General features: G+C 67.7%; 171 protein-coding genes, 1 tRNA gene and 3 pseudogenes (1 of these 175 running past the window's edge). 77 read left to right on the plus strand and 98 right to left on the minus strand.

The genetic code is table 11. From position 1 onward, the window contains the following. A protein-coding gene (locus ACSFA5_RS13770) for an NAD(P)-dependent oxidoreductase (protein WP_435444596.1) crosses the window boundary here: on the plus strand, window positions 1–667 show its 3' portion. It extends 227 nt beyond the left edge of the window; only the last 667 of its 894 coding nucleotides appear in the window; its start codon lies off the left edge, out of view; its stop codon occupies window positions 665–667. 46 nt (window positions 668–713) lie between these two features. Next, complete coding sequence (locus ACSFA5_RS13775) at window positions 714–1,061, plus strand: putative antibiotic biosynthesis monooxygenase (RefSeq protein ID WP_435444597.1); 348 nt, start codon at window positions 714–716, stop codon at window positions 1,059–1,061. Here the strand turns inward: ACSFA5_RS13775 and ACSFA5_RS13780 are convergent. Next, entirely contained in the window at window positions 1,018–2,961 is a 1,944-nt protein-coding gene (locus tag ACSFA5_RS13780) for a glycoside hydrolase family 15 protein (protein WP_435444598.1), read from the minus strand. The genes ACSFA5_RS13775 and ACSFA5_RS13780 overlap by 44 nt on opposite strands. 210 nt (window positions 2,962–3,171) lie before the next feature. On the opposite strand from ACSFA5_RS13780, the gene ACSFA5_RS13785 reads away from it, so the two are divergent. Further along, the gene (locus ACSFA5_RS13785) at window positions 3,172–5,157 is read left to right on the plus strand and encodes a type VI immunity family protein (RefSeq protein WP_435444599.1); all 1,986 of its coding nucleotides are present in this window, start codon (window positions 3,172–3,174) and stop codon (window positions 5,155–5,157) included. Here the strand turns inward: ACSFA5_RS13785 and ACSFA5_RS13790 are convergent. From ACSFA5_RS13790 to fliE, 24 genes are all read right to left on the minus strand, one after another. After that, window positions 5,120–5,854: an RNA polymerase sigma factor FliA gene (locus ACSFA5_RS13790; RefSeq protein ID WP_435444600.1), complete on the minus strand. Its 735-nt coding sequence runs from the start codon at window positions 5,852–5,854 to the stop codon at window positions 5,120–5,122. The genes ACSFA5_RS13785 and ACSFA5_RS13790 overlap by 38 nt on opposite strands. A gap of 36 nt (window positions 5,855–5,890) precedes the next feature. Continuing rightward, the gene (locus ACSFA5_RS13795) at window positions 5,891–6,685 is read right to left on the minus strand and encodes a MinD/ParA family ATP-binding protein (RefSeq protein WP_435444601.1); all 795 of its coding nucleotides are present in this window, start codon (window positions 6,683–6,685) and stop codon (window positions 5,891–5,893) included. A 10-nt stretch (window positions 6,686–6,695) separates the two neighbouring features. Then, complete coding sequence (gene flhF / locus ACSFA5_RS13800) at window positions 6,696–9,242, minus strand: flagellar biosynthesis GTPase FlhF (protein WP_435444602.1); 2,547 nt, start codon at window positions 9,240–9,242, stop codon at window positions 6,696–6,698. Continuing rightward, complete coding sequence (gene flhA, locus ACSFA5_RS13805) at window positions 9,239–11,338, minus strand: flagellar biosynthesis protein FlhA (RefSeq protein WP_435444603.1); 2,100 nt, start codon at window positions 11,336–11,338, stop codon at window positions 9,239–9,241. Before flhA ends, flhF begins: the two co-directional genes overlap by 4 nt. After that, complete coding sequence (gene flhB / locus ACSFA5_RS13810) at window positions 11,335–12,498, minus strand: flagellar biosynthesis protein FlhB (RefSeq protein ID WP_435444604.1); 1,164 nt, start codon at window positions 12,496–12,498, stop codon at window positions 11,335–11,337. The genes flhA and flhB overlap by 4 nt, the downstream gene beginning before the upstream one ends. Window positions 12,499–12,661: 163 nt before the next feature. Further along, entirely contained in the window at window positions 12,662–13,303 is a 642-nt protein-coding gene (gene cheZ / locus ACSFA5_RS13815; protein ID WP_435444605.1) for a protein phosphatase CheZ, read from the minus strand. A gap of 1 nt (window position 13,304) precedes the next feature. Beyond that, entirely contained in the window at window positions 13,305–13,700 is a 396-nt protein-coding gene (gene cheY, locus ACSFA5_RS13820; protein WP_172839779.1) for a chemotaxis response regulator CheY, read from the minus strand. 31 nt (window positions 13,701–13,731) lie between these two features. Continuing rightward, a complete protein-coding gene (locus ACSFA5_RS13825; protein ID WP_435444762.1) occupies window positions 13,732–14,757 on the minus strand; it encodes a protein-glutamate methylesterase/protein-glutamine glutaminase in 1,026 nt (341 codons plus the stop codon). Window positions 14,758–14,813: 56 nt separating this feature from the next. Further along, window positions 14,814–15,500: a chemoreceptor glutamine deamidase CheD gene (cheD, locus tag ACSFA5_RS13830; RefSeq protein ID WP_435444606.1), complete on the minus strand. Its 687-nt coding sequence runs from the start codon at window positions 15,498–15,500 to the stop codon at window positions 14,814–14,816. Then, the gene (locus ACSFA5_RS13835) at window positions 15,497–16,363 is read right to left on the minus strand and encodes a CheR family methyltransferase (protein ID WP_435444607.1); all 867 of its coding nucleotides are present in this window, start codon (window positions 16,361–16,363) and stop codon (window positions 15,497–15,499) included. The genes cheD and ACSFA5_RS13835 overlap by 4 nt, the downstream gene beginning before the upstream one ends. 92 nt (window positions 16,364–16,455) lie before the next feature. After that, window positions 16,456–17,775 carry an EAL and HDOD domain-containing protein gene (locus ACSFA5_RS13840; RefSeq protein ID WP_435444608.1) on the minus strand — a complete coding sequence of 440 codons (1,320 nt, stop codon included), beginning with the start codon at window positions 17,773–17,775 and terminating at the stop codon, window positions 16,456–16,458. Window positions 17,776–17,801: 26 nt separating this feature from the next. Beyond that, the gene (cheA, locus tag ACSFA5_RS13845; RefSeq protein WP_435444609.1) at window positions 17,802–19,883 is read right to left on the minus strand and encodes a chemotaxis protein CheA; all 2,082 of its coding nucleotides are present in this window, start codon (window positions 19,881–19,883) and stop codon (window positions 17,802–17,804) included. 57 nt (window positions 19,884–19,940) lie between these two features. After that, complete coding sequence (gene motB / locus ACSFA5_RS13850) at window positions 19,941–20,840, minus strand: flagellar motor protein MotB (RefSeq protein ID WP_435444610.1); 900 nt, start codon at window positions 20,838–20,840, stop codon at window positions 19,941–19,943. A 57-nt stretch (window positions 20,841–20,897) separates the two neighbouring features. Further along, window positions 20,898–21,758, minus strand: a complete 861-nt coding sequence (gene motA, locus ACSFA5_RS13855) for a flagellar motor stator protein MotA (RefSeq protein ID WP_435444611.1) — start codon at window positions 21,756–21,758, stop codon at window positions 20,898–20,900. A gap of 77 nt (window positions 21,759–21,835) precedes the next feature. After that, window positions 21,836–22,435 (minus strand): flagellar transcriptional regulator FlhC, encoded by a 600-nt coding sequence (gene flhC / locus ACSFA5_RS13860; protein ID WP_435444612.1) that lies wholly within the window; start codon window positions 22,433–22,435, stop codon window positions 21,836–21,838. After that, entirely contained in the window at window positions 22,432–22,794 is a 363-nt protein-coding gene (gene flhD / locus ACSFA5_RS13865) for a flagellar transcriptional regulator FlhD (RefSeq protein ID WP_435444613.1), read from the minus strand. Before flhD ends, flhC begins: the two co-directional genes overlap by 4 nt. A 356-nt stretch (window positions 22,795–23,150) precedes the next feature. Then, complete coding sequence (locus tag ACSFA5_RS13870; RefSeq protein ID WP_435444614.1) at window positions 23,151–23,438, minus strand: EscU/YscU/HrcU family type III secretion system export apparatus switch protein; 288 nt, start codon at window positions 23,436–23,438, stop codon at window positions 23,151–23,153. Next, the gene (fliK, locus tag ACSFA5_RS13875) at window positions 23,435–24,769 is read right to left on the minus strand and encodes a flagellar hook-length control protein FliK (RefSeq protein WP_435444615.1); all 1,335 of its coding nucleotides are present in this window, start codon (window positions 24,767–24,769) and stop codon (window positions 23,435–23,437) included. Before fliK ends, ACSFA5_RS13870 begins: the two co-directional genes overlap by 4 nt. A gap of 44 nt (window positions 24,770–24,813) precedes the next feature. Continuing rightward, the gene (locus ACSFA5_RS13880; RefSeq protein WP_435444616.1) at window positions 24,814–25,146 is read right to left on the minus strand and encodes a flagellar protein FliT; all 333 of its coding nucleotides are present in this window, start codon (window positions 25,144–25,146) and stop codon (window positions 24,814–24,816) included. 41 nt (window positions 25,147–25,187) lie between these two features. After that, the gene (fliS, locus tag ACSFA5_RS13885; protein ID WP_435444617.1) at window positions 25,188–25,607 is read right to left on the minus strand and encodes a flagellar export chaperone FliS; all 420 of its coding nucleotides are present in this window, start codon (window positions 25,605–25,607) and stop codon (window positions 25,188–25,190) included. 30 nt (window positions 25,608–25,637) lie between these two features. Continuing rightward, window positions 25,638–27,080: a flagellar filament capping protein FliD gene (gene fliD, locus ACSFA5_RS13890; protein WP_435444618.1), complete on the minus strand. Its 1,443-nt coding sequence runs from the start codon at window positions 27,078–27,080 to the stop codon at window positions 25,638–25,640. A gap of 52 nt (window positions 27,081–27,132) precedes the next feature. Further along, window positions 27,133–27,486, minus strand: a complete 354-nt coding sequence (locus tag ACSFA5_RS13895; RefSeq protein WP_435444619.1) for a flagellar protein FlaG — start codon at window positions 27,484–27,486, stop codon at window positions 27,133–27,135. A 175-nt stretch (window positions 27,487–27,661) separates the two neighbouring features. Beyond that, window positions 27,662–29,326 carry a flagellin N-terminal helical domain-containing protein gene (locus tag ACSFA5_RS13900; RefSeq protein ID WP_435444620.1) on the minus strand — a complete coding sequence of 555 codons (1,665 nt, stop codon included), beginning with the start codon at window positions 29,324–29,326 and terminating at the stop codon, window positions 27,662–27,664. Between the two features lie 176 nt (window positions 29,327–29,502). Next, window positions 29,503–29,826: a flagellar hook-basal body complex protein FliE gene (fliE, locus tag ACSFA5_RS13905; RefSeq protein WP_435444621.1), complete on the minus strand. Its 324-nt coding sequence runs from the start codon at window positions 29,824–29,826 to the stop codon at window positions 29,503–29,505. Window positions 29,827–30,118: 292 nt separating this feature from the next. Here fliE and fliF point away from each other — a divergent pair, with 292 nt between their 5' ends. From fliF to fliR, 13 genes are all read left to right on the plus strand, one after another. Continuing rightward, complete coding sequence (gene fliF / locus ACSFA5_RS13910; RefSeq protein WP_435444622.1) at window positions 30,119–31,888, plus strand: flagellar basal-body MS-ring/collar protein FliF; 1,770 nt, start codon at window positions 30,119–30,121, stop codon at window positions 31,886–31,888. Beyond that, window positions 31,881–32,879 (plus strand): flagellar motor switch protein FliG, encoded by a 999-nt coding sequence (fliG, locus tag ACSFA5_RS13915; RefSeq protein ID WP_435444623.1) that lies wholly within the window; start codon window positions 31,881–31,883, stop codon window positions 32,877–32,879. Before fliF ends, fliG begins: the two co-directional genes overlap by 8 nt. Next, window positions 32,866–33,729 (plus strand): flagellar assembly protein FliH, encoded by an 864-nt coding sequence (gene fliH / locus ACSFA5_RS13920; protein ID WP_435444624.1) that lies wholly within the window; start codon window positions 32,866–32,868, stop codon window positions 33,727–33,729. Before fliG ends, fliH begins: the two co-directional genes overlap by 14 nt. Window positions 33,730–33,734: 5 nt before the next feature. Then, the gene (gene fliI / locus ACSFA5_RS13925) at window positions 33,735–35,192 is read left to right on the plus strand and encodes a flagellar protein export ATPase FliI (protein WP_435444625.1); all 1,458 of its coding nucleotides are present in this window, start codon (window positions 33,735–33,737) and stop codon (window positions 35,190–35,192) included. Between the two features lie 50 nt (window positions 35,193–35,242). After that, on the plus strand, window positions 35,243–35,698 hold the full coding sequence (gene fliJ, locus ACSFA5_RS13930) for a flagellar export protein FliJ (RefSeq protein ID WP_435444626.1): 456 nt from the start codon (window positions 35,243–35,245) through the stop codon (window positions 35,696–35,698). Window positions 35,699–35,714: 16 nt separating this feature from the next. Beyond that, the gene (locus ACSFA5_RS13935; protein WP_435444627.1) at window positions 35,715–37,181 is read left to right on the plus strand and encodes a flagellar hook-length control protein FliK; all 1,467 of its coding nucleotides are present in this window, start codon (window positions 35,715–35,717) and stop codon (window positions 37,179–37,181) included. 135 nt (window positions 37,182–37,316) lie between these two features. Further along, a complete protein-coding gene (gene fliL / locus ACSFA5_RS13940; protein ID WP_435444628.1) occupies window positions 37,317–37,823 on the plus strand; it encodes a flagellar basal body-associated protein FliL in 507 nt (168 codons plus the stop codon). A 24-nt stretch (window positions 37,824–37,847) separates the two neighbouring features. Further along, window positions 37,848–38,846 carry a flagellar motor switch protein FliM gene (fliM, locus tag ACSFA5_RS13945; protein ID WP_435444629.1) on the plus strand — a complete coding sequence of 333 codons (999 nt, stop codon included), beginning with the start codon at window positions 37,848–37,850 and terminating at the stop codon, window positions 38,844–38,846. Then, complete coding sequence (gene fliN / locus ACSFA5_RS13950; protein WP_435444630.1) at window positions 38,839–39,285, plus strand: flagellar motor switch protein FliN; 447 nt, start codon at window positions 38,839–38,841, stop codon at window positions 39,283–39,285. The genes fliM and fliN overlap by 8 nt, the downstream gene beginning before the upstream one ends. Continuing rightward, window positions 39,282–39,791, plus strand: coding sequence for a flagellar biosynthetic protein FliO (gene fliO, locus ACSFA5_RS13955; protein WP_435444631.1), 510 nt, complete (start codon window positions 39,282–39,284; stop codon window positions 39,789–39,791). The genes fliN and fliO overlap by 4 nt, the downstream gene beginning before the upstream one ends. Window positions 39,792–39,814: 23 nt before the next feature. Next, window positions 39,815–40,546 carry a flagellar type III secretion system pore protein FliP gene (gene fliP / locus ACSFA5_RS13960; protein WP_435444763.1) on the plus strand — a complete coding sequence of 244 codons (732 nt, stop codon included), beginning with the start codon at window positions 39,815–39,817 and terminating at the stop codon, window positions 40,544–40,546. 10 nt (window positions 40,547–40,556) lie between these two features. Beyond that, window positions 40,557–40,826, plus strand: coding sequence for a flagellar biosynthesis protein FliQ (gene fliQ, locus ACSFA5_RS13965; RefSeq protein WP_435436180.1), 270 nt, complete (start codon window positions 40,557–40,559; stop codon window positions 40,824–40,826). Between the two features lie 8 nt (window positions 40,827–40,834). Continuing rightward, complete coding sequence (fliR, locus tag ACSFA5_RS13970; RefSeq protein ID WP_435444764.1) at window positions 40,835–41,620, plus strand: flagellar biosynthetic protein FliR; 786 nt, start codon at window positions 40,835–40,837, stop codon at window positions 41,618–41,620. 120 nt (window positions 41,621–41,740) lie between these two features. Here fliR and flgL read toward each other — a convergent pair whose 3' ends face one another. The 23 genes from flgL to flgB all read right to left on the minus strand — a co-directional run bounded on the left by flgL (window position 41,741) and on the right by flgB (window position 69,715). After that, the gene (gene flgL, locus ACSFA5_RS13975; protein WP_435444632.1) at window positions 41,741–42,952 is read right to left on the minus strand and encodes a flagellar hook-associated protein FlgL; all 1,212 of its coding nucleotides are present in this window, start codon (window positions 42,950–42,952) and stop codon (window positions 41,741–41,743) included. Window positions 42,953–42,984: 32 nt separating this feature from the next. Then, on the minus strand, window positions 42,985–44,949 hold the full coding sequence (gene flgK, locus ACSFA5_RS13980; RefSeq protein ID WP_435444633.1) for a flagellar hook-associated protein FlgK: 1,965 nt from the start codon (window positions 44,947–44,949) through the stop codon (window positions 42,985–42,987). A 98-nt stretch (window positions 44,950–45,047) separates the two neighbouring features. Next, the gene (locus ACSFA5_RS13985) at window positions 45,048–46,769 is read right to left on the minus strand and encodes a methyl-accepting chemotaxis protein (RefSeq protein WP_435444634.1); all 1,722 of its coding nucleotides are present in this window, start codon (window positions 46,767–46,769) and stop codon (window positions 45,048–45,050) included. Between the two features lie 110 nt (window positions 46,770–46,879). Beyond that, window positions 46,880–48,619, minus strand: coding sequence for a methyl-accepting chemotaxis protein (locus ACSFA5_RS13990; protein ID WP_435444765.1), 1,740 nt, complete (start codon window positions 48,617–48,619; stop codon window positions 46,880–46,882). Between the two features lie 63 nt (window positions 48,620–48,682). Further along, a complete protein-coding gene (locus ACSFA5_RS13995; protein ID WP_435444635.1) occupies window positions 48,683–50,416 on the minus strand; it encodes a methyl-accepting chemotaxis protein in 1,734 nt (577 codons plus the stop codon). A gap of 32 nt (window positions 50,417–50,448) precedes the next feature. Next, the gene (locus tag ACSFA5_RS14000) at window positions 50,449–50,970 is read right to left on the minus strand and encodes a chemotaxis protein CheW (RefSeq protein ID WP_435444636.1); all 522 of its coding nucleotides are present in this window, start codon (window positions 50,968–50,970) and stop codon (window positions 50,449–50,451) included. 53 nt (window positions 50,971–51,023) lie between these two features. Continuing rightward, a complete protein-coding gene (locus ACSFA5_RS14005; RefSeq protein WP_435444637.1) occupies window positions 51,024–52,646 on the minus strand; it encodes a methyl-accepting chemotaxis protein in 1,623 nt (540 codons plus the stop codon). Window positions 52,647–52,662: 16 nt separating this feature from the next. Next, window positions 52,663–54,258 (minus strand): methyl-accepting chemotaxis protein, encoded by a 1,596-nt coding sequence (locus ACSFA5_RS14010; protein WP_435444638.1) that lies wholly within the window; start codon window positions 54,256–54,258, stop codon window positions 52,663–52,665. 16 nt (window positions 54,259–54,274) lie between these two features. Next, window positions 54,275–55,873, minus strand: a complete 1,599-nt coding sequence (locus tag ACSFA5_RS14015) for a methyl-accepting chemotaxis protein (protein ID WP_435444639.1) — start codon at window positions 55,871–55,873, stop codon at window positions 54,275–54,277. A gap of 48 nt (window positions 55,874–55,921) precedes the next feature. Then, on the minus strand, window positions 55,922–58,015 hold the full coding sequence (locus ACSFA5_RS14020; protein WP_435444640.1) for a methyl-accepting chemotaxis protein: 2,094 nt from the start codon (window positions 58,013–58,015) through the stop codon (window positions 55,922–55,924). Between the two features lie 108 nt (window positions 58,016–58,123). After that, window positions 58,124–59,866 (minus strand): methyl-accepting chemotaxis protein, encoded by a 1,743-nt coding sequence (locus ACSFA5_RS14025; protein ID WP_435444641.1) that lies wholly within the window; start codon window positions 59,864–59,866, stop codon window positions 58,124–58,126. Window positions 59,867–59,873: 7 nt separating this feature from the next. Beyond that, window positions 59,874–60,155, minus strand: a complete 282-nt coding sequence (locus ACSFA5_RS14030) for a hypothetical protein (protein WP_435444642.1) — start codon at window positions 60,153–60,155, stop codon at window positions 59,874–59,876. Between the two features lie 7 nt (window positions 60,156–60,162). Then, entirely contained in the window at window positions 60,163–61,728 is a 1,566-nt protein-coding gene (locus ACSFA5_RS14035; protein WP_435444643.1) for a methyl-accepting chemotaxis protein, read from the minus strand. A gap of 58 nt (window positions 61,729–61,786) precedes the next feature. Then, complete coding sequence (locus ACSFA5_RS14040; RefSeq protein WP_435444644.1) at window positions 61,787–62,296, minus strand: chemotaxis protein CheW; 510 nt, start codon at window positions 62,294–62,296, stop codon at window positions 61,787–61,789. 64 nt (window positions 62,297–62,360) lie between these two features. Next, window positions 62,361–63,362 carry a flagellar assembly peptidoglycan hydrolase FlgJ gene (flgJ, locus tag ACSFA5_RS14045; RefSeq protein WP_435444645.1) on the minus strand — a complete coding sequence of 334 codons (1,002 nt, stop codon included), beginning with the start codon at window positions 63,360–63,362 and terminating at the stop codon, window positions 62,361–62,363. 10 nt (window positions 63,363–63,372) lie between these two features. Continuing rightward, entirely contained in the window at window positions 63,373–64,509 is a 1,137-nt protein-coding gene (locus ACSFA5_RS14050; protein WP_435444646.1) for a flagellar basal body P-ring protein FlgI, read from the minus strand. 2 nt (window positions 64,510–64,511) lie between these two features. Beyond that, window positions 64,512–65,234, minus strand: coding sequence for a flagellar basal body L-ring protein FlgH (locus tag ACSFA5_RS14055; RefSeq protein WP_435444647.1), 723 nt, complete (start codon window positions 65,232–65,234; stop codon window positions 64,512–64,514). Further along, on the minus strand, window positions 65,234–66,016 hold the full coding sequence (flgG, locus tag ACSFA5_RS14060) for a flagellar basal-body rod protein FlgG (protein WP_435444648.1): 783 nt from the start codon (window positions 66,014–66,016) through the stop codon (window positions 65,234–65,236). Before flgG ends, ACSFA5_RS14055 begins: the two co-directional genes overlap by 1 nt. 70 nt (window positions 66,017–66,086) lie before the next feature. Beyond that, window positions 66,087–66,833, minus strand: coding sequence for a flagellar basal-body rod protein FlgF (gene flgF, locus ACSFA5_RS14065; protein ID WP_435444649.1), 747 nt, complete (start codon window positions 66,831–66,833; stop codon window positions 66,087–66,089). Window positions 66,834–66,870: 37 nt separating this feature from the next. Further along, window positions 66,871–68,085 (minus strand): flagellar hook protein FlgE, encoded by a 1,215-nt coding sequence (gene flgE, locus ACSFA5_RS14070; protein ID WP_435444650.1) that lies wholly within the window; start codon window positions 68,083–68,085, stop codon window positions 66,871–66,873. Between the two features lie 41 nt (window positions 68,086–68,126). Continuing rightward, window positions 68,127–68,816, minus strand: coding sequence for a flagellar hook assembly protein FlgD (locus ACSFA5_RS14075; RefSeq protein ID WP_435444651.1), 690 nt, complete (start codon window positions 68,814–68,816; stop codon window positions 68,127–68,129). Window positions 68,817–68,875: 59 nt separating this feature from the next. After that, a complete protein-coding gene (gene flgC, locus ACSFA5_RS14080; protein ID WP_435444652.1) occupies window positions 68,876–69,292 on the minus strand; it encodes a flagellar basal body rod protein FlgC in 417 nt (138 codons plus the stop codon). A 15-nt stretch (window positions 69,293–69,307) separates the two neighbouring features. After that, window positions 69,308–69,715: a flagellar basal body rod protein FlgB gene (flgB, locus tag ACSFA5_RS14085; protein ID WP_435444653.1), complete on the minus strand. Its 408-nt coding sequence runs from the start codon at window positions 69,713–69,715 to the stop codon at window positions 69,308–69,310. 220 nt (window positions 69,716–69,935) lie between these two features. Between flgB and flgA the strand changes: the two genes are divergently transcribed. From flgA to ACSFA5_RS14105, 4 genes are all read left to right on the plus strand, one after another. Continuing rightward, a complete protein-coding gene (gene flgA / locus ACSFA5_RS14090; protein ID WP_435444654.1) occupies window positions 69,936–70,670 on the plus strand; it encodes a flagellar basal body P-ring formation chaperone FlgA in 735 nt (244 codons plus the stop codon). A 101-nt stretch (window positions 70,671–70,771) separates the two neighbouring features. Then, the gene (flgM, locus tag ACSFA5_RS14095) at window positions 70,772–71,107 is read left to right on the plus strand and encodes a flagellar biosynthesis anti-sigma factor FlgM (protein ID WP_435444655.1); all 336 of its coding nucleotides are present in this window, start codon (window positions 70,772–70,774) and stop codon (window positions 71,105–71,107) included. After that, complete coding sequence (locus tag ACSFA5_RS14100; protein ID WP_435444656.1) at window positions 71,104–71,562, plus strand: flagella synthesis protein FlgN; 459 nt, start codon at window positions 71,104–71,106, stop codon at window positions 71,560–71,562. Before flgM ends, ACSFA5_RS14100 begins: the two co-directional genes overlap by 4 nt. A 28-nt stretch (window positions 71,563–71,590) precedes the next feature. Further along, window positions 71,591–72,436: a winged helix-turn-helix domain-containing protein gene (locus tag ACSFA5_RS14105; protein WP_435444657.1), complete on the plus strand. Its 846-nt coding sequence runs from the start codon at window positions 71,591–71,593 to the stop codon at window positions 72,434–72,436. Window positions 72,437–72,778: 342 nt separating this feature from the next. Here ACSFA5_RS14105 and ACSFA5_RS14110 read toward each other — a convergent pair whose 3' ends face one another. Further along, window positions 72,779–73,099: an STN domain-containing protein gene (locus ACSFA5_RS14110; RefSeq protein WP_435444658.1), complete on the minus strand. Its 321-nt coding sequence runs from the start codon at window positions 73,097–73,099 to the stop codon at window positions 72,779–72,781. A 246-nt stretch (window positions 73,100–73,345) separates the two neighbouring features. Between ACSFA5_RS14110 and ACSFA5_RS14115 the strand changes: the two genes are divergently transcribed. The 12 genes and pseudogenes from ACSFA5_RS14115 to ACSFA5_RS14170 all read left to right on the plus strand — a co-directional run bounded on the left by ACSFA5_RS14115 (window position 73,346) and on the right by ACSFA5_RS14170 (window position 86,846). Continuing rightward, window positions 73,346–73,903 (plus strand): RNA polymerase sigma factor, encoded by a 558-nt coding sequence (locus tag ACSFA5_RS14115; protein WP_435444659.1) that lies wholly within the window; start codon window positions 73,346–73,348, stop codon window positions 73,901–73,903. Then, complete coding sequence (locus ACSFA5_RS14120; RefSeq protein ID WP_435444660.1) at window positions 73,900–75,018, plus strand: FecR family protein; 1,119 nt, start codon at window positions 73,900–73,902, stop codon at window positions 75,016–75,018. The genes ACSFA5_RS14115 and ACSFA5_RS14120 overlap by 4 nt, the downstream gene beginning before the upstream one ends. 112 nt (window positions 75,019–75,130) lie before the next feature. Then, window positions 75,131–77,611, plus strand: coding sequence for a TonB-dependent receptor (locus tag ACSFA5_RS14125; RefSeq protein ID WP_435444661.1), 2,481 nt, complete (start codon window positions 75,131–75,133; stop codon window positions 77,609–77,611). 1 nt (window position 77,612) lies between these two features. Beyond that, window positions 77,613–79,064: an MFS transporter gene (locus tag ACSFA5_RS14130; RefSeq protein ID WP_435444662.1), complete on the plus strand. Its 1,452-nt coding sequence runs from the start codon at window positions 77,613–77,615 to the stop codon at window positions 79,062–79,064. Window positions 79,065–79,123: 59 nt separating this feature from the next. Beyond that, window positions 79,124–80,818: a serine hydrolase domain-containing protein gene (locus ACSFA5_RS14135; RefSeq protein WP_435444663.1), complete on the plus strand. Its 1,695-nt coding sequence runs from the start codon at window positions 79,124–79,126 to the stop codon at window positions 80,816–80,818. After that, window positions 80,815–82,263 (plus strand): annotated as a pseudogene (locus ACSFA5_RS14140) (M81 family metallopeptidase); the annotation flags it as partial. The gene ACSFA5_RS14135 and the pseudogene ACSFA5_RS14140, both read left to right, overlap by 4 nt. A gap of 147 nt (window positions 82,264–82,410) precedes the next feature. Beyond that, window positions 82,411–83,199, plus strand: a pseudogene (locus tag ACSFA5_RS14145) (alpha/beta fold hydrolase); the annotation flags it as partial. After that, the gene (locus ACSFA5_RS14150; protein WP_435444664.1) at window positions 83,196–84,389 is read left to right on the plus strand and encodes an alanine racemase; all 1,194 of its coding nucleotides are present in this window, start codon (window positions 83,196–83,198) and stop codon (window positions 84,387–84,389) included. The pseudogene ACSFA5_RS14145 and the gene ACSFA5_RS14150, both read left to right, overlap by 4 nt. A gap of 33 nt (window positions 84,390–84,422) precedes the next feature. Further along, window positions 84,423–85,280 carry a MotA/TolQ/ExbB proton channel family protein gene (locus tag ACSFA5_RS14155; protein WP_435444665.1) on the plus strand — a complete coding sequence of 286 codons (858 nt, stop codon included), beginning with the start codon at window positions 84,423–84,425 and terminating at the stop codon, window positions 85,278–85,280. Window positions 85,281–85,317: 37 nt separating this feature from the next. Next, window positions 85,318–85,746 carry an ExbD/TolR family protein gene (locus ACSFA5_RS14160; RefSeq protein ID WP_435444666.1) on the plus strand — a complete coding sequence of 143 codons (429 nt, stop codon included), beginning with the start codon at window positions 85,318–85,320 and terminating at the stop codon, window positions 85,744–85,746. Window positions 85,747–85,758: 12 nt separating this feature from the next. Further along, a complete protein-coding gene (locus ACSFA5_RS14165; protein ID WP_435444667.1) occupies window positions 85,759–86,193 on the plus strand; it encodes an ExbD/TolR family protein in 435 nt (144 codons plus the stop codon). Continuing rightward, complete coding sequence (locus ACSFA5_RS14170; protein ID WP_435444668.1) at window positions 86,190–86,846, plus strand: energy transducer TonB; 657 nt, start codon at window positions 86,190–86,192, stop codon at window positions 86,844–86,846. Before ACSFA5_RS14165 ends, ACSFA5_RS14170 begins: the two co-directional genes overlap by 4 nt. Here ACSFA5_RS14170 and ACSFA5_RS14175 read toward each other — a convergent pair. Next, entirely contained in the window at window positions 86,833–87,819 is a 987-nt protein-coding gene (locus ACSFA5_RS14175) for a GlxA family transcriptional regulator (RefSeq protein ID WP_435444766.1), read from the minus strand. The two genes, ACSFA5_RS14170 and ACSFA5_RS14175, sit on opposite strands and share 14 nt — an antisense overlap. 196 nt (window positions 87,820–88,015) lie before the next feature. On the opposite strand from ACSFA5_RS14175, the gene ACSFA5_RS14180 reads away from it, so the two are divergent. Then, complete coding sequence (locus tag ACSFA5_RS14180) at window positions 88,016–88,561, plus strand: cysteine hydrolase family protein (protein ID WP_435444669.1); 546 nt, start codon at window positions 88,016–88,018, stop codon at window positions 88,559–88,561. A gap of 203 nt (window positions 88,562–88,764) precedes the next feature. Here the strand turns inward: ACSFA5_RS14180 and ACSFA5_RS14185 are convergent. The 5 genes from ACSFA5_RS14185 to ACSFA5_RS14205 form a co-directional block, all read right to left on the minus strand. Then, window positions 88,765–88,854 (minus strand) — tRNA-Ser (locus tag ACSFA5_RS14185). Window positions 88,855–88,910: 56 nt separating this feature from the next. Next, complete coding sequence (gene serS, locus ACSFA5_RS14190; protein WP_435444670.1) at window positions 88,911–90,242, minus strand: serine--tRNA ligase; 1,332 nt, start codon at window positions 90,240–90,242, stop codon at window positions 88,911–88,913. A 41-nt stretch (window positions 90,243–90,283) separates the two neighbouring features. After that, window positions 90,284–91,249, minus strand: a complete 966-nt coding sequence (locus tag ACSFA5_RS14195; protein WP_435444671.1) for a threonine/serine dehydratase — start codon at window positions 91,247–91,249, stop codon at window positions 90,284–90,286. Beyond that, the gene (ispH, locus tag ACSFA5_RS14200) at window positions 91,246–92,214 is read right to left on the minus strand and encodes a 4-hydroxy-3-methylbut-2-enyl diphosphate reductase (protein WP_435444672.1); all 969 of its coding nucleotides are present in this window, start codon (window positions 92,212–92,214) and stop codon (window positions 91,246–91,248) included. Before ispH ends, ACSFA5_RS14195 begins: the two co-directional genes overlap by 4 nt. After that, window positions 92,211–92,654 carry an FKBP-type peptidyl-prolyl cis-trans isomerase gene (locus ACSFA5_RS14205; RefSeq protein ID WP_435444673.1) on the minus strand — a complete coding sequence of 148 codons (444 nt, stop codon included), beginning with the start codon at window positions 92,652–92,654 and terminating at the stop codon, window positions 92,211–92,213. Before ACSFA5_RS14205 ends, ispH begins: the two co-directional genes overlap by 4 nt. A gap of 96 nt (window positions 92,655–92,750) precedes the next feature. On the opposite strand from ACSFA5_RS14205, the gene radC reads away from it, so the two are divergent. Beyond that, window positions 92,751–93,428 carry a RadC family protein gene (gene radC / locus ACSFA5_RS14210; protein WP_435444674.1) on the plus strand — a complete coding sequence of 226 codons (678 nt, stop codon included), beginning with the start codon at window positions 92,751–92,753 and terminating at the stop codon, window positions 93,426–93,428. Further along, on the plus strand, window positions 93,428–94,084 hold the full coding sequence (locus ACSFA5_RS14215; RefSeq protein WP_435444675.1) for a Smr/MutS family protein: 657 nt from the start codon (window positions 93,428–93,430) through the stop codon (window positions 94,082–94,084). The genes radC and ACSFA5_RS14215 overlap by 1 nt, the downstream gene beginning before the upstream one ends. A 59-nt stretch (window positions 94,085–94,143) precedes the next feature. On the opposite strand, the gene ACSFA5_RS14220 is transcribed toward ACSFA5_RS14215, so the two are convergent. From ACSFA5_RS14220 to fabV, 3 genes are all read right to left on the minus strand, one after another. After that, window positions 94,144–95,364, minus strand: coding sequence for an NAD(P)/FAD-dependent oxidoreductase (locus ACSFA5_RS14220; protein WP_435444676.1), 1,221 nt, complete (start codon window positions 95,362–95,364; stop codon window positions 94,144–94,146). Between the two features lie 153 nt (window positions 95,365–95,517). Beyond that, complete coding sequence (locus ACSFA5_RS14225) at window positions 95,518–95,928, minus strand: group II truncated hemoglobin (protein ID WP_435444677.1); 411 nt, start codon at window positions 95,926–95,928, stop codon at window positions 95,518–95,520. A gap of 37 nt (window positions 95,929–95,965) precedes the next feature. Continuing rightward, complete coding sequence (gene fabV, locus ACSFA5_RS14230; RefSeq protein ID WP_435444678.1) at window positions 95,966–97,162, minus strand: enoyl-ACP reductase FabV; 1,197 nt, start codon at window positions 97,160–97,162, stop codon at window positions 95,966–95,968. A 247-nt stretch (window positions 97,163–97,409) separates the two neighbouring features. Between fabV and ACSFA5_RS14235 the strand changes: the two genes are divergently transcribed. The 5 genes from ACSFA5_RS14235 (at window position 97,410) to ACSFA5_RS14255 (ending at window position 101,675) form a co-directional block, all read left to right on the plus strand. Beyond that, entirely contained in the window at window positions 97,410–98,237 is an 828-nt protein-coding gene (locus ACSFA5_RS14235; protein ID WP_435444679.1) for an ABC transporter substrate-binding protein, read from the plus strand. Between the two features lie 163 nt (window positions 98,238–98,400). Further along, entirely contained in the window at window positions 98,401–99,096 is a 696-nt protein-coding gene (locus ACSFA5_RS14240) for an amino acid ABC transporter permease (RefSeq protein ID WP_435444680.1), read from the plus strand. 94 nt (window positions 99,097–99,190) lie between these two features. Then, window positions 99,191–99,919 (plus strand): amino acid ABC transporter permease, encoded by a 729-nt coding sequence (locus ACSFA5_RS14245; RefSeq protein WP_435444681.1) that lies wholly within the window; start codon window positions 99,191–99,193, stop codon window positions 99,917–99,919. After that, window positions 99,916–100,659, plus strand: coding sequence for an amino acid ABC transporter ATP-binding protein (locus ACSFA5_RS14250; RefSeq protein ID WP_435444682.1), 744 nt, complete (start codon window positions 99,916–99,918; stop codon window positions 100,657–100,659). The genes ACSFA5_RS14245 and ACSFA5_RS14250 overlap by 4 nt, the downstream gene beginning before the upstream one ends. Next, window positions 100,656–101,675 (plus strand): isopenicillin N synthase family dioxygenase, encoded by a 1,020-nt coding sequence (locus tag ACSFA5_RS14255; RefSeq protein WP_435444683.1) that lies wholly within the window; start codon window positions 100,656–100,658, stop codon window positions 101,673–101,675. Before ACSFA5_RS14250 ends, ACSFA5_RS14255 begins: the two co-directional genes overlap by 4 nt. Before the next feature lies 1 nt (window position 101,676). Here ACSFA5_RS14255 and ACSFA5_RS14260 read toward each other — a convergent pair whose 3' ends face one another. Both ACSFA5_RS14260 and ACSFA5_RS14265 read right to left on the minus strand, forming a co-directional pair. Beyond that, window positions 101,677–102,363, minus strand: a complete 687-nt coding sequence (locus tag ACSFA5_RS14260; RefSeq protein WP_435444684.1) for an HAD family hydrolase — start codon at window positions 102,361–102,363, stop codon at window positions 101,677–101,679. A 69-nt stretch (window positions 102,364–102,432) separates the two neighbouring features. Further along, the gene (locus ACSFA5_RS14265) at window positions 102,433–103,770 is read right to left on the minus strand and encodes an MFS transporter (protein ID WP_435444685.1); all 1,338 of its coding nucleotides are present in this window, start codon (window positions 103,768–103,770) and stop codon (window positions 102,433–102,435) included. A 179-nt stretch (window positions 103,771–103,949) separates the two neighbouring features. On the opposite strand from ACSFA5_RS14265, the gene cyoA reads away from it, so the two are divergent. The 8 genes from cyoA to trhA are packed head-to-tail and all read left to right on the plus strand — an operon-like array spanning window position 103,950 to window position 111,516. Further along, entirely contained in the window at window positions 103,950–104,975 is a 1,026-nt protein-coding gene (gene cyoA / locus ACSFA5_RS14270) for a ubiquinol oxidase subunit II (RefSeq protein WP_435444686.1), read from the plus strand. A gap of 2 nt (window positions 104,976–104,977) precedes the next feature. Beyond that, window positions 104,978–106,981, plus strand: coding sequence for a cytochrome o ubiquinol oxidase subunit I (gene cyoB, locus ACSFA5_RS14275; protein WP_435444687.1), 2,004 nt, complete (start codon window positions 104,978–104,980; stop codon window positions 106,979–106,981). Beyond that, a complete protein-coding gene (gene cyoC / locus ACSFA5_RS14280) occupies window positions 106,974–107,615 on the plus strand; it encodes a cytochrome o ubiquinol oxidase subunit III (protein WP_435444688.1) in 642 nt (213 codons plus the stop codon). Before cyoB ends, cyoC begins: the two co-directional genes overlap by 8 nt. After that, window positions 107,612–108,016 carry a cytochrome o ubiquinol oxidase subunit IV gene (gene cyoD, locus ACSFA5_RS14285; protein ID WP_435444689.1) on the plus strand — a complete coding sequence of 135 codons (405 nt, stop codon included), beginning with the start codon at window positions 107,612–107,614 and terminating at the stop codon, window positions 108,014–108,016. The genes cyoC and cyoD overlap by 4 nt, the downstream gene beginning before the upstream one ends. Further along, window positions 108,013–108,780, plus strand: coding sequence for an SURF1 family protein (locus tag ACSFA5_RS14290; RefSeq protein WP_435444690.1), 768 nt, complete (start codon window positions 108,013–108,015; stop codon window positions 108,778–108,780). Before cyoD ends, ACSFA5_RS14290 begins: the two co-directional genes overlap by 4 nt. 53 nt (window positions 108,781–108,833) lie before the next feature. Continuing rightward, entirely contained in the window at window positions 108,834–110,264 is a 1,431-nt protein-coding gene (locus tag ACSFA5_RS14295; RefSeq protein ID WP_435444767.1) for an ATP-binding protein, read from the plus strand. Further along, window positions 110,245–110,790: a response regulator transcription factor gene (locus tag ACSFA5_RS14300; RefSeq protein ID WP_435444691.1), complete on the plus strand. Its 546-nt coding sequence runs from the start codon at window positions 110,245–110,247 to the stop codon at window positions 110,788–110,790. Before ACSFA5_RS14295 ends, ACSFA5_RS14300 begins: the two co-directional genes overlap by 20 nt. 39 nt (window positions 110,791–110,829) lie before the next feature. Beyond that, complete coding sequence (trhA, locus tag ACSFA5_RS14305; protein ID WP_435444692.1) at window positions 110,830–111,516, plus strand: PAQR family membrane homeostasis protein TrhA; 687 nt, start codon at window positions 110,830–110,832, stop codon at window positions 111,514–111,516. A gap of 9 nt (window positions 111,517–111,525) precedes the next feature. On the opposite strand, the gene ACSFA5_RS14310 is transcribed toward trhA, so the two are convergent. Together ACSFA5_RS14310 and ACSFA5_RS14315 are read right to left on the minus strand one after the other, a co-directional pair. Beyond that, complete coding sequence (locus ACSFA5_RS14310) at window positions 111,526–111,750, minus strand: SlyX family protein (RefSeq protein WP_435444693.1); 225 nt, start codon at window positions 111,748–111,750, stop codon at window positions 111,526–111,528. Window positions 111,751–111,927: 177 nt separating this feature from the next. Further along, on the minus strand, window positions 111,928–113,436 hold the full coding sequence (locus ACSFA5_RS14315; protein ID WP_435444694.1) for an MFS transporter: 1,509 nt from the start codon (window positions 113,434–113,436) through the stop codon (window positions 111,928–111,930). 111 nt (window positions 113,437–113,547) lie between these two features. Here ACSFA5_RS14315 and ACSFA5_RS14320 point away from each other — a divergent pair, with 111 nt between their 5' ends. From ACSFA5_RS14320 to ACSFA5_RS14330, 3 genes are all read left to right on the plus strand, one after another. Beyond that, window positions 113,548–114,453 (plus strand): LysR family transcriptional regulator, encoded by a 906-nt coding sequence (locus ACSFA5_RS14320; RefSeq protein WP_435444695.1) that lies wholly within the window; start codon window positions 113,548–113,550, stop codon window positions 114,451–114,453. A 38-nt stretch (window positions 114,454–114,491) separates the two neighbouring features. Then, the gene (locus tag ACSFA5_RS14325) at window positions 114,492–115,856 is read left to right on the plus strand and encodes an HD-GYP domain-containing protein (protein WP_435444696.1); all 1,365 of its coding nucleotides are present in this window, start codon (window positions 114,492–114,494) and stop codon (window positions 115,854–115,856) included. Between the two features lie 101 nt (window positions 115,857–115,957). Next, complete coding sequence (locus tag ACSFA5_RS14330; RefSeq protein WP_435444697.1) at window positions 115,958–117,295, plus strand: methyl-accepting chemotaxis protein; 1,338 nt, start codon at window positions 115,958–115,960, stop codon at window positions 117,293–117,295. Window positions 117,296–117,319: 24 nt separating this feature from the next. Here the strand turns inward: ACSFA5_RS14330 and ACSFA5_RS14335 are convergent, their stop codons facing one another. From ACSFA5_RS14335 to selD, 3 genes are all read right to left on the minus strand, one after another. Further along, window positions 117,320–118,747: an ATP-dependent nuclease gene (locus ACSFA5_RS14335; protein ID WP_435444698.1), complete on the minus strand. Its 1,428-nt coding sequence runs from the start codon at window positions 118,745–118,747 to the stop codon at window positions 117,320–117,322. Between the two features lie 117 nt (window positions 118,748–118,864). After that, complete coding sequence (locus tag ACSFA5_RS14340; RefSeq protein ID WP_435444699.1) at window positions 118,865–121,381, minus strand: ABC transporter permease; 2,517 nt, start codon at window positions 121,379–121,381, stop codon at window positions 118,865–118,867. A 273-nt stretch (window positions 121,382–121,654) separates the two neighbouring features. Next, entirely contained in the window at window positions 121,655–122,722 is a 1,068-nt protein-coding gene (gene selD, locus ACSFA5_RS14345; protein WP_435444700.1) for a selenide, water dikinase SelD, read from the minus strand. A 74-nt stretch (window positions 122,723–122,796) separates the two neighbouring features. On the opposite strand from selD, the gene ACSFA5_RS14350 reads away from it, so the two are divergent. The 5 genes from ACSFA5_RS14350 to mnmH all read left to right on the plus strand — a co-directional run bounded on the left by ACSFA5_RS14350 (window position 122,797) and on the right by mnmH (window position 127,319). Further along, window positions 122,797–123,654, plus strand: coding sequence for a putative selenate ABC transporter substrate-binding protein (locus tag ACSFA5_RS14350; protein ID WP_435444701.1), 858 nt, complete (start codon window positions 122,797–122,799; stop codon window positions 123,652–123,654). Window positions 123,655–123,802: 148 nt separating this feature from the next. After that, window positions 123,803–124,618 (plus strand): phosphonate ABC transporter ATP-binding protein, encoded by an 816-nt coding sequence (locus tag ACSFA5_RS14355; RefSeq protein ID WP_435444702.1) that lies wholly within the window; start codon window positions 123,803–123,805, stop codon window positions 124,616–124,618. After that, entirely contained in the window at window positions 124,615–125,442 is an 828-nt protein-coding gene (locus tag ACSFA5_RS14360) for a PhnE/PtxC family ABC transporter permease (RefSeq protein WP_435444703.1), read from the plus strand. The genes ACSFA5_RS14355 and ACSFA5_RS14360 overlap by 4 nt, the downstream gene beginning before the upstream one ends. Beyond that, window positions 125,439–126,245 carry a phosphonate ABC transporter, permease protein PhnE gene (gene phnE, locus ACSFA5_RS14365; RefSeq protein WP_435444704.1) on the plus strand — a complete coding sequence of 269 codons (807 nt, stop codon included), beginning with the start codon at window positions 125,439–125,441 and terminating at the stop codon, window positions 126,243–126,245. Before ACSFA5_RS14360 ends, phnE begins: the two co-directional genes overlap by 4 nt. A 24-nt stretch (window positions 126,246–126,269) precedes the next feature. After that, window positions 126,270–127,319 (plus strand): tRNA 2-selenouridine(34) synthase MnmH, encoded by a 1,050-nt coding sequence (mnmH, locus tag ACSFA5_RS14370; RefSeq protein ID WP_435444705.1) that lies wholly within the window; start codon window positions 126,270–126,272, stop codon window positions 127,317–127,319. 166 nt (window positions 127,320–127,485) lie between these two features. Here the strand turns inward: mnmH and ACSFA5_RS14375 are convergent, their stop codons facing one another. From ACSFA5_RS14375 to modB, 14 genes are all read right to left on the minus strand, one after another. Next, entirely contained in the window at window positions 127,486–127,956 is a 471-nt protein-coding gene (locus ACSFA5_RS14375) for a DUF805 domain-containing protein (protein ID WP_435444706.1), read from the minus strand. 10 nt (window positions 127,957–127,966) lie between these two features. Beyond that, window positions 127,967–128,368 carry a hypothetical protein gene (locus tag ACSFA5_RS14380; protein WP_435444707.1) on the minus strand — a complete coding sequence of 134 codons (402 nt, stop codon included), beginning with the start codon at window positions 128,366–128,368 and terminating at the stop codon, window positions 127,967–127,969. Between the two features lie 454 nt (window positions 128,369–128,822). After that, window positions 128,823–129,032: a hemagglutinin repeat-containing protein gene (locus ACSFA5_RS14385; RefSeq protein ID WP_435444768.1), complete on the minus strand. Its 210-nt coding sequence runs from the start codon at window positions 129,030–129,032 to the stop codon at window positions 128,823–128,825. A gap of 63 nt (window positions 129,033–129,095) precedes the next feature. After that, window positions 129,096–129,461, minus strand: coding sequence for an immunity 8 family protein (locus tag ACSFA5_RS14390; protein WP_435444708.1), 366 nt, complete (start codon window positions 129,459–129,461; stop codon window positions 129,096–129,098). Then, window positions 129,451–138,663 carry a hemagglutinin repeat-containing protein gene (locus tag ACSFA5_RS14395; protein WP_435444709.1) on the minus strand — a complete coding sequence of 3,071 codons (9,213 nt, stop codon included), beginning with the start codon at window positions 138,661–138,663 and terminating at the stop codon, window positions 129,451–129,453. Before ACSFA5_RS14395 ends, ACSFA5_RS14390 begins: the two co-directional genes overlap by 11 nt. Window positions 138,664–138,681: 18 nt before the next feature. Beyond that, on the minus strand, window positions 138,682–140,448 hold the full coding sequence (locus ACSFA5_RS14400) for a ShlB/FhaC/HecB family hemolysin secretion/activation protein (protein WP_435444710.1): 1,767 nt from the start codon (window positions 140,446–140,448) through the stop codon (window positions 138,682–138,684). Between the two features lie 245 nt (window positions 140,449–140,693). Continuing rightward, complete coding sequence (gene fdhD, locus ACSFA5_RS14405) at window positions 140,694–141,566, minus strand: formate dehydrogenase accessory sulfurtransferase FdhD (protein ID WP_435444711.1); 873 nt, start codon at window positions 141,564–141,566, stop codon at window positions 140,694–140,696. A gap of 19 nt (window positions 141,567–141,585) precedes the next feature. Further along, window positions 141,586–141,876: a hypothetical protein gene (locus tag ACSFA5_RS14410; RefSeq protein ID WP_435444712.1), complete on the minus strand. Its 291-nt coding sequence runs from the start codon at window positions 141,874–141,876 to the stop codon at window positions 141,586–141,588. Next, entirely contained in the window at window positions 141,873–144,221 is a 2,349-nt protein-coding gene (locus tag ACSFA5_RS14415) for an FdhF/YdeP family oxidoreductase (RefSeq protein WP_435444713.1), read from the minus strand. Before ACSFA5_RS14415 ends, ACSFA5_RS14410 begins: the two co-directional genes overlap by 4 nt. A 103-nt stretch (window positions 144,222–144,324) precedes the next feature. Next, the gene (locus ACSFA5_RS14420; RefSeq protein ID WP_435444714.1) at window positions 144,325–144,639 is read right to left on the minus strand and encodes a type II toxin-antitoxin system RelE/ParE family toxin; all 315 of its coding nucleotides are present in this window, start codon (window positions 144,637–144,639) and stop codon (window positions 144,325–144,327) included. Continuing rightward, window positions 144,636–144,917 carry a YlcI/YnfO family protein gene (locus ACSFA5_RS14425; RefSeq protein WP_435444715.1) on the minus strand — a complete coding sequence of 94 codons (282 nt, stop codon included), beginning with the start codon at window positions 144,915–144,917 and terminating at the stop codon, window positions 144,636–144,638. Before ACSFA5_RS14425 ends, ACSFA5_RS14420 begins: the two co-directional genes overlap by 4 nt. A gap of 34 nt (window positions 144,918–144,951) precedes the next feature. Continuing rightward, a complete protein-coding gene (locus ACSFA5_RS14430) occupies window positions 144,952–145,740 on the minus strand; it encodes an ABC transporter ATP-binding protein (RefSeq protein ID WP_435444716.1) in 789 nt (262 codons plus the stop codon). After that, a complete protein-coding gene (gene modA / locus ACSFA5_RS14435; protein ID WP_435444717.1) occupies window positions 145,737–146,495 on the minus strand; it encodes a molybdate ABC transporter substrate-binding protein in 759 nt (252 codons plus the stop codon). Before modA ends, ACSFA5_RS14430 begins: the two co-directional genes overlap by 4 nt. Before the next feature lie 24 nt (window positions 146,496–146,519). Then, window positions 146,520–147,203 carry a molybdate ABC transporter permease subunit gene (gene modB, locus ACSFA5_RS14440; protein WP_435444718.1) on the minus strand — a complete coding sequence of 228 codons (684 nt, stop codon included), beginning with the start codon at window positions 147,201–147,203 and terminating at the stop codon, window positions 146,520–146,522. A gap of 106 nt (window positions 147,204–147,309) precedes the next feature. Here modB and ACSFA5_RS14445 point away from each other — a divergent pair, with 106 nt between their 5' ends. After that, the gene (locus ACSFA5_RS14445; RefSeq protein WP_435444719.1) at window positions 147,310–147,549 is read left to right on the plus strand and encodes a hypothetical protein; all 240 of its coding nucleotides are present in this window, start codon (window positions 147,310–147,312) and stop codon (window positions 147,547–147,549) included. A gap of 68 nt (window positions 147,550–147,617) precedes the next feature. On the opposite strand, the gene tsaA is transcribed toward ACSFA5_RS14445, so the two are convergent. Both tsaA and ACSFA5_RS14455 read right to left on the minus strand, forming a co-directional pair. Then, a complete protein-coding gene (gene tsaA / locus ACSFA5_RS14450) occupies window positions 147,618–148,112 on the minus strand; it encodes a tRNA (N6-threonylcarbamoyladenosine(37)-N6)-methyltransferase TrmO (RefSeq protein ID WP_435444720.1) in 495 nt (164 codons plus the stop codon). Next, on the minus strand, window positions 148,109–148,456 hold the full coding sequence (locus ACSFA5_RS14455; RefSeq protein ID WP_435444721.1) for a winged helix-turn-helix domain-containing protein: 348 nt from the start codon (window positions 148,454–148,456) through the stop codon (window positions 148,109–148,111). The genes tsaA and ACSFA5_RS14455 overlap by 4 nt, the downstream gene beginning before the upstream one ends. Window positions 148,457–148,581: 125 nt before the next feature. Here ACSFA5_RS14455 and ACSFA5_RS14460 point away from each other — a divergent pair, with 125 nt between their 5' ends. Then, entirely contained in the window at window positions 148,582–149,151 is a 570-nt protein-coding gene (locus ACSFA5_RS14460) for a molybdopterin-dependent oxidoreductase (RefSeq protein WP_435444722.1), read from the plus strand. Between the two features lie 34 nt (window positions 149,152–149,185). Here ACSFA5_RS14460 and ACSFA5_RS14465 read toward each other — a convergent pair whose 3' ends face one another. The 3 genes from ACSFA5_RS14465 to apbC all read right to left on the minus strand — a co-directional run bounded on the left by ACSFA5_RS14465 (window position 149,186) and on the right by apbC (window position 153,060). After that, window positions 149,186–150,883 (minus strand): OFA family MFS transporter, encoded by a 1,698-nt coding sequence (locus tag ACSFA5_RS14465; protein ID WP_435444723.1) that lies wholly within the window; start codon window positions 150,881–150,883, stop codon window positions 149,186–149,188. 128 nt (window positions 150,884–151,011) lie between these two features. Continuing rightward, window positions 151,012–151,956: a LysR substrate-binding domain-containing protein gene (locus tag ACSFA5_RS14470; protein ID WP_435444724.1), complete on the minus strand. Its 945-nt coding sequence runs from the start codon at window positions 151,954–151,956 to the stop codon at window positions 151,012–151,014. A 12-nt stretch (window positions 151,957–151,968) separates the two neighbouring features. Continuing rightward, window positions 151,969–153,060 carry an iron-sulfur cluster carrier protein ApbC gene (gene apbC, locus ACSFA5_RS14475; RefSeq protein WP_435444725.1) on the minus strand — a complete coding sequence of 364 codons (1,092 nt, stop codon included), beginning with the start codon at window positions 153,058–153,060 and terminating at the stop codon, window positions 151,969–151,971. Between the two features lie 84 nt (window positions 153,061–153,144). Between apbC and ACSFA5_RS14480 the strand changes: the two genes are divergently transcribed. Then, window positions 153,145–154,344: a patatin-like phospholipase family protein gene (locus ACSFA5_RS14480; protein WP_435444726.1), complete on the plus strand. Its 1,200-nt coding sequence runs from the start codon at window positions 153,145–153,147 to the stop codon at window positions 154,342–154,344. 98 nt (window positions 154,345–154,442) lie between these two features. Here ACSFA5_RS14480 and ACSFA5_RS14485 read toward each other — a convergent pair whose 3' ends face one another. From ACSFA5_RS14485 to ACSFA5_RS14505, 5 genes are all read right to left on the minus strand, one after another. After that, window positions 154,443–154,802: a hypothetical protein gene (locus ACSFA5_RS14485; protein ID WP_435444727.1), complete on the minus strand. Its 360-nt coding sequence runs from the start codon at window positions 154,800–154,802 to the stop codon at window positions 154,443–154,445. Between the two features lie 49 nt (window positions 154,803–154,851). Further along, window positions 154,852–155,532: a YceH family protein gene (locus tag ACSFA5_RS14490; RefSeq protein WP_435444728.1), complete on the minus strand. Its 681-nt coding sequence runs from the start codon at window positions 155,530–155,532 to the stop codon at window positions 154,852–154,854. 94 nt (window positions 155,533–155,626) lie between these two features. After that, on the minus strand, window positions 155,627–156,073 hold the full coding sequence (locus ACSFA5_RS14495) for a DUF2846 domain-containing protein (RefSeq protein WP_435444729.1): 447 nt from the start codon (window positions 156,071–156,073) through the stop codon (window positions 155,627–155,629). A 146-nt stretch (window positions 156,074–156,219) separates the two neighbouring features. Next, window positions 156,220–157,251, minus strand: coding sequence for an isocitrate/isopropylmalate dehydrogenase family protein (locus ACSFA5_RS14500; RefSeq protein WP_435444730.1), 1,032 nt, complete (start codon window positions 157,249–157,251; stop codon window positions 156,220–156,222). Between the two features lie 72 nt (window positions 157,252–157,323). Further along, entirely contained in the window at window positions 157,324–157,962 is a 639-nt protein-coding gene (locus tag ACSFA5_RS14505; protein WP_435444731.1) for an LbetaH domain-containing protein, read from the minus strand. Window positions 157,963–158,060: 98 nt separating this feature from the next. Here ACSFA5_RS14505 and metG point away from each other — a divergent pair, with 98 nt between their 5' ends. Further along, window positions 158,061–160,178: a methionine--tRNA ligase gene (gene metG / locus ACSFA5_RS14510; RefSeq protein ID WP_435444732.1), complete on the plus strand. Its 2,118-nt coding sequence runs from the start codon at window positions 158,061–158,063 to the stop codon at window positions 160,176–160,178. A gap of 74 nt (window positions 160,179–160,252) precedes the next feature. Further along, window positions 160,253–160,420: a hypothetical protein gene (locus tag ACSFA5_RS14515; RefSeq protein WP_435444733.1), complete on the plus strand. Its 168-nt coding sequence runs from the start codon at window positions 160,253–160,255 to the stop codon at window positions 160,418–160,420. A 14-nt stretch (window positions 160,421–160,434) separates the two neighbouring features. On the opposite strand, the gene ACSFA5_RS14520 is transcribed toward ACSFA5_RS14515, so the two are convergent. Then, the gene (locus ACSFA5_RS14520) at window positions 160,435–160,920 is read right to left on the minus strand and encodes an outer membrane protein assembly factor BamE (protein ID WP_435444734.1); all 486 of its coding nucleotides are present in this window, start codon (window positions 160,918–160,920) and stop codon (window positions 160,435–160,437) included. 69 nt (window positions 160,921–160,989) lie between these two features. Between ACSFA5_RS14520 and ACSFA5_RS14525 the strand changes: the two genes are divergently transcribed. The 6 genes from ACSFA5_RS14525 (at window position 160,990) to ACSFA5_RS14550 (ending at window position 165,673) form a co-directional block, all read left to right on the plus strand. Further along, window positions 160,990–161,196, plus strand: coding sequence for a DUF3460 family protein (locus ACSFA5_RS14525; protein ID WP_435444735.1), 207 nt, complete (start codon window positions 160,990–160,992; stop codon window positions 161,194–161,196). A 75-nt stretch (window positions 161,197–161,271) separates the two neighbouring features. Continuing rightward, window positions 161,272–162,108, plus strand: a complete 837-nt coding sequence (locus ACSFA5_RS14530) for a segregation and condensation protein A (RefSeq protein ID WP_435444736.1) — start codon at window positions 161,272–161,274, stop codon at window positions 162,106–162,108. 34 nt (window positions 162,109–162,142) lie between these two features. Next, window positions 162,143–163,714 carry an L-aspartate oxidase gene (gene nadB, locus ACSFA5_RS14535; RefSeq protein ID WP_435444737.1) on the plus strand — a complete coding sequence of 524 codons (1,572 nt, stop codon included), beginning with the start codon at window positions 162,143–162,145 and terminating at the stop codon, window positions 163,712–163,714. A 74-nt stretch (window positions 163,715–163,788) separates the two neighbouring features. Then, entirely contained in the window at window positions 163,789–164,640 is an 852-nt protein-coding gene (gene panC / locus ACSFA5_RS14540) for a pantoate--beta-alanine ligase (protein ID WP_435444738.1), read from the plus strand. Then, window positions 164,637–165,275 carry a 7-carboxy-7-deazaguanine synthase gene (gene queE / locus ACSFA5_RS14545; protein WP_435444739.1) on the plus strand — a complete coding sequence of 213 codons (639 nt, stop codon included), beginning with the start codon at window positions 164,637–164,639 and terminating at the stop codon, window positions 165,273–165,275. Before panC ends, queE begins: the two co-directional genes overlap by 4 nt. Before the next feature lie 35 nt (window positions 165,276–165,310). After that, window positions 165,311–165,673, plus strand: coding sequence for a 6-pyruvoyl trahydropterin synthase family protein (locus ACSFA5_RS14550; RefSeq protein WP_435444740.1), 363 nt, complete (start codon window positions 165,311–165,313; stop codon window positions 165,671–165,673). A gap of 132 nt (window positions 165,674–165,805) precedes the next feature. Here ACSFA5_RS14550 and nadA read toward each other — a convergent pair whose 3' ends face one another. The 6 genes from nadA to ACSFA5_RS14580 all read right to left on the minus strand — a co-directional run bounded on the left by nadA (window position 165,806) and on the right by ACSFA5_RS14580 (window position 170,177). Further along, the gene (nadA, locus tag ACSFA5_RS14555) at window positions 165,806–166,933 is read right to left on the minus strand and encodes a quinolinate synthase NadA (RefSeq protein WP_435444741.1); all 1,128 of its coding nucleotides are present in this window, start codon (window positions 166,931–166,933) and stop codon (window positions 165,806–165,808) included. Between the two features lie 14 nt (window positions 166,934–166,947). Continuing rightward, window positions 166,948–167,820, minus strand: a complete 873-nt coding sequence (gene nadC / locus ACSFA5_RS14560) for a carboxylating nicotinate-nucleotide diphosphorylase (protein ID WP_435444742.1) — start codon at window positions 167,818–167,820, stop codon at window positions 166,948–166,950. A 22-nt stretch (window positions 167,821–167,842) separates the two neighbouring features. Continuing rightward, window positions 167,843–168,892: an NAD(P)H-dependent glycerol-3-phosphate dehydrogenase gene (locus tag ACSFA5_RS14565; RefSeq protein ID WP_435444769.1), complete on the minus strand. Its 1,050-nt coding sequence runs from the start codon at window positions 168,890–168,892 to the stop codon at window positions 167,843–167,845. A gap of 25 nt (window positions 168,893–168,917) precedes the next feature. Beyond that, a complete protein-coding gene (gene secB / locus ACSFA5_RS14570; protein WP_409169529.1) occupies window positions 168,918–169,385 on the minus strand; it encodes a protein-export chaperone SecB in 468 nt (155 codons plus the stop codon). Between the two features lie 127 nt (window positions 169,386–169,512). Next, window positions 169,513–169,773, minus strand: coding sequence for a glutaredoxin 3 (gene grxC, locus ACSFA5_RS14575; RefSeq protein WP_093133229.1), 261 nt, complete (start codon window positions 169,771–169,773; stop codon window positions 169,513–169,515). Window positions 169,774–169,793: 20 nt separating this feature from the next. Next, a complete protein-coding gene (locus ACSFA5_RS14580; protein WP_435444770.1) occupies window positions 169,794–170,177 on the minus strand; it encodes a rhodanese-like domain-containing protein in 384 nt (127 codons plus the stop codon). Window positions 170,178–170,282: 105 nt separating this feature from the next. Here ACSFA5_RS14580 and gpmA point away from each other — a divergent pair, with 105 nt between their 5' ends. The 3 genes from gpmA to ACSFA5_RS14595 all read left to right on the plus strand — a co-directional run bounded on the left by gpmA (window position 170,283) and on the right by ACSFA5_RS14595 (window position 173,360). Continuing rightward, window positions 170,283–171,026 (plus strand): 2,3-diphosphoglycerate-dependent phosphoglycerate mutase, encoded by a 744-nt coding sequence (gene gpmA / locus ACSFA5_RS14585; RefSeq protein WP_435444743.1) that lies wholly within the window; start codon window positions 170,283–170,285, stop codon window positions 171,024–171,026. Between the two features lie 106 nt (window positions 171,027–171,132). After that, window positions 171,133–172,575 carry a S41 family peptidase gene (locus ACSFA5_RS14590; protein WP_435444771.1) on the plus strand — a complete coding sequence of 481 codons (1,443 nt, stop codon included), beginning with the start codon at window positions 171,133–171,135 and terminating at the stop codon, window positions 172,573–172,575. Window positions 172,576–172,586: 11 nt separating this feature from the next. Next, window positions 172,587–173,360, plus strand: a complete 774-nt coding sequence (locus ACSFA5_RS14595) for a HesA/MoeB/ThiF family protein (RefSeq protein ID WP_435444744.1) — start codon at window positions 172,587–172,589, stop codon at window positions 173,358–173,360. Here ACSFA5_RS14595 and ACSFA5_RS14600 read toward each other — a convergent pair. Continuing rightward, a complete protein-coding gene (locus ACSFA5_RS14600; protein ID WP_435444745.1) occupies window positions 173,357–175,366 on the minus strand; it encodes an AsmA family protein in 2,010 nt (669 codons plus the stop codon). The genes ACSFA5_RS14595 and ACSFA5_RS14600 overlap by 4 nt on opposite strands. Window positions 175,367–175,612: 246 nt before the next feature. Here ACSFA5_RS14600 and ACSFA5_RS14605 point away from each other — a divergent pair, with 246 nt between their 5' ends. Then, window positions 175,613–176,017 (plus strand): response regulator, encoded by a 405-nt coding sequence (locus tag ACSFA5_RS14605; protein WP_435444746.1) that lies wholly within the window; start codon window positions 175,613–175,615, stop codon window positions 176,015–176,017. A gap of 43 nt (window positions 176,018–176,060) precedes the next feature. Here ACSFA5_RS14605 and ACSFA5_RS14610 read toward each other — a convergent pair whose 3' ends face one another. After that, window positions 176,061–176,693, minus strand: coding sequence for a response regulator (locus tag ACSFA5_RS14610; protein WP_007837167.1), 633 nt, complete (start codon window positions 176,691–176,693; stop codon window positions 176,061–176,063). Window positions 176,694–176,824: 131 nt separating this feature from the next. Here ACSFA5_RS14610 and ACSFA5_RS14615 point away from each other — a divergent pair, with 131 nt between their 5' ends. From ACSFA5_RS14615 to ACSFA5_RS14640, 6 genes and pseudogenes are all read left to right on the plus strand, one after another. After that, window positions 176,825–178,153, plus strand: coding sequence for a sensor histidine kinase (locus tag ACSFA5_RS14615; RefSeq protein ID WP_435444747.1), 1,329 nt, complete (start codon window positions 176,825–176,827; stop codon window positions 178,151–178,153). Window positions 178,154–178,350: 197 nt separating this feature from the next. Next, on the plus strand, window positions 178,351–178,515 hold the full coding sequence (locus ACSFA5_RS14620) for a DUF1328 domain-containing protein (protein WP_435444748.1): 165 nt from the start codon (window positions 178,351–178,353) through the stop codon (window positions 178,513–178,515). 53 nt (window positions 178,516–178,568) lie between these two features. Continuing rightward, window positions 178,569–178,943 (plus strand): hypothetical protein, encoded by a 375-nt coding sequence (locus ACSFA5_RS14625; protein ID WP_371086375.1) that lies wholly within the window; start codon window positions 178,569–178,571, stop codon window positions 178,941–178,943. Window positions 178,944–178,981: 38 nt separating this feature from the next. Further along, window positions 178,982–179,365 (plus strand): hypothetical protein, encoded by a 384-nt coding sequence (locus ACSFA5_RS14630; RefSeq protein WP_435444749.1) that lies wholly within the window; start codon window positions 178,982–178,984, stop codon window positions 179,363–179,365. A 240-nt stretch (window positions 179,366–179,605) separates the two neighbouring features. Continuing rightward, window positions 179,606–179,872 carry a hypothetical protein gene (locus ACSFA5_RS14635; RefSeq protein ID WP_435444750.1) on the plus strand — a complete coding sequence of 89 codons (267 nt, stop codon included), beginning with the start codon at window positions 179,606–179,608 and terminating at the stop codon, window positions 179,870–179,872. 44 nt (window positions 179,873–179,916) lie between these two features. After that, window positions 179,917–180,144, plus strand: a pseudogene (locus tag ACSFA5_RS14640) (ferritin-like domain-containing protein); the annotation flags it as partial. Window positions 180,145–180,339: the final 195 nt, after the last annotated feature.

Below are 180,339 nucleotides of genomic sequence, written 5' to 3' on the forward strand. Positions count from 1 at the left end.
GCGCGCGATCTTCGGCGAGGCCGGCATCGCCTCGGCGCCCGCCGATGCGCAGCGCCTGCTGATCGACATGTCGTCGATCGACCCGCCCGCCACGCGCCGGCTGGCGCAGGCGCTGCGCGAGCGCACGGGCATGGGCTTCGTCGACGCGCCGCTGTCGGGCGGCGCGCCCAAGGCGCTGCTCGGTCAGCTCACGGTGATGGCCGGCGGCAGCGAACACGACGTGGGCCGCGCACGCGCCGTCATGGACAGCCTGTGCCCCAACTACACCCGCATGGGCGACAACGGCGCGGGGCAGACCACCAAGCTGGTCAACCAGCTGCTGTGCGCCATCGGCTTCCAGGCGGTGGCCGAGGCGGTGCGGTTGGCGGAGGCCGGCGGCGTCGATGCCTCGAAGCTGCCCGCCGCATTGGCCGGCGGTCGCGCCGACAGCCATATCCTGCGCGAGTTCGGCCCCAAGATGGCCGCGCGCGACTGCACGCCCACCGGCCGCATCGACAACATGCTCAAGGACCTGGAGGCGGTGCAGGCCTTCTCTCAGGGCGAACGCCTGCCGTTGCCGCTGGCGGGTGCCGTCGCGGAACTGCACCGCACCTTCGTCGCCGCCGGGCTCGGCGCGCAAGACACGGCCGCGATGATGCGGCAGTTCAGCGGCTACGAACGCGGCTGACGCGCGGCGGGCCACCTCCCGGTTTCACAACAGAAAAGAGACACCCATGTTCATCCGCTGCGCGTTCTTCAAGGGCCGGGTCAAGCCCGGCATGGAAGAGGCCTTCAACCGGCATGTGCACCAGAAGCTGGTGCCGCTGTGGACCGGCTTTCCCGGCGCGCTCGAAGTGCGCGTGCTGCGCCAGCTCGAAAGCGACGTGAGCGACCCCGAGCTGGCGATGGTGCTGTCCATCCGCTACGCGAGCCGCGAAAACATCGCCATCGCGCTCGACTCCCCCGTGCGCTACGAAAGCCGCGAGGTCTCCAAGACGCTGTTCGAGATGTTCGACGGCAGCGTCTTCCACACCGTGTTCAGCGCCGAGGAGTTCGCGCTCGCGGCGTCAGCTTCTTCCTAGGCTTCTTTTCAGGCATCTTCTCAGGCTTGGCCGTGGGCTCCGAAGACTCGGGGCGCGCCTTGCCGTCCAAGTCGGCCAGCTGCCACACGCCGCCCTGCGCCGACACCAGCGCGTGCGCGCTGTTGACCAGCCCGATGTGCGAGAACGCCTGCGGAAAATTGCCCAGCTGGCGCTTGGCCACCGGGTCGTATTCCTCGGCGAACAGGCCCAGGTCGTTGCCAAGCGCCAGCAGCCGCTTGAACAGAGCGCGCGCCTTGCGCAGCTTGCCCATGGCCACGTACACGTTCGACAGCCAGAAGCTGCACGCCAGAAAGGCGCCCTCCCCGCCGTGCAGGCCGTCCACGCCCTCCTCGGTGCGGTAGCGGTACACCAGCCCGTGGAAAACAAGCTCTTTCTCGATACGCGCGACGGTGCCCTGCACGCGCGGGTCGTGGATCGGCAGGAAGCCGATCAGCGGCATCCACAGCAACGCCGCGTCGACCGTGTCGGCGCCGTAGTACTGCAAGAAGGAATTGCTCACGGCGTCGTAGCCGCGCGCGCACACCTCGGCATGAATTTCGTCGCGCACCGCGCGCCACTGGTCGACGGGGCCTTCCAGCCCGAACTCGGTCGCGCTCGCGATCATGCGGTCGAAGGCCAGCCAGCACATGATCTTGGAATGCACGAAGTGGCGCGGCTCGCCGCGCACCTCCCACAGGCTGCAGTCGGGTTGCTTCCACAGCACCATCAGCTGTTTGGCGATGGCGCGCTCCAGCGGCCACACCTTGTCCATGTCCGCAAGCCCGGCCTTGCGCGCCGCATGAAAGGCCGCGATGACCGAGCCGAACACGTCGAGCTGCAGCTGCCCGTGCGCGCCGTTGCCGATGCGCACCGGCCGGCTGCCTTCATAGCCCGGCAGCCAGTCGAGCTCCTGCTCGGTGAGCGAGCGCTCGCCGTGCAGGCCGTACATCACCTGCAGCTCTTCGGGTGAGCCGCCCACCGCGCGCATCAGCCACCAGCGCCAGGCGCTGGCCTCTTCCACGTAGCCGGAGCCGATCAGCGCGTACAGCGTGAGCGCGGCGTCGCGCAGCCAGCAGAAGCGGTAGTCCCAGTTGCGCTCGCCACCCGGCTGCTCGGGCAGCGAGGTGGTGGGTGCGGCGACGATGCCGCCGGTGGGTTCGTAGGTCAGCGCCTTGAGCGTGAGCAGCGAGCGCATCACCGGCTCCTGAAACTCGCCCCGGTAGCCGCAGCGTTCGGTCCACGCGTTCCACTCGGCGACGGTGCGCGCCAGCAAGGCGCTGGCGTCGCGCGTCACCGGGGGCTTCAGGTGCGAGGGAAACCAGTCGAGGCAGAACGCGATGGATTGACCGGCGGACACGCTGAAGTCGGCAAAGCTCGCGAAGTTCTCGTTGGTCAGCGGCACGCCGGAGGTGATGCGCACGGCGTCGGGACCGGCCATGGCGAACACCGCGCCGTCATGCCGGTCCACCCAGGGAATCCACTGGCCGTAGTTGAAGCGGATGCGAAATTCCGTGTGCATGGCCACCGTGCCGCGCACGCCCTGCACGATGCGCACCACCTCCTGCGTGCCGTCGTCGGCGGGGCGCGGCATGAAGTCGGTGACGGTGGCGGTGCCCTTCGCCGTGTGAACGGTGGTCTCGAGCACCACGGTGCCGGGCAGGTAGCGCCGCGTGACGCGCGCCTTGGCGTCCCTGGCGCGCATCGTCCAGTGGCCGTTGCGCTCGTCGCCCAGCAGGCTGGCGAACATGGCGGCCGAATCGAAGCGCGGCAGGCAGAGCCATTCGATGTCGCCGCCGCGGTGCACCAGCGCCGCGCTGTGGGTCGAGCCGATGAGCGCGTAGTCGCTGATGGGGCGCGCCGCGCGGCGCTTGGGGATAGTTTTTTTGGCGGGCTTTGACAAGTCGCCGATGCTGGCGCGGCCCGCCCCGGCGGCGCGCCGGAAAGCAGCGCGAACCGTTGCCGGACAAAGCCTGACCTGCCACGGTGCCAACTTGTTCGCGGTCCGAGCGGGATTCTTCTGGTTTCCAAACCGGCTTAACCATTGTTGGCATTGCCGGCGCGGCACGACTTGCAAACTGCGCCGTCCTTTTTTTCGCGACGCGAGTCCCCGATGGCGCACACACTCCCGCCCCACCCCCTTGAGATCTCCTGTGACCCGCACCTGGCCAAGGCCCTGGCCGTGCTCGACGCGCTCGGCCCCGACGGCATCGAGCGCCTGCGCCGCCCCATGGGCGTGCTCGTGTACCGGCTGGGCAAGCTGCTGTGCGCCGCCGAAGCGCCCACCCTGCCCGTCGGCGCGCTGCTCGCGCAGGACCTCGAAGCCAGCCTGCACACCTTCCCCACGCTGAAATGGCAGGAGCCCGGCTTGCGCGAAGCCATGGCGGCGCTCACGCAGGTGCTTGCCGACCTGGGCCGCTACTGCAACGACGCCGCCCATGCTCCAGGGCCGACCGACACACGCAACACCTGGGGCAGTCCGCTGCCCTTCCTGCCGCTGTATCGCGCGCTCGGCGCCTTCGCCGTGGCCTTTCCGGTGCGCCCCGACTCGCGCTGCTACGAAACGCAGCCCGGCGAGGAATCCGTGGTGCATGCCGGCGGCGACGACAAGCCGAAGGTGCGCGGGGACGCACAGCGCAGCTTCGCCACGCTGCTCGATGCCTGCGACTACCAGGTGGGCTTCTGGCAGGCGCCCTTCAAATCGGAGCTCGCCCATGCCGCCAACGGCATGCCCTTCATCGGCACGCCGGCGCCGCGGCCCGCGCGCAAGGGCAACTGCCACTGGCGCAAGCCGAAGGGCAGCCTCTCGGCCGACCTGGTGGTCGTGCCGCCGGGGCACCCGTCGCCCAGCGCCACCCAGGTGACGCACGCGGTCGAACTGAAGCTCACCCCCGACTCCCTGGGACTCAACCAGAGCCAGGCCCTCGTCGACATGTTCGGCCGGGACCGGTTCCACGTTCTCCACGTTCTCCATGTGCCCTGCATGGGCGAAAGCGACCCCCTGCCCGCACCCGAGCTCCAGCGCTGGACCGATGCCCTGCGCAGCGACGCCGGCGCCACGGCGACGGTGCCTGCGAGCGACGCGTCGGGCGCGCCGCAACCGCCCGCCACCTGGCGGCTGGCCATGTTCGCCTCGGCCTACTTCCACATCCGCTCCAAGGCCGACGCGGGCCGGCTGGCCCTGCTCATCCCGCAGCTGCACGAGGAGTTCCAGGCGCTCACCGGCCACGCGCTGACCCGCTACATGGGGCTGCGCAGCGGCGCGGTCTCGCGCAGGGCACTCACGCAGGCGGACATCGAGACCCACTTCCTCAGGCATGCCGACGACATCGTCTCGCTCGAAGCCTTCGATGCGCCGACGAAGGAAAGCTCGTCGCAGTTCGAGTTCCAGGCGCTCGCACAGTGCCGCCGCGCGCGCCTTGCCGTGGCTGCGCCCGGCCTGGACTACCTCACGCTGCACTTTCCGCTGGCGTTCTGGAACGCACGCAAGGACGAACTGCGCGCCTGGTGGCTGGGCGCATTGCAACGGCTGCAGCCGGTTCAGGCCTATATGGGCCTGGGCATCGGACGCCCGCCGGTGCTGGAGCGCCATGCGTTCCAGCAGGCGGCCGAGTTCGCCCTGGCCCGGCGGTTTCTCGGGCTCGACGTGGACAAGCCCTTCTTCATGCGCTCCGGCAGGCCCGACGGCATGAGCCTGGAGCACGGCATGCGCACACCGAGCTTCGGTGTGCTGGTGTGCGGAGACTTCGCCACGAAGCTGGGGGGTGTGGATGCGTTGCGGGGCCGGCTGCGCAAAGTGCCGGGCCTGCGCGTGCAGCCGTGCATGGACGGCCGCGGGCTGTGGATCGAGGCCGGCGAGGCTCCCGCGCTGTACCCGGTCGAAGAAGGGGTTCCCAAGGCCCTGCGCGCACTGGCCGACACCTTGAAGCCCGTGCGCCTGCAAAGGCTGTGGATGGTGAGCTACCCGCCCAACGTGGCGCGCGACGACATGTTCACCCCCGACACCTCCGCGCGCTGGCTGCGGCGCTTCGATGCCGACAGCGACTGGCCCGGCACCGGGCCTACAGCAGGTCCTTCAGCTTCGCCCGCAGCCGGCTGATCGCCTGGCTGTGCAGCTGGCACACGCGCGATTGGCTCACTTCGAGAATCGCGCCGATTTCCCGCAGGTTCAGCTCTTCGTCGTAGTACAGGTTCAACAGCAGCTGGTCGCGTTCGGGCAAGGTCGCGATCGCGTCGACCAGCTGGTGCCTGAAGCCGCTTTCCAGCAGTTGCTCCAGCGGGTCGTTGCTGGCGCGCCCGTCCTTGCGCGATTCCTGCGAATGGGCGTCCAGGAAGGGGTTGTCGGCGTCGTCCTTGGTGAAGTCCTCCACGTACAGCAGCTGGCAGCCCTGGATCTCCTGCAGCAGCGACTGGTAGGCCTCCAGCTCCATCTTCAGCTCCTTGGCGATCTCCCCTTCGGTGGGCGAGCGCCCGAGCCTGTGGCCCAGTGCGTGAATGGCTTTCTCCACGCCGCGCGCCGACTGGCGCAGGCCGCGCGAGCCCCAGTCGTTGGCACGCAGCTCGTCGAGCATGGCGCCGCGGATGCGCTGGCTGACGAAGGTCTCGAACTGCGCGCCGCGGTTGTCCTGGTAGCGGCTGGACGCGTCCAGCAGGCCCAGCATGCCGGCCTGGATCAGGTCGTCCAGCTCCACGCTGGCGGGCAGCTTGGACATCATCTGCAGCGCGATGCGGCGCACCAGCGGTTGATGCTGCGCCAGCAGGTGCGATTTCTCGATGTTTCCCTGTGCGGTGTACACGGCCGTCCTTGTTCCGTTGATGGGGTGGTCCGCGCGTCAGGCGGCCTGCAGCGGCACGGCCGCACGCCACGGCCAGCGGCCCATGTCGTCGGCCAGGCGCCGGAAGTCCACCGCGGCCGCGCTGGCGGGAAAGGCCTCGGCAATGGTCTGCTTCAGCCGCCACGCATCGGGAATGCGCGCATCGAAGCGCACCAGGCCGGCGGGCAGCAGCGACAGCGCGAGGTAGCGGCTGCCGGCATTGGCAAGGTTGTTCATGATCTGCTGCGCGGCGTCGACATCGACCACGCCGTTGATGAGAAAGCGCAGCTGCTTCAGCCCGTGCGCGTAGTGCAGGTTCTTGATGCCCGCATAGGCCGAGGTGATCGACGCCGGATGCGGCTTGAGCACCAGCAGCAGGTCGTCCGCGGCCCGCGCGAGCGGCGACAGGCGCCCCTCGCTGTCGAAGGCCGCGTCGACGATGACCACGCCGTCGGGCCACAGCGCGCGCGGGTCGGTTCCCTCGGGCGCCACGCCGGGCGGCGCCGGCAGCACGTGCACGCCGCAGCCGGCCTGCACGTCGGCCCCGTCCAGCGTCAGCCGCTGGCTCGCCACGTCGGCCAGGCTGCCCAGCGGATCGATGGCCCAGACCTCGCAGGCCGAGCCTTCCTTCGGGCAGTGTTCGTCCAGCAGCAGCACGCTCCTGCCCTGCTGGACCAGGGCCACGCCCAGGTTCATGGCGGCGGTGGTGCCGCCGGCGCCCTGCCCCATGCCCGCCACGGCCACCACGCGCGTGGGCTTCGGCGCCAGCAGGCGCCGCAGTCCGTCCGCCTGGTCGGCGACCAGCTTGCTCATTCGGTTCTCCTCATCGGCCCAGTTGCTCCAGCGCACGCGGCGCCTGCGTGGGCGCCGTCGATTCGGTGCCCAGTGCCTCCAGCAGCAAAAAGAGCTTGCCCACGCCCGCATACAGCGCGCTGCCGCTCATGAGCCGTCCGTTGCGCGCGGGGCGGGCCGTCAGCTGGCCCAGCAGTGCGCGCGTGCGGTCGGCCCATTCGCCCTCGGCGTGCAGCAGGCGCCACACGGTGGTGGTCACTTGCCCGGCGATGAGCAGGCGCTTCATGTTGTCGGGGTCGCCCAGCTCGCCGATGCCGCCCGCCAGCTGCACGCCGTCGCGCAGCAGGCGGAAGCAAGGCTCTGCCTCGTTGGCCCAGCCTTGCCATTGCGCGAGCTGGCGCGCCGTCACTTCGGTGCCGACGTTCGACAGCGCGAAGCCCAGCGCCAGCACGTTGCCGGTGCGCGCGTCGAGCGTGCGGGTGGCCACGCAGCGCAGCGCGGGCATGGCGTCCCGCTCGATGCCCGCCGCCGCGGCGGCGGCGTTGAAGCGCAGCACCACGTCGACGTGCGCTTCGCATTGCAGCGCCGGCTTGCCGCGGAAACGCACCGGCCGGGCTTCGCCGAATTCGAGGTCCAGGTCCAGGCGGGCGAGCGTGTCGGGCGCACCGGTGCGCGAATCGATCACGGCGGTGGAGCCCGGCGCGCGCGCCAGCCAGCGCTGGCCGGCGGCCTGCCACTGCACCATGGCCTCGATGCCGGGCAGACGCGTGAGCACATGCACCATCGTGCGATGGCCGAAGTCCTGCTGGCGCAGCCAGGGCGCCTGGCGCGCGCCCGGCTTGCGTGCCGGGTCTTTCATGCCGCGCGTGGCGGCGGTGGCGAGCCACTGGTTGGGCGCGGCGAGCGGCAGGCCCGTGCGGTCCGACAGCAGCAGGCTGCCGTGGCATTCGTAGGCGTCGCCGCCTTCGTTGGAGCGCAGGCCGATCTGGCCCGACAGCGCGAGCACGTAGGTCTCGCAACCCGCGGCCACTTCGCCGCGCGCATGCACCGCGAGGTCTTGCAGCACGGCCTTCTGGCCGGTCTCGGCGTCGCCCGCCTGGCGCCAGAGGCCGCGCGCGCGCTCGAAGCCGATCTGCGCGCCGGACAGCGCGCTCGCGGCGGTGGCCAGCTCCTGCGCGTCGTGCGCCATGGCGCGGATCAGGTTCTGGTACTTCAGCCGCAGGCGGTCGGTCTCGCCCTGCGCCTGCACCACCTGTGCCGACGGGCCGGCGCCCGCGGGTTCTTCCTGCAGGTCGCTCTCGGCCGGCACGAACAGCGCGTTGTGCTGGCGCGGCTGGAACACGCTGTCCACCAGCTGCGCGCGGTCGGCCTGCAACAGGTTCTCGGGCACCTTCTGGCCGCTGGAGATGTAGTGCACCGGCAGGCGGTGGCGAATGACGGTGTCGATCAGCGCGCCCGGGTGCGTGGACTCGTCGACCTTGGTGAAGATGCAGCCGGTCAGCTCGTTGCCCTGGCGGTACGCGTGCACCACCTCGTTGAGCGTGTCGCCGTGGCTGGTGGCGTTCAGCAGCAGCAGGCGCTTCACCGGGCGCGGGCTCTGTCCCAGCATGGCGATCTGCTCGGGCACCGCGCGGTCGCGCTGGCTCATGCCGACGGTGTCGATCAGCACCATGTGCTTGTCACGCAGGTCCTGCAGCACCAGGTGCAGGTCGGCCGCGTCCTTCACGGCGTACACCGGCACGTTGAGGATCTGGCCGTAGATGCGCAGCTGCTCGTAGGCGCCGATCCGGTAGCTGTCGGTGGTGACCAGCGCGAGCTTGTCGGCGCCGAAGCGCATCACGCAGCGCGCGGCCAGCTTGGCGGTGGTGGTGGTCTTGCCGACGCCGGTCGGGCCCATCAGCGCATACACGCCGCCCTGCGCGAACAGGGCGTCTTCGTCTTCATGCACGGGCACGGCGCGAATCAGCTCGGCGCGCACGTAGGCCATGCCTTCGGCGTAGCTCTGGCCGGTGGGCAGCTTCTCGAGCATGGCCTTGGACAGCTTGGCGCTGAAGCCGGCGCCGAGCAGCGTGCGCAGCAGGCGGCCGCGCACGGGGTCGCGGCGCTGCTTGTCGTTCCACACCACGCTGGCGAGCTGCTCTTCGATCATGCCGCGCATGGAGTGCAGCTCGTTCATCACCGTGTCGGCCGGCGCGGCCGGGACCACCGGCGTCACTGGCGCCACTGGCGTCAACGGCACGGGGCGCGCCGCGAGCGGGACTGCTGCAACAGGTGCAACAGGTGCAACGGGCGCGGCCGGCGCGGCAACCGCAACGGGCGCGACTGCGGCCACAGGAGCGACCACGGGCATGACGGGGACGGCGGGCGGCGCAGGCTTCACGGGCGAGGCATCGCCCACCACCTGCTGCATGTCGCCTTCCACCATGGCGACGATCTCGACGCCCTCCGGCGCCACGCGGTGGCTGAGCACGATGGCGTCGGCGCCCAGCGCCTCGCGCACGAGTCTCAGGGCTTCGCGGCTGGTGGCCGCGACGAATTTGCGTGCGGTGGTGCGCACGTCGGTCTGCTGGGAATTCAAACGCGTCCTCCAATGGCGGCAGTGATCTTGATGGTGCGGGAGTCAGGAATCTCCGCATGCGAAAGCACCTTGAGCTGCGGCAGGCTGCGCCGCAGGAAACGCGACAGCAGCACGCGCAGCGCGTGCTGCACGACCAGCACGGGCGCCAAGCCCAGCTGTTCCTGTCGAACGATGGCGGCCTGCGCCTGGCGCAGCAGGTTGTCGGCAATGCCGGGCTCGATGCCGCTGCTGCTGGTCAGCGCCTGCTGCAGCACGCCGTCGAGCGAGCCGTCCAGGCCGATGACCTGCATTTCGGTCTCGCCCGGGAACAGCTGCTGCGTGATGGCGCGGCCCAGGGCCAGGCGGGTGAGCGTGGTCAGTTCGGTCGGGTCCTTGATGGTCGGCGCGTGCTCGGCCATCACGTCCAGGATGGTGCGCATGTCGCGGATCGGCACCTCTTCGTCCAGCAGGTTCTGCAGCACCTTGTGCAGCGTGCTGAGCGACAGCACCTTGGGCACCAGGTCCTCGGTGAGCTTGGGCGCGGTCTTGGCGATCTGGTCGAGCAGCTGCTGCACTTCCTGGCGCCCGAGCAGCTCGGCGGCGTGCGTCTGGATCAGGTGGTTCAGGTGCGTGGCCATCACGGTGCAGGCATCGACCACCGTGTAGCCGTACACCTGCGCCTGCTGGCGCAGGCTGGCGTCGATCCACACCGCCGCCAGGCCGAAGGCCGGGTCGCGCGTGGGCGTGCCGGGCAGCGAGCCGGTCACCTGGCCGGGGTTGATGGCCATCCACTGGTTCGGGTAGGCCTCGCCGCGGCCGATCTCCACGTCCTTCAGGCTGATGATGTAAGTGTTGGGGTTGATCTCGAGGTTGTCGCGGATGTGCACCACCGGCACCAGGAAGCCCACCTCCTGCGCGATCTTCTTGCGAATGCTCTTGATGCGGCCCAGCAGCTCGCCCTGCTGCGACTGGTCCACCAGCGGAATGAGCCGGTAGCCGACCTGCATGCCCAGCGGGTCGACCATGGCCACGTCGTCCCAGGTGGCCTCGGCCAGCTCGGACGTGGGCGAGACGCTCGCGGCCTGCGCTGCGGCGGCGGCCTGCTTCGCGGCCTCCTTCGGCTTGCGCAGCAGCAGGCGGCGGCCCAGCCACACCAGGCCGCCCGCGATCAGCAGGAAAGCCAGGTTCGGCATGCCGGGAATCATGCCCAGCAGGCCGACGATGCCGGCCGTGAGGAACAGCACCTGCGGGTTGGAGAAGAGCTGGCCGGTCAGTTGGCTGCCGACGTCCTCGTCGGTGGTCACGCGCGAGACGATCACGCCGGCCGCGGTGGAGATCACCAGCGCCGGAATCTGCGCCACCAGGCCGTCGCCGATGGCCAGCAGCGTGTAGGTCTTGCCGGCGGTCGAGAAGTCCAGCCCGTGCTGCAGCATGCCGACCACCAGCCCGCCGATGATGTTGATCACCATGATCAGGAGGCCCGCGATGGCGTCGCCGCGCACGAACTTGCTGGCACCGTCCATGGAGCCGTAGAAGTCGGCTTCCTGCGCCACCTCGGCGCGGCGCTTGCGGGCCACTTCCTCGCCGATCAGGCCGGCGTTCAGGTCGGCGTCGATGGCCATCTGCTTGCCGGGCATGGCGTCGAGCATGAAGCGCGCGCCCACCTCGGCGATGCGGCCCGCGCCCTTGGTGATCACCATGAAGTTGATCAGCACGAGGATGATGAACACCATCACGCCCACGGCGAAGTTGCCGCCCACCAGGAAGTGGCCGAAGGCCTCGATCACCTTGCCCGCGGCGTCGGGGCCGGTGTGGCCGTGCATGAGCACCACGCGCGTGGACGCCACGTTCAGCGACAGGCGCAGCAGCGTGGAGAACAGCAGCACCGCCGGGAAGGCGGCGAAGTCCAGCGCCTTCATGGTGTACATGCTCACCAGCAGCACCATCACAGACACCGCGATGTTGAAGGTGAACAGCAGGTCGAGCAGGAAGGGCGGCAGCGGCAGCACCATCATGCTCAGGATGAGGATGATGAGCACCGGGCCGGCCATGCCCTTGAACTGCGAGCCGGAGAACGTGTTCGGCGGCAGCCGCAGGAAAGATGTCAACGCGTTCATGCGGCTTGGGGTTCCACGGGTTGGGCTGTGTCGGTGTATTGAAGGTCTGCGGGCACCTGCAGGTCGGTCGGCGTGCGGGGCGCCTCACCGCCGTCGCTCTTCCAGCGCTTGAGCTGGTAGACCCAGGCCAGCACCTCGGCCACGGCCGTGTACAGGCCCGCCGGAATTTCCTGCCCCAGCTTGGTGTGCTTGTAGAGCGAACGCGCCAGCGGCGCCGCCTCCAGGATGGGCACGTTGTGCTCGCGGGCCATCTCGCGGATGCGCGCGGCCACCAGCTCGGTGCCCTTGGCCACCACGCGCGGCGCGCGCATGCCGCTGTCCATGTACTTCAGCGCCACCGCGTAGTGCGTGGGGTTGGTCAGCACGATGTCGGCCTTGGGCACCTCGGCCATCATCCGGCGGCGCGCCATCTGCTGCTGCTGGCGGCGGATCTGCGCCTTGATGTGCGGGTCGCCTTCGCTTTCCTTGTGCTCCTGGCGCAGGTCTTCGCGCGACATGCGCAGCTTGCGGAAGTAGCTCCACAGCTGGAAGGGCACGTCGATGGCGGCCACCAGGAAGAGCGTGGCCGCGATCAGCGCGCAGTGCTTGGCCACCAGCGCCATGGCGCGCGGCAGCGCGTAGTGCGCGGGCTGCGCCATCAGCGCCATCAGGGCCTCGATGTCGCCCGAAACCACCCACCATGCCACCCAGCCGATCAGCGCCGACTTGGCCAGCGCCTTGATCAGCTCGGCCAGCGACTGCGCGGAAAACATGCGAGCAATGCCGGCGAACGGATTGAGCTTGCCGGGGTTGAAGGCCACCGCCTTGCCCGAGAACATCCAGCCGCCCAGCATCAGCGGCGCCACCACGGCGGCCACCACCATCATGGCCAGCCAGGGGCCCACGGCCATCAGCGCCTGCAGCGCCATGAGCCCGGTCTGGGCCAGCATGTGCTGCGGGTCGAAGGCGCTGGCGCGGTCGAACTGCAGGCCCAGGCGCAGCGCGCCGTCCAGGCTGCGGCTGAGCGACTCGCCGGCCAGCCACAGCCCGGCGCTGGCGGTCGCCAGCATCACGAACGTGGTGAGTTCGCGTGAACGGGCAACGTTGCCTTCCTCGCGCGCCTTTTCCAGGCGCCGCTCGGAGGCGGGTTCCGTTTTTTCGAGATCGCTTTCCTCAGACATTCATGCTCCGGATGGCGGTGGCGGAATACGCCTTGCCTAGAACCAAATTATTGAATTTGGTGGTCCGGAACAATCTGCCGATCAGGGCCCTGATCGCCCTGCTCTTCGCTTAATCAGCACCGTCGGCGCGGACCGGCCGGGGCGGGCCGGGCCGCGCGGGCGCTCAGAAGCCCAGGCTCTCCAGCAGGTCGTCGACCTGTGCCTGGTCGGTCACCGCGTCGGGGTTGCCGGGCTTCACCTGGGGGCCGTTCTGCAGGCTGTGCGCGGCTTCGACGCGCTTCTCGGCCGGCGAGTTGTCGATGAGCACCTGGAGCAGCTGCGTCTCCACGTCGTTGACCACTTCCATCATCTTCTTGATGACCTGGCCGGTCAGGTCCTGGAAGTCCTGCGCCATGAGGATTTCCATCAGCTGCGAGTTGATCTCGCTCGCGCGCTGCGGCACCTGGTTGAGGTAGCCGCGCGTGTCCAGCACCAGCTCCCGCGCATGGTCGAGCTCGATCGGGTTCTCGAACCACTTGTCCCAGCGCTGGCTCAGGCCCTTGGCGTCGGCGGCCAGCGCTTCCTGCAGCGGCTGCGCCACGTCGATGGCGTTGAGCGCCCGGTGCGCCGCGCGCTCGGTGGTCTCGGCCACGTAGCTCAGGCGGTCGCGCGCGTCCGGAATCGCCTGGGCGGCCTTGGCCACTTCCTTGTCCAGGCCCAGCTCGCGCAGGCCCTCGCGCAGCTGGCGCGTCAGCTGGCCGATGCGGCCCAGCAGTTGTTCGGCGGTGTTGGTGGAGTCCGCGGCCTCCGTGGAGATCTGGCTCATGTCACGCCGCTTCCTTGGCAAGTTTCTCGAAGATCTTGGTGATCTTTTCTTCCAGCGTGGCGGCGGTGAAGGGCTTCACCACATAGCCGTTGGCGCCCGCCTGCGCGGCCGCCACGATGTTTTCCTTCTTGGCCTCGGCCGTGACCATCAGCACCGGCAGCTTCTTCAGCTCGGGGTCGGCGCGAATGGTCTGCAGCATGGTCAGGCCGTCCATGTTCGGCATGTTCCAGTCGGACACCACGAAGCCGAAGTTGCCCCCGCGAAGCTTCTCGATGCCGGCCGCGCCGTCCTCGGCCTCGTCGACGTTGAGGAACTCCAGCTCCTTCAGCAGGTTGCGCACGATGCGCCGCATGGTCGGGAAGTCGTCCACAACCAGGATTTTGATGCTCTTGTCGATCACGATATTTCCAGCTCCAACAGGTCTTTTTTCAAACTCGGTTCGCACGTTCACCGAACGTGCGCAGATGCGCCAGTACACGGCGGCTCACTTCACTCAGGGGAGACACGTCGTCCACCGCGCCCAGCGCGATGGCTTCGCGCGGCATGCCGAAGACCACGCAGCTCGCCTCGTCCTGCGCCAGCGTGTGGGCACCGGCGCGCTTCATGCGCAGCAGGCCCTCGGCGCCGTCCTTGCCCATGCCGGTCAGGATGATCCCGATGGCGTTCTTGCCCGCATGCTTGGCCGCGGAGTCGAACAGCACGTCGATGGACGGACGGTGACGGTTCACCGGCGGTTCCTGGTCCAGGTGGGCCACGTAGTTGGCGCCGCTTCGCGCCAGCGACAGGTGGAAGCCGCCCGGTGCGATGTAGGCATGGCCCGGCAGCACGCGCTCGCCGTGCTCGGCCTCCTTCACGTTGATGCGGGACAGCCCGTCCAGGCGCTGCGCGAAGGATCGCGTGAACCCGGCCGGCATGTGCTGCGCGATCATGACCGCGGGCGAATCCGGCGGCAGCGGCTGCAGCACTTCGCGAATGGCTTCGGTGCCGCCGGTGGACGCGCCGATGATGATGAGCTTCTCTGTGCTCAGCAGCGGGCTGCGCAACAGCGACTCCTGCGGCGCGTCGGTCGTGGCGCGCGCGGCGGTGGCGTGGCGGCTCGGCAGCAGCCGCGCGCTGGCGGCCGTGCGGATCTTGCCGGCGATGAGTTCGGTGTAGTTGAGCAGCCCGTCGCGCACGCCCAGGCGCGGCTTGGTCACGAAGTCGATGGCGCCCAGCTCGAGCGCGCGCAACGCGATTTCCGAGCCGCGCTCGGTCAGCGACGACACCATCACCACCGGCATGGGGCGCAGGCGCATGAGTTTTTCAAGAAACTCCAGCCCGTCCATGCGCGGCATTTCGACGTCGAGCGTGAGCACGTCGGGGTTGGTGACCTTGATGAGGTCGCGCGCCACCAGCGGGTCGGCCGCGGTGCCGACCACCGTCATGTCGCTCTGGCTGTTGATGATCTCTGTCATCACGCTGCGGATCAGTGCCGAGTCGTCGACGCACAGCACCTTGATTTTCTTGACGCTCACCGGTTTCCTTTGATTGCGGCCGCCGGCGCCACACGGGCGACCGGCACGGAGGCCGTTCGTTGCGAATCGGGCGCGGTGCGCAGGCCGGTGAGCCCGCGCAGCAGTTCGCCTTCCACGTTCTGTACCTGCTGCACTTCGGTCTGCGCGCGCAGCTTGCGCACGATGGCCTTGCCGGTCGAGGGCAGGAAGCACACGCGGCGCGCATGCGGTCCGCGCAGGTCCTGCGCGGCGACCTCGATGCGTTCGTCGCGCAGGTAGCGCAGCACGAAGTCCGCATTGCGGTCGCCGATGTTCAGCGTCGTCATGTTGGCCAGCACCGCGCCGCCGCCGAACACCTTGGCCTGCAGCCGGTCGCGACGCGCGCCCACGCGCACCAGCTCGCGAATGAGCACGTCCATGGCGTAGGCGCCGTAGCGCATCGATTCGGTGGCGTCGCGTTTGGTGGCCCCGGCGCCCGCGTCGCCCTCGTCGGGCAGCATGAAATGGTTCATTCCCGCCACGCCCGCTTCGCGGTCGTGCAGGCAGGCGGCCACGCACGAGCCGAGCACCGTGCTCAGCACGGTGTCGCTCGAGGTCACGTAGTACTCGGACGGCAGCAGCTTCACGGCCATCAGGCCGACGTCGCGGTCGAAGTAGTGATGGCTCGCCACCGCTCCCGGCGCGCCCACGTGGGTGGCACTCATGGCAGGCCCGCGGCCCGCGCGCGCGCCAGCTCGTACACGGTCTGCCCCAGCGGGCGGAACGCCGGGTTGACGAGCGACGCATTCTCCGAATGCCCGGCGAACAGCAGGCCGCCCGGCTTGAGCAGCGGCGCGAAGCGGTCGAGCACCTTCTTTTGCGTCGGCTTGTCGAAATAGATCATCACGTTGCGGCAGAAGATCGCGTCGACCGGCTCTTTCACCGGCCACGAGCTGTCGAGCAGGTTGAGCCGCGAGAACTTCACCAGCGCCGCCACCTCGGGGCGAATGCGCACCTTGCCGGCGTTCGCGCCCGTGCCCTTGTTGAAGAAGCGGCGCAACCGCTCCGGCGCCAGGGCGCGCACCTGCTCGGTGGTGAACACGCCGGTGGCGGCCTTGGCCAGCACCGCGGTGTCGATGTCGGTGGCGATGATCCGTGCGGAAGCCGCCTTGTCGCCCAGCGCCTCCATCAACGTGATCGCCAGCGAATAGGGCTCCTCCCCGGTCGATGCCGCCGCGCACCACACCGTGACCGGCTGCTGCGCGCGGCGCACGTGGTCGGCCAGCGTCGGAAAGTGATGCGCCTCGCGAAAGAACGAGGTGAGGTTGGTGGTGAGCGAGTTGATGAACAACTGCCACTCGTCCCCGTCCTGGCGCTCCTCGAGCCAGTCGAGGTAGGTGGAGAACTCGGGCACCTGCAGCTCGCGCAGCCGGCGCGAAATCCGGCTGTACACCATCTGGCGCTTCTGCTCGCCCAGGGCGATGCCGGCGCGGCGATGGATGAGCGTGCGAATGCGTGAGAAATCGCTGTCGGTAAAAAGAAACTCGGAGTTCACGGCAGCCTTGGAAATGTGGCTTTCAATGTACATAGCACTCGCCGTTTCCAATGCGCCGATCAGACGCACCAAAGCCCTGCACTTTCAGGGGCCTGGAGGCCGTCACGGTCATGGTCATGGTCATCTCACGGTCCCGTCGCGGCCGGGCCTGCGTCCTGCGACCACACCATGGCCGACAGTTGCGCCGCGTTGACCTGCGCCGCGCTCACGAACAGCGCTTCGGACAGGCGCGAGGCCTCGCCGTTGTCCAGCTCGCAGGCCTCGGCCAGCGCCACGAAGGGGCCGTAGAGGCCGCCCCGCGACAGGATGGCCTGCTGCACCGCCTCGGTGAGCTGCACCTTGCGCAGCACGCCTTCCATCGACACCCCCAGCAACTGGTCGAGCAGCGAGAACATGCCGGCCACGAACAGGTTGTCGGACTCGCTGGGCGGCAGCATGCCAAGGCCCATGAGCTCGACGAAACGCCCGCGCAGGATGGCCTTCTTCATCATGAAAGGCGAGCCCGACTTGTTGCTGGTGGCCAGCAGCAGCGACAGCCAGCGGTACAGCGGCGAGTAGCCCAGCATGGTCACCGCGTGGCGCAGCGAATGGATCTCCACCGCCACGCCGACCGACGGCGAGTTGATGTAGCGCAGCAACCGGTAGGTCAGCGCGGCGTCGTGCTTGAGCGCGGCCTCGATGGCACGCACGTCCTCGTTGCGCTGGATCATCTGCATCAGCTGCACGATGAGCAGCGATTCGGGCTGCAGCGCGTCCTCGGCCTCGCGCACCGGCGGGTTGCCGAACGTGCCGTCGATGAACACATTCACCCGGCGCGCGATGCAGGCCTCGTACTCGTGCCAGGTGCGCACGCGCGACGCGATGAGCTCGACCGCGGGATGGCCCAGCAGCATTTCCTGGCGCATGCGCGACACGATGGCCACGTCGGCGGCATCCACCTCGAAGTGCGTGACGATGGCGCGCAGCTCCGGGTCTTCGGGCAAGGCCTGCGCGCCGCACAGCATGAAGCCGAAGCCCTGCTCGCGCAGGAACAGCAGGATGGAGCGCATGTCCGCGTCCAGCAGGTCGTCCGGGCCCATGCACAGCACCACGTTGTTCGCGGGCAGCGACTGAAGTTCGCTCTGGAACAGCGCGTCGACGGCCACGTCGACGAACACCACCTGCGGGCCCAGCAGCCATCCCGCGTTCTCGGGGTTGAGGTGCACGGCGAGCGTGTCCATCAGCGCCTTGACGCCGACGGCCGCAGATGCAGAGCGCGACCCGGGCATGTCACCCGGCGCGCGCCACGCCATGCGATAGCCGATGACGCGGCGGTGCGCGTCGAGCAGCATTTCATAGGCCACGTGGCCGTTGGCGCCGGGCTCGTTGGAGACCGGCGAAGCACCCGGGGCGCCGTTGCCGTTGGCGTCCCCGGAACCGGAACGTCGGAAGAAATCGAAACGCATTCAGCTGTCTCCGTCTTGTGTGGGCGTCAGAGAGCGATGGCGTCGGTCCTCCGGGCAGCCCCCGCCAGCGCGACCGCGCTCGCGGCCTGCGCGCGCTGGATGCGCGGCATGGCGCCTACGTCGATGATGAAAGCCACGCTGCCGTCGCCCAGGATGGTGGCGGCAGAGATGCCCGGCACCTTGCGGTAGTTGGTCTCCAGGTTCTTCACCACCACCTGGTGCTGGCCGAGCAGCTCGTCCACCATCAGCGCGAAGCGGTTGTCGTCGGCCTGCACGATCACCAGGATGCCCTGCGTAGGCTGGGTCTGCGCGCCGCTCACGTCGAACACGCGGTGCAGCTCGATGAGCGGCAGGTACTCGCCGCGCACACGGATCACATGGCCGTCGGCGGTGATGGAATGCAGGTGCTCGGGCAGCGGCTGCAGCGACTCGATGACGTAGCTCAGCGGAAGAATGTAGGCCTCGGTGCCCACCTTCACCGACATGCCGTTCAGGATGGCCAGCGTGAGCGGCAGGATGATTCGCGTGGTGGTGCCCTGCCCGCCGCGCGAGTGGATTTCCACATGGCCGCCCATTTCCTGGATGTTGCGCTTGACCACGTCCATGCCCACGCCGCGCCCCGAGATGTCGGTGACCTGCTCGGCGGTGGAGAAGCCGGGCGCGAAGATCAGTTGCCACACCTCCTCGTCGGGCATGGTCTCGCTCACGGCCATTCCCTGCTGCAGGGCCTTGGCCAGGATGCGTTCGCGGTTGAGGCCGGCACCGTCGTCGCTCACCTCGATCACGATGTTGCCCCCGTGGTGCTGCGCCGACAGCAGCAGCTGGCCGGTGGCGTCCTTGCCCTTGGCCAGGCGCACTTCGGGCGTCTCGATGCCGTGGTCCAGGCTGTTGCGCACCAGGTGCGTGAGCGGATCGACGATGCGCTCGATCAGGCCCTTGTCGAGCTCGGTTTCCTTGCCGTAGGTGTCCAGGCGCACCTGCTTGCCCAGCTTGGCGCTGACGTCGCGGATCACGCGCGGGAAGCGGCTGAACACATAGTCCATCGGCATCATGCGGATGGACATGACCGACTCCTGCAGGTCGCGCGCATTGCGTTCCAGGTGGCCCAGGCCGCTCAGGAAGCGTTCGTAGGCCACGGGGTCGAGCATGGTGGCGGCCTGCGTGAGCATCGACTGCGTGATGACGAGTTCGCCCACCAGGTTGATGAGCTGGTCGACCTTCTCGACGTCCACGCGGATGGAGCTCGACTCCTTGGCGACGGCCACGGCGGGTGCCGCGGCGGCCGTCTGCTTCACGGTCGCCTCGGCGATCACGAGCGGCTCGGGTTCGGGCTCGGGCTGCGCCACGGCAGCGGGTGCCTCGGCGGCGGCCACGGCTTCGGCAGCGCCTGCCGTGTCGCCTGTATCGCGCGAGATGTCGATCTGCGATTCATCGATGACGAAGCAGCACACCGCCACGATGTCGTCCGGGTCGCAGGTGGTTTCCAGCAGGATGGTCAGCTGGTCGGCGCTGCGCGTGCGCGAGCGCACGGTGCCCAGGTTGGTGAGCTCGCCGGCCAGCAGGTCGCCCTCGCTGTCGGACAGGCGGGCGAAGCGGATGCGCAGCACGCCGTCTCCGGCGGCCGCGTCCACGGGTGCGGGTGCGGCGGCAACCGGTGCGGGCGCCGGTGCAGGCGCGGGCGTGCGCGCGGCCAGCGGCTTGGGCGCCGCGGTGCCGTCGCCGCCGTTTTCCTGCGCGAGCTGCTTGAGCACGCCGCAGATGTGCGCGACCATGTCGGGATCCGGCTCCTTGCCGGCCTGGTAGGCGGTGAGTTGTTCTTGCAAGGCGTCCTTCGTTTCCAGAAAGGCATCGATCATCGAAGCGCTCAGGACCAGTTGCCCGTGGCGGGCGCGGTCCAGCAGCGTCTCGAGCACGTGCGTGGTGTTGGTCAGGGCTGTGAAACCGAACGTCGCGGCGCCGCCCTTGATGGAGTGCGCCGCGCGAAAGATGGCGTTGAGCTGTTCGCTGTCCGGCGACTCGACATCGAGCGCCAGGAGCAGTTGCTCCATCTCCGCGAGAAGCTCGATCGCTTCGACGAAGAATGCCTGGGTGAATTGACTGAGGTCCATCTCTTGGTGCTCCGGGCCTGCGCTCTCACGCGGGCCGCATGTGGTTTCTTGGCGTTGTCATCGCGACGCGAGCGTCGCCTTGGGAGCAGGCGCGGCCGACACGTTGCCCACGCGTGTGCCCACGGGTTCGGTGCTGTTCTCGTGCTCGATGCGTTCCTGCGTGCGGCGGTTCAGCAGGATGATGCTGATGCGCCGGTTGATCGGGTTGCGCGGGTCGGCCTTGTCCAGGTGCATGCTGTCGGCCAGGCCGATCACGCGCAGCACCTTGCCGTCGGTCATGCCGCCGACGACGAGCTCGCGGCGCGAGGCGTTGGCGCGGTCGGCCGACAGCTCCCAGTTGCCGTACGAGCGGTCGTTGGTGTAGACGATGGCGTCGGTGTGGCCCGACAGCGTGATCTTGTTGGGCAGCACGTTCAGCGCCGGCGCCAGCTCGCGAAGAATGGCGCGCATGTGCGGCACCACGCGGGCGCTGGACAGCTCGAACATCGGGCGGTTCTCGGTGTCCACGATCTGCAGGCGAAGGCCTTCGGTGGTGATGTCGATCAGGATCTGCGAGCGGAACTGCTGGAACACCGGGCTCTTGGCGATGAGCTCGTCGAGCTGCTTCTTCATCTCGTACAGGCGGCTGGCGTCGGCCTCGTCTTCGCTCGTGTTCTCGGTGTTCCTGACCTCGCCCTCGACGTGCATCGGATCGGGGCCGCCGCCGGAGATCATGCTGGAGCTCAGGCTGGCCTTGTCGCCGCCGTTCATCGCCACGCGAAGCGGCATGCGGAAGTGCTCGGCAATGCCGTCGCGCTGCTTCGGGCTGGAGATGGACAGCAGCCACATCACCAGGAAGAACGCCATCATGGCCGTCATGAAGTCGGCATACGCGATCTTCCAGCCACCGCCATGGTGGCCGCCGCCGTGCGCCTTGTGCACGTGCTTGATGATGATCTTCGGCTTGCCTTCGCTCATGGTGGCTCTGTCGTTCGCTAGCTTGCTGGGGGTTGCGGTGTCGGGCTGGGCCGGGCGTCAGCGCGCCTTGACCTCGCGAACGTGGTCGTCCAGCTCGGAGAAGGACGGGCGCTCGGTCGAGAACAGCACCTTGCGGCCGAACTCCACCGCGAGCTGCGGCGCGTAGCCGTTGAGGTTGGCCAGCAGCGTGACCTTGGCACACTGGTAGATCTTCATGCTCTCTTCCACCTTCTGCTCGATCAGCGAGGCCAGCGGCGACACGAAGCCGTAGGCCAGCAGCACGCCCAGGAAGGTGCCCACCATGGCGTGGGCGATCAGCGCGCCCATCTCCGAAGGCGGCAGGTTGGCCGAGGCCAGCGCGTGCACCACGCCCATCACGGCCGCAACGATGCCCAGCGCCGGCAGCGCGTCGCCCACGCGGGCCAGGCTGTGGCCGGGCACCATGGCCTCGTGGCGGATGGTCTCGATCTCGTGGTCCATCAGGGCCTCGATCTCGTGGGCGTCGGTGTTGCCGCTGATGACCAGGCGCAGGTAGTCGCTCAGGAACACGGTGATGCCCTCGTGCCCCAGGATGTTCGGGTAGCGCGAGAAGATCTCGCTCTGGGCCGGGTTCTCCACGTCGGACTCCAGCTTCATCATCCCTTCCTTGCGGGCCTTGGCGAGCAGCTCGTACAAGAGCGCCATCAGGTCCATGTAGAGCTGGCGGTTGTGCTTGGAGCCGCGCAGCAGCAGCGGCAGTTCCTTCAGGGTCGCCTTGATGGTCTTGCCGTTGTTGCCCGCGATGAACGCGCCCAACGCCGAGCCGCCGATCATGAGCAGCTCGATCGGCTGGAACAGGACGCCGAAGTGCCCGCCCATGAGGGCGTAGCCCCCGAACACGCAACCGATCACCACGATGTATCCAACCAGAACCAGCACGGGCTACCCCTATCGCCCTGAGGCGTCAATTCATCCAATCCCCGAACGTCCGCAAGACGGGCGCGGGGGTACTTTTTCTAGCCAGCGCCGCCGAGGTCCAACGCCGGCCCTGCGGCCACCAACCCACCGAAACCGCTCAGTCGCACGTCGGCGAGCTTGGGCTTGCGTGCCTTGCCGGCGCGCGAAGGCGGACGGCACAGCACACACACATATCCGTTCTTGTGATCGTGCGCATGCGCCACGAAGTGGCCGCCGCAGCGGCTGCAGGGGCTCAGTTGCAGCATGTCGCTGTCGAAGAAGCGCACCATCGTCTCGGCGCGGGTGAAGTCGAGCACCACCTCGCCGCCTTGCGACGAAACCTGCTCCACATAGAGCCGGTAGGCCTTGATGAGCGCGGGCAGTTCGTTCTCGTCCGCCTCGTCCAGCATGAAGCGGTAGATGTTGTAGAACATCGACGAGTGAATGTTGGCGAGCCACGTCATGTACCAGTCGGTAGAGAACGGCAGCAGGCCCTTGGGCGGCGAAACGCCCTTGAGTTCCTTGTACAGGCGGATCAGTCGCTCACGGCTCAGCGACACCGCCGCCTCGAGAAACTGCAGGCGCGCGCCGAGCCCGATCAGCTCGACGGCGAGCTGGACTTCACGGACCTCGCCAAGGACGCTCTTGCGGGTGGTCATGCAGCCGCCACGCCCGCGTCGCGCATCTGGCCCTGGGCCTGGATCTGGCGCGCCGCCATCAGGATCGACATGTGAGCCTGCTGCAATGCGGGCTCCTTGCCTTCTCCCACCACAGCGAACATCGGCCGGTCGTCCAGCCTGAAGCTGCACAGCAGGAAGTTGGAAGCCGCCAGCTTCACGATCTGGCTGAGCGACATGTTCGCCAGCAGATCCGCGAGCTCGCGCCCCACGCCAAGCCGGAACATGGCTTCCGCCCTGTCCTGCTTGACCAGCTTCTGCGCGAGCAGCATATAGGCCAGGTTTATTTCGCCGATTTCCTTGGAAATCACGCCGCCTGCATTGAAATTACTGTTTTCCACGTCTTGTTCCATTTCCAGTTTTCAGTCCAACAAAGGTTCTAATCAACCGTGTATACATTCTATACACAAAGTTTTACACTTTGAAGTACTTTGTAAGAGATGGCGACAAAAAAAGTAGGAAGCGTCCGACAAAACCCCTGCTCTCTCCCTGTGAGAGAGCTTGCCCGGGGCAGAAAATGGGGTACCCAAAAACCTGCAACCAGTGGTTACAAACATACATATTCGGGAATAATTTATTCATTTCAATTTGCGAATTAATAAAGACTATGGGCATTCGGCCATTCAATGAACCACTGAATTTTTTATTCAGATTCTGTTCATCCGAAGGTCCATGACTTTGCATTGATTTCGCCTGTCTAATTCTGTTCACGGCCTTCCAGGCCGTAGATCCACGCCATGACCTCGGCCACCGCCAGGTACAAATCGGGGGGGACGTGCTGGTCGAGGTCGACCTGCATCAAGAGCTTCACGAGGTCTGCCGACGAGTGCACGTACAGGCCGTGCGCGCGCGCCTCGCGCATGATCGATTCGGCCGCCACGCCGTAGCCCTTGGCCACGACGACCGGCGCCTTGGTCTTGTCGGCGTACGACAGCGCGATCGCGCTGGGCCGGTTCTCCATGGCGTCGTTCAGGGCACCGCTCATGCGGCCTCCGCCATGGCTTTTTCCGTGACCTGCAACTGCTGCAGCTGCAGGCCCGCGGCCTCGAAGCGTTTCGCGAGCTGGCCCGCGTCCCCGCGCAGCCGATCGGTGGTGGTGGCTTCGCGCGCCGACAGGTGCGCCTGCACCGCCGCGCCCGCAAGGCTCAGACGCAGCTCGACTTCGCCCAGCCGCGGCAGCGCCAGCGACACGGTGGTCGACCAGCGGCGCTCGGCCTGCGGCGCCGAGTCCGCGCCTTCACGGGCATCGTGCGTGTCCTGCTCCTGCTCGATGGACCAGCGCATCGGCACCTCGGGCCAGGCCTGGCCGCTCCAGCGGAAGGCGGCGCTGGCCAGCAGGTCGAGCTGCTGGTGCACGAGCGTGACCGCCTGCGGATGAATGACTTCGGTGCCGCGCGAGGCTTGCGCCACGGCGGCGTTCTCCGACGAACGGGCGATCTCGCCGGCGCGGTGCGCGGGCATGTCGCCGTCCAGGGACGCGCGGGCCGGTGCGCCATCGCTCTGGCCGTAGGCGGCCTGCAGGCGCGAGGCATCGACCGATGCGGCCGTGGCAGCCGATGCGGCGGGTACGGCCGCGTCCGGCGCCTGCGCCGTGCCGGGCTGGGCCGCGGCATGGGTCGACGGCGCATTCGCCGGTGTGTGTGTGCCGGGGGAGGCCGCGCGCGCCAACTCGCCTTGCGGCATGGCGGCAGAAGCCTGCGACGCACCGGCGGGCAGCAGCACATCGACGGCATCTGCCGCTGCGGCCGCCGCGGTCGTCGTCGCTGCTGTCGCCGCCACGGCATTCGCCGAGGCGGCGGCCGTTTCGGGACGCGCGACCAGGGGCCCCGCCCAGCGCGCCTGCGGCTCGCGTGCCATCTGCGCCAGCGTGCGGGTGCCGGTGGCGAACTCCGCCAGGTGCGCTTCGTAGAAGAGCCCGCTGTCCGACACCGTGCGCGCCAACGCGCCTGCCAGTGCCGCGGCGCTGGCAGGTTGCTGGCCCGAAGCCAGCAGCGGCGCCGCGCCGTGCACCGGCCCCGGCTGCGCCTGCAGGTCGGCCAGCACAGCGCCGATGACGCGTGCCGCCACCGACAGCCGCGTGGCCACCGACGACGGCGCACCGCCGCCGGCATGCACTGCGCCGCCGGTCAGCGCACCCGGTAGCTGCCGGTCGAGCGCGGCATTGGAAGGCAGCCGCACATCGTTGTCGACCTTGGCGACGCCCACGGCCGGGCCCGGCGCGCCGATGGTCGTCTCGCCCTTGATGCCCAGCACGTCGAGGCGCGGCGCGAGCCGGGCGGCCAGCAGCGCGTCGATCAGTCCGGCAAGTCCAGTCATGGTCGTGGCATCTCGGGTGGGGGTTCAGGCGGGTGCAGGCAGGCTCAGTGCGTCTGCCCGTAGGCGCGCCCCAGGCTCTTCTGCTTGTGGAGATGACCCATGCGGTCGATCAGGTCGTCGAGCTGCGGCTTGATCAGGCCGGAGACTTCGGCCTGGTCCGTGCGGATGCAGTCCAGCAGGCCGAGCACGCGCTCGATCTGTATCGCGTCCAGCATTTCCAGCGGCTCGATGGCGCGCAGGCGCTCGACCAGCGCCGAGCAGCGGGCCTCGAGCTCGGGCAGCTTGCCCCATTCCTTGACCCGTGCCAGCACCAGCATCTGCGCGACGCTGGCTGCTAGCTCCTCATAGCAATGAACGACCTCACTCCGGACTGCCATCTTGTTACCTATCCCTGTTGTCTTGTAGTTACGGCCGCGTCTCAGCCGCGGCTTCGGTCGTCGATCTCGCGCCAGGCGGAAGCGACGTTTTCGAGCAGTTGCCCCGCTTCGTCCAGCGCCTGCACGTCGTTGTGCAGGTTGGCCTGGAACAGCCGCCGCACGACGTAGTCGTACAGCGCGGACAGGTTGCCCACGAGTGCGGCACCGGCCTCGCCGGCTGCCTGCGCATCGAGTCCGGCCTTCAGGCCGTTGTCCACGATGCCGATCGCCTTGGAGATCGCGTGGCCCTTGGCCTCGATCTCCCCGGCCACCATGTGGTGCCTCGCCATGCCGATGGCGGTCTTGGCGCCGTCGAACAACATGACGATGAGCTGGTGCGGCGACGCGCTCATCACGCTGGTTTCCACGCCGACGCGCGCATAGGCGCCGGCGCCGGTGCGGAGGTTGTGAGGGGTGTACATCGCTGCGGCTCCAGGTCTTCGTTGTCTGTCTTACTTGCTGCTGCTCGACATCGCGTCGAACTGCTGCGTGAGATAGGTCTTCGTGTTGTTCATGCTGGCGATCATCACGTCGAGCTGGGTGAACTGGGCCTTGTAGCGAGCGACCGCGGCATCCACGCGCACCTGCATCGCGTCGTACTGGGTGTCGAGCTGCTTGATGGTCGAGGTCACGCCGTCGCTGGCCACCTTCAGGGCGCCGGTGTTCAGGTCGGTCACCAGCGCATCGATCTGCTTGCCGTAGCCGCCGGTGCTGCCGGTGGCGCTGGAGAACAGGTTGGCCACGCCCTTCAGGTTGCCGGCCAGGGCCTTGTCGAGCTTGGTGGCGTCGATGGCGATCGTGCCGTCCTTCTGGAAGGCCACGCCGATCTCGGTGAGCACCTTCATGTCGTTGGTGCCGCCGTCCTGCGGCGTGGTGAGCGCCTGGCGAATGCGCGTCTGCAGGTTGCGCAGCGTGGTGTCGCCGACCAGCGCGGCAGCCGTCTTGGTGTCGGCGTCGTACGTCGTGAGCGTCTTGGACGTGCTTTGCAGCGCGTTGTAGGCATTCACGAAATCGGTGATCGCCGACTTCACGCCCGCCGTGTTTTCCTTCATCGACAGGCCGGTCTTGCCGGTGTTCACCAGCGTGAGCGTGGCGCCCTGGATGGCTTCCTTCACGGTGTTGGTGGCGCTGGTGACGTCGATGCCGTTCACGTTGAGCTTGGCGTTCTGCGCCGCGCTCGTCTGCTTCAGGTTCTGCGTGCCGGCCGGGTCGTTGTTCAGCAGGTTCTGCAGCGGCGCGTCGCCGGACACCGAGATGCGCATGCTCGACTTCTCGCCGGTCGTCGCGGACGTCAGCACCAGGCGGTTGGGCGTGCCGCTGCCGTCGTTCACGATGCTGGCCGTCACGCCGGCGTTGGCGCCGTTGATGGCGTTGCGGATGCCTTCCAGCGTGTTGTTGTTGGGGTCGATGGTGATCGTCTTGGCGGCCTGGGTCGCGTCGGCGGTGAACGTGGCGCCGCTGTACTGGCCGGTGGCGGCGTTGAGCGTGCCGCCCGTGACCTGGCCGAAGCCGATGGTGATCGTGCCGTTGCCGATGGGCGTCTTGGTGTCGGCCTGGCCCGGGGCGATGACCGTCTGCGCCTGCGCGAGCTGCGTCACCTCAATGGAGTAGTTGCCCGCGGCGCTCGAGTCCGTGGCCGAAGCCGCCAGGATGCCGCTGACCGTGGGCGTGCCGGTCACGCTCTGGAACAGCGCCGGGTCACCCAGCTTCTTGGCGGCGGTCTGCAGCGTGCTGAGCGCGCTCTGGATCGTGCCGTAGGCCGAGAGCTTGCTCGTGTAGCTCTTGGCCTTGGCCTGCAGCGCCACGAGCGGCTGGCTCTCGGCGGTCTGGAGTTGCGTGAGCAAGGTGCTGAGGTCGAGGTTGGAGCCCACGCCCAGGCTGCTGATCGTTGCCATTTGAATTTTTTTCCTGATTGCTGCGGTTGCAGATGAAGATTCGGACGCGGGCTCAGGCCGCGTGGTCCACCAGCAGGCCCTTGCCGTCGCTCATGAGCTTGGCGATGCGCACGACTTCCTCGTTCGGAATCTGGCGAATCACTTCGCCGCTGGCGCGGTCGATGACCTTGACGATGAGCTTGTCGGTGTCCTTGTCGACCTCGAACTGCACGCCGACCTCGCGCAGCGCGAGCGCCGTGTTCACCTGGTGAACCGCCTGCTCGACCTGCACCGGCGTCGCCTCTTCCTTCGCGTCGGCCCTGGCACCCGAGGCCGCACCGCGCTGGCTCGCGCCCGTGGCGCCACCCAGGAGCATCTGCGTCCACGGGCTGTCCTTCACGGGGTTTGCTGGCACGGGGTTCGACATCTTTTGCACCTTGTTCTTTGCTGGGTTCGCTGTCCTCTGCGGCCTCGCCTTCGGGCATGGCCGCAGAGGACAGCGCAGGCGCTCCCGGCTTGCGTCCGGGTACCTGCACCGGCCGGACCCCACCCTTGCGGGCGGGGAACGGCGTTTCTTCTGGCTTCTAGCTAGCCTGCGTCGATCAACGCAGCAGCGACAGCACGCCTTGGGTGGTCTGGTTGGCTTGCGACAGCACCGAGGTACCGGCTTGTTGCAGGATCTGCGCGCGCGTCATGTTCGACACTTCCGTGGCGTAGTTGGCGTCTTCGATGCGCGAACGCGACGACGACAGGTTGGTCACCGTGGTGCCCAGGTTGGCGATCACCGAGTCGAAACGGTTCTGCACCGCACCCAGCGAGGAGCGCAGCTTGTCGACCTTCGACAGGGCGGCGTCCAGTGCCTTCAGCGGGTCCACGGTGGACTTGGCGTCGCTCACGGCGTTGGTCGTCAGCTTGCCGGCCTTGGCGGAGTCGGCGTACACCGTGCTGCCTTGCGCGTCGGTCACCACGCCGTTGGCGTTCAGGTTGATCGATTCGGCGGCGGTCGTCGTCAGGCCGCTCACACCCATGTAGGCACCGGTCACGGCGCCACCGGCTGCTGCCACTGCGTAGGCAGCGGTAGCACCTGCACCGTCGATGTCGATGGAACCAGCGCCGGCGTTGATCTTGGCCTTGACGGCATCGGCCGACGTCGCTTCGTTCGTCACGGCGAAGGCGTTGGCACCAGCTGCAGCGCCGGTCGCGTTGACGGTGTACTTGGCACCGGTCGAAGCGATCGTGATCGAGTCGCCAGCGGTGGTCATGCCGTTCGTGGAGTCGACCAAGGCGGTCAGCGTGGCGCCCACCGTGGTGCCCGAGCCGGTCTTCGTCAGGTTGTTGGTGCTGTCGAGGTACAGCGCCGAGCCGTCGGCAGCGTCGGTCAGGGTGCCGTTGCTGTCGATCTTGACGTCCATCGAGTGGGTGCCGAGCTTGACCGTGGCGGTCACGCTGGTGCCGGCCGGCGGGGTCAGGGTCGAGAGCGTGTTGGTCTGGCTGCGAGCAGCTTCAGCCGCCGTGTAGCTCTTGGTCGCCGCGCTGTAGGTGTACGTTGCGGCGCCGGTCGAGGTGACCGTACCGCCGTCTTGCATCTTGGCCAGCACGTCGTTGGCCGTGGCGCCGTTGGCGGCTGCGGTCAGGGTGCGGGTGTAAGGCGTGACGCCGTTGGTGGTCGTGCCTGCGGCGAAGCCGGCGACCAGCAGGTCGGAAGCGCCTGCAGCCTTGTTCTTCGAACCGGTGTTGTTGACGTTGAAGCCGTCCAGACCCAGGGTCTTGGCACTGACTTCCTGCAGGTCGATGTCGATGGTTTCGCCATCGTTCGCGCCGACTTGAACGGTCAGCTTGCCGGCGTTGGCCGACAGGACCTTCACGCCGTTGAACTGGGTCTGGTCCGACACGCGGTTGATTTCGTCCAGGCGCTGGCCGATTTCCGACTGGATCGAGTCCAGGTCGGTCGACGAGTTGGTGCCCGTGGCGGCCTGCACCGACAGTTCACGAACGCGTTGCAGGTTGTTGTTGACTTCGGTCAGGGCGCCTTCGGTCGTTTGAGCGATCGAGATGCCGTCGTTGGCGTTGCGCGTTGCTTGCGTCAGGCCCTTGATGTTGGCCGTGAAGCGGTTGGCAATGGCTTGGCCGGCAGCGTCATCCTTGGCGCTGTTGATGCGCATGCCCGAAGACAGGCGCTCGATGGCGGTGTTCAACGCCGACTGCGACTTGTTGAGGTTGTTCTGCGTGACCAGCGAGAGGCTGTTCGTATTGATGACTTGCGCCATGATGGACTCCTGATTAACAAAGGTTGTGTGACTCCGGCCATCGGCCGTAACGCTGGACCCGCTTCCGCTGTGAGACTCAAGCCATCGTTGATTTGGATATCGGCCAGCCCTTGCAAACCTTTAGGGCCGCGCACAAAAAAGTTGCACAGGGCCGTCCAAGCCACCCAACCGGGCACTCAAGCCTGCAGGTTCATCACTTCCTGGTAGGCCGTCACCAGGCGGTTTCGCACCTGCAGGCCGGTCTGGAACGCCACGTTGGCCTTCTGCAGGTCGACCATCACGTCGTTGAGCGCCACGCCGGGCTTGCCCAGTTCGAACGACTCGGCCTGCGCATAGGCGCTTTGCTGCGCGCCGCTGATGTTGGCGAGCGAGCGCTTCAGCTCGGCGGCAAAGCCGCCGGCCTCCCCGGCGGCGGCCGCGCCCGAGGACGGGCCGATGCCGGTGTTGAGCGCGGTGACGCGCATCTGCTGCAAGACGGATTCGATGGCGCTGATCGACATGGGATCTCTTCTTCCTGTGTGAACACTTCTGCGTGACTTGACAAGGAGGACGCAAGTCCTCCGGCTGGCCCGCAGCGTATCAAGGGAAGACCCCGATTCAAGCGCGCAACTGAGGGCGAAAACCCCGGCTGTTCGGCCATTCGAATTCCCATGCTCTGTTGACAATCGTCGCGAAACGAACATGCCGTGGACGACTTCACCGGCGCTCCGGAATGAACTCTCAACACCGAAATCTCTCTCCAAACATGGCACAGGACCGCAGCGGCCACCCCGGCGCCACCAAGGTGCGCGCATGAGTACAGCCGTGCCCACGGGTGACGTGCCCACTGCCGGGAATGGTTCCGGCAACGGCCTCCCCCCGATCCTGGAACGCCTGCGCGCCCAGCCCAAGCTCCCGCTGATCGTGGGCGGCGCGGCCCTCGTGGCCGCGGCCGCCGCGTTCATGCTGTGGAGCCGCGCGCCCGACTACAAGGTGCTGTACACCAACGTGTCGGACCGCGACGGCGGCGCGATCATCGCGTCGCTCCAGCAGATGAACGTGCCCTACAAGTTCGCCGAAGGCGGCGGCGCGATCCTGATCGCGGGCGACAAGGTGGCGGAAACGCGCCTGAAGCTCGCGGCGCAGGGTCTGCCCAAGGCCGGCGGCGTGGGCTTCGAGCTGATGGACAACCAGAAGTTCGGCACCAGCCAGTTCGCCGAGCAGGTCAACTACCAGCGCGGGCTGGAAGGCGAGCTGGCGCGCTCCATCGAGTCGATCGGCACCATCGAGGCGGCCCGCGTGCACCTGGCGCTGCCCAAGCCCTCGCTGTTCGTGCGCGACCAGAAGAAGCCCTCGGCCTCGGTGGTGCTCACGCTCATGCGCGGGCGCAGCATCGACGAAGGCCAGGTCAGCGCCATCGTGCACATGGTGTCCAGCAGCGTGCCCGACCTGGACGCCAAGAGCGTCACCGTGGTCGACCAGCGCGGCAACCTGCTGTCTTCCGCGCGCGGCTCCGACCGAGGGCTGGACGTGAGCCAGATCAAATATGCGCAGGAAATCGAGCAGGGCTACATCCGCCGCATCGAAGCCATCCTGCAGCCCCTGGTCGGCGCGAGCAACGTGCGCGCCCAGGTGGCGGCCGACATCGACTTCACGGTGGTGGAGCACACCGACGAGAAGTACAAGCCCAACCAGGACCCGTCGCAGGCCGCCATGCGCAGCCAGCAGAGCAGCGAGTCGGCGCAGCACGGCAACGGACCGCCGGGCGGCGTGCCGGGCGCGCTGTCGAACCAGCCGCCGGTGAACCCGACCGCGCCGATCGTCGGCCCGCGCGCACCGAATGCGCCGGGCACGCCGCCGCCCGGGACGCCGGGTGCACCGGGCACGCCCGGCGCGCCGGGTGCCAACGGCGCCACCACCGCGACCACCGCCGCCGCCACCACCGGCCCGAGCAGCACGCGCAAGGACACCACCACCAACTACGAGCTCGACCGCACCATCCGCCATGTGCAGCAATCCGCCGGCGGCGTGAAGCGCCTGTCGGTGGCCGTGGTGGTGAACAACCGCGACAGCACGGACGCGGCCGGCAAGACCACCAGCCGCGCGCTGACGCCGGCCGAGGTGGAACAGATCCGCAACCTCGCCAAGGAAGCCATGGGCTTCAGCCAGGACCGCGGCGACTCGCTCAACGTGGTGAACAGCGCCTTCGCCCGCGACGCCGACAGCGGCCCCGCAGCCGAGGTGCCGTTCTGGCGCGACCGCGAGAACATCGAGATCGGCAAGACGCTGGGCCAGTACCTGCTGTATGCGCTGATCGCCCTGTTCGCCTGGTTCGCCGTGCTGCGTCCGCTGGTGCGCCGCCACACGCCGCCGCCGCCGGCACCCGTGCCGGTCGCCGAAACGGCCGACTTCATCATCCCGAGCGCCGCGCCGGACGCCGCCGCGCCCTCGCCGGAAGACAGCCTGCGCGAACGCGAGGCCAACCGCAAGAAAGCCGACATGGACTATGCGCACGCCATCGCCGACAAGGACCCCAAGCTGGTCGCCACCCTGATCCAGCACTGGATGAACACCCATGAGTAACGAACTGGGAACCCGAAAAGGCGCCATCCTGCTGATGGCGCTGGGCGAAGACCGCGCCGCCGCCGCGCTGCACCAGCTGCCCACCTCCGAGGTGCAGACGCTGGGCCTCGCGATGTCCAAGCTGACCTCGGTCTCCAAGGAAGAGCTGGCCGAAGTGCTGGCCGAGTTCCGCCAGGAAACCGAGCAGCTGTCGGCGCTGCACCTGGGCTCGACCAGCTACATCCGCGCGGTGCTGAAGAAGGCCCTGGGCGAGGACCGCGCCAGCAACCTGCTGGAAGACATCCTGCAGCCCGACGAGCCGCACGGCGGCATCGAGCGGCTCAACGAGCTGGAGGCCGGCGAAGTGGCCGAGCTCATCCGCGACGAGCATCCGCAGATCCTGGCCACGCTGGTGGTGCACCTGGACCGCATGAAGGCCTCCGAGGTGCTGGAGAAGCTGCCCGCGCGCCTGCGCCACGACGTGATCATGCGCGTGGCCACCTTCGGCGGCGTGCAGCCCTCGGCGCTGACCGAGCTGACCGACGTGCTCACCGAGATGCTCGCGGGCCAGGGCCTGCGTCGCAGCCGACTGGGCGGCGTGCGCACCGCGGCCGAGATCGTCAACCTGATGAGCACCGCGGTGGAAGAAGAAGCCATCGCCCATGTGCGCGAACACGACGAGGCGCTGGCCCAGCGCATCGTCGACGAGATGTTCGTGTTCGAGAACCTGCTGGGTCTGGAAGACCGCAGCATCCAGCGCCTGCTCAAGGACATCGAGAGCGACTCGCTCATCATCGCGCTCAAGGGCGCGCCGATGGAGCTGCGCGACAAGTTCCTCAACAACATGTCGCAACGCGCCGCCGAGACCCTGCGCGAGGACATGGAACTGCGCGGTCCCGTGCGTGTGTCGCAGGTCGAGGCCGAGCAGAAGACGATCCTGCAGGTGGCCCGCCGCCTGGCGGAATCCGGCGAAATCGTGATTTCGGCGCCTGGCACCGATGACTTCGTCTGACCGCAGCGCCTCGGGCGCATTCACCCACGGCGCGAGCGAACGGCTCGCCGCCATCCACGCTGCCGCGCGGCAGGCCGCCGCGGGTCCCCTGCCCAGCATGACCAGCCGGCCGGCCCCGCCCGCGCTCTCCGCCTGGGAGCGCTGGGAAATGGGCACGCTCGACGGCAAGCCCTCGGTGCCCGCGAGCCGCAAGGCCGCCGCCGCCGCCGAGTTCAACCGCAACGGCAACCGCAGCGCCGCGCCGCTTTCCCCGGTTCCTCCTCCCGCGCCCCCGGCGCCCCGGGTCGACCTGGCCGAGCTGGCCCGCATCCGCAAGGACGCGCGCACCGCCGCCGAAGCCGAAGGCCGTGCCGACGGCCTGGCCGAAGGCCGCAAGGCCGGCCACACCGAAGGCCTGGCCGCCGGGCTGGCCGCCGCCAGCGCGCATGCGGAGCGCCTGCGCGCGCTCACGCTGTCGCTGCCCGACGCACTGCGCCGCGCCGAGGGCGAACTGACCGACACCGTGCTGGCGCTCGCGCTCGACGTGGCGCGCCAGGTGGTGCACCGCACGCTGAAGGCCGAGCCCGAATGGGTGCTGCCGCTGGTGCGCGACCTGCTGAACACCGAACCCGCCCTGCGCGGCGAGCCGCGCCTGCTGCTGCATCCCGACGACGTGGCGCTGGTGAAGAACAGCCTGGGCCACGAGATCGAGGCCGCCGGCTGGCTGGTGCGCAGCGACGACACCCTGGCGCGCGGCGGCTGCCGCGTGCAGTCCGCCAACGGCGAACTCGACGGCACGCTGGAGACCCGCTGGAAGCGCGTGGCCTCGGTGCTGCGCGAGAACGCCTCCGACGGCGGCGAACCCTCCTGAACGCCATGCGCGAGACCTCCACGATGCAGACCGCCACCGCCACCTCTGCCGCCAACCCCCACCTGCACAAGGTGCGCGCCGCGCTGGACAAGGCGCGCGAGGGCGTCGCCCAGTGCACCACCACCACCGCGTCGGGCCGCCTCACGCGCGCCGTCGGGCTGGTGCTCGAGGCCGTGGGCCTGCAGCTGCCGGTGGGCAGCGACTGCCTGATCGAGCTGCCGCCGGGCAATGCGCAGCGCTACGCCGAAGCCGAAGTGGTCGGCTTCGCGGGCGATCGCCTGTTTTTGATGTCGCAGACCGAAGTGGCCGGCCTGGTGCCGGGCGCGCGCGTGTTCGCGCGGCCCGTCACGGTGGAGCCCGGCATGACCGGCTCCAGCGGCAACGCCCACACCAAGCGCCTGCCCGTGGGCGAAGGCATGCTCGGGCGCGTGGTCGACGCGGCCGGCCGTCCGCTCGACGGGCTGGGCCCGCTCGACTTCGCGCGCAAGGTGCCGCTGAGCTCGCCACCGGTCAACCCGCTGAGCCGCGCACCCATCGATTCGGTGCTCGACGTGGGCGTGCGCGCCATCAACGCGATGCTCACCGTCGGCCGCGGCCAGCGCATGGGCCTGTTCGCCGGCTCCGGCGTGGGCAAGAGCGTGCTGCTGGGCATGATGGCGCGCTACACCAGCGCCGAGGTCATCGTCGTCGGCCTGATCGGCGAACGCGGGCGCGAGGTGAAAGACTTCATCGAGAACACGCTGGGCGAAGAGGGCCTGGCCCGCGCCGTGGTGGTGGCCGCGCCGGCCGACAACTCGCCGCTGCTGCGCCTGCAGGGCGCGGCCTACGCCACCTGCCTGGCCGAATATTTTCGCGACCTGGGCAAGGACGTGCTGCTCATCATGGACTCGCTCACCCGCTACGCCATGGCGCAGCGCGAAATTGCGCTGGCCGTGGGCGAGCCGCCGGCCACCAAGGGCTACCCGCCGTCGGTGTTCGCCAAGCTGCCCGCGCTGGTGGAACGCGCCGGCAACGGCGCGCGCGACGCGCAGGGGCGCGGCGGCTCCATCACCGCCTTCTACACGGTGCTGTCCGAGGGCGACGACCAGCAGGACCCGATCGCCGACTCGGCGCGCGCCATCCTGGACGGGCACGTGGTGCTCTCGCGCACGCTGGCCGAAGCCGGGCACTACCCCGCCATCGACATCGAGGCCTCCATCAGCCGCGCCATGACGGCGCTGATTCCGCAGACGCAGTTCGAGAGCGTGCGCCGCTTCAAGCAGATGCTGTCGCGCTACCAGCGCAACCGCGACCTGATCAGCGTGGGCGCCTACGCGCCCGGCCACGACCTGCAGCTGGACCAGGCCATCGCGATGTACCCGCGCATCGAGTCCTTCCTGCAGCAGTCGATGCACGAGCGCACCGGCTACGAGGACTCCATCGCCCACCTGGACGGCCTGTTCACGCCCGAGCGGCGCGCCTGAGCCCGTTCCGGCAAGCCACGCACACCCGACACCACGCAAGGACTTCTTTCATGACCCGCAAGCTTCCCCTCGGCATGCTGATCGACCTGGCCCACACGCAGACCGACGACGCCGCGCGGCGCCTGGGCACGCTGCAGAGCGCGCACCTCAGCGCCAACCAGAAACTCGAGCTGCTGCTGCAGTACCGCCAGGACTATCACAACCAGCTCGACGCGCTGATGCGCGACGGCCTGCCCTCCTCGCAGTGGCGCAACTACCGCAACTTCCTCGGCACGCTGGACGGCGCCATCGAGCAGCAGCGCGCCATCGCCACGCAGACCGAGACGCGCCTGGACAACGGCCGCGTCGACTGGCAGCAGCAAAAGCGCCGCCTGAGCTCGTTCGACACCCTGGCCGAGCGCGTGCGCGCCCAGGAAATGATGGCCGAGAACAAGCGCGAGCAGCGCGACAGCGACGAACGCGCGGCGCGCAAGTTCTTCGACCGCGCCTCGCACCCGACCCTTTGAATCCCCAGGAGCCGACATGTCACCCATGATCTCGCCCCCCGTCTCGCCCAACAGCGGCAGCCCGTCCGTGTCGCAGGCCGGTTCGCGCAGCCGCGGCGCGGACGAAGCGCAGGGCCAGGGCTTCGGCGCCGCGCTGGAGCGCTCGCGCGCCAGCAACGGCAACCCGCGCGCCAGGACCGCGGACGATGCGTCGGGCGCCACCGCCACGGCCGCCGAGCGCAAGCCGGTGCGCAAGCCCGGCGCCGACGAAGACACCCAGGACGCGCTGCCCGCCGACCCGAACCTCGCCTTCCTGGCGCCGGCCCACTCGCCGCTGCATGCGCTGACCCTCGCGGGACGCGCGGCGGTCAAGGGTGCCGGCGATGCGGCCGACGCAGCCAAGGCGCTCGATGCGGCCCAGGGCACCGTCGCGGCGGCGGACATTCACGCCGACGCTGCCGCGGCCACGGCCGACACGCTCGCCAAGGCCCAGGCGCCCCTGTCGGATGCGGCCACGCTGGCCGCGAACGCCAAGGCCACGCCCGAAGCGGAAGCGGCAGCCAAGGACGCCGCCAGGCCCGCCGCGGCGACCGCGGCAGCCAGCGCCGCCAACGCCGCGCGCGATGCCGACGCCGCGCCGACCGCTTCGCTGCAGGACATCGTGCGCGCCGCCGTGGCGGCACAGACCATGGGGGCAGGCACTGCAAAGCCCGCGTCGGCCTCCTCAGGCCCGGCCGCCGGCGCCGCCGCGGCCGGCCGCGCCGGTCCGCGCACCGCCGTGAGCGCCACCACCGCCGATCAGCTGGCGAGCGCCGCGCAACCGAAGGCCGCCGAGGGCGCCACGGCGGCCATCGCCGCCGCAGCAGCAGCCGTGCCGGGCGCCGCGAACGCCCCCGGCGCGGACGCCGACGCCAACGCGGACACCCAGGCGGGCGTCGCGCCCTTCTCGCTGCAGCAGCCCGCCGCCACCGCGGCCTCGGCCGGACGCAGCGACGAAACCGCCGCCGCGCGCCCCGCGGTGCACACCGTCGCCCCCGAGGTCGGCAGCGACAAATGGGGCCCTGCCCTCGGCCAGCAGCTGGCGCGCATGAGCACCACCGGCCACCACACGGCCGAGCTCAATCTCAACCCCGCCGGGCTCGGCCCGCTCAAGGTCACGCTGTCGCTGGGCGACAACCAGGCGCAGGCCATGTTCGTGTCGGCCCATGAAAGCGTGCGCAAGGCCGTCGAGGCCGCGCTGCCGCAACTTCGCAGCGCGATGTCGGAACAGGGCATCACACTGGGCCAGGCCTCGGTCGGCGCCGACACCCGCCAGGCCGGCGGCCAGGACGCCGCGTTCGCGCAGCAGCAGCAACAGCAACAGCAGCAGAACGCCGCACGGCAACAGGCCGCCAGCTACCCCGGCGCCGGCCGTGCCGCTGCCGCCACGCCCGCCGCGCCTGTGACGGCTGCGCGTGCCGCGCCGGCCACCCACGCGAGCGCGGGGGTCGACACCTTCGCCTGACGCCCGCCCTCCCCTCGGCGGCGCCTGCCCGGCGCCCGCAATGAACGGATATGAAACGCCTTTGTGCGCTTGTTCGACCGTTCGTTGCCGAGGGACTTCGCAAAGAATAGACCGGACCCGCAACCCCGCATCACCATGGCTACCTCCACTCCCGCCGCAACCGCTCTCCCGAATCAACAGGCCCCGCGCCGCTCTTCCAAGCTGGTGATCGGGCTGGTGATCGCCGTCGGCCTCGCGGCCGTCGCCGCCGCCGCGTACACCTTCATTCCCAGGTTCATGAACGCGGCGCCCGCGGCCGCGGAGCCGGCGAAGGCCGCCGCGCCGGAAAAGCCGATCTTCCTGATGCTGGAGCCGCTGACGGTCAACCTGCAGTCCGAAGGCCGCAGCCGCTTCCTGCAGATCGGCATGGCGCTGCGCGTGCCCGACGAAAAGACCAAGGCGCAGATCGTGGAGTACATGCCCGAACTGCGCAGCCGCCTGCTGATGCTGCTGTCCAACCGCACGCCCGACACGCTGGTCACGCCCGAGGGCAAGGCCAAGCTGGCAGAAGAAATTCGCACCGCGCTGAACACGCCGCTGTCCGCCGGGCAGCCCCCGCTGGGCATCTCCAACGTGTCCTTCAACACCTTCGTGGTGCAGTGACCCCCCTCTTCGGACAAGCGACCCATGGCGTATGAACAGGTGCTTTCGCAGGACGAGGTCGATGCGCTCTTGCAAGGCGTCACCGGCGAAGTCGACCAGCCGGCGGCCCCGCCGCCGCCCAGGGACGGCCTGCCGGCCTACGACCTCGGCGCGCCCGACCGCGTGGTGCGCAACCGCATGCACACGCTGGAGGTCATCAACGACCGCTTCGCGCGCGGCCTGCGCAGCGCGCTGCTGAACTTCATGCGCCGCAGCCCCGACATCTCGGTGGGGCCCATACAGATCCAGCAGTACGGCGAGTTCGTGCGGCACCTGCCGGTGCCCGCGAACATCAACATGATCCACCTGAAGCCGCTGCGCGGCACGGCGCTGTTCGTGTTCGACCCGAAGCTGGTGTTCCTGGTGGTGGACAACCTCTTCGGCAGCGACGGGCGCTACCACGTGCGCGTGGAAGGCCGCGACTTCACGCGCACCGAGCAGCGCATCATCAAGCGCCTGCTCGACCTGTCGCTGCAGTGCTACGGCGACGCCTGGCAGCCGGTGTTCCCGCTGGACTTCGACTACGTGCGCGCCGAAATGCACGGCAAGCTCGCCAACATCGTGGCGCCCAACGAGGTGGTGATCAACACCACGCTGCAGATCGAGTTCGGCCCGGTGGGCGGCTTTCTGCACGTGTGCATTCCCTACTCGATGATCGAGCCCATCAAGGACCTGCTGTCCAACCCGATCCAGGACGAGGTCGAGGTCGACAAGCGCTGGGTCAAGCAGATGTCGCGCCAGATGCAGGCGGCCGACGTCGAGCTCATTGCCGACTTCGTGACCATGCCCTCCACGCTGGGCGAAGTGATGAAGCTGCAGACCGGCGACGTGATTCCCATCGAGCTGCCGACCACGGTGCTCGCCAAGGTCGGCGGCGTGCCGGTGATGGAGTGCGGCTACGGCACCTCGAACGAGCGCTACGCCTTGCGCGTGCAACACATGATCTCCCACCAAGACAGCGATTTGAAGAACGACCATGACTGACAACACCTCTTCCGCCAGCAGCGACGCGGACGACTGGGCCAGCGCGCTGGCCGAACAGACCGCGGCCACCCCGGCCCCGGCAGCGGCCGTGCCCGAACCCGCCGTGGCCCCCGCCACCGCGCAGGTCTTCCAGCAGATCCACGACGCGCCGTCGGTGCCGTCCAGCGCCACCGCCGTGGACATCGCGCGCGTGCTCGACGTGCCCGTGCAGCTCACCGCCGAGATCGGCCGCACCCGCATCACCATCAAGAACCTGCTGCAGCTGTCGCAGGGCTCGGTGGTGGAGCTGGACGGCCTGGCCGGCCAGCCGCTGGACGTGCTGATCAACGGCTACCTCATCGCGCAGGGCGAAGTGGTGGTGGTGAACGAGAAATACGGCATTCGCCTGACCGACATCGTCACCCCGTCCGAGCGCATGCAGAAGCTCGCCCGTTCATGAACCTGCGCCCCCACCTGCATGCGCTGCGTGCGCTGCCCGCGTGGGCGGCGGCGCTGTGCGCCCTGTGCGCGCAGGCCGTGCACACGGCCCACGCCGCGCTGCCCACCGTGCCCACGCCCGTGCATGAAGCGCAACCGGCCGCGGTCGGCGCGTCGGGCCTGTTGCAGGCCGGCTTCGGCATGGCGGTGGTGGTCGGCCTGATTTTTCTGTGCGCCTGGCTGGCGCGCCGCTTCGGCCTTCAGCGCCTGGGCGGCGGCCACCTGGTGAAGGTGGTCTCCAGCGCAGCGCTCGGCCAGCGCGAACGCGTGGTCGTGGTGGAAGTGGGCGGCCAGTGGCTGGTGCTGGGCGTCACGTCCAGCCAGGTCAACATGCTGCACACGCTGCCGGCGCAGGCGCAGCCGGCCTCCGGCACGGCGGGCATGCCCGCCGCCATGAACAACCCTGTCGAACTCTTTGCCCGGAAACTGCGCGAATCCCTCTCGGGCAAGACGCACACCGCTCCATGACGCATTCCGCATTGCGCCGCGGCCTGCGTGCCGCGCTGCTGCTTGCCGCCGCCGCGCTGCCCGCCGTGGCCTGGACCCAGGGCCTGCCCGGCATCACCAGCACGCCGGGCCCCGGCGGCAGCCAGACCTGGTCGCTGAGCGTGCAGACCATGGTGCTGCTGACCTCGCTCACCTTCCTGCCCGCGCTGCTGCTGTCGATGACCAGCTTCACGCGCATCCTGATCGTGATGGGCCTGCTGCGCACCGCCATCGGCACGCAGACCTCGCCACCCAACCAGGTGCTGGTGGGGCTGTCGCTGTTCCTGACCTTCTTCGTGATGGCGCCGGTGCTCGACAAGGCCTATACCGACGCCTACGTGCCCTTCTCCGAGAACAAGATCAGCGCCGACAAGGCGCTGGAGCGCGGCATCGCGCCCTTCAAGACCTTCATGCTCAAGCAGACCCGCGAGAGCGACCTGGCCCTGTTCGCGCGCCTGGCCAAGGTGCCCGACATGCAGGGCCCGGAAGAGGTGCCACTGCGCATTTTGTTGCCGTCTTTCGTCATCAGCGAGCTGAAGACCGCCTTCCAGATCGGCTTCACCATCTTCATTCCGTTCCTCATCATCGACCTGGTGGTGGCCAGCGTGCTGATGTCGATGGGCATGATGATGGTGCCGCCCGCTTCCATTGCACTGCCCTTCAAGCTGATGCTCTTCGTGCTGGCCGACGGCTGGCAGTTGTTGATCGGCGCATTGGCGCAGAGCTTCTACCTTTAGGTACGCCCAGATGACCCCCGAATCCGTCATGACCATGGGCCACCGGGCCATGGAGATCTCGCTGCTGCTGGGCGCCCCGCTGCTGCTGGTGGCGCTGGTCATCGGCCTGATCGTGAGCATCTTCCAGGCCGCCACGCAGATCAACGAAGCCACGCTGTCGTTCATTCCCAAGCTGCTCGCGGTGTTCGCGACGCTGGTGATCGCCGGCCCCTGGATGCTCGACCGCATGCTCGACTACATGCGCGCGCTGTTCGCCGGCATTCCGCAGCTGGTGGCGTGACGCCGTCGATTCTTTCCGTCACCTCGGCCCAGCTCGAGGGCTGGATGGTGGCCTTCCTGTGGCCGTTCGTGCGCATGCTCGCGCTGGTGAGCACGGCGCCGATCTTCGGCGAGGCGTGGGTGCCGCGCCCGGTGAAGGTGGCGGTCGCCGTCATGCTGACCTTCGTGATCGCGCCCACGCTGGGCACGCTGCCGTCCGTGCCGGTGGTGTCCGCGGGCGGCCTGTGGATCATCGTGCAGCAGGTGCTGGTCGGCGCGGCCATGGGCTTCTCGATGAAGCTGGTGTTCACCGCCGTGCTGGCCGCGGGCGAGTACATCGGCCTGCAGATGGGCCTGTCGTTCGCCTCTTTCTTCGACCCCATGAGCCACGGCAGCACCATGGTGGTGTCGCGCCTGCTGAACATGCTGGCGATGCTGATCTTTCTTGCGCTCGACGGCCACCTGCTGATGGTGAACGCGCTGGCCGACAGCTTCGCCACCCTGCCGATCGCCGACGGGCCCATGGCTTCGGGCGGCTGGCTGTTCCTGGTGCTGGCCGGCGGCGACATCTTTGCCAGCGGGCTGATGCTGGCGCTGCCGCTCATCACCGCGCTGCTCACGCTGAACCTGGCCATGGGCATCCTGAACCGCGCCTCGCCGCAGTTCAGCATCTTCGCCGTGGGCTTTCCGCTCACGCTGCTGGCGGGCATCTTCATGCTGCAGCTGCTGATGCCGAACATGGCGGCGTTCCTGGAGCCGCGCTTCGCGGAATCCATCTCGAACATGTTGCGGTTCACGCAGGGCCTGCGTCCGTAATTCGGCGCGGTACCCGCCTCTTTCGAGGAACACCGAGGAACCGGCTTTGCCGGGCCTCTGGTGTCGCCCCCGGCAGGGGGTTGGAGAAGCGACACGAAGTGCGCGAAGCCTGGGGGCGAGTCAAAGATAGTTGAAGAGCGAAATGCTGTTCAGCTTCGCGAACGTCATCTGCGTGGCCTGCAGCGACGACTGGCGCTGGTAGAACTCCGCGATGGCGCTGTACGGGTCCAGGTCCTCGATGCTGGAGCGGTAGCTTTCTTCCTGCAGCTTGCTGGCCGCGCCGGCGGTGTCGAGCGCGTCGATCTCGGTCTGGCGCGAGCCCACCGACGACAGCACCGTCAGCACGTTGTCGTGCGCGTTCGTGACCTTCACGTTGGCCGTGCTCAAGGCGTTCTGCAGCTTGGCCTGGGCCGCCGCGCCGCCGCCGGTCAGCGGGGTGCGCAGCGCCGACACCAGCTCGCCGATGCTCGCGAAGATGTCGGTGCCGGCGTTCTTCGCGGTCGACACGTCGAAGCTGTCGCCGTTGGCCGGCGTGCCCTTGATGTTCAACTGCACGCCGCCGAACGAGATCGGCTGGCCTTCGCTATACAGCCCGCCCGCCACCACCACGGGCGGTGTGTCCTTGGTCGACACGGCGTAGTTGCCACCCGTGAAGCTGATGCTGAAGTCCTTGCCGTAGTTCGCATCGGTGGCGTCCTTCACGCCCACCGCGCCGAACACGCCGGTGCCGGTGTTGCCGGCCGCGCCCACGGTCACGTAGCCCGCGCCGCCCTGCACCGTCTGGAAGATGCTGCGGCCGTCGTCCGAGGTGGACAGCTGGCGCGCCACGTCGACCTGCATCAGCCGCTGGCCCTGGTCGCCCACGTACTGCACGCCGCCGCCGGACGCCGCCACGAACGGCGGCGAGCCGCTCTTGAAGCCGGCGAACAGGAACTGGCCGTTGCCGTCGTCCGAGTTGGCCACGCCCACCAGCTGGTCGAGCGCGCTCTGGATGGTGGTGGCGAGCGAGGCGCGGTCGGCGTCCGCCAGCGTGCCGTTGCCCGCCGCCACTGTCAGGGTCTTGATGTTCTGCAGGATCGACGTCACCGAGTTCAGTGCGTTCTCTTCGGTCGACAGCGACAGCGACGCGCGCTGGCGGCTGGTGGCGTACTGCGCGTTTTCCGACAGCGTCTGGGTGACGCCCAGGGCGCGCGCCGCGCCGACCGGGTCGTCGCCGGCCGTGAGGAACTTGGAGTTCGTGGCCAGTTGCTGCTGCACACGGAACAGCTTCTGCTGCTGCTGCCCCATGGCGCTGACGTTCTGGTCGTAGAAGGATTGGGTGCTGATGCGCATCGCGGTTTCCTGGATCGGTACGAAATGGAGGCTCAGTTGCTGATGCCGAGGATCGCGTCGAAGATGGTCGAAGCGGTCTGGATCACCTTCGCATTGGCCTGGTACATCTGCTGGAACATCAGCAGGTTGGCGGTTTCCTCGTCCTGGTTCACGCCGGAGATCGACTGCTGGCTGGCCTTGATCTGGCCCGTCACGCTGTCTTGCGTGGTGGCCGCCACCTTCACGGCCATGGCGCGGTTGCCCACCTCGCTCACCAGCTGCGAGTAGGCGCCGTTGAAGGTCGCCGTGCCGCCGGACATGAGGGTCTTGCGCTGCAGCGCGCCCAGCGCCAGGGCGTTGGTGTTGTCGGACACGCCCGAGGTGTTCTTGCCGATGGTGAAGGTGTCGCCCTGCGCGGGCGCGCCGGTCATGCCGACGGTGATGCCGTCGAAGCTCATCTTGGCGCCGGCCGTGTAAGGCACGGGCGCACCGGCCGCATAGCTGGTGCTGGTGCCGTCGGCCAGCGTCACGGTGACGGCCGAGGTGGCCGGGAAGCCCGAGAAGCTGCTGGTGGCGGCGTCGTAGCTCAGCGTCACCGGGCCGGCCAGCGGCGTGCCCGGGTAGCTGGCGTTCACGGTGGCGGGGCTCAGCGCGCCGCTGCCTTTGTTGCCGGCGGTGTTGCCGGTGACGATCGGCGACGCGGCGGCCACCTTGGCCGGGTCGAGCGTGAGCACGTCGAGGTCGCGCGCGCCGGTGCGCGTGGGCTGCACCAGGAACGAGTCGCCGGCCTGCGCGGTGCCGCTGGCGGCCGTGAGGCTGACGCCGTCGAAGGTGATGGGGAATGTGGTGAAAGTGCCCATCGACGTTTTGTCCGAAAGCCGGGTGACCGAGTAGTTGAGCGTGCCGGCCACGTCGGTGACGCTCACGTTGTAGTCGCTGGTCGTGAGCTGCGAGGCGTTCGACACCGTGGCGCCGAACTCCAGGTTGCCCGTGTTCTTGGCATTGGGCAGCGCGAGCGGCACCGACTGCGTGAAGAAGTCCTTGCCCAGCGCGCCGCTCAGGTCCACGCCCAGCTTGTGCTGCGCGTTCACCGCGTCGGACACCGAGATCGCGAGACGGCCGATGGCGTTCTGCGACGGAATGAGCGTGTCGCGGCGAAAGCTCATGAGCCCGCCCAGCACGCCGCCGGTGATGGCGGTGTCCGACAGCTCGGAGGTGTTGCCGGCAAAGCCCTGCAGCGCCACCGCCTTGCGCGACGGGTCCGCGGCGGAATTCACCGCCACCATCTGCGAAGCGTAGTCGCCCACCACCAGCGACTGGCCGGTGGCGATGAACACGTTGTACTTGCCGTTGTCCTGCTGCAGCACCTTCACGTCGACCACCTGGCTCAGGTTGCTCACGAGCTGGTCGCGCTGGTCGAGCAGGTCGTTGGGCGGCTGGCCGCCGGCCATGGCGCTGATCTGGCTGATCTGCTGGTTGAGGCTGGCGATCTTGCTGGCGTAGGTGTTGATCTGGTCCACGCTGCCCACGATCTGCTCGTTCACCGAGGAGTTCAGGTCCGACAGGTACTGGTCGGTCGTGCGGAACTTGCTGGCCAGCGCCTGGGCCGAGCTGATCATCTGCTGGCGCGCGGCCGGGTCGGCCGGCGTGTTGGCCACGCCCTGGATGCTGGTGAAGAAGCTCTGCATCAGCGGCGCGATGCCCGAGGTCTTGTCGGCCAGCAGGGTGTCGATGCGGTTGATCTGAACGCTGTTGGTGGCCAGCGCGGCCGAGGCCGACTGCGCCGTTCCCAGCTGCGCCGTCAGGTAGCGGTCGTAGCTGCGCGAGACGGTCGTCACGTTGGCACCCGAGCCGATGAAGCCCGAGCCGCTGGAGATGGCGCTGCCGGTGGCGATTTCCGCCACTTGCCGGCTGTAGCCGGCGGTGTACACGTTGGCGGTGTTGTGGGCCGTGGTCATCAGCGCGGTGCGAGCGACGCTCAGACCGCTCAGACCTGTGTAGAACAAACTTCCGGACATAAGGCGTTACCTGTCGATGGTGTGTAGGGGTGGCATCGGTTCACTGTCTTTTCGATGCCTTGTTCTCTTTATCGGCAGCTTGCGCCGAAAGTTGAGGGTCAGAACTCGGTCCAGTCGCCCTTGGCGTCGCCGGTCATTGACAACTGGGGTGCGGGTGCGGCGCCGGGCGTGCGCCGCGGGGGCAGCGGCGTGGCCGCACGCCGGGGCGCTGCCCTAGCCACCTTCGGGATCGGGGTGATGGGCGTGAACGCCGCGCGGGGCGAGGCCACCGCATTGCGGTCGAGCTTGAAGATGCTCACGGCCTGCACGAGGCTGCCGGCCTGCTCCTGCAGCGACTGGGCCGCGGCCGAAGCCTCCTCCACCAGCGCGGCGTTCTGTTGCGTGACCTGGTCCATCTGGCTGATGGCCTGGTTGATCTGCTCGATGCCGGAGGTCTGCTCCTGGCTGGCCGAGGTGATCTCGCCCATGATGTCGGTCACGCGCTTCACGCTGCCCACGATCTCGTCCATGGTGCGGCCCGCTTCGGCCACCTGCTTGCTGCCCTCTTCGACCTTTTCCACCGAGTCGCCGATCAGCGTCTTGATTTCCTTGGCCGCTGCCGCAGAGCGCTGCGCCAGGCTGCGGACTTCCGAGGCCACCACTGCGAAGCCACGGCCCTGTTCACCTGCGCGTGCTGCTTCCACGGCCGCGTTCAGCGCCAGGATGTTCGTCTGGAACGCGATGCCGTCGATGACACCGATGATGTCCACGATCTTCTTCGACGACGCATTGATCGAGCCCATCGTGCCCACCACTTGCGACACGACGCTTCCGCCCTTGACCGCCACTTCCGATGCCGACACGGCCAGCTGGTTGGCTTGACGCGCGTTGTCGGCGTTCTGCTTCACGGTGCTCGTGAGTTCTTCCATCGAAGCGGCTGTTTCCTCGAGCGAGCTGGCCTGCTCTTCGGTGCGCGACGACAGGTCCTGGTTGCCCGAGGCGATCTGCCCCGACGCCGTGGCGATGGTCTCGGTGCCGGAGCGCACTTCGCCCACCACCTTGGCCAGGCTGGCGTTCATCTCGCGCAGCGCATGCATCAGCTGGCCGGTCTCGTCGCGGCTTTGGACCACGATGTCGGCACTCAGGTCACCGGCGGCCACCGTCTCGGCGACCGTGACCGCATGGCCCAGCGGACGCACGATGCCCAGCGTCAGGCGCCAGGCGAACAGCGCACCCAGCACCAGCGCAATGGCCGACAGCGCCAGCAGCAGGGTCTGGCCGCTTTCGTGGTCGGCCAGGATGCCCTTGGACAGCACGTCGATCCTGTCGCGCTGGTAGGCCGCGAGCTTGGCCACGGCTTCTTCGTAGACGACAAGGCCCGACGCGAACTGGTTGTCCGCCATGGTGGAGGCCTCGTCGCTCTGGCCCGCGGCCTTGAGCTTGTTGATCTTCTCGATGACCTCCAGCACCACGGCGCGCGCATCGGCCACGCCGGCGTAGAGCTTCTTTTCTTCCGGCGAGGTCAGCAGCTCCTCGAGCTTCTTCTGCACCGGGTTGATCAGCGCCGAGCTGTCGGCGCGGGCCTTGGCGAAGTACGCGACCACGGCCGGGTCGGTGGCCTTCACCATGGCGAAGGAACGCACGATGGTGGGCCCCAGCAGGTTGGACCACTGGTTGGCCAGGCGCTCCTTCACCAGGGCGTGCGCGATCATCTCGTCCGTGGACTGGCCCACGCTGGCAAGGCGCAGGAAGCCGGTGCCGGCAATCACGCCCATCAACAGCAGCATGGCCGCGAAACCCAGGCCCAGGCGGGTGCCGATTTTCAGGTTCTTCAAACTCATTTGATTTCTTCTCTTTCAGAACTGGAGCGAATCCCGCCGCGGAATGCGGCGTTGTCGGTTCGTTATCGGCACGGGCCCGCCGGTGTTGAGCCCCCTGCGTCTCTTGTTTCTTAAAACTCCGTCCAGTCGCCCTTGGCGTCCGCGGCCACGGCCAGGCGCGGCGCGGGGCCCGTGCCGGGTTCGCGGCGCGCAGGCAGCGCCTGGGCCGGGCGCTTGAGCGCCGACTGGGAACCCGCAACCGCCTTGGCCGGCCGGGCGATGGGCGTGACGCGTGTGAAGCCGGTGCGCGCGACCACGGCGTTGTGGTCGAGCTTGAAGATGCTCACGGCCTGCACGAGGCTGCCGGCCTGTTCCTGCAGCGACTGGGCGGCGGCCGAGGCCTCCTCCACCAGCGCGGCGTTCTGTTGCGTGACCTGGTCCATCTGGCTGATGGCCTGGTTGATCTGCTCGATGCCGGAGGTCTGCTCCTGGCTGGCGGCAGTGATTTCTCCCATGATGTCCGTCACACGGCGCACGCTGCCGACGATCTCGTCCATGGTGCGGCCGGCTTCGGCCACCTGCTTGCTGCCCTCTTCGACCTTCTCCACCGAGTCGCCGATCAGCGTCTTGATTTCCTTCGCCGCTGCCGCCGAGCGCTGCGCCAGGCTGCGAACTTCCGAGGCCACCACTGCGAAGCCGCGGCCCTGTTCGCCGGCTCGCGCCGCCTCCACTGCGGCATTCAGCGCCAGGATGTTCGTCTGGAACGCGATGCCGTCGATGACGCCGATGATGTCGACGATCTTCTTGGACGACGCATTGATCGAGCCCATCGTGCCCACCACCTGCGACACGACACTGCCGCCCTTCACCGCCACTTCCGATGCCGACACGGCCAGCTGGTTCGCTTGGCGCGCGTTGTCGGCGTTCTGCTTCACCGTAGAGGTCAGCTCTTCCATCGAAGCCGCCGTCTCCTCGAGCGAGCTGGCCTGCTCTTCGGTGCGCGACGACAGGTCCTGGTTGCCCGCAGCAATCTGGCCCGACGCCGTCGCGATCGTGTCCGTGCCCGTGCGCACTTCACCCACGATCTTCACGAGGCTGTTGTTCATGCCCCTCAGTGCTTCCAGCAGCAGGCCGGTCTCGTCCGTCGTCTTGGCCTCGATGCGGCTGGTCAGGTCGCCCGCGGCCACCGACTGCGCCACCTTCACGGCCTCGGCCAGCGGCCGCGCGACGATGCGCGCAATCCACAGCGCCAGCGCCAGTCCGAGCGCAATGGCGCCCAGCAGCAGGCCCACCACCCACAGACGGGCTTGCGCGTACACCGTGTCGGCCGTCTCGCCCGCGCGAAGGGCGCCGGCTACATTCACTTCGGTCAGCTTGTCCAGCGCCGTGTTCATGTCGCGGTTCAGCTGCAGCGACTTGCCGCGGCTCAGCGCGGTCGCCTGCTCGGTGTTCTGCGTGTGCGAGATGGCGATGACCTTGTTGTGCTCCAGCGCGTACTCGGCAAGCAGCTTCTCGAAGACGGGGTAGACCTCGCGCTCCTCGGGTTCGGAAATGAGTGTCTGGTATTCGGCGCGGCCTTTTTGCAGCGCGGCCCAGGTCGTGTCCATCGACTTTTCGTAGACGGCCATCTCGTCGGTCGAGCCGGACAGGATGTGCTGCAGTTCCTGGGTGCGGTAGCGCGACACCAGGTTCTTCATTTCGAGCAGGGAGCGTGTCGCCGGCATCCAGTTGGTGGCCAGGTCGGTGGACATGTCGTGCACCTTCCCGAGTTGCAGCACCGAGATGGCACCGACACCCGCCGTCAGCAAGAGAACGGCGAGAAACGACACAAGCAGCTTGGTCGCGATTTTGAGGTTGTAGAAAGCGTTGATGATTTTTCCTTCAGGGGCCGTGGGCCCCGTTCGACTGTTATGTGTTGTTCTTGCGCGGGCGACTCAGAATTCCGTCCAGTCGCCGGTGCCGGCCGCAGCCAGTTGCGGCGCTGCACCCTTGCCGGGTGCGCTGCGCGCAGGCAGCGCCTGGGCCGGGCGCTTGAGCGCGGACGGGGAACCCGCAACCGCCTTGGCCGGCCGAGCGATCGGCGTGATACGTGTGAAGCCGGTGCGCGCGACCACGGCGTTGTGGTCGAGCCTGAAGATGCTCACGGCCTGCACGAGGCTGCCGGCCTGCTCCTGCAGCGACTGGGCGGCGGCCGAGGCCTCCTCCACCAGCGCGGCGTTCTGTTGCGTGACCTGGTCCATCTGCGAGATGGCCTGGTTGATCTGCTCGATGCCCGAGGTCTGCTCCTGGCTGGCCGAGGTGATCTCGCCCATGATGTCGGTCACCCGCTTCACGCTGCCCACGATCTCGTCCATGGTGCGGCCCGCTTCGGCCACCTGCTTGCTGCCCTGTTCGACCTTTTCGACCGAATCGCCGATCAGCGTCTTGATTTCCTTGGCCGCTGAGGCCGAGCGTTGCGCCAGGCTGCGAACTTCCGAGGCCACGACGGCGAAGCCACGGCCCTGTTCACCTGCGCGTGCAGCTTCCACCGCAGCGTTCAGTGCCAGGATGTTGGTCTGGAACGCGATGCCGTCGATGACACCGATGATGTCCACGATCTTCTTGGACGACGCATTGATCGAGCCCATCGTGTCGACCACTTGCGACACCACGCTGCCGCCCTTCACCGCCACTTCGGAGGCGGAAACCGCGAGCTGGTTGGCCTGGCGCGCGTTGTCCGCGTTCTGCTTCACCGTAGAGGTCAGCTCTTCCATCGAAGCGGCTGTTTCCTCGAGCGAACTGGCCTGCTCTTCGGTGCGCGACGACAGGTCCTGGTTGCCCGCCGCAATCTGCCCCGACGCCGTGGCGATGGTCTCGGTGCCGGAGCGCACTTCGCCCACCACCTTGGCCAGGCTGGTGTTCATGTTCTTCAGCGCCTGCATCAGCTGGCCCACCTCGTCGCGGCTGTCCACGCGAATGTCCGCGCTCAGGTCGCCCTGCGCCACCGTCTCGGCCACCACCACCGCCCTGGCCAGCGGACGCACGATGCTGCGCGAGATGAAGAACGCGAAGATGCCCCCGCTCACCACCGTCAGCAAGGTCAGCAGCAGCTGCAGGTTGAAGCTCTTCAGGTTGGCCGCGTCGATGTCGTGGCTCATGCGGTCGATGTCGCGGCGCTCGATCGACAGCAGGTCCAGCACCCGGTTCTCGTAGGCCTTGGCGGCCGGCTGGAACACGTCCTTGAACGCGCGTGCAGCTTCCCCCGCATTGCCGCTCGCCTTGGCCTTGTTCACTTCTTCCTTGCCGGCCTGGTATTTCGCACGCAGCTCGATGATGGATTTGTAGGTCGCCTTTTCCTCGTCGGTGAACAGCAGCGGCTCCACCTTCGCGATGGTCTCGCTGCCCTTCTTCACGCTGTCGGCAATCACGTCGGCGAAGGTCACGGGCAGGGTGTCGTCCGTGGTGCGCGCGATCATCGAGGTGCGGGCGATGGCCGAATAGGTCAGCACGTACCAGTCGGAAATGAGCCTTTCCTTGGCGAGCGGGCTCTGCATCATCAGCCGCGTGGCCTCCGCGTTGTTGCGCGCGGACACCAGCGCGATGGCGGTCGAGATCACGGTCAGGCCGAGCACGATGGCGAATGCCAGCGTGAGGCGTCTGGCGATGCGAAGGTTGGCGAGGAAGTTCATGGGGTGCCTTCAGGCGAATGTGCAGGCGGGAATCAGGCGGTGGCCGCAGCCTCGACCAGGCCCATCTCGTCGCTGGACATCAGGCGGTCGATGTCCACCAGGATCAGCATCCGCTCGTCCAGCGTGCCCAGCCCGATCAGGTAGTCCGCGTCCAGCACCGAGCCCATCTCCGGCGCCGGCTTGATCTGATCGCCCGTGAGCGTGATCACGTCCGACACGCTGTCCACCACCATCCCCACCACCCGGCCACCGATGTTCAGCACGATCACCACCGTGAACTGGTCGTACGTCGGGTCGCCCAGCTTGAACTTGATCCGCATGTCGATGATCGGAACAATGATCCCGCGCAGGTTCACCACCCCCTTGATGTAGTCCGGTGCATTGGCAATGCGCGTCACCGCGTCGTACCCGCGCAGCTCCTGCACCTTCTGGATGTCGATGCCGTATTCCTCTTCGCCCAGCTTGAAGGTCACGACCTCCAGGCGGGCGGCGACGGCGGCGGCGGACGATGCCGAGCCGGCTTGTTTCAATGGGTCTTTTGCCTTGTTGAGCATGGGGTTCTTCTCCGGGTTGAATCTGGTTGGGGTTGGTTGGGGGTGCGCGAGCTTCAGGCGGTCTCGGCGACTTCGGCCATCTGGCCGGTGCCGCCACTGAAAACGCGCACGGCCTTCACGAGGCCGTCGGCCTGTTCCTGCAGCAACTCGGCTGTGGCCGTGGCCTCTTCGACCAGCGCGGCGTTCTGTTGCGTGACCTGGTCCATCTGCGAGATGGCCTGGTTGATCTGCTCGATGCCGGAGGTCTGCTCCTGGCTGGCGGTGGTGATCTCGCCCATGATGTCGGTCACGCGGCGCACGCTGCCCACGATCTCCTGCATCGTGCGGCCGGCTTCCGCCACCTGCTTGCTGCCGGCCTCGACCTTGTCGACCGAGTCGCCGATCAGCGTCTTGATTTCCTTGGCGGCCGACGCCGAGCGTTGCGCCAAGCTGCGCACTTCCGACGCGACCACGGCAAAGCCCTTGCCCTGCTCGCCGGCGCGCGCCGCTTCCACAGCCGCGTTCAGCGCCAGGATGTTGGTCTGGAACGCGATGCCGTCGATGACGCCGATGATGTCCACGATCTTTTTCGACGACGCATTGATCGAGCCCATGGTGTCGACCACCTGCGAGACCACGTTGCCGCCCTTCACCGCCACTTCCGACGCCGACACGGCCAGCTGGTTGGCCTGGCGTGCGTTGTCGGCGTTCTGCTTCACCGTCGAGGTCAGCTCTTCCATCGAGGCCGCCGTCTCTTCCAGCGAGCTGGCCTGCTGCTCCGTGCGCGAAGACAGGTCCTGGTTGCCCGAGGCGATCTGGCTGGACGCCGACATCACGCCGGCCACGTTCTCGCCCACGTCCGAGACGATGGCAAAGAGGTTGGCGCTCATCTGGTTCAGCGCACGCAGCAGCCCGGTGATTTCGTCGCCGCGCCGCACCTCGAAGCGCGCGAGGTCGCCGCCTGCAATGGAACGTGCCACGTGCACCGCCTCGTCCAGCGGGCGGAACACCGTGCGGCCCAGGAAGCGGCCCAGGCCCAGCCAGGCGAGCGTGGAGGCCGCGCCGCTGGCCGCGATCAGCCCAGGCAGGCTGCCGTGCGCACCGGCGGAAGCCACCAGCCGCGACGCGGCCATCCAGCCCGCGGCACCCAGGCCCAGCGAGAGCACGGCGGCCACGGCCGTGGCGCCGGCCACGCGGGTGCGCACGGGAATGCGGCGCAGCCGCGCCAGCGGGTTGCGCCAGCCGCGCTGCACCACTTCGCCCTGCAGGATCTCGACGTCCTTGGCGCGGCCTTCGCGGATGCGGGCGTACAGCGCGTCGGCTTCGGCCACTTCGCCGCGCCCGGGCTTGCTGCGCACCGACATGTAGCCCTGCACGCGGCCGTTGCGCCGGATGGGCGTGACATTGGCCAGCACCCAGTAGAAGTCGCCGTTCTGGCGCCGGTTCTTGATGAGGCCGGTCCAGGGCAGGCCCTGCCCCAGCGAGGCCCACATGTCCGCGAAGGCCTCGGCCGGCACGTCGGGGTGGCGCACGATGTTGTGCGCCTTGCCCATGAGGTCGGCCACCGCGAAGCCGCTGGCCTCCACGAAGGCCGGGTTGACGTAGGTGATGCGACCCTTCAGGTCGGTGCGGGACACCAGGGCGGCGCCCGGCGGGAGTTCGTATTCGACGCCGGTGATCGGCAGATTGACGCGCATGTCGGTCTCTTCTTTGTCAGGTCAGGGCCAGTTGCGGGTTGCCGAGGCGGAACACGCCGACGACTTCCGAAAGGCTGCCCGCCTGCTCCTGCAGCGACTGGGCGGCGGCCGAAGCCTCTTCCACCAGCGCGGCGTTCTGTTGCGTGACCTGGTCCATCTGGCTGATGGCCTGGTTGATCTGTTCGATGCCCGATGTCTGCTCCTGGCTGGCCGAGGTGATCTCGCCCATGATGTCCGTCACCCGCTTCACGCTGCCCACGATCTCGTCCATGGTGCGGCCGGCCTCGGCCACCTGCTTGCTGCCTTCGGCGACCTTGTCGACCGAGTCGCCGATGAGCGTCTTGATTTCCTTCGCCGCCGCGGCCGAGCGTTGCGCCAGGCTGCGGACTTCCGAGGCCACCACTGCGAAGCCGCGGCCCTGTTCACCGGCACGCGCCGCTTCCACAGCCGCGTTCAGCGCCAGGATGTTGGTCTGGAACGCGATGCCATCGATCACGCCGATGATGTCGACGATCTTTTTCGACGACGCATTGATCGAGCCCATGGTGTCGACCACCTGCGACACGACATGGCCGCCCTTCACCGCCACTTCCGATGCCGAAACGGCCAGCTGGTTGGCCTGGCGCGCGTTGTCGGCGTTCTGCTTCACGGTGCTCGTGAGTTCTTCCATCGACGCCGCCGTCTCTTCCAGCGAACTGGCCTGCTGCTCGGTGCGCGACGACAGGTCCTGGTTGCCCGCAGCGATCTGGCCCGAGGCGGTGGCAATGGTGTCGCTGGACTCCTTGATCTTTCCGACGATCGAGGTCAGCTGCGCCTGCATCTGCTTGATGGAGTGCAGCAGGCTGCCGTCGCGCGCGGTGTCGGCGTCGACGGCCATCGACAGGTCGCCGGCGGCGATGCGGCTGACCACGTCGGCCGCATACACCGGCTCGCCGCCCAGCTGGCGGCTCAGCAGGCGCGCGACCAGCACGCCCAGGCCCACGCTCGCCGCAATGCCGGCCAGCGCCATCACCACCATCATCAGCCGCGATGTCCTGTAGGTTTCGCCGGCGTGCTCTGCACTGGCCCTGGCCAGGTCCTTGCTGTGCGCGACCATGCCCTTGAGCACTTCCTCCACGCCGCGCGATTCCTTCAGCAGGCGGGTGCTGTCCTCGGTCACCTGGTTGTCGAACTGCGAGCTGTCCAGCGGCTGCTTGAACACCAGCGCCACGAAGTCGGCCATGCGCTTGGTCAGCGGACCGACCAGGGCCTCGTACTGGCCGTAGAGCTTCTTGCCTTCGTCGGTCTCCTCGAAGAAGGGCTTCACCTCGCCGGCGCGCGCCGCCAGGCTTTCCATCGACGCCTTGAGTTCGGTCGCTCCGGTATTGCGCTCGCCGCGCGTGCCGGCGGACAGCAGCGTGACCTGCGCGCGGCTCGCGTACAGCAGGTGGATGTTGGCTTCCTGCACGGCCTGGAGCGCCTGCAGCTCATTCGCGTAGAGCCGCTGGGTCGCATCGCTGATGCGCCCCATGTGATAGATGCCGAGCGCGCTGACGGCCGCGCCGATGGCCGCGACCACGAGAAAGCTGAGGATCAGCCGGACGGTGACGCGGAGATTCTGGAACCATTGCATTTCTTTTTTTCCTTGTTTACGGAGCGAGTGCGGTGAACTGCGGGTGCTGCGCCGAGCCGGCCGCACGGCGGCCGTCAAGGCGGAACACGCCCACCACTTGCGACAGGTTCCCAGCCTGTTCCTGCATCGATTGCGCGGCGGCCGAGGCTTGCTCGACCAATGCGGCGTTCTGTTGCGTCGCCTGGTCCATCTGCGAAATGGCCTGGTTGATCTGCTCGATGCCCGAGGTCTGCTCCTGGCTCGCCGCCGTGATCTCGCCCATGATGTCCGTCACGCGGCGCACGCTGCTCACGATCTCGTCCATCGTGCGACCTGCTTCCGCCACCTGCTTGCTGCCCTCCTCGACCTTCTCCACCGAGTCGCCGATCAGCGTCTTGATTTCCTTGGCTGCTGCCGCCGAGCGTTGGGCCAGGCTGCGAACCTCGGAAGCCACGACTGCGAAACCGCGGCCTTGCTCGCCCGCACGCGCGGCTTCCACCGCGGCGTTCAGCGCCAGGATGTTGGTCTGGAACGCAATGCCGTCGATCACGCCGATGATGTCCACGATCTTTTTCGACGACGCATTGATCGAACCCATGGTGTCGACCACCTGCGAGACCACGTTGCCGCCCTTCACCGCCACTTCCGACGCCGACACGGCCAACTGGTTGGCCTGGCGCGCGTTGTCGGCGTTCTGCTTCACGGTGCTCGTGAGCTCTTCCATCGAGGCCGCCGTCTCTTCCAGCGAACTGGCCTGCTGCTCCGTGCGCGAAGAAAGATCCTGGTTGCCCGAGGCGATCTGGTTCGATGCGGTCGCGATCGTGTCCGTGCCCGTGCGCACTTCGCCCACCACCTTGGCCAGGCTGGCGTTCATCTCGCGCAGCGCATGCATCAGCTGGCCCGCCTCGTCGCGGCTGTCCACGCGGATGTCGGCGCTCAGGTCGCCGGCGGCCACCGTCTCGGCGACCGTCACCGCATGGCCCAGCGGGCGCACGATGCCCAGCGTCAGGCGCCAGGCGAACAACGCGCCCAGCACCAGCGCGATGGCGGCCAGCGACAGCAGCATGGTGCGGCCGCTCTTGAAGTCGGTGTCGATGCCCTGGGCCGCCGCGTCGATGTTCTCGCGCTGGTGGTTGGCCAGCGCCTCCACGGCGCCGCTGTAGACGGCCAGCGCCTCGGTGAACTTGGTGTCGACCAACGTGTTGGCGGCTTCCTGCTGACCGCTTTCCTTGAGCTTGTTGAGCACGCCGACCGCCTCGAGCACCAGGGCGCGCGACGCCGCCACCTTGGCGTAGAGCGCCTTCTCCTCGGGCGTGCTCAGCATCGATTCGAGCTTCTTCTGCACCGGACCGATGCGCGCGGAGCCCGCGGCCTGGATCTTGCCGAAGTAGCTGGCCATCTGCGGATCGGTGGTCTTGACCATGGCGAAATTGGCCACGGTGTTCGAGCGCAGGTTGGCGAGCCATTCGGTCGCGAGCCGCTCCTTGACCATCGCCTGCCCCACCATCTCGTCGGTGGCGTTGCCCACGTGGGTCAGGCGCAGCACACCCGTGCCTGCAATGAGCGCCATCAACAGCAGCATCGCCGTGAAGCCGAAGCCCAGGCGGGTGCCGATTTTCAGATCCTTCAAACTCACAGCTCTATTCCTTCCGTCACAGCGCGACAGGCCACCGCGGCAATGCCGTCATCCTGTTATCGGCACCGGGACGCCAGAGTTGAAGCCTTTATTCTCAAAAGGCGCAAAGATCGGCGTGGCGCGTGCCACGGCGGCGGAATGCGAGTGCACGGGCGCGTCTTCCAGCGTGAAGACGCTCACCGATTGCACGAGGCTGCCGGCCTGCTCCTGCAGCGACTGGGCGGCGGCCGAGGCCTCCTCCACCAGCGCGGCGTTCTGTTGCGTGACCTGGTCCATCTGGCTGATGGCCTGGTTGATCTGCTCGATGCCCGAGGTCTGCTCCTGGCTGGCCGAGGTGATCTCGCCCATGATGTCGGTCACCCGCTTCACGCTGCCCACGATCTCGTCCATGGTGCGGCCCGCTTCGGCCACCTGCTTGCTGCCCTGTTCGACCTTTTCGACCGAATCGCCGATCAGCGTCTTGATTTCCTTGGCCGCTGAGGCCGAGCGTTGCGCCAGGCTGCGAACTTCCGAGGCCACGACGGCGAAGCCACGGCCCTGTTCACCGGCACGTGCCGCTTCGACAGCCGCGTTCAAAGCCAGGATGTTGGTCTGGAACGCGATGCCGTCGATGACACCGATGATGTCCACGATCTTCTTCGACGACGCATTGATCGAGCCCATCGTGCCGACCACTTGCGACACGACGCTGCCGCCCTTCACCGCGACTTCGGACGCCGAAACGGCCAGCTGGTTGGCCTGGCGCGCGTTGTCTGCGTTCTGCTTCACGGTGCTCGTGAGTTCTTCCATCGAAGCCGCTGTCTCTTCCAGCGAGCTGGCCTGCTCTTCGGTGCGCGACGACAGGTCCTGGTTGCCTGCAGCAATCTGCCCCGACGCCGTGGCGATGGTCTCGGTGCCCGTGCGCACTTCGCCCACGATGCGCACCAGGCTGGCGCGCATGGTTTCCACGGCGCGGGTGATCACGCCGATCTCGTCGCGCCGCTGCGAGGCCAGCCGGCCCGACAGGTCGCCGCCGCCGATGGCCGCGACATGCGCGCTCAGCGCGCTGATGGGGCGCACCGTGCGCCGGATGAACGCCACCAGCCCGAAGCCCAGCACCAGCGCCGCGATCGCGATGCAGCCGCCCAGCCATGCCAGCTGGCGGCGCAGGCCGGCCATCACTTCGTCGGCCGACACCTCGGCCACCACCAGCCAGCCGGTGGCTTCGCTGCGGGCCACCGACGCATGGTGCGCACCCGCCGCGCCCGGGGCCAGCACCGCGGGTGCGTCGTCGATCCAGAAGGCATCGTCGCGCTTCAGGCGCTCCAGCCATGCATTGGCATCGCCCTTCAATACGTCCGACAGCGGCTTGCCGGCGGCGCTCGGGTGGAACGCCAGCGTGGGCTCGGGTGCCGCGCCTGGGGCACCCGCACCCGAAGGGTTGACGATGTACAGCCCGCCCTGCGTGTAGATGCGCGTGCCCTTCACCGCCTCGGCAAAGGCGGCCTGCTGCTGCGAGATGTCCAGCCCGATGTACAGCACCGCCACCACGCGGCCGGCCGCGTCGCGCACCGGCTCGTACACCGTGATGTAGGGGCGCCCGAAAAGCGTGGCCCGCCCGACGAAGCGCTTGCCTTCGCGCAGCAGCGCATAGGCCGCGCTCTTGCGGTCGAGCAGAGTGCCCACGGCACGCTCGCCGTTTTCTTTCTTCACCGAGGTCGTCACGCGGCGGAAGTCTTCGCCCTGCGCCACGAACACGGTGGCGTTGGCACCGGGGAAGTCGCTCGCGAAGCGGTCGACCTCGCTCGTGCTGGCCGCGTCGATGGGCGTGCCGTCGCTGGAAAGAGCGCCCGTGCCCGAGGCATCGAGCGCCAGCGTCGTTGCGAACTGGCGCCGGAACACGCCGAAGGCGTTGCCGGCGGTCGACTGCATGGTCTGGTCGAAGATGTCCAGCGACCGCGCGATGGCTTCGGCCTTCGCGTTGGCGTACTGGGCGGCGCCGCGCTGCTGCTGCTGCGACGCCATCGCGTAGAAGACGCACAAGATCAGCCCCGTGACCCCCAGGATCGCCACGCCGGCCCGCATGCTGAGCGTGCGCGCGAGCGACACGAAGGCGGGCGGTGGTGCGTGGCGTGGTTCCGCGCGGGGTGGATCGAGGCTCATCGGTGGGTCTTTCAGGTCAAGTCGACGGCCCCTGCCTGGCGGCCGGACGCCGCGGCATCGCCGTGTTCCTGTATCGGCATCCTGGCGCCAGACTTGAGGTCTTTCTTGTCAAAACTCGGTCCAGTCGCCCTTGGCGTCGCCGGCCATGGCCAGGCGCGGTGCCGAAACGGCCTTGCGATGCGCGGGCAGCGCCTTCACCGGTCCCTTGGGCGACGGGCGGGTGTTCGCCGACCCAGGCGCCACAGGCCGGATGGGGGTAATGCGCGTGAAACTCGCGCGCGCGGGCGAGCGCCGGGCCTCGTCACCGCCCAGCTTGAAGACACTCACGGCCTGCACCAGGCTGCCGGCCTGTTCCTGCAGCGACTGGGCGGCTGCCGAGGCCTCTTCCACCAGCGCGGCGTTCTGTTGCGTGACCTGGTCCATCTGGCTGATGGCCTGGTTGATCTGCTCGATGCCGGAGGTCTGCTCCTGGCTGGCGGCAGTGATTTCTCCCATGATGTCCGTCACACGGCGCACGCTGCCGACGATCTCGTCCATGGTGCGGCCCGCTTCGGCCACCTGCTTGCTACCCTCTTCGACCTTCTCGACCGAGTCGCCGATCAGCGTCTTGATTTCCTTGGCTGCCGCCGCCGAGCGCTGCGCCAGGCTGCGAACTTCCGAAGCCACGACGGCGAAGCCGCGGCCCTGTTCGCCGGCACGCGCAGCTTCCACCGCGGCGTTCAGTGCCAGGATGTTGGTCTGGAACGCAATGCCGTCGATCACGCCGATGATGTCGACGATCTTCTTGGACGATGCATTGATCGAGCCCATCGTGCCGACCACTTGCGAGACGACGCTGCCGCCCTTCACCGCCACTTCCGATGCCGACACGGCGAGTTGATTGGCCTGGCGCGCGTTGTCCGCGTTCTGCTTCACGGTGCTCGTGAGTTCTTCCATCGAAGCGGCCGTCTGCTCCAGCGAGCTCGCTTGCTCCTCGGTGCGTGAGGACAGGTCCTGGTTGCCCGCCGCAATCTGGCCCGACGCCGTGGCGATCGTGTCCGTGCCCGTACGCACTTCACCCACGATCTTCACGAGACTCTCGTTCATGGCCTTGAGCGCGGCCATCAGCCGGCCGGTTTCGTCCTTCGAATGCACGTCGATGCGCGAGCTGATGTCGCCCGCGGCCACCTTCTCGGCCACCTGCACGGCCTCGCCGATGGGGCGCGTGATGGTGCGCGTGATGAACCACGCGATGGCGGCGCCCGCCAAGATGGCCAGCGCGCCCAGCGACAGCATCAGGTTGCGCGCCCATGCGTAGCCGGCACCGGCTTCCTCGTTGGCCGCGCGGGACAACCGGCTCTCGTGTGCGTCCAGGTTGTCGAGTTCCGTGAGCACGGCCTTCACGGCCGGCTGGAACCTGGTGATGAACAGCATCGTCGCTTCGTCGTTCTTGTTCTGCAGCGCGAGCTCGGACAGGGCGGCGTTCAACGGCACGAGCACGGCCACCTTCTCGTCGATGCCGGCGAGCAGCGCCTTGCCCGCGGGCGTGACGAGCAGCTTGGACAGGCCTCCACGGGCTTCGGAGAAGCGGTCGCGCGCGCCGGTGATCTTCCTGGCCTCCTCGCGCATGGCCGCGTCTTCGCTCAGCAGGATCAGGTTGCTGTCGAGGATGGCGATGTCGCGGATCGCGTCCGCCATCGTGTTGACGTAGGCCACTTTCGCGTTGTTGCCGGTGACGATGCCGTTCAGCCGCGACTGGATGCTGGCCATCGAGTCGAGGCCGAGGCCGACCAGGCCGGCCAGCAGCAGGAGCACCGCGGCAAAGCCGAGGCCGAGGCGGGTGCCGATCTTGAGATTGAGGATGGAGTTCATGGTGGTGTCAGGAGTCGCTTGCTTTGAAATTCTTGAAAACGCGGTCCAGGCGCTGGGACACCAGTTCGGCGTCGCGCGACGAGCGGGCGATGGAACGTGTGACGCACCAGGCGACGAGCACGCCGGCCAGCAGCGCGCTCACGCCCAGCGCCACCATGGCGTGGCGCGCCCATTCGAGGCCGGCGCCGGCCTTGAAGCCGAGGCTGAGCACCGCGGCCAGCACGAACAACGACACGGCGAAACCGGCGCCCAGGCGAAGGGCGAGCTTGGGACTGAGACGGGTGCGCACGAATTTCTCAGGCCGTCCGCAAGGCGGGTTCGTCGGCGTCGAGCTTGAACGTGCTCACGGCCCGCATCAGGTCGTCGGCCTGTTCCTGCAGCGACTGGGCGGCGGCCGAGGCCTGCTCCACCAGCGCGGCGTTCTGCTGCGTGACCTGGTCCATCTGGCTGATGGCCTGGTTGATCTGCTCGATGCCCGAGGTCTGCTCCTGGCTGGCCGAAGTGATCTCGCCCATGATGTCGGTCACCCGCTTCACGCTGCCCACGATCTCGTCCATCGTGCGGCCGGCCTCGGCCACCTGCTTGCTGCCTTCGGCGACCTTGTCGACCGAGTCGCCGATGAGCGTCTTGATTTCCTTGGCGGCCGACGCCGAGCGCTGCGCGAGGTTGCGTACTTCGGCAGCGACCACGGCAAAGCCCTTGCCCTGCTCGCCCGCGCGTGCGGCTTCCACAGCCGCGTTCAACGCCAGGATGTTGGTCTGGAACGCGATGCCGTCGATCACGCCGATGATGTCCACGATCTTCTTCGACGACGCATTGATCGAGCCCATGGTGCCCACCACCTGCGAGACCACGTGGCCACCCTTCACGGCGACTTCCGACGCGGAAACCGCGAGCTGGTTGGCCTGTCGTGCGTTGTCGGCGTTCTGCTTCACGGTGCTCGTGAGTTCTTCCATCGAGGCCGCCGTTTCTTCCAGCGAACTGGCCTGCTGCTCGGTGCGCGACGACAGGTCCTGGTTGCCCGCCGCAATCTGGCGCGAAGCCACCGCGATGGAATCGGTCGAGGCCTTGATGCGCGTCACCAGGTCGGTGAGCGTGTCTTCCATCTCGCCCATGCCGCGCAGCAGCCGGCCGAAGTCGCCGCCGCGTTCGGTTTCGAAGTCCTTGCTCAGGTCGCCGGAGGCCACGGTCTCGGCAATCAGCAGCGCCTCGCCGATCGGGCCGACGATGCTGCGGGTGAGCACCCATGCGACCACCGTGCCCACCACCAGCGAGAACATGGTCAGCGTCAGCACGTAGATGCGGCCCGAACGGTATTGCGTGTCGATGTCGGCGGCGGTGGCGTCGATGTCCTGCTGCTGTTGGGCCACCATGGCGCGGATGCTCGCGTCGTAGGCGTCGAGCGCCGGCATCAACTGGGTGTCGGTCAACGTGGCGGCCTCGTCGGCGCGGCCGTCGGCCTTGAGCTTGAGGACGCGGTTGCGCAGCTCGACGTAGTCGCCGCGCTTCTTCTTGATGTCGGCGCTCAGCGCCAGCTCGGCCGGCGTCTCGAGCATGTCCTCGAGCTTTTTTTGCGTCTCGCTGATGACGGCGCTGGTGGCGGTGATGTTCTTCTGCAGGTACGCCTGCACGGCCGGGTCGTTGCTCTTGAGCAGCGAGAAGGTGCGAACGCTGTTGGTGCTGGTGCCCAGTTGCCAGGCAGCGGCCAGGCGCTCCTTGGCCAGCGAGCGCTTCGCCATCGACTCCGTGGCCTCGCCCACACTTTGCAGGCGCAGCACGGCGATGCCCGAGGTGATGAGCGTCAGCGCCAGCACCAGTGCGAATCCGGCGCCCATGCGCCGTCCGATCTTCCAGTTTTTCATGTGTTGCTCCTCCCAGGCCCTTGCGTGGCTGTCGTTGTCGTTGTGTCTTGTTGCGCTGTCAGGCGGCGATCTTCTCGACCAGGCCCATCTCGTCGCTGGACATGAGCCGGTCGATGTCCACCAGGATCAGCATCCGCTCGTCCAGCGTGCCCAGCCCGATCAGGTAGTCCGCGTCCAGCACCGAGCCCATCTCCGGCGCAGGCTTGATCTGATCGCCCGTGAGCGTGATCACGTCCGACACGCTGTCCACCACCATCCCCACCACCCGGCCACCGATGTTCAGCACGATCACCACCGTGAACTGGTCGTACGTCGGGTCTCCCAGCTTGAACTTGATCCGCATGTCGATGATCGGAACAATGATCCCGCGCAGGTTCACCACCCCCTTGATGTAGTCCGGTGCATTGGCAATGCGCGTCACCGCGTCGTACCCGCGCAGCTCCTGCACCTTCTGGATGTCGATGCCGTATTCCTCTTCGCCCAGCTTGAAGGTCACGACCTCCAGCCGCGCGGCGTCGATGTGCTGCGACTGCTGCTGTTTGTGGGCGATGCCCGCGATCTCTGTCATGGAATTTCTCGGTAGGGTGTGACCCGCCATGAAGCCGCGGGCGTGGGGTCGGGCCGCGGGCGGCTCAACCGAACTTCTGCATGATGCGAACCAGCTTCTCGCCGTACTTCGGATCGGTGGCGTAGCCCGCGCGCTGCAGGCCGTGCGCCGCCGCAGCCGGGTCGTCGGTGGCCAGCACGTTGGCGTAGCGCGGGTTGCGCGTGATGAACTGCGCGTAGTCGGTGAAGGCCTCTTCGTACGAGCCGTACGCCCTGAACTTGGCGCGCACCTTCTGCGGTTCGCCGTCGACGTACTCGGTGGTGGTGGTTTCCACCGTGGCGCCCTTCCAGCTCTTGTCGGCCTTGATGCCGAACAGGTTGAAGCTCTGCGTGCCGTCGTCGGCGCGAATCTCGCGCTTGCCCCAGCCCGACTCCAGCGCAGCCTGCGCCAGGATCAGCGGCGCGGGCACGCCGCTGGCCGTGCTGGCCGCCTGCGCGGACGGGCCCATGCGGCCCACGAACTCGTCGACCTGGCCTTGCAGCGACGCATTCGCGCCGTTCGCGCGGCGGTCGCTGTTGAACTGGTACACGCTCAGGTCGGCCGGTGTCGCCACGCGGCTGCTGGGCGCCGAGCCGAGCGGAATGCCCGCGTTCGGCGCATAGGGGAAACCGCCGCGCGGCTCCAGCGACATGGGCTTGGTGCCGATGGCCGCGTCGGCCTCGAAATCGACAGGGCCCGAGGGCAGCTGGCGGCGCAGCTGCGCGAGCATCGACTCGGCCAGCCCCACGCCGCGCCCCGAAAGGTTCTGCGTGAGCTGCTGGTCGAACATCGACAGGTAGACCTTCTGGTCCTGGCTGTCGAGCAGGCCGCTGGAGGGCGTGGCCTCGCGCATGCTCTTGAGCACCATGTTCATGAACAGCGCCTCGAACTGCCGCGAGACCTGCTTCAGGCCTTCTTCCGGCGAAGTGCGCACGGTGTGGCGCAGGGCGTCGACGCCCTGCACGTCGAGCGCGAAGCGCTGGTCGAGCGCGCCGGTGCGGCTGGCCGCGTCGGCGCCGCTCCAGGCGCTGGAGGTGGATACCGTCATCGCATCGTCCTCAGATGATCTCGAGCTCGGCGCTCAGGGCGCCGGCCGACTTCATGGCCTGCAGGATCGACACCAAATCTTGCGGGTTGGCGCCCAGGGCGTTCAGGCCCTTCACCACGTCCGCCAGCGAGGCACCGCCGCGCACCATCTGGATCGCGCCGCCGCCCTGGTTCACTGAAATCTGCGAGGTCTGCGCCACCACCGTGCTGCCGCCCGAAAGCGCGCCCGGCTGGCTGATGACCGGCTCGGTGTTGATCACCACCGACAGGCTGCCGTGCGCGATGGCGCAGTCGCGCACGCGAACCGCCTGGTTCATGACCACCGACCCGGTGCGTGCGTTGACCACCACGCGGGCCGCGGCTTGCGTGGGCGTGACCTCCAGGTCTTCCAGCTTCGCGAGAAAGCCCACGCGCTGCTGCGGCTCGGGCGCCCGCACACGAATGGCGCGGGCGTCGATGGCCTCGGCCGTGCCCGGACCGAACTGCCGGTTGATGGCGTCCACCGCGCGCTGCGTGGTGCCGAAGTCGGAGCGGTTGAGCTCGATGGCGAAGGTGCCTTCGGCGCCCACGGGTGCTTCCACCGTGCGCTCCACCAGCGCGCCGGCCGGAATGCGGCCCGAGCTCAGCTGGTTGATCTGCACTTTGCTGCCGTTGGCCGCGGCGCCGGCGCCGCCGATCACCATGTTGCCCTGCGCCACCGCATAGGTCGCGCCGTCCACGCCCTTGAGCGGCGTCATCAGCAGCGTGCCGCCGCGCAGGCTCTTGGCGTTGCCCATGGAGGACACGGTGACGTCGATGTTCTGACCCGGCCGCGCGAACGAAGGCAGCGTGGCCGTGACCATCACCGCCGCCACGTTCTTCAGCTGCATGTTCACGCCCTGCGGGATCGTGATGCCCAGCTGCTGCAGCATGTTGTTCAGGCTCTGCGTGGTGAACGGCGTCTGCATGGTCTGGTCGCCCGTGCCGTCCAGGCCCACCATCAGGCCGTAGCCGATCAGCGGGTTGTCGCGCACGCCCTGGATGCTGGCCAGCTCCTTGAGCCGCTCCGCATGCACGGGCGCGATGAACAAGGCAGCAGCCAGGCCGAGCAAGGCGATGCGCCAGCGGGCCGAAATATTCGCGGGATGCCGCGCAAGGAAGTAGGTCATTTTTAGAAGGGCATCACGTTGAGGAAGATGCGCTGCATCCAGCCCATCGTTTGCGCCTCGTCGATGTAGCCCTTGGCCGAGTACTCGATGCGCGCATCGGCCACCAGCGTGGAGGGCACGGTGTTGTTGCCCGACACGGTGCGCGGGTTCACCACGCCGGAGAAGCGGATGTACTCCGTGCCCTGGTTGATGCCCATCTGCTTCTCGCCGCTCACGAGCAGGTTGCCGTTGCCCATCACGTCCGTCACCGTGACCGTGATCACGCCGTTGAAGGTGTTGTTGGCATTGGCCCCGCCCTTGGCGTTGAGCGTGTTGGCGCCGCTGAGCTTGGCGTCCTGCCCGTCGAGCAGGCCGCCGATGAGCTTGGGAATGGCCGCGAACACGCTCGAGGTGCTGCCCGTGCGGCTGGCGTTGGCGCCCGAATTCTTGGTGGCATTGACCTTCTCGCTGATGAGAATGGTCAGGATGTCGCCGATGTTGCGCGGACGGCGGTCCTCGAACAGCGCGTTGGCGCCGGGGCCGTCCTGGAAGATGGCGCCGGGGGTGCGGCGCGGCTGCAGGGCCGCGTAGTTGTCGGCGCGCGCCGTCATCGGCTGGTGCACCAGCGGCTCGCGCGGCAGTTGCGCGCAGCCGGCGGCCAGCGCGGCGAGGGCCGCGAGCAGCACGGCGCGACACCACGCACCGCCGCTGCGACCGCCCCCATGAAGAAGACGCACGCCGCGCATCACATCTGCGCCAGGCGCTGCAGCATCTGGTCGGAGGTCTGCACGGCCTTGCTGTTGATTTCGTACGAGCGCTGTGTGGCGATCATGTTGACCAGCTCTTCCACCACGTTGACGTTCGACGCTTCCACATAGCCCTGGCTCAGCGTGCCCGCGCCGTCGACGCCGGGGTTCACCTGGTTGGGCGCGCCCGAGGCGTCGGTTTCGGCGTACAGGTTCTCGCCCTTGCTTTCCAGGCCGGTGGGGTTCATGAAGGTCGCGAGCTGGAGCTGGCCGACCTGCACGGTGTTGGTGCTGCCCGCCTGCACGACCGAGACGATGCCGTCGCGGCCCACGGTGATGCTGGTGGCGGTGGCCGGAATGGTGATGGCGGGTTGCACCGGAAAGCCGCTGGCCGTGACGAGCTGGCCGTCGCGGTCTTTCTGGAACGAACCGTCGCGCGTGTACGAGGTGGTGCCGTCGGGCATCAGCACCTGGAAGAAGCCGCCGCCGTTGATGGCCACGTCGGTGGGCTTGTCGGTCTTGGTGAGGTTGCCTTGCGAGTGGATGCGCTCGGTGGCGACCACGTGCACGCCGGTACCGACCTGCAGGCCCGAAGGCAGGCGGGTCTGGTCGGACGACTGGCCGCCGCTCTGGCGCAGGTTTTGATAGACCAGGTCTTCGAACACGGCGCGGCTGCGCTTGAAGCCGGTGGTGCCGACGTTGGCCAGGTTGTTGGAGACCACGTCGAGCTGCGTCTGCTGCGCGTCGAGGCCGGTCTTGGCGATGTAGAGGGAGCGAATCATTTTCTGGGAGTCCTGCGTGTGTGGCGGGGCGGGTGGCGGCTGGTGCGAAAGCGTGGGCGCGGGCTGCGGATCAGCCGTACGACAGCAGCTTGTTGGCCGACTGCGCGTTGATGTCGGCGCTTTGCAGCGACTTCATCTGCATCTCGAAGCTGCGCGCGTTGGCGATCATGGCCACCATGGCCTCGACCGGGTTGACGTTGCTGCCTTCGATGGCGCCGCTGACCAGCGTGACGGCCTCGTCGGCCTGCGCCGGCTGCTGGCCCGCGCGCATGCGAAAGAGACCGTCGTCGCCGCGCTCGAGGTCGGCGTTCGGCGGGTTCACCAGCTTCAGGCGGCCCACCTCGGCAATGCCGGTGAGGGTGCCCGAGGCCGGGTCGCGCGCGGCCACCAGCCCGTTGGAGGCGATGGTCAGCGCGGAGCCGGGCGGCACGGTCATCGCGCCGTTGTCGCCCATCACCGGGCGCCCGCCCATGGTGGTGAGCTGGCCGTCGGCGCCGATCTGCAGGTTGCCCACACGCGTGTAGGCCTCGCCGCCGTCGGGCGTCTGCACCACCAGCCAGCCGGGGCCGCTCACGGCCACGTCGAGCGGGCGGCCGGTCTCTGTGAGCGGGCCGTGGGAAAAGTCGGCGCCGGGCGTGGTGGCGGCGACGAAGGCGCGCGTGGGCGCTTCGGCGCCGACCACCGGCACTGCGCGGAAGCTGGCAATCTGCGCACGGAAGCCCGGCGTCGAGACGTTCGCCATGTTGTTGGCGACCGAGGCCTGCTGTTCCATGATTTGCTTGGCGCCGCTCATGGCGACATACAACATGCGATCCACTGGGTGTTCCTGGTGTGAGACGGTGAGGGTCGGCGCGTCAGCGGATGTTCATCAGCGTCTGCATGACCTGGTCCTGCGTCTTCACGGTCTGCGCATTGGCCTGGTAGTTGCGCTGCGCGACGATCAGGTTGACCAGCTCGGACGTGAGGTCGACGTTGGACGACTCCAGCGCGCCGGACTGCAGCGCGCCGAGCTTGGTGCCCTCGCCCGGCGTGCCGGTGAGCGCGGAGCCCGAGGCGGCCGTCTCGGCCCACACGTTGTCGCCCTTGGGCTCCAGCCCGTTGGGGTTGGAGAACGACGACAGCACGATCTGGCCCAGCAGCTTGGTCTGCTCGTTGGAGAACTTGCCCGTGAGGGTGCCGTCGGCGTTGATAGAGAACGAGGTGAGCTCGCCCGAACGGTAGCCGTCCTGGCTGAGCTTGCTCATGGCGTTGACCGCGCCGAACTGCGTGGTGCCCGACAGGTCGACCTTGGCCGTGAGCGCAGCGGAGCCGTTGGCGAAGTTGAGCGGGCCGATGTTCACCGAACCGCCGACGGGCGCGGTCATGACGCCCTTGGTGTCGAAGGTCATGCCGGTGAGGATGGGGCCGGTGCCGATGGCCGCGCCGTCGGAGGAGCCGTACACGTCCCAGGTGTTGGCGGCGGTCTTCACGAAGTACACGGCCACGTCGTGCGGATTGCCCAGCGAGTCGTAGATGGGGCCGACGGCGTTGGAGTAGTTGAAGGTGTCGGAGTCGGCCGCGTTGAACGGCGTCTTCGTGGGGGCGGCGAGGCGCGCGTCGATGTTGAACTCGGCCTTGATGTTGCTGGTCGGGTTGGGCGTCATGGCCGCGGTCGGGATCTGGATGGCCGTGGGCGTGCCGCCGCTGATGCCGCCGCTGGCGTTCACGCCGTAGCCCGTGAGCCGCAGGCCCTGGGCGTTGGTGATGAAGCCGTCCTTGTCCTTGGTGAACTGGCCGTTGCGCGAGTACATGATTTCGCCGCTGGCGCTGGCCAGGCGGAAGAAGCCTTCACCGTTCAGGATGGCCACGTCCAGCGGGCGGCTGCTCGACTGCGTGGTGCCTTGCGTGAAGTTCTGCGACACGCCCGACACCGAGGCGCCCAGGCCGACGCGCGAGCCCGCGTACACGTCCTGGAAGGTGGCGGCGGCCGACTTGAAGCCGACGGTGCCCGAGTTGGCAATGTTGTTGCCGATGACGTCGAGGTTGGCCGCGGCCACGCCGAGTCCGCTGATGCCCTGGGAAAAAGCCATGATGGTTCCTTAATTCGTTTGCGTTGGATGCGGGGGATGACTCAGAGGAACAGGCGCACGTCGGCCAGGCCGATGTTGTTGCCCGAGGACAGTTCGAGCGTGACGCCGTCGGTGCCCTGCTTCACCGCGGCCACCTGCGTGAAGGTGAGCGCGGTGGCTTTCACGGCGGTGCTGCCGTTGGTGGCGTCCACGGTGAAGCGGTAGGCGCCCGCGGCCACCGCGTTGCCCGCGTCGTCCTTGCCGTCCCAGGTGACGGCGTTGACGCCTTCCTTCATGGCGCCGGCATCGATGGTGCGCACCACGTTGCCCGAGGCGTCGAGGATCTTGATTTCCACGTCGGCGGCCGTGCCCGGCAGCTCCACGGCGAAGGCCTGGCTGGCCGGGTCCTTGCCGTCTTCGGGCTTCTTGGTGGTGAGCACGTCGCCCGGCGACAGCACGTTGTAGCCAATGAGCGAGGCCGCCTGCAGCACCTGGTTGGAGCCGGTCTGGTTCACCAGGCCCGACAGGGTGGTGTTGAGCTTCTCGATGCCGGTGACCGTGCTCATCTGCGCCAGCTGCGAGGTGAGCTCGGCGTTCTGCATCGGGTTGAGCGGGTCCTGGTTGTTGAGCTGCGTGACCAGCAGCTTCAGGAAGCGCTGTTCGCTGTCGGCGTTGGAAACGCTGCTGTTGCTGCCGGCTGCGGCGCTGGTGGCGTTCTGCCCGGTGATGGACGAGGTGTCGGAGATGGCCATGGCGTTGTGTGTCTGTGTTGCTTGAAGAGGGGTGGGCGAGCCGGACGGGACGTACGGATTTACTGGCCGAGCGTGAGCGTCTTGACCATCAGCGTCTTGGCGGTGTTGAGCACTTCGACGTTGGCCTGGTAGCTGCGCGAGGCGGAAATCATGTTGGTCATTTCCTCGACCACGTTGACGTTGGGCATGGCCACGTAGCCTTGTGCGTTGGCGTTCGGGCTCTTGGGGTCGAACACCAGCCGGGGCGGCGACGGGTCTTCGATGACGCCCGCGACGCGCACGCCGCCGATGTCCTGCATGCCCGAAGGTGCGACCTCGAACACCACCTGCTTGGCGCGGTACGGCATGCCGTCGGGGCCGGCCACGCTCTCGGCGTTGGCCATGTTGCTGGCGGTCACGTTCATGCGCTGCGACTGCGCGGTCATGGCGGAACCCGCCACGTTGAAGATGTTCATGGATGTGCTGGGAAACGGCATGCGTGGCTCCTGGGCTTAGGGCGCGACCGCCGACAGCATCGACTTGATCTTGGCGTTGAGCACCGTGAGGTTCGACTCGTAGCGCAGCGCGTTGTCCGCGAAGGCGATGCGCTCGACGTCCATCTCGACGGTGTTGCCGTCGATGCTCGACTGGTTGGGGGTGCGGTAGAGCAGGTCCTTGTCGCTCGCCGCCTGCGCCTGGCCTTCGATGTGGCGCGCGGACGTGGTGGCCATCGACATCGACTGCGACGAGCGGCCGCGTTCCACGGCCTCGTTCAGGCGGGCGCTGAAGTCGAAGTCGCGCGCCTTGTAGTTGGGCGTGTCGGCATGGGCGATGTTGGCCGCAATCACCTCCTGGCGTTCCGCCCGGAGGTTGAGGGCCTCGCGGTTGAAGCGAAACGCCGCGTCCAGCTTGTCGATCATGTGTGTTCCATCCGTTGAAGCGTCGCGAATGCGCAAGGCGCGGCGACAGATGGAAAGCGAGTCTATGCATGAGCCGCGTTTGCAATCGTTCGAACAAAGGGGGTTTTCGCCTGCTGCTCGCACCTTCGATCGCCCCGGGAATTTCTAGAATTTCGGGGCGGTGGCTTGTGCTCCCTGTACAGGACGCACCGCATTCCAAGCCCCTATCCAGACGCCTCCGATGACCCTCTTCAAGCTGCGCACCCGCCTGCTGCACACCGTGCTGGCCACACTGCCGGTGGCCTGCTGCCCGGTGTTCGCACTGGCGGCGGAGCCCGCGCAGCAGTCCGCTCAGGATGCGCCGAACCCGGCCGCGGAAGCCGCCATCGCCAGGTACCTGCAGGTGCAGACCGCCGGCCTGCCGGGCAAGGTGACGGTGCGCCTGGAGGGCCACGGCACCGCCGCCCTGCCCGCCTGCGACGCGCCCGAGGTCTTCCTGCCGCCGGGCGCGACGCCCTGGGGCCGGGTGTCGGTGGGCGTGCGCTGCCAGACCGAAAGGCCCTGGACGCGCTTCGTGCAGGCGCACGTGGCGGTGGAAGGCAGTTATTTCGTGGCCGCGCGCGCCATCGAGGCGGGCCGGCCGCTGGGCGCGGGCGACTTCACCGAACGCACGGGCGACCTGTCGCGGCTGCCGCGCTCGGTGATCACCAGTGCCGGCGAACTGAACGGCGTGGTCGCGTCGAACCGCATCGCGCCGGGCGCGCCGCTTCGCAAGGAGCTGGTGCGCGGCGTCACCGTGATCCAGCAGGGCCAGTCGGTCAAGGTGGTGGCGCAGGGCCAGGGTTTCGTGGTCAGCACCGACGCCCGGGCCATGAGCGGCGCGGCAGTGGGCGCCGTGGTGCAGGCCAAGACGCTCGACGGGCGGCTGGTCAGCGGCGTGGCGGACCTGCAGGGGCAGATCCAGCTGGCCCAGTGAGCCGAGCGGCCCCTGAACACTTGCCGTACGCTTTGTTGCAAGCCGCTTCTAAAGTTCTTGCCCGTGCTGCCGATATATGGGTCAGCCCCTGAGGAATCACCTTGAAAATCGATCAACCCGCCCCTTCGGCCACGCCCCTTCCCCGACCGACCGCCACCGGCGCGGCCGGCACGGCTGCCGCCGCAGCCGCCACCGCGGCCACCGCCGCCGCACGCCCCAAGGAAGCGGCGCAGCCCTCCGCGCACGTCCACGCCATGCCCAGCGCCGTGGGCGGCAGCGATTTCGACGCCGCCCGGGTGGCCGCGATCCGCGAGGACATCCGGGCCGGGCGCTACCAGATCCGTCCCGAGCGCATCGCCGACGGCCTGCTGGCCAGCGTGCGCGACCTGCTCGACGCCCCGGTCGAGGGCAAAACCGATCCGAAAGGCCGCGAATGACCGCCTCCCTGCTGACGCACCTGCGCACCGAAGCCGCCAGCATCCAGGAATTCCTGGCCCTGCTCGACCGCGAGGCCAAGGCGATGTCGGACAACGTGTTCGGCGACCTGGCGGAGATCGCCGCACAGAAAACCCGCCTGCTGGACCGCATGGCGGTGCTGGACATCGAGCGCGAGGCGCTGCAGGTGGCACTGGGCTTCGGGCCCGGCCGTGCCGGGGGCGATGCCGCCGCGGCGGCCGACGGCAAGCCCGTGCAGCAGGCCTGGGCCGAGCTGCTGGTGCTGGCCGTGCAGGCCCGCAGCCACAACCTGCGCAACGGCTCGATGGTGTATGCGCACCTCGACTTCACGCAGCAGGCCCTGCATTTCCTGCAGGCCAGCGCGCAACTCTTCTACGGCCCGGACGGCGTTCGCAAGACGCAGCCGGGCGCCGGCACACGCCTCGCGGCGGGCTGAACACCCCGACCCCCAACTCTCACACCCGATGGAAGCTATCGACACGAAGAACGCGCAGGGCTCGCGCCATGTGGCCATGGTGGGCTGCGACGAAGCCCAGACCCAGTGCTGGGGCCACAGGCTGCGCCTGATGGGCTGCACGCCGGTGCGCTTCGACAGCAGCGCCGAGTTCCTGCTGGCCGTGACCCGCGGCAGCCAGTTCGGCCTGCTGCTGGTGGTGCTGAAGGACGAAGGCGCCTGGCCGGTGCTGACCTCGATGTGCAAGGCGCTGCGCCTGCCGATCTTCCTGGTGGCCAATGCGCTGCAGCGCGAGCTGCTGGCCGCGGTGCTGGCGTCGGCCGACCGCGAGCCGAACGGCGCATCCATCGACTTCGCGGTGCTGCCGGTCGACGATTTCGAGGTGGAACTGCGCGTGCGCGAGGCGCTGCGCCGCAACCAGACACTGCTGCATCCGCAGTCGGTGAGCGCGAGCTTCGGCGACTACCAGTTCCTCGGCAGCCGCAAGGTGGTGGTGCACAAGGGCGAGGACATCCGCCTGAAGCCGCGCGAGTTCGAGCTGGCGCTGCTGCTGTTCCGCAACGCGGGACGCCTGCTGGAGCGCGACTGGCTGCTGGCCTCGCTGTGGATGGACGCGCGCATCGAACGCAAGAGCCGCGTGCTCGACTGCTGCGTGGCGAACATCCGGCGCAAGCTGGCGCTGCACAAGCAGAGCGAGTTCATGCTGCATTCGGTGTACGGAAGGGGCTACGAGCTGCGCCACCTGCCGCCGGTGGTGTCGGTGCCGGCCGCCGCCGCGGTGAACGATTCGGGCTTTCCGGCCACGTCGAACGAGCCGAACTGGCGCGTGGAAGAGCCGGCGCTCGCCTGGGCCTGAACGGGGTCGAACCGGCCCGAACCGGCCCGAACCGGCCCGAACCGGATGAAGGAAGGTTGTCCCCGCCGATGGGGGACAACACTGGGGACAACCGTGCGAGGTTCGCGCGGGATCGTTGCCTGGCGTGGCCTGCAACACGGTGCCTGCGAAACGGGCAGCGAGGAAAACCTTCGCCGCCATCGCGCACCGATTTCGAAGAGGGGACGATCGCCGGCTTCGGGGAACCACCCCTGAGGGGCGGGTGCCTGAGCGACCCCTACCAGCGCCAGCTGACCGTCACGGCCAGTATCGGCCGCCAACCTTAAGCCGGGCTGAAGCGCGCCGGCAGGGGAGAGCGGGCTTTCAGGGCTGCTTCCGGTCCGCCGGCGCAATGAGCACCATGGCGCCGTCCTGGCCGCGGCGGATGCGCAGGCGGGTGCCCTCCAGCAGGCGGTCCAGCGCCGCCTCGGGCGCGATCTTTCCCTTGACGCCGCGCGTGGACAGGTCCTTGACATCCTCCACCTTGTAGATGAGCTGCACGCCCGACTGGGCGATGAAAGTGTCGAGCGCGGGCTTGAGCGCGCCGCCGACCACGTCAAACTCGCGGGCCGGCACCGAAGCCGTCCCCGTGGCGGACGACGGCAAGGCCAGCAGGACGCCGCTCAGCGCAAGGGCCATGGCCATGTGCCGCCGGGCTCCGGCGGGGGGGGTGACGCTCTGCCTCCCGATTCGATTCATTTGGATGTGCTTCCCGCGATGTGATTTTTCTTGTGACCCTTGTGAGACGAGCCAGCCCGCGGTTTCCGGTATTTCCGTCGCGCGTTACCGGAAATCCCGTCGGCGTTCGTCTCACTGTCTGTCGCCAATCCCGGCGGCCCGTCGTCATCCCATCCGGCCATTCCCAGGAGCGCTCTTTTGGTTCTCAGTGACTTGGACACCTGGTTCGTCAGCGAAGTGCTGCCGATGGAGGCCGCGCTCACGCGGTTCCTTCGCCGAAACTGGCGGGACGACGCCGAAATACCCGACCTGCGCCAGGACGTTTACGTGCGTATCTATGAATCGGCTGCCAAAGCCCTCCCCGAACTGGTCAAGCCCTTTGTCTTCACCACCGCCCGCAACCTGCTGATCGACCGCGCGCGGCGTGCCCAGATCGTGTCCATCGAAATCATTGCCGACCTGGACGCGCTCGACTTCTCGGCCGACGAACTCACGCCCGAGCGCCACGCCGCGGGCCGCGGCGAGCTGCGGCTGCTGCAGACGGCGCTCGACGCCCTGCCCTCCAAGTGCCGCCGCGTGGTGGAGATGCGCAAGATCGACGGTCTCTCGCAACGCGAGGTGGCCACGCAGCTGGGCATCACCGAAGACACGGTCGAGCGCCAGGTGTCGCGCGGCGTGCGGGCGCTGGCCGACGCCATGCTCGCCAGCGGCGTGCAGCTCGACACCAAGGCCTTCGGCCGGGCACAGAACGACAAGAGGCTCTCGCCATGACCGACGCCGAACGCATCGAATCCGCCGCCGCCGACTGGCTGGCACGCCGCGACGCCGGCCGCTGGGGCGACACCGACCAGCAGCAGCTGGACGCCTGGATCGCCGAGTCGGTCGCGCACCGCATCGCGTGGCTGCGGCTGGCCAGCGCCTGGCAGCGCGCCGACCGGTTGAGCGCCCTGCGCGCGCCGCCGGCCCCGGCGGCGGCGCCAACACCAAGGCCGGCCCCGGCGGCGGCGCCAACGCCAAGGCCGGCCCCGACAGCAGCGCCAACGCCTGCGCCTGCACCTTCGGCCGCGACGATCGCCATTCCGCTGCCCGTGCGCACCCCCGCGTCCGGCCCCTCGCCGCGGCAGGCAGGCGCACGCTGGCTGCCGCGCTTTTCCACGCAGCGCATCGCCGCCGGCATGCTGCTCGCGGCCTGCGCCTGCAGCTGGCTGGGCTGGCGCTATTCGCAAGATTGGCAAGACTGGCAAAGCGAGCACTACGCCACCGCCGTGGGCGCGCGCCAGCAGGTGGCGCTGGCCGACGGCTCGGTGCTCACGCTGAACACCGCCACGCAGCTGCGCACGCTCGTGAACGACAGCGGGCGCAAGGTGTGGCTGGAAGACGGCGAGGCCTACTTCGACATCGCGCACGACAAGAAGCGCCCGTTCGTGGTGATCGCGGGCGAACGCCGCATCACCGTGCTGGGCACGCGCTTCGTGGTCAGGCGCCAGGGCGACCAGGTGAACGTGGTGGTGGAGGAAGGCCGCGTGCAGATCGCGTCCGCACAGGCTGCAGAGGGTGTCGCGCCCACGGTGCTCGTGCGCAACCAGGCGGCCGTGGCCAGCGCGGGCAACGTGCTGGTGATGCCCAAGGCCCCCAAGCAGATCGACGACGAGCTCAGCTGGCGCCAGGGCAAGCTGGTGTTCGACCAGACCACGCTGGGCGACGCGGCCATCCAGTTCAACCGCTACAACACGCGCAAGCTCGTCATCGCCGATGCGGCCGTCGCGCGCATCCGCATCGGCGGCAGTTTCGATGCGAACAACATGGGCGGCTTCGTGGCGTTGCTCAAGCAGGGCTTCGGCCTGGCGGTACAGGACAGCGGCAACGAAACAAGAATTTCGAACTAGCTTATTACCGGAATGTGACGGGGCATTCGTCTCAGTGGGTACCCCAACAAATACCACGCTGTAGATCATGAATCGAATCGAGCAAAGCGCTACCCTGCCTTCCGTGCCGTCCGTGAAGAAAAGCAAACGGGTGGCCCTGCGCCCCTGGGTCATCGCGGGGTCATGCGCGCTGATCGGCGGGCTGTCCGCGCAGGCCCAGGCGCAGGGCCCGGGCCAGGTGCAGGCACAGCAGGCCTTCGACATCGCCGGTGGCGACCTGAAGAGCGCACTGGACACCTATGTCGCCCAGGGCGGCGTGCAGCTGATCTACAAGGTGGACGACGTGAAGGGCCTGGCCACGCGCGGCGTGAAGGGCGCGCTGTCGCCGCAGGAGGCGCTCGCGCGCATCCTCGACGGCACGCCGCTCGTCACGCGCCGCGGCGACGACGGTGCCGTCGTGGTCTACACGGCCGCGCCCGCGGTGGCCGCGAGGCAAACGACCGAAGAGCCGCAATCGCTCGACAGCGTCACCGTGACGGCCACGCGCCGCCGCGAGCCGGTGCGCGAAATTCCGATGCAGGTCAACGTGATGAAGGCCGAGACGCTGGAGCGCGCGGGTGCGAAGAACCTGGCCGACTACATCGCCGAGCAGCCGGGCGTGAACCTCACGAGCAGCGGCAGCGTGGGCGGCGTGCTCACCATGCGCGGGCTCACCACAGGTCCGGTGCAGGGCATCGCGACCGTGGGCGTGTATGTGGACGACGTGGCCACCGGCCTGAGCTCGGCCGGCGCGCTGGGCGGCTTCACGCCGCTGGACATGGGCATGCTCGACCTGAACCACATCGAGGTGCTGCGCGGGCCGCAGGGCACGCTGTACGGCGCGGGCGCCATGAGCGGCGTGCTCAAGTACGTGACCAACCAGCCCGACACCATGGAGTTCGCGGGCTCGGTGAAGTTCGGCACCTCGTGGACCCAGGGCGGCGGCCCGGGCTTCACGACCGGCGCGGTGCTCAACGTGCCGATCAAGGAGGACGTGGCGGCCGTGCGCATCGCCGCCTTCACCGATCAGCTCGGCGGCAGCTACGACGCCTCGGGTCCGGGCTGGGGCAAGAACATCGACCGCGGCCACACCGACGGCGGCCGGGTGTCGCTGCTGCTGACGCCCACGCGCGAACTCACGGTGCGCCTCACGGGCACCGTGCAGGACGTGAAACGCAAGGGCCTGGGCTACGAGGACATCGACAGGCGCACGCTGCGCCCGTGGGGACTCGAGCGCACGCGCCAGCTGTCGCAGGGCGAGCCGTACAGCAACAAGACGCAGCTGTTCGGCCTGGACGTGGAATACGACTTCGGCTGGGCGCGGCTGAACTCGATCACCTCCGCGCAGGACACCAAGATCGCCAGCACCGTCGACCTCACCGGCCTCTACGGGCCGGCGCTGAGCGCGATGCGCCTGTCGGCGGCCTCGGTGCCGTTGAGCAGCACCGTGGAGCAGCACCGCGTCAGCCAGGAGTTTCGCCTGACCTCGCGCTCGGGCACCACCGTGGAATGGCTGGCCGGCATCTACCTGAACCGCGAACGCGGCAGCAACGACGGAAACCTCAGCGCCAACCTGAACGGCGGACTGGGCAACAGGAGCTTCCTGACGTCGACCCAGTTCTCACGCTATCGCGAGGAGGCCGCCTATGGCGACGTCACCTGGAACGTGACGCCCGCGCTGTCGTTCACCGGCGGCGTGCGGCTGGCGCGCAACAACCAGAGCTACGGCAGCCGCCAGAGCGGCAGCCTGATCGGCCCGGTCGATGCCAACGCCAGCGGCACCTCGTCGGAAAGCCCGACCACCTACCTTGCCGCGGCCAAGTACACGCTGACGGACACCAGCACCATGTACTTCCGCGCGGCCAGCGGCTACCGCCCCGGCGGCCCCAACGTGCTGAAGGCCGACACCGACCGCCGGATCGTGCAGCCGATGTACAGGTCCGACTCGCTGTGGAGCTACGAGCTCGGCTACAAGGCCGACCTGCTGGACCGCACGCTGTCGCTGGAGGCCGCGCTCTACGACATCGAATGGCGCGACGTGCAGCAGCCCACACGCAGCGGCGGCTTTGTCTTCGTCACCAACGCGGGCGCCGCGCGCATCAAGGGCGGCGAACTCACGCTCAACTGGAAGCCCAGCAAGGAATGGCGCTTCACCGGCAACGCCGCGCTCATCGATGCGCGCCTGACCGAAGACGCGAAGGGCCTGGACGCCAGGGCCGGCACGCGGCTGCCGCAGACGCCGCGCTTCGCGACCACGCTGGGGGTGACGCGCAATTTCAGCATTGCCGAGCACCCGGCCTACTTCGGCGTGAGCGCGCGCTACACCGGCAAGCGCGATGCGGGCTACGCCGGCAGCGCGGTCATTCCGAGCATCAAGATGCCGGCCTACACGGTGGTCGACCTGCAGGCGGGCATCGAGTTCAAGCGCTTCAGCCTGGCGGCCTATGTGCGCAACCTGGCCAACAAGCGCGGCATCGTGTCGATCGACACCGGCCTGTCGGCGAACCCGAACCTGGTGCAGGCGGCGCTCGCGCCTTCGCGCACCGTCGGCATGACCGTCAACGTGCCGTTCTGAGATGTCCAGCCTCACTCCGCTGGCGGCCGCAGTGCCGCCGGACGCGACGCGGCCCGCAGCACACGACACGACACGAAAAGCACCGCCCAGCGCCTGGTACGCGCTGGCGGTGCTGGTCATCGCGACGGTGCTGGGCTCCATCGACAAGGTCATTCTCACGTTGCTGACGGAGCCGATGCGCATCACGCTGTCGCTCTCCGACACGCAGCTCGGGCTGCTGCAGGGCGCGGGCATCGTGCTGTTCACCGGCATCGCCACGCTGCCCCTGGGCTGGCTGAGCGACCGCTACGACCGGCGCGTGGTGCTGGCGGCCTGCGTGCTGCTGTGGAGCGCCGCCACTGCCATGCGCGGCACCGCCATGGACTACGGCGTGCTGTTCATCGCCTCCATCGGCCTGGGCGTGGGCGAAGCCGGCCTCACGCCCATCACCAACAGCATGATCCCCGACCTGTTCCCGCGCGCGCAGCGGGTGCTGGCCAATGCGGTGTTCGCGCTGTCGGCCATCTTCGGCAGTGCGCTGGGCGCCTTGCTGGGCGGCACCGTGGTGCACCTGACGGACGACCTGCGGCACTGGCTGCCGGCGTCGATGCAGCAGCTGGAGGCATGGCGGCTGACCTTCTTCGTGATGGCGTCCGCGGGCATTCCCGTGGCGTTGCTGGTGCTGTCGATACGGCGCACGCGGCGAACCGGGATGCCGCCGGCCGCGGCGCGCGCGAAGGCAGCCGCCGATGTGCACGCCGGCGACACGCCCTCGGGTTTCGCACCGCTCGCGACGCTGTCCGGCATGCCCGACTCGCCCGACAGCATCAGCTTTCGCGATCACCTGCGCCAGCACTGGCGCACCTTCGCGGGCCTGGTGACCGGCGTGGGCCTGGCGAGCGTCGGCATGAGCTCGATCGGCACCTGGCTGCCGATCATGGCGGCGCGCCAGTACGGCGTCACGCCGGCACAGATGGGGCAAGGCATGGGCATTGCCTTTCTGTGCGGCACGGTGGCCGGCGGGCTGCTGGGCGTGCTGGCGATGCGCTTCGCGCAGCCCCGCATGGGACCGGCCGCCGCGCTGCGCATCATCATGCTGGGCAACCTCACGGCGGCACTGTTGTCCACGCTGCTGCTCTTCACGCGCTCGGCGACCGACGCCTTCACGTTGCTGGCCCTGCTGGTGGTGCCGCTCATCGGGGGCGCGGTGCTGCTGCCCAACGTGCTGCAGGACGCCGCGCCGCCGCACCTGCGCGCCCGCACCATCGCATTGCTCTCCGTGGCCGGCCTGCCGTTCGGCGTGCTGGGGCCGCTGGTGGTCGGCATGCTGTCAGACACGCTCAAGTCCATGCCCAACGGGCTGGCGATGGCCATCGTTGCCACGACGCTCATCGGCGGCGTCATGGGCGCCATGGTGCTGCGCGCCACCGAGGGGCCGTTCGTGCGCCTGATGCGCGCGGCACGGCCGACCTGAGCCCGCAATGATTCTTCCCCGCTTCCTTCACACCTCACACCCTGTCGTTGTCCTGTTCAATGTCACAACCAACCTCGCCTTCCCTTTCCGACACCCCCGAGTCGCCCGCTGCCGCACAGGCCGCCGCGCTGGCCGCCATCGACGCACTGGTGGCGCCCTTCAACCGCGGCGACGCACCCGGCATGGTGATGGGCATCGCGCGCCACGGCCGCCTGCTGTACCGGCGCGCCGTCGGCATGGCGAGCCTGGAGATGGGCGTGGCCAACACGCCCGCCACGCGCATGCGCATCGCCTCCACCAGCAAGCACTTCACGGCCATGGCCGTGCTGCTGCTGGCCGAGGACGGCCTGCTCGGCGTGGACGACGCGGTGCGCAAGCACCTGCCCGAGCTGCCGCAGCTGAGCGCCGACGGACCCACGCTGCGCCACCTGCTGACGCACACCAGCGGCTGGCGCGGCCATGACGAGCTGTGGGCCATTGCGCACGGCCTCACCTTCACCCGGCCGGGCCCGGGGCTGCCGGCCATGGCGCGCCAGAGCGAGCTGAACTTCGAGCCCGGCACGCACATGGTCTACAGCAACGGCGGCTACTTCCTGCTGGCGAAGATCGTCGAGCGCGTGAGCGGCCTGAGCTACGACGATTTCCTGAAGACGCGCCTGTTCGGGCCGCTGGGCATGCCCGACACCGCCTCGGTGGCGACCGACCTCGACGTGGTGCCCGGCCTGGCCGGCCTGTACATGCCCGCGCCCGGCGGTGGCTGGCAACGCGGCGTGTACCCGTGCGAGCTCGACGGCGGCGGCTCGCTGGTGTCGACGGTGGACGACATGCTGCGCTGGCAGGCGCACATGCGCGCCGGCGAGAAGACCGTGGGCAGCGCGACAAGCTGGGCCCTGCTGTCCGAGCCCACCACGCTGTCTTCGGGCTCGACGGTGCGCTACGGCTTCGGGCTGGCGCGCCACCCGTACCGCGGCGTGGAGATCGTCCATCACGCGGGTGCGGTGCTCGGCGCGCAGTCGCAGATGCTCAGCGTGCCAGCCCACGGGCTGGACATCATCGTGATGGTGAACGGCGCCGCGGTGGCCCCGTCGACGCTGGCGCTCAAGGTGGTCGAGCTGCTGCTGGGCGATGCGCTGCAGCCGCCCGAGGTGCGCCCCCTGGCCAGCGCCTTCCCCGCGCTGGTCGGGCAGAACTACCACGACCGCTCGACCGGCAGCGTGCTCGGCTTCGCCGACGTGGCGGGCAAGCTGGGCATGTCGTGGCAGGCCGGCGGCGCCAGGGCGATGCACCAGGGCGACGGCAAGCTGTGGCTGGGCCTGCAGGACCTGCCGGTGAACGACCTTGTGCTGGACGCCGGCGACATCGATCCACAGCGCGCGCCCGACACGCTGGTGCTGCACGAAGGCGGCCAGCCGCGCCGCTTCGAGCGCCTGGGCGAAGCGGTGCCCGACGCCGCGTCGCTGGCCGCGCAGCTGTGCGGCGACTACACCAGCGCCGACCTCGACGCCACCGCGCAGGTGGCGCTGGCCGACGGCACGCTGCTGCTCACGGTGCAGGGCCGCCACGGCCAGCACGTGTGCGCGCTGACCGCGCTGTCGGCCGACCTGATGACGCTCGCCTCCACCGATCCGGTGCTGGCGCAGATGGGCGCATCGGTCCTCAACGTGGAGCGCGAGGCGGGCCGGGTCGTGGGACTGCGGCTGAGCACCCTGCGCACCCGAAACATCTACCTTGCCCGCCAGGAGCCACGCGCATGAAGTTCTTCACCGCCCTTTTCGCCACCGAAACCAACACCTTCGTCTCGGCCCCCACCGGCCTGGGCTGCTACGACGCGTACGGCATCTTCCGCGGCGACGCCAGCACGCGCGACGCGACCGGCTACGGCATGTTCGCGGTCGAAGTGCGCAAGCAACTGGCCGCCGAGGGCCACGAGACGGTCGAGAGCCTGCTGGCCTTCGCGCAGCCGCTGGGGCGCACCGTGCGCTCGGTGTACGAGAGCCTGCGCGACGAGATCCTGGCCGACCTGCGCAAGGCCGGCCCGGTGGACGGGGTGATCCTCGTGCTGCACGGCGCGATGGTGGCCGAGGGCCTGGACGACTGCGAGGGCGACTTGATTGCCCGCGTGCGCGCCATCGTCGGGCCGAAGGTGACCATCGGCGTGTCGCTCGACCTGCACTGCCACTTCACGCAGAAGATGCTGACCGAGTCGGACGTGATCATTTGCTACAAGGAATATCCGCACACCGACGCACTGATCCGCCTGCGCGAGTTGATTCGCATCGTGGTCGACACCGCGCAAGGCCGCGTGCAGCCGGTAACGGCCGTGCACGACTGCCGCATGGTCGGCAAGTGGCACACCACGCGCGAACCCATGGCCGGCTTCGTGCGCCGCATGGAAGCCTGCGAGAAGCTGCCCGGCGTGCTGTCGGTGTCGCTGGGACACGGCTTTCCGTGGGCCGACGTGCCCGAGTCCGGCGCCAAGCTGTGGGTGGTGACGGACAACGACCCCGCGCTGGCCGCGAAGCTGGCCGACGAACTGGGCCGCGAGTTCTGGGACCTGCGCCACCAGACCGGCGTGCCCTCGCTGTCGATCGACGACATGCTGGCGCAGGCCATGGCCACGCCCGGCGGCCCGGTGGTGGTTGCCGACACGGCCGACAACGCCGGCGGCGGCGCCACCAGCGACAGCACCTTCGTGCTGCGCGCCATCGTCGAGCGCGGCATCGCCGACGTGGCCTTCGGCGGCGTCTGGGACCTGGGCGCGGTGCAGCTGTGCCGCGACGCGGGCGTGGGCGCCAGTTTCGACCTGCGCCTGGGCGGCAAGTGCGGCCCGGCCTCGGGCGACCCGATCGACCTGCACGTGACCGTCAGGGGCGTGCACGACGCGCATTCGCAAGGCGGCCTGGAGGCCGGCCTGCGCACATCCATGGGCCCGTGCGTGTGGGTGCAGGCAGCCCACGGCGTGGACATCGTGCTCATCAGCAAGCGCAACCAGGTGATGTCGCCCGACCTGTTCACCGGCCTGGGCATCGACCTGGCAGGCAAGAAGCTGATCGTGGTGAAGTCGGCACAGCACTTCCATGCGCAGTTCGGGCCCATCGCCAGGTCGGTGCTCTATGTGTCGACCCCGGCGGCGCTGAGCACCGACTTCGCCAACCTGCCCTACCGCGTGCGTGACCTGGACTACTGGCCGCGCGTGGAGGAACCGAAGCGCCGCGCGGCGCAGGTGGGCAAGCCCTGGAAGATCGCCGTACCGGGCGAGCTGTACGACATCGGCGGACTCGCCATGCACCTGCAGCGCAGCGGCCCCGCGCCTGGCGGGCCGCTGCAGCCCACGCTGGTGATCGAGGCCGGCGGCGGTTGCGCGTCGCCGATCTACGGACGGCTGCAACAACTGCTGTCGGCGAAGTACCCGGTGGTCAGCTACGACCGCGCCGGCATGGGCTGGAGCGAGGCCGACCCCGCGCCCTTCGACGGACACCGCAATGCGCAGCGCCTGCACGCGCTGCTGACGGCGGCCGGCGTGACGGGGCCGATCGTGCTCTTGGGCCACTCGCTCGGCGGCCTGCTGAACCGCATCTACACGGGCCTGTACCCCGAGCAGGTGGTGGGGCTGGTGATGCTCGATGCCAGCCACCCGGACCAGTGCGAACTGTTCAGGCAGCCGCTACCGCAGGCGCACCTGGATGCGGAGCGCGCGAAGCGCAGCGCCTTCCAGGCCGGCGGTTCGCCGCCGCCGGAGATGGCGCCGATCGAGGCGATGTTCGCGGACATGCCCGAGGTCGTGCGGCAGCTGAAGGCAAGCTACACGCCCGAGTCCATCGACACGATGGTGTCGGAGCACGCGGGCCTGCCGCTCGTCGCGCAGCAGGCCGCGGCATCGCCCGACCTGGGCGCACGCCCGGTCGCGGTGCTGTGGGCGGCGCAGGACAAGTTGCCGGCCGGTGCCGAAGACGCCACCGAGGTCCAGCGGCGCTGGCCGGAGTACCAGCAAGACCATGCGGCGCTGTCGACGCGCGGCCGCGTGCAGCTGGTGGAGGGCTCCGCGCACATGACGCTGGTGCTGTTGCCGCCCTTCGTGCAGCAGATCGCGCAAGCGGTCGACCTGATGATGGCGGAGCTCGGATGGGCGCGATGACGCAACTCGGCCGCACGGCGCTGGCCGAACTCGCCACCCCCGCGCTGCTGCTCGACGCCACGGTGCTCGAGCGCAACTGCGAGGCGATGGCGCAGCGCGCGGCGCGCCACGGCGTGGCGCTGCGCCCGCACCTGAAGACCTCCAAGTCGGCGGACGTGGCGCGCCTGGCCACCCGCGGGCACAGCGGCGCCATCACGGTGTCGACCGTGGCCGAGGCGGACTACTTCGCCAGCCACGGCTTCCTGGACATCACCTACGCGGTGGGCATCTGCGCGGACAAGATCGATGCGCTGCACCGAGTGCAGCGCACGCACGGCGCGCGTGTGACCTTGCTGGCCGACCGCGTCGAGGCGGTGCGGGACACGGCCGCGCGTGCGCGCGCGCTGGGCGCGAAGTTCGCGCTGCTGATCGAGATCGACACCGGCGGCGGGCGCGGCGGCGTCGCGCCCGGCGACGAGGCACTGCTGGCCGTCGCGCGCGAAGTGCAAGGCAGCGGCTCGCTGCAACTGGCCGGCGTGCTCACGCATGCGGGCCACAGCTACCACGCCGCCGGGCTGGCCGCGATCCGCGGCATTGCCGAGGCCGAGCGGGCCGGCGCGGTGCATGCGGCAGCGCGCCTGCGCGCGGCCGGCTTCGAGGTGAACGTGGTCAGCGTGGGCGCCACGCCGACGGCGGTGTGCGCCGAGCGGCTCGACGGCGTCACCGAGATGCGCCCCGGCGTCTACACCTTCTTCGACCTCGACCAGGCCGCGCGCGGCATCTGCCGCATCGAGGACATCGCGCTGTCGGTGCTGGCCACGGTGATCGGCCACAACCCGCGCTCACGCCGGGTGCTGATCGACGCGGGTGCGCTCGCGCTGTCGAAGGACGCATCGGGCGCGGAGTTTCGCGAAGGCCTGGGCTTCGGGCTGGTGTGCCATGTCGAAGGCACCACGCCGCTGGCCGGACTGCGCGTGGCCGAGCTGCACCAGGAGCACGGCCTGGTGGCCTGCGAAGGCGATGGCGAGGCGGCCGTGCAGGCCCTGTTCGACGCACTGCCGCTGGGCAGCCGCGTGCGCATCCTGCCGCACCACGCCTGCATGACGGCCGCGCCCTACGACCGCTACCACGTGGTGCGCGGCGACGGTGCCGGCGTGCATGCGGTGTGGGGCAAGGCCCAGGGTTGGCATGCGGCCAAGCCCGCGGCCTGAACCGAGTCACGTATTGTTTTTTTGGAGTCACTCATGATGAAAACCTTCTGCGCAAGGCTGATGGCCGCGGCCGCCCCGTTCGTTCTGGCACTCACCCTGGCCGCCACGCCGCACGCTGCCGACGCACAGGCCGCCGCAGCCCCTGCGGCGGCGGTCGAACCCGCGCCTGCTGCCCCGGCAGCCGCAACGCCGACCGCGGCACCCGCCGTGGCAGCCCCCGCCGCAGCCAAGGTCGACAACCCCTACGGCGTGGGCGCGCTCTGGGCGCAGAGCGACCTGGTGGCCAAGACCGTGCTGCTGATCCTGGCGATCATGTCGATGGGCAGCTGGTACGTGATCGTCACCAAGCTGCTCGAGCAGATGCGCATGGGCCGCCAGGCGAAGGAGGTCGACAACGCCTTCTGGAACGAAGGCACCGTGCAGGCCGGCACCGAGCGGCTGGCGCAGGGCAGCCCCTTCCGCTTCATCGCCGACGCGGGCGTGCACGCCACGCGCAAGCACGACGGCCTGCGCGGCAAGGTCGACTTCGCAGACTTCGTCGACCTGTGCATCCACCGCGCGACGGAGCGCGTGCAGCGCCGTCTGAGCAACGGCATGTCGCTGCTGGCCACGGTGGGCTCCACCGCGCCTTTCGTCGGCCTGTTCGGCACGGTCTGGGGCATCTACCACGCGCTGACGGCCATCGGCATCGCGGGGCAGGCGTCGATCGACAAGGTGGCCGGGCCGGTGGGCGAGTCGCTCATCATGACCGCCATCGGCCTGGCCGTGGCCGTGCCCGCGGTGCTGGGCTACAACTGGCTCCTGCGCCGCAACATCACCGTGATGGACGACGTGCGCGAGTTCAGCGGCGAGCTGCACTCGGTGATCCTGGCCGGCAGCGCCCCGGCCTGAGCGCCGCCGCACCGCACGCAAGCGAGCGACCCACACCATGGCGATGAACATCCCATCCGGCGGCGGCGACGAGGAACAGGCCATTGCCGCCATCAACACCACGCCGCTGGTCGACGTGATGCTGGTGCTGCTGATCATCTTCCTCATCACCATTCCGGTGGTCAATTACTCGGTGCCGGTGGACGTGCCGAAGCAGCGCAACGAGGTGCGCGAAAGCAAGCCCGAGACCGTCGTGCTGTCGGTGGACGCCGCGGGGCGCATCTACTGGTACGACACCCCCGTGCGCGACGCGCGCAGCCTGGCCGAGCGGCTGAAGAAGGTGGCCGCGATGACGCCGCAGCCCGAGGTGCACATTCGCGGCGACTGGCATTCCGACTACGAGCCGGTGGGCAAGATCATCTTCGCGTGCCAGTCGGCCGGCATCGTCAAGGTCGGCTTCATCACCGAGCCCCCCGCGCGCAACTGAGAAGGCACTGCCATGCGAAAAGAAAAACAGGGGCGCCGTAGCGGCGCGCCGTCCGACGAGCCCATGATGGACATCAACACCACCCCGCTGATCGACGTGATGCTGGTGCTGCTGATCATGCTGATCATCACCATCCCGATCCAGCTGCACGCGGTGAACCTGAACATGCCCAACGGCAACCCGCCGCCGAGCGACATCAAGCCCGAGGTGCTGCGCATCGACATCGACGAACGCAGCGCCGTGCTGTGGAACGGGGAGGCCGTGGGCGAGCTGGCCGAGGTGGAGCGGCGCTTCGAGCAGGTCGCCGCGCAGCCGGTGCAGCCCGAGGTGCACCTGCGGCCCGACAAGGCGGCCAAGTACAACGTGGTGGCCGGCGTGATGGCCTCGGCGCAGCGCTCGGGCCTGACCAAGCTGGGCATCATGGGTTCGGAGCAGTTCATTCCATGAGCCGCGCCAACGACTTCGACCCCAAGTCCCGCTTCGGCCCCGTGGGCATCGGCGTGATGGTGCTGTTCCATGTGCTGGTCGGCTATGCGCTGGTGTCGGGCCTGGCCCGCCAGGCGGTGGAGATGATCAAGAAGCCGATGGACGCGACGATCATCGCGGAGGTCAAGCTGCCCCCGCCGCCTCCTCCTCCCCCACCGCCGCCGAAGAAGGTCATCAAGCTGGAGACGCCCAAGGCCCCGCCGCCACCGAAGCCGGCCTACGTGCCGCCGCCGGCCGTGACACCGCCGCCGAGCACCGCGCCGGCGATCACGGCGGTGCAAAGCCATGAGCCGGTTGCGCCGCCCCCGGCCGCACCGCCTGCGCCCCCCGCGCCGCCGGCTCCCCCGGCCCAGTCGACTTCGACGGACATTGCGGTCGCATGCCCGAGGCAGGTGAAGCCCGAGATGCCGCGCAAGGCGCTGGACGAAGGCACGAGCGGCGTGGTGAAGGCGGAGGTGCGCATCAAGGGCGGGCGCGTGACGGAGGTGCGCTTCGTGTCGGGGCCGAAGGTGTACCAGTCGGCCGTGCGCTCGGCCATGATGCGCTACGAATGCCAGACGACGGGGGACGCGGAGATCCTGGCGACGCAGGAGTTCGTGTTCAAGATCGAATAGACAGGGCGGGCCGAACTTCGGCGACGCGAAAGGCGCGTCTGTAGGAGGACGGTGACGTGCGCACCTGATGCGCAAAGTGCTGGCGCAACGACAGCGATGTTCCGAAGCCTGCTTCTGCTGCGACCCGCTCGATGGGCAGGTCGGTGGTTTCCAGCAGTTGCTGCGCCTTGCCGATGCGCTCGGCCGCGAGCCACTTGTTCACGGTCGTGCCCGTGGCTTCGCGAAAGCGCCGTGTGAAGGTTCGTCGGCTCATTCGCGCCACGTCCGCCAGCGAATCCAGCGACAGAGGCTCCGACAGATGCGCGCGCGCCCACGCCAGCACACCGGGCAAACGCGCCTCGCTCGGCAGTGCAGGAACGGGCTGTTCGATGTACTGCGCCTGGCCGCCCTGGCGGTGAGGCGGCGTCACCAGCAACCGTGCCACGCGGTTGGCGACATCGGCGCCGTGGCGCAGGCGCAGGATGTGCAGGCAGCAGTCGATGGCAGCCACGGTTCCGGCCGAAGTGACGACATTGCCGTCATCGACATACAGCACATCGGGATGAAAGTGCGTCTTTGGAAAACGCTGGGCGAAGAGTTCTCGGCAAGCCCAGTGGGTGGTTGAACGCCGTCCGTCTAGCAGGCCCGCATCGCCCAACACGAAAGCGCCCAGACAGAGGCCGACGACCTGGGCGCCGCGCGCATGGGCCTGGCGCAGTGCCTGCGTCAGCGCTGCCGGAGCGGCGATTTCAGGGTGGTTCCAGGCGGGCACCACCACGATGTCGGCGCCGACCATCGCCTCCAGACCGCGGTGCACCTCCACCTCCATTCCCTGATCACATCGCACGCGGCCGGGTGCGGGGGCGCAGTACTCGACTTGGTAGGGTGGCAGGCCACTGGGCGCCGGCCTGACGTCGAACACGATGCCGGGCACGGAAAGATGGAACAGGCTGACGCCCTCGAAGGCAAGGACGGTGACACGAACGGGCGGCATACGGCGCATTTTGGCCCGATTCCTTTGAATACAGTCACTCAGGCCAATGGTGCGTTGTTTGGCGTTTACTGAAAATTCAGCCTGCACGGCGCCGAAACCAGATCCAAGGTTCCAGATCCCGGTTCGCGCGCAACGGCATCGGCGCCGGCAGACATCCATTCCCCAGCATCCACTGACCTGAAAGAAAGAGCTCACCATGAACAAGCGCGCCATCGTCGTCGTCGATCTTCAAAACGAATACCTGTCGACCGGCAAGCTGCCGCTGGTCGGCCTCGATGCCGCCGTGGCCAACGCTGCCCGCGTCGTCTCGGCGGCACGTGCCAAGGGCGAGTTGCTCATCCATGTCCGGCATGAAGGCGCCCAACCTGACGCCCCGTTCTTCACGCCCGGCACTGCCGGCGTGCAGATCATCCCCGCCGTGGCGCCGCTGGAGGGTGAGCCGGTCATCGTGAAGAACTACCCCAACTCGTTCCGCGGGACCCAACTGAAAGAGGTGCTGGACGCACAAGGCGTCAAGGAACTGGTGGTGATCGGGGCGATGAGCCACATGTGCATCGAGGCGACCAGCCGTGCCGCCGCCGACTTCGGCTACGCCGTGACCGTGGCGCACGATGCGTGCGCGACCATGAACCTGGAATTCGAGGGCACCGCAGTGCCTGCCGCCCAAGTACATGCCGCATCGATGGCTGCGCTGGGTTTTGGCTACGCGTCGATCACCACCACGGACAAGTACCTGGCCTGAGGTATTTCGGAGGGCGCATCGAAGTCCGTCCACTGTCGGGATGCGCTGCGTCTGGCAGCAACTCAGCGCACGATCCGTGGGGCCGCGGACCCCTTCGAGGAGCGTCAGGAACAGCGCAAGGCCACGAGAGCAACCAACGGCGTGATCCTGAGAAGACTTGCGCGGGCTACAGGCAAAAAAATAGCCCCTTGCGGGGCCATTTCTGGAGGAGAGGGAGGGATTCGAACCCTCGGTACTATCGCTAGTACGCCTGATTTCGAGTCAGGTACATTCGACCACTCTGCCACCTCTCCGGTGTCTGTCGAGCCCTCGATTATACGGGTAATTCGAGTCGTTTCTATAAAAAGACTCAGGCGCGCAAGATTTCAACGCCGCCGATGTACGGGCGCAACGCAGCCGGAACGTTGATCGAGCCGTCTTCGTTCTGGTGGTTCTCCAGCACCGCCACCAGCGCGCGGCCCACGGCCAGGCCGGAACCGTTGAGCGTGTGCACGAGTTCGTTCTTGCCGTTGGCATTCTTGAGGCGGGCCTGCAGGCGGCGCGCCTGGAAAGCCTCGCAATTCGACACCGAGCTGATCTCGCGGTAGGTGTCCTGCGCCGGCAGCCACACTTCCAGGTCGTAGGTCTTGGCGGCGGTGAAACCCATGTCGCCGGTGCACAGCAGCACCACGCGGTAAGGCAACTCCAGCGCCTGCAGCACGGCTTCGGCGTGGCCGGTCATCTGCTCGAGCGCGTCGTAGCTGGTGTCGGGGTGCACCACCTGCACCATTTCTACCTTGTCGAACTGGTGCTGGCGGATCATGCCGCGCGTGTCGCGGCCCGCGCTGCCCGCTTCGGAGCGGAAGCACGGCGTGTGGGCCGTGAGCTTGATGGGCAATTGCGACTCGGCCACCACCTCGTCGCGCACGAAGTTGGTCAGCGGCACTTCGCTGGTCGGAATGAGGTACAGCGCCGAATGGTCGGGCGCGGGCTCGCCGTCCTGGCCGCCCTTCTTCGCGGCGAACAGGTCGCCCTCGAACTTGGGCAGCTGGCCGGTGCCGCTGAGCGTGGCGGCGTTGACGATGTAGGGCACGTAGCACTCGGTGTAGCCGTGCTTCTCGGTCTGCGTGTCGATCATGAACTGCGCCAGCGCGCGGTGCAGCCGGGCGATCGGCCCCTTCATGACGGTGAAGCGCGAGCCGGCGAGCTTGGCGCCCATCTCGAAGTCCAGGCCCAGCGGCGCGCCCAGGTCGACGTGGTCCTTCGGCGCGAAGGCCAGCGGCACGGCGTTGGCGCCGGCGCCGCCTTGCGGGGCCCAGCGGCGCACTTCGACGTTGCCGGTCTCGTCTTCGCCGAGCGGCACACTGGCGTGCGGCAGGTTGGGCACGGCGAGCAGCAAGGCGTGCAGCTCGGGCTGAATCTCGTCGAGGCGCTTCGATTGCGACTCCTGCTCGGCCTTGAGCGCGTTGACTTCGGCCATCAGCGCATCGGTGGACTCGCCCTTGGCCTTGAGCGGGCCGATCTGCTTGTTCAGCGTGTTGCGGCGCGCCTGGATTTCCTCGCTGCGGGTCTGTACGGTCTTGCGCTCGGCCTCGAGCGCGGTGAACGCCGACACGTCGAGGTAAGGCTGGTTCTTCTTGCGTTTTTCGAGGCCGGCCACAGCGGAGGCCAGGTCTTTGCGGAGCAGGGTGATGTCGAGCATCGGTCGATTCCAGGGTTCGGGTTTTCAGGGCTGCGAGGCTGTCAGGCAACGGTGGCGGGGTCGACGTTGGCGCCGCAGACGATCAGGCACACCTTCTCGCCCGCGCGCGGCACGTAGGCGCCGGTCTGCAGCGCCGCCAGCGGCAGCGCGGCGGCCGGCTCCACGGCGAGCTTGAGTTCCTTCCACAGCCACTGCTGGGCGGTGCGGATGGCTTCGTCGGACAGCAGCAGCGCGTGTTCCACCTGCTGCTGCGTGATCTCCCAGGCGATGTTGCCGATGCGGCGCGCGCCCAGCGAATCGGCGGCGATGCCGCTCACGTCCACGTCGACCGGCTCGCCGGCTTCGCGGGCACGGTACAGCGTGGGTGCCTTCTCGGGTTCGAGCGCCACCACGCGGGCGCGCTTCTCGAACCAGCCGGCCAGCCCGCCGATGAGACCGCCGCCGCCCACGCTCACGAGCACCGCGTCGGGCAGGCCGCCCTGCGCTTCGATTTCGCGGCCCAGCGTGCCGGCACCGGCCACCACTTCGGGCTGGTCGTAGGCGTGGGTGAGCAAGGCGCCCGACTCCTTCTGGCGCGTGAGGCAGGCGGCCAGCGCGTCGGGGTACAGCTGGCCGACCACCACCACTTCGGCGCCCAGCGCACGCAGGCGCGCGCGCTTGGCTTCGGGCGACACGCCCGGCAGGAACACCTGGCACGGTACGCCCAGCGCCTGCGCCGCGGCGGCGGTGGCAATGCCGGCGTTGCCGCCCGAGGCCACGACCACGCCGCTGGCGGGAATGTCGTTGGCCAGCAGCCGGTTCATCATGCCGCGCGCCTTGAAGCTGCCGCTGACCTGCAGGTGCTCCAGCTTGAGCCAGACCTCGGCGCCCGGCGCGGTGACGCCGAAGGCGGCGGCCGGCAGCTTCCACAACGGGGTTTGGCGCAAGAAGTGGCTGCCACGGTCGTCCAGCCTGGTTGTGGCGCTATCGATTTCAGAGCGCCAGTTGCGGGTTGTCGTTTCGGTCAAGAGATGTGTCCGGGAGGGGGAATGTCGTCGAGCTTGAGGCCCTTGGGGAGCGGAAACTTGATGGTTTCCTCGATGCCGTCCATCTTGCGCACGGACACCGCGCCGAACGCGCGCACGCGGTCGATCACCTCGCGCACCAGCACTTCGGGCGCCGACGCACCGGCCGTGAGGCCGATGCGGGTCTTGCCTTCGAACCACTCGGCCTGGAGCTCTTCGGCCGAATCGACCATGTAGCTCTCGGTGCCCAGGCGCTCGGCCAGCTCGCGCAGGCGGTTGCTGTTGGAGCTGGTGGGGCTGCCGACCACGATCACCAGGTCGACCTGCGGGCTCATGATCTTGACCGCGTCCTGGCGGTTCTGGGTGGCGTAGCAAATGTCCTGTTGCTTGGGCTCGCGCACCTTCGGAAAGCGCGCGCGCACGGCGGCGGCGATCTCGGCGGCGTCGTCCACGCTGAGCGTGGTCTGCGTGACCACGGCGAGCTTTTCGGTCTGGCCCGGCGAAACCGTCGCCACGTCGGCCACGTCTTCCACCAGGTGGATGCCGCTCGTGAGCTGGCCCATCGTGCCCTCGACCTCGGGGTGGCCCTTGTGGCCGATCATGATGAACTCGTAGCCCTCCTTGGCGAGCTTGGCCACCTCGACGTGCACCTTGGTCACCAGCGGGCAGGTGGCGTCGAAGATCTCGAAGCCGCGGTCGCGCGCCTCCTGCTCCACCGCCTTGCTCACGCCGTGCGCGCTGAACACCAGCGTGGCGCCGGGCGGCACGTCGGACAGCTCCTCGATGAAGATCGCGCCCTTGGCCTTGAGCTCGTTCACCACGTAGGTGTTGTGCACGATCTCGTGGCGCACGTAGATCGGCGCGCCGAACTTGGCGATGGCGCGCTCCACGATCTCGATGGCGCGGTCGACGCCAGCGCAGAAGCCGCGCGGCTCGGCCAGGAGGACTTCCGAAATGACCGGGTTCATAGCACGCCGATCAGCTTCACTTCGAAGGTGACGGGCTGGCCGGCCAGCGGGTGGTTGAAGTCGAAGCGCACCGCGGTGTCGCTGGCGTCCACCACCGCGCCGGCGTAGCTGCCGGCGCCGTCGGGCGTGGGGAACTGCACGACGTCGCCCGTGGCGTATTTCTCGTCGGGGTCGCCCATCTTCGCGAGCAGCGTGCGGGCCACCCATTGCTGCATGTCGGGGTTGCGCTCGCCGAAGGCCTCGCCGGCGGGCAGCTCGAAGGTGGCGTGCGTGCCCTCTTCCAGGCCCATCAGGCGCTGCTCCATGGCCGGAGAAAGCTCGCCGGTGCCCAGCGACAGGGTCGCGGGCTTGTCGGCGAAGGTGTTGATGATGTCGCCCGCGGGGCCGGCCAGCCGGTAGTGCAGGGTCAGGAAGGAGCCGGAAGTCACAACTTGGGACATGGGGGCATCAGAGGTGGGCAAAGACAAGGTGGGTGTCCCGATAAACTGGCCCTCATTTTAAGGATCGGGACTTCCACCCGGCTCCGCCAAGGTTTCATGGCATTCAAGGATCTCCCTCTCGCCGCCCGTCCCCGCGAAAAACTCATCTCGCGCGGGGCCGCCGCGCTCGCGGACGCCGAGCTGCTGGCCCTGCTGCTGCGCACCGGCGTGGCGGGCAAGAACGTGCTGCAGATGGCGCAGGAACTGCTCGAACGCTTCGGCGGCCTGTCGGGCCTGCTGCACACCGGCGCCGACGACCTCAAGACCGTGAAGGGCATGGGCGGCAGCGCCAAGCGCTCCGAGCTGATTGCCGTGCTCGAGCTGGCCCGCCGCGCCATGGGCCAACAGCTGCAGGAACGCGCGGTGTTCGACTCGCCCGATGCCGTCAAGCAGTACCTGCAGCTGCACATCGGCGCGCGCCCCCACGAAGTGTTCGCGGTGATGTTCCTCGACGTGCAGCACCGCCTGATCGCGCTCGAAGAACTGTTCCGCGGCACGCTCACGCAGACCAGCGTGTACCCGCGCGAAGTGGTCACGCGCGCCATTCACCACCAGGCCGCGGCCGTGGTGCTGTCGCACAACCACCCGAGCGGCAGCATCGAGCCCTCGCGCGCCGACGAGTCGCTCACGCAGACGCTGCGCGCCGCGCTGGCCCTGGTGGACGTGCGGGTGCTCGACCACGTCATCGTGAGCCCCGGGCAGAGTTTCTCGATGGCCGAGAAAGGACTGCTCTGATGGCGTCGCGTCCCCCCTCCCTCAAGAACCTGGCCGACCTCAAGCAGGTGCAGCGCCTGATCGCCGAGACCCGCGAGCGCGAAGCCGCCGAAGCGGCTGCCAAGGCCGCGGCCGAACGCAGGCGCGCCGCCGAAAAAGACCTGTTCGCCCGTGCCATCGGTGCCACCGAGCCGCTGCGCCGCAAGGCGTCGGTGCCGCTCGCGCCCGATCCGCCTCCGCCGATCCCGGTGCAGCACCAGCTCGACGAGCAGCGCGTGCTGCGCGAGTCGCTGTCCGACGAGTTCGACGTGACCACGCTGCTCGACGTGGACGACGCCATGAGTTTTCGCCGTCCGGGCATCGGCACCGGCGTGACGGCGCGGCTGCGCAAGGGCGAATGGTCCATCCAGGCCCAGCTCGACCTGCACGGCCTGCGCAGCGACGAGGCGCGCGAGGCGCTCGGCGGCTTCATTCGCACCGCCCACAAGCAGGGGCTGCGCTGCGTGCGCGTGGTGCACGGCAAGGGGCTGGGGTCGCCTGGCAAGCAGCCGGTGCTGAAGACCAAGGCGCAGCGCTGGCTGATCCAGAAGAACGAGGTGATCGCGTTCGTGCAGGCCAAGCCGGCGGAAGGCGGGGCCGGGGCGCTGGTGGTGCTGCTGGCGCCCGTGCGGCGCTGAGTCGATTTACTCCCTCTCCCCGAGGGGAGAGGGGAAAAAAGACCAGGCGGCCTTGCGTACTACAAGTGGTTTTTCAACGGCACCGACACATCCCCCACCGCCGCCGCATCCGGGCTGCGCCCCGCTTCGAGCAGCTTGCGGCTCATCATGTGATCGACCGGCGCGTTCACCGACTCCACGCACACCAGCTGTCCGTCGACGTAGTGAAACAGCGAGAACGCCTCGGGCTTGGGGCCCGGGCGGCGCACGCCGGTCAGGCCCGGCGTGCCTTCGGCCGGCATCAGACCCGCCATCTGCAGGCGCATGCCGCCCTGGTCGGACCAGAACCACGCCACCGCATCGTGATCGCGCGCCGCGCCGGTCAGCGTGGCCACGGCCGTGCGGGCCTGGTCGTTGGCGTTCTGCACCGATTCGAGCCGCAGCGCGCGGCCCGCGCGGCGGTCGGGAAAGCGCGTGCAGTCGCCCACCGCCAGCACACCGGCCGCACTGGTCTGCATCTGCGCGTCGACCACGATGCCGTCGGCGCATTCGATGCCGGCCGCCTGCGCGAGCGCGGTCTCGGGCACCGCGCCGACGCTCAGCAGCAGCAGGTCGACCGGCTGCTTCACGCCGTTGACCTGCACCGACAGCAGCCGGTCGCCCTCGACCTCGAACGCGCCGGTCTGCGCGCCGAGCACGATGTCGATGCCCGACGCGCGGTGCGTGGCGAGCACGTGCGCCGACAGCTCGGGCGACACGGCGCGGCCCAGCAGGCGCCGCGCGCTTTCGATCACCTGCACCGACTTGCCGAGCGCCTTGGCGGTGGCCGCCACTTCGAGCCCGATGAAGCCGCCGCCGAGCACGGTGACGCGTTCGGCCGAGGCGAGCCGCGTGCGCAGGCGGTGCGCCTCGTCGGCGGCGCGCAGGCTGGCGACGTTCTCCAGCCCCGGCTTCAGGTCGGGCATCTGGCGCGCGCGCGTGCCGGTGGCCAGCACCAGGCGCTCCCACGGCAGCACCGCGCCGGAGCGCAGCGTGACGGTGTGCGCCTCGCGGTCGATGGCCACGGCCGCATCGCCCAGGTGCAGCGTGATGCCCGCTTCGCGGTACCAGTCGGCGGCCTTGTGCGGCTGCGCGACCTCTTCGGCGCTCTTGAGGAAGGCCTTGGACAGCGGCGGGCGGTGGTACGGCTCGCAGGCCTCTTCGCAGACCAGGTGCACGCGCGCGCCCTGCCCCGCTTCCGCAAGGCCGGCACACAACTGGGCCGCGGCGTGGCCGCCGCCGATGATGACGATGGAATTCATGAAAAAGATCTTTCGAGTCGTTGTCTATTCAATTCAACAGCAGTTTTGCACCTTCGCGAAACACCGCGGAACCGGCTTTGCCGGGCCGCAGGTGTTGCCCCCGGTAGGGCGTTGGAGAAGCGACACGAAGTGCGCGAAGCCTGGGGGCGAGCCCTATGACCGCATCCAGTCGGCGGTCTTGAAAAAGGAGTCGCGCAGGCGTTCGCGCAGGTCTTCCGGCACGCCCGTCTCGCCCATCGCCTGGTCCATGCACGCCAGCCACTGGTCGCGCTCCTTGATGCCGATGGAGTGCCCGCCGATGCTCTGCGGCAAGTGGCGCGCACGCAGCATCGGATGGCCGAATCGGTCGGTGTAGTGCTGCGGGCCGCCGAGCCAGCCGCACAGGAACCAGAACAGGCGCTGGCGCGCGTTGTCCAGGCTGGTGCCGTGCACGGCGCGCAGCTGCGCATAGCCGGGCTCGAGCTCCATCAGGTCGTAGAAGCGCTCGACCAGCGCCTCCACTTTGGGTTCGCCGCCGATCCACTCGAAGGGCGTGCCGGCGGGCGGCTTGTCTTGAATCTGCATGGGCGGGAGTATCTCTGCGGGCCGCTTCGTTTGCTTTTCAGACCTGAACGAGGCCGGGAATGTCCACGTCGGTGTTCACGTCGGCCGCGTAGTCGACACCTTCCACCGCGAAGCCGAAGAGCCGCAAGAATTCTGTCTTGTAGCTTGCGAAATCGGTGAGTTCGTAGAGGTTGTCGTTGGTCACCTGCGGCCAGAGCTCCTGCACCAGAGACTGCACCTGCGGTGCCAGTTCCTTGTAGTCCGCGCGCAGGCGGCCTTCGCCGTCGATGCGCGGTGCGCTGCCGTAGAGGCTTTCGGCATACAGGCCGTGCACCTGCTCGATGCAGCCCTCGTGCGTGCCCTGTGCCTTCATCACCTTGAACAGCAGCGACAGGTACAGCGGCATCATCGGAATGGCCGAGCTGGCCTGCGTGACCACCGCCTTCAGCACCGACACGCGCGCATCGCCGCCGGTGGCGGCGAGCTGTTCGCGGATGCCCAGCACCTTGTGGTCGAGGTCTTTCTTGGCCGCGCCGATGGAGCCGTTCCAGTAGATGTCGTGCGTGATCTGCTCGCCCAGGTAGGTGAAGGCCGTGGTCTTCGCGCCGTCGGCCAGCACGCCGGCGGCCTGCAGCGCGTCGATCCACATCTGCCAGTCTTCGCCACCCATCACGGCCACGGTGTTGGCTATTTCCTCCTGCGTGGCGGCTTCGAGCACGGTCTCTTTCACGGTCTCGTTGTCGGTGTCCAGGCCGCGCAGGTTCACCGACTGGCCGATGGGCTTGAGCACCGAGTTGAAGACCTGGCCGGTCTTCGGGTGCGTGCGGCGCGGCGCGGCCAGGCTGTAGACGACCAAGTCGACCTGGCCGAGGTCTGCGCGGATGGTGTCGATGGTCTGCTGCTTCACCGCGTCGGAGAAGCCGTCGCCGTTGATGCTCTTCGCATAGCGGCCTTCAGCGGCGGCCGCGCGGTGGAAAGCGGCGGTGTTGTACCAGCCGGGCGAGCCGGGCCGCGTCTCGCTGCCGGCGCGCTCGAAGAACACGCCCAGCGTGTCGGCCCCGCAGCCGAAGGCCGAGGTGATGCGCGCGGCCAGGCCGTAGCCCGTCGATGCGCCGATCACCAGCACCTTCTTCGGCCCGCCCGCGATGGGCGCCCGGGCCTTCACGTAGGCGATCTGCTGGTTGACGTTGGCCTCGCAGCCGGTGGGATGGGTCGTGACGCAGATGAAGCCGCGCACGCGGGGTTTGATGATCATGGGGAGCTCGCTGGATGGGGCGCGGGACGCAGGCCGCAGGACAGCGGCAGGAGCGCCGCAGCGCGTGGGGCGCCGCGAATTTAACCCAGGCAGGCAGCGGCGCCTTCAGCAGCCACACAGGCAGTAGGCAGCCGCAGCCCGCGTCGGGCTCATAGCAGCCCACACATGTCGATATATGAATTGACCATTTAATGATCTGAGGTTTTATTGATATGGTCTCGCCCTGCCATCCCTCAAGGAGAAGAACATGCGCTTGAATCTGATTGCCGCGGCCGTCGCCGCTTCCACCCTGCTGCTCGGCACCCTCGCCCACGCAGACCAGCTCGCCGACATCAAGAAGAAAGGCGAGCTGGTCGTCGGCGTGCTCGGCACGGACGAGCCCGCGACCTTCGTCGACCCGAAGACGCGCCAGATCGTCGGCTACGAGGTCGACCTGGTGAACGCCATCGCCAGGAAGATCGGCGTGAAGCCGGTGTTGAAGCAAATTGCCGTGGCCGCGCGGATTCCCGAGCTGCAGCAGGGCCACGTGGACCTGGTGGCCGCGGGCCTCACGCACAACAAGGAACGCGAGGCGCAGATCGACTTTTCGCTCACCACCTTCGTCACCGGCCAGAAGGCCATCGTGAAGAAGGACAGCGGCATTGCCGACATCCCGCAACTGGCCGGCAAGAAGGTGCTGACCATCCGCGGCGGCACGCAGGAACCCAACATCCGCAAGGCCGTGCCCACTGCCGAGGTCGTGACCTTCGACACCAGCCAGCAGGCCTTCCAGGCGCTGCAGCAGGGCAAGGGCGTGGGCTATGTGGACGACGAGGCCGCGCTGCTGCGCAGCTACGCCAAGCTGGGCCCGCAGAAGGCGCAGTACGTGGTGCTCAAGCAGAACCTGAGCACCGAGGCGCTGGCCATCGGCATCAAGAAGGGCGAGAGCGGGCTGAAGGCGGTGGTGGACGACACGCTGCGCGAACTCGAAAAGTCGGGCGAGGCGCAGAAGATCTTCGTGAAGTGGTACGGGCCGACGACGGCATCGGGCTTCGAGACACGCGACTTCAAGCTGGACAGCGACAAGATCGACTGACCCCGGTGTTTCTCCTTCCCCCGCTGGGGGAAGGCCGGGATGGGGGCTCGCGGTCTCCATACAGGCGCCGCGCCTTGACAAGCGCCGTCATGCCCCCACCCCAACCCTCCCCCAGCGGGGGAGGGAGCGAATCCCCCACGCGGCAGTGATACTGTCGCCCCCCATGCCTCTGTTCGACTACTCCTTGCTGCTCACCGGCAAGTACCACGACATGCTGGTCGCGGGCCTGCTGCTGTCGCTGCAACTGCTCGTGGCCGCGCTGGTGCTGGCGCTGCCCATCGCCATGGCGGTGGCGCTGCTGCGGCTGTCGCCGTTCGCGCCGCTGCGCTGGCTGGGCTTTGCGTACGTCGAAGCTGTCCGCAACATCCCGCTGCTGGCGCACATGCTGTTCTGGTACTTCGGTGCGCCCGAGCTGCTGCCCGAAGGCATCAAGCAATGGCTCTACGCGGGGCACATCGAGGCCTACAGCGCCATCGTCGCGCTCGCGCTCTATACGGCCGCCTTCATGGCGGAAGACATCCGCAGCGGCATCCGCGCGATTCCCACCGTGCAGTTCGAGGCCGGCCGCGCGATGGGCTTCAGCTACCTGGCCACTATGCGCCGCGTGGTGCTGCCGCAGGCGCTGCGCGTGACGGTGCCGCCGCTCATCTCGCAGACGCTGAGCCTGTGGAAGAACACCTCCATCGCCACAGTGATCGGCGTGGCCGAGCTGATGTACCAGGCCGGCCAGGTCGAGAGCGCGACCTTTCGCAGCTTCGAGTCCTTCGCATTCGCGAGCGCTGCTTACCTGACGGTGTCGCTGGTCATCACGGGGCTGGCCACCTGGTACCACCACCGCTTTCCGGTGAGGACGATATGACGACGTTCGAGCGACGCCGGGCCGCCCCAAGGCGCGAGCGGGCCCCTCGGGGGGCAGCGAGGACACGCAGTGCCGAGCGTGGGGGCCACTGCCGATGATTGAAATCATCAACGACTACTGGGTGTACTTCCTCATCGGGCAGTACCCCAACGGCCCGCTCGGCGGGCTGGCGCTCACGCTGCTGCTGGCCTCCTGCGGCCTGTTGCTCGCGCTGCCGCTGGGCATCGTGCTGGGCCTGGCGCGGGTGAGCCCGTGGCGCTGGCTGCGCTGGCCGGTCACGGGCTTCGTGTTCGTGGTGCGCGGGGTGCCGCTGCTGATGGTGATCTTCTGGGCCTACTTCTTCCTGCCCAGCGTCACCGGCGTGAAGACCGACCAGTTCACCACCATGCTGATCGCGCTCGTCATCTTCGATGCGGCCTACCTCGCGGAGATCGTGCGCGCCGGCATCCTGGGCCTGCCGCGCGGGCAGATGGAAACGGCGCGCGCGCTGGGCCTGGGCTACTTCCGCGCGATGCGCCTGGTGGTGCTGCCGCAGGCGCTGCGCAGCATGCTGCCTTCGCTGGTGAACCAGTTCGTCTCGACCATCAAGGAGACCTCGCTGGGCTACATCATCGGGCTGGCCGAGGTGTCGTTCATCGCCACGCAGATCAACACGCAGGTGTTCACCAAGCCCGCGCAGATCTACCTGATATTGGGCGGAACGTACTTCATTCTTTGCTTCGGCCTGTCGCGCTTCGCCTACTGGCTGGAACGCCGGCTCGCACGGCGCGGCACTGCCATCGCTACCGCCACAGCCACAGCCACCCCCAAGGTGTCCGCATGATCGAACTCGACAAAGTCAACAAGTGGTACGGCAGCTACCACGCCCTGGTCGACGTGACCGAGACCATCCACAAGGGCGAGGTGGTGGTCGTGTGCGGGCCCTCGGGCTCGGGCAAGTCGACGCTGATTCGAACGCTCAACCGGCTGGAGCCGATCCGGTCGGGCCGCATCGTGGTCGACGGCCAGGACATCCATGCGAGCGGGCTGGACGTGAACGCCTTGCGCTCGCGCATCGGCTTCGTGTTCCAGCAGTTCAACCTGTTCCCGCACCTCACCGTGCTGCAGAACTGCACCATGGCGCCGATGCAGCTGCGCGGCCTGTCGCGCACGGAGGCCGACGAGCGCGCGATGGCGCTGCTGCACCGCGTGGGCCTGTCGAACAAGGCCCATGCGTGGCCGAGCGAGCTGTCGGGCGGCCAGCAGCAGCGCGTGGCCATTGCGCGCGCGCTGGCCATGCAGCCGCCGCTGATGCTGTTCGACGAGCCCACGAGCGCGCTCGACCCCGAGATGGTCGGCGAGGTGCTGCTGGTGATGCGCGACCTCACGCGCGACGGCATGACCATGGTCTGCGTCACGCACGAGATGGGCTTCGCGCGCGAGGTGGCCGACCGCGTGCTGTTCATGGACGAAGGCAAGGTGCTGGAGCGCGCCACGCCCGACGACTTCTTCAACCGCCCGCAGCATCCGCGCGCGCAGCAGTTCCTGTCCGACATCCGCTCCCCTTTTTCACGCGACGCATGAACCACACCGCACTCCCTCTCATCGACGTGGCGCCGCTCGTGGCCGGCACGGCCGGGCGCGATGCCGTCGCGGCGCAGATCGGCGCGGCCTGCCGCGCGCACGGCTTCTTCTACGTGACGGGCCACGGCGTCGATGCGGCGCTGGTGAAACGGCTCGAAGACCTGAGCCACCGCTTTTTCGCTCTGCCTGAGGACACCAAGATGCGGTGGCGCATGGCGCTGGGCGGGCGGGCGTGGCGCGGCTACTTTCCGCTGGGGGGCGAGCTGACCTCGGGCCGGCCCGACTGGAAGGAAGGCCTGTACCTGGGCACCGAGCTGCCCGCCACCCACCCGCGGGTGCAGGCGAAGACGCCGGTGCACGGCTCGAACCTGTTCCCCGACGCGCCCGACGTGCAGGGCTTTCGCGAAGCCATCCTCGACTACATGGGCGCGGTCACGCAGCTGGGCCACCGGCTGATGGAGGGCATCGCACTGAGCCTCGGCTTGCCCGCAGGCTACTTCGCCGAGCGCTACACGGCCGATCCGCTCATCCTGTTCCGCCTGTTCAACTACCCGACGCAGCCCGTGCCCGCAGGCCTCGACGTGCAATGGGGCGTGGGCGAGCACACCGACTACGGACTGCTGACCGTGCTGCACCAGGACCACATCGGCGGCCTCGCGGTGCACACGCCGGGCGGCTGGATCGACGCGCCGCCCGTGCCCGGCTCGTTCGTCTGCAACATCGGCGACATGCTCGACCGCATGACGGGCGGGCTGTACAAGTCGACGCCGCACCGGGTGAAGCGCAACACCTCGGGCCACGACCGGCTGTCGTTCCCGCTGTTCTTCGACCCGGATTTCGACGCGCGCGTGCAGCGCATCGAAGGCCTCGCGGGCATCAACGGGGCCGAGGCGCGCGACGACAGCGCCGAGCGCTGGGACCGCGCCAACGTGCACGCCTTCAACGGGCGCTACGGCGACTACCTGCTGGCGAAGGTGTCGAAGGTGTTCCCGCAGTTGCGCGACGAGGTGCTCTGAATCACACGGGTTGCAGGCGCTTCGTTGCGGGAAACCAGCGCGGCAGGTGCGGCACCGCGTCGTGCAGCGAACCCAGCACATGGAAGGCCCGCTCGACGATCGCCGCGGGCGGGTGCTTGAGGTCGGGCACCACCACCACGCGCAGGCCCGCGGCCAGCGCGGCCTTGGCGCCGTTCTCGCTGTCTTCGAAGGCGATGCATTCCGCCGGGTCCACGCCCAGGCGCTCGGCCGCGAGCAGGTAGAGCGCCGGATCGGGCTTGGCGCGCGCCACTTCGTCGCCGCCCGCGAAGGCCGAGAAGTGGTGCAGCACGCCGAGGCTGCCCAGGCAGGCCTCGATCTGCCCGCGGGTGGACGACGAGGCCACGGCGCAGCGCGTGCCGCGCTCGCGCAACGCGCCCAGCAGTTCTGCCGCGCCGGACTTGATCGGAAACATGGGCGTGCCGTCCGAGCGCTCCAGTTGCAGGCGCGCCCGGACATGGGCGATGGCATGGGTGTAGGCCTCGGTGCCGCCCAGCAGCCCGGCCAGGATGGGCTGCGACTCCGAAGTGGCCAGCCCCACCACCTGCAGGTACTGGCTGTGCGAAAGCTCGATGTCGAGCGTGCGGGCGGCCTCGATCCAGGCGGCCATGATGGGGCGCTCCGAATCGATCAGCAGCCCGTCCATGTCGAAAATTGCAGCGGCGAACATCCGGTCATCCTCATGAAAAAGGGGCCGAAAGGCCCCTTCTGAAAGAAACGTGGCGGCAGTGCCGGCGGGTCAGTCGCGCACCAGCGCCCGGTTCAGCCCCAGCGCGGCCAGCGTGGCCACCGCGCCCGACAGCAGGTAGATGCTGACGTAGGCCAGACCGAAGTGCGCCGACAGGCCCAGCGCGACCAGCGGCGCGAACGCGGCACCGATCAGCCAGGCCAGGTCGGCCGTGAGGGCCGCGCCCACGTAGCGGTACTTGGGGGCGAAATTGGAGGTCACGGCACCCGACGCCTGACCGTACGACAGGCCCAGCAGCACGAAGCCCAGCAGGATGAAGATGTCCTGGCCGACCCGGCCGCCGTCGAGCAGCGTGGGCGCGAAGCCGCTGAACGCCGCGATCACCGCAGCCAGGCCGCCCAGCGTGAAGCGGCGGCCGATGCGGTCGGCCAGCAGGCCCGAGGCCACGATGCCGGCGGCGCACAGCACCGCGCCGATCATCTGCACCACGAGGAATTCGGAAACCGACTGGTCGGAGTACAGCGTGATCCACGACAGCGGGAACACGGTGATCAGGTGGAACAGCGCATAGCTGGCCAGCGCGGCGAAGGCACCGATCAGCAGGTTGCTGCCCTGCGTGCGCACCAGCTCGACCACGCTGGTGGGCTGCAGCTCGCGCTCTTCGAGCAGGCGCGAATACTCTTCGGTGGCCACCAGGCGCAGGCGGGCGAACAGCGCCACCACGTTGATCGCGAAGGCCACGTAGAAGCTGTAGCGCCAGCCCCAGTCGAGAAAGTCCTCGCGCGGCAGGCTCGAATACAGGTAGGCGAACAGTGCGCTGGCAATGAAGAAGCCGATGGGCGCGCCCAGCTGGCCCAGCATGGCGTACCAGCCGCGGCGGTTGGCAGGCGCGTTCAGCGCCAGCAGCGACGGCAGGCCGTCCCACGAACCGCCCAGGGCCAGGCCCTGGCCGAAGCGGAACACCGACAGCAGCACGATGGCCGTGAAGCCCAGGCTGGCATAGCCCGGCAGGAACGCGATGCCGGCGGTGGACGTGCCCAGCACGAAAAGTGCCAGCGTCAGCTTGGCTTCCCGCCCGAAACGTCGCTGGATGGCCATCGAGATGACAGTTCCGAACGGACGTGCGATGAACGCGAACGAGAAGATCAGGAAGGAGTACAGAACGCCTTCGAGGTGCTGCTCGAACGGAAAGAAAACCGCCGGGAACACCAGCACAGAGGCAATGCCGTAGACGAAGAAGTCGAAATATTCGGAGGCGCGGCCGATGATCACGCCGACGGCGATTTCGCCGGGGGCGATGTGCGAGTGGTCGTCACCCGGGCGGGCGTCGCGTTCGGGCGAGCTCGGCTGCGGGTGGGCGCCTGGCGGAGTGGTGCTGGACGTCGTCATTGCTTGCTGTATTTCGAATGCCGCCGGGGGCGCGACACATAAGGATCATGGACAGTGTGTAGCGTCTCACCGAAACATGATTACCGCCATAGGACAAAACGTCCAATAGGCAAAACCCGTCTCAGGGCGTAGATTGTGGGCTCATTTTGCGCCGACCCTGCACCTCTTTTCCCCACGGCATGCACATCCTAAAGAACCTTCGCCGATCGCTCCTGCTGCTTCCAGTCGCCCTCCTGGCCGGCTGTAACACGGTGTTGATGAACCCCTCCGGCGACATCGCCCATCAGCAGGGACGCCTCATCGTCGTCTCCACCGTGCTGATGCTGATCATCATCATCCCGGTGGTCGCCCTGACCATTCTTTTCGCCTGGCGATACCGCCAGTCGAACAAGGACGCGGTCTACAGCCCCGACTGGGACCACTCGACCCAGCTCGAGCTGGCGATCTGGGCGGCGCCGCTGCTGATCATCATCGCGCTCGGCGCGATCACCTGGATCAGCACCCACACGCTCGACCCGTACCAGCCGCTGCGCCGCATCGACGCCCAGCGCGCCATTCCCGCGGACACCAAGCCGCTGGTGGTCGAAGTGGTGGCGCTCGACTGGAAGTGGCTCTTCATCTACCCCGAGCAGGGCATTGCCACGGTGAACGAGCTGGCCGCCCCGGTGGACCGCCCGATCGAGTTCAGGATCACGGCCTCCTCGGTGATGAACTCCTTCTTCATTCCCGCGCTGGCCGGCCAGATCTATGCCATGCCGGGCATGCAGACCAAGCTGAACGCGGTGATCAACAAGCCGGGCGAGTTCGACGGCTTCTCCGCCAACTACAGCGGCGCGGGCTTCTCGGGCATGCGCTTCAAGTTCCATGGCTTGAGCCACGGCGACTTCGACCAGTGGATCGAGAAGGTCAAGAGCAACAAGGAAGGCGGTCTCGACCGCGCCCTGTACCAGAAGCTCGAGGCGCCCAGCGAGCGCGAGCCGGTGCGCCACTACGCCACCGTGGCCCCCGACCTGTACGACGCCATCCTGAACCGCTGCGTCGACAGCGGCAAGATGTGCATGAAGCAGATGATGGCCATCGATGCCGAAGGCGGACTGGGCAAGCCCGGCGCCTTCAACGTGGCCACCATGCAACCCTGGCAGCCCGACAACATCAATTCGCCGAAGCGTAAGTACGTCACGGCCATGTGCACTACCGAAGAATGACGATGCTCGAACACCTCGACCTCACGAAGCTGGTCTTCGGCCGCCTCTCCTGGGAGGCGATTCCCCTCCATGAGCCCATCCTGCTCGCGACCTTCGGCGGCGTGGTGCTGGGCGGCATCGCCGTCCTCATCGCCCTGACGTATTTCAAGCTGTGGGGCCCCTTGTGGCGTGACTGGATCACCAGCATCGACCACAAGAAGATCGGCATCATGTACATCATCCTGGGCCTGGTGATGCTGCTGCGCGGCTTTGCCGACGCGCTGATGATGCGCGCCCAGCAGGCCATGGCCTTCGGCGACAACGCCGGCTTTTTGCCGCCGCACCACTACGACCAGGTCTTCACAGCCCACGGCGTGATCATGATCTTCTTCGTGGCGATGCCGCTGGTCACGGGCCTCATGAACTTCGTGGTGCCGCTGCAGATCGGTGCGCGCGACGTGGCCTTCCCGTTCCTGAACAACTTCAGCTTCTGGATGACCACCTTCGGCGCCGGCCTCGTGATGGCGTCGCTGTTCGTGGGCGAGTTCGCCAAGACCGGCTGGCTGGCGTACCCGCCGCTGTCGGGCATCATCTTCAGCCCCGACGTGGGGGTCGACTACTACATATGGTCGTTGCAGATAGCGGGGGTAGGCACATTGCTCTCGGGCGTGAACCTGCTGGCGACCATCGTGAAGATGCGCGCGCCCGGCATGACCATGATGAAGATGCCCGTCTTCACCTGGACCGCCCTGTGCACCAACGTGCTGATCGTCGCCGCCTTCCCGGTGCTGACCGCCGTGCTGGCCCTGCTGTCGCTGGACCGCTACGTCGGCACCAACTTCTTCACGAACGACATGGGCGGCAACGCCATGATGTACGTGAACCTGATCTGGATCTGGGGCCACCCCGAGGTGTACATCCTGATCCTGCCGGCCTTCGGCATCTTCTCGGAAGTGGTCTCCACCTTCTCCGGCAAGCGCCTGTTCGGCTACGCCTCGATGGTGTACGCCACGGTGGTGATCACCATCCTGTCGTACCTCGTGTGGCTGCACCACTTCTTCACCATGGGCTCCGGCGCCAGCGTGAACTCGTTCTTCGGCATCACGACGATGATCATCTCGATCCCGACCGGGGCGAAGATCTTCAACTGGCTCTTCACCATGTACCGCGGCCGCATCCGTTTCGAGCTGCCCATGATGTGGACCATCGGCTTCATGATCACCTTCGTGTTCGGCGGCATGACCGGCGTGCTGCTGGCGGTGCCCCCGGCCGACTTCGTGCTGCACAACAGCCTGTTCCTGATCGCCCACTTCCACAACGTGATCATCGGCGGCGTGCTGTTCGGCATGCTGGCGGGCATCACCTACTGGTTCCCGAAGGCCTTCGGCTACAAGCTCGACACGTTCTGGGGCAAGTGCTCGTTCTGGTTCTGGATCGTCGGCTTCTGGACCGCCTTCATGCCGCTGTACGTGCTCGGCCTGATGGGCGTCACCCGCCGCATGAGCCACTTCCAGGACATGTCGCTGCAGATCTGGTTCCAGGTCGCCGCCTTCGGCGCCGTGCTGATCGCGCTGGGCATTGCCTGCTTCATCATCCAGCTGGTGGTGAGCTACATTCGCCGAGAATCGCTGCGCGACACCACGGGCGACCCGTGGGACGGCCGCACGCTGGAGTGGTCGACCTCGTCGCCGCCGCCGGCCTACAACTTCGCGTTCACCCCGCGCATTCATGACAACGACGCCTGGTCGGACATGAAGGCCCGCGGCTACCAGCGTCCGCTGGACGGCTACAGCCCGATCCACATGCCCAAGAACACGGCCGCCGGCTTCGTCATCGCGGCGCTGAGCGCGGGGCTGGGTTTCGGCATGATCTGGCAGATGTGGCTGCTGGCCGGCGTGAGCTTCGTCGCCATGCTGGTCGCCATCATCGTCCACACCTTCAACTACAAGCGCGACTACCACATCCCCACGGATGAAGTCGTTCGCACCGAAGACGCGCGCACGCGCCTCCTGGCTGCCCATGTCTAACAGCACCACCCTCCCCTCCAGCCCCGCGAACGTGCCTCCCTTCGAGCTGTTCAGCGTTCGCAACGAAGACCACCATCCGGAGAACGGAACCTTGCTGGGGTTCTGGCTCTACCTGATGAGCGACTGCCTGATCTTCGCGTGCCTGTTCGCGGTGTACGGCGTGCTCGGGCGCAGCTACGCGGCGGGCCCCTCGGGCGCCGACCTGTTCGACCTGCCGCTGGTGGCGATGAACACCTCGCTGCTGCTGCTGTCGTCGATCACGTACGGCTTTGCCATGCTCCAGATGCAGAAGCGCCGCATGGGCGGCGTGCTGGTCTGGCTGGCCATCACCGGCCTGCTGGGCGCGGGCTTCATCGGCCTGGAACTGTATGAGTTCGCGCACCTGATCCACGAAGGCGCCGGCCCGCAGCGCAGCGCCTTCCTGTCGTCGTTCTTCGCGCTGGTGGGCACCCACGGCCTGCACGTGACCTTCGGCATCGTCTGGCTCATCGTGCTGATGGTGCAGCTGCCCAAGCACGGCTTCACCGCCGCCAACCGCCGCCGCCTGATGTGCCTGTCGATGTTCTGGCACTTTCTGGACGTGGTCTGGATCGGCGTCTTCACCTTCGTGTACCTGATGGGATCGCTGCAATGAGCGCGCATATCGACAACGCCGGCCACGGCGCACATGGCCACGACGACCACGGCGACCACGACGACGGCCCCGCGAGCCACAGCACCTTCAAGGGCTACATGACCGGCTTCGTGCTGGCCGTGATCCTGACCGCCATTCCGTTCTGGCTGGTGATGGCCAAGGTGTTCGACAAGCCCAACACCACCGCCCTCGTGATCCTGGCTTTCGCCGTGGTGCAGATCGTGGTGCACATGGTGTACTTCCTGCACATGGACGCCAAGTCCGAAGGCGGCTGGAACCTGCTGGCGCTCATCTTCACCATTGTGGTCGTGGTCATCACGCTGGCCGGCTCGCTGTGGGTCATGTATCACATGAACACCAACATGATGCCGTCCATGCACGACATGAAGAACATGCCTTGACGGCGAGCGCAGTCCGTCAGCGTTCCGCCGCCGCGCGGGTGGCGCTGGCGGCCTGTGCCGTCATCGCCTTCGCCGGGTTCTTCGCGCTCGGCACCTGGCAAGTCGAGCGCCGCGCCTGGAAGCTCGATCTCATCGCCCGCGTCGACCAGCGCGTGCACGCCCCGGCCTCCGCGCCGCCGGGGCGCAACGAATGGCCCGCCATTGCCGCGGCCAACGACGAATACCGGCACCTGCGCATCGCCGGCACCTTTCTCCACGACAAAGAAACCCTGGTACAGGCCAACACCCGGCTCGGTGCGGGCTTCTGGGTGCTGACCCCCCTGAAGACCACCGACGGCAGCACGGTGCTGGTCAACCGTGGCTTCGTGCCGCCCGAAGCGCGCGAACGCAAGGCGCGCACCGCCCCCGAACCCCAGGGCGAAACCGCCGTCGACGGCCTGCTGCGCCTTACCGAGCCGAACGGCGGCTTCCTGCGCAAGAACGACCCTGCGGCCGAGCGCTGGTTCTCGCGCGACGTGCAGGCCATTGCCGCGGCGCGCGGCCTGACCGACGTGGCGCCCTACTTCATCGATGCCGAGGCGGCTCCGGCGCAGGCAACGCAATCCACCGACACCCCCGCCTGGCCCGCCGGCGGCCTGACGGTCATCGCCTTCCCCAACAGCCACGCCGTCTACGCCTTCACCTGGTACGGCCTGGCGCTGATGGTGCTGGGCGCGGCGTGGTTCGTCTGGCGCGACGGAAAGCGCCGGGGGTCGGCGGAGTGAGCCGCCAGGGTGCGGCGAAAATGCAGGCCATGCCGACGCCCACCCCACCCAAGATGTTCGCCACGACCGAAGCTGTCGCGGGCGAACTCAACGCCCCCCGCGTCGGGTTCACGAACCTGGACCACGCCACCGGCCACCAGAACATGCTGCAGCTGATCCAGCTGCGCTGGTTCGCGGTCGTCGGGCAGGTGGTGACCATCCTGCTGGTGCATTACGGCTTCGCCATCCGGCTGCCGCTGGACCACATGCTGCAGGTGCTGACCTGCCTGGCGCTCTTCAACATGGTCAGCCTGTGGCGCTCGCGCAGCCCGCGGCGCGTGACCAACGGCGAACTGTTCCTGGCGCTGCTGATCGACGTGGCGACGCTCACGGCGCAGCTCTACCTGAGCGGCGGCGCGACCAACCCCTTCGTGTTTCTGTTCCTGCTGCAGGTGACGCTGGGCGCGGTGTTGCTCAAGCCCTGGTCGACCTGGACCATCGTGGTCATCACCAGCATCTGCTTTGCATTGCTGGCGCTGTTCTCGCGCCCGCTCGCGCTGCCGCTGGACCACGACCGCGGCCTGTGGAGCCCCTACATCCAGGGCATGCTGGTGTGCTTTGCGCTGAACGCGGCGCTGCTGGTGATCTTCATCACCCGCATCAGCCGCAACCTGCGCGCGCGCGACGCGCGGCTGGCCGACATGCGCCAGCGCGCTTCGGAAGAAGAACACATCGTGCGCATGGGCCTGCTGGCCTCGGGCGCGGCGCATGAACTGGGTACGCCGCTGGCCACGCTGGCGGTGATCCTGGGCGACTGGCGCCGCCTGCCGCACTTCAGCTCCGACCCCGAGCTGCTGACCGAGGTGGCCGAAATGGAGCTGCAGATCCAGCGCTGCAAGAGCATCGTGAGCGGCATCCTGCTGTCGGCCGGCGAGGCGCGCGGCGAGTCGTCCGAGGAGACCACCGTCAGCACCTTCCTGGACGCCCTTGTCGCGGAATGGCGCACCACCCGACCCATCGAGGACTTCGAGTACGACAACCGCTTTGGCCGGGACCTGCCCATGGTCTCCGACTCGGCGCTCAAGCAGATGATCTGCAACGTCCTCGACAATGCACTGGAAGCGTCGCCGCACTGGCTGCGCCTGGAAGCGGCGCACGACGCCGACACGCTGACCATCACTGTCACCGACGCAGGGCCCGGCTTTTTGCCGGCCATCCTGAAGGAGTTCGGCAAGCCCTACCAGTCGAGCAAGGGGCGCCCGGGCGGCGGCCTGGGGCTGTTTCTGGTGGTCAACGTGGCGCGCACGGTGGGCGGGCGCGTCGCGGCGCTCAACCGGCCGGAGGGCGGCGCCATCGTGAAGATCACGCTGCCGCTGGCGGCGATCGTGCTGGAAGAGGAAGACGTGGACGATCAGGAAGATGAGGACGTCGCGTTCGCCGGAAACGACGCCCTCCCGCAGGGCGCAACCATCGAATCGGAAGGCCATGACAGACACCGGAGCTGAGCGCCAGTTGCTGATCGTCGAGGACGACGACGCTTTCGCGCGCGCGCTCGGCCGCTCGTTCGAGCGCCGCGGCTACGGCGTGGCGCAGGCGAGCAACCTCGCGGAGGTCGAGGCACTGCTGGACAGCGGATCGCCCGGCTACGCGGTGGTCGACCTGAAGTTGAACGGCGAGGCCTCGGGCCTGGCCTGCGTGCAGATATTGCACCGGCACAACCCCAAGATGCTGATCGTGGTGCTCACGGGCTTCGCCAGCATCGCCACCGCGGTGGAGGCCATCAAGCTGGGCGCCTGCCACTACCTGGCCAAGCCGTCGAACACCGACGACATCGAGGCCGCCTTCGGACGGGCCGCGGGCACCACCGAGGTGGAGCTGACCAACCGCTCGACCTCGATCAAGACGCTCGAATGGGAGCGCATCCACGAAACGCTGGCCGAGACCGGCTTCAATATCTCGGAGACCGCGCGCAGGCTCGGCATGCACCGGCGCACGCTGGCGCGCAAGCTGGGCAAGCAGCAGGTCAAGTAACCTGATTCCCCACATCCACCCCACGCGCATGAGGTATCGATGACAGCTCCTTCACAGACGCATCCCGCAACACGCAGCACCGTCCTGGCGGCGCGCGACCAGACGGGCATGGAAGAACTCTTCAATGCGCTCAGCCACGGCCTGGGCCTGGTGCTGGCGATTGCCTCGCTGCCCATCCTGGTCTACAGCGCGGCGCACCAGGGCCAAGCCGCGGGTGTGGTCGGCGCATGCTTGTTCGCCGGCACGGCCATCGTGCTCTACCTGATTTCCACGCTGTACCACGCGCTGCCGATGGGCCGTGCCAAGGCCTGGTTCAACCGGCTGGACCACGCGGCCATCTACCTGTTCATCGCAGGCAGCTACATGCCCTTTCTGTTCGGCGTGCTGCGCGGGCCGCTGGGCTGGACGCTGTTCGGCGCCATCTGCGCGGCCGCCGTGCTGGGCGTGAGCGCCAAGCTGTTCAACCGGCTGCAGCATCCGCTGTGGTCGACCGGGCTGTACGTGGCGATGGGCTGGATGGCGCTGATGGCGGCCGTGCCGCTGTACGAGCGCATGTCGGCGGCGGGGCTGGGGTGGCTGGTGGCCGGCGGTTTGTTCTACACCGCGGGTGCGGTGGTGTTCCTGTTCGACAACAAGGTGCGCTTTGCGCATTCGGTGTGGCACCTGTTCGTGCTCGCGGGCAGCACCTGCCATTTCTTCGCCGTGCTCTGGCACTCACATGGCTGAGGCGCTGCCTCAATAGTGCGGCGGCAGCTCGTCGCGCGGGTTGCTTCCTGCGCCGTCGGGCATCGCGTTCTGGCTCTGCTCGCGCAGCTGCGTGACATGCTGGATCAGCCGGTCGATCTGCTCCTGCTGGCGGTAGATGGTCATGTTCAGCTGGTCGAGCAGGTCTTCGGCGTAGCTGGCCTTGATTTCGAGTTCGGTCACGCGGTCTTCAAGAACGTCGGGTTGGTTTTCCATGGCGCTATTGGACAGGAAGACCGAGTGGTTCTTTGTGACGCCTTGCCTTGCGCCCTCCCCTTCCGGGGAGGGTGGGGGTGGGAGCAAGCGGCATATCAAGCACCAGCGGCTTTTGCGAAGGCCGCCTGCCCCCATCCCAGCCTTCCCCCGGGAGGGGAAGGAGCAAGACAGCCCCCCTCAGCAAGCCGGCGACTCCAACGCCCCCGCCGCCTCTTCCGCCTGCCCCTCGCCCCTCAGGAACACGAACACCACCAGCGCCGTCAACACCGTCACCCCCGCCAGCACGCACAGCAAGGTGCCGAACGCAGCGCCGTACGCCTGCAGCAGCGATGCGCGGTCCATGCCAGGCATCAAGGCCAACGCCTGCGTCAAGTCGCCGGTGGTCATGCGTTGCGCAGCCTCCGAGGCCGCACCGGAATGCCCCAGACGGCCCGCGACCAGCGCAGTGAGCCCGGCCCCGACAAGCGCCAGCGCAACCCCCTCGCCCGCCACCCGCACCGTGTTGAAGATGCCCGACGCCATGCCCGCGCGCTCGCGCGGCACCACGCTCACGGCCAGCCCGTCCATCAGGCCCCAGGGCAGGCCGATGCCCGCGCCGATCAGCAACAGCGCCCCGGCCAGTTCGTGCAGCGGCGCGCCCGGCGCGCAGCGGCTCAGCCCGACCAGCCCGGCCGCGCACACCAGCAGCCCCACCGCGGAAATCGCACCGGCCGAGAACCGGTGCGCCAGCCACGCGGCCAGCGTCGGCACCACCAGGATCGGCCCCGACAGCGCGAACATGATGCTGCCCGCCTCCAGCGCGCTGCGCCCCTCCAACCCGATGAATCGAATCGGCAACAGCACCAGCAGCACGACGAAGCCATAGGCCGGCGCCGCGGCCAGCAACTGCACGCCGACGAAGCGCGGAAAGCGGAACAGCGACAGGTCGAGCATCGGGTGCGCTACGCGCCGCTCGATGGCGATGAAGCCCGCGCCCATCAGCGCCGCGCCCGCCAGCGGGCCCAGCACCCACGGGCTGCCCCAGCCGCTATCGGGCGCCTGCAACACGCCGAGCGTGAGCAGGCTCAGCGCGGCGGTGAAGGTGATGGTGCCCGGCAGGTCGAGGCCCATCGCGTGCGGGTTGCGCGACTCGCGCATGCAGGCCGCGGCGATGCACAACGCCACCAGGCTGACGGCCCCGGGGCCCAGCATCACGGCCTGCCAGCCGAAGGCCCCGGCCAGCCAGCCCGACAGCGCGGAGCCGCACGACAGCCCCACGCCGAACGCGGTGCCGATCAGGCTGAACGCCCGCATGCGCGCCGCGCCGTCGAACACCTGCGCCAGCGCCGCCGTGCCCGCCGCGAAGGCCGCGGCCGAGCCGAGCCCCTGCAGGGCGCGAGCGAGGTCGAAGGCCACGATGCCCGGCGCCAGCGTCAGCAGCGAACTGCCCAGCGCCATCACCGCGAGCCCCAGCAGGAACACCCGCTTGCGGCCGTACGCATCGGCCAGCGCGCCGGCAGCCATCAGCGTGGCGCCGAAGCTCAGCATGAAGGCATTGGTCACCCAGTTCAGTTGCACCGGGCTGCCGCCGAGCGCGGCGTGCACGGCGGGCAGCACCACGGCCGGGCCGGTGAAGCTCAGCGGCATGCCCAGCGCGGCCAGGCAGACAGCGGCGAGCAGCCAGTTCTTGGAGGAGGACGACAGCATCGAAAAAGCGCCTTCGCGCAGAAAGACAAGAAGGGCTGAAGATAAAAAAGATTCAATGGAATGAGAATGGCCCCTTTGATCCTCAGACTCCCAACCCAGGGTTGCCAATCCATGGACAGCTTCAGCGGACTCGAATCCTTCGTGCGCGCGGCAGACCTCCTGAGCTTCGCCAAGGCCGGCCGGTTGCTGGGCATCTCGGCCTCCGCCGTGGGCAAGAACGTGGCGCGGCTGGAACAGCAGCTCGGCGTGCGGCTGTTCAACCGCACCACGCGCCACACGCGGCTCACGCAGGAAGGCGCCATGTTCCACGAGCGCTGCCGCCGCATCCTCGACGAGCTGGACGACGCGCGCGCCATGATGCAGGACGCGGTGGCCGCGCCGCGCGGCCGCCTGCGCGTGAGCCTGCCGACCATCGGCTACCGCTTCCTGCTGCCGATGCTGCCGGCCTTCCAGGCACGCTACCCCGAGATCGAGCTCGACCTCGATTTCAACGACCGGCTGGTCGACGTGATCGCCGAAGGCGTGGACGTGGCGATACGCAGTGGCGAGCTGGTCGACTCGCAACTGGTGGCGCGCCGGCTCGGCCCGTTCCAGTTCGTGCTGGTGGCGTCGCCCGCCTACCTGGCGCGCCACGGCGTGCCGCGGGTGCCGGCCGACCTCGCGCAGCACACCTGCCTGCGCTACAAGTTCGTTACCGGCGGCAAGCTCGAGGACTGGGACCTGCCCGGCCTGCCCGAACAGCTGCCGCCGGGCCTGCTGTGCAACAACATGGAGGCCATGCTGGGCGCGGCCATCGCCGGCCTCGGCGTGGCCTGCATGCCCGACTTCCTGGCGCGCGATGCGCTGGGCCGCGGCGAACTGCAGCGCCTGCTGGCCAAGCACCTGGTGCGCCAGGGCCAGTTCTCGGCGCTGTGGCCGTCGAGCCGGCAGCTCTCGCCCAAGGTGCGCGCGTTCGTGGATTTCGCGGGCGAGCACATGTTCAAGCCGACCGACGACGCCAGCGGCATTGAGAACTGAGGCTTAAAGTTTTCGGCGGCCGTGCCGATAAAACGGAGATGCCGTCCTCCCACGCCTTCCCGGACTCGCAGGCGTTCACGGCCGGCGGCCTCGCGCTGTCCGAACTCATCGGGCCCCTGAGCCACGCGCTGGACCTCACCTCGGGCCAGCCGAGGGGGCATTGCGTGCGCGCCTGCTGGATCGGCATGAACATCGGGCGGCAGATCGGCCTGGACGAGGCGTCGCTGCGCGACCTGTACTACACCGTGCTTCTCAAGGACCTGGGCTGCAGCAGCAATGCCGCGCGCATTTCCGAGCTGTACCTGACCGACGACCTGCGCTTCAAGCGCGACTTCAAGAAGGTCGGCGACAGCTGGCCCCGCATGCTGCGTTTCATCTTCAGGCACACGGCACCGAAGGCCGGCCTGCCGGCCCGGCTGCGCGGCCTCATCCACGTCCTGCGCAACGGACCGCAGATCGCGGACGAGCTGATCCGCACGCGCTGCACGCGCGGTGCCTCGATCGCGCGGCAACTGCGCTTCGGCGAGCCGGTGGCGCAGGGCATCGCAAGCCTGGACGAACATTGGGACGGCAGCGGACGGCCGCAACAGCTGAAGGGCGACGCCATTCCGCTGCATGCGCGCATCGCGTTGCTGTCGCAGGTGGTGGAAGTGCTCCATGGCGCGGGGCACGCGCCCCTGGCGATCCATGAAGTGCGCCGCCGCGCGGGCACCTGGTTCGACCCGTCGCTGGTGGCGGCGTTCGACCATGTCGCGCTCGACCCCCTGTTCTGGCACCACCTGGCTTCGCCGGCCCTGGAGGCCCGCGTGTTCGCGATGGAACCGGCCAGGGGCCGGGTCGCGCTGGACGACGGGTACCTCGACGACATTGCCGAGGCCTTCGGCGAGGTGGTGGACGGCAAGAGCCCGTTCATGGCCGGCCACAGCGCGCGCGTGGCCGCCAGCGTGGACAACATCGCCCAACAGTTCGGCCTGGCGCCCGCACGCCGGCGCTGGCTGCGCCGTGGCGCGCTGCTGCACGACGTGGGCAAGCTGGGTGTGAGCAACGCGGTGCTCGACAAGCCCGGCAAGCTCGATCGCGCCGAATGGGCCGCCGTGCGGCGGCACGCGCATCACACCGAAACGATCCTGTCGCGCATCGGCGCCTTCGGCGACCTGGGACGCATCGCCGCGGCCCACCACGAGCGGCTCGACGGCACGGGCTATCCGCGCGGGCTGAAGGCGGAACAGATCCCGCTGGAGACTCGCATCATCACGACCGCGGACATCTTCGATGCGCTGTGCGCAACGCGCCCGTACCGCGCCGCGATGCCGCTGGCCGGCGCGCTCACGGTGATGGCCGCGAGCGTCGGCACCGCCATCGACCCGGCCTGCTTCGAGGCGCTGAAGCGGGTGGTCGGGTGACCTGAAAAAAAGGACCGGTGCACAATTGAATTGCGCACATTTCTTACATCCAGACAAACATTCGTTGCGTAGAGTAATGACATCGTTCTCAGATTCGAGTCATGAACCCCTTCGCATCCCTGGTTTCCTTTCTGTCCGGTCCGCGTGTTTCCGCGCGCCGCCAGCTCCAGTCGCTCTACCGCAACCAGGCGGTCATCGAGTTCGAGCCCGACGGCACCGTGGTCTACGCCAACGAGCCCTTCCTGGCGCTCATGGGCTATTCGCTGAGGGAGCTCAAGGGCCGGCACCACCGCACCTTCGTCGACCCGACCGAGCAGGCTTCGCCGGGCTATGCGCAGTTCTGGAACCGGCTGCAGCGCGGCGAGGCCTTCGTCGGGCGCTGCCGGCGCCTCACCGGCCATGGCGCCGAGGTGTGGCTGCAGGCCAACTACAGCCCCGTGCTCGACGCCTCGGGCAAGGTGGTGCGGGTGGTGAAGTACGCCATGGACATTTCGCAGCAGGTGCTGCGCGACGCCGAGACGCAAAGCCAGCTGGCCGCGGTGGGCCGCGCGCAGGCCGTGATCGAATTCGACCTGGAAGGCCGCATCCTGCGCGCCAACCGCAACTTTCTGGACGCGCTGGGCTACCGCCACGAACACGAGATCGTCGGCAAGCACCACAGCATGTTCGTGAACGCCGACGAGCGCCAGAGCGCCGCGTACCGCGCGTTCTGGGAACACCTCGGGCGCGGGCAGTTCCACCAGGGCCAGTTCGCGCGCGTGGGCCGCAACGGCAACACGGTGTGGATCGAGGCCAACTACAACCCGGTGCTGGACCAGTCGGGCCGGCCGTTCAAGGTGGTCAAGTACGCCACCGACATCACGGCACGCTTCGAAGCCACGCGCATGGTGCAGGGCGCGTTCGAGGAGCTGCAGCACCTGGTCAGGCAGAGCGCCAGCCAGGCGGACGACGCACACAGCCACACCCGCCAGGTCGCCACGGTTGCGCTCGACGGCGCCAGCGCCTCGGCGGACGCCGTGACGACGATGCAGCAGATCCAGGCGGACTCCAAGCGCATCTCGGACATCGTGGGGCTGATCGACGGCATCGCTTTCCAGACCAACATGCTGGCCCTGAACGCGGCGGTGGAAGCCGCACGCGCGGGCGAAGAAGGCCGCGGCTTCGCCGTGGTCGCCGGCGAGGTGCGCAGCCTGGCCCACCGCAGCGCCGCGGCCGCGCGCGAGATCAGCGGGCTGATTTCCGCCTCGGCGGCCCGCGTGCAGGTCGGCAATGCGAAGGTGCAGGAGTCGGGCCGCGTGATGCAGGAAATTCAGCAGTCGGCGCAGCAGGCCTCGAAGATCATGGAAGCCATCGTCGAGGCCTCGCGCACGCAGGACGCGCGCCTGGGCGCGGTGAACCAGGCGATGGCGCGGCTCGAAGCGGCGGACAGCCGGGCCTGAGCGCCGGGCCTCTGCTGCAGCGGATCAGGCCGGCTCTGCGACCGCCGCAGGCTCGGCCGCCATCCGGTTCAGCGCCAGCGCGGCCGTCAACGCAAACCGCGTGCGCGCATCGCCCTCGCCCGTGTTGCTCACGGTGGTGCCGGCACGCTCGCTCCTGGTGGCCGTGCGCACCGCGTCGGACCGGTGCACAGGAACCATGAACGGCGAGTGCGTGGTGTAGAGAATCTGGCTGCCGAAGTCGTTCTCGAAGTGCGCCAGCAGGTCGGCCTGCGAATGGGCGTGCAGGTGCAGCCCGGGCTCGTCCAGCAGCAGCACCGTGTCTTGCGCGCGACCACCCCGGGTGTCGGCGAAGAAGGCGACGTAGAACGAGAAGAACCACTGGAAGCCGCGGCTGCGCTCGTCCAGGTTCACCTCCACCTCGTAGGCGTCGCCCGCATCGGACACCAGCGTGTCCAGGTGCTGCCCGTCGAGGTTGAAGCGCACCTTCAGCGCCCGGTCCTTCCACAGCCGGCGGAGCTCGGCCGTCACCACCGCGCCCGCGCGGTTGGCCAGCTGGTTGCGCGTGGCCAGGTCGTTCTTCTCGAGCAGGTCCTGCAGCCGCTGCGGGTCGAGCCCCGCGACCTTGCACAGCTGGCCGAAGCTGCGCTGCGCGGGTGTGCGCTGGCCCCAGCCCTGGCGCCCCAGGTACTCGGCGATGTTCTGGCGCCCGGGCAGCGCCGGGTATTCGTCGACGTACACGAAGCGCGGCAGCTTCTCGAGCACCCAGGCCTGCGCCCTGGCCAGCGCCGGCGCGTCGTTGGCGATGGCCAGGGCCATGTCTTCCAGCTCGGCCAGCATCTGGTCCTGCTTGTCGCTGAGCTCGGCACCCGCCGCGGCCAGCGCACGGCGCAATGCCTGCGCCGCCGCGACCGCACCGACGGACCAACGGATGTAGTCGGGGCTCATGATCATCGTGGCGTCGAAGGTGTCGCCCGCCTGCTCCAGCGCGGCCTTTGCATCTTCCGCGACCTTCTCGGCCGCCGCCTTCACGGCCGGCACGATCTTGCGCACCTTGCCCTTGATGTCGCTCACGTCGAGCGACAGCGCGGTGAGCCCTTCGAGCCCGGCCGAGCGCGCCGCACCGTAGCCCCGGCTCGCGGTGACGTGGCGCACGCCGGCCGCGCGCGGCAGCATGTCGGCCAGCGCGGCCTGCTCGCTGTCGTCCAGCGCCCAGCGCGTGAACACGACCGGCGTGTCGCCGGTGCATTCGTCCAGCCGCCGGTGGCGCGGAAAGTCCTTGATGGGGCTCAGTTCGGTCAGGCCATCGGCCGGGTTCAGGCTGTGCAGTGCGCGCAGCAGGTTCGACTTGCCGCTGTCGTTTCGACCGAGGATCGCCGTGATCTGCGAGGAATCGATGAGGCCGCTGTCGTGGATCGAGCGAAAGTTGGTGATCTGGAATGACGCCAAGCGCATGCAGGGGTTCTCTTCTGAATTGAATACGGGGTCGGGGAATGTAGGGCATCCCCGACCCCGCAGCCCGACGACAGAAGAAAAAACTGCGCGGCCTTTTCTGGCGCGCAGCGACTCGCGCTATTCGGACGCCCGCCGCAGCGTGTCGACCACCGGCCGGCGCAACACGTCGCGCAGGCCCCACCAGCCCGCGCCCAGCGCGAGCACCGCGCCGGCCAGCGCGCCGGCAACGGGCACCAGCGGCGACGCGGTCCAGGTGAACTCGAACACATAGCGCGCCAGCGCCCAGCCGATCAACGAGGCCACGATGCTCGCAAGAAAACCGGCCAGCAAGCCCACGCCGATCAGCTCGGCGCGCTGCACCTGGCGCAACAGGCTGGCACGCGCGCCCACCGCGCGCATCACCGCGAACTCGCGCGCGCGCTCTTCGCGCGTGGCCGTCACCGCCGCGAACAGCACCACCAGGCCCGCCGCCAGCGTGAAGCCGAACAGGAACTCCACCGCGCGAATCACCTGCTCGAGCACGCGCTGCACCTGGTTGATGGTCGCGCTCATGTCCACGTTGGTCACGTTGGGGTAGCTGCGCACCAGGGCGTTGTCGAAGCCCCTGGTTTCGGGCGCGCGGAAGGCGCCCATGTAGGTCACCGGCACGTCGGCCAGCGAGGCCACCGTGTACATCACGAAGAAGTTGGCATGCAGCGAGCCCCAGTCGACCTTGCGCAGCGAGGTGACGCGCGCGTCGTTCTGCATGCCGCCGATGTCGAAGCGCAGGCTGTCGCCCAGCTTCAGGCCCAGCGTCTCGGCCAGGCCCTCTTCCACGCTCACCTCGCCGGCCGCACCGGGCGTCCACTTGCCGGCGGTGATGGCGTTGTGCTCGGGCGCCTGCACGGCGTTGCTCAGGTTGAACTCGCGGTCCACCAGGCGCTTGGCGCGGTCCTCGGCGTAGTCGTCGGGCGTCACGGGCTTGTCGTTGATGGCGACCAGGCGGCCACGGATCATCGGGTACCAGTCGAACTTGGCCACGCCCGCGTCGCGCAGCGACTTCTGGAAGGCGTCGCTCTGGTCGGGCATGACGTTGATGACGAAGCGGTTCGGCGCGTCGGGCGGCGTGGCCTTGCGCCAGCTCGCCACCAGGTCGGTGCGCAGCAGCACCAGCAGCACCAGCGCCAGCAGCCCGACCGACAGCGCGCTGACCTGCACCACCGCATAGGCCGGCCGCGCCGAGATCTGCCGCGTGGCCAGCACCAGCCAGCGCGGCGCGGTGGTTTCGTTCACGCTGCGGCGCAGCACCTTCACCGCCAGCCAGCTCAGCAGCGCGAACACGGCCACCGCAGCGGCGAAACCGCCCACCGCGATCAGCCCCAGCTTGAGGTCGCTGCTGGCCGCCATCAGCAAGGCCGCGAAGCCCGCCACGCCCACGCCCAGCACCGCCAGCGAGGCCGGCTTGAGCCCGCCCACGTCGCGCCGGATCACGCGCAGCGGCGGCACCTTGGCCAGCTGCAGCACCGGCGGCAGGCCGAAGGCGAACAGCAGCGTGAGGCCCATGCCCAGGCCGAAGGCCACGGGCCACAGCGTGGCGGCCGGCAGCGCGGTCTCGACCAGCCCTGCCAGCAGCAGCACGAACACGTAGTGCACCGCGAAGCCGATGGCCACGCCCAGCGCGCTGGCCACCAGGCCGATCACCGCGAACTCGAACGCATAGGCCATGGCGATGGTGCGCTGGCTCTGGCCCAGCACGCGCAGCATGGCGCAGTCGTCCAGGTGGCTGGCCGCGAAGCCGCGCGCGGCCAGCGCCACGGCCACCGCCGACAACAGCGCCGCCAGCAGCGCCACCAGGCTGAGGAATTTTTCGGCGCGGTCCAGCGTCTGGCGCATTTCGGGACGGCCGCTCTCGAAGGAATCGAGCCGCACGCCGCGCAGCTCGCCCTTCTTGATGGAGGCGTCGGCCCAGTCTGTGAAGCGCTTCACCGCCACGTCGTTGCCGGCCACCGCATAGCGGTAGCCCACGCGGCTGGCCGGCTGCACGAGCGCGGTGCGCGCCACGTCGGCCTGGTTGAGCATCACGCGGGGAGAGAAGCTCATGAAGCCGGCGCCGCGGTCGGGCTCCAGCGTGATGACGCGGCCCACGCGCAGGCCGGTGTCGCCCAGCAGCAGGGTGTCGCCCACCTTCAGGCCGAGCGAGTCGAGCAGCGATGCATCGACCCACACCTCGCCGGCCGGCGGAATGTCGCGCGTGACCGCGCCCGCGCCGTCGAGCGTGGTCGAGGTCTGCAGGCTGCCGCGCAGCGGGTAGCCGGGCGCCACGGCCTTCAGCGCCACCAGCTTGCTGGCGCCGCCCTGCGCGTCTTCGGCCCGCGCCATGGTCGGAAAGCCGTAGGTGCCGGAGCCTTCCAGGCCCAGCGATTTCGCCTGCGCGATGAAGGCCTCGGGCGTGGGGTTGTCGCTGACCACCACCGCGTCGCCGCCCAGCAGTTGGCGCGCGTCGCGCTTCAGGCCGCCCTGCAGGCGGTCGGCGAAAAAGCCGACGGCCGTGAGCGCGGCCACGGCCAGCAGCACGGCGACGATCAACAGGCGCAGCTCGCCGGCGCGCAGGTCGCGCCAGAGCGTGCGCCAACCCAGGCGGAGAGAGGCATTCATGGCCGCGACGATAGCCCAGAGGCCCGCACACGGCGGCATTCAAGGGTTATTGCGGATCGGGGCGAGGCCCGTGGACGGGGCCGATGGAGACTAGTTCCCGGCAGGAAGGCCGAGCTTCAAACCCGGTGACTGGCGCCGTTGTCTTGCGCCTTCCCCTTCCGGGGGAAGGCTGGGATGGGGGCCAGCGGCGCTGGTTCTGCTCCGACCCTTCATCGACCGCCGCTTGCCCCCACCCCTGCCCTCCCCGGGAAGGGGAGGGAGACATGCGGGGACCTAAGGCAGCACGCGCAGCGAGGGTTGACCAGCCTCGACACGGCCGATCACGGCCGCCTGCGCAAAGCCTTCCTGGCGGAAGATCTCCAGCACCGCATCGACCGCTTCAGGCGCGCAACTCACGAGCAAACCACCCGAGGTCTGCGGATCGCTCAACAGGTCCTGCGCGGTGGCCGGCAGACCCGCAGCCAGCTCCACGTCGGCGCCGTAACCCGCCCAGTTGCGGCCCGACGCGCCGGTGACGAAGCCCTCGGCCGCCATCGCCGCCACGTTGTCGAGCAGCGGCACCTTCGACCATTCGACGACGGCGGTGAGCTTCGCGCCGCGCGCCAGTTCGAGCGTGTGGCCGGCCAGGCCGAAGCCGGTGACGTCGGTCAGCGCATGCACGCCGTCGAGCGCCGACAGGGCGATGCCCGGCGTGTTGAGCTTCGTCGTGCTGTCGATCAGCTGGCGGTAGCCGGCTTCGGACAGCTGCTCTTTCTTGAGCGCCGCCGACAGCACACCCACGCCCAGCGGCTTGCCCAGCACCAGCACGTCGCCGGCTTTCGCATCGGCATTGCGCCGCACGCGGTCGGGGTGCACCAGTCCCATCGCGACGAGGCCGTAGATCGGCTCGACCGAATCGATGGTGTGGCCGCCGGCAATCGGGATGCCGGCCGCGCGGCACACGTCCTGCCCGCCGCGCACGATCTCGGCGATCACTTCCACCGGCAGCTGGTTGATCGGCATGGCCACGAGCGCCAGCGCCATGATCGGCCGGCCGCCCATCGCGTACACGTCGCTGATCGCGTTGGTCGCGGCGATGCGGCCGAACTCGTAGGGGTCGTCCACGATGGGCATGAAGAAGTCGGTGGTGGCGATCAGCGCCTGCTCGTCGTTGAGCCTGTAGACGGCCGCGTCGTCGGCGGTCTCGATGCCCACCATGAGCTCGGGCGGGATCATGCCGCCCGCGTGGTTCTTCAGGATCTGCGAGAGCACGCCCGGCGCGATCTTGCAGCCGCAGCCGCCGCCGTGAGAAAAACTCGTGAGGCGCAAGGGTGCGAGCGGGTTCATGAGCGTTGGGTTCATGGGGCGATTATCGAAGCGGCCCCGGTTTCTACAATCCTGTCCTTTCCCATCCCCCACGTCCCCGAGGCACATCCATGAAGAAGACTCTCACCCAGGCAGCGCTCGCGCTGGCTATTTCCGCCGCGAGCTTCGCCGCTTTCGCCCAGGGCGTGCTGCGCGTCTCGGCCATTCCCGACGAGGCGCCCACCGAATTGCAGCGCAAGTTCACGCCGCTGGGCGACTACCTCAAGAAGGAAACCGGCATGGACGTGCAGTTCACGCCCGTGACCGATTACGCCGCCGTGGTCGAGGGCCTGGCCACCAACAAGATCGACCTGGCCTGGCTGGGCGGCTTCACCTTCGTGCAGGCGCGCATTCGCACCAACGGCGGCGCGGTGCCGATCGTGCAGCGCGCCGAAGACGAGGTGTTCACCAGCAAGTTCATCGTGCCCATCGACAGCCCCGCCAGGACGCTGGCCGACCTGAAGGGCAAGACCTTCGCGTTCGGCGCGCCTTCTTCCACCTCGGGCAGCCTGATGCCGCGCTACTTTTTGCTGCAGGCCGGCATCAATCCCGAGAAGGACTTCAAGACGGTCGCGTTCTCGGGCGCGCACGACGCCACGGTGGCTTTCGTGGCCGCATCGCGCGCAGAAGCGGGCGTGCTGAATGCGTCGGTGTGGGACAAGCTGGTCGAGGCCAAGAACCCGAACGCGGCCAAGGTGCGCGTGCTGGCGACCACGCCGACCTACTACGACTACAACTGGACGGTGCGCCCCGGCATGGACCCGGCGCTGCAGAAGAAGCTGACGGATGCCTTCCTGAAGCTGGACCCGGCGAACCCGGCCGACAAGGACATCATGGCGCTGCAGCGCGCGAGCAAGTTCATTCCAACCAAGTCGTCGAACTACGACGGGATCGAGACGGCGGGGAAGTCGGCTGGGTTGATCAAGTGAGATCGGGCGTGAGGGGGACACCCTCACCCCAACCCTCTCCCGCAGGCGGGAGAGGGGGCCCATACCAACAGCCGGGCCCCGCCTTGCCCCCTCTCCCGCTTGCGGGAGAGGGCTGGGGTGAGGGAACGGCGCAGGAAAGCCCCTCCGCGTGAGCTTCTCCCTCGACGCCATCGGCGTTGTCCACCCCAACGGCCATCGCGCCCTGGCCGGCGTCACGCTCGCCGCGCACGCCGGTGAGCGCATCGCCGTCATCGGGCCCTCGGGTGCCGGCAAGACCACGCTGCTGCGCGTACTCGGTGCGGCGCTGCGGCCCACGGAGGGCGAGGTGCGGGTGCTGGACAGCAAGCCCTGGCAACTGCCGGCCGCCGAGCTGAAGAAGCTGCGCGCGCGCATCGGCACCGTGCACCAGTCGCCGCCGATCGCGCCGCGCCTGCGCGTGGTCACGGCCGTGCTCGCAGGCCGGCTCGGCGAATGGTCGACGCTGCGTGCGCTGGGCTCGCTGTTCTACCCCTCCGACATCGCCGGCGCGCACGAGGCACTCTCGCGCCTGTCGATGGAAGACCGCCTGTTCGACCGCTGCGACCGCCTCTCGGGCGGACAACTGCAGCGCGTGGGCATTGCGCGCGCGCTGTACCAGCGCCCCGCCCTGCTGCTGGCCGACGAGCCCGTGTCCGCGCTCGACCCCACGCTGGCCGACGCCGCCATCGGGCAACTGGTCGCGCAGAGCGACACCACCGGCGCCACGCTCGTCGCCTCGCTGCATGCTGTGGACCTGGCGCTGCGCTGGTTTGCGCGCATCGTCGGCATGCGCAACGGGCAGGTGATGTTCGACCTGCCCGCCGCGCAGGTCACGCCTGCGATGCTCGATGCGCTCTATGCGAGCGAAGGCGGCATCGCGACACAGCGGCCCCTGCCGCCGGGCGCGGCGTTGGAAGCGGCCTTCCAGCGGCCCGACTGCCCGTGAGCACTGCCATCGCCCATCGCGACCCGCACGCAGCGCGCCGGCTGGCCGCGTGGCTCGCCGCACTCGTCATCGCCTGGCCGATGCTGGCGCTTTCCGAATTCAAGCCCTGGGCGCTGTTCGAAGGCGGCAACCTTTCTGTGATCGGCGGCTTCCTCGCGGGCTTCTTTCCGCCCGACGGCTCGCCCGACTTTCTTGCGCTGCTTTTCAAGGCCACGCTCGAGACGTTGGCCATGGCCACGGCCGGCACTGCGCTGGCGTTGCTGATCGGCGCGCCGCTGGGCTTCGTGACCACGCGCGCGCTGTCGATCTCGCGCATCGGCCCGGGCCCCGGCCGGGTACAGGCCGGCGTGGTGCGGCAGGCCGCGCGCTGGCTGTTGATGGTGCTGCGCGCCATTCCGGAAATCGTCTGGGCGCTGCTGTTCGTGCGCGCGCTCGGGCTCGGGCCGGCATCTGGCGTGCTGGCGCTGGCCATCACCTACGGCGGCATGCTGGGCAAGGTGTACGCGGAGATCCTCGAATCGACCGACACCCGCCCCGCGCGCGCCCTGCTCGAAGGCGGCAGCGGCCGGTTCTCGGCGCTGTGCTACGGCCTGCTGCCGAACACCGCGCAGGAACTGGCCTCCTACACCGTGTACCGCTGGGAATGCGCGGTGCGCGCCTCGGTGGTGATGGGCTTCGTGGGCGCGGGCGGGCTGGGCCAGCTGATGGACCAGTCGATGAAGATGCTCAACAGCGGCGAGGCGAGCAGCATTTTGCTGGTGTTCCTGGCGCTGGTGCTGCTGGCCGACCTGCTGAGCAATGCCTTGCGCAAGCTGCTTGCATGACCGCGTTGTCCCCTCTGCCCCCTTCCCCGCCGCCGTGCTGGCGCTGCCGCATCGCGCTGCTGCTGATCGGCGTCGCGGTGGTGGCGAGCTTTGTCTACCTGGGCATCGACTACCGCGCGCTGGGCTCGTCGGAGTCGCTGCGCCTCATGGGCAAGTTCATCGCGGAGTTCTTCCCACCCGATGTGTCGCCGGACTTCCTTGCCAAAGTCGGCAATGGCGCGTTGCAGACGCTCGCGGTGTCGGCCCTGGGCACGGTGCTGGCGGCCGTTGCGGGCGCGGTGCTCGCGCTGCCGGCGTCGGGTCGCGCGGGCGGTGCGTTGCGCCACGGCGCGCGCTTTGTCCTCAACTTCTTGCGCAGCGTGCCCGAACTCGTGTGGGCCGCGCTGATGGTGCTGGCCGCGGGCATCGGCCCGTTTGCCGGCGCGCTGGCCTTGTCGCTGCACACCACGGGGGTGCTGGGCCGCCTGTTCGCCGAAGCGCTGGAGAACGCCCCGCGTGAGCCCGAGCACGCGCTGACGCTCTCGGGCGCCGGCCCGGTCGCGGCCTTCAGCTACGCCAGCCTGCCCATCGTGCTGCCGCAATGGGTGGCCTACACGCTCTACCGCTGGGAAATGAACATCCGCATGGCTGCCGTGCTGGGCTTCGTGGGCGGCGGCGGGCTGGGGCAGCTGCTGTACTTCCACCTGTCGATCTTCCAGCAGCAGCAGGCGATGACGGTGCTGATCGCGATGTTCGTGCTGGTCACCTTCGTGGACTTGGCGAGCGCTCGCTTGCGAAAGGGCCTCGGCCCGGCGTACGCCTGACAATCGCGGTATGAGGTTTCTCCCATGAGTCATCGCCAGCCCGTGCGGGTGCCCGACCGGCACGCCTTCGACACGATCATCGACGCCCGCTCGCCGGCCGAGTTCGCGCTCGACCACATTCCCGGCGCCATCAACTGCCCGGTGCTCGACGACGAGGAGCGCCGCGTCGTCGGCACCATCTACGTGCAGACCGGCGCCTTCGAGGCCCGGCGCATCGGCGGCGCCATGGTGGCCGCCAACATCGCGCGGCATCTGCGCGACACCCTGGCCGACCGGCCCGAGAACTGGAAGCCGCTGGTCTACTGCTGGCGCGGCGGCATGCGCAGCGGCTCGATGGTGACGTGGCTGCGCCTGGTCGGCTGGGACGCGCAGCAGCTCGCGGGCGGCTACAAGAGCTTTCGCCGGCACGTGATCACGCAGATCGATGCGCTGACGCCGCAGCTCGACCTGCGCGTGGTCTGCGGCGCCACCGGCAGCGCCAAGACCCGCGTGCTGCATGCGCTGGCCGCGCGCGGCGCGCAGGTGCTCGACCTGGAAGATTTCGCGAACCACAAGGGTTCGTTGCTGGGCGCGCTGCCGGGGGTGGCGCAGCCGTCGCAGAAGCACTTCGAGACGCGCATTGCGGCAGTGCTCGAAACCGTCGATCTTTCGCGCCCGCTGTATGTGGAGGGCGAAAGCATTCGCATCGGGCGGCTGTCGCTGCCGTTGTCGCTCGTGGCACGCATGCGCGCGGCCTCGTGCATCGAGGTGGCCGCCACGCCCGAGGCACGCTTGGCCTACCTGCTGCGCGACTACGCCTACCTGGGCGACGACCGCGGCGCGCTGGCCGACAAGCTAGGCGTGCTGAAGGAGATGCAGGGCAAGGAGACGGTGGCGCGCTGGCAGCAATGGGCGCACGAGGCGGACCTGCCGCATCTGTTCGCGGAGCTGATGGCGCTGCATTACGACCCGCATTACGAGAAGTCGCAGGAGCTGCACTTCAAGGCATGGGACCGGCGGCGCAGCGTGGCGGCGCCCGATCTGTCGGATCAGGGGATCGAGGCTTTGGCGGATGCGGTGTTGGGGATGGATTGAAAGCCATTTCAACGGTCACTTCTTGAGGGTTTCCGCAGCTGCTCAGGGCCCTGCTCGTGGGCTTAATTCTTTCAGGTGCACATCCTCAAATGGCCGACCTGCCGTTTGATGACCCTCAACGGGCGACCTATCTCGGCATAAAGGCAGTTCCTGAGCTCTTTGTCAGCTAAGGCTGAGCCAGAAGCGCATGTCGAATGGAGTAGTACGTTAACAGTGCTGAATATGATGCACCCATTGCGATGACGAACAGGACCAGCGCAACCATCGTCTTTATGAATCCCGAAGGCTTTGGAGCATTGCCATAATCATCTGCCCATCGTGCTCCCGACAGGAACGCCAGAACAGGCAACGCAATTACACCGATAAGTGGAAAACTCAAAACCTTGACCGACCACGCAGGAAAATTGAGATCTTTCAATCTACGAATGGACGCAGCGTAAAATATTGCTCCTAACATGGAGCCAGTTCCCGACACCAATATATTGAGCATGATCAATTCTGCTCGACTACTCCATGCAATAGCCCGGCATAGGACGACGGTGACAAGAGACCAGACTGTCACGCTCGCCGACATGAGCAGCAGATACGTTCCCGCCCCCATTCGGGGAGTAAAAATATTATTTGCCGGCATACTCATCAAGCCCTTGCTACTCAAAACAAAAAGTAATCACAGCGAAATCATTGGTTTGACTCAGGGGGTGCGCCGCCATCTTTCGCGCAAAATACCCGAACACTCTTTCCAAAATGAAGTATTCGCCTCTTGCCTCCGAAAACCCCAAGCTCCATTGATCGCCTATTGACTGCCAAGACACTGTTAAATCCACACCTTTTGAATCCCAAAAAGTCATCAGCTGAATTTTCATTTTCTCCAATTCATCAACCGACCAATTCTCCAATTCCATTTCTTCGCCTTCACATGACCATGCAAGAATTTTTCCACAATAGGGATTCACCGCACTCAATTCAAAAAGCAATGGAATTTCTTTCAAAATACCCACAACATCATCGAATGGATTCGGCAAAACAACTCGAAGCGTACCAACTGTCATTTTGACTCCCTCCCAGATTTGGCAGTTTGTTTGATCTTACCGGCCCATCTACACCAATCAGCTACCCGTTTGGTCCGATGACATCGATGTGCGTACTTCCACGATTTGTATAGTTTCGTTGAATATCTTTCCTCCAGAAATTCCAGCAACCCGAAGTTCACGGTTTTCCCGACCTGATTCGCCTTGGCACCGCTGCCTTGACTAGAAGGGCCAGCTCCGTCCGAATCCGATCCGGTCGATAGCGTCCAATTTCCAGACTCATATCCAAGTCGTCCTCCCGAAACCACCGGCGCGCGGCCAGGAACACAAACAGGGGGAATGCACCACAACCAACGATGCTGCGCACTTGATAGTCGGCCTTCCTCCGGTTCCTTCGGCGGTGTCCTTGTCTGACTTCCGAAGAATCTCCGCGACGATGCGGCCCTCGGCATCGCCTTCGCTGATACCCAGTTTCTTAGCTATGGCCCTTGCCGTTGCTCACACCCAGCTGAATGCTGAAGCCGTTCTGAGCCCCGGCACCAAAGGTCACGCCCACGTTGGCACCGTTGCTGGAATTCTTGCCAGTCGTCACGACGGAAGTGCGGCTGGCCTCCAGCTTGATGTCGTTGTCGGCCGCAAGGTTGACGGTGCTGCCCGCCGCAATGGTGGAGCCAACGGCGTGGATGTTCGAGCTCTTGCCGCCACCTCTTGGGTGTCGAGCGCCATGAAGTACCTCTTTGACAACGACTCACATTTGATAATCTTCAAATTCCCAAAAAAATACTCTTGCAAGCTTGGCAGCGATTTCCACCCAATCTTTTCCTGTACATTGACCAACATGGGAGCAAATAAATTTCTCTATGCAGTTGTAATCATATTCAGGAACGATGAGTAAATGGCGACCCCATTTCGGTCCATAAAAATTTTCTACCATCCATTTCGGGGTGCATACAATCAACTCAAAATCATCCGCCCCTTCGGAATCAATGAGCCCTATCCTTATTCTCAATTGAATTGAAAAACTTCGACCATCGTCCGGCGAATATGAACGGAGATTAAACTCATCACAAAAAATGTCTTTTACGATTGCCTTCATTATTTTCCTATTTGACATTCAGATGTCCATTTCCCGTCTTCACTCGCTGTCCAGTGATCGGGTTAATTGCATAAGTTTCAAAATTTGCTTGTACACCGGTCGTTGCAAAAGATGAAGATTTTTGAGTAGGCGAACGATAGATTCGAGTTCCATCCGCACTCATCCAGCCAGAAGAATCACTCAATCTTTTCGCACCATCGCCGACCCAAGTTTTACCCAGTTGATCAGCTTCCGCTACTGATCCACTTCCAATATTGTAGTTTGGATTCGCTTTTCCGCTTCCATTAATAGTTGCGGCTAGTCTCGGATCAGACGCGGCTATGTTTTTGAGATTTTCAAGTTCGATCTGTTTTTTATAAGGCCCATAATTAGCGGTATTCGCTGGATTATTAGTGCCCTTCTTACCGTCATCTTGATTTTCGGATGAAAATGTCCAGTTACTTGGAAAATGCCCCGGCGACCCGACAATTACAGGCGCGATCACGCAACCTGCGGGCGTGCAGATCGGCATCGGCGTAACGACAGCACCCCCACCTCCAGCCGTGGGGCCTTTACCCCCAATATCGTCCGGCGGCAATTGTGGGTTAAACGATGAGACGGAGAGGGCAAAATCATCGGCTATGTTTGCTGCTACATTTGCAGCACCACGTCCCGCACTTTTCAATTCATTACGTATTCCGTAGCTCGCCACCGCGACGCTGTCAGAAGCCGCATTCCATGCGTCGTAATTAAACAACCCCGTCGCCTTCAAGTCGCGCTGTTCGTCTAAATACTGAGTGCCTCTGTTTTGCGATGACACTGCAGCTGAATATCTCAGATCGTTAGGATCAATTCCGTAAGCACAACGAGTCAACGCGCACGCGGCATCTTCCAAGCGTTGACGTTGATCGACGGTTTTCCCCTCTTGGAGTGTTGTGACTCGCCTCTTCTCAGCAGGAGTCGACTGCCTGTTGTTGATGTCGACGCCATAAGCAGTAGCCGCGCCGGCTACGCCTCCAAACATTCCGCCAACTGCCGCAGAAGTCGCGGCGCCGAGCGCCTGCGCAACTGGCACTGCCAGTCCCATCTCGTCAATGGCGTCGCCAATGCGTGGCATCAGTGCAGCACTCGCCCCAGCGCCCAATGCACCTGCCACACCACCACTCAATGCGCCAGCTGCAGCATGGGCGGCCGCTCTGTACTCACCGCCCTCCGCCCATTTCGCAGCTTCCACTGGGTCGCTGTTCTTCAACTCATCGTATTTCTTGTTGGCGTAAGTGCCGATTTCGCGCGCCGCGTTCTGATTGAACTGCTGCGTGATCTGCGCCTGCGCCTGCACGTTCTTGACGATGTCCTGGGTGTTCCAATCCTTGATCAAGGTGCCCGTGCTGCTGTTGTCCCCTGTTCGTACCGATTGATCACCCGCAATGCCCGAGATACCAGACTTCGTGACGCTGCTCTGGTTGTTGCCACTGAAACTGCCCACGCCCGCGCTGCCACCGGGCCGGCTGTTCGGCCCGGACCATGCGGCAGTCATCTCCTTGGCAGGTGCCGTTTCGGTCGCAGCTTTCGGTGCCGTGGTGTAACCCACGCTCACGCTCCCACTGACCGAATAACTGCTTCCGCTCGACTGGCTCACGTTCTGCAGGTCACTCATGGTGAGCGCACCACCCGTGTCGAAGCTGTTCTTGCCCCCGTCGATCGCAGCCTGCGTGCTCTCGATCACCGCTCCCTTCAGATCGGTATTGCCCGCGACCTTCACATCGAAGCCGCCGTCGCCGGCCTTGATGCTCGATTGCACGGCCGGACTGATGAAGACCCCGTCGGCCTTGGCGCCGGCAGCACTCGCACCCACTGTCGCAACCGCTCCGTAGCAGATGGGCGGAATGCACAAGCTCAGGTTCAGCCCCGAACTGCTCTGCCGCGACTCGCCCACGCTCACGTCCTGCAAGCTCTCGATGCTCAGGTTGCCGCCCACATCGGCTGTCACGCGGTTGGCCTCTACCGTGGCGCCCCTCAGCGTGAGGTCGCCGCCGCTGGAGATGTTCACGGCCTTGCCGCCGCTGACCTGCGTCGCGTTGTAGCTCAGGTCGTTCTGGTCGCTATGGCCCTTGCCGTTGCTCACACCCAGCTGAATGCTGAAGCCGTTCTGGGCACCGGCACCGAAGGTCACACCCACGTTGGCACCGTTGCTGGAATTCTTGCCGGTCGTCACGACGGAAGTGCGGCTGGCCTCCAGCGTGATGTCGTTGTCCGCCGCCAGATTGACCGTGTTGCCCGCTGCAATGGTCGATCCGATGGCGCGGATGTTGGAGGCCTTGTCCCCGCCGGTCGCCACGATGTTGACGTTGTTCGCACCCACCACGCTGGAACCCACCGCTTCGCTGCTGTTGGTGAGGCTGGTGCTTTCGCTCGAATTGCGGCTGACATTGACGCTCACGCCGTAGCTCAAGCCGCCACCGCTTGCGAGCGCACTGGCCGTGTCGTAGGCCTGCTTGCCACTCATCGCAAGATTGACGATGCCCAGCGCCTGCATGCGGCTGTCGCCGGTATTGCCCATGGCCTTGATGGTGCTGGACGCGCCCCTGAGCGTGTCGGTGCTGATGCCGCCGATGCTCGCGCTGCCGCCTACGATCGTGCTGGAGTTCTTGTCCACGCTGATCGACTGCGTGGTGTTGTAGGCCTCGTTGATGACGACGTTCTTCGCAAGAATGTTCACGTCGCCGCCCACCAGGGAACCTGCCTGGCCCGCGGCCATGATGCTGCTGGCGGTCTGGCGGTACTCGTTGCCCGCGATCAAGGTCACGTTGCCCTGCAAGCTGGCCACCTGGCTGGCCTGCTGGGTTGTGCGGGTGGTCGTCGTGGCTTGCGAACCCTTGATGTTCCCGATGGCCGGGTTGTACCAGGTGCCGACCATCCCCGACTTGCTGTTGCTGTTGTAGCTGCTCTCGATGCTCGTGTTCTGCGCACTCTCGATCGTGAGGTTGCGCCCCGCCAGCATGGTGATGTCGTTGTCCGCAACCACGGTAGCCGCTCGCAGCGTCGTGTCCCGTCCGCTCACGGTTTGCAGGCTGCCCGCCGAAATGCTGGTGCCGATGGCCGTGGTGGTGATGCTGGCCTCGGCACGGTTCGAGGCATTCTTGTTGCCCGCGCTGGCCACCGCCGTGGGATCGCCCGCAAAGGCGGTGGCCGCGGTGAGCTGACCGAAGACCGTGCCGCTGCGCTTGCTCTGCGACGCATGGAGTTCCTGGTTCGTGCGGTTCGCTGTCGTGAGGTTGATGTCACGCCCAGCCGACAGGCTCATGGCATCTTCGGAGCGAAGCTGCGCAGCCTGCAGGTTGATGTCGTTGCCCGCCACCAGTGCCATGCTCTTGCCGCTCAGGCTGCTGGACAGCACGTCGGTGGTGCTGGAGCTGTCCAGGGTGCTCGAACTGCTCTTCTTGAACGGGGTGCTGGACGACCGCCGCGATGCACCCGCCACGCTGCTCGTGGCCTGGCCGGCCGTGACGTTGATATCGTGCCCGGCCGTCGCAATCAACGCACCGTCCATGCTGGCGACCGCGCCGGCCCGGATGTTCAGATCGTTGCCGGCAGCCAGGCGCACGTTGTCCTGCCCCTGAATCACGGAGCCGACTTCACGGCGCTCCGAAGCGATGGCGGCAACGCCCTTGCCCGAACCCACGATGGTGTAGCCCTCGGAAACGGTTCCCAGGTTGATGTTTCGCCCGGCGCCGACGGCTGCAGCCCCCGCGCTCACCAGGGCGGCACCGACGATGTTGGCGTCCCGCCCGGCTGAGGCGATCAACGTGCCACCCGGGTTGGTCACATAGACGCCGGCCACGCGGTCGATGCCGGTCGTGTTGCCAGCGCTTTGCGTGGTGGTTCGAATGTTGATGTCGCGCCCGGCCGTCAGAACGGCGGCGTCCCGCGCGGTGATGCTGCCGCCGATGTTGTTCAGGTCGTTGCGGGCGTTGATGCCAATGCTGCCGCCTGCAATTCGCCCGCCCAGGTTGTCGACGTTCTCCGCGTTGATGGACACCAGCGAGCGGCCTGCGATGGTGCCCGTGTTGACCAGGTCTCCCGAACTTTTGATCACGGTTGCGTCGGCACTCAGCAGCGCGCCCGAGCCGTCGATATCCCCCGGGCGCACGCGCACATACACCTGCGGCACCAGCACGCGCTGTGTGCTCCCATCGGGAAGCGTCACGGTCTGCTCCACCAGCCACACGATGTCGCTGGTCAACTGTGCCATCTGCGCCGCGCTCAACGCAATGCCCGGCCGCAGCCCGTATTGCGCAGCGAAGGTCGACCCTGCGTTCATCAGCTCAAGGTACTGCGCATCGTCGTCGGAGAACCCGTCCAGGTAGCGATAGCCCGTCAGCTGCGCCACCTGCTCGCGAATGAGCTTTTGCTCGTAGAAGCCGTCGCCCAGGCGTTTGAGCGTGTTGTTCGGGTCCAGTCCCATCCGGTTCAGCAGATAGTCGCTGCTCAGCCAGGCGCGGTAGTTCGCAAAACGCGGGTCGGTCTCGATCAGGTAGCCGGAGCCACCTGCGCGAAGGCCGAACAGGCTGGCGTTCGGAATGCGGATGTTGGGCATGCTCGTGCGCACCACCATGGGCACCGTCTGGCTGGCGCCCGGTCCGCCCGCACTGCCCGCTGTCGCCAGGGCCGATCCGGTCTTGGCCGGCACCTCCACGATGGTCCCCGGGCCGCCGCTCACGCCGCCCGTGCCACCCGCGCCGCCAGCGGCGCCTGTTGCCGCGCTGCCCGCGTTGTAGCCGTTGGTGGCATTGATGTTCGGCTGATACTTGTAGGCGCCGAGGTTGAGCGTGACGGGCGCCGCGTCGAGCGGAACGTTCGTCAGCCCGGCTTCGTTCCTTTGGTTGACCACGGAGGCAATGCCCTTCACCGTGCGCTGGCCGGTCATCTGCTCGGCCACGTAGTCGGTCGCGGTGATGGTTCCACCGGCGAGCACCTGGCTGTCCTGGTTGTACAGGCGCCCGTTGACGCGCATGTCACCGCCGGCGACGAGGTGCGCCGGGTCGATGTGGGTCGCCGTGTCCTCGCTCGTGGTGAGAATGTTGGTCCACACGCCGTAGCCGCCGGTGCCGATGAGTTCCTCGCCACCGCCGTTGGGCTTGAGCAGGTACATCGACCCGGTGGCCGGATCGAGGCGGACCTGCTCCAACGGATAGATTTTATTGACGCCATTGCCCACCGCGGTGGCCGGCGCGGCCCCCACTGCAAGGCCTGGCGTCACCGTGGGCGCGCCCTTCTGAATATGGATGTCCCGGTTGTTAACCTGGCCCATCGAAATGGTCATGCCGCCCAGCGACTCGATGTCCGCGCTCAGGTTGTCCAGAACGCTGCCGCTGGTCGTGGCCTCGCGGTTCCCGTCGAGCCTGCCGCCGATCTTCATGGCGTTGGCGCCCGTGCCGCCGCTGAAGATCAACGCATGCTCGCGGTTGCTGACGGTGTCGGCGCCGATGTTCAGCGTTTCGCGCGCCGCGATGGTTGCGGCCTTGGTCACGCCGCCGACGGTCTCGGCGTAGTTGTCGAGCGTGCCCGCCGCCACGGAAACGGCGTTGCCGTAGATGCGTCCCGTGCCCACGTTGTTCAACGTGCCCGCGTTGATCTGCGTCGCCCCGGCGCTGTCGATCAACCCGCGGTTGGTCAGCGTTGCGCCGGCATTGACGATGGTGTTCCTGCCGGACATTTCCGCACCGGCGGTGTTGTCGACACTGCTGCCCCCCACCGTGAGCGTCTGCCCCGCCAACAGCTTTGCGTTGTTCGTGAACTTGCCGGTGGTGGTGTAGGTCAGGTTGCCGTTGACGCTGACCTGTCCGTTGTGGGTGACGTCCTGCACGAGCGCAATGCCCAGGTCGTTGGCCGAGATCACCTGACCATCGCCGCTGAACGACTTCGCTCCCAGAAATACGCCGCCCACGCCGCTGTTCATCTTTCCGTCGGCGCCGAGCGCGGCGGGCTGCCCGCCCATGAGCACGCCATTGGTGTTGACGATGGACAAGGTCCTGGCGGCAGGGTCGGCTGCGTTCGGATCCTTGATGGAAAGCGTCTCCACCGCGGAGATCCGCCCCCCGGTGTTGTTCACTTCCACGCTGCCGGTGACAACGACGTTCTTGCCCTCGATGCCTTGTTCGGCACTTGGCGTGTTCGTGTTGACGACGCTGCCGGCCTTGAGCGTGGCCGTGGCGGTCGAACGGATCAATCCGCCGTTGTTGCCGATCGTCCCGCCCCCGGCATCGAGGCCGAGGTCAGAGGCGGCCAGCGTCTGGCCGCCGGCGTTGTCGTAGCCGGCGCCGTTGGTCTTGACGTTCACCGTGGCCTGGCCGAGCACCACGCCCTTGCCGGTGTTGGTGAAGGCCAGCGTGTCGGCCGTCAATGCATCCTTCGAACCGATGGCGCCTGCCGTGTTGTTCAGCGCCCCCGTCTTCAGCGTGAGCGTGCCTGCGCTCACGATGCCACCCGCCAGGTCTTGCGGTTGGTTGCGGAAGTCGGCCGCGTTGGTGTTGGCCAGCGTTTGCCGGTTCGTGTCGATCAGCAATGCGCCGTCCGACTGGATCAAGCCCGCGTCGTTGTTCAGCGCACCCGAGCGCAGCGTGACCGCGCCCGTCGCCGTCATCGTGCCCTTGGCGCCGTTGTCCAACGCGCCGCCACGGGTGTCGACCGACAGCGAAGTGCCGGCGATCTTGCCACCGCGATTGCTCAGCGAGCCGGCGCCGATGGTGATCTGCCTGGCGTTGGTCCGGCCGCCGTCTTGCTGGAAGCTGCTGCTCATATCGACGACCAGCGCGCCATTGCCAGTAATTTCGCCGCCTGCTGCGCTGTAGCTGCCGCCCTCGATGCGCAGGGTGCCCGCACCGGCATGCTCGATCTTGCCCGCGGCATTGCCGAACGCAGCCGCGCGCAGGCTCAGGTCCTGGCTGTTGCTGGCAATGCGCCCGCCGTCGTTGTTCAGCGTGCCGGAGACAGCCACGGTGGTTGCGGCGGTGCCGGTCTGCACGATCTCGCCAAGCTTGGTGTTGGCGATGTTCGATACCTTCAGGTTCAACCGGTCGGCATTGAGCTTGCCGCCCTCGTTCACCAGCGTTTGACCGGCCTGTGCATTGGCAAGAATGCTCAACGTGCCTGGCGTCGCGATCGTCGCCTTGCCGGTCTTTACATCGCCTTGCGTCGAGGTGACGGCGATGTTCGCCGCGCTCGTCTGCTTGCCAGAGAGGTCGACGCTTGCGCCTTGCAGCATCGCATTGCCTGCGGCGAGGTTCGTGCCGTTGGCGACCAGCGCACCGGTGCTGGTCACGCGCAGATCGCCCGCGGCGCCCAGCTTGCCGTCGTTCTGCACGCCGGCGCCGAGCAGACTGGCACTGCCGGAGGCCACCTTGCCGGCGTCGATCGCGGTGTGGCGACCGGCAGTGATGCTGCCTTCGTTGACCAGCGCGCCATCGACAACGAGCGTCGTGTCGTTCACCCCGCGCATCGCTCCGCTGGTGTTCAGCGCTTGCGCCTTCACGTAGAGGTCGGTCCCGGCGCTGACGGTGCCGGCGGTGTTGTCGACGGCCTTCGTCACCTGGGCCGTCAAGCGACCCATGGCGGCGAGGGTGCCGCGTGTGTTGTCGATTCGGCCTCCCACCACGAGGTGGGCATCGCTGCCGCTGATGAGCGTGCCGTCCACATTGAGCAGGTCGCCGCTCGCAGTGATGTTCACGCTGCCCGCGTTCAGTTTGCCGCCCGTGTTGTCGAACTGGCCCACATTCGCACCGAAGCTTTGACTGACGTTGAGCGTTCCGCCCGCGTTGCTGAAGCGTGCGCCGGTCACGGCCATGGTGGCCACGTTGAGCGTGCCGCCCGCGTTGTCGATCTGCGGGGTCTTGAGCGTGATGGGGCCGCCCGCGTAGATGCGGCCGCCGTCGTTCCGGATCGTGCCGGCAGCGGTGATGGCGCCGGGAGCCAGCGGGGCGTACGACGAGCTGCCGGGCAAGGTGCCGCCGGTCGAGGCGGTTGCAGTCGAGGTGGCCAGGCTGGAAGGCGCATTGCCCGCACTTGCCGCACTTGCTACGCCACTTGCCCCATCGCCCGGCGCCGCAGGCTCCGCGCCGATCACGCCGCCCCGCGTATTGCTCAGCACCGGCGAATCGATCGTGAGCGCGGCCATGCTCGTCTGGCGAATCGTCCCCCCACGGTTGTCGATGTCGCCGCTGCTCGCGAGTTCGACCCGCTGCCCCTCGAGCGTCCCTGTGTTCTCCAGCCGGCCCTGCGCGGTCACGACGAGACCGCCCGCACCCGCGCCGAGGCTGCCCGCATTGCGCACGCCCAGCCCGGCTTCGGTGCCGACGAGCGTGATCTTTTGCGCATACATACCACCCAGCGCGGCCACGTCGAGCGCATACGTCGGCACAGCACCGGTGCCGGCCACCGGCGTGACCTGCCCCGAATCCGACCACACCTGGTTGGCACCGGCCACCACCTTCAGCTCGCTCGCCCAGATGCCCGCGTTGACCTGCACGGCGCGCGCCAGGATGGCCGCGTAGTCGGCCTTGCCGAAGTCGAGCCCTGCGCCTTCGATGCTGACGGTGCCCCCGCGCACCACAAAGCTGTCGAGCCCGCCCATCGCGTTGAACTGCGGCACGCCCGTGGTCAGCGTGGCGCGGCTCGCGTTGATGAAGCCACCGCCGTCCACGCTGATGCCGGCCGGGTTCGCGATGATCACTTCAGCGCGCTGGCCGCCGACCTCGACATACCCCCGCAGTTGCGTCGGGCTGCCGCTGTTGATTTCGTTCAGGATGACGCGCGCCGGTCCCCTGGCCAACCAGGCGTTGCCTTGAACGAACCCGCCGAGCTGCGTCTGCACGTTCACGCGGCTGTTGTTCAGGATGGCGCCGTTGCGCATCACGTCGAACTGCTGGTAGACATTGCGGCTCACGCCTGCGGCCGAGGGCGTCTGGATGTTGACGAGCGGCACGCCGTTGGGCGCCACCAGCACCGTCGGGCGCAGGGGGCCTGGCACCGGGGGGCCGGAGACGATCTGGGCTTGGCCGGGCAACGCGACCAGCACACCGAAGAGCGCGGCCGAGGCCGCAGTCGTCGCCTTGCCGGTGGCTTTGGGGGTGCCTTTGGAAGTGCCTTTCGACGCCCCTTTGCCAGTGCTGGTCGCGGTTTCCTGAACCACCATGCGCACGCCGCGCGCGGCATTGAAGATGATCCGGTGAAGGTGCTTGTTCATTGTGTTTTCTCCCTGCGCTCAGAAACTGAAATTGAGGTTGAACCCCGTCGTGACCCTGGCCGTGCGATAGCCCTCGGGCTTGCTGATGGGGGCCCCGACGAAGACGTCGCAGTTCAGGCCTTTCCAGGTCCCGCGCACGCCGATCACGCCGCCCGCCAGGTCGTTGCCCAGCAGCGCCCGCGCCGACGGGCCGCTCACATGGCCGTAGTCGATGCCGACATAGGCTTCGGCGCCGCTCTGCCCGACAGCCCAGCCGATGTCGTTGCGCAGGAACCAGCCGCGCTCGCCGAGCAGGCTGGTCTCGCCGTCGAACCCGCGCACGGTGTAGCGCCCGCCGATGCCGAAGCGGTCTTGCGGCGTGAGCGGGGTCTGGTTCCACTGCACGCGCCATTGGCCGGCATACCGCAACTTCTGCGCGCCGAGCTTGAAAGGCGCGTTGAGGCTTGCGTCGAGCGTCACCAGCCGCATGCGGCTGGTGCCTTCGTCGAAGGCCTCCTCAGGTGCGCGCTTCGCACCGAAGGCGCCAGTGCCCTGACGCAAGGCGAAGGTGCCGTCCAGCGTGGCCTCGCCCATGAATTCCTTGTGGCTCAGGCTGGCCTCCCAGGCGCCCACGACGCGGTGCTGGTTCCCGATCTGGGTGTCGTCGACAAAGCTGCGCGATTCGCGGCGCAAGGTGCGAACGGCAAAGGTGGTCTTGCGGCGCTGGTCCCAGTAGACAAGGCGCGAGAGCTTGAGCTCGGCGCTGTGGGTCTTGCCGGCGTAGACGTAGTCCTGATTCAAGCCCGCCACGGTCTGGCTGTACTGGCTGTTCGACGCGCTGAAACCCAGCAGCCAGTAGCCCCAGGGCAGCGAGTAGTGAACGGTCTGCCCCTCGGTGCCTCGGCGCGGATTGCCCAGCACATGTCCGTCGATGCTGTGGCTGCCATTGACGTAGAAAAGGTCGTTGAGGCCGAAGAGGTTGTCGACCGAGACGGTGGCGCCGGACTGGTACCGGCCGGTGGCTTCGGTGCCGCTGTCGTCCGCGCTCAGCGTGCCGCGCAGCATGCGGGCCTGCACGTACTTGACAACGAGGTCGCTGTCGCCGGGGCGGGCGTTGGACGCCGCGGACGGCTCGATCTGGATGTCGGCTTCGGCGGTGGGCGCGCGCTTGAGGTTCTCAAGGCCCTGTTCGATGTCCCGCAGGTTGAGCAGGTCGCCGGGGCGGGTGGGAATCGCGCCCAGAAGCAACAGGCGATTGCCGCCGAAGCGGTTGCTCGAATCGGGCGTTGCACGAATGGCGGCGATGCGCCCGGGAACGAGCGTGAAGGTCAGCGTGCCGGTGGCCAGGTCCTGGGATGCAGCCAGCACACGGGTGGTGACGAAGCCCCTGGCAATGACGGCCTGCTGCAGGCGCGCTATGACGATGTTGACGCCCTGGCTACCCAGGCAACGACCTGACGGGTTGTCGTTCGCCTCGGGGCCGGCGGCGGCGTCCAGCGCCCACTGGAAATCTTCAGAACGCTCACCTGAAAGTACGACACGATCAATGCGAAAGCATGGCGACTCGGTGTCGGACAGACGAGCCGCATCGGCCATCGGCGCGTCCGGCAGGCGGGCGTCGACCGACTTCTGCTGCTGCTCGCGCAAGGCGCGTTCGCGCTCCTGCTGGCGCAATTGCTCGACGAAGGAATCGGGAGACGAAGGGTTGGCCTGCGCGAGGGCGCCGGACGATGCGCCCAGCAGCAGGCAGACAACAGGCGCGGCGCGCAGCAGTTGCGGCGCGCGAAAGCGTAAACACAGGGGCATGAAAATCCGGCATTGCGCGGCGCGGAATACGCTGCGGGGCGCGGATCTTCATGCGGCGTTGGGCTGCACATATGTGGCCAAACGTGACCTGGAGAATTCTCAGGCGTTCCGTTAACTATGCAACGTCGTTGCATGAGCGAGCGCAAACAGGATTAACAAAACGACTGTGTTTTGTTATCAGTTTGCACAACTGATCGTTCATGGTCGACCCCACGCGCACTGCGCTTCGCCGCAGCTCGCGACACTCAAATGCCGCTGCGTTGCCCGTCTGCATAGAGCACCCCACGCGGCGCGCGGCACAGCCCCCAGAACCGCAGCCCGCTGAGCTCGGCCATGCGCACGCCCATCGAGGTCGGCGCGGAAATGGTGGCCATCGCCGCAATGCCCAGGCGCGCGCACTTGCGCACCAGCTCGTGGCTGCCGCGGCTGGACATCAGCACGAAGCCCGGTTCTTCAAGCCGGCCCGCCAGCGCAAGCTTGCCGAGCAGTTTGTCGAGCGCGTTGTGGCGTCCGACGTCCTCCATGAGATCAGTGAGCTCGCCGTCGACCGTGGCCCATGCGGCCGCGTGGATGGCGCCCGCCTCGGCGTTGAGCACCTGGCCCGGCGGCATGGCGGCGAAGGCGCGCAGCACGGTGGCCAGGTCGATGCGCTCGATCCACGCGCGTGGCGGTACGCGCTGCGGCGTGAGGTCGAGCCCCGCGAAGCTTTCGACGCCGCACACGCCGCAACCGGTGCGGCCGGCGAGGCTGCGGCGGCGGTCTTTCAGCCGCTCGAAGCTGCGAGTGGAAATATCGAGCTGCACCTCGATGCCGGGCATGCCTTCGGGCAGGCCGGCGTCGGAGGCATCGACCACCTGCACATCGATGCCGCGGCAATCGGCGGCGGTGTCGAGAATGCCTTCGCTCAGCGAGAAGCCCAGTGCGAAGGCCTCCAGGTCTTGCGGCGTGGCCATCATCACCGCGTGCGACACGCCGTTGAACACCAGCGCCACCGGCACCTCGGCCGCCAGCGTGTCGTCGCGCACCACGCCTTGGGGCAAGAGACCGCGCTCGCCGAAGACGTGCACGGCATGCCGCACGAGCGACGGCAGGGAGTCTGTTTCGTTGGTGTCTGTCATGGCCGCGGCCATTGTCTGCTCAGCCGGGGTTTTCCTCAGCCGGCAGGCTGTCGACCAGGGCGCGCCCGGCATCGGTGAGGTGCGCGACCCAGCGGTCGTCGAGTTGCACCACGCGCACCCAGCCGGGCCCGCGCACGCCGCCGATGGCCGCGTCGCCCATCAGCGTGAGCTGGCGCATCACCACGCTCGCGCCCTGACCCAGCCGCTTGCCCAGGCGCGGCAGCGACATGCCGCCCTCGCCCGGCGCCTCGGCCAGCGCGCGCAGGATGGCGACGGCAAAGGCATCGACGTCGAAGGCTGCAGCGGTCATGCCGCCACGGTATCGGTATCGGCGTCGGCAGGCGCGGGTGCCCCATGCAGCGACAGCACCACGGGAATGGATTTGGAGGTCGGCGTGCCCGCGTTCTCGGCCACCGACGACAGCGGCACCAGCGGATTGGTCTCGGGGTAATACGCCGCGAGGTTGCCGCGCGGGATGTCGTAGGCCACCAGCTTGAAGCGGTCGGCCCGGCGCTCCTGGCCGTCGCTCCACACGGTCTGGATGTCGACCCAGTCGCCGTCCTTCATGCCCAGCTGGCGGATGTCTTCCTTGTGGATGAACACCACGCGGCGCTGGCCGAACACGCCGCGGTAGCGGTCGTCCATGCCGTAGATGGTGGTGTTGTACTGGTCGTGCGAGCGCGTGGTCAGCAGCGTGAAGACGATGGTGTCGCCCTTCTTCGCGAAGCGCGCGCGGGCGCGGTGCGCGTGCGTGTCCAGCGGCACGGCGTGGGTGAAGAACACGGCCTTCCTGGACTCGGTGTTCCACACGCGCTCGCTCGCCGTGTTGCGCAGGCGAAAGCCCCCGGGGTGCGCCACGCGGGCGTTGAAGTCCTTGAAGTCGTCGAACACGGCTTCGATCTTGTCGCGGATGCGCGCGTAGTCCTCTACGAGCCAGAGCCACGGCGTCCTGCTGCGCGCGCCGATGGTGGCCTCGGCCAGCCGCGCCACGATGGCCGGCTCGGACAGCAGCTGCTCCGACGCGGGCGGGTTGATGCCCATCGAGATGTGCACCATGCTCATCGAATCTTCCACCGTCACGCCCTGCGGACCGGCGACCTGCATGTCGATTTCGGTGCGGCCCAGGCACGGAAGAATGAGGGCCTCGCGCCCGTGGATCACGTGGCTGCGGTTGAGCTTGGTGGTCACGTGCACCGTGAGGTCGCACTTCTGCAGGCCCTTCCAGGTCTGGTAGGTGTCGGGCGTGGCGGCCGCGAAGTTGCCGCCGAGCGCGAAGAACACCTTGCCCTTGCCGTCCAGCATGAGCCGGATGGCCTCGACCGTGTCCACGCCGTTCTCGCGCGGCGGCTCGAAGCCGAACACCTGCTGCAGCCGGTCGAGCAGCGCAGCAGGCGGCTTTTCCCAGATGCCCATGGTGCGGTCGCCCTGCACGTTGCTGTGCCCGCGCACCGGGCAGGCGCCCGCGCCTTCGCGGCCCATGTGGCCGCACAGCATGAGCCAGTTGCCGATCATCTGGATGGTGGCCACCGAGTGCTGGTGCTGCGTGATGCCCATGCCCCAGCAGGCGATGACCCGCTCGGCGCCCAGGTACACGTCGGCCGCCGCGCGCATCTGTTCCTCGCTCAGGCCCGACTCCTGCACCAGGATGCCCCACGACTCGGCGCGCAGGTCGTCGGCCAGTGCCTCGAAGCCGGTGGTGTGGGTGGCGATGAATTCATGGTCGAGCACCGAGGGCTCGCCGCGCGCCACGGCCGCGTCCTCGCGCTCGATGACGTGCTTCATCATCCCCTTGAGGGCCGAGAAGTCGCCGCCCACGCGCAGCTGGAAGTAGTGCGTGCTGATGGGCGTGGAGCCCATGGTGGCCATCTCGAGCTTGTCCTGCGGGTCGGCGAAGCGCTCCAGGCCGCGCTCGCGCAGCGGGTTGAAGCTCACGATGCGCGCCCCGCGCTTCGACGCCGCGCGCAGCTCGCCGAGCATGCGCGGATGGTTGGTGCCGGGGTTCTGGCCGAAGATGAAGATGGCGTCGGCCTTCTCGAAGTCTTCGAGCGTGACCGTGCCCTTGCCCACGCCGATCTGCGGGCGCATGCCGCTGCCGCTGGGCTCGTGGCACATGTTCGAGCAGTCGGGGAAGTTGTTGGTGCCGTACTCGCGCACGAACAGCTGGTACAAGAAGGCCGCCTCGTTGCTCGCGCGACCCGAGGTGTAGAAGATGGCCTGGTTCGGATCGGGCAGCGCGTTCAGGTGCCGGGCTATGCGCGCGAAGGCGTCGTCCCATTCGATGGGCACGTACTTGTCGCTGGCCGCGTCGTAGGCCATGGGGTGCGTGAGGCGGCCCTGGTCTTCGAGCCAGAAGTCGCTCTGCCCGGCCAACTGGGCCACGGTGTGCTTGGCGAAAAGCTCCGGGCCGGCGCGGCGCGCGGTGGCTTCGGCGGCCACGGCCTTCACGCCGTTCTCGCAGAACTCGAAGGTCGAGGCATGGTTGCGGTCGGGCCAGGCGCAGCCGGGGCAGTCGAAACCGTCGGGCTGGTTGGCCGACAGCAGCGTCTTGGCGCCCTTGATGGGAATGTCCTGGCGCAGCAGCGCGTTGGTGACGCTGCGCAACGCGCCCCAGCCGCCGGCGGGACCCTTGTAAAACTCGATCTTCTGCTCGCTCATGGCAGGAGTGTTCGCCCCTCGGGTGTCGCCGTCAAATTGGATTGGCACATGCGGCGATTCAAAACGGAAATGACCCCCCCGTCGAACAGCCGGCCTTTGCCGTTCATTGGTAGTCGTCTTCGCGCTGGTGCCGGACCGCAGCCACGACGATCGAGTCGCTCGCCTCTATTTCAAACAATGCGACGTAGCCGCTGGCGCCGAACGGAATCACGAGTTCGCGGATGAAGGGGCTGTCGCCTGCCTTGCGGCAAGTGAAGGGTGAAAAAGCGAGTGCGGCAATCCCGTGTTCAATGGCATCGAGAGCCCGCGAGGCCAGTTCCAGGTCACCGCCCCTTTCGAGTTCCCGCTCAAGAACGAAGTCGTACAGCCGCTCCAGGTCTTCAGCCGCCTGGCGCGTGAACCGGACCGCGTAACTCACCGGCGCGCCGCGTCCTGCCGCTTCTTCGCCGATTCGAGCTTTGCCTTCAGGCGATCTACCACCTCGCTCGCATCGACATAGTCACCGCTGCGGCGCGCGATGGCGAGCGACTTCATGCCGCGCGCCACAAATTCGGCCTGGCTCTTTCGCTGGAGCACACAGGCGCGAACGGCCGTCTCGACGAACTGGGACAAGGACTCGCCCTTGCCAAGCACCTGCTCGACCTCGTCCCGAAACTCGGGCTCTACACGCACGGAAGGAATAGTGGCGGTTTTCATTGCCAAAGTGTATCGCTTATGCGATGCACGGACGTCAGCCCGTTGCGTCCTGCATCAACAACCCACGCAACCTGCTGCGCAGCGGCGTGTCTCCGATTGCCTGCACCCCCGCAATGTCGCGCAGCGCGAAGTCGCGGCTCTGGGCGTTGTGCAGGTCGATCTCGCGCACCACCTGGCCGTCGGCGTAGACGAAGGCCACGTCGGCCAGCGCGAGCACGTCCTCGATGTCGTGCGTGATCATCAGCACGGGAATGCCCCAGTCCTTGCGCACCTGGGCGAGCTCGTTGCGCAGCTCGGCGCGCAGCATGGGGTTGAGCGCGGCAAAGGGCTCGTCGAGCAGCAGCACCTGCGGCTCGCAGGCCAGTGCGCGGGCGAGCGCCACGCGCTGCTGCTGGCCGCCCGACAGCTTCTGCGGCCGGCTGTCGGCCAGCGCCGCGAGGCCGAAGCTGTCGAGCAGTGCCTGCACGCGCTCGGCGTCTTTCGTGCTCGGCTTGCGGCGGTGCCAGGCGGTCAGCCCGAAGGACACGTTCTCGCGCACGCTCAGGTGCGGGAACAGCGCGTAGTCCTGGAACAGGTAGCCCACGCGGCGCGCCGGCGCGGGCACGTCGATGCCCCGGGCCGAGTCGTACAGCGTGCGCCCGTCCAGGCGCACATGGCCCGACGCGGGATGCAGCAGGCCGGCAATGGCCTGCAAGGTGAGCGACTTGCCCGCGCCCGACGGGCCGTAGAGCGCGGCGAAGGGCACGTCGGTCTGAAAGCGCACGGCGAGGTCGAAGCGTCGTGCCCCGTCCTTCACCGTGAGTTTCAGATCGACATCGATCATGGCTTGCCGAAGCCGTAGCGCGTGAGCACTTCCTGGGCCGCGGGCGTCGACAGGAACACGACGAAGTCGCCGGCCAGCGCCTTCTGCTTGCTGTCGGCCACCACGGCGATCGGGTAGGTCACGGGCGTGTGGCCGGTGGGCGTGAAGGCGATCTTCACCTTGTCGCCGGCCACGGCCGCGTCGGTGCGGTAGACGAAACCGGCCTCGACCTCGCCGCGGCTCACGTAGTCGAGCACCTGGCGCACGCTGTCGGCCTGCACGAACTTGGGTTCGAGCGAGGTCCACAGGTTGGCGCCGTCCAGCACCTGCTTGGTGTAGCGGCCGACCGGTACGGTGGCGACCTTGCCGACGGCGATCTTCTTCACGTTGGCGCCGCCCAGGTCCTGCAGCGTCTTCACGCCCACGGCTTCCTTCGCGGGCTCGATGAGCACCAGGCTGTTGGTGACGAAGTCCTTGCGGGTGGCGGTGTCGATCAGCTTCTGCTCGACGGCGCGGTTCATGGTGTCCTGGTCGGCGCTGGCGAAAACGTCCACGGGCGCGCCCTGGCCGATCTGCTGCAGCAGCACGCCCGAGGCGGCGAAGTTGAAGCGCACGGTGGCGCCCGACCTGGCGGCCTCGAACCTGGGGCCGATTTCCTTGAATGCGTCGGTCAGGCTGGCGGCGGCGGACACGGTGATCTGCTGCGCGGCGGCGGCCAGGGGCAGGGCAAGGGCCACGAACACGGACGCGAGTGACAAGAGACGGAAAGAACGCATGTGCAACTCCTTGCAAGAATGAAATCAGCGAAGTGAAAAGAAGCGGTTCGACAGCACCAGCACGGTGATCGACAGCACCGAGGTCACGATGACCAGCAGCAGCGCCAGGTCGTCATGCCCGGCCTGCACCGCGTCGTAGATGGCCATCGACAGCGTCTGGGTCTGCTTGGGGATGGAGCCCGCCACCATCAGCGACGCGCCGAACTCGCCCATGGCCCGCGCGAACGCGAGCAGCGTGCCGGCCAGGATGCCGGGCCAGGCCAGCGGCAGCGTGACGCGCAGGAAGACGGACAACGGCGACTGCCGCAGCGTGCTGGCCGCCGCTTCGAGCGAGCGGTCGACGTTCGCGAAGGCGGCGCTGGCCGACTTCAGGACCAGCGGCAGCGCCACCACGGCCGAGGCCACCACGGCGCCGTGCCAGCTGAAGATGATGGTGTAGTCGAGGTGCTCGCGCAGCCAGGCGCCCAGCGGGCTGCGGCGGCCGGCCGCCACCAGGATGGCGTAGCCGATCACCGTGGGCGGCAGCACCAGCGGCAGCATGAACACGGCCTCCAGCACGGTGCGCCCGAAGAAGCGCTTGCGCGCGAACACCCAGCCCAGCGCCACGCCGGCCACCAGCGCCAGCACGGTCGCGACGGCGGCGACCTTGAGCGACAGCACCAGCGGGAACCAGTCGGTCGAAGCGATGAGCGAGTTCGTCGTGTTCATGAAAATACGGCGGGATTGTTACACGGTGAGGCTCAAGGTTCTCACGGGGGTGCGCAAAGCCATGAGTCTTCATATACTGAGGAATACAGCGTAGGAAACAGTCCCCATGCGCCCATCCGCCCACGACACCGTTGTCCGCTCGATCTCCGGGCGGCCGGAGCTTCGCCACGTGACGCAGGTGCATGAATGGCGCATCGAGCGCGCCATGGACGCCGACGGGTTCGTGCTCTCCATCACCGGGCCCGACGGCAGGAGCCAGTCTTTCCTGGTGGCCGACGCGGACGCCAACGACATCGGCGAGGTGCTGCGCCGGCAAGCCGCCTGGATCGACCACCGGGCGCAATGACGCGGGTATCGCGCAGGTATCGCGCAGGTATCGCGCAGGTGTCGCCCCCGGTGCGCGCGTGCGGCGGTTCAGCCCATCCGGTCGTCGGAGCGGATGCGCGGCAGCTGGTCGAGCCTGGCGCCGAACCAGCCTGTGCGCTCGGTCTGGCGCACATCGAACTTCGGCACATAGGGCTTGATGTCGAGCACGGGCGTGCCGTCCATCATGTCGTTGCCGGCGAAGTGCAGCGTGGTGCCTTCCACGGACACGAGCCGCACGATCGACAGGCCCAGCCGATTGGGCCGCGCGGGGGCGCGGGTGGCGAAGACGCCGTGCGATGCGTCGTCCAGGAAGGGCACCACTTCCAGCCGCTCGTGCGCGCACCGGTGCAGGTGGGTGACGAGGATCAGGTAGTCGAAGCCCTCGATGTCGCGCAGGCCCGGCGCGAACTCGGCGAACACCTCGAGGCGGCCTGTTTCCTCGGGCGCGCCGGCCGTCTGGATCGGCATGCCGGTGGCTTCGGTGAAGCGGCAGTGCACGAGGCCGACAGGGCGGCAGACAACCGCGGCGGGCTCTGAATTCATGGCGCCAGCAGCCGGGTCAGCGCGCGAATGTCCGCCGCCGTGGCCAGCCGCGCCGCGTTTTCGATGGCCCGGTAATGCTTGACGAGGTCCTCGCCCACCGGCGTGAGCGCCGTGCCGCCGCCGCGAGAGCCGCCGGCCGCGGTGTTCACGGCGGGCGAGGCCAGCGCATGGTTCATCTCGTCGATCAGCATCCAGGCACGGCGGTACGACATGCCGAGCAGCCGGGCGGCCGCGGAGATCGAGCCGGTCTCGGCCACGGCTTCGAGCACGGCGATCTTGCCGGGACCGATGGCGATGGTGTCGTCCCGGTAGACGCGCAGGCGGAACTGGACTTTGGATTTCATGTGGGCACGAAGCGTAAACCAATGCGGGCCGCCATTGTCCGCCCGCGGCGGGCCGTCGCCCCCGGTTCATCGCTATGCAAGAATGAATACGACGCGCCCGCCCCAAGGGGAAACGAGGAGTTCCGATGAAAGACCGCACCCTGTTCCTGTCCACGCGATGGCTGTGTCGCGCCGCCGTCGCAGCGGCGTTCGCGACGCTGGCCGGTTGCGCAGCAAGTCCGCCCATCGCCGTTGCGCCGACCGCACCCGGCATGGCGGCCGGCGAAGGCATCTCGCCCTCATTCACCGTCTCCGGTGCCGTCGCCCGGCGCGCCAGCTTCGACCTGGCAGCGCTGCAAGCCCTGCCCGCCGTCACGCAGACGGTCGGCGGCAACAGCTTCACCGGTGTGAGCCTCTGGGCCTTGCTGAACGATGCGTCGGTGGGCCTCAGGCCCGACACCGCGGTGCGCAACCCGGTGCTGTCGATGTATGCGGTGCTGGTCGGCAGCGACGGCTACCGCGCGGTGGTCTCGCTGGCCGAGATCGCACCCGAATCGGGCAACCGCGCGGCGCTGGTCGCCTACAGCCTGAACGGCGCGCCGCTGGGCCGCAACGGCATGGCCCGGCTGGTGATGGCGGGCGACGTGAAGCCGGGCCGTTCGGTGGCCCGGCTGGCGGCGATCGAGGTGTTCGCCGCGCAGCCTTCGGGCCGCTGACCGTTCAAGCCGGCCGAGCCGGTGGTCAAAAGGGTCAGCCGAAGAACTTGGCCGCGCTGACCAGGGTCTTGTAGACGCCCCACGCCAGGGGAATGCCCACGGCGATCCAGGCCAGCGCCACCACCAGCGGGCTCACCGCGTCGACACGGCCCGAGCCGCGGCCCACTTCGGCAGCCGAGGCCTTCTCGTGCGCCAGCTTCTTCTCGACGGCCAGCTCGGCGTCGCTCATGAAGTGCTTGTCGGCCACCGGGCGCACCAGCAGGTTGGCGATGAAGCCGATCACCAGCATGCCCACCAGGATGTACATGGTCTGGTTGTAGACCTGCTCGCGCGGCAGCCCCAGGCCCAGCTGGTACTCGCGCATGTAGTTCACCACCACCGGACCCAGGATGCCCGCCGTGGCCCATGCGGTGAGCAGGCGGCCATGGATGGCGCCCACGAACTGCGTGCCGAACAGGTCGGCCAGGTAGGCCGGCACCGTGGCAAAGCCGCCGCCGTACATCGACACGATGACGCAGCACGCGCCCACGAACAGCAGCTTGCTGCCTGCGCTGGCCGACGAGGGAATGCTCGCGTACAGCACGGCGCCGAGCACGAAGAACACCGTGTAGGTCAGCTTGCGCCCCAGCTTGTCCGACAGGCTGGCCCATACGAAGCGACCGCCGATGTTGAACAGCGACAGCAGCGCGGTGAACCCACCCGCCACCACCGCGATGGCCGCGAGCTGCGCCTTGTCGAGCTGGCCGTACCTGGCCGGCAGGTCGATCAGCGCGCCGCCGAACACCTCCTGCAGCATCGGCGAGGCCATGCCGATCACGCCGATGCCGGCGCTCACGTTCATGCACAGCACCAGCCACACGAGCCAGAACTGGGGAATGCCCCAGACCTTGTTCACGTGCACGTGGCGCTGGGTGATCATGGTGTTGCTGGTCTGCGCCGGGGGCGGCGTCCAGCCTTCGGGCTTCCAGCCCGAGGGCGGCACGCGGTAGCCCAGCGCGCCGGCCATCATGAAGACGAAGTAGCCGAGCGCCATGACCACGAAGGTCTGCATCACGCCCACGTCGGTCGAGGTACCGAAGCGCTTCATCAGGTCGACCGCCAGCGGCGAGCCGATCATCGCGCCGCCGCCGAAGCCCATGATCGCCATGCCGGTGGCCATGCCGCGGCGGTCGGGGAACCACTTGATCAGCGTGCTCACCGGCGAGATGTAGCCAAGCCCCAGGCCGATGCCGCCGATCACGCCCGAGCCGAGAATCATCAGCCAGAACTGGTGCAGGTGAATACCGAGCGCCGACAGCAGCATGCCGCCGCACCAGCACACGGCCGACACCACGCCGGCCTTGCGCGGGCCGGCCCGCTCGAGCCAGCCGCCCCACAGGGCCGCCGAGCAGCCGAGGAAGACGAAGAACAGCGTGTACATCCAGCCGAGCGTGGCCACGCGCCAGTCGCAGGTGGTGGCGAAGAGCTCGGCGAAAAAGCTCATGTCCTTGGCGCAGGCCTGTGCGCCGGTGCCCGCGGTGCCGAGTGCTTTCGACAGCGGCAGCCAGAACACCGAGAAGCCGTAGGCCATGCCGATGCACAGGTGGATGGCCAGTGCGGCGGGGGGCACCAGCCAGCGGTTGAAGCCCGGGCCCGCGATGATGCGTTCCTTGTCCAGGAAGCCGGGTTGCTGTTGCACGCCGCCTCCGTTGATGCGCTCTCCCTCGAGAACGCCTGCAGATGAACCTGCCATATTTCTCCTTGTTCGCCGGATGTGTACGTAGTTGCCGATCCGGGCCGCGGAGTGTGAGTGAACGCTTTATGCCGCGTCAAATTTGATCAACGCATGGCCCGATTCAATAAGTAAATGAACCGGTCCATTCACTCTCCGAGGGTGCCGCTGTGCTGTTGCACCTGGGCTTGCCACTCGGGCGTTTGCATGAAGGCCAGCGCGGCCTCGAGCGCGCGCGAGGGGCGCACCCCGTCCTGCGTCATGAAGCCGACGGGCGTGCGCACTTCGGGTGCCACGAGCGGCAGCGCCTCCAGTTCGCGGTGGCTTCGCACCGCCGCCACCATGCCGCCAGGCAGCACGCTGCTGACGGTGCCCACGCTCACGGCCAGCGCCAGCGTGAGCACGGAGTTGGTCTCGATGGCCGGCGTTACTGCTGCGCCGGCCTCGCGCAGCGCCTGGTCGACGATGGTGCGGTTGTGCATGTCGGGCGTGAGCAGGCACAGCGGCAGCTTGCCGGCCTCGGCCCAGGTCATGGGCCTGCCGATGCGCAGCTGGTCGGTCGATGCCTTCTTCGCGCGGCGCAGCAGGAAGTAGTGTTCGATGCTCTGCGGCCACGCCGTGAGCTTGACGCCCGGCAGGTGCATGCGCTCGGTGTAGCCGAGCGCGAGGTCGACCGACAGGCTCTCGAGCCCCGTCTCCAGGTCTTGCGAACTCATCGACAGCACGGCCGGCACGATGCCGTGGTGCCGCTGCTGCAGCATGGCCGCGAAACGCGACAGCATCGGTATGGCCGTGGGCACGGCCGCCATGCGCAGGCGCCCGTGGGGGTCGCCTTCTTCGCTGCGCAGTTCCTGCAGCAGCACTTCGTTGTCCCTCAGCATGCGCTGCGCCGTGGCCAGCACGCGCTCGCCCTCGTGCGTGAGGCCGACGTACACGCGGGCGCGCCTGACGATGACCACGCCGAATTCGCTCTCCAATGCACGCAGTGCGTTCGACAACGCGGGCTGCGTGATGTGGCAGGCCTGTGCCGCGCGGCCGAAGTGCTTGTGCTCGTTCAGCGCCACCAGGTAGCGCATGGAGGCGAGCAGGTTCATTGCGCTTGCTCTCTAGGTGTTCTTGCTGATCGAGATCGTCGGGAACTTCGCCGAGAAGTCCTTGGCCTTTTCTGCAATGCCCACGGCCACGCGGCGCGCCACGTCCTTGTAGAGCCCGGCCACATCGCTGTCGGGCTCCGACACCACGGTAGGCGTGCCGCTGTCGGCCTGCAGGCGGATCTTGATGTCCAGCGGCAGCGCGCCGAGGTACGCCATCTGGTATTCAGACGCCATCTTCTTGCCGCCGTCCGCGCCGAAGATGTGTTCCGCATGACCGCAGTTCGAGCAGATGTGCACTGCCATGTTTTCCACGATGCCCAGGATCGGCACGCCGACCTTCTCGAACATCTTGATGCCCTTCTTGGCGTCGAGCAGCGCGATGTCCTGCGGCGTGGTGACAATCACCGCGCCCGTCATCGGCACGCGCTGGCTCAGCGTGAGCTGGATGTCGCCGGTGCCCGGGGGCATGTCGACGATCAGGTAGTCGAGGTCTTTCCAGTTGGTCTGGCGCAGCAGCTGCTCCAGCGCCTGCGTGGCCATGGGACCGCGCCAGATCATGGCCTGGTCCTGGTCGACCAGGAAGCCGATCGACATCACCTGCACGCCGTGGCGCTCCATGGGTTCCATGGTCTTGCCGTCGGCGCTGTCGGGGCGGCCCGCGATGCCCATCATCATGGGCTGGCTCGGGCCGTAGATGTCGGCGTCCAGCAGGCCCACGGTGGCGCCTTCGGCGGCGAGCGCCAGCGCCAGGTTGGCGGCCGTGGTGCTCTTGCCCACGCCGCCCTTGCCCGAGGCCACCGCGATGATGTTCTTCACGTTGGGCATCAGCTGCACGCCGCGCTGCACGGCATGGCTGATGACCTTGGTGACGATGTTGACCGACACGTTCTCCACGCCGGGCACCGTTTTCGCGGCGGCTACCAGCGCCTTGCGGATGGCCGCATGCTGGCTTTTGGCGGGGTAGCCGAGCTCGAGCTCGAACGACACGTCGGCCTCTGAAATCTGCAGGTTCTTGAGCGACCGGCTCGCCACGAATTCCTTGCCGGTGTTAGGGTCTGCGACGGCCTTGAGCGCGTCCATGAGCCCTTCTGGGGTGAGTGCCATTGATCTAACTCCTGAATGGCGGGTAGTCTAGTTCGCTCGCCAAGGCCGCATCGAACGGCCCTTCAATAGCCTGAAACAAAACAAATGCCAGAGACACCCCCCGTCACCGGCCTGCTGCTCACCGGAGGCGGCGCACGGGCTGCCTACCAGGTGGGCGTGCTGGAGGCCATTGCAGACATCCGGCGCGCCGCCGGCCCCGCCGTCACCGGCACCGGCAACCCCTTCCGCGTCATCACCGGCACCTCGGCCGGCGCCATCAACGCGGCCGCGCTGGCCTGCGGCGCCGACAACTTCGACGCCATGGTGGCGCACATCGCCAAGGTCTGGAGCGAGTTCCGCGCCGAGCAGGTATACCGCGCCGATTCGCTCTCGGTCATCGGCCGCGGCACGCGCTGGCGCATGCTGCTCGGCCTGGGGCGCTTCGCGGCCAACTGGATGCGCATCAAGCCGAAGTCGCTGCTCGACAACCGGCCGCTGGCCGAGCTCCTGCAGCGCATCGTGCCGCTCGACCGGCTGCCCCGGCTGATGGCCGAAGGCCACGTGCAGGCGCTGGCCGTGACCGCGTCGAGCTACAGCTCGGGAGAACACGTCACCTTCTTCGAGGCGGCCGTGCCCATGGAGCCCTGGGTGCGCTCGCAGCGCCTGTCGGTGCGCGACCGCATCACGCACCAGCACCTGCTGGCCTCCTCGGCCATTCCGTTCGTGTTCCCGGCCACGGCCCTGCCGATGCAGCAAGGCCACACCGAGTACTTTGGCGACGGCTCGATGCGCCAGTCGGCGCCCATCGCGGCGGCCATCCACCTGGGCGCGCAGCGCATCCTGGTGGTCGGCGCGGGCCGCATGCACGAGCCGCGCGAGACCCCCGCGCCCAACACGCACAGCGGCTATCCGACCATGGCGCAGATCGCGGGCCATGCGCTGTCGAGCATCTTCCTGGACGCGCTGGCGGTGGACATCGAGCGCCTGCGCCGCATCAACCACACGCTAGGGCTGATTCCCGAGGAGGCGCGCGCAGCGAGCGCGCTGCGTCCGCTCGACCTGCTGGTGATCTCGCCCTCGGAACGGCTGGACGTGATCGCGGCGCGCCACGTGGACGCGCTGCCCGGCGCGGTGCGGCACCTGCTGGGCGGCTCGAAGGTCGCGGCCGACGTGAAGGGCGGCGCGCTGGCGAGCTACCTGCTGTTCGAGTCGGGCTACACACGCGAGCTGATGGCGCTCGGGCGGGCCGATGCCATGGCGCAGCGCGATGAGGTGCTGCGCTTCTTCGGCTGGCTCACGGGCTGACGCGCCTCCGGTGCCGATCGGCAGCACCCGGGAGCGGGCGTCGCGCCTCGCCTGCACGCAGGACGCCGTTGCGCGCCACTGGCCGGCGCAGCCGCGTCCTACTGAAGGATGGCGATGAAGGCGTAGATGCCCGCGAGCCACCCGTTGGCACGGCTTGCGCTGGCCGCGTTTTCCATGGAAATGGGATACATCGCCGCGCGCCGCCAGGCCCGTGCGTTGCAGGCCACCGCAAGCACCAGCCCGCTGCAGAAGAACAGCGCCGAATGCAGCCCCAGCCCGCCGATCAGCGAGACCACGAGGATCACGACGCCGACCGCCCAGATGCCGCTGGTCGTGCTGGCCAGCACATGCGACAGGCCGCCGCAGGCCTTGCACGTGGCAGGCGCAGCGCGGCTGGACCATCGCTTGGCGAAGCCGCCGATGCCGGGTTGCTTGCAGCGCGGGCAGGTGTGCGTCATATGCCGCGCAAGATACCCCAGCCGACCCTCGGCTGGCAAACGCCGACGATCAGCCCGCTTCGGAAATCCCGAGCTCGGCGCACACACGCCCGAGCAGGGCCTTCAGCGATGCCACCTCGGTTTCGAGCCGCGCCACGTTGGCCTTCAGCGCCGCGACCTCGCCCAGCGACACGTCGTGCGCGGCGTACGGCGCATCGGACCCGGGACCGGCGACCTCTTCGGCCGGCGCGCCGCTCAGCAGGTGCGCCCACCGGCTTTCGCGCGCGCCGGGCAGCCGGGCGAGCTTGACCACCAGGCCACCGGCCTCGCGCTCGGCCAGCTCGTTCAGGAAGCCCTCGACCGACGAGATGTCGGCGAAGTTGTGCATGCGGTCGCAGGCAATGCGCAGCTCGCCCGCCGTCTGCGGGCCGCGCAGCATCAGCACGGTCAGCAAGATGACCGACTGCGACGGAATGCGCAGCACGCGGTCGGTGTTGTGCTCGTAGCGAAAGGCACGCCCGCCGCTGGTCTCGGCCACGAGGCTGTAGCCCTTCAGGCTGTCGATGGCGGCCTGCACCTGCGACTCGGTGAGTTCGAGCACCGGGTTGCGGCTGGTCTTCTGGTTGCAGCCGGACAGCAGCGAGTTGAGCGTGAGCGGGTAGCTGTCGGGCACGGTGCGCTGCTTTTCGGCCAGCACGCCGAGCACACGGGTTTCGAGGAGGGACAGGACGGGAAGAGGTGTCGAGGACATGGCAGCTCAAAAAAGAAACGCCACCGGAGCATGGCCCCGGCAGCGTACACGCGTTCCGCGATGGCCTTGCGCCACCGGTGTCATTCGCCGGCCGTTACTTGGTCATGGCAAGGCTGGTTTCCTGAACGCCCTTCTTGCCGGTGGCGGCGTCGACCAGTTGCAGCTTGTTGCGCGCATACATGACGCCCATCTTCACTTCCTGCCAGATGTAGTACGACATGCCGGGCTGGGTGTCGACGGTGAGCGTGTCGGTGTTTTCGGCTGTCGAGGCGATGGTGTGCTTGCCCGGCGCGACTTCCTTGTAAAGGAAGGTCTTCGAGGCGGTCTGTCCGATGGGCTTGCCGTCGACGGACACGTCCATCTTCACGGAGCCGCCCATCGACTCGTTGCGATAGATGTACAAGGCCGACTTGTCGGCCGCGGGCGCGGCGAACTTTTTCACTGCCGCGTCCTGCTCGGCATTGCCCATGCTCACGGATGCGCATCCGACCAGATTGAGTGCGGCGATGGCCACTGCAGTGGCGACGAGAAACTTCTTCATTGAAAACCCTCCAGGCTTGTTTTGATATGACAGCACCGCCTGCCAATCAGGCGCGTGCGGCCAGCACTGTAGCCGCGCGCGTCGCCCTCTGAAGTTTCTGGGGGCCGAATTTTTTCAGCCCTGGGAATTAGTTGCTTTCTTCTGCCTCAACCGCCGTTGATGCGGCTGACCAGCGCCTTCGTGAACGCCGCCGTGTTCGCCGTGCCGCCCAGGTCGCCGGTGCGCACCTTGTCGATGTTCAGCGTCTCGTCGATGGCCTTGCGCAGGCGCGTGCCCAGCTCGGGCAGCTTGACGTGGTCGAGCATCAGCGCGGCGGCCAGCATGATGGCGGTGGGGTTGGCGATGCCCTTGCCGGCGATGTCGGGCGCAGAGCCGTGCACCGCCTCGAAGATCGCCGCGTCGGCGCCGATGTTGGCGCCCGGCGCCATGCCCAGGCCGCCCACCAGGCCCGCCACCAGGTCGGACAGGATGTCGCCGAACAGGTTGGTGGTGACCAGCATGTCGAACTGCCAGGGGTTGAGCACCAGCTTCATGGCGCAGGCGTCGATGATGACCGTGTCGAGCTCGAACTTGCCCTTGTACTTCTTCTCGTACAGGTCGAGGCCGGTTTCCAGGAAGATGCCCGTGAGCGCCTTCATGATGTTGGCCTTGTGCACGATGGTGACCTTCTTGCGGCCCGTGGCCACGGCCGTCTCGAAGGCGTACTCCAGCAGGCGGCGGCTGCCCTGGCGGGTGTTGATGCCGGTGGCCATGGCCACGGCATGCGGGTCGCCGTCGATCGGCACGTAGTGCTCGTGCCCGATGTAAAGGCCTTCGAGGTTCTCGCGCACCACCACCAGGTCGATCTTGTCGTAGCGGCCACCGGGAATGATGGTGAGCGCGGGGCGCAGGTTGGCGTACAGCTGGAACTCCTCGCGCAGCCGCACGTTCGACGAACGGTAGCCGCCGCCCGACGGCGTTTCCAGCGGGCCCTTCAGGGCCAGGCGGGTGCGGCGGATGCTGTCCAGCGTGGCCACGGGCAGCGGGTCGCCGGCGGCCACCACGCCGCCGAGGCCGGCGATCTGGCGGTCCCACACGAAGGGCGCCTTCAGCGCGTCGAGCGCGGCCAGGGTGGCGTCGACGATCTCGGGGCCGATGCCATCGCCGGGAATGAGGGTTGCGGGAATGGGGGTGGTCATCGGCGGTGCCTCACTTGCTGTATCGGGGGTTGGAGCATACGTCTCGCGCGAGACACCCCGCGACTTCGTGGGTCACTCGTGGCCGGGCATTTCGGGGTCGAGCAGCGAGGCACGGGCCACCACCCGGCCCGGCCGCAGCAGCGCGCCGGGCGCAATGACCGCATTGGCACCGATGCGCGCGCCGTCGCCAATCAGCGCGCCGAACTTCTCGCAGCCCGTGGGCTGCAGTGCTGCGCCGTCACTGCTGCGCACGAAGATCTCCTTCGCCACACGCTCGTTGCGGTGGTTGCACACGATGCTGCCGGCCTCCATGTTGACGCCCGTGCCCAGCACCGAGTCGCCGACGAAATTGAAGTGCGCCAGCGCCGTGCCCGCGAACACGAAGGACGATTTCAGCTCCACGCCCGGCCCGAGGCTGCAGCGCGCGTCGACCCAGCTGTGGCCGCGCAGGTAGGCGCCCGCGGCCACGAAACAGCCGGGCCCGACGATGAGCGGGCCCTTCAGCACCGCGCCGGGCTCGATGCGGGCGCTGCGGTGCACGGCCACCTCGCCGTCGATGGCGTAGTCGGCGGGCGGCAACCCGGCCAGGAGCCGGCGCACGATCTCCGGGGCGCGCGGAGGGAGCTCCCAGGGCAGCGACGCGGCCCAGGGTGCGAGGGGAGAGGCGGCAAGTCCGGCGATGTAGGCGCCGAGGTCGATGGCGTGTGGCATCGGGCGATGCTGCCATCAAACCCGGGAAACCACGCGCGCCGACGCCGCACCTAAAATCCCCGGTTCCGTCAGTTCCACTCCCGAAAGCGCCCTCCCCGATGTCCGCCCCGCGCAAGCTCTTCGTCACCACCGCCCTGCCGTACGCCAACGGCAAGTTCCACATCGGCCACATGATGGAATACATCCAGGCCGACATCTGGGTGCGGAACCAGCGAATGAACGGCGCCGAGGTCAACTTCGTGTGCGCCGACGACGCGCACGGCGCGGCCATCACCATCGCGGCCGACAAGGCCGGCGTGACGCCGCAGGCCTTCGTGGCCGAGATCGCCGCGGGCCGCAAGCCCTACCTGGACGGCTACTTCATCTCGTTCGACAACTGGCATTCGACCGACGCGCCCGAGAACCACCAGCTCGCGCAGGACATCTACCGCGACCTGCGCGCCGCCGGCCTCGTCGAGACCAAGAGCGTCGAGCAGTTCTACGACCCCGAGAAGGGCATGTTCCTGGCCGACCGCTTCATCAAGGGCGAGTGCCCCAACTGCCATTCGAAGGACCAGTACGGCGACAACTGCGAGGTGTGCGGCGCCGTGTATGCGCCCACCGAGCTCATCAACCCCTACTCGGCCCTGTCGGGCGCCAAGCCCGAGCTGCGCAGCTCGGACCACTTCTTCTTCAAGCTGTCGGACCCGCGCTGCGAGGCCTACCTGAAGGAATGGACCGCCGCCCCCGGCCACGTGCAATCCGAAGTGCAGAACAAGATCCGCGAGTGGCTCTACAAGGACGACGAGGGCAAGGGCGGCCTGGGCGACTGGGACATCAGCCGCGACGCACCCTACTTCGGCATCGAGATTCCCGATGCGCCGGGCAAGTACTTCTACGTGTGGCTCGACGCCCCCGTGGGCTACCTGGCGTCGCTCAAGAACCTGCTGGACAAGCGCTGCATCGAGCTGGGCGGCGACGGCATCTCGTACACCGAGTACATGGCCGACCCCGACCTGGAGCAGGTGCATTTCATCGGCAAGGACATCATCACCTTCCACACGCTGTTCTGGCCCGCGATGCTGCACTTCAGCGGCCGCAAGGCGCCCGATGCGGTGTACGTGCACGGCCACCTGACGGTGAGCGGCGAGAAGATGAGCAAGAGCCGCGGCACCGGCATCGACCCGCTGAAGTACCTGTCGATCGGCCTGGACCCGGAATGGCTGCGCTACTACATCGCGGCCAAGCTCAACGGCCGCAACGAGGACATCGACTTCAACCCCGAGGACTTCGTGGCGCGCGTCAACAGCGACCTCGTGGGCAAGTACATCAACATCGCGAGCCGCGCGGCGGGCTTCGTCGGCAAGCGATTCGGCGGCAAGCTGGGCGCCGTGTCGGCCGACGGGCAAACGCTGCTGTCGGCGCTGCGTGCCGCCGCGCCGCAGGTGCAGTCGCTCTACGACGGCCGCGACTACGCCCGCGCACTGCGCGAGGTGATGGCGCTGGCCGACAAGGTGAACGAGTACGTCGACCAGAACAAGCCCTGGGAGCTGGCCAAGAAGGAAGGCGCCGAGGCGCGGCTGCACGATGTGTGCACCGTGTGCATCGAGGCCTTCCGCCTGCTCACGCTGTACCTGAAGCCGGTGCTGCCAGCGCTGGCGGTGAACGTCGAGGCCTTCCTGAAGATTTCGCCGCTGGTGTGGGCGGATGCGGCGCAAGCACTGCCCGCTGGCCACGCCATCGGCGACTACAAGCACCTGATGCAGCGTGCCGATGCGAAGGTGGTCGAGAAGCTGTTCGACGCGCCCGAGGCTGTGGCTGCCGCACCTGTCGCGGTGCAGGCGCAGGACCTGCCGGGCGGCGAAGCCATCGCGCCCACCATCACCATCGACGACTTCGTGAAGATCGACCTGCGCATCGCGAAGATCGTGAACTGCGAGAAGGTCGAGAGCTCGACCAAGCTGCTGCGCCTGACGCTGGACGCGGGCGAAGGCACCGACCCGCAGGGGAGTCCTGTTCTGCGCAACGTGTTCAGCGGCATCGCCTCCGCCTACCAGCCCGAGCAGCTGGTCGGCAAGCTCACGGTGCTGGTGGCGAACCTCGCGCCGCGCAAGATGAAGTTCGGCGTGAGCGAAGGCATGGTGCTGGCCGCGAGCCATGGCGACGACAAGGCCCACCCGGGCATCCACGTGCTGGAACCCTGGCCGGGCGCGACGCCGGGCATGCGCGTGCGCTGACCGACGACAAGGAAGCTCCCGTGACCCCCCTGCCCCCCCTGACCCGCCTTCACCGAGCGCTTGTGTTGCTGTCAATGTCCGCCCTGCTGGGCGGCTGCGCGGTGGTGAGCGTGGCGGGCACCGCGGTGAGCGTGGGCGCCAGCGCGGTCGGCCTGGCTGCGGATGCGGCCATCGGCACCGTGCGCATCACCGGCAAAGCCGTGGGCGCGGCGGCCGATGCGGTGATTCCCGACAGCCCGTAAGCCGGGCGACCGGCTCAGGGCGCCTCGGTGCCCCGGTCGGGCGAAGAGCCGCTGCGCACCACGCGCTGGTCGTCGTTCAGCGTGGCGGTGAAGACCATGGGCGAGTTCGGCGGCTGCACCCAGCGCCACTCCCATTCGGTCTCGCGCTTCAGCGCATAGGGCGTGACCTTGGCGGGCTTGCCGAGCAGCTTGCGCAGGTCTTCCATCATCAGGCCGGGCTGCACCCTGGCGAAGTTCTCGGGCGTGAGCACCTGGCGCAGCGCACTCATCTTGCCGTCGGCGCCGATGGTGATCATGTAGTTCTTCTGGCCCGCGGGCTGGCGGTTGTACTCGAACACGCGGGCCCCGCGACCCGCACCGGGCGCGTCCCAGACGTTTTCGGGGTCGCCGAAACGGGCGCGCACATCGGCTTCGGTGGAGACGCCTTCTTCGAGTTCGCTGATGTTCTTCGGGTCGCATGCCGCGAGCCCCAGTGCGCCCGCCAGAAGCGCACTTGCCATGCCAATCTGCCACCCTCTGCGTTGCGTCATGCCGTCCCCGGTAAAATTCGCGCCATAAAGGTTCAGTCTATGTCCATCTTCCGTCGCCCCCATTACTCTTCCGAGATCACCAACTTCATCGAAGAGATGAAGGAAAAGAAGCCCACGCTCGAAGCCGAACAGCGCGCCGGCCGCGCCCTTCTCTGGGACAAGCACCTCGACCGCAGCCAGCTGAACGAATACAGCGAAGCCCGCGTACCGATGCAGCCGTACGTCTACCAGACGCAATCCAAGTAATTTTCTGATGCCGAATTGGCAGGATACGCACGTCCGCACTGCGTTGTTCGCTATTGAAATAATAGCAATCGTCCGATGAGCAGGAACGACGACTCCGGCGCGCTGGTGGTCGCCATGCCCGACGTGATCGACCAGGTCGCGCTCGCGCGGCTCTATGGCGAGCCGCTGTTCGCGATGCCGAAGGACCTGTACATCCCGCCCGAGGCGCTGCAGGTGTTCCTGGAGGCCTTCGAAGGCCCGCTGGACTTGCTGCTCTACCTGATCCGCAAGCAGAACTTCAACATCCTCGACATCCCGATGGCGGGGCTCACGCGGCAGTACCTGAGCTACGTCGACGAAATCCGCCAGACCAACCTCGAGCTGGCGGCCGAGTACCTGCTGATGGCCGCGATGCTGATCGAGATCAAGTCGCGCATGCTGCTGCCGCCCAAGAAGGTGGCCGACGGCGAAGAGGCCGAAGACCCGCGCGCCGAGCTCGTGCGCCGCCTGATGGAGTACGAGCAGACCAAGCTGCAGGCCGCCTCCCTCAGCGCCCTGCCGACCTACGGGCGCGACTTCTGGAAGGCGCAGGTCTACATCGAGCAGTCGCTCAAGCCGCGCTTCCCCGAAGTGGACGTGATCGAGCTGCGCGATGCGTGGGCCGACATCATGAAGCGCGCCAAGCTCGTGCAGCACCATAAGATCTCGCGCGAAGAGCTCAACGTGCGCGAGCACATGGGCATCGTGCTGCGCCACCTGCAGGGGCAGCGCTTCGTCGAGTTCGAGAAGCTGTTCGACGTGACGCGCGGCACGCCGGTGCTGATCGTCACCTTCATCGCGATGCTGGAGCTCGCGAAGGAAACGCTGATCGACATCACGCAGGCGGAAGCCTTCGCACCCATCTACGTCCGGCTGGCCTACGCGCCGACCTGACACAGCCGGTTCGTTCAAACCCGTGACTTCCGCCGTGCACGACTTCGACGTCCTGATCGTCGGCAGCGGTCTGGCCGGCCTCTCGGCCGCGCTGCACCTGGCCCCCACGCACCGCGTGGCCGTCCTGACCAAGCGCGCGCTGAACGACGGCTCCAGCGCCTGGGCGCAGGGCGGCATCGCGGCCGTGCTGGCGGCGGGCGACAGCTTCGACGCCCATGTGCAGGACACGCTGGTGGCCGGCGCCGGCCTGTGCGACCCCGAGGCCACGCGCTTCGTGGTCGAGCATGCGCCCGAGGCCATCGGCTGGCTGCGCGAGCTGGGCGTGCCCTTCTCCGAAGAGGGTGGCGATTTGCACCTGACGCGCGAAGGCGGCCACAGCCAGCGCCGCATCGTTCACGTGACCGACGCCACAGGCGCGGCCGTGCAGCAGGTGCTGATCGAGCGGGTGCGCCGCACGCCGAACATCACGCTGTTCGAACACCACACGCTGGTCGACCTGGTCACCGGAACCAAGCTCGGGCTCGACGACCCGGCCTGCGTGGGCCTGTACGCGCTCGACGACGCCACCGACGAGGTGCTGGCCTTTCGCGCGCCGCACACCATCCTGGCGACGGGCGGCGCGGGCAAGGTCTATCTCTACACCACCAATCCGGACACCGCCACCGGCGACGGCATTGCCGCGGCCTGGCGCGCGGGCTGCCGGGTGTCGAACATGGAGTTCATCCAGTTCCACCCGACCTGCCTGTACCACCCGCACGCCAAGTCGTTCCTGATCAGCGAGGCGGTGCGCGGCGAAGGCGGGCTGTTGAAATTGCCCGATGGAACGCGCTTCATGCCGAAGCACGACGAACGCGCCGAACTCGCGCCGCGTGACGTGGTCGCCCGCGCCATCGACTTCGAGATGAAGAAGCACGGGCTGGACTGCGTGTACCTCGACATCTCGCACCAGCCGGCCGCGTTCCTGCAAGAACACTTCCCCAACATCCTGGCGCGCTGCCTCGAGCTGGGCATCGACATCACGCGCGAGCCGATTCCGGTGGTACCGGCAGCGCACTACACCTGCGGCGGCGTGCTCAGCGACCTGAGCGGGCGCACCGACATTGCGGGCCTCTACGCCATCGGCGAGACCGCCTGCACCGGGCTGCATGGCGCCAACCGGCTGGCCAGCAACTCGCTGGTCGAGTGCATGGTGTTCGCGCGCGCTGCCGCCGGCGCCATCACCGAAGCGCCGGTGCATGAAAGCGCCAGCCTGCCCGCCTGGGACGACAGCCGCGTCACCGACGCCGACGAGGCCGTGGTCATCTCCCACAACTGGGACGAGCTGCGCCGCTTCATGTGGGACTACGTGGGCATCGTTCGCACCAACAAGCGCCTGGAGCGCGCGAGCCATCGCATCGCGCTGCTGCAGGCCGAAATCCGGGAGTTCTACGCGAACTTCCATGTCACGCGTGATCTGCTCGAACTGCGCAACCTGGTGCAGGTGGCCGAGCTGATCGTGCGCTGCGCGCAGGCCCGCCACGAGAGCCGTGGCCTGCATTTCAGCCGCGACTATCCATCGCTCGCCGAGCCCGCCGCACCGACCGTTCTGGTGCCATCGGGCGGCTGACCACTCCACCCGTTTTTCATCTTCAGTCACACAAGGATGCCCGGCCACCGACGCCCGCAGGGAGAAACCCACCCATGTACATCGCACACACCATCGAAGAACTGCGCAGGCGCCTGTCGGCCAGCCAGCGCCCGGCCTTCGTGCCCACCATGGGCAACCTGCACGACGGCCACATCGCGCTCATCGAGCAGGCCCGCCCGCTGGGCGACGCCACGGTCGCGAGCATCTTCGTGAACCGGCTGCAGTTTTTGCCGCACGAGGACTTCGACACCTATCCGCGCACCTGGGACAGCGACTGCGAGAAGCTGCGCGCGGCCGGCTGCGACGTGCTGTTCGCGCCCACCGAGAAAGTGCTGTACCCCGAGCCCCAGACCTGCAAGGTGCACCCCGACCCGGCGCTGGCCGACATCCTCGAAGGGCACTTCCGGCCCGGCTTCTTCATCGGCGTGTGCACAGTGGTGATGAAGCTCTTCCAGTGCGTGCAGCCGCGCGTGGCCGTGTTCGGCAAGAAGGACTACCAGCAGCTCATGGCCATTCGCCACATGGTGCGGCAATTCGCGCTGCCCATCGAGATCGTGGGCAGCGAGACCTTCCGCGCCGACGACGGCCTGGCGCTGTCGTCGCGCAACGGCTACCTGAGCAAGGACGAGCGCACCGAAGCCGTGCAGCTGTCGCGGGCGCTCAAGGCCATGGCCGAGGCGGTGCGCGCGGGCGAGACCGATGTGACCGCGATCGAAGCGCGGGCAATGCAGTCGCTGGCGCAGCGCGGCTGGAAACCGGACTACCTTGTGCTGCGCCGCCGCGCGGACCTGCAGGGCCCTTCTTCCGATTCGGCCGGCGAGCCGCTCGTGGCGCTGGCCGCGGCGCGCCTGGGCAACACACGGCTGATCGACAACCTGGAGATCGAGGCTCCTTCCGTCCCATGAGCTACAGCGTCAAGGAAATCTTTTATACCCTGCAGGGCGAAGGCGGCCAGGCCGGCATGCCGGCGGTGTTCTGCCGCTTCGCCGGCTGCAACCTGTGGAGCGGTCGCGAAGCCGACCGCGACACTGCCATCTGCCGTTTCTGCGACACCGACTTCGTCGGCACCGACGGCACGCTGGGCGGCAAGTTCAGGAACGCCGAGCTGCTGGCCGACAGCATCGCCGCGCAATGGCCGGCGGGCGACGCCGACCACCGGCTGGTGGTGCTGACCGGCGGCGAGCCGCTGTTGCAGGTCGACGCGGCGCTGGTCGATGCGCTGCACGTACGGCGCTTTCGCATCGCGGTGGAAAGCAACGGCACGGTCGAGGCGCCCGCGGGCATCGACTGGCTGTGCATCAGCCCCAAGGCCGGCGCGCCGTGGGTGCAGCAGCGCGGGCAGGAGCTGAAGCTGGTGTGGCCGCAAACCGCCTTCGACCTCGACACGATGGCGCGCACGGGCGACTTCACGCACCGCTTCCTGCAGCCCATGGACGGGCCCGACCGCATCGCCAACACCGAGCTGTGCATCGCCGAGTGCATGCGGCAACCGGCGTGGCGCCTGAGCGTGCAGACCCACAAGATCACCGGCATCCGCTGAAGCGGCGGCCTCTTTTTTCCCGAGTTTTTTCGACGATGCGATTCACCATCAGCCAACGCTTTTTCTTCGACGCCGCCCACACGCTGAAGCGCGAGATCGAAGTCGAAGGCAGCCGCCGTGTCCACGGCCACACCTACCATGCGGAGGTGTGGCTCGCGGGCGAGCGCGATCCCGCGACGGGCATGGTGATCGACCTGGGGCTGCTGCGCCGGCGGCTGGACGAGGTGCGCGAGCAGCTCGACCATCATTTGCTGGACGACGTGCCGGGGCTGCACCAGCCGACGCTGGAGAACCTGTGCGTGTTCATTGCGCAGGCGCTGCCGGATTTGCGGGGGTCGCTGGCGCGCGTGAAGGTGTGGCGCGAGGCGCTGGGGGACAGCTGCAGCGTCGAGTTCTAGGGCTCGGGCCTTGCTCCCTCTCCCCTTGGGGAGAGGGTTGGGGTGAGGGTGAGCGGCGTCGAACGCCGCGCGATGTGGTGAGGCCCCTGCCCTCACCCTAGCCCTCTCCCCAAGGGGAGAGGGAACAACGCTTCAGGCAGCGCCGATGCCCGCCACCAGGCTGCCCGGCGCCTGCCCGTTCTTCAACCCCGCCGTGAACGCCAGCATCCGGTCGATCGGCACCCTTGCCCTCAACCCCAGCGCCGGGTCGACGTGGATCTCCCCCACCCCCGTCTCCAGCGCATTCGCCAGCTCCACCAGCCCGTTCATCGCCATCCACGGGCAATGCGCGCAGCTCTTGCAGGTGCCGCCGTTGCCAGCCGTCGGCGCCTCGATGAAGGTCTTGGCCGGGTTCAGCGTGCGCAGCTTGTGCAGCATGCCGCTGTCGGTGGCGACGATGAACTCGGTCGCGTCCATGCGCTGCGCCGCACTCAGGATGGCCGAGGTGGACCCCACGGCATCGGCCAGCGCAATGACGTCCGACGGCGACTCCGGGTGCACCAGCACCTTGGCCTTGGGGTGGTCCTTCATCAGCAGCTCGAGCTCCAGCGCCTTGAACTCGTCGTGCACGATGCAGGCGCCGTTCCAGCTGACCATGTCCGCACCGGTCTGGCGCTGGATGTAGTCGCCCAGGTGGCGGTCGGGGCCCCAGAGAATCTTCTGCCCCGCGGCGTGCAGCGCGCCCACCACGTCGAGCGCGCAGCTGGACGTGACCAGCCAGTCGGCGCGCGCCTTCACGGCCGCGCTGGTGTTGGCGTAGACGACCACGGTGCGATCGGGGTGCCGGTCGCAGAAGGCGCCGAACTGCTCGACGGGGCAGCCCAGGTCGAGCGAACAGTTCGCGTCCAGGTCGGGCATGAGCACGCGCTTTTCGGGCGAGAGGATCTTCGATGTCTCCCCCATGAAGCGCACGCCCGACACCACCAGCGTCTGCGCGGCATGGTCGCGGCCGAAGCGTGCCATTTCGAGCGAGTCGCTCACGATGCCGCCGGTTTCCTCGGCCAGGTCCTGCAGGTCGGGGTGCACGTAGAAGTGCGACACCATCACCGCATTGCGTTCACGCAGCAGGCGGCGGATGCGGCTCTTGAGTGCGATGCGTTCGTCGGGCGAAGGCTCGGGCGGCACGCGGGCCCAGGCATGGCGGGTGTCGCAGACGGAACCGGAACCGGCCGATTCGGCGGGCTGCTCGTAGTCGACGTCGATGACGGAAGCGGTCGTCATGGGAGAAGTCTTTTTTACTGAAAGCGCATCGAGTAGTCGATGGCTTTCACGTCCTTGGTCAGTGCGCCGACCGAGATGCGGTCCACACCGGTCTCGGCCAGCGCGCGCAGGCCGTCGAGCGTGACGCCGCCCGAGATTTCGAGCACTGCCTTGCGCGCCTCGCCCACGGCGTCGTTGATGCGCACGGCCTCGCGCAGCGTGGGCAGGTCCATGTTGTCGAGCAGCACCATGCGCGCGCCGGCGTCCAGCGCCTCGTGCAGCTGGGCGAGGGTTTCGACCTCGACCTCGACGAAGGCGGCTTGCGACGCCACCGGCGCCACCGCGCGCAGCGCCGCGGCCACGCCGCCGGCGGCGGCAATGTGGTTTTCCTTGATGAGCACCGCGTCGTACAGGCCGATGCGGTGGTTCAGGCCGCCGCCGGTGCGCACGGCGTACTTCTGGGCCATGCGCAGGCCCGGCAGCGTCTTGCGCGTGTCGACGATGCGGGCGCGCGTGCCGCTGATGACGTCGGCGTACAGCGCCGTCTTGGTGGCGACCGCGCTCAGCAGCTGCAGGAAATTGAGCGAGGTGCGCTCGGCCGTCAGCAGCGCGCGGGCAGACCCTTCGATTTCGAGCACGGTCTGGTCGGCGGCGCAGCGCTCGCCCTCGGCACACAGCCAGCGGATGCGCACCTGGGGGTCGAGTTGCCGCAGCGTGGCCTCGACCCAGGGTGCGCCGCACACCACCGCAGCTTCGCGCGCCAGCACGCGGGCATGGGCGGTGCGCGCAGGGTCGACCAGCGACGCAGTCAGGTCGCCGTCGGCGACGTCTTCCTGCAATGCGCGGGTGGCGTCGGACAGGGCCAGCGCGGCCACGGCCGACGCTGAAAAATCGAAGCGAGGGCTCATGGCGCTTTGTCTCTGCGTTTTTTTAAGAGGATTGACGGGGGGAATCCGCCCCACCGGGCTGGGCCGGCTGGACCGATTCCGGCACGGGGTCGCGGCCAGTCAGGGCGGCCACGGCCTCCTGCGGGCTGACGCGGCCGTCGAGCAGCGCGACCACGCCTTCGGCGATCGGCATCTCGATGCCCAGGCCGCGCGCGCGTTGCACCACGGTGCGGGCGCAGTACACGCCTTCGGCGACGTGGCCCAGCGAGGCGACGGCCTGCGCCAGCGTGCGGCCCTGGGCCAGCAGCAGGCCGACCTTGCGGTTGCGCGAGAGGTCGCCGGTGGACGTCAGCACCAGGTCGCCCAGGCCCGAGAGGCCCATGAAGGTCTCGGCGCGGGCGCCCAGCGCAACGCCGAAGCGTGTCATTTCGGCCAGGCCACGGGTGATCAGCGCCGCACGGGCGTTGAGCCCGAGCGCAAGGCCGTCGCACAGCCCCGTGGCAATGGCGAGCACGTTCTTCACCGCGCCGCCCACTTCCACGCCCACGATGTCCTCGTTGGCGTAGACGCGCAGCGCCGGTCCGTGGAAGGCATCGACCAGGGCGTCGCGCACGCTGGCGTGCGGGCTGGCGGCCACCAGCGCGGTGGGCCGCCCTTCGGCAACCTCTTGAGCGAAGCTGGGGCCGCTGAGCACGCCCGCCCTCAGGTCGGGCGCAACCTGCGCCCATATTTCGTGGGCCAGCAGGCCGAAAGATGTGGGGGATGTGTCGAGAGCGGGCTCGACGCCCTTGCACAGCCACGCCACCTGCGCGGTCGTGCCGCGCAGCGCCATGAGCTGTTCGCGCAGGGCGGCCATGGGGGTGGCCACGATGACGAGGTCGGCGCCGGCCTGCGCCTGGGCGATCGCGCCGGCGCGCACGGCCAGCGAGGCCGGCAGGGCCAGCCCGGGCAGGTAGCGGGTGTTTTCACGTGCGGCCGACATGGCGTCGGCCTGGGCGGCGTCGCGCGCCCAGAGCGTGACCTCGTGGCGGGCCGACGCGTTGACTGCGACGGCCGTGCCCCAGGCACCGGCGCCATGAACGCAGATCTTCATCATGCGTTGGCGGCGTCGTGCCGGTTTACTGCGTGAGGGTCGGCGCAGCGGCCTGGCCGGCGGCCTGTGCCTGCTGCTGTTCGTACATCGCCTGGAAGTTGATTTCGGCGAGGTGCACGGGCGGGAAGCCGCCGCGCTGGATCACGTCGGCCACGTTGCCGCGCAGGTACGGGTACACGATTTGCGGGCACGCGATGCCGAGGATGGCGCCCATCTGGTCTTCGGGCAGGTGGCGGATCTCGAAGATGCCGGCTTGCTTGGCTTCGACCAGGAACACGGTCTTGTCGCCGATCTTGGTCTGCACGGTGGCCGACACGGTGATCTCGAAGATGCCGTCAGCCACGGGCTGGGCGTCCACGCCGAGCTGGATGTCGACGGTGGGTTGTTCTTGTTCCAGCAGGATCGCGGGGGAATTGGGCTGCTCGAGCGACAGGTCCTTGAGGTAGACGCGCTGGATCTGGAAGATGGGATCTTGGGCTTGCTGGTCGGCCATGGCTGAACTTTCGAGAGTCAAAACAATGCCCGCCGGGGAGAGGTTCCCGCAGCGGGCTGCAGATGAATGAGCAGATGATTATCGCCCGGCGACCGGGCCACCTTCGTGACGCCGGTTGCTTTGTGTTTCAGGCGGCTTGCAGCAGCGGAACGAGGCCACCGCGGCCGTCGAGTGCGATCAGGTCGTCGCAGCCCCCGACGTGCGTGTCGCCGATGAAAATCTGCGGCACCGTGCGGCGCTGGGTGATTTCCATCATGGCGGCGCGGGCTTGCGGGTCGCTGTCGATGCGGATCTCTTCGATCTGCTCGACGCCCTTGGACTTCAGGATCTGCTTCGCACGGGTGCAGTAGGGGCAGACGGCGGTGGTGTACATCTTGACGGCTTGCATGCGCTTTACCTTGGGAAGACTCAGGCTTTTTCAACCGGCAGGTTAGCGTCTTTCCAGGCCTTGAGTCCGCCGGCGACCGCTTGGGCCTGCTCGTAGCCGAGCTTCTTGGCAGTGGCGACCGCGCGCTGGGCACGCGCGCCGGTAGCGCAGACCAGCAGCAGCGGAACATTCTTGTTCTTGACCGCGCCGGAGAGCTTTTCCTGCAGCTGGTTCAGCGGGACGTTCTTGGCGCCGATCATGTGGCCGGTGGCGAATTCTTCCGGTTCGCGCACGTCGACGAGCACCGCGCGCTCGCGGTTGATGAGCTGCACGGCACCCTGCGCCGTGAGCGTTCCGCCGCCCGCGCCCCGCACCAGCGGCCAGGCGAGCATGGCGCCCGAGCTGAGCGCGATCAGGATCAGCATCCAGTTCGCGGTGACGAATTCGATCAATTTCACGAGGGTTCCTTGAATGGCAAACCGGGGATTTTAGAATGCGAGGTTTCGCAAGCGCAGCCAAAGGCCTCCCACATGCACAAACTGGTACTGATCCGTCACGGCGAATCGACCTGGAATCTCGAAAACCGCTTCACCGGTTGGACCGACGTCGACCTGACCGAGACCGGCGTGGAGCAGGCCAAGCAGGCCGGCCGCCTGCTCAAGGCCGAGGGCTACGACTTCGATGTCGCCTACACCAGCGTGCTCAAGCGCGCCACCCGCACCCTGTGGCACACGCTCGACGAGCTGGACCGCACCTGGCTGCCCGTGGTGCACTCCTGGCGCCTGAACGAACGCCACTACGGCGGCCTGCAGGGCCTGAACAAGGCCGAGACAGCCAAGAAGTACGGCGACGAGCAGGTGCTGGTCTGGCGCCGCAGCTACGGCACCCCGCCCCCGCCGCTGGAAGCCGGCGACCCGCGCAGCGAGCGTGGCGACGTGCGCTACGCCAAGCTGTCGCCGGAGCAGATTCCGCTGACCGAGTGCCTGAAGGACACGGTTGCGCGCGTGCTGCCGTTCTGGAACGAGTCGATGGCGCCGGCCATCCGCACCGGGCGCCGCCTGGTGGTGGCGGCGCACGGCAACTCGATCCGGGCGCTGGTGAAATACCTCGACGGCGTCGCGGACGACGCCATCGTCGGCCTGAACATCCCGAACGGCATTCCGCTGGTCTACGAGCTCGACGACGACCTCAAGCCCCTGCGGCACTACTACCTCGGCGATGCCGCGGCCGCCGAACAGGCCGCCGCAGCGGTGGCTTCGCAAGGCAAAGGCTGAAAAAGAAACCCCTGCCTGCCGCTTCCTTCGTGGAACCCCGGCAGGCAATTTGCTTCCAAGCTGTGTATATTGGTTCGACAGCCGCCGACAAGGACAAGCACTCATGATGGGCCAGAAATTGAAGATCACCGGCTGGGTCGCCGCCGGCGCCGTTGCAGGCGTCCTGACCACCGTCTCGTTGCAGACAGTCGCACGCGGGTCGCTCGCGCCACTGCCGCTCGAGGAATTGCAGCAGCTCGCTGCCGTATTCGGCATGGTCAAGAGCGACTACGTCGAGCCGGTCGACGAGAAAAAGCTCATCTCCGACGCCATTTCGGGCATGGTTGCCGGGCTCGACCCGCATTCCCAGTACTTCGACAAGAAGTCCTTCAAGGAATTCCGCGAAGGCACGACCGGCCGGTTCGTCGGCGTGGGCATCGAGATTTCGCAGGAAGACGGCCTGATCAAGGTCGTGTCTCCCATCGAAGGCTCGCCGGCATTCCGCGCCGGCCTGAAGCCCAATGACCTGATCACCAAGATCGACGACACCGCCGTGCGCGGCCTGTCGCTGAACGAGGCGGTCAAGCGCATGCGCGGCGAAGCCAACACCAAGGTGCTGCTGACCATCTTCCGCAAGGACGAGAGCCGCACCTTCCCGGTCACGATCACGCGCGAGGAAATTCGCACGCAGTCGGTGCGCGGCAAGATGATCGAACCCGGCTACGGCTGGATCCGCCTGTCGCAGTTCCAGGAACGCACCGTCGACGACTTCGTGAAGAAAGTCGACGAGCTGTACAAGGAAGACCCGAACCTCAAGGGCCTGGTGCTCGACCTGCGCAACGACCCGGGCGGCCTGCTCGACGCGGCGGTGGCGGTGTCGTCGGCCTTCCTGCCCGAGAACGTCACGGTGGTCACCACCGACGGCCAGCTGGCCGAGAGCAAGTCGGTCTACAAGGCGGCGCCGGAGTTCTACCAGCGCCGTTCGGGCAGCGACCCGCTGCGCAGCCTGCCGGCGGCGCTGAAGACGGTGCCGCTGGTGGTGCTGGTGAACGAAGGCTCGGCCTCGGCCAGCGAAATCGTCGCCGGCGCCCTGCAGGACCACAAGCGCGGCGTCATCATGGGCAGCCAGACCTTCGGCAAGGGCTCGGTGCAGACGGTGCGCCCGCTCGGCCCGGACACCGGCCTGAAGATCACCACGGCGCGCTACTACACGCCGAGCGGCACCTCGATCCAGGCCAAGGGCATCGTGCCCAACGTGCTGGTCGACGAAAGCGCCGAGGGCAGCCCCTTCGCCGCCCTGCGCATGCGCGAGGCCGACCTCGAGAAGCACCTGGCCAGCGGCCAGGGCCCCGAAGTCAAGGACCCGGAACGCGAAAAGGCCCGCGACGAAGCCCGCAAGCGCCTCGAGGAAGAAGCCAAGAAGCCGCCGCAGGACCGCAAGACGCCCGAGTTCGGCACCGACAAGGACTTCCCGTTGGTGCAGGCGATCAATCGCCTGAAGGGCCAGCCAGTGCTGGTCAGCAAGACGCAGGTGATCGTCGAGAACAAGGAAGAGAAGAAGGAAAACTGATCCGGTGGCGCATGGAAGATAGCGAGCTGCTGCGCTACTCGCGCCACATTCTTCTCGAGGAATTCGGTATCGACGGGCAAGAGCACGTCAGTGCCGGACGGGTTCTTGTCATCGGCGCCGGCGGGCTGGGCTCGCCGGTGGCTCTTTACCTCGCGGCGGCGGGTGTCGGCCACATCACGCTGGTCGACGACGACGAGGTCGATCTCACCAATCTCCAGCGCCAGGTCGCCCACACGCAGGCGCGCGTCGGCCTTCCCAAGGTCGAGTCCGCAGCGCAGGCCATGCGCGACATCAACCCAGGCATTTCCATCGAGGCCCACGCCCTGCGCGCGGACGAGGCGCTGCTCTCGCGCCTCGTCGCCGAGGCCGACGTGGTGGTGGATTGCTGCGACAACTTCGCCACCCGCCAAGCCGTCAACCGTGCCTGCGTGAACCACGCCAAGCCGCTGGTGGCCGGCGCGGCGATCCGCTTCGACGGCCAGTTGAGCGTCTACGACACGCGCGACGCCGCATCGCCCTGTTATGCCTGCCTGTTCCCGCCGGACGCTGCGTTCGAAGAGACGCGCTGCGCGGTGCTGGGGGTTTTCGGCCCCGTGGTCGGCACCATCGGCACCCTGCAAGCCAGCGAGGCACTCAAGCTGCTGGCGGGCATCGGCCCATCGCTGGCGGGCAAGCTGCTGATGTTCGACGGGCGCAGCACTTCGTTCGATACGTTGCGCGTGGCCCGCGACCCGCAGTGCGGCGTCTGCGGGCAGCGCCCTGCCCCCGCCACGCCGAGCGCTTAAGGCTGGCGCGCGCCCTTGGCGCGGGCGGCACCGTTGGCGGCCGCACCGGCCGCAGGTTTGTTCGCAGCCGCCAGCACACCCTTGCAATCGGAATCCTGGCCCGGGCCGGTCTCGATGGTCGCGGCCAGCGCCAGCAACGGGTTGATGGCGCCCAGCGCCAGCGCGGCCAAGCCGCGTTCCGCAAGGGGCGCCACCTGCAGGCCACCCTTCGGCGCGCCGAAAGTTCCGCTCAGTACCAGCGGCGTGCGAATCGAAAGGATGCTCTTGCTCTTGGGCTCCGGGCGAATCACGAAATCCAGCCCTTCGGTCGCGAGATTGGCCTGGCCGGTGGCTGTGAAGACGGCGTTGGTCGTGTCCACCACGAGCGTTCTTCCTGTCATCAGCCCCTTGTTGACGTCGAATGCCACTGCCGCGCAGCGCAGTTCTACGTTGCGGTCGCCACGCAGCAGGAACTTGATGATGTCGCCGCCCACCAGCGTGGCGAAAACCGGCAGCAGGTTGCCGAACTGCCCACTGCCCGAGAGCACCGCCACATCGCCCGACACCCCGCCGAGCCAGTTGGCCACCGTGCTGCCCGAGCCCGACAGGTTGATGCGCCCGTCCAGCCTGCCCACGCTGTTGCCGGTGGTTTCGAGCTTGGGGAACAGGCGCGCCAATTGCATGGCCTTGATGTCAAGCGAGGCACGGATGTCCGCGGGATTCTTCGAGGCATCGATGCGGATCGCGCCGCCCAGCTTGCCGCCGGCCACGCCCAGGTCGAGCGGATCGAGCGTGAGCACGCCGGTGTCCAGCTTGACCTGCACGCTGCCGCGGTCGAGCGGGATGTCGCGCACGTTCTGAATCTTGTCGGCCGTGTACTTGACGTCGGCATTCATGGCGCGCAAGCGTTCGAAGTCGAGAGGTGCCGTGGGCAGCACCTTGCCGCCAGCGCGCTTGACCTGTGTGACTGTCGGCGGCGGGGCCACGCCTTCCACCGCGCTGGCCGTACGCGCCGTTGGCGGCAAGCCGATCAGCGGCCCGAGGTCGTCCATGTCCATGACACGCGAGCGCAGATCTCCAGTCAGGTGCGGCAACCTGCCGGCCTGGTCGAACTTCATGTCTCCCCCGATGTCGGACAGACCCAGCTTGCCCTTGAGGCCGGTGGCCTCCCAGAGCTTGCCGCGCTTGCCCAGCTTGCCGCTCAGGGCATAGGGCGAGGTCTGCGGCAACGCAATGCCCAGCAAGGGGAACAGCGCGCCGAGCGTCTGGCCCTTGATCTCGAACCTGGCATCGATGCCATCGAGCCCCGACAGTTCGGCCACGGTGCCGGCAGCCTTCAGCTGCGTCTGCCCGGCAGCGGCGTTGATCTCGAGTGGGAAGGGTGGAGCCCCCGCGGCGTTGATCTGCAGCACATTGCCGGCGCGCCCGTTGGCGGTCAGTGGCTGGCCTTTGTAGCGCCCCTTGATGCGGTAGTCGAGCGGCATCGCGCCGCGTTCCGAGTCGTAGCTCAGGTCGACATGCAGGTCGACACCCAGGTGCTTGGCGAGGAAGTCGAGCGCCCCGGTGTCCACCTGGATGAGACCGATGCTGGGCACGGTGCCGGAATCCGAGGTGTCCTTGCCGAGTGCCCAGGTACGGCGGCCGTCGGCCTCCATCTGCAATCCGACCGTCGGCGAAAACAGCGCAAGCCGCGGGATCACGATATTGCTGGCGACGAGCGGCCAGATGCGGATGTCGAATTCGGCGCGGTCTGCCTTTACCAGATACGGGTCGCGTGCCCAGTCGGGGTTGGCGAACTCGATGCCATCGAACTTGATGGTGGCCTGCCGCCACCCGAGGCCTACGTCGAGCCGCCGCGTGATCTCGAACTTGCGTCCGGTCTTTTCGCTGACATAGCGGTTGAGCGGTTCGCGCAGCACGTCCCACGGGAAAAAGGCCAGCACCAGCACCAATGCCGCGAAAAGGAGTACGACGCAGCCGAGCAGTTTTTGCCACAGGGGCCGGGTTCGCAAGATGTTCATTGCCATGACTTCCCTGTTACCTCATCGATCGCGCCGCCCGGGTCGGCAAGGGGCCGCACAGACCGTGGGGCATCGCCTACGAGCAAGGTATTGCTGTGGAGCGGGTGAAAGCGTCGGAACCCGCCTACAACGCCCGGCTCCCGCAGCTTGCAAGATGCGCGACGGAGTAGCCGCAATCTCCGAATGCAGGCTTTCCCTATCAGCGGGGCGCTGTAAAAGCTCCTGTCAACGTGAGAGGAAGCGTGGTTCGGCATGGATTCCAGATTGCAGACATACGTCGTCGAAGACAACCTCACGATCCGTGAAAACCTCATTGGCACTCTGGAAGAGCTCACTCTCAGCACGGTCGTCGGTTTTGCCGAGACCGAGGACGGCGCACGCGCGTGGCTCGGTGCGCACGAAGACGGGTGGGACCTCGTCATCGTCGACCTCTTTCTCAAGCAGGGAAGCGGGTTGGGCGTCCTCCAGGCATGCGAGGCCCGCAAGCCCGCCCAGAAAGTGGTGGTGCTCAGCAACTATGCGACGCCCGACATCCGGCGGCGCTGCGCCGAGTTCGGTGTCGATGCCGTGTTCGACAAGTCGAACGAAATTGACGCACTGGTCGACTTTTGCCTTGTCCAGGCCGGAGACTTGCGCCGGGCGCCCAAGGCGGGTTGAAGAAGAAGCCGCATCGGACCTCTTCTTTTCCGTCGCGCCGATCTCAGTCGATCAGCTTGTTCTTCAGCGCGTAATACGTCAGGTCGCTGTTGGAGGAAAGGTTCATCTTCTCCATCAGGCGCGTGCGGTAGGTGCTCACGGTTTTTACCGAAAGCGACAGCGTCTTGGCGATGTCGCCAGCGGTTTCGCCCTTGGCCAACTTCAGGAACACCTGGAATTCGCGTTCCGACAACTGCTCGTGCGGCGCGGCGTCGTCCTTGCGGTCGAGCTGGCGGGCCAGCAGTTCGGCCACGGCGGGCGTGATGTAGCGCCGGCCCAGCGAAATGGTGCGAATGGCGTTGACGATCTCGATCGGATCGCATTCCTTGTTCAGGTAGCCGCTCGCGCCCTGGCGGATCAGGTTCATCGCGTAGTGCTCCTCCGGATAGCCGCTCAGAATCAGGATGCCCACGTCCGGCGCCTTGGCGCGGATCATGGCCAGCGCGTCGATTCCGCTTTGCCCGGGCATCGAAAGGTCCATGACCAGCACGTCCAGTTCCGTGGTGCGCACCAGTTCGATGGCTTCGCGTCCGCTGGCAGCTTCACCCGCCACGCGCAGGTCCACGTGCTCGGAGAAGAACTGCCGGAGGCCAGACCGCACGATGGCGTGGTCGTCCACAATTCCAATTTTGATCATCTGTTACTTTCGTCGTTGTGTTGCGGACATGCGGGTCGCAACATTCCGGGTCTCTGATTGTTGTCAATTATTCACGAACTTGCGTAGTACGCAGCCTTGAAAGTTTCATGCACTGGTTAGCCCCTCCAAAAATGGCCGTCAGCCTGCTGCTTGCGGCCCTTGCTGCACTGGCCCTCGTCGGAATCAATGAGGCCGGCTACCGGCAGTCGAGCCGCGCGCTGTACGACATCGAAGAGGCACAGCAGGTACGCGGCACGCTCAGCGAGATCCTGCAGAGCATGCTGGACGCCGAAACCGGAAGCAGAGGCTACCTGCTGACGGGCGAGGCGAGCTACCGACAACCCTACGACACGGCGGTCAAGCAGGTCGACGGCCAGCTGGCCGCCCTGCGCCGGATGTATGCGGGCCGGCCGGCCGAACTCGATGAGCTGACCGATTTGTCGAAGCACGTGCTGCGCAAGGTGGCCGAGATGGACATGAGCGTGCGGCTGCGCCAGGACGGCAAGGAAGACGCATGGAAGTTCGTCATCACCACGGACGTCGGCCGCGAGGAAATGGAGGCCATTCGCGCGACGGCCGGCAAATTGGTGAGGATCAGCAACGACACCCTCCACGAAAGCCAGGCGCAGGTGCTGCGCTCGCTGCGGCTCGCTCGCATCGGTACCGCCATCGTCGCGCTGGCCGCATTGATCGCTTTTTTCCTGTACCTGCGCCAGACCCATGCGCTGCGCTCCATCGGCGAGCGACAGCAGGAGGCCCTGCAGCGCGAACGCAATGCACTGGAAGACGAGGTGCGCGAGCGGACGGCTTCGCTGGCAGAGCTGGCAACCCATCTGCAGGACGTGCGTGAGACCGAGCGCGGCTACCTCGCACGCGAACTGCACGACGAGTTGGGCTCGCTGCTCACTGCAGCCAAGCTGGACGTGGCGCGCCTCAAGTCACGGCTGGCCGATGCGCCCGATGCCATTCAGCGGCTGCAGCATTTGACCGAACTGCTCAACAGCGGGATTGCGCTCAAGCGCCGCATCATCGAAGATTTGCGGCCCTCTTCGTTGTCGAACCTGGGCCTGGTTGCGTCGCTGGAAATCCTGGGACGCGAATTCGCCGAACGCTCGGGCCTGCAGATCGAAATGGCGCTGGAGCCGGCGGCCATGGACGAATCGCGCCAGCTCACCATCTACCGCATGGTGCAGGAGAGCCTGACCAACATCGGCAAATACGCTCAGGCCAGCGAAGCGACCATCGTGATGAAGAATTACGAGAACCACGTGATCGTGGAGGTCGCAGACAACGGCAAGGGCTTCGACACCCTGCACATGCGGCCGTCGACACATGGTCTGGCGGGCATGCGGCATCGGGTGGAAGCTGCACGCGGCAAGCTCACGGTGTCGTCCACGCCCGGCAAGGGCACGCATCTGAGCGCAATGCTGCCCATCGTCAAACCAGCGTCAAGCATCTGACGGGCAAAGGCGGGCCAGCGCTCCTTGACGCCCCCTGTCCAGGGTAACTCGGCCATCTCCTACGCCGCCCGCGCCCGACCGCTGACAGGTCTTGAGGGCCCTCCCCTTTAAGGTTGAACTGTGTCATCCGAATCTCCACAGAGTTGCCGGATGTGCCATTTTTCAAGACGACGAAGCCAACCTCGAAGGAGTTCTGCATGTTGCATTACACGGTGGTGTTTTTGGTCATAGCGCTGATCGCCGCAGTGCTTGGCTTCAGTGGCATTGCGGCCGGTGCGGTGGGGATTGCAAAGATTCTTTTCGTGATCTTCGCCATCCTCGCGATTGCCAGCTTCGTTGCCGGCTTGCTACGACGCAAGTAGCCTCGTTACGATTCACAGGCTCCAGTATTTATTTTCCCGGAAAGGACTTTCACATGAACACGACCAAGACCGCCTCGCAACTCGCCGATGACGCGCGCCAGACCGCCAACGAAGCGGTGGAATCCACTCGTGCCTATGCACAGAACGCAGTGAATGCAGCTGGCGAAAAGGTTCGGGATCTGCGCCGCGATGCAGAGCCGGCCGTCGAGCAGCTGGCCGCTCGCGTACAGCAAGCCGTTCAACGGGGACTCGATGCCGCTTCCACCACGAGCGCACGTGCCCAGCGCCGCCTCGAGCAGGCTGCAGACGTCACCGGTCGCTACATTTCCGACCAACCGGTTCGCTCGGTGCTGATTGCAGCCGCCGCAGGTGCAGCCATCACAGCGCTGATCGTGCTCGCCAGCCGCCGCAGCCGGGACGACTATTGATTCGCTGAGTTCCCGTCGCTTCATCGACCTCCGGCACCATGCTTCATCCGATTTTTTCCACGGTGCTCGGGCATCCGGAACTCGTCGCTGATCACATCGCCAACTACGCCGCCCTCGTTCGCCAGGAAACTGCGCAAGCGGGGCGCGGCCTTGTCACCCGCATCGTCGCCGGCGTGCTGGCGGCTGCAAGCGCGGTGCTGGCCCTCGGCCTCATCGGCGTAGCGGTGCTGCTTGGCGTGCTCCACGGCAGCTTTCATTGGGTTCTTGTCGCCGTGCCGGGCGTGGCCGTTGTGATTGCGGCTTTCTGTGCCTGGTACGCCACCCGGCCCAGCCCGAACCACGGTTTCGACGACCTGCGCTTGCAACTCGACGCCGATCTGCAGGCATTGCATGACGCGGGAATTCGACATGGCCGCCGCTGAACGTGCACCTCTGACACCGCAGCAACGCTTGTCGCTGTCACTCCGGGCGCTGGTCCATCAACTTAACGGGATTTCTGAGCCTCGCGACGATCGTGGATCTCGGCCAACCCGAACGGCCGAAGATGAACTGGAGTATGCGCACCACGGTGCGGCCGCTACGCTGCCGCCTCTTGGCGAGCACGAAGGGCGACCCCGCGGACTCAACGGAAACGTATGGTTCTCCATGGGCCGCAGCGCAGCGTGGCGCAGCGCTGGTGGCAGCGGCACCCCGCGCACGCTGTTGGTCAGTTGGCGCGACCATTGCTTGAAACTTACGCACGCAGGCAACCGGCCAAGCTCATGGCGATTGCAGCCGCCACTGGCGCGGTGGTGGTTCTCGTCAAACCGTGGCGCCTGTTGTCTGTCACTGCCGTGCTGGCAGCAGTTCTGAAGACATCCGACGTGGCTGATGTCGTCAACACGTTGATGCAGAAGAGCTCAAGCCCCCCACGAAAGGACCTTCCATGAAAACCGACGTTTCGTCTTCAGTCAAGGCGAGCTGACACAAGCGTCTGTTGCTCGACCAAGCTGGCCTCGATGCAGCGCGAAACGGCCTGGAAGACGGCGCGGTGATCCCCAGCTTCGGTCCGTGGCGTGACGATGTCGTCAAGCTGCTGAACAATGCGTTGGCGACAGAGCCGGTTTGCGTGCTGCGCGACAAACGTCACTACTTCACCGCCAATGGCGTGGAGTCACCCGCAACTGCGGACGAATTCTTGATGCACGCGGATAGTAAAAGCCCGATGTATTCATCGGGTTTTTTTACGTCTGCCTTGTTGTGGTCATTCGCGCGTTGGTGTTGACGAATGCTTTGGCGAAAAGCAAAAAACCCCAGTCATCACTGACTGGGGTTTTCTGGGCTGTAAGAGCCTGACGATGACCTACTTTCACACGGGAACCCGCACTATCATCGGCGCTGAGTCGTTTCACTGTCC

Origin of the sequence: Variovorax monticola (genome assembly GCF_051216855.1) — a bacterium.
GTDB lineage: Bacteria > Pseudomonadota > Gammaproteobacteria > Burkholderiales > Burkholderiaceae_C > Variovorax.

What these genes read in the sequence shown, in the direction of transcription:
- flgG (WP_435444648.1), bottom strand. Translation starts at nt 66,016, where the DNA reads ATGATTCGCTCCCTCTACATCGCCAAGACCGGCCTCGACGCGCAGCAG.
- selD (WP_435444700.1), bottom strand. Translation starts at nt 122,722, where the DNA reads ATGAACCCAACGCTCATGAACCCGCTCGCACCCTTGCGCCTCACGAGT.
- ACSFA5_RS14620 (WP_435444748.1), top strand. Translation starts at nt 178,351, where the DNA reads ATGTTGCATTACACGGTGGTGTTTTTGGTCATAGCGCTGATCGCCGCA.
- fliE (WP_435444621.1), bottom strand. Translation starts at nt 29,826, where the DNA reads ATGTCGATCAGCGCCATCGAATCCGTCTTGCAGCAGATGCGCGTCACC.
- fliH (WP_435444624.1), top strand. Translation starts at nt 32,866, where the DNA reads ATGACTTCGTCTGACCGCAGCGCCTCGGGCGCATTCACCCACGGCGCG.
- gpmA (WP_435444743.1), top strand. Translation starts at nt 170,283, where the DNA reads ATGCACAAACTGGTACTGATCCGTCACGGCGAATCGACCTGGAATCTC.
- ACSFA5_RS14050 (WP_435444646.1), bottom strand. Translation starts at nt 64,509, where the DNA reads ATGACCTACTTCCTTGCGCGGCATCCCGCGAATATTTCGGCCCGCTGG.
- ACSFA5_RS14130 (WP_435444662.1), top strand. Translation starts at nt 77,613, where the DNA reads ATGTCCAGCCTCACTCCGCTGGCGGCCGCAGTGCCGCCGGACGCGACG.
- fliD (WP_435444618.1), bottom strand. Translation starts at nt 27,080, where the DNA reads ATGGCAACGATCAGCAGCCTGGGCGTGGGCTCCAACCTCGACCTCAGC.
- fliI (WP_435444625.1), top strand. Translation starts at nt 33,735, where the DNA reads ATGCGCGAGACCTCCACGATGCAGACCGCCACCGCCACCTCTGCCGCC.
- flgC (WP_435444652.1), bottom strand. Translation starts at nt 69,292, where the DNA reads ATGCCGTTTCCCAGCACATCCATGAACATCTTCAACGTGGCGGGTTCC.
- ACSFA5_RS14350 (WP_435444701.1), top strand. Translation starts at nt 122,797, where the DNA reads ATGAAGAAGACTCTCACCCAGGCAGCGCTCGCGCTGGCTATTTCCGCC.
- trhA (WP_435444692.1), top strand. Translation starts at nt 110,830, where the DNA reads ATGACAGCTCCTTCACAGACGCATCCCGCAACACGCAGCACCGTCCTG.
- ACSFA5_RS13825 (WP_435444762.1), bottom strand. Translation starts at nt 14,757, where the DNA reads ATGACAGAGATCATCAACAGCCAGAGCGACATGACGGTGGTCGGCACC.
- queE (WP_435444739.1), top strand. Translation starts at nt 164,637, where the DNA reads ATGAGCTACAGCGTCAAGGAAATCTTTTATACCCTGCAGGGCGAAGGC.
- ACSFA5_RS14485 (WP_435444727.1), bottom strand. Translation starts at nt 154,802, where the DNA reads ATGACGCACACCTGCCCGCGCTGCAAGCAACCCGGCATCGGCGGCTTC.
- ACSFA5_RS14100 (WP_435444656.1), top strand. Translation starts at nt 71,104, where the DNA reads ATGACCGCCTCCCTGCTGACGCACCTGCGCACCGAAGCCGCCAGCATC.
- cheA (WP_435444609.1), bottom strand. Translation starts at nt 19,883, where the DNA reads ATGGACCTCAGTCAATTCACCCAGGCATTCTTCGTCGAAGCGATCGAG.
- flgB (WP_435444653.1), bottom strand. Translation starts at nt 69,715, where the DNA reads ATGATCGACAAGCTGGACGCGGCGTTTCGCTTCAACCGCGAGGCCCTC.
- ACSFA5_RS14075 (WP_435444651.1), bottom strand. Translation starts at nt 68,816, where the DNA reads ATGGCCATCTCCGACACCTCGTCCATCACCGGGCAGAACGCCACCAGC.
- cheD (WP_435444606.1), bottom strand. Translation starts at nt 15,500, where the DNA reads ATGAGTGCCACCCACGTGGGCGCGCCGGGAGCGGTGGCGAGCCATCAC.
- ACSFA5_RS14470 (WP_435444724.1), bottom strand. Translation starts at nt 151,956, where the DNA reads ATGAACCTGCTCGCCTCCATGCGCTACCTGGTGGCGCTGAACGAGCAC.
- cheZ (WP_435444605.1), bottom strand. Translation starts at nt 13,303, where the DNA reads ATGAGCCAGATCTCCACGGAGGCCGCGGACTCCACCAACACCGCCGAA.
- fliM (WP_435444629.1), top strand. Translation starts at nt 37,848, where the DNA reads ATGGCGTATGAACAGGTGCTTTCGCAGGACGAGGTCGATGCGCTCTTG.
- ACSFA5_RS14245 (WP_435444681.1), top strand. Translation starts at nt 99,191, where the DNA reads ATGATTGAAATCATCAACGACTACTGGGTGTACTTCCTCATCGGGCAG.
- fliL (WP_435444628.1), top strand. Translation starts at nt 37,317, where the DNA reads ATGGCTACCTCCACTCCCGCCGCAACCGCTCTCCCGAATCAACAGGCC.
- ACSFA5_RS14025 (WP_435444641.1), bottom strand. Translation starts at nt 59,866, where the DNA reads ATGAACTCCATCCTCAATCTCAAGATCGGCACCCGCCTCGGCCTCGGC.
- ACSFA5_RS14120 (WP_435444660.1), top strand. Translation starts at nt 73,900, where the DNA reads ATGACCGACGCCGAACGCATCGAATCCGCCGCCGCCGACTGGCTGGCA.
- tsaA (WP_435444720.1), bottom strand. Translation starts at nt 148,112, where the DNA reads ATGAATTCAGAGCCCGCCGCGGTTGTCTGCCGCCCTGTCGGCCTCGTG.
- ACSFA5_RS14580 (WP_435444770.1), bottom strand. Translation starts at nt 170,177, where the DNA reads ATGCTGATCCTGATCGCGCTCAGCTCGGGCGCCATGCTCGCCTGGCCG.
- cyoD (WP_435444689.1), top strand. Translation starts at nt 107,612, where the DNA reads ATGAGCGCGCATATCGACAACGCCGGCCACGGCGCACATGGCCACGAC.
- fabV (WP_435444678.1), bottom strand. Translation starts at nt 97,162, where the DNA reads ATGATCATCAAACCCCGCGTGCGCGGCTTCATCTGCGTCACGACCCAT.
- fliK (WP_435444615.1), bottom strand. Translation starts at nt 24,769, where the DNA reads ATGACTGGACTTGCCGGACTGATCGACGCGCTGCTGGCCGCCCGGCTC.
- ACSFA5_RS14205 (WP_435444673.1), bottom strand. Translation starts at nt 92,654, where the DNA reads ATGTCCCAAGTTGTGACTTCCGGCTCCTTCCTGACCCTGCACTACCGG.
- ACSFA5_RS13900 (WP_435444620.1), bottom strand. Translation starts at nt 29,326, where the DNA reads ATGGCGCAAGTCATCAATACGAACAGCCTCTCGCTGGTCACGCAGAAC.
- ACSFA5_RS14375 (WP_435444706.1), bottom strand. Translation starts at nt 127,956, where the DNA reads ATGAGTATGCCGGCAAATAATATTTTTACTCCCCGAATGGGGGCGGGA.
- flhA (WP_435444603.1), bottom strand. Translation starts at nt 11,338, where the DNA reads ATGAACGCGTTGACATCTTTCCTGCGGCTGCCGCCGAACACGTTCTCC.
- ACSFA5_RS13775 (WP_435444597.1), top strand. Translation starts at nt 714, where the DNA reads ATGTTCATCCGCTGCGCGTTCTTCAAGGGCCGGGTCAAGCCCGGCATG.
- flgJ (WP_435444645.1), bottom strand. Translation starts at nt 63,362, where the DNA reads ATGACGGTATCCACCTCCAGCGCCTGGAGCGGCGCCGACGCGGCCAGC.
- flhC (WP_435444612.1), bottom strand. Translation starts at nt 22,435, where the DNA reads ATGACCACCCGCAAGAGCGTCCTTGGCGAGGTCCGTGAAGTCCAGCTC.
- ACSFA5_RS13935 (WP_435444627.1), top strand. Translation starts at nt 35,715, where the DNA reads ATGTCACCCATGATCTCGCCCCCCGTCTCGCCCAACAGCGGCAGCCCG.
- ACSFA5_RS14040 (WP_435444644.1), bottom strand. Translation starts at nt 62,296, where the DNA reads ATGACAGAGATCGCGGGCATCGCCCACAAACAGCAGCAGTCGCAGCAC.
- phnE (WP_435444704.1), top strand. Translation starts at nt 125,439, where the DNA reads ATGACCGCGTTGTCCCCTCTGCCCCCTTCCCCGCCGCCGTGCTGGCGC.
- cyoC (WP_435444688.1), top strand. Translation starts at nt 106,974, where the DNA reads ATGTCTAACAGCACCACCCTCCCCTCCAGCCCCGCGAACGTGCCTCCC.
- ACSFA5_RS14010 (WP_435444638.1), bottom strand. Translation starts at nt 54,258, where the DNA reads ATGCAATGGTTCCAGAATCTCCGCGTCACCGTCCGGCTGATCCTCAGC.
- ACSFA5_RS14005 (WP_435444637.1), bottom strand. Translation starts at nt 52,646, where the DNA reads ATGCGCGTCAATCTGCCGATCACCGGCGTCGAATACGAACTCCCGCCG.
- ACSFA5_RS14525 (WP_435444735.1), top strand. Translation starts at nt 160,990, where the DNA reads ATGTCCATCTTCCGTCGCCCCCATTACTCTTCCGAGATCACCAACTTC.
- metG (WP_435444732.1), top strand. Translation starts at nt 158,061, where the DNA reads ATGTCCGCCCCGCGCAAGCTCTTCGTCACCACCGCCCTGCCGTACGCC.
- ACSFA5_RS14505 (WP_435444731.1), bottom strand. Translation starts at nt 157,962, where the DNA reads ATGCCACACGCCATCGACCTCGGCGCCTACATCGCCGGACTTGCCGCC.
- ACSFA5_RS14160 (WP_435444666.1), top strand. Translation starts at nt 85,318, where the DNA reads ATGGCGATGAACATCCCATCCGGCGGCGGCGACGAGGAACAGGCCATT.
- ACSFA5_RS14630 (WP_435444749.1), top strand. Translation starts at nt 178,982, where the DNA reads ATGCTTCATCCGATTTTTTCCACGGTGCTCGGGCATCCGGAACTCGTC.
- fdhD (WP_435444711.1), bottom strand. Translation starts at nt 141,566, where the DNA reads ATGACAGACACCAACGAAACAGACTCCCTGCCGTCGCTCGTGCGGCAT.
- ACSFA5_RS14035 (WP_435444643.1), bottom strand. Translation starts at nt 61,728, where the DNA reads ATGAAAAACTGGAAGATCGGACGGCGCATGGGCGCCGGATTCGCACTG.
- ACSFA5_RS14395 (WP_435444709.1), bottom strand. Translation starts at nt 138,663, where the DNA reads ATGAACAAGCACCTTCACCGGATCATCTTCAATGCCGCGCGCGGCGTG.
- ACSFA5_RS14170 (WP_435444668.1), top strand. Translation starts at nt 86,190, where the DNA reads ATGAGCCGCGCCAACGACTTCGACCCCAAGTCCCGCTTCGGCCCCGTG.
- ACSFA5_RS14320 (WP_435444695.1), top strand. Translation starts at nt 113,548, where the DNA reads ATGGACAGCTTCAGCGGACTCGAATCCTTCGTGCGCGCGGCAGACCTC.
- flgK (WP_435444633.1), bottom strand. Translation starts at nt 44,949, where the DNA reads ATGTCCGGAAGTTTGTTCTACACAGGTCTGAGCGGTCTGAGCGTCGCT.
- ACSFA5_RS14465 (WP_435444723.1), bottom strand. Translation starts at nt 150,883, where the DNA reads ATGGCAGGTTCATCTGCAGGCGTTCTCGAGGGAGAGCGCATCAACGGA.
- fliO (WP_435444631.1), top strand. Translation starts at nt 39,282, where the DNA reads ATGAACCTGCGCCCCCACCTGCATGCGCTGCGTGCGCTGCCCGCGTGG.
- ACSFA5_RS14415 (WP_435444713.1), bottom strand. Translation starts at nt 144,221, where the DNA reads ATGAGCGAGCAGAAGATCGAGTTTTACAAGGGTCCCGCCGGCGGCTGG.
- ACSFA5_RS14390 (WP_435444708.1), bottom strand. Translation starts at nt 129,461, where the DNA reads ATGTCAAATAGGAAAATAATGAAGGCAATCGTAAAAGACATTTTTTGT.
- ACSFA5_RS14300 (WP_435444691.1), top strand. Translation starts at nt 110,245, where the DNA reads ATGACAGACACCGGAGCTGAGCGCCAGTTGCTGATCGTCGAGGACGAC.
- ACSFA5_RS14590 (WP_435444771.1), top strand. Translation starts at nt 171,133, where the DNA reads ATGGGCCAGAAATTGAAGATCACCGGCTGGGTCGCCGCCGGCGCCGTT.
- ACSFA5_RS14325 (WP_435444696.1), top strand. Translation starts at nt 114,492, where the DNA reads ATGCCGTCCTCCCACGCCTTCCCGGACTCGCAGGCGTTCACGGCCGGC.
- flgA (WP_435444654.1), top strand. Translation starts at nt 69,936, where the DNA reads ATGACCCTCTTCAAGCTGCGCACCCGCCTGCTGCACACCGTGCTGGCC.
- ACSFA5_RS14400 (WP_435444710.1), bottom strand. Translation starts at nt 140,448, where the DNA reads ATGCCCCTGTGTTTACGCTTTCGCGCGCCGCAACTGCTGCGCGCCGCG.
- ACSFA5_RS13840 (WP_435444608.1), bottom strand. Translation starts at nt 17,775, where the DNA reads ATGCGTTTCGATTTCTTCCGACGTTCCGGTTCCGGGGACGCCAACGGC.
- ACSFA5_RS14235 (WP_435444679.1), top strand. Translation starts at nt 97,410, where the DNA reads ATGCGCTTGAATCTGATTGCCGCGGCCGTCGCCGCTTCCACCCTGCTG.
- ACSFA5_RS14295 (WP_435444767.1), top strand. Translation starts at nt 108,834, where the DNA reads ATGTTCGCCACGACCGAAGCTGTCGCGGGCGAACTCAACGCCCCCCGC.
- ACSFA5_RS13785 (WP_435444599.1), top strand. Translation starts at nt 3,172, where the DNA reads ATGGCGCACACACTCCCGCCCCACCCCCTTGAGATCTCCTGTGACCCG.
- ACSFA5_RS14605 (WP_435444746.1), top strand. Translation starts at nt 175,613, where the DNA reads ATGGATTCCAGATTGCAGACATACGTCGTCGAAGACAACCTCACGATC.
- ACSFA5_RS14110 (WP_435444658.1), bottom strand. Translation starts at nt 73,099, where the DNA reads ATGGCCATGGCCCTTGCGCTGAGCGGCGTCCTGCTGGCCTTGCCGTCG.
- ACSFA5_RS13895 (WP_435444619.1), bottom strand. Translation starts at nt 27,486, where the DNA reads ATGTCGAACCCCGTGCCAGCAAACCCCGTGAAGGACAGCCCGTGGACG.
- ACSFA5_RS14495 (WP_435444729.1), bottom strand. Translation starts at nt 156,073, where the DNA reads ATGAAGAAGTTTCTCGTCGCCACTGCAGTGGCCATCGCCGCACTCAAT.
- ACSFA5_RS14550 (WP_435444740.1), top strand. Translation starts at nt 165,311, where the DNA reads ATGCGATTCACCATCAGCCAACGCTTTTTCTTCGACGCCGCCCACACG.
- nadA (WP_435444741.1), bottom strand. Translation starts at nt 166,933, where the DNA reads ATGACGACCGCTTCCGTCATCGACGTCGACTACGAGCAGCCCGCCGAA.
- ACSFA5_RS13995 (WP_435444635.1), bottom strand. Translation starts at nt 50,416, where the DNA reads ATGAACTTCCTCGCCAACCTTCGCATCGCCAGACGCCTCACGCTGGCA.
- radC (WP_435444674.1), top strand. Translation starts at nt 92,751, where the DNA reads ATGGCATTCAAGGATCTCCCTCTCGCCGCCCGTCCCCGCGAAAAACTC.
- ACSFA5_RS14265 (WP_435444685.1), bottom strand. Translation starts at nt 103,770, where the DNA reads ATGACGACGTCCAGCACCACTCCGCCAGGCGCCCACCCGCAGCCGAGC.
- ACSFA5_RS14260 (WP_435444684.1), bottom strand. Translation starts at nt 102,363, where the DNA reads ATGTTCGCCGCTGCAATTTTCGACATGGACGGGCTGCTGATCGATTCG.
- ACSFA5_RS14020 (WP_435444640.1), bottom strand. Translation starts at nt 58,015, where the DNA reads ATGAGCCTCGATCCACCCCGCGCGGAACCACGCCACGCACCACCGCCC.
- ACSFA5_RS14175 (WP_435444766.1), bottom strand. Translation starts at nt 87,819, where the DNA reads ATGCCGCCCGTTCGTGTCACCGTCCTTGCCTTCGAGGGCGTCAGCCTG.
- apbC (WP_435444725.1), bottom strand. Translation starts at nt 153,060, where the DNA reads ATGGCACTCACCCCAGAAGGGCTCATGGACGCGCTCAAGGCCGTCGCA.
- ACSFA5_RS14430 (WP_435444716.1), bottom strand. Translation starts at nt 145,740, where the DNA reads ATGATCGATGTCGATCTGAAACTCACGGTGAAGGACGGGGCACGACGC.
- ACSFA5_RS14335 (WP_435444698.1), bottom strand. Translation starts at nt 118,747, where the DNA reads ATGCGCTTGGCGTCATTCCAGATCACCAACTTTCGCTCGATCCACGAC.
- ACSFA5_RS14105 (WP_435444657.1), top strand. Translation starts at nt 71,591, where the DNA reads ATGGAAGCTATCGACACGAAGAACGCGCAGGGCTCGCGCCATGTGGCC.
- ispH (WP_435444672.1), bottom strand. Translation starts at nt 92,214, where the DNA reads ATGAACCCGGTCATTTCGGAAGTCCTCCTGGCCGAGCCGCGCGGCTTC.
- ACSFA5_RS14000 (WP_435444636.1), bottom strand. Translation starts at nt 50,970, where the DNA reads ATGCTCAACAAGGCAAAAGACCCATTGAAACAAGCCGGCTCGGCATCG.
- ACSFA5_RS14610 (WP_007837167.1), bottom strand. Translation starts at nt 176,693, where the DNA reads ATGATCAAAATTGGAATTGTGGACGACCACGCCATCGTGCGGTCTGGC.
- ACSFA5_RS14240 (WP_435444680.1), top strand. Translation starts at nt 98,401, where the DNA reads ATGCCTCTGTTCGACTACTCCTTGCTGCTCACCGGCAAGTACCACGAC.
- fliG (WP_435444623.1), top strand. Translation starts at nt 31,881, where the DNA reads ATGAGTAACGAACTGGGAACCCGAAAAGGCGCCATCCTGCTGATGGCG.
- ACSFA5_RS14530 (WP_435444736.1), top strand. Translation starts at nt 161,272, where the DNA reads ATGAGCAGGAACGACGACTCCGGCGCGCTGGTGGTCGCCATGCCCGAC.
- ACSFA5_RS14380 (WP_435444707.1), bottom strand. Translation starts at nt 128,368, where the DNA reads ATGACAGTTGGTACGCTTCGAGTTGTTTTGCCGAATCCATTCGATGAT.
- ACSFA5_RS14445 (WP_435444719.1), top strand. Translation starts at nt 147,310, where the DNA reads ATGCGCCCATCCGCCCACGACACCGTTGTCCGCTCGATCTCCGGGCGG.
- ACSFA5_RS14460 (WP_435444722.1), top strand. Translation starts at nt 148,582, where the DNA reads ATGAAAGACCGCACCCTGTTCCTGTCCACGCGATGGCTGTGTCGCGCC.
- panC (WP_435444738.1), top strand. Translation starts at nt 163,789, where the DNA reads ATGTACATCGCACACACCATCGAAGAACTGCGCAGGCGCCTGTCGGCC.
- ACSFA5_RS14310 (WP_435444693.1), bottom strand. Translation starts at nt 111,750, where the DNA reads ATGGAAAACCAACCCGACGTTCTTGAAGACCGCGTGACCGAACTCGAA.
- fliQ (WP_435436180.1), top strand. Translation starts at nt 40,557, where the DNA reads ATGACCCCCGAATCCGTCATGACCATGGGCCACCGGGCCATGGAGATC.
- fliS (WP_435444617.1), bottom strand. Translation starts at nt 25,607, where the DNA reads ATGTACACCCCTCACAACCTCCGCACCGGCGCCGGCGCCTATGCGCGC.
- ACSFA5_RS14315 (WP_435444694.1), bottom strand. Translation starts at nt 113,436, where the DNA reads ATGCTGTCGTCCTCCTCCAAGAACTGGCTGCTCGCCGCTGTCTGCCTG.
- ACSFA5_RS13795 (WP_435444601.1), bottom strand. Translation starts at nt 6,685, where the DNA reads ATGAGCAAGCTGGTCGCCGACCAGGCGGACGGACTGCGGCGCCTGCTG.
- ACSFA5_RS14425 (WP_435444715.1), bottom strand. Translation starts at nt 144,917, where the DNA reads ATGAAAACCGCCACTATTCCTTCCGTGCGTGTAGAGCCCGAGTTTCGG.
- flgE (WP_435444650.1), bottom strand. Translation starts at nt 68,085, where the DNA reads ATGGCTTTTTCCCAGGGCATCAGCGGACTCGGCGTGGCCGCGGCCAAC.
- ACSFA5_RS14225 (WP_435444677.1), bottom strand. Translation starts at nt 95,928, where the DNA reads ATGCAGATTCAAGACAAGCCGCCCGCCGGCACGCCCTTCGAGTGGATC.
- motB (WP_435444610.1), bottom strand. Translation starts at nt 20,840, where the DNA reads ATGAGCGAAGGCAAGCCGAAGATCATCATCAAGCACGTGCACAAGGCG.
- cyoB (WP_435444687.1), top strand. Translation starts at nt 104,978, where the DNA reads ATGCTCGAACACCTCGACCTCACGAAGCTGGTCTTCGGCCGCCTCTCC.
- ACSFA5_RS14625 (WP_371086375.1), top strand. Translation starts at nt 178,569, where the DNA reads ATGAACACGACCAAGACCGCCTCGCAACTCGCCGATGACGCGCGCCAG.
- secB (WP_409169529.1), bottom strand. Translation starts at nt 169,385, where the DNA reads ATGGCCGACCAGCAAGCCCAAGATCCCATCTTCCAGATCCAGCGCGTC.
- ACSFA5_RS14515 (WP_435444733.1), top strand. Translation starts at nt 160,253, where the DNA reads ATGTCCGCCCTGCTGGGCGGCTGCGCGGTGGTGAGCGTGGCGGGCACC.
- fliF (WP_435444622.1), top strand. Translation starts at nt 30,119, where the DNA reads ATGAGTACAGCCGTGCCCACGGGTGACGTGCCCACTGCCGGGAATGGT.
- ACSFA5_RS14600 (WP_435444745.1), bottom strand. Translation starts at nt 175,366, where the DNA reads ATGGCAATGAACATCTTGCGAACCCGGCCCCTGTGGCAAAAACTGCTC.
- ACSFA5_RS13835 (WP_435444607.1), bottom strand. Translation starts at nt 16,363, where the DNA reads ATGTACATTGAAAGCCACATTTCCAAGGCTGCCGTGAACTCCGAGTTT.
- ACSFA5_RS13870 (WP_435444614.1), bottom strand. Translation starts at nt 23,438, where the DNA reads ATGAGCGGTGCCCTGAACGACGCCATGGAGAACCGGCCCAGCGCGATC.
- ACSFA5_RS14500 (WP_435444730.1), bottom strand. Translation starts at nt 157,251, where the DNA reads ATGACCACCCCCATTCCCGCAACCCTCATTCCCGGCGATGGCATCGGC.
- ACSFA5_RS14490 (WP_435444728.1), bottom strand. Translation starts at nt 155,532, where the DNA reads ATGTCCTCGACACCTCTTCCCGTCCTGTCCCTCCTCGAAACCCGTGTG.
- ACSFA5_RS14615 (WP_435444747.1), top strand. Translation starts at nt 176,825, where the DNA reads ATGGCCGTCAGCCTGCTGCTTGCGGCCCTTGCTGCACTGGCCCTCGTC.
- ACSFA5_RS14330 (WP_435444697.1), top strand. Translation starts at nt 115,958, where the DNA reads ATGAACCCCTTCGCATCCCTGGTTTCCTTTCTGTCCGGTCCGCGTGTT.
- ACSFA5_RS13880 (WP_435444616.1), bottom strand. Translation starts at nt 25,146, where the DNA reads ATGGCAGTCCGGAGTGAGGTCGTTCATTGCTATGAGGAGCTAGCAGCC.
- ACSFA5_RS14250 (WP_435444682.1), top strand. Translation starts at nt 99,916, where the DNA reads ATGATCGAACTCGACAAAGTCAACAAGTGGTACGGCAGCTACCACGCC.
- grxC (WP_093133229.1), bottom strand. Translation starts at nt 169,773, where the DNA reads ATGCAAGCCGTCAAGATGTACACCACCGCCGTCTGCCCCTACTGCACC.
- ACSFA5_RS14565 (WP_435444769.1), bottom strand. Translation starts at nt 168,892, where the DNA reads ATGAAGATCTGCGTTCATGGCGCCGGTGCCTGGGGCACGGCCGTCGCA.
- nadC (WP_435444742.1), bottom strand. Translation starts at nt 167,820, where the DNA reads ATGAGCCCTCGCTTCGATTTTTCAGCGTCGGCCGTGGCCGCGCTGGCC.
- flhB (WP_435444604.1), bottom strand. Translation starts at nt 12,498, where the DNA reads ATGTCTGAGGAAAGCGATCTCGAAAAAACGGAACCCGCCTCCGAGCGG.
- ACSFA5_RS14340 (WP_435444699.1), bottom strand. Translation starts at nt 121,381, where the DNA reads ATGAATGCCTCTCTCCGCCTGGGTTGGCGCACGCTCTGGCGCGACCTG.
- serS (WP_435444670.1), bottom strand. Translation starts at nt 90,242, where the DNA reads ATGCTCGACATCACCCTGCTCCGCAAAGACCTGGCCTCCGCTGTGGCC.
- ACSFA5_RS14220 (WP_435444676.1), bottom strand. Translation starts at nt 95,364, where the DNA reads ATGAATTCCATCGTCATCATCGGCGGCGGCCACGCCGCGGCCCAGTTG.
- ACSFA5_RS13985 (WP_435444634.1), bottom strand. Translation starts at nt 46,769, where the DNA reads ATGAGTTTGAAGAACCTGAAAATCGGCACCCGCCTGGGCCTGGGTTTC.
- ACSFA5_RS14180 (WP_435444669.1), top strand. Translation starts at nt 88,016, where the DNA reads ATGAACAAGCGCGCCATCGTCGTCGTCGATCTTCAAAACGAATACCTG.
- ACSFA5_RS14480 (WP_435444726.1), top strand. Translation starts at nt 153,145, where the DNA reads ATGCCAGAGACACCCCCCGTCACCGGCCTGCTGCTCACCGGAGGCGGC.
- ACSFA5_RS14135 (WP_435444663.1), top strand. Translation starts at nt 79,124, where the DNA reads ATGTCACAACCAACCTCGCCTTCCCTTTCCGACACCCCCGAGTCGCCC.
- fliN (WP_435444630.1), top strand. Translation starts at nt 38,839, where the DNA reads ATGACTGACAACACCTCTTCCGCCAGCAGCGACGCGGACGACTGGGCC.
- ACSFA5_RS14255 (WP_435444683.1), top strand. Translation starts at nt 100,656, where the DNA reads ATGAACCACACCGCACTCCCTCTCATCGACGTGGCGCCGCTCGTGGCC.
- ACSFA5_RS14150 (WP_435444664.1), top strand. Translation starts at nt 83,196, where the DNA reads ATGACGCAACTCGGCCGCACGGCGCTGGCCGAACTCGCCACCCCCGCG.
- ACSFA5_RS14455 (WP_435444721.1), bottom strand. Translation starts at nt 148,456, where the DNA reads ATGAAATCCAAAGTCCAGTTCCGCCTGCGCGTCTACCGGGACGACACC.
- ACSFA5_RS14520 (WP_435444734.1), bottom strand. Translation starts at nt 160,920, where the DNA reads ATGGCAAGTGCGCTTCTGGCGGGCGCACTGGGGCTCGCGGCATGCGAC.
- mnmH (WP_435444705.1), top strand. Translation starts at nt 126,270, where the DNA reads ATGAGTCATCGCCAGCCCGTGCGGGTGCCCGACCGGCACGCCTTCGAC.
- modB (WP_435444718.1), bottom strand. Translation starts at nt 147,203, where the DNA reads ATGAACACGACGAACTCGCTCATCGCTTCGACCGACTGGTTCCCGCTG.
- fliJ (WP_435444626.1), top strand. Translation starts at nt 35,243, where the DNA reads ATGACCCGCAAGCTTCCCCTCGGCATGCTGATCGACCTGGCCCACACG.
- ACSFA5_RS14595 (WP_435444744.1), top strand. Translation starts at nt 172,587, where the DNA reads ATGGAAGATAGCGAGCTGCTGCGCTACTCGCGCCACATTCTTCTCGAG.
- ACSFA5_RS14215 (WP_435444675.1), top strand. Translation starts at nt 93,428, where the DNA reads ATGGCGTCGCGTCCCCCCTCCCTCAAGAACCTGGCCGACCTCAAGCAG.
- ACSFA5_RS14410 (WP_435444712.1), bottom strand. Translation starts at nt 141,876, where the DNA reads ATGACCGCTGCAGCCTTCGACGTCGATGCCTTTGCCGTCGCCATCCTG.
- ACSFA5_RS14165 (WP_435444667.1), top strand. Translation starts at nt 85,759, where the DNA reads ATGCGAAAAGAAAAACAGGGGCGCCGTAGCGGCGCGCCGTCCGACGAG.
- modA (WP_435444717.1), bottom strand. Translation starts at nt 146,495, where the DNA reads ATGCGTTCTTTCCGTCTCTTGTCACTCGCGTCCGTGTTCGTGGCCCTT.
- flgL (WP_435444632.1), bottom strand. Translation starts at nt 42,952, where the DNA reads ATGCGCATCAGCACCCAATCCTTCTACGACCAGAACGTCAGCGCCATG.
- cyoA (WP_435444686.1), top strand. Translation starts at nt 103,950, where the DNA reads ATGCACATCCTAAAGAACCTTCGCCGATCGCTCCTGCTGCTTCCAGTC.
- ACSFA5_RS14055 (WP_435444647.1), bottom strand. Translation starts at nt 65,234, where the DNA reads ATGCGCGGCGTGCGTCTTCTTCATGGGGGCGGTCGCAGCGGCGGTGCG.
- ACSFA5_RS14155 (WP_435444665.1), top strand. Translation starts at nt 84,423, where the DNA reads ATGATGAAAACCTTCTGCGCAAGGCTGATGGCCGCGGCCGCCCCGTTC.